We start from the raw sequence: 230686 nt of genomic DNA on the forward strand, positions 1-230686 counted from the left end.
AAATACAATTTTCAGTTTCTGCATCGAATATATACGTATTTTCAATATTAATGCTTATATGAATTTCTTTATTCGCCAATATAGGATCTTTAGAATCAAAACGCATCACTACCGTTTCTCCATTATCAGTTCTAGTATAACCATAGGTATCCGACCCCATATATTCAACATTTGAAAACTTCACTTTTATATCAGATTCCTTATCATAATTAAATTCTTCTGTCCTTACTCCTAAAAGGATTCTTCCCTCTTGTACTCCCTTTTCTAGAAGGTCTTTTGTTTTAAAGTCAGGTAATTTAATCTTCTTGTCAAAAAGTTCTACATAAATCGAAGATCCTTCTTTTATTAAATTGGTTTCAATTATATTCATCTTAGGAGAGCCAATAAATTCTGCAATAAATCTATTTCTTGGTCTATAATATAGGTTTAGAGGTGTATCAAATTGGATAAGTTCTCCTTGATTTAAAACCGCAATCCTATCTCCCATTGTCATAGCTTCTATCTGATCGTGAGTTACATAGATAAATGTTGTATCTAACTCCTTATGAAGTCTGACTATTTCAGATCTCATCTCCACCCTTAGCTTGGCATCAAGATTTGATAAAGGCTCGTCTAATAGAAAAACCTTGGGATTTCTAACCATTGCTCTTCCCAGGGCGACTCTTTGTCTTTGTCCTCCAGATAATTGGGCTGGTTTTCTATCTAGGAGAGCTTCAAGTTGCAATATTTTTGCAATTTTTTCAACCTTTTGATTTATATTATCTTTCTTTTCTTTTTGCATCTTTAAAGCAAATCCCATATTTTCCCTGATACTCATATGAGGATATAGGGCGTAGGATTGAAATACCATAGCTATATCCCTATCTTTGGGGTTTACATCATTCATCCTAGCTTCATCTATATACAAATCTCCCGCACTTATTGGTTCAAGACCTGCAATCATCCTAAGTGTCGTAGACTTACCACAGCCAGAAGGGCCAACTAGGACTACAAACTCCTTATCTTTTATATCAAGATTTATATTCTTTGCTCCTTCGAAGCCATTATCATATATTTTCCAAATATCTTCTAATTTTACTTTTGCCATAATTACCCCTTTATTGCTCCTGTAGTTAGTCCCTTTACCATATTCTTTTGGGCGAACATAAATATTATTAGCGATGGTATCATACAAACTACAACCCCTGCTATCATCAAAAGCATCGATTGTGAATCTGCTGAATTTAGCATAGATATACCAATTTGCACCGTCCTATATCTATCAGATCCAGTTATAAGAAGTGGCCACATATACATATTCCATGCTCCCAAGAAAGATTGTACAGCCAAGGCTCCTATTGTCGGTTTTGAAAGAGGAATAAGGATTCTAAATATAAAACCCAAATCACTTGCTCCGTCTATCTTACTTGCCTCATAAATTTCCATAGGAAAAGACTTAAAAGCTTGTCTAAAGAGAAAGATTCCCATGGCACTAGTTAAGTAAGGTGCAACCAATCCAAAAAACGAATCTGTAAAGCCCCATCCAGAAATCATCAAGAAGTTCGAAATTATGGTAGTTTCTCCAGGAATCATAGTTGTCGCCATTATTATCGCAAATAGAATTCCCTTTTTCTTAAAATTTAGAAAGTGAAGGGCAAAAGCAGATAAAATTGCAGTTACCATTTGGAATAAGGTTATGATTACAGAAACTATAAGAGAATTTATTATATAGCCTTCTATTGGGGCTATCTTAAATACATCCTTATAGTTATTAATAGTTGGATTTGCTGTAAAAAAAGTCTTATCGTACAATTCCTGACTAGGCTTTACACTCATAACGAATGCATAGATTATAGGAAATAGTACGAAGAAAACTACTATAATATTTAAAATCAATCTTAATAGTTCAGTCTTTTTAAGACTTCTTTTTATAGATTTTTCCTTTTGTTTAGCATTAATCTCTTTTATATTGCTACTTACTTGCATTATTATCTCCGTTTGATCTAAAGGCTATGATTGTAAGAATCATAACTATAAAAAATAAAACTACTGATTCAGCAGAAGCATAACCATACCTGTAGTTCATAAAGGCATTTTTATAAATATCATGCACTATTACATTAGTTGCCTCTCCTGGTCCACCTTGAGTAAGAAGCTTTATTTGTCCGAATGATTGGAAGGCATTGATTATATTAGTAACTACAACAAAAAACATTATAGGTCTTACTGAAGGAAGGGTAACATGCTTAAACTGATTCCAGTTATTTGCTCCATCAATTGAAGCAGCTTCATACAAGCTGTCATCTATCCCAGCTAGTCCCGATGAAAAATATAAGAAATTCATACCTGAGTTTAGCCAAGCTGTAAGAATACCTACACTTACAAGAGCCCAGTTAGGGTCGGCCAGCCAGTTCACATTTGTTTTTAAAATCACATTTAAAATTCCTACAGATTGGTTAAGCATTACTTTAAATACTAGAGCCATACCTGATGAAGCTATAGCTATAGGAAGAGAATAAGCAGCCGAGAATAACCTGATAGCTGGAAAATTTACTCTGCACAATAGTGCTGTAGAAAATCCTATTAGAACACCTATAATTACAACTATAACAACATAAATCATGGTTACCTTTAGACTGTTCCAAAAAGATGGGGAAGATAGAAGATCCGAATAATTTTTAAATCCAATGAAAAGAGTATTGGCCCCCATATTATCCGTCGCGTACAGACTACGAATAATAGTCTGTACGAAAGGATAAAATACAAATAGTGCTAATAGAGCCAGTGCTGGAAGCATGTAAAGATAGGCTTTATTATTGTATTTATTCATTATTTGTTAACCTTATTGTATGATTCTAAGGCAGCATCTATTTCTTCTGCCATCTTTTTGCTTGCATCTTCTGGGCTTATATTTCCATTTAGGACCTCTTCGATGTACTTTTCCATAATTTGTCGAGATTCTTGATACACTGTTGCAAGTGCCCCTTGATCTTCCGGTTTTGAATCATGTAATTGATTGATTGCAGTCTCAAATTGTGGAGATTCCTTGATTAGGTCTTTGAATTCTTGTGTCTCGAGTACTCCCTTATTTACTGGGAAATATCCCGTATTTGCATTCCAATATGTTTGAGATTCGACACTTACTAAGAACTTGATGAAATCCCATGTTCCTGCCATTTTTTCCTCATCACCTGAATTTATAGCATATAAAGATGCTCCTCCGATTGAAACTCCATTCTTATCAGAATCTTTTACAGATGGGAAATATGCAGTTCCAACTTCGAATCTATCTCCTACTTCTGATAATATTTGTGTAAGAGAAGCAGTTGATGCAAATGTCATAGCACTTGTTCCTGAATTAAATTCTGCAGTTCCACCTTGCTTACCAACATTAGGCGCTATACCCTCATCAGCTAGATCTTTCCAAGCCTTAAGTATATTAGTAACACCACCATTTTCTTCAAAAACTGATTTTGTAGGATTAGCTTTTCTACCATTTTCATTATCAAATAGGTCGAGCCCTTGTTTATTCATAAATTGATCAATCCACCAACCATATACGCTAAATGAAATAGGCATATCTGTAACACCAGATTCTTTAAGTTTTTGACCTACAAGCTTCATCTCTTCCAAAGACTTTGGAGCTTCAACGTTAGCTTCCTCAAACATATCCTTGTTGTAATAAAGAAGAGGTGTTGAAGAGTTAAATGGCATAGAATTTAATTTCCCATCTACTGTATAATAAGCAAGAAGATTATCTTCTAGTTGACTTGTGTCATAATTTTCTTCATCAACAAAATCTTGCATAGGCTTGATAAGACCTGAGTCAATCATATATCTTGTTCCTAATTCAAAAACCTGAACAATATCAGCTCCTACGTCCTTGCCTGAAGCAGATGATCTAAGTTTTGTAAGAGCATCGTCGTATTCTCCTTGGAATTCTGCCTTCACAAAATATTTATCTTGTGACTCGTTATATTCAGCAACTAGATGGTCTATAGCATCGTTAAGATTACCACCCATTGAGTGCCAAAATACTATAGTTGTCTTGCCATCTGAACTATCATTGCTACTGTTTGATTCAGAGCTTTCACTATTTTTACTATCTTTTCCTGTATCAATTGATTTAGAATCCTCATTACGTCCTGCACATGCAGTTAAAGTAACGAACATCAAGACTAACATTAGTCTTCTAGCGATTTTTTTAAACATAATTCCTCCATTTATTTCATTTCCTTTAGAATTATAAAGGAAATATATCAAATTCTTTTATTAATTTTGTAATGTCTATGTAAAATAAACCTATTTTTTATTAAATTTATTTTGTAAGTAAGTCATTAACCCTATCAGGAAAATCTGTTATAAGGCCTGTCGGATTAAGGTCTAGACATTTGCTGAAGTCGTAGTCCGCTTTGCCAAACCAAATATTTAATCCTATGTTATTTTCTAAGAATTTCTCTGCTATTTCTTTGTTAATGGTGAAATTTAATGGATGGAAATATTCCATTCCCATATTATTTACGTATTCCCATGGTTTATACAGTCTTGATGATTCTAGGACTCCACATTTTATTTCTCTATCTATTTCTTTCATCTTGATTAAAGAATTGTGGTTAAAAGACGAAATTATTATTTTATCCTTCATACCATATTCATTTATTAAGTCATAAACTTTTTTCTCTATTCCCTCGTACCTTATAATGGACGTCTTAAGTTCAATGTTTGTAATGATATCTTTGTTTTTAGCAAAGTCAAAGTATTCTCTTAGAGTAGGTATTGTCTGAACTTCACAATTTAGATATCCCTTTGAAGCATTTAACTTTTTAAGTTCTTGCAAAGTTTTATCTTTTATTAGACCCTTTCCATCTGTAGTTCTTTCTAAAGTTTCATCATGAATTATTACAAGTTCACTGTCCTTTGTAAGGTGAACATCAAATTCTATACCATCCGCTCCCGTTTCTATTGCTTTTTCATAGGCGAGCATTGTATTTTCTGGATATGCTCCCTTAAATCCCCTATGGGCTATATTTAACATTTTTCCTCCTTAGCTTTATACTATAGAATATAGTAAAGGATTTTTGTAAAGAATAAATTAAGCCCTAGTAAAATTCATAAAAAATAGACCTCTGAAGTGGTCTCAGACTATAGACAAAAGCTTAAACAACAAAGGCAAAAATGACTTTGTTTACCCTAAAGGCGAAGTACTAGAAGAAAAAGAAATCGGATTTGCATCACTATTTGAAAAATTAATATATTTGAGGATAAATATAGAAAAAGCGTCGATAAACCCAATTTACTAGTGGGTTTATCGACGGTCCGAGACCCCCGAAGGAGCCTGGATTATTTTCTTTTTTTCAGTAAGCTTTTCAGTAGGTAAAGAGAAAAAATCAAGCTTATTGTTAAAATTAATATTATTAGAAGTCTTATATCCTTATTGTTTAACCCGATTAGAGCAAGGCTTAATATAGAAGATGATATGATTAGGCAAATACCTATAAAAACTATGGCATTAACCTTTCTTTTTTCAATTTTCTCAAAAAGTTGGAGATCCTCATCACTTCTTTTTTGCTCTATAGCGAAATCTCCTCTTTCTAGTTGCCTTAATATATTCAAAGAAGCTTTGGGCAGCTCATTTATAAAGCTTGCTAAATTGTAAGTATTTTTAAGTATTTTGTTTGAGACTATGTCTGGGCTTAAGAGTTTAAGCGCCATCGGTCTTGCTAGAGGTATAGCTAGGGCTATGAAGGATTCTTCTGGGACTAGCTTTTCTATAAGACCTTCTACAGTTAATACAGTTTTGCCAAAATTAGTAAGCTCTGATGGGATTTTGATTGAAAAATCTACCAGTAGCCTATAAAAGTCCTCTATAAGTTCTACTAATTTTAGCTGGCTAATATTCATAGCCATGTACTTATCCAAAAGTTTCTGGATTCTTCTTTCAAAAATCGGTATCTTCTTGCTATCAAAGGCCAAAAGTCCCATACCTATGATGGCATCTGTCACAAAACTTACTTCGTTAAAACTTGCTCCTAGGAATATTTTGATTATCTGATACCTATAGTTTTCCGAAAGAGTGGATACTATACCAAAATCAATGAGATATAGATTATTATCTGAATCTACAAAGATATTTCCAGGATGGGGATCCGCGTGGAAAAAGCCATAGGAAAACATCTGGTTGGTGTAGGCCTTGATGATCTTTTTAGCAAGTGTCTTTCTTATCTCTGGATCTTTATTGTAAATTGATCTGATGGTTTTGCCATTTATGTATTCAATAGTTAGGACCGACTTCCCACAATAATCTTCGTAGACAGCTGGAGATGATAGGTCGGTCGTTCTCTTGTTATCTTCCCTATATTTTAAGATATTTTCCTTTTCATTTTTGAAATCAATCTCTTTTCTTAAAGTTTTATCAAATTCTTCTAGGACTTCTCCTAAGTCGAAGGATTCGATAAAGTTAAGTTTATTCTGATATTTCCTGTATAAGTCCCTGATAATAGCGAGATCTTCACTTACCCTTTTTTCTATATTTTTTCTTCTAACCTTTACTACGACCTTTTTGACTGAATCATCATTCCTAATATAAGCAAGGTGGGTTTGGGCAATAGAGCCTGTCGCAAGAACCTTCCTATCAAATTCTACAAATATATCTTCAATATCCCTAGCAAATTCTTCTTCTATAGTTTCTTTTATATAGGAGAAATCCTCTTCCTTTACATCATCCTGGAGCTTTTCTAATTCATTTATTATATTGTCTGAGAATATATCTCTCCTGGTAGATAAAATTTGGCCGAATTTAATAAAGACTGGACCCAGGTCCTCGAAGAGGACGACAAGATTTTGGCCAAGACGAATCTCTCTTTCTTTATCTTCCTTCCTATTATTTCTATCCTTAGCAAAGACAAGCCTCATATCTCTAATAAGCTCCGGATTCATAAATTTCTTTACTATTTCAAATTTTCTCTTCCTATAAGTCATAAGCTACTCATTTCTATTTTTAAAAGCTACTCTTATATTCATATTTACCCAAATTAAAGCTTAAATAAAAAAGGCTACAGCATAGCCATAGCCTCATAACTTATATTTTTATAATATTGCTTCTCTTAAATCTTTTAGAGCATCTCTTGCTACATCCATAGCCTTTTGCATGGCATCCTTGCCTGTCATATCAACTCCTGCTTTCTTTAGGACTTCTAGTGGATATTCGCTCTCTCCTGCTTTTAGGTAGTTTAGATAAGCTGCTCTATCCTCATCTGTTCCGTGAAGGATCTTTTGGCTTAGGGCAACAGCACTCATAAATCCTGTCGCATATTGGAAGACATAGTAGAACATGTAGAAGTGTGGGATTCTCGCCCATTCTGCAGATATAAATTCATCTACTTCTATGTCTTCTCCAAAAAGATCTTCGTTTAATTCTTTGTATATTCCGTGAAGTCTCTCAGATGGAATTGGCTCACCAGCTTCTACTAATTTATTTACCTTATGCTCGAATTCTGCAAACATAGTTTGTCTAAAGACTGTTGATTTGAATTGGTTTACAAAGTAGTTTAGTAGATAAGCTGTTTCTTCTTTAGACTTGGAGTTTTTGAGCATGTAGTCTAGGAGAAGAAGCTCGTTGGTAGTTGATGCAATCTCTGCCAAGAATATTGAATAAGAACCATATTGGTATTCTTGATTGCTCCTTGTGTAGTAGGAGTGCATAGAGTGACCTAACTCGTGAATTACTGTAAATACATCATCTATTGTATTTGTGTAATTGAGTAAGATGAATGGTTGGGTATCGTAGGAGCCTGATGAGTAAGCTCCGCCCCTTTTGCCCTTGTTTGGACAAACGTCGAACCATCCTGTTTCAAATCCCTTCCTTGCTACCTCTACGTATTCCTCGCCGAGTGGTTTGATAGCTTCGAGGACGATTTCTTTAGCTTCATCAAATTCGATTTTTCTATCATAATCTTTTACGAGCGGCATGTAAATATCATGGAATCCTAAGTCATCTACTCCGAGGAATTCTTTCCTAAGTGTGGTGTAATCCCTGTGTATATCGACATTGTCGTGGACTACTTCTAGTAGGTTGTCGTAGATTTCTTCTGGTAAGTTATTAGCAAACAAGCTCATTTCTCTAGCTGATGAGAATCCTCTAAGCTTAGCTTCTGTGTTGTGAGCTGAGAAGTCTCCATCTAGGGTGCTTGCTAAGGTGTTTGAGAATTGTCTATAGGTCTTGTAATACTCCTCATAAACCTTTCGTCTAAAGTCTCTGTCCTTATCTTGTTGTAAGTTTACGAAGTTCGCATCGGTGATTTCTATCTCTTCCCCATCTTTTTCTACACTTGGAAAAGACATATCAGCATTTGAGAAAATCATGTAGGTCGCACTTGGATTTTGAGAAGTCTTACCAAAGCTTGCTATTATTTGCTCACTTTTCTCATCCAAGGTGTGGTCTTTGTATCTAGCAATATCTTCAAAGTAGTGAGAAAGATGAGATATTTCAGGATCTTTTAGGTATTCCTTAATCTTTTCCCCATCTGTTGCCAAAAGTTCTGGTCTTATGAAAGATAGGGCTTCGGTTAGGGCAACATATGTGTTAGTAGCTACCTGGTCCATCTCTTGGTATTTGGTAACTCTAGTATCTTCATCGCTTTTTAATGATGCGTAGACATAGGCTTTCTCTAATTTTCTAGAAAACTCTTCATCTAATTTGATAAATTCTTTGAAATTATCTAGGCTAGATGTGATTTTCCCCTTAAAGCCTACTAGCTTATCAGCTAATTTCTTGACATTTTCTATATCTTCGTAGAAGTCTTCGTCTTTTTCATAAATCGAAGTCGTATCCCATTTTAATCTTTGGTCTATATCTTTTCTTTCCATTTTTTCTCCTATTTTATTTTCTCCTATTTTATAGTGATGGTATCTTTCCCATCATCAGTCTTTCTCTTTTCGATATTTAAAATTTCCTTATCCTTCTTATCGTAAAGAAGATTTCCTATTTCAAGCTCTTCTCCTAAAATAGTGTCCTTAGCCAAGTCCATATCTAAGTCATAGGCCCTAGAGATATCTTGTAAATATTTATCTTCAGCTTCTATCCTAGTCCTTATAGCTTCCTTAAGGTCCTTCTTAGTAGAAGTTTCACTAGATTCTACCAAATCATCCAGCCTTCTGACTTCAGGCTCAATCTTTTCAGTCGTATTGTAGAAGGAAAAATAATCGAGTAGGCTTAGATATTTATTGTACAAATAATAATTACTTACACTTTCATTTTCAAAGACTGAAATCTCGCTTACTAAAAGCATAGGCCCGCTTTCAGAATCAAAGCTTATGACCTTGATTCTGCTTACGAGCTCATCTTCTCTTGAAAGAGGTCCATAAGTAAATTCAGCCCTTCCTTCATCGTCATAGACTAGTTTAAGATTTAAGATATTTGCTTGATCTTTTTCTAATACAAAGCCAACTTGATTTCCAGCAAAATTTATCTCCTTAATAAATCCTGTAGCCTCATCAAGACTTATATTATCACCGATAACAGCCTTCTTATAATCTTTTTCGAAGTCGATTTTTCTAACAGTCTCCTTGGTAGATGCGTCCTTGTAGGTTACCTCCGGCATCTCTATAGTTTCTTTGGGCTTATCCACTTCGTCAATCTCTTTCTCAAATTCCTCCTTAGACTGGAAGGAACAAGCACTTAACAAAAACACTAGACCTAATATCCATAACTTCATCTTAGCCAACACCCAGACTCTTATTACCAATTCTTATAAACAAGAAAGCCAAGACTATGAAGGCTATTAGAGAAATTATGATAGTAGTCTTTGGAAGCTGTCTATTTACAACAGGGAAAATTCCAGCAAGAAGAACACCTGCCAAAAATCCTCCTATATGTCCTTGGACTCCAATTCCAGGAGCAAGCAAGGAATAGATTATATTTATAACTATTATAGAAATAAAGCTCGCCCCAAGTCCTCTTAATATCTCATCATCCTTGTAGTTAATCATAAGACCAATAGCAAGCCCAAACATCCCATAAAGGGAAGTAGACGCTCCGGCAGAGACAGTATTGGCCCCACCAAAAGCATAGGTAAAGAGATTTCCCATAATTCCAGCCAAAATATAGATTATTAGAAAGTTAATAGATCCATAAAGTCTCTCGAAAAGAGGGCCTATATTATAAAGGAAATACATATTAAATAAAATATGAAAAAATCCTATATGAATAAAGGCTGCTGTAAAGACTCTCCACCATTCGCCTTGATAAAACAAGGGCTTGACCATCGCTCCAAATCTTACGAGATTTCCAATATTCTCGCTTCCTCCTGTCAAAGTCATTATAGCGAAAACTGCTATATTGATTATCATAAGGACAGTTGTCACTTTTGTTTCTCCTAATTTTTTAATATTCATAATAGATAATTGTACCGCTTTCCTAGCTAATTTCAGGACTTGTGAGGTACTTGTTATTGACCTCGCCTGCAAGCTCTCTAATCTTTTCTAAAAGAGTCTTCCTATCCAGATTATTATCTATATGGTATTTATAAATATAATCAAAGTAGGTCTTGTCGTAATTATCTTCATTGTTATCATCATGAAGGAAGATAATCTTTATCTTATCATTGTATCTTTTGGCAAGTTTTGCCATATTTATAGAAGAATAGGCATTAAACTGACTTAAGTCCTCACCTAAAATCAGATAATCCATATCCTTGATCAAATCTTTAAAATCAATCTTTTCCAAGATATAGTCCATTGGCTCGGTGATTTTGGCCTTAAAGTAAGTAAATAAGGCCCAAGCACAGCCTCCACCAGAACCTAAAGATGGAAAGTCAACATGGCCGATTCCTAAAAGCTCGGCGGTCTTTTCTATGAAGTTCTCACACCCCCTAAAAAGTCTCGCCACATCAAGATCACTTGCACCCTTCCTATAGGCTCTGTTTTCTAAGAAAGAATTTTCTCCAAAAAGAGTCATCTCGCTGCTTGTAGCAATCTTAATATCAGCCTGCTTAAATCTCTGATCTACCCCATCTATATCAATCCTACTAACCTTGGCCAAATTTTTGGCTACAGGAGAAAGACTATTATCATCCTCATCATAGAACCTCGCTCCCAAGGCATAGAGCATGCCCATGCCCATATCGTTAGAAGCACTGTCACCTACACCTATATAAAAGCTTTCCGCTCCATTGTCCAAGGCATCAAGAAAGACTTCTCCAAGCCCCAAGCTTGATGCGTTCATAACATCGAGATCTTCCTTATACAAAAGCGAAAGTCCAGACGATTCGGCCATCTCTATAGTAGCAAAACCATCATTTAACAAATACCTCGCGGTAATCGCTTCGTTTAAGGGATTATGTACATTGACATAGTGGTAATCTCCCTTAGAAATAAACTTCATCGACTCTATTGTGCCTTCTCCTCCGTCGAGGAAGGGTATAGGATAAGCCTTAGAGGACAACTCCTCCTTAAAAATCCTTCCCATAGTAACAGAATCTTCAAAATTTTTGATTGTATCTATAGCTATTAATGTTTTCATTTTATCTCCTCATCCTTAAATATATACCCGAATACTTTTAATTATTTTTATAATATAACGAAAATATTCCTGTAAATTCATAAGAGTCTCCAATCGGGCTAAATTTAGGGCAAAAGACTTTACATATCAGTTTTTACTTGTTATACTAGATTAGAAAGATAAACTTTCGCTGTTTAACTCAGAAATCGAGAAAGATTTCATAAAGACCATTGGCTTTTTTGCTGGTGGTTTTTTCATTACCTAAATGCAACAGCGAAAGGAGCAAAATTTATTAAATAAATTTTGTCAGAGTAGGAAACTTGCCTAGGGCAAATTTCACTAGGTTCTTCTCCTATTTTTTGACAAAAATAGGGAAGACCGCAAATATTTGTTAATATTTGCTACCATGACCTGTTTAACTCATGAGATTTACAGAAATCTCAACATAGACCATTGGCTTTTTGCTAGTGGTTTTTTCATTATCTTAATACAACAGCGAAAGGAGCAAAATTTCCTAAAGAAATTTTGTTAGGGTAGGAAACTTGCCTAGGGCAAATTTCACTAGGTTCTTCTCCTATTTTTTGACAAAAATAGGGAAGAGCGCAAATATTATCAATATTTGTTACCATGACCTGTTTAACTCATGAGATTTACAGAAATCTCAACATAGACCATTAGCTCTTGCTAGTGGTTTTTTCATTATCTTAATACAACAGCGAAAGGAACAAAATTCCCTAAAGAAATTTTGTCAGAGTAGGAAACTTGCCTGGGGCAAATTTCACTAGCTTTCTTCTCCTATTTTTTACAAAAATAGGGAAGACCGCAAATATTAAAAAATATTTGCTACCTTGACCTGTTTAACTCATGAGATTTACAGAAATCTCAACATAGACCATTGGCTTTTGCTAGTGGTTTTTTTGTTATCTAAAAGTAAAAGCGAAAAGATCATGATAATTTCCAATAATAATCTTGTAATTTTCTCTCTTATAGCTGTGATATATTACTATAAAGCATCTACCATCCTTTTACAAAATTACCCTTTTATAAATTCGATTCGCAAGATAAAAGCCTTTGCTAATTTTTAATTAATTAGTAAAGTGATTAAGTCATTATAAGTAAAGTTATTTAGATATTTAAGACAATAGGAGGAGTTAATTTGTTAAAGAATAAGAAATTTGCGATTATCTTTTCGATTTTCGCTATGTTTTTGTGGGGCTCAGCCATCCCTACCATAAAGACAACCTACCTAGAGCTTGGAATCGGGGCAAGTGACACTGGCCAAAAGATTCTCGTAGCTGGGATTAGGTTTTTTATGGCTGGTATCATAACCCTAATTTATTTTCTTATTTTCGATAAGAATTATAAGGATTTTAAGAAACTCGATTGGAAATTTGTCATAATTTTAGGTTTAATTCAGACTAGCATCCAATATCTTTTCTACTATATAGGTCTGTCAAACACTTTTGGAGTCAAATCTTCCATCATCCAAGCAGCAAATTCATTTATAGTAGTGATATTTTCTGCCCTACTTTTACCAGAAGATAAGATAAATTCAAAGATGATCCTGGCTCTCGTGATAGGAACTATTGGAATTATCATCACAAATACTGGAAAACCAATCGGCGGAGAAGCTATGAAGCTTACCGGCGAAGGATTTATCATAGTTTCTACATCAATAAATGCCTTGTGTACAGTCCTTGTAAGGAAGTACGGCAAGGGGATGAATGGCTATCTTCTTACAGGCCTTCAGTTTTTTGTAGGATCTATTATCTTAATTATTGTAGGAAGAAGCCTTAGTGGAGGATGGATTTCCTTTACAGACAAAGCGGCTATCCTCTTAGTTTATGCAGCCTTTATTTCAGCAACTGCCTTTACTATTTGGACCCTAGTTCTTCAAGAACATTCCGCAAACGAATTTGGAATCTATAAGCTCTTTATTCCTCTTTTCGGATCTATCCTATCCGTTATAGTTCTAGGAGAAGTCTTTACCCTAAGACTTGCCTTGGGTATGATCCTAGTTTTATCTGCTTCTTTGATTTTAAATATGAATAAGAAGAGAAATTAAAAACTCTTACTAAGTCACAAAAGAAAAAGGTGATGAGCAGGATAATTTTCTGCTGCATCACCAATTTTTTATCTCAATTCCATTATCTCTTCTATCTCAGAAGGATTTATTCCAACCATAGCTTCTCCTAGGTTTTTGCTTACTTCAAGGAGAACTTTTGGATCGTTGTATCCTGCCACGGCCTTTACTATAGCCTTGGCTCTCTTTTCTGGATCTCCTGATTTAAATATACCAGATCCAACAAATACTCCCTCAGCTCCCAATTGTCTCATAAGAGCTGCATCTGCTGGAGTTGCTACTCCACCCGCAGAGAAGTTTAGGACAGGAAGTCTCTTGTTATCTCTTACATATTTTAATAGGTCATAGTCAACTTGGAGGTCTTTTGCCTTTGTATAAAGAGCATCATCAGTAAGACCCGCTACTTCTGCTATTTGTGAATTGATCTTTCTTAAGTGTCTTACAGCTTGGACTACATCACCAGTTCCTGCTTCTCCCTTAGTTCTAATCATTGATGCGCCCTCTTTGATTCTTCTAAGAGCTTCTGACAAGTCTCTTGCTCCACAAACAAAAGGTGTTTCAAATTTCGCCTTGTCGACATGGTTTTCATCATCGGCAGGAGATAGAACTTCTGATTCGTCTATGTAATCAATACCTAAAGCTTCAAGGATTTGTGCTTCTACAAAATGACCAATCCTAACCTTTGCCATAACTGGAATAGAAACTGCATCCATGATTTTTCTTATCATTTCAGGATCACTCATTCTTGAAACTCCGCCGGCAGCCCTGATATCTGCAGGAACTCTTTCAAGAGCCATTACTGCAACAGCGCCAGCATCTTCTGCTATCTTTGCTTGCTCGACGTTAATAACGTCCATTATAACTCCGCCTTTTAGCTTTTCATTTATCTCAATATTTTTTTTATCCATTGATCTTCCTTTCATAAAACATTTCACTTACATTATACAATAAATGTAAGATTATGTTAATCTCCTATCTATTTTCTTGTATTAGGTAGAAAAACCACTAGCTTGTAAGGCATAGTAGCTGTATATTTCCTTTCACAAAACTTATTGACTTTATACAATAAAGCTTATAGATTACTACTTTAACTTGTAATATACCATTAATATTAGTATAATATGAGCGACTAAAAGAATAGAGTTCATCATTTTGGACACATTAAAAGACTGGAGTTGCCGCTCCAGTCTTTTTTCTTGGCTAGTTACTATTCATCTTCATTACTATCTAACCATTTACAAATATAGTGACTAATTACATTTGCCATGATAGCAACAATTAAAGAATAGAGTAGACCCTGACATGGATCTATCATTTCGGACACCCCCTTCCTGTTACCAGTCTAGGGATAGTAACTCATATATTATACTATAAATTAGGTATTTATAGTGGTTTTTTATATGTTACATGTCTTGATCAATATTAAATGTACAAAATACATATTTAAAATATCAAAAGCTCAATAACAACCTTAATTCATCAATTAAAATCTATTTGATCAAGTGATTTTTCTAAAAATTTAAAGATTTAGTTTGACTTTTGATTTAAAATTATTCTAATTATATTAATAAGAGTGATAACAATTATTATAATTATTTTAATATTCTGAACTCTAAAATATAACTTAAGGAGAATTGCATATGGCTTTTATAGGAAGAAAATTACCAGAGTTTAGTTTAGATGCTTATGATCCATCTAAGGAAGAATTTGTTACTGATAAGGACCTCCTAGATAAGTGTACTGTCCTAATATTTTAACCAGCAGATTTTACTTTTGTATGTCCGACAGAGCTTGAAGATATGCAAGAATCATATTTAGAAACAAGAAAGTTGCCTACTGCACCCACTGTGATGGTCCTCTCTTTAAGGATAAGCCAGTAGCAGTAATTGGAGGTGGCAATTCCGGTGCGGAAGCTGCAATTGATCTTGCTAATCTCGCTAAGAAGGTTACAGTTATAGAGTTTCTACCAGAGCTTAAGGCAGACAAAATCCTCCAAGATAAGCTAAAGAACCTATAAAATGTAGAGATAATAACCAAAGCCCAAACGACCGGCCTTTATGGAAATGGCAAGGTCCAGAGCCTAAAATTTACTGACAGGTTCTCTGGCGAAGAAAAGGAAATAGCCATCGACGGCTGCTTCATCCAAGTAGGCCTTGTTCCTAATACAGAATGGCTAGCTGAAAGTGAAGTCCAGTTAAATAAACACGGTGAAATAATAACGGACAAGAATGGCCCAAGCAATGTAGAATTTGCAGCAGGAGATTCTACAGAGACTGCCTTCAAACAAATTGTAATAGCTGCAGGCTCTGGTGCAACAGCAGCCCTCGGAGCCTTCAACTACTTGATGGTAAACTAAATCACTCTCCAAATAGACCCACTGACTTCTTATAAGCTAGTGGGTTTATTTTATTTTACAAAATAATTTACAGCCGGAAGCTTCCTAATATTTTTATTCAAGGCCCAGTAGATAGCAACCAAAAGAATTATGGCACTTCCTATAAAAATCGCTTTTGAACTTGATAAATACTCTCCAAGAAAACCACCGACCAAGGCTCCGACTGGTGCCATAAAGGTAGATATACCAACCATAGCACCCATGGCAGAACCTATTTTCTCACTTGGGACAAGCATCTGGACCATAGTTTGGGCATATACATTAACTATTCCTACTACAAACCATCCAAGAGCGTATAAGGCGACTGCTACTTTAATATTTGTAGCAAAGTAAGAAAGAGATATCCAAGATAAGGATACGACAAGCATTCCATAAACATAAAGTTTACCTAAAGATACTTCCTTTAGCTTTGGAAGACCTGCAAACAAAGAACCAAGGAGAACTCCTACTCCCATGCCTGCAAGCATCAGACTATAGAAAATCTCATCTTTGGCAAAGGCAGGTAAGACTGCACTTATAGATGTGGCAGAGAAATTTATAAAGACTACTCCAAGGACTAGGGCAAAAATTCTAGAATCCTTGAGTAAATCTAGACCTTCTTTAAGTCCCTTAAAGTGATTTTTAATAACTGAACCTTCTTTCTTATTTTCTCTTTCATTGTAGTGACTAAGCTTTTTGGATAAGAGACAGAACAAAAGGCCAGTCAAGACAAAACTTGCACTATCTGCATAAAAAGCAGTCATAAAGCCAAAAATCGCTATAATGAAACCTGCTAGGGTATCAAAGATGGCATTAGACCCTTGATAAGCCATAGTCATCAAGGAATTTCCTGTAACAAGTTCATCTTCAGAAAGAATCTTAGGCAGAAGAGAAATCTGTCCAGGATAAACCAGCTGGTTAAGCAAGGAAATTATTGGCATAAGAACCATAATGTGGTAGACATTCAGTCTTTCCCAATAATACAAAGCGGGAATTATTAATATTAAGATGGCCTGCAGAAATTGGGTAAGAATCAAAAACTTCTTCATATTAATCTTATCCAAGATTGGACTTAGAAGTAATTGAACAATGGCTGTTGATGATGTCAGAAATAGGCTTATACCTGAATAGACAGTAGACCCACTCATCTGGTAGACCAAGAGGGTTGAAGCTATAGCATAAAGGCTATCGCCAAAGTTTGTAATAAGTCGTCCTAGAAGCAGGACATAGAAATCTTTGTTTTTAATCATTTTTAACATTCTCCTTATATTTAACGTTTATTTTTTATTGACAGTCTCGTATTTTTTACCAGTAAGCTTCTACTTACTGGCTTAAGATATTTATAGAATTGTACTTACTTGACTGATATATCTTCCTTTTTTTAATAATTCAGTAAATAAATCTCATTATTAAATTTACATCATTCTGAATTATTCATCACAAGCGTTATAATCTTTAACGTTTAGTTTTTATTGACAGTTGCGTATTTTTTTACCAGTAAGCCTCTACTTACTGGTTTTAAGATAATTTATAGATTTGTACTTGGAAGCTTTCACTATTTCCATCATCTTCCCTGTATTTTTCTATTAATTCATTTAAGTCTTTTTCGAAAGACTCGTAAGATTTCTTAGGGATTTTGAAGGTGAATTGCTTTTCTTCCAAATTATTATTAAATATTTCGCTATTCGGTATAAAGGCCTTGGCTACAGGTAAGAAATATTTTTGAGTAATCCCATTTATTAGCTCTGTATCTACTACCTCGACAATTCCATTTTGTTCCAATATTTTAAGGTGGTAGTGGATTTTGGACCTGCTAACTCCTAGGGCATCTGATAAGTCCTGAGCTGTCTTAGGTGTAGCTCCTAAAGTCATAATAATTTTAAGCCTTATGGGATCACTTACTATATTTACTTCTTCTAAAGTATCTAATATGTGAACTTCTTTCATAAGTACCCTCCCCTCTTCTCTTTGTTATTTATAATATAGCACTGATTTACCTATCTGTCAAATTTTCCTTAACGTTAAATTGTTTTATTTGAAAACCACTAGCTTGTATTACTAGTGGTCTTATATTATTCTCCTAATTTTTCCTTATAGGCTTTTACTAGGTCGTCTTCTGTGATGTCCTTTGCCCTTAAGTCAAGGACAATTTCTCCCTTGTTTAGCATGATTATCCTGTCAGAGTATTTGACAACGTCTCTTAGGTTGTGGGAGATTAGAAGAGTTGTCATGTTTTCCTTATCGATAAGGCTTCTTGTCATGTCCATTATGTTTCGACTGGTCTTTGGGTCAAGGGCTGCTGTGTGCTCGTCTAATAATAAGAGGTCCGGCTTTTTGGCTGTCGCCATAAGAAGGGCTAGGGATTGTCTTTGTCCTCCAGATAGTAGGCCCGTCTTGGTCTGGAGTTTGTTTTCAAGGCCTAGCTTTAATTTCTTAAGTCTTCTTACTATTTCTTCTGTATCCGAGCTCTTCTTAAGAGATCTTAAGCCGAATTTCTCTCCCTTTTTTAGGGCTAAGGCCATGTTTTCGTAGATATCTAGGTTGGTCGCCACCCCGTCTTTGGGATCTTGGTTGACCTTTCCCATATATTTAGCTCTTTTTTCCTCGCTAAGTTTGCTGATCTCTACTCCATTTACTAAAATCTGTCCTGAATCTAGGGGAAGGCTTCCGCTTATTAGATTCATCAAGGTAGACTTTCCGCAGCCATTAGGTCCTATGATGGTTGTAGCAAGGCCTTCTTCTATCTTTAGGGAGAAATCCTTAAATATTGTATTTTCTTCGCTTGTGCCTATATTGAAAGTTTTGGAAATATTTTTAATTTCAAGCATTTTTAACCATCCTTTTGTATTTTCTATCAGCTAGGTAATTGTTGTAGGAAATAAAGGCTATTACAATTAAAGCTGTGATAAGCTTTAGGTCGTTTGGATTTAATCCTAGATAAATTGCAAGGCCTGATATAATCCTATAGACAATTGCTCCAAGTATTGCCCTTGATGTATCTCTAAGCTTATCTCTAGATTTCATCAAGGTATCTCCTATGATAATTGACGCAAGACCTGTCACTATCATGGCTGTTCCCATTTGTATATCGGCAAAGCCCTGGTAGTTGGCCATAAGGCCTCCACTTAGACCTATGAGAGCATTTGATAGGATGAGCCCCACCATGATGAAGCTATCTGGATTTTTACCTAATTGTTTGACAAGTTTTCTGTTATTGCCAGTAATTTTAAGTAGGTAGCCTGTCTCGCTTCTTAGGTAATAGTCGATAGCAAGTTTGATTATTAGGGTTAGGCCAAGTAGGATTGGCCATTTGGGAAGGGCCCCAAAGATATTTGGATTTCCTGCTATAGGGATATTACTTGCTCCTCCTATCCTTAAATTTATGGAATAAAGGATGGTTAGGGTTAGGATTCCTGAAAGAAGTGGGTCTACCTTAATCTTTTTGTAGAAAAAGTAAGTAAGACATCCTCCAAGCCCCCCGCATATTATAGCTCCTATGATTCCAAGATAAGGACCCAGCCCCTTTTGAATTAGAACCGCTGCTATAAAAGCTCCCAAAGGATAGGTTCCTTCGAGGGATAGGTCATAATATTTTAAAAACTTGTAGCTAAGCATGTAGCCCATGGCAAGGATTGCAAATATTAAACCTATTTCTATACTTGCTCCTAGTGATGATAATAAGCCAGTCATTTCTTCTCCTTAGTCTATTTTTTCTGCATTCTTTAGTAAATCTTGATTTAAATCTACTCCCAAAGTCTCGGCAGTCTTGGTGTTTACAAGAACTTTTAGATTTTCTGCCTTCTCGTAAGGAATATCTTTGGCATTTTTCTCATTTTTAAGAATCTCTGCTGCCATAGCTCCAGCCTGACTTCCAAGCTGTCCGTAGTTTACTCCTTCACTCATCAAGGCCCCATTTTCTACGCTTCCTTCATCATAGGCGATTGATGGAATTTTTTCCTTGGCTAGGGCCTCACTTATAACTGGCATAGCATTTACAACGACATTGTCTGTTACTGTAACCATAGCATCGATTTTGCCCTTAAGGCTTGCTATAGCTTGAGGTATGTCGTTTATCGAAGATACTCCTCGCTTTTCTAGCTTTAAGCCCCTTTCTTCTAGAGCCTTTTCCAAGGCTTCGATTTGAACTTGGGAGTTTTGCTCGTTGGTATTATACATTGTTCCGAATACCTTAGTGTCTGGATATAGGCTTAAGAAGTCATCTATAAGCTTTCCTGCTTCTACATAATCAGATACTCCTGTAATATTTTCTCCGCTAAGTCCTGCTCCTTCTGGGTCTGTTACTGCAGCGAATAAAACAGGCTTATCCTTTATGGTATTGGCCACTCCTTGGGCTGCTGGTGTTCCTATGGTATAGATTAGGTCAACATTTTTGTTCTTAAGGTCTGTCGCAAATTGTGGGATTAGGGCAAGGTCTCCGTTTGCCCTGTGGTCTATTAACTCATAGGAAATATTTTCGCTATCGAGCTTTTCAATAAAGCCTTCTCTTGCCGCATCCAAGGAAGGGTGATCTGCAATTTGTACAATTCCTATCTTCGCCTTATAACTGGATCCTTCTTCAGTGTTTTTTTCTGTTTCGTTCGCCTTGTTTCCACAAGATCCTAGTAGGGTCATAGCCAACATTAGTCCTAAAATTTTCTTAATTTTCATATTATCCTCCATAATTTCCGATAGACTTTTATCTAACAAAAAAACCCGCCCTGTATAGGACGAGTGTATTCGTGGTACCACCTAATTTCATAATCTAAAGATTACCTTGACAAGAGTCTATCAACTCCTTGCTTCTGATAACGGTAGCTTCCGTAATAGCTTACTAGATTCGGCTATTCTGCATACAGAGGGAATAAGTATATACTCCTTACAAGACTTGCACCAACCGTCTTTTCTCTTAAGTAATTCATATAAACTATCTTTCTGTAATCACATTTATTCTTTAACTAGATAATACACGGAAAAATAAACTTTGTCAAATGTTTTTGATAAATTATTTGTTAAAGTATATAATTACTCATATTTCAAAGTTGAATACAAGATTGCCTTAACTGCTGGTATCCTATTTTCTGTCTGATCGAAAACAGTAGACTTCGCTGATCTAAAGACTTCATCGGTAACTTCCATCCCATCGAAGTCCATATCCTTAGGAAGTTTGGCAAGGACCTTTTGGGCAAGCTTGGATTTTTTATCATGAAAAGCTGGCAAGCAATGCATAAATATAGTAGTATCCTTTGTCTTATCCATTACCTTCCTATCGACCCTATAAGGGTACAGCTCCATAATCCTATCTAAAGGCACATCCTCTGACTCTGTTAGGGCAATCCACATATCAGTATAGATTATATCAGCTTTTCCCAAAGCTAAATTCAAATCTTCTGTATAAGTAATCTGGGACCCACTCTCTTTCGCAAAATCCTTAGAAAGCCTTATAAAATCTTCCTTAGGGAAATATTTCCTAGGACCTGCTGCAGTGAAGTTTATTCCAAGCTTGGCACAGGTTATAGATAGGGAGTTAGGCATAATATCTCCAGGATAGCCTAGATATAATAAATTAAGTCCCTTAAGATAGCCGAACTTTTCCCTTATTGTAAGCATATCTGAAATCATCTGGCTTGGATGGGTCTTTTCTGTCATGGCATTATAGATTGGAACTTCTGTCATCTTTACGAGTTTTTCTAGCATGTCCTGCTTGTTTCCTCTGTAGACTATGCCGTCGTAATAGCGGTCGAAGACATTGATACTATCTTCGATAGATTCCTTCTCGCCGAGCTTACTTGAATAAGAATTTATAAGACTTACTCCCATTCCCAAATCAAAGGCTGCAACCTCAAAGGAAGTCCTGGTCCTTGTGGAAGCTTCCTCAAAAAGAAGGATTAGGTTTTGTCCGTCAAGATACTTGTGGGGCCTTTTTTCCTTCTTAAGCTTCTTAAAATCAGCCGCCAAATCTATAAGATATAAAATCTCCTCCTCAGAAAAATCTTGCATAGCAAGAAAGTTCCTACTTCGTAAATCAATCTCCATATATTTCTCCTTTGTATCAATATACCTTATTTTTGATTTGTTATTAGGATGAAAAAACCTCGCCGAGGCGAGGTCTCTTGTAAGTTTATTTTAAAATTTCTTCTACTATTGGAATTGGCGCTACTTCTTTGTCAGTAAAGGTAAAGGTTTCATAGAAATCTTTCCTCCATTCATCTGTTAGCTCTTCGTCGTGGTAGACTGTACAAAGGAGGTCGCCCTTTTTGACATAGTCGCCCTTTTTGGCATTCATCGCAAGGCCTACAGCATAGTTTATAGGGTCAGTTTTCTTAGCTCTTCCTGCTCCAAGCTTCATTGCCTGGATACCAAGTCCCATTGAGTGGATATTTTCAATGTAGCCTTCTTCTTCAGATAACATTTCTGTTTTGAATTTCGCTTGAGGAAGGAGGTCTGTGTTTCTGATTTGTTCTACATTTCCGCCTTGATATTCTACCATTTTTTCTAGCTTTTCGTAGGCTTTTCCAGATGAGATTGCTTCTTCTAGCATCTTTCTAGCTTCTTCTTTAGTCTCTGCCTTACCAGCTTGCATGAGCATAATCTCACCAGCACACATACAAAGTTCTGTGAAGTCTTTTGGACCCTTCCCCTTTACTGTCTCGATAGCTTCTCTTACTTCAAGGGCGTTACCTATAGTATTTCCTAAAGGTTGATTCATATCTGTAATCATAGCCATGGTGTTTTTGCCTAGTTTCTTACCAATTGAAATCATAGCGTTGGCAAGTTTTTTGGCATCTTCTACTGTGTGCATGAAGGCACCTTCACCATATTTTACATCTAGTAGTATAGTGTCAGATCCAGAAGCAAGTTTCTTAGACATAATTGATGAAGCGATTAGAGGAATTGAATCTACTGTTGCTGTTACATCTCTTAGGGCGTAGAGCTTCTTATCAGCTGGGACCAAGTCTCCAGTCTGACCGATTATGGCAAGGCCGATCTCATTTACTTGCTTTTTAAATTCTTCTTCGGTAAGGGCAATATTAAATCCTTCGATAGATTCTAATTTATCAAGGGTTCCTCCAGTGTGTCCCAGGCCCCTACCACTCATCTTGGCAAGCTTAAGGCCACAAGCAGCAACCATTGCACCTAGTGCCATTGAGGTCTTATCTCCAACTCCTCCTGTTGAGTGTTTGTCAGCTTTGATTCCTTCTATCTCTGATAGGTCGATTACATCTCCAGAATGCATCATAGCTTCAGAAAGCTTAGCTGTCTCATGCTCTGTCATTCCGTTAAGTCTTATCGCCATGAGGAGGGCCGCTATTTGATAGTCTTCAATCGAATCGTCAGTTACTCCATCCACGAAAAATTGGATCTCTTCATCTGTTAATTCTTCCTTAAGTTTTTTCTTTTCAATTATATCAATAAATCTCATTTTTTCTCCTTTAGAATAATAAGAAAATACCAACTATTAGAACTGATAGAGCGTTGACACAAAAGAATTAAATCATCGTTTTTAGAGTGAGCTTTCAAGGACTAATCTCTTATGGACATTGGATGATTTACTTTCCTAAAACATAGCTACATTCTATCTAATAATAAAGGCAGAAGATATACTTCATAAAATTTAACTAATGTATTTTTCATCTTATTTTAAATATCGCTTGTAAAATACAGGAATCTAATAACTTTACTCACCATCAATTACTGTATCAGAAAAGCCAATCATTAAATTCAAATCAGAATTCTCTATTTGCAAGATTCCGTATTCTACTAGACTTACTTCTGGATTATCCTTATATCTTTTGTCTGGACTTCCGTCTTTGTTTGTGTGCTTGTAGGTTTTTTCTAGGATTCTTGCATCTTTTGCGACTTTCCCTTCTTCCTTGAAGTCTTCTGCCCTAAGATCGACCCTTAGGTCCTTGTAGTCAATTGCCTTAAGGTCCTTGTTTTTCTCAAGTAAAAGAGCATCTGGCAAGAAGCTTATACTTATATCGTCTGCTTCAAGGCTTATTATCTCTACATTTGTATCTATTCCCTTAGGAAGGCCCTTTACTAGTCTTAGAGGGCTTCTATCTAGGATTAGATCATTTTCTAGATCATTTATTAGAAAGACCTCATCACTTTCTAATATCCCTGCCAAAAGCTTATTGCTAAGGTCGTATTCTTCCTTGGATCTGTCTTCGAAGTCATATTCTAAGCTTACTTGCTCTGGATTTTTTTTATAAAAATAAAGAATAGCACCTATTATTGTAAGTCCTATGAATAGGGGATTTATAAAAAATAAAAATATTCCTGCAACAGAAAGAATAAGGCCAACAAGCTTGTAGGGTCTTTCTTCCTTTCTACTTTCTAGGACATCTTCTAGGGCAGTTGACTTGATGTTTTTAAAGTCAATAGCTGATGTTTTATTTATTGTTTTTCCTTCTTTATTTTCTTCTGTATGATTTTTCCCTAAGTCATTTAGGGGATTTTTGAATTCTTTCTGATAGGATAAGCCCGTTCCAGGGATATAGGCTGTTCCTCTGATATTTCCCTTGGCAGTTTTGGTTAGTCTAAACCCCTTGCCTCCCCAGGAAAATCCTGGACCAGTCTTTGACATGTTTATCCTAAAGCCCTTGCCTAAATTTATACTTTTTCTAAATCTTATTCCCATAACTTCCTCCTTTGATAATTATATCAAATTAGGGAGAATTTTCCCATAATAAAACTGCCAGCAGAGCCGGCAGTCTTAGTTAATCTTTTTTACTTAAGTGTAGCATACATTATAGCTTTAATTGTATGCATTCTGTTTTCAGCTTCATCAAATACTTTAGATTTGTGTGATAGGAAGACTTCTTCTGTAACTTCCATACCGTTTAGTTCGTATTTGTCGCCGAATTTGTCATAGATATCTTTACCAACTGTTGTATTTAAATCGTGGAAAGATGGGAGGCAGTGCATGAAGATTGTTTCTTCTTTAGCATTGTCCATTACCTTTTGGTTAACTTGGAATGGGTGAAGTTGTTCGATTCTATCAGCCCAAACATCTTCTGGTTCTCCCATTGATACCCAAATATCTGTGTATATTACATCAGCATCCTTTGTGCTTGCCATTACATCTTCGCTAAATTCAACTTTTGTTCCGTGTTTTTTAGCAAATTCTCTAGCTAGTTCTTGAACATCTTCTTCTGGCCATAGGTCTTTTGGTCCACAACCGATGAAGTTGATACCAAGTTTTGCACAAGTTACTGCTAGGGAGTTACCCATGTTGTTTCTGCAATCGCCCATATATACAAAGTTTAGACCACGAAGGCGTCCAAAGTTTTCTTTGATTGTAAGCATATCTGCTATCATTTGAGTTGGGTGCCATTTATCTGTTAGACCGTTCCATACTGGAACTCCTGCATTATCAGCTAACTCTTCTACTAAATCTTGTCTAAATCCTCTATATTCAATACCATCGTAGAATCTACCTAAAACTTTTGCAGTATCAGCTATTGATTCTTTCTTACCCATTTGGCTTGAACCTGGATCTAGATATGTTACTCCCATACCAAGGTCCATGCCTGCAACTTCGAATGAACATCTTGTTCTTGTTGATGTTTTCTCAAATAGTAGGACTATGTTTTTACCTTGGAGGTAATTATGTGGTGTCCCTGTTAGTTTCAAGTTTTTGAATTGTTCTGATAGTTTTATTAAGTATAAAACTTCATCTTCTGTAAAATCTTTAATAGCTAATAAATTGCGTCCTCTTAAGTTAACTCCCATTTTAATCTCCTTATTTTTTTATTTTACATAATGCTAAAGGAAAACTTATCATCCTCTAACATAATTGTAAGCACGTTTGTACTATCCAAGTCATCTTGTAAGATTTTTCTAGAAACCATGGTTACAATCTTATCATCAACCACTCTTCTAATCTCTCTAGCCCCAAATTCTTCATAATCTGAGAGGTCTACTATTTTCTCGATGACTTCATTTGTGTAGGCAAAGTTTACTCCGATTTCCCCAAAATCATTTTTAACTTCTTCTAAGTAAATCTTTGTGATTTCCATAAGATCTTTATAAGATAAGGTATTAAACTTAACTATTGCATCAAGCCTATTTATAAATTCAGGCTTAAAGTATTGGTAAAGTTCATGCTTATATAGATCGCTATCATCTTCCTTGGCCAATATATTAGATGTCAAAATTATAATAGTATTGGTAAAGTCTATGGTTATGCCTCTATTATCAGTCAGCCTTCCCTCATCGAGTATTTGAAGAAGAATATCAAAAATCTGCTTGTTAGCCTTTTCTATCTCATCAAATAGAATTACCGAATAAGGATTGATCCTCACTTTTTCAGTAAGCTGGCCGCCTTCTTCATAACCGACAAAGCCTGGAGGAGCTCCAATAAACTTAGTTGTGGAATTTGAATCCATATACTCACTCATGTCAAATCTTATCAGGCTTTCTTCCCCTTCGTAGAGGGTATCTGCCAGAACCTTTGCCAAATAGGTCTTACCAAGTCCTGTATTTCCTGTAAAAAGAAATGTCCCTATTGGCTTGTGCCTATTTTTCATGCCAACAGCCGTTCTTATTATAGCATTTGATATCTTTTCTACAGCTTCTTGTTGGCCTATTACTTTTTCACCCAGAGCCTTGTCTATATTTAGGATTTTCTCCTTCCTATCTTGATTCAAATCCTCGACAGGAATTTTAGTTATCCTAGATATCAAAGTTTTGATATGACTTTCTTCAAGTTTTTCTATTTTGACAAATTCATATTTCTTATCTAGGTAGGATTTCTCTTCCTTTTTAAGCTCCGGTAGTTTTACTTTGGTGATTTTAGTATATTCTTCGAATTTATCTTCGTTTAATAATCTTTTTTTGATAAACTCAAGCTCTCTTATATCGCTTCTTATCCTTCTTAGATCTTTTATATCTTCTGTTTCTTCTTGTTTTATTTCTAGATCTTTGTCGTAAAGCTTCTTTAGCTCATTTAACTTATTTTTCTTCTTATCATTATCTTCAAGCTGTAGGCTTTCTTCCAATTCTAGAATATCTTCTCTTAAATCATCAAGTATATCCGGCGTATTTTCAAGCTTGTTTTTAAGCATAGAGGCTGCCTCATCCATAAGGTCTATCGCCTTATCGGGTAGTTTTCTATCGGTAATATACCTATCCGATAAGTCAACACAAGCCCTTATCGCGCTATCTGTTATTATCAGATTGTGGAAGTTCTCGTAGTTAGTCTTTATTCCACGAAGAATATCATAAGACTCCTCGATACTTGGCTCCTTTATCAAAACCTTCTGGAAACGACGTTCTAGCGCTCCGTCTTTTTCTATATGAGATCTGTATTCAGCAACAGTTGTCGCTCCTATTATAGTTATTTCTCCTCTGGATAGCTTTGGTTTTATGATATTTGAAATATCAATTCCACCAGACGAAGATCCAGCTCCAACTATGGTGTGAATCTCATCAATAAATAGGATGATTTTTCCTTCAAAGGAGGTTACCATATCCATCAAATCTTTAACTCTTGATTCAAATTCACCTCTTAAACCAGTACCAGCCAGTACACTTGATATATTTAGTGAAAATATTATCTTATCTTTTAGAAAATCAACCACATCTCCTTGGGCAATCTTTAGGGCTAATCCCTCTACAACTGCAGATTTACCAACTCCAGGCTCGCCTATTAGGATAGGGTTATTTTTTATCCTTCTTGTTAGAATTTCAGATAATCTATCTACTTCATCATCCATCCCTATTACAGGATCAATTTTACCTTCTTTAGCTCTTTTAGTAAGGTCTATCCCATATTTATCTATGAGATCTCCTATTTTCTCGCTAAATCGCTCGCTGGTTTCTACTTCTTTTTCTTTATTTACAAGATATTGTTCACACTTTTCATGCCTTAGGCCAACTTTTTCTAGGATATGTTTGCTAGTAGTCTTGCCTAAATCAAAGAAAGCTAGAAATAGATGGCTTGTAGTTATCTTCTCAGCATATCTTTTCTTGGCATTTTCTTTGGCAAGTAGCAAGGCACGCTGGTAATCTCTTGAAAAATAAAGCTTACTAAGTCCATCATTGGACCTTAATTTTCCTATAGCTTTTGTTATTTCATCAGCTAAGTTATCTTTATCTACAGAAAACTCTTCAAGCATTGTATCTAGGACGTGGTTTTCTTGATCTGTTATAGACTTTAGCAGATGAAGGTCTGTTACTTCTTGATTTTTATTGAGGAGGGCGAGGTTTCTGGCTTCCTTAATCGCCATTGATGCCTTTAGTGAATATATATCTTTCATTGACCCTCCTTATATTTTTACTTAACTATTTTTGTTCCTACTTTTCCTTCTAATCCATCCAAAGCTTTGTCTAGTGAAGTTATTATTGCTTCACCTTCTGGATTTTCTTCTAAGAACTTAAGACAAGCTTCTATTTTTGGTAACATAGAGCCCTTAGCGAATTGTCCTTCTTCTATATATTTCTTGGCTTCAGCTACGCTAATTTCTCTAAGTTCCTCTTGGTTTTCCTTGCCGAAATTGATATATACACTATCAACTGCAGTTAGGATTAAAAGTTTATCTGCATTTATATCTGCTGATATTTTACTTGCAACAAAATCTTTATCAATTACAGCATCTACTCCAACGATAGTACCATCTTCATCAAAGACTGGAATTCCACCACCGCCGCCTGTAATTACAGCTGTATTATTTTCTAGTAAAGTTTTTAGGGTTTCTATTTCCTTTAACCTAACTGGCTTTGGACTTGCAACTACTCTTCTATAGCCTCTACCTGCATCTTCTTTGAAAGTATAACCGTCTTCTTTCTCAATTCTTTCTGCTTCTTCTTTGCTATAGAATGTTCCTATTGGCTTAGTTGGATCTTTAAAGGCAGGATCGTTTTTGTCAACTTCTACTTGGCTTATTATTGTTACAACCTTCTTGTCGATTTCTCTTTTCTCAACCTCATTTTCAATTGCTTGTTGAAGGTGATAGCCTATATAACCTTGGCTTAGAGCAACACATTCTACCAAAGGAAATTCTGGTATACTTGTATCGATCTCACTTGCCTTAGATAATCCTAAGTTTATTACACCAACTTGTGGTCCATTTCCGTGAACTATGGCTACATTTTCATAATTTTCTATAATATCTGCCAAGGCCTTAGAAGATCCCTTAACTGCCTCTAATTGTTCTTTTGGGCTATTGCCTAGGGCGTTTCCACCCAATGCTACTACTATTTTCTTCATCTATCGTCCTTTCTCAAAATGATGGTTTGTATAAATACGTTCTATTTCTTATTTTTTTGATCTAGTTTGTAATAATTATCCCCATCAAAGAATTCTTTCTTGATATCTTTTATCTCTCCGCTCATGGCGATTAATCCAATCATATTAGGTATTACTACAAGTCCTAATGTAAAGTCTAAGAATACTCCAGCCTTTTCGAAAGACACAAATATACCAAGAAGAATCATAAGTGATGCTACAACTCTCATTATCTTACCAACCTTAGTACCAAATAGATATTCAGCTTGTTTTTCACAATAAAATACTATTACTATAATTGTTGATAATACAAATAAGAATAAGCTTATTGATATTACTATAGATCCCGCTTGACCAAACATTGTGTTAAATGCTCTTTCAACTGCTACTGGTGCTAGTTGGTCGCTTTCTGCTTGGCTTAGACCTGGTTGCCATACTCCTGATAATAAAACAACAAGGGCTGATATTGTACATACTACAATTGTATCTGCAAATACTTCAAATACTCCCCACATACCTTGTCTAGCTGGATGATCTGTGGTAGCTGCAGCATGACCATATCCTGCAGAACCCATACCAGCTTCATTAGAATATACACCACGAGCAACACCCATAGATATTACCTTAGATAAAGCAGCTCCACCAACTCCTCCAGCAACTGCTTTAGGATTGAAGGCGCCTTTAAAAATATATCCAAGAACTCTTGGTACATCACCTATGTGCATAATAATTATGATTATACCAAAAAGGATGTATAGGGCTGCCATGATTGGAACTAGTTTTTCTGTAACTCTACCAATTTGTTTTACTCCACCAAAGACTACAATTGAAACGATTATAAAAATAACTATTATAGCAATTGTTTTGATAATGTTTTCGTTTAAGTTAGTTGCAGCAAATACATTTTCAACAGGACCTGCTGCTGATAGAGTTTGAAGAGTAATTGATGGAAGGATTTCAATCATAAAGAAGAAAGCTGCCAAGGCTCCCATAGCCTTACCAAGACCACCCTTTAGTCCGTTCTTTAACATATAAGAACATCCACCAACGAAATCTCCATCTTCATTCTTCTCCCTATATTTGATAGATAGGGCAACTTCCGCAAACTTTGTTCCTTGTCCAATAATTGCAGCCATCCACATCCAGAATATAGCTCCAGGACCTGCTGCAAATATTATAGTTGGAACTACAACTATGTTTGCTGCTCCAATAGATGAAGCAAGAGCTGTGGTCATGGCTTGAAAGGCTGATACTGTACCAGATCCTTCTGCATCTTTAGAAAACATCTTTCCAAAAGTTTGTCTCATGATATATGGGAAATATTTTAATTGGATAAATCCAGTTTTAATATTAATAATTAGCCCACCACCCATAACTAGGGCAAGCAGTGGCCATCCCCATAGCCATTCCGTAAATGATTTTATAATTTCTAGCATAATTTACTCCTTGTAGAAAATCACAACAAACCACCATCTTTTTTAATATTATCTAAAGAAGATGTAAACTTTAAATAATATAGGCTATCTAGGAATTGTTTTCTCTCCTAGATTTAGGCAAGAAATCTTTCATATTTCATAAAAGATAACTCCTCCTAGCAACCTCTCTCTATCATTTACCCATAATAAGGAGGCTTACTACTGTGACCTTGTAATTATTATATAAAAGAAATCGTTTTTATATAAGACAAATACATATTTTATTTTTGTAAATAGAAATATATTTGTCTTGATATTTAATCTTTGTGATATAATTGTTATATAAAATGTCAGGAAAAAAGAAAAAGAGGAGATGATTCATATAACTAAAAAAACAAATATCCAAGATGAGTCTACTTATTTTGAAACTAATAAAAATAAACTTCCCCTAATAGACTTAGCTAGCGAGGTATTCACTGAAAAGACAGAGCCACTCCTTCATACAAATGCAAGGTTTTGGATTGTAAAAAAAGGATCTGCCCTTGTAAACATCCAAGGAGAAGATATAGAGATTAAAAAAGGATCTATGGTAGGAATCCTTCCTTGGTATTATACTCAGATAAAGGAAGTAACCGAAGATCTTCTGATGGATGTAGTTGTTTACGATTTGGACTTTGTAAATATCCTCTTTAAAAGAACTAACGATTTATTTATGAAAGACTACTCCCTAAGCAAGTTAGTTTCTGACAATATTTATGTCACTCTTTCTAGCAACGAAGAAGAGGAAGTATTAGCTATCCTTGATAAACTCAAATATGAACTTGCCAAGTACAAACAAGGCGACAAGTTTTCTAACCATATGATTTTTATAAAGCTTATGGAAATCGTCGTGATTTTTGAGAAAAATATAGATTATCCTAGTAAAAAAAAACTAAAAAATAAACACGATATCGAAATATTTCACTATATTTACTCTAATTTAAATGAAAATATCAACCTTAAAAATATATCTGAGAATTTTTATCTAAGCCAGTCTCAAATCAGCAAATATATCAAGGAAACTACAGGTCTAAGCTTTAGCTCGCTTGCATCCATGATGAAACTCATTAAGCTAATGGGCTATCTAAACTTTTCGCAAATGAACCTAGAAGAGCTTTCCGTTGTATTAGGTTTCAAGGATCCATCTCACCTCTCCAAGTTTTTTAAGGCGAAGCTTGGTATAAATACCAGCGAATTTAAAAATAAAACTAATAGTCACTCTAGAAAAGTAATAGATTTAGGTAAAATGGAAGAAATAACTTCATATCTGTTTAAGTACTATTATACAGATTTAAAAATTGAAGATTTGTCCATAAAATTTAGACTAAATCCAACAGAGATAAACAACTCTTTTGATTTTTACCTAGATAAGTCTTTTGATTCCTACTTAACTTATGTAAGGATTGTAAATGCAGCCAAAATACTTCTAATAAAAGATGACACGGTAACAGATATAGCCTATACTGTTGGTTTTAACACAACTAAGACCTTTAATAGAAATTTTAAGAAAATATACGGAATAAACCCCAGCGATTTTAGAAAGAAATTAATCTATCAAACAGAAATCCTATAAAACACAAATTTCAAATATAAGTATAAAGCTATACAAAAAACCCACCTCGAAAGGTGGATTTTTTGTATATTATATGCTTTTTATTTTTGATTTAAATTTCTGTCAATATTTTTGACGAAGTCTTGTGAGTTTGTAACCATTGTTTTTGCAGTTAATGTTCCCCTGTCTGATAGTTTATTAACAGCGAATTCTTGGATATCAACTGTATACATGAATACTGGTCTTATTTCTCCATTAATTTCATTGTATGATGGAGTCATATTACCTGTAGCAATCGTAAATAGGATTGCTGATGACATGATTACTGTTGATGATTTTTTGATGTTTCTTCTCATCTCATCTTGGGCTTCGTATACATTGTTATAAGTGTCATTAAATGTATATCTATCTCTAATTGTTCCAGCTATTACTAGGTTTACATTATTTCTAATTGCAGCTGCAACAAATCCTGTTTCTATACCTTCTTTTTCTACATATTCTTTGATAGAACCGTATTCGTTTACTCTGTTGATTACTTCATAGAAGTTTTCTCTTGTATTTTGGCTATTTAGATATTCTTCTTGGCCTTCTACTGTATTAAACTTAGCTCTTTCAAGGTCATAAGCAACAGCTGCCGTACCGCAGAAGATTGCATTTGCATATCCGTTTTCTACAAGTCTAGCCAGAGCATCATCACTTTCTTCATCGAGAGATGTCGCTGTACCAAGTACCCAAGTTACATAACCATTGTTTTCTTTTTCGTATTTTAAAACTTCATATAGTTCATCGTAATCTTTAGAAAAGGCTGTTTCTCTTGATCTTCCTTCTCTAAATCCAAACGTTGCTTCTTCTTTGCTAGATTTATCTACGAAACCTTCTGTATAAACATAGATTCCTTCAGATCCATCTTCTTTACGTCCAACAACGACTTTGTCACCTTTTTTAAGGTTTCTAAATTCTACAACATCAACTCTTTCATTTCCTGGTTCATCTATTGCTACTGCAACAGTATCCATTCTAGATTGAAGGGCTAGTACCCATTTATCATTTATCTTGAAATATTCTGGGAAAACTGATAGAGCGTGATAACCTTCTGGGCTTATTCCGTCTTCTTCTACTTCTACAAGTTTAGCATTTGGAAATTTATCAAATTTCTCATCAAATTCTTTAGGGAAGTATTTTGGCATTTCAAATTTATAGTCCATCATCTACTCCTCTCTTCCTTGGCTCATTGCCTTTTTATCTTCAACAGAAGCTTCACTACTTGCTTCTTCTACTTCGTAAACATGTTCTTCGTCATAAGATAGGTATTCTTCTGGAACAAGTTCTTTTTCTAAGTTCACTACAAAGTCTTGAACATTTGTTACAAGAGTTCTTACAGCTATTCCTTCTCTAGCAGCAGATACTTTTCTAACTGCGTTTTCTGTAACATCTACTGTAAAGATAAATACTGGAACAATATTGCCGTTTTCATCTACCCTATAGCTTGTAGCTGTCTCTGCAGTTGAAGCTGAGTGAAGGGTTGTAGCAAGACAAATAATAAGATTTGACTTATCTGTAGCAACTCTTACATTGTCCAAAGAATCATATACATTGCCTGTAACTTCTGGAAGTGGTCCATCATCTCTGATAGATCCAGCTAGAGTAATTGGAACTCCAAGTCTGTTTAGAGTTTTAATAAATCCATCACGAACATTTCCTTCATTTATGAATTCATCTATAGAACCAACTTTTCTTATAGCATTTAGTGTATCCAGGTGGTTGTAGTGGCCTAGTGGATCAGATTCTTGAGTGTAGATATCTTGACCAAGAGCTGTGTTTAGATAACCACCTTCAAGGTCGTGAGTAGCCATAGCATTTCCACCAAGAAGAGCTTGAACATATCCATTTTCTGCAAGTCTTGATAGACCATTTCTTGTATCATAGTCAAATACAACAGCAGGTCCTAGAACCCAAGTGATATTTCCTTGTGCTTCTTTTTCAGCTCTAAGTAGTTCGTAAAGAAGTTTGTAGTTTGATGTATTTGATGCCTCAACAAAATCTCCTCCACGAGAAAAAACTTCCTCTGAGAAACCTTGCGCATATTTTAAAACACCTTCACTACCATCAGTCTCGCTAGCGATAACTACCTTATCACCTTTTTTAAGATTTCTAAACTCTCTTACGAATACCTTTCCATCCTCAACAACTGCAACACAGTCTTGAGAACTTCTTTCTGGAATTTGCCAAGATCCATCAACCTTGTAATAGGTTGGCATGTGGCTTGTTAAATAAAAACCCTTTGGGCTTACACCATCTTTTGTAACTTCTGCAGTAGTTACATCTTTAGCAGAAGCGTATTTTTCTTCCGAAAAATTAGGTGGTGTAAATAGTAAGTCTTCTCTCATTTAATCCTCCTAAATTTGCTAAGTAAAAAACTATCTTTATATTATCATATAGGTAAATAATATATAAGTCAATATTAGAAACTGTAAACCTTTGCTTTATAAGTTATAAAAGCTATAAATATATAGTCAAAAAGCATCCTTTCATAAATTCTCTTTAATATTTCAATATTATTAATATTACAATTAATATATTTAATTTGACAAAAGGAAATTTCGAGTATAATTAAAGTAGAAATTGATTTACCTTCAAGGAGGTTTTATGAATAAGCTAATGAAAATCAAAAATTTTATCCCTGTATACTTTAGGGCAATGAAAAATAAAAATACACCAGTAATGGCAAAGCTCATGGGAATATTTGCCATAGCCTATGCTGTTTTGCCAGCTGATATGATACCAGACGTCCTTCCTTTTCTAGGAATCTTGGATGATGCGATAGTGCTTCCATTTTTAATCTATCTTACATCCAAAATGATCCCTGATGAAGTTTTAAACAAAGAGGAAGCAGTAGTTATAGAAGAATAATTGATAAAGCCTCAAATTTTCTGAAAGTTAAATCAGATATTTGAGGCTTTTTGCTTGTCTAATAATAAAACCCAGGTATTTGCAAGAATTGCTTAGTGATAATCTTATCTCACTTAACATTCATAGCCTTATCGTCTAATAAAGCTTAGTTAAGTCCAAAAAGCAATTAGAGCCAACCTGGGTAGTTTCTGTCAGAAGATATATCTTTAGCTACTCCTAAACTAATATTTTCCTTAAAGAAAGTATCTTCATCTCTATTCAATTGTAGATTAATCCTAGAAGATTCCTTATCGTAAACATCTTTACTAGCTTCTCTTAGCTTACAGTTAATCCTAAATTTCTTTCTAGATTCCAAAACAGATGGGAGTTTATTTGCTCTTTCCTTTTCAACAAATTTACTAACTCCATGATAAGATTCAAATAGGACTTGGTCAAACGATTCAAACTCTTCCATCGGACCGTCCTCCTTTTTTATATTAAGAACGATAGTGATATATCTTTCTTGTTATAATATTACCCAGATTTTTATAATGTAAACATTTTCTTTTTATTTTTCTGAAGATTTTTATAAGATTTCTCCTTGTAAATATTAATAAGGGCTTTAGGGTATACGATATCTAAGAAGAATTTAAGAATTGTAATACAACAAAAAATATTTACAATAGGAGATAATCATGGATAAAGATAGAAAAAGAATATTATTAAAAATCGGACTAGCTATATTATCATTTTTTTGGGGGAATAACTTTATGAGTCCCTATGTCAATAAATCATTTTCTTATCCAGGTTTTGTTGTCTCCTTATTATTCTTTTTTACATTTTCTTTCTTTTGGGATAGAAATTTAAATAATAAAGATAAGAAATGATTAAAACAGATTGGATAGATTTAAGAATAGGCAAATTTTTTATGCATCAAGTTGAGCAAAGTCGAGGACTCTATCCTCTTCTTTGCTATTTTTCAAGATTCTATATTAGATAATAGGATTTATAGATTTTTGATTTTTTCTTAATAGCAAAAAACTAGCGAAAAATCGCTAGTTAATTTTTACTCAACTGTAACAGATTTTGCAAGGTTTCTTGGCTTGTCTACATCGATTCCCTTGGCTATTGATGTGTAATAGGCCATTAGTTGGGCTGGTATTGCTGTAAGAAGCGGATAGAGGATATCCAAGGTCTCTGGAATTATTAATATCTTATCAGTGATCTTACTCATTCTGGAGTCTTTGTGACTTGTTATGATAAATACATTGGCTCCTCTTGCCACGACTTCTTCGACATTTGATAGAGTTTTTCCTAAAAGATTCGCCTGGCTCATTATTGCTATAACTGGAGTCTTATCTTCTATTAGGGAAATTGTCCCGTGTTTTAACTCTCCTGCTGCGAAAGCCTCTGTGTGGATATATGAGACCTCCTTAAGCTTAAGAGCCGCCTCTATGGAAGTTTGGTAGTCAAGGCCACGAGCTATATAAAACAGGCTCTTTTGATCTTTTATCTCTTCTGCAAAGTCTTTTATTATCTTATCATCTTCTAGGATTTCTCTAATTTTTCCTGGAATCTCCCTTAAGCCTTCTAGAATTTCTCTATAATAATCATCGTCTATTCTAGATAGTTTCCTAGCAAAATCAAGGGCTAGGAAATAGAGATTTAGGACTTGGCTAGTGTAGGCCTTGGTACTAGCTACAGCTATTTCTGGACCTGCGTAGCAATATATAGACTTATCAGCTTCCCTATCCATGGATGAGGCTAGGGTATTTGTTATAAGAAGGGTCTTAGCTTTCTTTTTCTTGGCAAAGCTTAAGGCCTTTAGGCTATCTGCTGTCTCTCCTGATTGGGATATAAATATTACCAGGCTCTTCTCATCAAGGAAGGGATCATTATATCTAAACTCTGAGGCAAGATCACAGATTACTGGAATCTTGGCAAGTTTTTCTATAAGAGCCTTGCCAACAAGGCCTGCATGGTAGGCTGTTCCACAAGCTACTATATAAATCCTTTTAAAGTTTTCTAGATCTTCTTTATCAAATGAATCTCCATCAAGGACGACTTCGTCATTTTTTACATTTAGTCTAATAAGCTCTTCTAAGACAGAGGCTTGCTCATTTATTTCCTTGATCATAAAATGGTCGTAGCCTGCCTTAGTAGCTGCATCAACTGACCATTCTATCTTTTTAATTTCTCTGTCTACTTTTTTATTATCTTTGTCATAGATAGTGTAGGAATCTCCCTTGATATCTACCACATCTCCATTTTCTAGATAGATAACCTCTCTGGTGTATTTTAGTAGAGATGGAATATCGCTTGCCATCATGAAGGAATCTTCCATTATTCCTGCAACAAGAGGGCTTTCTTGTCTAATCCCAATAAGTCTATCTGGCTCGTCAGAAGATATAATGCCACAAGCATAGGCTCCCACAAGCCTTTTGCGTGCCTTTCTTACAGCTTCTAAGAGATCTCCTTCATAATATTTTTCAAGTATTACAGCTATAACTTCAGTATCTGTCGAAGATTTAAACTCGTAGCCTTCTTCTTCTAACTCTTTCTTAAGTTCTCTGTAGTTTTCTATAATTCCATTATGGACTACAGCAATCTTACCATTGTTTGAAAGGTGAGGGTGGCTGTTTATATCATTGGCCTCTCCGTGAGTTGCCCATCTGATGTGGCCTATGCCGACTTTGCCTTCGATGGGATTCTCCTCCAAGGCCTTCTTCAAATTCTCAAGCTTTCCGGCTCTTTTTACACAAGAAATCTCTCCATCATTAATCACAGCTATGCCTGCTGAGTCGTAACCACGATATTCTAATCTTTCTAGCCCATCGATGATCACCTCTCTTGCATCAAGCTTTCCCTTATACGATACTATTCCGCACATAGTAACCTCCTATTTAATTTTTATGAGGCCACTGTATCTTCTCTGTCCACAGGATTGCTCCTGTGTTTTGTCTAATACTAGGGCTGTGAACCCAGACAGCTCCCGCCGAATTTTCGATAACTGTCTTCCTCGTCATCCCAAAGGGATCTGGCGCTTCGTTGTTTTTACCTCATTTTTCTATTATACCCTGTAAATTTGAGCAAAACAAAATCCTCCAGCCTAGCCGGAGGACCCATTTTAGATTACTAAAGCTAAAATTATAAGAGGAGAAAGTATTAACAAAACCCAAGGCATAAATACTTTCATCGCCGCAAGGAACATAGCCAATTGATCTTTATTTTCGAGATTGTCCTTATCTAGGAGTCTCTCTTTTTCATAGATTTCTTTTTGGCTTTTGCCCTTAAATCTATCTATTGGAGCCTTCATATAGCGCTCATTTCTTCTAGTTCTTCTTCCTTTTTAGCTTTTTCTATTTTATTTTTCTCGAAAGCCTTTTGCTTTTCTTCTTCGCTTACATCAAGTAAGTGGCATGCCACGAAGTGGCCGTCTTCTCTTTCTTTAAGTTCTGGCTCAAACTGGGCACAAATGTCCATTGCGTATTCGCATCTTGTATGGAACCTACATCCTTTTGGAGGTTTTACTGCTGATGGTATATCCCCCTCTATAACTTGTAGCTCTTGGCCCTGATCTACGTCTGTTCTTGGGATAGCACGTAGGAGGGCTTTGGTGTATGGATGGAGAGGATTTTCGAATATTCTCTCTGATTCACAAAGTTCTACCAAAACTCCAAGATACATTACCCCAATCCTATCTGATATATATTTTACAACTGATAGGTCGTGAGTGATGAAAAGATAAGTTAAGTTGTTCTCATCTTTTAGGTCTTGAAGAAGGTTAATGATCTGAGATTGGATAGATACGTCAAGGGCACTTACAGCCTCATCGCAAACTATAAAGCTTGGCTTAAGGGCTAGAGCTCTTGCTATACCGATTCTTTGTCTTTGTCCACCTGAGAATTGGTGAGGATATCTATGAAGGAAGTAAGGAGCAAGTCCGCACTTTTCCATGGTCTCTCTAATATACTCATTGTATCCTTTTTCTTTTCTACTCTTAAAGAGTTCATGTCCTAGAACACCTTCTCCGATGATATTTCCTACAGTCATCTTTGTATCCAAAGATCCGTAAGGGTCTTGGAAGATCATTTGTAGGTCCTTTCTTAAGGCTCTCATCTCCTGGTTGTTAAGCTCAGATAGGTCGATTCCATCATCTCTCTGATCTTCAAGCTCGGCAAATCTCTCGTCATTTTCGAGACTCTTTCTGTAGGCTTCTATAGATTGATCTTTCTCTTCGATTTCTTTAGTCTTGGCAGATTTTTGGCTGATTAAGTCCTTATATCTGACATCTTCTTCTAGGAATTTTTCGTATTCTTCCCAAGTCCTTGATCTCATTTGAGTTTTTTGCTCAATCTCTTCGATCTTTTCTAGGATGCTCGCCCTTTGTTTAAGGATGTCATATTTTTCCTTAAGCATAGTAGATACCTTGTTTAGGTCATCACTTACAAGAAGTCCCCCAGCAATCCTGACCATATTTAAGTAGTTTTCCTCTAGGTCACGACGCTTAAACATAGCCTTTTCGTTAAGCTCCGCTCTTTTTTCGTCTGTATCAGCATTTTCTAATTCTTCGTAAATCTTATTTAAAGCTTCGATTTCTTCGTGATATTTAGGAAATTGGCTAGGAATCTTCTTGATCATATCTAGCATATAGGCTGGAGCAGTTTCTTCTATGGTCTTTCCGTAATAAAGAGTAGTTCCTTCTGTTTGATCATATATTTGTAGGAGGGTTCTACCGAAAGTAGACTTACCGCATCCAGATTCTCCTACAAGACCAAGGGTTTCTCCTTGATAGATATCTAGGCTAATAGACTCATTAGCATGAACATACTCGCCTGGTCCCTTGTTAAATATAGACTTTTTCTTAAGAGGGAAATACTTCTTTAGATTTCTTATCTTAAATAAGACTTTTTTATCATTGTTCATTTTCTTCCCTCTCCTTTCTATTTGGATAATGACATCTGATCTTTTGGTTTTCATTTACTGAAACTAAATCAGGCATCACTTCTATACATTTTTTAGTAGCGTATTTACACCTATCTGCAAACTTGCATCCTTTTGGAAGGTTAAGTGGGTGTGGGACTGAACCTGGTATGATGTCAAGTCTTTCATTTCTATCTGATGTGATAGATGGGATTGAATTTAGTAGGGCTATTGTATATGGGTGGTTGTAGTCTGTGATATCGTGTTTGAAGATAAACTCAACTGGTGATTGCTCAACTATTTGTCCACAATACATTACTGCAACTTCATCAGCCATTTGATTTATTACACCAAGGTCGTGGGTAATAAAGAGGATTGATGTACCAGCCTTATGCTTAAGATCATTCATTAGTCTTAGGATTTGGGCTTGGATGGTAACATCAAGGGCTGTTGTAGGCTCATCTGCTATAAGTAATTTTGGCTCACAAGCAAGGGCCATGGCAATCATCACCCTTTGGTTCATTCCTCCAGATAACTCGAAAGGATATTGCTTGGCCACTACATGTGGATTAGGAATTTTAACAGCTGCAAGAAGCTCTTCACATCTTTTAGCTGCTTCCTTCTTATTCATTCCCTTATGGAGGATAAGAACTTCTGAGATTTGTTTTTCTACAGTAAAGACTGGGTTAAGGGAGCTCATAGGTTCTTGGAATATCATAGATATTTTATTGCCTCTGATATGCTCCATTTGGCTAGTCTTAAAGTCTGATATCTTTTCTCCATCGAATATTATCTCACCATCGTAAATCTTTTGGTTTGACTCAAACAGTTGGAGTATACTCATAGCTGTTTGACTCTTACCAGATCCACTTTCTCCAACAAGACCCAAGGTCTTACCAGCATCGACTGTAAAAGATACGTCATTTACAGCCTTGATAAGGCCACGTCTTGTTTCAAAGTAGGTGTGTAGATTTTTTATTTCTAATAAACTCATTTTATAACCTATCTTTCGTTTGCTCTTGGGTCGATGGCATCTCTTAAGGCGTCACCGATTAGGTTTACAGAAAATGATGTCAAAAATACTGCAAGTGCTGGGAATACCCATCTCCACCAGTAAGTGTTTAGTACATCTGATGATTGGGCTGCAGTAAGCATATTACCCCAAGAAGGAGTTGGCTCTTGTACACCAAATCCTAGGAAGGATAGACCAGATTCTGTTAGCAAGTTTCCAGCATAACCTATAGTCGCATTTACAATTACTATTGATAAGATATTTGGGAAGATGTGCTTGATCATAATAGACCAGTTCTTAACTCCCAAGGCTCTCGCCGCTGTTATATAATCTCTTTCTCTTTCGGCAAGGATTTGTCCACGGACAAGTCTTGCAAGTCCCGTCCAACCAAGTAGACCTAGAAGAATCATAACCATAGTGATTCTTTGCTCTTGGCTTGCTCCTGGTGGGAGTAGGGCTGATAGAGAAATCAACATTGGATAGAATGGGAAAGATGCCACAATCTCAGAAAATCTCATCAATACATTGTCTATCTTTCCTCCAGCAAAACCTGAAATCATACCGATAAGTACACCGAGGACTATTTGAATTACTGTAGAGATCAAAGAGATTACCATGGTCATCTTACCACCGTGGATTAGTCTTGTGAAAATATCACGACCTTGATCGTCAGAACCAAATCTAAAACCATTTAGACCCCAAGTTTCGATTTTGCCTTCTTTGTTTACTGCGTAATTGTTAAAATATGAAGAATAAATTTGATCGAATTCTCCTTCTGGAGTCTTTAGCTCTCCGTAGTTTTCCTTACCCCATTGGTAGATTTTTCCGTTTTCGTCAAGGGCTGTGAAAACTGAATCACTTGCCTTGATATCTACAAGAGGAGCTTCAAATTTAGGTATCGCATCTCCTGAAACCTTATCTCTAGTAGGTCCCCAAACATAGAGCTTGCCATCTTCCGATAGGGCTGCTGCTGATGAAGATGTTAGGGCTACTTTTTTAGTCTTAACCTTGCCTGTCTTAAGCTCTTCTGGCATTTGAGTATCAATTTCTGCACCCATTACACCCAAAAGTCTTATAGATCCGTCCTTCATTATAGCTAGGATATTAATTGGATTTGCTGCAAAATCTACAACTTGTCCCTTTATATCAGAAGGAAGAAGGTTAAGTCTACTCGCAAGGGTTGATCCCCATACAACTAGGTTGTTTTTCTTTGTAAGAATTACGGAGTATTGAACACCTGCTCCGAGTTTTTCGATTCCTTCCTCTTTTACCTTAGCCTCATCCATCGGTGGCATTTGGTTTTGTTGGAAGGCATTGTTACCCCAACCGTATATCTCGTTATCTTCTGTAGCAGCAATGATATGCCTATCTCCTGCCGCTATATCTACGATTTTTTTGTTAGCTAAGGCTTCTTTGGCCTTATCAGGAATTTCTAGTACCTTATCTTCGTTGTCAGATCCCCAAACATAGACATTTCCCTCTTTGCTAAGTCCTGCAGAGAAGGTATTACCTATAGAGATCTTCTCAACTCCTTCTTTTTCTAGATCAGAAGGATAGTTCATATAAGCTCCACCTGGAGCAACATTAGTTAAGTTTCCTTGGGAGTAGTATTGGTTAAATGGAAGAACTTTACTTCCTACAAATACTACTAGGACTATCGCTACAAAAAGCATAAGTCCTATAATACCCAAAGGGTTTCTAAAGTAGTTTCTAAGGGCTACCTTTCCCGGAGACATGATAGCTTCTTCTTTTAACTTATCATTTTCGTCTTCCTTTCTTGGTCCCTTATCCACATTTTTATTATCACTGTGGAGTAATTCGTCATCTGATTTATTGTCAAAGGAATTATTACTGTCGTTAAATTCTTCTCCCTTAGATAATGTGAAGGCTCTTAAGAAGAAATTTTTCAAGAAACTTCCATATGATTTTACAGATTTTTTTAAAGTCGTATTCATCTTAAGCCTCCAATTGAACTCTTGGATCTACTAGGGCATAGGCCACATCCATCAATAAGTTTCCAAGAAGAGTAAGCACAGCATAAAACATTGATAGGGCAAGAATTACATTGTAATCTTGAGCCATTACAGCCATTATCAGTTCGTTACCGATTCCCCTAAAAGAGAAAATTCTCTCAGTTATAGCTGAACCCGAAAACATTCCAAGTACAGCCCAAGTTAGGGCGGTAACTACTGGTATAAGGGCGTTTCTAAAGGCATGAGAATAGATTACGGTCTTCTCTTTTAAGCCCTTACTTCTCGCTGTTCTTATATAATCTTGGTCTAGGGCATCTAACATAGAGTTTCTTACATATCTTGATAGGGATGCAAGTGAACCTATGGTTAGGGTCGCTGTTGGTAAAACTAGATACTTAACCCATTCTCCAAAGGTATTTTCTCTAGGCATACCATTAGCAGGAAACCATCCTAGCCTAAAGGCAAAGACGAATATCAAAATAAGTCCTATAAAGAATACAGGAATTGATAGACCCACTAGGGTCAAAGTCTGGAAGGTCTTATCAAAAGCCCCTCCCTTGTGCGTGGCCGACCTTATTCCTATAAGGACCGAAAGTACAAATGATAGAATTGTCGAACCAATATTTAAAAATATGGTGTTTTTGAGAGGCTCTGATAGATATTCAGAAACTGGTCTTCTAACTCTGGTAGATTCTCCCAAATCACCCTTCAAAGTTCTTCCAAGCCATCTTACATATTGCTCAGGCAAGGACTTATCGAGTCCATATCTTGCTTGAAGTGTTTGGTATAGCTCTTCTTGCTCTTGCTTAGTCATACGACCTGTAGTAGGCATCATAGCCTTGATTGGATCTCCTGGCATAGCTTTAGAGAAAGCAAAAAGCATTATGGATATAATTAGAGCTACTGGTATTAAATTTATGATTCTCTTAACTATATAACGAAACATATCTTCCCTTCCTATTTTTTATAACATTGAGATTCGTTATCTTGTTAAAGTATACTGATAAATATGTAGTCTTTTTTAAAAAAATGATAAACAAACCCAAGTTAATAATTTTTATAATTTATATGTTATAATATTAGTCGTATTTTGTCAACCACCTATCTTATTTAATTATTATATAAAGAGGTCCGCCAAATGTAAACGTTGGTAAAATAACGACATAATTATGCATATTATTTCATAACTTTATGATTTTTTTGCAATTACATTTGATAGTTTATGTATAATCGCAATAAATAAAATAAAAAGGCTCACTCAAGTGAGCCCCTTTAATTTACTTATTATTAGTTTTCCAAAGTAAGAGCATTTATTTGATCTTCTGATTGCCATACTGGCGTATTAACATCGAATCCCTTAACTCTCTTTGTGTAACCTGTGTGAAATTGGTTAGCGTAAAGTGGGATTTCTGGTAGGTAATCATTGTACCAGATTTCGAATTCTTCCCAGTTATCTAAATATTCATCCTTTTTATCGGCAGGTGTCTTACGTAGTTTAACTGTCAACTCATCAGCCTTTGGATCATTTACCTTAGAGTAGTTGTAAGGTCCTTCTGAGTTATATTGATACCATGGATCAAATGGTGTACCGAAGTCTGTACCCATGTTGAACGCTGTATATTCTGGGTCTTCTTCTGGATAGTAGTAGTAGTTTAGAAGAGTTGCGAATGAACCAGCTGTAACATTGTATTCCATACCAACCTGCTTAGCATTGTTTGGTACTTGGTTAGAGATCAATGTTGTAATTGGTGATTCATCAGAACCATATTGGTTAACTACAAGCTTCTTACCATTTTCATCATATCTATAATAGTCAAATCCATCTGGGTTAGATGCGAAAGCTTCATCAGCCTTAGCCTTATCCCAAGGTGTAGTTCCATCAGCCTCGAACTTGTAAGGTGTTTTGTCAAGAAGGGCATTAGCTTGATCTAAGTTCATTTGGTAGTTGATTAGCTTACCTTCAAGATCTGCTCCTCTTTCCTTATACATCCATTGGCTGCTACCATACATACCGTTAGTTACAACACCGTATCCACCAGCGAAGGATTGTACGAAGCTATTTCTATCCATTAGGTGAGCGATAGCTTGTCTAACTTCTTTGTATTTTGTACTTCCTCTGTCTGTTAGGAATTTTACGTTACCATAACCGTTTCTTTCGAATGTGTTATATCCACCGATCTTTCCGCTTTCAGCAGCTTCTCTCATTCTATCGATTGGACCACCTTCAGATTCTTGTTCCCAAAGATCGATATCTCCATTTTCAAGTAAGTCTACAGCAATCTTTGCGTTTACAGTTTGAAGGATTACATTAGGAATTGTAGCCTTATCACCCTTGAAGTTTCCAGCATAGTTTTCGTTTAGGCTTAGTTTAACCATGTTGTTTTCAAATGATTCAAACTTGTAAGGTCCTGTTACAACTGCTGGATTAAGTCTATATTCATTAACTTCCTTAAGCATAGCTTCATCGATAAGTTGTTGAGTAGGATCTACATCTCCATTTTTACGCTCTTCTAGGTCTTTAATTGCTTCATCGTGAGCTTGTTTAGCTTCTTCGTAAGCTTTTTTGTCCTCTTCTGCTGCATCATCTGCTGGAGCTGGATTGTTTTCTTCAAAGTCTTCTTTTTGTTTTTTGATTTGTTCATCCAGGTTCTTTACATAGTTTTCTTTCTCTTCATCACTAACTTCATAGCCTTCCTTAGCAACAAGCTTGTTACCTTCTTTAGAAAGAGCTAAGTTTTCGTTTAGATAGTGCATTGGGTGTGGTGCAACAGCTAGTAGAGATGCTTCTTCGTAGTATGGAAGGAATGATGCATCAATTGTAACCTTGAATGTGTAGTCATCTACTTTCTCAAGACCTTCAAATACATCACTATCGCCCTTCTTGTAAGCTTCATATCCCTTAACTGAGTCAGCTCCTGGGTTTGTGGAACCTGTTAGTTTGGTATATTCTGGGTGAGTGTGAAGTAGGGCACCGAATAGGAATTCATCTGCCTTGATTGGTTCGCCATCAGACCATTTAAGATCTTGTTTGATCTTGAATGTAACAGTCTTTGATCCATCTTCGTTATCTTCTGATAAAGGCTCACCATCTAGAACAGCTGTATTATTTACCCAAGCTCCAGATTCGTCTTGAACAACTGTTTGGTAACCGTTGTTTCCTTCGATACCAAGATATTTTCTAACCTTAACATCTCCTGAGTTGTTTGTCCAACCACCATAGAAGTCTCCGTTAAGCTCACCAAGACCTACTACTAGAGTGTCGTCTGATGTTTGTGCCTCAAAGTCTTCAGTGCTTTGTTCACCAGCTTCTTCACCTTCAGCTGCATCTTTATCGTCTGTAGCTTCTTCGTTTTTATCTTCAGTTTTTGTATCTGCGTCATTATTAGCAGCTTTGTCGTCTTTATTTTCTCCACCGCCACAAGCAACTAGAGTACTAGCTAGTCCAAGTGCCATCAATGAAGAAAAAACTTTTTTCATTTTCATTGGTTTTCCCCCTAAAAAATTAAGTAACTTTTATATTTATATATTTTAACTCAATGAATAGATTTTGTCAAGAATTTCCTAAAGTTTTATGCACTATATAGAATTTTTATTCTTTATATTTCTTTAATATTAGGGATTTTTGAATTATATTCATGTAATATAATACAGGTATCTAGGTCTTGTTAAAGTGATAATCTGTTGAATTTCAACATCCGCCATACTTTTCTCTACGAGAAATTATTTATAGAATAATTAACTTCTTGTATTTTTATTTTTCTAATGATAGGGCAAATGCTTTGCCTAAATAATACAAATAAAAAATTTCCATCAAAAAAGAGGTGATTATCTAAATCTCACCTCTTTTTCGATCTTTTACTTAATTTATTTATAAAAATCTTTATTCAATTGTCATAGCATTGATTTGATCAGCTACTTGCCATACTGGTGTCATCACGTCAAAGCCTTTAATCCTGTTGGTATAACCTGTGTGGAAGACATTTGAGTAGAGTGGGATTTCTGGTAGGTAGTCGTTGTACCATTTTTGGAATTCTTCCCACTTATCTAGGTAAGCTTCCTTATCTCCTGGCTCTGTTCTTCTTAGGGCAGTAGTTACTTCATCCGCCTTTGGATCGTCTACCCTGTTTTTGTTAAATGGACCTTCCTTTGAATAGTATAGCCATTGGTCAAATGGTGTAGCAAAGTCTGTTGCCATTGAGAAGGCTGTATATTCTGCATCTTCCTTAGGGAAGTTGTAAAGGTCTATTAGGGTTGAGAAGGATCCGCTTGTTACGTTATATTCCATTCCAGCTTGTTTAGCATTTGGAGGAAGTTGGTTAGATATTAGGGTTGTAATTGGGGATTGTTCTGCACCATATTGATTTACAACGAGCTTGTTTCCGTTTTCATCATATCTATAGTAGTCGAAGCCTTCTTGGTTTTTGTTAAATTCATCAAGAGCCTTGTCCTTATCCCAAGGAGTTGTTCCATCAGCTTCGAACTTGTATGGAGTTTTGTCAAGAAGTTCATTTGCCTTATCGATATTTAGAACCCAATTTACCAATTCTCCTTCGACGTCTGCTCCTCTTTCCTTATACATCCATTGGCTTGTACCGTACCTACCGTTAGTTACAACACCATAACCACCTAAGAAGGATTGGACGAATTCATTCCTATCCATTAGGCTTGCTATAGCTTGCCTTACTTCCTTGTATTGGGTTGCTCCCCTATCTACTAGGAAGGTTAGGTTTCCATAACCATTTCTCTCGTAAGAACCTACTTGGATTTTGCCATCTTCTGCTGCTTTTTTGAGTTGGTCGATCTTTGATCCGTCAGCTTCGCCTTCCCAAATATCTATATCTCCATTTTCTAGAAGGTCTGGTCCAATGTTCTTGTTTACCAATTGAACAATGATATGAGGAATAGTTGCCTTATCACCTTTGAAGTTTCCTTGGTAGTTTTCATTTAGGTCAAGTCTAACCATGTTGTTTTCGAACTTATCGAACTTGTATGGTCCACAGGTAACCTTAGGGTTAAATCTGTAATCACTTGTAAGCTTGATCATAGCTTCTTCGATGAGTAATCTAGTAGGATCCACGTCTCCGTCTTTACGAGCTTCAAGATCTCCTACTTGATTGTCTAATTCTTCCTTGGCTTCTTTGTATTCGTCACTTTCCTTATCAAGGCCTTCGCTATCTTCTTCGAAGCCTTCTTTTAGGATTTCTATTTGTTTATCTATAGATTTCTTGTAGTCGTCTATATCCTTATCTGTAACTTCATAGCCTTCTTTAACTACAAGCTTCTTTCCATCTTCTGCTACAGCTAGGTTTTCCCCTATATAATGCATTGGGCTAGGTCCTGCGTTTGAAAGGACTTCAACTTCATAATATGGTAGTTGTGAAGGATCTACTGTTAGACTAAAGCTATAGTCGTCATGTTTTTCAATTCCTTCAAAGCTATCTGTCTCACCATTTTTGAAGGCCTTGTAGCCTAAGAGCGCGTCTGCTCCTATATTCATAGATGCAGTAAGTGGGTTAAAGTCCTTGTCTGATTCTAGAAGGATTCCAAATATATAATCATCAGCTGTGATAGGCTCTCCATCTGACCATTTTAGGTCTTTCTTTATGGTATAAGTTGTTGTTCGTGAGCCATCTTCGTTAATCTTTACTTCAGGGTCTTTTTCAAGGGCAGCTGTGTTTGTTTGAAACTTACCTTCCTCGTCAAGAACATAGCAGTCATAGCCGTTGTTTCCTTCTATACCCATGAATCTTCTTACCTTTACGTCGTTTGCATCATTGGCATAGCCTTGGATGAAATCTCCATTTATGGAATCAACTCCCACTACTATAGTGTCATCAGATGTTTGCTTTTCAAAATCTTCTGGAGTCTCTGACACTTTTTCATCTTCTGTTGCTTTTTCAGTCTCTTCATTTTCGCTCTTTTTATCCGCTCCACCCTTGGTTGAATCTGTGCTAGATCCACATGCGGATAGACTTAGGATGAGTCCTAGAGCCATTAGAGATGAATAAACTTTTTTAATCTTCATGCTAACCTTCCTTATTTAATATTTTATGAAATTGTTTACACTCTACCTTTTTTATTCATTTTAGTCAAAGATTTGTGTATAAGTATTAATTTACTTTCTTGTATTTTCACATCTATCTTATAAAGAATTATTGTTATAAAGACATCCTCTAAATAAAAACAACATTTCAAAAATAAATCTTATTCACAGATTATTCGTATAAAGATTTTCTAAAGCACTCAAAGTCCATAATATTGAAATAAATTATGTATTTTTCTAAATTTAATTCTATAAATAAAAAAAGAGCCTACTTCTATCAAGTAGAACTCCTTAAATTTTATTTTTTGTTTTCGTATAATCTGTCTGAATCTGCTCCTACAAGTCTGTAGTATCTTACAGGTAGACCAGAAGAATCTCCCATGTAGCCTTTTCTAGGAGTAACAGCTATTCCATTTTGTCCGTAGGACATGTGGATTATTGTATCATTTGCCCTGTTTAGGATAAATCCAGTGTGTCCAGCGGCTCCCGCACTTGCACCAGGCCTTCCTGATACGAATATATCTCCGTATCTTATCTCACTTTCAGAGATTTCATACAATACCTTGCCTGCTGCTCCTAACTTAAAGAGTGTTTCTGTATTTCCTATAGCTGAGCCTTGTTTTAGGAATCCTCCGTAGATTAGAGACCTATAAACTGCTGATGAACAATCTGCTGCCCAGTCAGATGTTCTATTCTTCCAGTGCATATCATAAGTTAGGCCAGCTCTTCTTCCTGTAAACATCCACTCAATAACCTTATCGAGATTCTTTGAGCCTTTAATGTTATTATCTACTGGCTTTGCAAGACCGTTGCCATCAACCTTGTAGGTTACTCCCCTTTGAGTTACTTCTGTGTTCTTTTGGAGGCCATTTGATGTGAAGTAATAATAATTTCCATCAATCTCCCAAACACCTTCTTGAACGTAACCATTGACATTAGTGTGGTATTTGTTGCCATTAAATTCAAACCAAGCGTTCTTTGGATTTGTAGCAACTCCCCTATTGTCTGTCTTGTAGTATCTTCCTGCAGACATTATTCCTTTATTTTGGGCCATGACTCCATCTTTATCGAATACATAGGTGTATTTGGCTATAGTATGAGCACCTCTTACAAGTTTTCCGTCATTATCACTTCTATAGGTCTTACCATCTATTGCAGCCCAAAAGTTTTTAGGATTTGTAATCCTTCCTTCTTTATCGGTTACATATAGTTTTCCGTCTTTTATTTCTTTTTTGCTAGTTGTAAGAGCTCCTTCGTCATTGAAGTTATAGTAGTCATTTCCAACTTTTGTCACACCCTTATAGATTTTTCCGTTTTCATCTGTGCGATATGTCTTGCCATTTACATTGACCCAAGAGTTTATCTTGGCTGTTAGGATTCCCCTATCGCTTGCTTCATAGTAGGAATCATTTGTAAGAACCTTCTTGTTTGTTTGAAGACTTCCATCATTTGCAAAGTAATACTTCTTACCTTCTATTTCTGTAAGGCCCTTGCTTACATTACCTTCACTATCTTTATGGTATACTTTGGAATTTTCTTCATACCAAGAAGACTCGCTTGTTGATTTATCTTCGCTCCTTGATTTATCCTCTAAGGAAGCTCCCCTATCAGATGTAGAAGTATTAGAATCACGTACTCCAACTTCATTATATATGTCATCGAGACTAGAATTATCATAATAGATGATATCTTTTGAAGTATCTTCCTTTACTTTTTTATCATCTGCTGGTCCCTTGTCTCCAGAAATCTCCTTAACAGAGATCTCTTGTTCAGGAGCAAGTTCCTTCTCGCTAGATTCATCAGCCTCATCTTCTGTATCATTTTCTTCTTTACTATCAGCTTCTAGCTCTTCGCCACTTGTCTTATTATATCCCATCTCTTCTAAGTCAGATAGGATCATATCAAGGTTTTCTTCATCGTATGTAGCTATATCATTATCTTCGCTAGTTGAAGCTTCATCTTCTCCTAAATCTTGTGATAAATTATCATCAACATCTTGTTTATAGTCTTCTTCTGCATATGAATATGTTCCTGACATCAAAGCCTGAGATATAAACAGTGTTGATGCTAAAAGTATTGTTTTATTTACCTTCTTCATCTCTACCTCTTCCATAAAATTTTAATTACAAATTAATTACAAATAATCTATAGTATTTAGCTATTTTTCCTGTATTTTGGTATTTCAAGAATATTATAGACTATTTCAATCAAAATTGCAACAAAAAGGTTACAAAATTTCTCTATTTTTTGAAATTTTTATCAAATTTTTATAAAAAATATAAATTTCCCTCCAAAAAATAGTACAATTATTAAAAACAAGCAAAAAGGGTATCATATTAAAAACGGAGGGATATATGAAAAAAAGAAATATATTATTAGCATTTGCTCTTATTCTAGCTCTAAGTTCATGCCAAAACTTGGAAGGATCTAATAAGGGAAATGTATCAGAGAAAACAATAGAAGATGCGCTAGCCGAAGGAAACGAAAACGGTAAAGACTCCGACTTGATTGATGACAAGGACGAGGATTCAAATAATGAAGATAAAGATTCAAGTGAAGATAAAAAAGAAGAGAAAAAGGGCGACAGTTCTGATAAAAATGTAGAAGATGCTCTTACAAACATCAATTACGACGATATCAGAAAATATATAACAGATATCGGAGAATTCGACCCAAAAGTCCTAGATGAATTAACAGATGACGATATCAAAGAATACTATCTACGTGCCAAATCTGCAAGTAATAAGACAGGTTATTGGGATGTGAAGGACTTCTTCTTCCAAGAACTTGCCAAAGACTATAGAGAATACTCAAACAAATTCCCACTAGATTCTATAGAAGAGTTATATAACTGGCCTAAAAGCACTGATAAAGTTACAGATAAGTACGCTGACGAAAGAAAGTTCATAGCAAATCTTGGCTATGATCAAGCAGAAATAGACAATATGTCTGATAAGAAGCTTGAAGAAGCCTTTAAGAAAGCCTATGACGAAAATCCAGAAGGCCTTTACAATGACTATATAGAAATAGTTGGCAAAAATAATTTCGACAAAAACGAAAGTCCTACTAATGAAGTAAAAGCAGTAGAATCTAGCCAAAATGTAGAGAAATTTGCAGAAAATCAAAGTGATTATGATGAATTTAAAAGAAGCCTAGTTGAACTTTACGAATTCGACCCTGATGTAGTGGCTCAAATGACTAACGAAGACATAGACCTAGCAGCAAGTCGTGGCCAAAAAATCCTAGAAGAAACCGGCTACGGTGACATAGGTCTAATAATAAATGAACTAGCAAAAATGTATCCAGGTTCATCTACAATGTATCCTGGTGAATAAGGTTAAAAGAGGTTGTTGCAAAATTGTGAGTATTCATGTACCATCGTTAGAATGTTATCTTAGGAGTTACCTCTCCTGGCCGGTAGGTCAGTTTGTGCCTGTCGGCTGGTGGAGTCGATTAGCCAGTCGGCTACTCCATGGGGATTATTCTAACTGTGGTGGAATGATTTATTAATTATGCAACAGCCTCTTTTTAATTCTTATAAATTATTATAGTAAATATTTCATTTTCATAATCTACAGAAAAACCATAAGCACAATCATCTAAGAGGCTTTCCACTATATACATTCCCATCCCTCTAGATTTAGACGTATTTGAAGATACAAATGGTTTTTTGATATTGTTTAGTATATCCGAATCTATTCTTGTAGGATAATTTTTTATGACAATATCAGAAGAAAACTCGATCTCTATTTTTCCATAATCATCGGTATATTCTATGGCATTTTTAAGGATATTATCGAATACTATTCTAAAATGATCATAATCTATTTTATCTAATCTAGAACCCTTAATACTCAGATATATCTTCTTTTTTTCTAAGAGATCTGTATGGTTAATTATAGATTCATCCATTATAGATCTTAGGTCAAGTTTTTCTAATATAGGTTCTTCATCCAGTTTATTTAGGTAGAGCAAATCTCCTATCAAGACTTGAAGATTAATTAATTTATCTTTTAATTTTGGTAAGTATATATCTCTATCTTTGTATTTTCCTATATTTTCTATCATTCCATCTGCTAACAATATAGCTGCTTGAACTGGAGTTTTGAGCTCATGAGATGCTGATTTGAAGAATACTTCTCTTTTTTCACTTGATTTTTCAAGACTTTTGTAATTTTCTGTAAGTGCCTTATAAGTTTCTTTGATATTTTCTGATAATTCTTCTATTTCGTCATTGGTATGGATGTCTAAATCATATGAAATATTTCTATTATCTCTAGATTCTCTTGTAAATTTACTCATCTTTAGAATTGGATCTGTAATAGATTTTGAATAAATTCTATTTAAAAGAAAGACTATTATTACAACTAGCAAAAATATAATTGGAAAGGCTGATATTATAGTACTTTTTACCCCAGTTAGATCATCAAACAATAGAGGATAAGTGCTTATATATATCCCCGAGTCCTTATAAGTTATTAACATAAAACTTATTGCCGACCTATCTTTTTTTCTGGATACAGACTTAATAAGTATTGAATCTCTTATTTCTTTCACAAAAATGGAATCATCTGAGTCGACTTCCACATAATCTAGCCCTTTTATATCTACAAAATCCTCCAATGATTTTAATAAGTCTTCCTTTATATGGAAGAATTTGTTTTTAAAGACTTCTTCATCAAATGAGCCTTTAGAATTTTCTAAGTATTGTAGAAAATTTAAAATATTTTTATTTTTTATCTTGATAATGGTATCAAAATTTAGACCTGATAAACGAACCTCGTCACTATTATTCTTTTTGTATAAGGAAATCATCCCTTCTTTTGCCACATCTCTTGCACTATCGTAAGATATATCCTTCACAAAAGATTCATGAACCTTAAGGGCTAAGTCTTCATTTTCTTGGTTCTTCTTCTCTAAATAAATATTAGGCATAAAGAATATCATATAGGAAAATACTATAAAGCATATCAAAAGAGTCAGTATTATGTTGTATATGAAATTTTTCTCACTTATATTTAGCTTAGGCTTCTTCATTAAATTTGTACCCTACTCCTACAAGAGTTTTTATATACTCCTTCGGTAGTTTTTTCCTGAGATTTTTTATATGAGAATCTATGGTTCTAGTAGAACCATAAAATGTAGTGTCATATAAGCTAGTTATTAGGTTCTCTCTAGAAAAAACCTTTTTTTTATTCTCTATAAATAATTTCATTAGCTGAAATTCTGTAACTGTTAGTTTTAGGTCTTTGCCGTCATACAATAGCCTAAATCCATCATTATCTAGTACAAGACCATCCTGAGATAAGTTATAATTATTACCTCTCCTTTGTAAAATCATTTCTATTTTCTTTATGAGTAAAATAGGTTGAACAGGCTTTATAATATAGTCGTCACAATATAGGTCAAAAGCCTCTATCTGCGTATTTATATCTTCTAAGGCTGTAAGCATTACTACATTAGTATTTTTTATTTTTTTATTCTTTCTAATAAATTCTAGTACCTCAAGACCACTTTTCCCATTTACCATTATATCCAATATTGCTACATCAAATTTTTTTTCATTTAAAATTTCAATCGCTTCATTTCCATCATCAGTGACAGTTACAGAAAAATCAGCGATTTTTAAATATTCAGACAATACTTCTCTAATATCTATTTCATCTTCTAGAAATAGTATACTTTTCATACAATCACCCCTAGTTTGATTATATAGTATTTTCAGAAAGATATGAATTAATTATCTCTTCTCTTATTTTTCCTTATAGCCAAAACCATCATAATTAAGGATATTAGAATTAGTAATATTAATCCTTGGATGAAAGTATAATTTACGATTCCCTTGGATATTTCATCCAAATATTCTGCTGATGAAAAGTGACTTGTTGGAATAGCTCTAGCAATATATCTTACGGATTCTGGCATATCATCTACAGAAATTCCCATCATTCCACTTAGAATCATAGTTAAAAAATATAAAACCATAGTTAAACCGAAAGATAAGGAATATTTTTTTGTATATAGGCAAATAGCATAGGCTAAGAAGAAAGAGCTCATATCTATCAAACTTACATATATAGTGTGTCTTAATAATTCTATCATAGTAAATTCTACATTGAAAGCATTCATGATTATTAAAAAATATATGATAGTGCATATTAGAAAAAATATATAGTAAATCAAAAACTTATACTTAGCCATAACAAACTGTTTTATGGAAAAAAGCTCTAATCTATCATAAACTCCTTCTTCCATATCCTTAGCTGTAATACTGGCGTGACCAATCAAAAATATAGATAAAGGTGATATTATGTTTATAGTTAAAGTTATACTCCTTTTAGCTTCTGATACATACTGAATTGGTAGCTTTGAACCAACACCAACTATGATTAGGGATGCCATAAGCAAAGGAAAAACTAAGCCGAAAAATATTGTTGCATAGTTTTTCAATAATAATTTAGTTTCATACTTTATTATATACTTATTCATCATATCCCTCCTTAGATAATGCATTCAATACAGTAAGTTCTATGGACTCATTTAGTCTTTCAAAATTTTGATTATTTTCAACAAGCTTATTGATCAGATCTTTTTCTCTAGTACTGTCATCAAAACCTGCAGCTATCTTATTAGTCATAGAAGCTATCCTATCTTCTTTCCCTATCAAGCTATTTGTTATATCATTATCCTCAGTTAGTATCACTGACTTCGCGCAATATTTATTGAACATCTCTTTCTTAGATCCAAAAAATAAAACCCTTCCTTTGTGGATATATAGGAGCTTATCACAAATATTTTCAAGCTCTTCATAGTAGTGGCTTACTAAAAGTATGCTAGTACTCTTGCCCTTGTAATAATCCAAAATCTTCTCCATCAGCATCTGACGAGTTACAAAATCAAGTCCAGTAGTCACTTCATCGAACATCGTTATAGGAGAATCCTTCCACATAACTAAGATAAGAGTTAGTTTTTGTTTTTCTCCCCCTGATAGTTCTTTAAAAGATTTTTTTAATAGTTTTTTAAAATCAAAAAACTCTATTAATTCTGATAAACTTTTATCATTTTCAATTTTACTATTAGCAACCATTTGAATAATATCCCTAGTAGATACACTCTCAGAATAATTATTAAATTGCATATGAACGGCAATCTCTTGCCTAGGTATACCCGTTACTATATTTCCACTAAAGGGAATGATTCCAAGAATAGCCTTGATGAGTGTTGTTTTTCCAGCTCCATTTGAGCCAATTATTCCTATCTTCTCCCCATCTTTAAATTCTAATTTCTCCTTAATATCCAATACTTTTTTATCCCCATAGGAGACTTTTAAATTATCTATTTTAATCATATCTTGCTCCTTACATCTATATAATAAATCAAAGATGTGGATTTTAAGTGCAGATAGTTTAGATTTTTTGTAAAATATATAGGTAAAGCTCCATTGATTTAACATTGTATAAAAATAGATGCCACTTTTCATAAATCAGCATCCAATATCTAAATTATTTTAAATTTTAACAAAAAGGCAAAACCAAATAGCCTTATCCTGATCTATCACCCTATGCCTTAAGCCCTTGGGAATAAAAAGAAAATCTCCCTTTTTCATCCTTACTATCTCCGTTTCTGTTTCAATGGAAGCTAGTCCTTCCATAAGAATAACAAACTCATCCTCATCTTGAACCATATAGTCTGTCACTTGGTTGAGGGACATGGTCCTAAGAGCCCTGACCTTCTCATTTTCAAAAATTCCCTCCTCAACTTCTTCTAACTCAGAAAACTTTATATGATCAAGTAAATTAAAAACCTCCATCAAATCTCCTCCTATTTTAGTCCATCTATACCCTTTTCAAAAGTATTTTATTTACATTTAAATTTATTCCTTCTCTCCCTAAAATAAAAAATCTCCCATTTAGTTACACACTAGTTGAGAGATTAAAATATCATAGCTTATTCTATTTTGTAAGATAATCCTTGTAGAAGCTTAAGTCTTGAACTACTTCCAAAGCTCCCTTGTACTTTCCTTCCTTATCTCTTACAGCATAGTAAGTAATTGACGTATCTTTGCCTCCTATAGGTCTAACTATTCTAAACTCGTCTCTTTTGCCTACTTTGAAGTCCTTGATTAGTCCTCTTACTATAGGTTCTACCTTGGGTGGGTGGCAGGAATATACTGGGCGGCCTAGGGCACTTTCTGGTCTTTTGAAGACCTTACTTCCCTCATGGTCGTTGAAGTAGGTATTTATATCCTTATCATCGACAAAGGTGATTTCTACATCCATTGTGTCAAATATTGCTTCGATTTGATCGTAGCTTAATTTGCCTTTCTTGAAAGTGACAAAGCCATCTTCTTCTTTGCTTTCTTTTTCTTCACTTTCTATTTCTTCGTATGAGATTAGGGAGTGGTAGTAGTCTTTTAGGTCCTTGTAGAGTAAGTCTAGGTCTTCCCCGCTTACATTTTCTTCCAAGAGGGGGTAAAGGATATTATCTTCCTTGTAGGTCATCTCTTCTGCCCTTTGGATAGCTTTATCTAGGGCTTTCTCGTCTTTTTTCTTTACAGCTTTTCTAATAGCCTTAGCTATTTCTATGTCTACAGCCCACATCACATCTGATGGGCCCGGTTTATTGTATTTTACTTTAAGGAGGGGATAGATTAAATCTCCCTTTTTCTTGTAGTGACTTCCTATAGCCATTAGCTTATCGTAGTCTTTATCTTCTTTGGCCTCGTTTATTATTTCTTTTACCTTGTCGTTTTCTCTTTCCATGTAGGATATAAATGGATCTATACTTCTTTCCTCACTATTTTCCTTGTGGGTCATCCCATGAAAGAGGGAAGAGTGGACATCGCAAAGTTTTCTTACTTCGTCCTTATCGATTCCAGATTGTAGGAGTTCTTCTTCTGCATCCATTATCTCTGATGATGAGACTCCTTGGAAATTTTCTTTGAAATCTTTCCTTACATTTTCTAGGTCCTCTCCTTCAGAAAGTCTTGTGATATAGGATTTGACAAGTTCTTTTCTCCTAATAACCTCTGGGTCTAGTGAAGAATCAGAAACTTTGTAACCATAGTTTTCTATTTTATCTTCTAAATTTTCTATGCCCATGATGCCCGCTCCCCTTTTGAGCGATGTTTTCTTGCCCATACTTTTAAGCAAGAGTGGGTTATCTAGGCCCTTAAATCCTATTTCTGTGAGTATATCCTTAAGTTCTGGATTTTCTTCTATTAAATCAAAAACTGTTTTATTTATATCAATTTTCATACTTGCCTCCATATCTTTAACTGATTTTATTATATAACTATTGAGAATGGTAATCAGTAACATATGTTACATGGCAAAGAAAAAGAACCCCGCATTAACGAGATCCTTATTTCATTTTTTCTAATTCTATACTAAATTTTTGTAAGATTTTTTTCTCAATTCTTGATACTGTCATCTGGCTTATGTCCAAGGTATTTGCTATGTCTACCTGGGTTCTTCCTTCGTAGTATCTGAGTTCTAAGATTTCTTTTTCTAGGTCATTTAATCTTTCTTTTGACTTATCAATCAGATCTTTAAGTTCTATTGAGTCGAAGTTCTTATCTTCTTCTCCAATCATATCTGATAGGTCAATGGCGTTTTCTCCCTTTTGGACTTGATATTTCATGTCCAAGGATTGTGGAGTGTAGACCTTGCTCGCTTCCATAGTCTCTAGTATTGTCTCCTCATCTTCTCCCAAATAGTCAGCTATATCCGCTATGGTTGGTGTTCTTTGAAGTTCTTGTGGGAGGATTTTTTTGGCTGTATTGATCTTTTTGTAGAGATTCTGTATCCTACGAGGAACTCTTATTACCCAACCCTTATCCCTAAAGTATCTCTTAAGCTCTCCCATTATGGTTGGAGTCGCAAAGGATGAGAAGGCAAAGCCCTTGGTTGGATCGTATCTTTCTACAGCATAGATCAAGCCTAGGCTTGCTACCTGGTAGAGATCGTCTTTTTCGATTCCCTTTCCTACATATTTGTTGGATAGGATATCGACTATATACATATGTTCTTCTATAAGCTCATCTCTTAGTTTTATGTCGCGAGTTTCATAATACTCTTCGAATTTTTCTTGAATGGCCTCTTTGTGCTCTTTTTTGCTTGACTTAGACATTATTCTGCCCTTATTGTAAGTAGAATCTTTTCATCTTCGATTTCTAGTTCATCACATAACTCTTCTAGGATTAAGTCTCTCATAGAAAGGGCTCTTGGCTCAAGCTCTCTGTCCTTTCCTCTTACTTCTACCTTAAGGTTTTTCTCTTCTGCATAGAAGTTTACTGTGATGTCTTCTTGATTTAATTTGTAATTAACTGCCTCAGATACTACTACTCTTATATCTTCGACTTCTTCTATATTAAAGCCCAAATCTGAGGCAAGGCTTGCTGCAAAGAGCCTCAATGATTTGATATAGAGGCTATTTGCAGGGATTTTAATGCTTATTTTTTCCATATTACACCATCTCAAATATTTCTGTAAGATCTGTAATCTTGAAAAGCTTTAAAATATTTTCTTTCGGATTGATTATTTTTACTTTTTTTCCTCTTTCCTTATTTATCTTATATATTTTCATGAACATACCAAGACCTGTTGAGTCAAGATAGTCAAGATTTTTGATATCTATTAATATGTCTTTGTTCACAGTTTCTATTTCATCTTCTATAAGAGATTTGAACTCTTCTTCTGAATATACATCGAGATCTCCAGAAAGATCTAGCACTAACTTGTCATTTTCGTCTGTAATATTTGCCTTAAACATCTTCTTCCTCTTCTTCTAAAGTGCTATATTTAGTTACTGAAACAATTCTGTCATTTTCATCTGTAAGGTTTTTAAGCTTAACACCTACTGTGTTTCTACCTGTTATAGATATATCCCTTACATTTAATCTTATCATATCACCTGATAGAGACACCATCATTATATCATTATCTAGGTCGACTGGTAAAGTATCTATGATTTTTCCAGTTTTTTCTGTAACCTTGTGGCATTTGACACCCTTACCACCCCTGTTTTGATTTTTAAAATTGTTAAAGGAAGTCTTCTTGCCGTAGGCGTTTTCTGTTACTACAAGAAGATAGGTCTCATCGCCTTTTATATTCATTGATACAACTTCGTCTCCCTTATCGAGCTTGATTGCCCTTACACCCTGGGCTATTCTTCCCATAGATCTAAGATCAGCTGAATTAAATTGGATGGTCATACCATTTTTAGTTGATATTATTAGCTCTTCTTCCTTATCTATTTGTCTAACTGAGATTAACCTATCGTCTTCTTTTAGTGAAATGGCTATGATTCCATTTTTCCTAATATTGGTGAAGTTTTCGGCATCAGTTTTCTTGATTGTACCCATCTTGGTTTGAAGGACTATTTGGCTATCCTTATTTAATTCAGATAGGGTCATCATTTCTGTAATCTTTTCTCCAGATTCTAGCTTTAGGATATTTATAATAGCTGTTCCTCTTGATTGGCGGCTTCCTTCTGGAACTTCGTAGGTCTTTAGGGAGTAGACCTTACCGAAGGATGTGAAGAATAATAGGTCTTCGTGGGTATTGGTTGTCTTTATCTTCTTGATAAAGTCTCCTTCTTTGGTATTTCCTGCAGCTATCCCCTTGCCACCCCTATTTTGAACCTTGTAGGTATCTATAGGGAGCCTTTTGATATATCCATCTTTAGTTAGGGTAAGGAGAACATCTTCTTTTTCGATTAGCTCTTCTATGTCTATTTCACCCTCATCTGGGATAATCTTGCTTCTCCTGTCATCAGAGAATTTCTCTTTTATTTCTTCCATCTCATCGATTATTAGATTGAGGAGGTTTCCTTCTGAATTTAGGATAGAAAGTAGATATGCTATAGTCTCTTCTAGCTCTTTGTTTTCTGCATTTAACTTGTCAATTTCAAGTCCTGATAGTCTTTTAAGTTGCATATCAAGGATGGCTTGAGATTGCTTGTCTGTAAGGCCGAATTTTTCAAAGAAGATTTTCTTAATCTCATCATTATCATAAGAAGATCTGATTATTCTTATTATTTCATCGATATTATCGATTGCTATTATAAGACCTTCTACAATGTGTTTTCTAGCCTTAGCCTTGGATAGGTCAAAACTTGTCCTTCTAGTTACTACATCCTTTTGGTGGTCGATGTAGTATTCGATTAATTCCTTGAGATTTAAAACCTTAGGCACCCCATCTACTAGGGCTAGGTTTATTATTCCGAAAGTTGTCTCAAGCTGAGTGTATTTGTATAGGTTATTTAAGACGATATTTGCATTAGAGTCTCTTTTGATCTCTATTACAATTCTCATTCCCTTTCTGTCTGACTCATCCCTAATATCAGATATGCCATCAATTCTCTTATCTTTGACAAGGTCTGCTATTTTTTCGATTAGTCGGGACTTGTTTACCTGGTAAGGAATTTCTGTAATTATGATTCTTTCCCTATTTTTCTTAAAGGGTTCGATTTTACAAACAGCACGGAGCTTTACCTTGCCTCGTCCTGTACTATAGGCATCCTTTATTCCTGATTTACCGAGGATGTAGGCTCCTGTTGGAAAGTCTGGTCCTGGTATTATTTTATTTAAATCTTCTATGGAAATCTCAGGATCTTTCATATAGGCTATACAGGCCTCAATTGACTCTCCTAGATTGTGAGGAGCCATATTTGTAGCCATACCTACAGCTATACCATTTGATCCATTTACAAGGAGGTTAGGAAATCTTGAAGGAAGGACAACTGGTTCCAATTCTTCTTCGTCGAAGTTTGGCATAAAGTCGACCGTATCCTTGTTGATATCTCTTAGCATCTCCTTGGCGATCTTGCTCATTCTAACTTCTGTATAACGCATAGCAGCTGCGTCATCTCCGTCTATTGAACCGAAGTTACCCTGACCTTGGGCCAAAGGATATCTAGTTGAGAAGTCTTGGGCAAGTCTTACCAAGGCATCGTAGATGGCACTATCACCGTGAGGGTGGTATTTACCCATTACATCACCGACTACCCTGGCGGATTTTCTAGTAGGCTTATTTGGATCAAGTCCTAAGCCTTCCATTCCGTAGAGGATTCTCCTATGAACTGGTTTTAGACCATCTCTTACATCTGGAAGGGCCCTAGATACGATTACACTCATGGAGTATTCGAGATAGGAGTCCTTCATCTTCTTTTCTAGGTCTACATTAATAATATTGTTATCTTCTATCATTTTGCCTCCTATACGTCAATGTTTGATACGTACTTGGCGTTTTCTTGAATAAAGTTACGTCTTGGTTCTACCTTCTCTCCCATTAGAAGTGAGAAAGTATCATCTGTACTAGTTGAATCTAAGTCTTCATTAACTCTTAGAAGAACTCTGTGATCTGGATCCATTGTGGTATCCCATAGTTGATCTGCATTCATCTCACCAAGACCCTTATATCTATTTATCTTATACTTATCAGCCTTGATTTCCTTAAGGACCTTATCTCTTTCAGCATCTGTGTATACATAGCGTTCATTTCTGCCGTGACTGATCTTATATAAAGGTGGTTGGGCAACATATACATGGCCTTCGTCTATTAATGGCTTCATGTATCTGTAGAAGAAGGTCAAAAGAAGGGTTCTGATGTGGGCACCATCGACGTCGGCATCGGTCATGATTATAATTTTACCGTAGCGGAGTTTGGATATATCAAATTCCTTGCCTATTCCTGTACCGAAGGCTGTAATCATAGCCTTAATTTCTTCTGAATTTAAGATCCTATCTAGATTGGCCTTTTCTACGTTCATAATCTTTCCTCTTAGAGGAAGGATAGCTTGAATTCTATTATCCCTTCCACCCTTAGCAGATCCTCCCGCAGAATTACCCTCGACTATGAAGATTTCATTTTCGGAAAGGTCGGTTGATTGGCAGTCTGCAAGCTTTCCTGGAAGAGTTGTCGAATCTAGGATAGATCTTTTCCTAGTTAAGTCTCTTGCCTTTCTTGCAGCTTCTCTCGCTCTTCTGGATGCTAGGGCCTTTTCTATTATATTTTTGGCAGGTTTTGGATTTTCTTCTAGATAAGCTTGAAGTCTCTCACTTACGAATGTATCCACAGCTCCCCTTACCTCTGAGTTTCCAAGTTTAGCCTTGGTTTGTCCTTCAAATTGTGGGTCTGATATTTTGATGGAAACTACAGCAGTAATTCCTTCTCTTATGTCGTCACCTTGAAGGTTTTCGTCATTTTCTTTTAGGAACTTAAAGTTTCTAGCGTAATCATTTACTGTTCTTGTTAGGGCTGACCTAAAACCTGATAGGTGGGTTCCACCTTCTGGTGTGTGGATATTATTGGCATAGGTTAGGATATTTTCACTGTAGCCATCAGTGTATTGAAAGCTTACTTCTACTTCTATGTCTTCTTGCATCCCATCAAAGTGAGGAACTTGATCCATAATTGGAGTCTTATTTCTATTAAGATATGTTACAAATTCCTTGATTCCACCTTCATATTTGAAGCTTTCGGAAAAGTCTTCCCTCTCATCTTCTAGGATTATTTCCACTCCCCTATTAAGGAAGGCCATTTCCCTAAACCTATTTTCTAAAGTTTTCCTATCAAATATTGTTGTATCAAAAATCTCTCCATCTGGCTTGAATGTTATAGTTGTACCAGTCTCATCCGTATCTCCTACAATTTCCAAATCACTTGTGACTTCTCCCTTGGCAAAAGTCATCTTGTAGATATGGCCATCTCTTTTTACTTGAGCTTCCAAGTATTCACTTAGGGCATTTACTACAGAAACACCTACACCGTGAAGTCCTCCTGAAAACTGATAGGCAGAGTCATCGAACTTACCACCTGCGTGCAATACTGTAAGGACTGTCTCGAGCGTTGATTTGTGAGTTGTAGGATGTTCTTTGACAGGTATTCCCGAACCGTCATCCTCGACTTTTATTACATTATCTTTACTTACTGTTACCTTTATGTAGTCACAACGACCTGCCAAGGCTTCATCTACAGAGTTGTCAACGACTTCGTAAACTAAGTGGTGAAGTCCCTTTTCACTGGTCGAACCTATATACATACCAGGTCTTAGTCTAACTGGTTCTAGTCCTTCCAAGACCCTGATATTGCCAGCATCATAATTGTTATCTTGCATACTATTCCTTTCTAATCTTTCCATCTAAGATATATGAAATCTTTTCCTTATCTACGTACTCCAAGCTCTTGGTATTAGTTGCAGTTATTATTGTCTGAAAACCCTTGAGGTTTTCTAACAAAAACATAGACCTTTTCTCATCTAATTCTGAAAAGACATCATCAAACAAAATGACAGCCTCATCACCTGTCACTTCCTTAATCAACCTTACTTCTGCAAGTCTAATGTTTAAGATAGCCGAACGCTGTTGGCCTTGAGAAGCAAAGCTTTTGGTATTTTTACCATTTATACTTATTTCAATCTCATCCCTATGGATTCCTCTTTGGCTTGTAAGATATTTAAAATCTAAGTCTCTCGCCGATCTAAAAACTTCCTCATATTCTCTAAGACTTGAAGCTTCTATATCAGCCTTATAGCTTAGTTTTAACTCTTCCTTATTTGATGTTAGAGATGAGTGAAATTCTCTAGAAAATTTATCAATAATTTTGATGAATTTATCCCTAGTCCTATATATCTTGTACGAAAGTTTGCTAAGAGACTTATCGAAAGCCTCTAGCTGTTCCTCAAAGTAGGGAGCCTTTTGTTTTTTCAAAAGCTTATTTCTTTGATAGAGAATCTTATCGTAATCTCTCTTGTTGGCCTTATAAGATAGATCAATTTCTTCTATAATTTCATCGATTAAATCTCTCCTACGACTTGGACCATCCTTAATTATTCCGAGATCTTCTGGAGTAAATAATACAATCTTGAAAAGAGATCTTAAATCTTTCCTCCTATCATATTTTACTCCATTTACGAAAATACTCTTATCATTATCCTTTACTTCTATGAGAACTTCCTTAAAAGACCTGCCCTTTCTTATAGTTCCAGCTAGCTTCATCTGACTTTGAGAAAACCTAATTATATCCTTATCTCTAATCTTCTTAAAGCTTGACGCATTGGCCAGATAGTAGACACTTTCTAAAAGATTAGTCTTGCCCTGGGCATTATCTCCTATAAAGATATTGGAGTCTTTATTAAATTCTACATTTTCATAAAAATAATTCCTAAAATTATTTAACTTTAAATCTTTGATCCGCATTATACAATTGTAATAGAAAAATCATCAAATTCGACTACATCTCCCTTGTAAAGCTTTCTTCCTGCCACAAAGCAAGGACTTCCATTTACAAGTACTCCTTCTTCCTTTATTATAACTTTGGCAAGACCTCCTGTAGGGATAATGTTGCTTGCTTTTAGTAAATCTTTTAATTTTATCTCTTCACTTTCAAATTCAATTTTTCCCATAGCTACCTCAATTCGCAAGTCTTACTGGAAGAACTAGATAGGTAAAGTCCTCATCTTCGTAAGTTGAATTTTCTGGATATATTAGGCATGGATTTAGGGATGATTTGAAGTTTAACTTTATCTTTGATGAGTCACAAGCCTTTACACCTTCTTGCATATACCTAGCATTAAAGGCTATCTCTAGATCACTTCCCTTTTGCTCTACATCTATAGCTTCCCTAACATCTCCTATCTCTGAGTTTGATTTTATAAGCATAACATTATCAGAAAGCTCTATTTTAATAAGGTTGGCTCTTCCTGGATCTGATAGGACTTGGGCACGATCTAGGGAATTGATCAACTCTCTCTTATCAAGTATAACACTAGTTTCTGAAATATCGTTTATAATATTTCTATAGTCGATAAAGTTTTTGTCAATTACCTTGCATTGCATGGTAGTGCTTCCGCTTGAAAATATTAGGTCATTTTCATTTTTATATAGCTTACTTGTCAAATCGTCAGAAATAATCCTAGACCATTCTAATAGTGATCTTTTAGGTATGATATATTCACTGTCTTCGTAGTCTGTTGGGTAAGCTAGTTTTACCTTCTTTAGGGAAACCCTGTAACCATCTAGGGCTACCATATTTAAGTATCCTTCTTTTAGTTCAAATAATATTCCTGTTAGGGCAAGTTTAGTTTCATCTAGACTTGTAGCAAACTCTGTCTGTCCTATAGATCTTTTAAGGATGTCATTATCTATTTCTATAGCCTTAGTTTCTGGAATATCTAAATCATTTTTGTCATAATAGTCGAAGGCTATTAGGTTAAAGCTTGAAGATTGACATTTTATAGAGATTTTGCCATCTTTGTTTTCTATTATAACTATGTCGTTTGGGAGTTTTCTTACTATATTTGAGATTAGACTTGCCTTAACAGCCATCTCTCCTTCTTCGTCTACTACAGCTTCTACATTTGTCTTTATAGATATTTCACCATCAAAGGCTCTTAGTGAAAGAGAGTTATCAGAACACTCAAAGTATATTAATTCATGTATCTGTATATTGGTACTCTTTGAGACAGCTTTCATCGCAATCGTAATTGCATTCATTAAATCTTGCTGATTGATTTTAAATTTCATGGTTACTCCTTAACTTATTATATATACTTAGTAGTATTATTAGTAGGGCCTGTATAAATGTGGATAAGTTTATATAAAGGCTAAATGTAGCCAAATATCTCTATTGATAACTTGGGCATAATTAAAGGATAAAAGCCTTAGTTTTCCACACTTTCCACAGGATGAAAATCGAAGATAAAAACTTTTGACTTATCAACAAACTTATCCACAGGCTTATAAACAATCTACTCTGTTATCTCCTTCAAAAGAGATTCTATTTCATCTTTGAAGTTATCGTCTTCATCAATTTGTTTTTGAATTTTATCGATCCCATGCATGACAGTCGTATGATCTCTGTCAAAGGCGTTGGATATTGTTACTAGTGAATCTTCTAATATTTCTCTTGATAGGAACATGGCTATTTGTCTAGGATTTACTATTTCTTTTTTCCTTGATTTTCCCTTTATATCAGATAATTTGATTCCATATTTATCAGCCACAAACTTTTGTATATCATCTATGCCTACGCGTTTCTTCTTATCCTTTACTCTAGTAGCAACTCCCTTTATGGCATCTTCCATGGTTACCACTTCTCTATTATCGCTTTTGGCATAGGCAATGGCGGTAGATAAGGCTCCTTCGAGATCTCTAATATTTGTATCTATATTTTCCGCTATATAAAAGAGAATATTATTATCTATATAGGCGCCTAACTGGTCGAGTTTTTTCTGTAGTATTGCAACTCTTGTTTCAAAGTCAGGCTTTCCAATATCGACTATAATTCCCCAAGAAAACCTTGATATTAACCTATTTTCTAAATGTTTAATTTCCTTTGGTGGTCTATCAGATGATATTACTATTTGCTTGCCTGTATTATAGAGGTCGTTAAAGGTATGGAAGAATTCCTCCTGGGTACCTTCTTTTCCAGCAATGAATTGGATATCATCTATAAGAAGGATATCAACTGACCTATACTTTTCTCTGAACTTCTCGTTTTTAGTTGATCTAAGTGCTGATATCATCTCATTTGTAAACTTTTCACTTGATAGATACATTACATAGGCATCATCCCTATTATCTAAGATCTCGTGGGCAATTGCTTGCATCAGGTGGGTTTTACCTAGACCACTTTCTCCATATATAAATAAGGGATTGTAAAGTCTTGCTTGGGACTTATTTGAAATATTTTCTGCTACAGCTTGGCTAACGCCGAGTGCGTATTGGTTTGACTTACCTTCCACGAAGTTTGCGAAAATATTCTCTTCTTCTAGTTGAGGTCTTGGAAATGAATTTACCTTACTTATTCGCATCTGGCCATTTGGATCATAGTCTTTTCCGAGTGTTATTACCTTATTATAATTATCGGAATCTTTTGCAATTACAGAAACCTTAAGGTCCTTTCCTGTCTTGTCTTTTATATTATCAAGAGCGATCTGAAGTTGAGGAATCCAGATTTTATCGTAGATAAAGAGGGTGTCCTTTTTTGGAACTTCTAGATATAGGGTCTCGTTATATAAATTTAAGGGTTTCAGAATGCTAATCCATGTATCGAATTGTTGAGTATCGGTAACATGCATTTTCATTTCATTTTTTAATTCATCTGTAATGTATTCTAGATTCGTCATCCATACTACCTTCCTTCTAAAGTTATGCACAAGGGATGAAGCTTAAAATATTAAAAGTTAAGCAAGAAAAATTAACTTATCCCCAAAAATAGGATAACTTGTGGATAACTTTGATGTTGATAATTCTTTTTGCTAAATTTTAGGCTTTATAGGGACAAATCCTAAGAAAAATCTTGTCAGCTTGGATTTTATCCACATAAAAATGTTAAATTATTGCAAAAAACATAGTTTTACATATACTTTTACACAGCTAATTATACTATAATCAAGCGATTTAATCAACTTATCCACATTTTTTATTATATTTTTGGGAAAACTTATTTTCGCACTTTTGAAAAGTCGGAAATTATAGTGGATATGTGGATAAGTCTGTGTATTTATTTAAATTTCTTCATACTTTTTTTAGAATGCACTGATTTAAGCCAAGAATAAAATAGATAATCGATGGTTTTTAAATTTTATTCACAAGAGTTTTCTGTTTACAACTTGTGTAAAAATATTCTTTCCCCAAATTTATCCACAATGCAAATTTATACGAGATTATCCCTATTAAATGATTATTTATCCAAAGGTTTAATGAATATATTATGTATAGGTAAATTCATCTACATATATGGAAAATTAATAGAATATTTTTTGCCTATATATCTTGACAGATTAGCTTTATTTCAATATAATAGTATGAGTCAAAAAAAGAGTAGGAGGTGTAAGCATGAAGAGAACTTATCAACCAAATAGAAGAAAGAGATCTAAAGATCACGGCTTTAGAAAAAGAATGTCAAGCCCAGGCGGTAGAAGAGTGCTTAAAGCTAGAAGAAGAAAAAACAGAAAAAGATTATCTGCTTAGGCTAAAATAGTAATATATAGATTAGAGAGAGGGCCTTTTTTAAGGCTCTTGTTTATATGTATTTTAGATTTTTAATATGGAAAAAAGAATTAGTTTAAGAAAAGATTTAGATTTTCAAAGAGTATACAAGAAAAACAAAGCTTTCTATAATAGGGATTTCACTATACTTATTAAAAACAACGGCCTAGACCATCCTAGATTTGGAATTACTATTAGCAAAAAAATCGGCAAGGCCAACCAAAGAAATTCACTAAAAAGGAAGTTAAGAGAGATTCTTAGGCTTAATTATGCTTCTATAAATGGAGTAGATATAGTAATTATTCCTAAGAAACATACGACAGATTTTACTTACGACAAATTAAAAAAATCCTTGGGTCATGTTTTGAGTAAGGCTTTTAAGAAAAAGATAGTCTATTATGGTAAATAGATTGTTTATAAGACTTATTAAGTTTTATCAAAAGTTTATTTCTCCCCAATTAGGACCTTCCAAGTGCAAGTTCCACCCGACTTGTTCCCAATACGCACTGGAAGCTTTCAGAAAATACGGGTTTTTGAAAGCGTTTATCAAGTCTTTTTGGAGAATATTAAGATGCAATCCATTCTCTAAGGGTGGATATGATCCAGTAGATTAAATAAAATAGATGGAGTTTATATGATTAAGTTTATAGCCGGCATTTTAGGTCAGCTTATGAGATGGATATATGATTATCTCGCGGCGAATTTCACAGAACCTACAAATGTTAGTTTTTATGCCATAGCGATAGTAATAATGACTTTGCTTGTGAGTCTTTTAATTATACCAATGACCGTTAGCCAACAAAAACAAGCTGAAAGAACTAAGGTTTTCAAACCAAAGATGGAAGAAATCCAGAAAAAATATGGCTACGACCAACAAATCATGCAACAAAAGATGCAAGAACTATATAAGGAAGAAGGAGTTACTCCTGGTCTTTCTGGTTGTCTTGTAATGATAATCCAAATCCTTATACTTTTTGGATTGTTTAGAATGATGAGCGACACAACTAGATATGTATTCCCAGAAGGCCTTGATAATATCAGAACCAATTTCTACTGGGTACCAGACCTACTTAAAAAAGATCCATATTGGTTCGGTTTACCACTACTTACATCTTTATCCCAAGTTGGTGTACAACTTTTCTCAATGAAGACCAATCCACAAATGCAACAAGCAGGAGGGGCAATGGGAGGAATGAATAACATGCTTTTACTCATGCCTTTGATGTATTTCTTTGTATTTAAGGGCCTTCCTGCTGGTTTGCCACTATATTACACCCTAAGTTCTTTATTTAGATTAGTAATAATGGTTATAATGCATTTTTCAATGAGAAATAAAAAAACGGAGTTAGAAAATGAAAAAGTCAATAATTAAAAGCGCCAAAACAAAAGAGAAGGCTATAGAGCTTGCTCTAGAAGAAATTGGTAAGAGTCGAAATGAAGTAGAAGTTGAGATTATTGAGGAAGAATCTACTGGATTTTTAGGTCTTATTGGAAATAAGGATGCAGTAGTAAGAGTTAGCTACGAAGAAGATATCAAAGAAGCTCTCTCTAATCTTGAAAGAGAGATCGAAGATACTAAATTTACAGCAAATGAAGACGATAGCGAAGAAGAAATCATAGACAATAAAGAAGAATTTTCTGAAGTTACAGAAAACAAAGAAGAAGTAGAAGAAGTAGAAGTAGAAGAAGAAAAGACAGAGCCAGTTGATTACGGAAGAGCTAAACAAAAGGCAGATATAGATAAGTTTTATGAGGCAAAAGACCTCTTAGAGAAAATTCTTTTAGCTATGCATTTTGAAGATGTTACAGTTATAGGAAATCTTGAAGATAACATCATAAAGCTTGAAGCTAAGGTTTCGGAAAAAGATACAGGAATTGCTATAGGCAAGGCTGGTTCTACCTTAAATGCGATTGAACTTATAATTAGAAAAGCCATAGATTCAAGAAGAAACAATGTTAGAATTAATATTGATATCAACTCATACAAGAAGAGAAGAGATGAGAAAATAATAGATCTTTCAGCAGATACTGCTAGGAAAGTTCAAAGAAGTAAGAAATCTTGGAACTTAAGATATATGAATTCCTATGAGAGAAGACTTGCGCACGAGGAGATAAGCAAACATCCAAATGTATCAAGTCACTCAGAAGGAAATGATCCTAAAAGATATGTTGTAGTTGACTATGTAGAATAAGCTTGTGACCTTTCACAGGCTTTTTTATTTTGCAAAAAAATAAGCCGGTTAACCCGGCTTAAATTTTAAAATGTTTCATGTGAAACTTCTTCGAATTTTGAATGGTTATCTGTGTGAACCTTAACGGGATCCATGGTTAGTCTTGCGATGTTATATGCATGGTCTCCGGTTCTTTCCATGGTTGATAAGATATCGTTAAATACATATGAAGCAATGCTTGTCATATCTTCACCATTGGCGAGTCTCTTGTAGTGAGCCTTTCTTAGTGTGGTCTCCATAAGGTCAAGAGATGCCTCATCTTCTCCAAGCCTACTAAATATTGATTGATCTTTGCTATCAAAAACTTCTATAGCATTAACAAAGTTGTTGATTACTAGATCATATATGTCTTCCAAATCTGATAAGGCTTCGTCATTATAACTTGCTCCAGATTCATAAATTTCTTCGTAGTACTCACCCAAATTTTGAGCAAGATCTGAGACTCTTTCTACATTTATCTGTATCTGCAAGTAGTTTTGTACTTCAACTTCCAAGTCCATTGGTCCAGAGTTTTGGGCTATAGCCAAAAGATAGGCTTGGATTTTGGTATCCATATCGTTTACAATAGATTCTGCCTGATTAGCTGTTTCTAGATATTTTCTGTCTTTTTCCAATAAATAAAGCTTAGTTTGCTTTATTGTCTCTAAGGCAACCTTAGATTCTTTAAGTATTGCAGACTTTATCTGATCAAGAGCGGCTATAGGGAAAGTTTCTATCAACTTATCATCTAGCTCTATATCACCAAGGTCAGAGAATATAGAATCCTTACCAGGGATAAGCTTTCTTAATAACTTACCTACGTATTTGGTAAGAGGTAGGAATAAGATCATACCTACAAAGTTAAAGGTAAAATGACCCACTGCTATTGTCATTAACTTGTTTGTTCCCAAGAAATCCGCTATTGTTCTTACTAGGCTTTCGTAAGGATCTAAGAAAATCAAAAATATTACTGATATTAGCACATTAAATAGCACATGGAAGGTGGAAGTTCTTCTAGCTGAAAGGGATCCACCAAGGGAGGCTAAGATAGCCGTTATACATGTACCTATATTTGCGCCAAACATTAATGCTAGGGCAAGCTTTAAATCTATGGCCCCTGAAGCAAATAAGGACTGAGTTATACCAATAAAGGCTGAAGATGATTGGATCAAGGCTGTAAGGCCTGCTCCTACTATTACTGCTAGTATTGGGTTTTTGGCCATATTTGCTACGACTTTTTCAAATCCATCTATATTACTTAATTCTGATAGGGATGATCCCATCATTTCAAGTCCTATAAATAGTAGGCCAAATCCTACTAGAATTTCTCCGATATATTTATTTCTTCTTTTTGCTGAAAACATCGTAATAAGTACACCTACTAGGGCGATGAAATACGATAGATATCCTAAGTCGAAACCGATTAATATAGATGTAACGGTTGTACCAATATTTGCACCCAAAATGACACCTATAGCCTGTTCGAGGCTCATAACTCCTGCTCTAACAAAACTTATGGCTATAACTGTCGTCGCTGATGAGGATTGGATTAAACCAGTTATGACTATACCAACTAAAACTCCCATTATCGGATTGGAAGTGTATTTCTCTACATATCCTCTTAGCTTAGGGCCTGCAAAATTTGTAAGGGCATCTCCCATTAGGGATATACCGAATAGGAATATGGCCAGACCTCCTGCTATGAGATTCCATTGTAGAGAGCTTAATGATTGTAGTTGCATAATCCCTCCAAATAATATTATTATGTATCTAATATATCATATAGGAGGAAATTTTTCTACAAAATTTTCATATAATCTTGTAAATATTGACAAATCAGGATTTTCCACTATAATTCTTATGTTACAAACCACTAGTCAAAGTAGTGTATATTTAAAGGAGTAATTATGGAAGAAAGAACAATTGCTGCAATATCTACTCCATCCGGGACTGGTGGCATATCCATAGTCAGGATGAGTGGAAGTAAGTCTTTTGATATTATTAGTCGACTATTTTGCCCTATTAACGGAAAGGGACTTGACAAAGATAAGGATAATCGAAAGATGCGCTATGGAGTTATTAAAGACAGGAAAGGCGAGACAATCGATGAGGTGATGGTCTGCTTTATGAATGGACCATTTACCTATACTAGAGAAGATATTTGTGAGATTAACTGCCACGGATCTTTTGTATCTGTCAAAAAAATCTTAAATCTCTTGTTAGATGAAGGATGTGATATGGCAGAAGCAGGAGAATTTACTAAAAGAGCCTTCCTCAATGGAAGAATAGACTTATCACAGGCAGAGGCTGTCTTGGATATAATAAATTCCACCAATGAGCTAAGCCAGAAAGAAAGTATACATCAATTACAAGGATCTATTAGAGAAAAGATTTTATCTATAAGACAGGACCTATTGGAAGCCCTATCAAGATTAGAATATTCTATTAATTTTACAGAAGATGGCGAAGACCTATCACCGGATGAGATAATTTCCTATATGGTAAAAGCTAAAACTACAATAGAAAAGCTTTTAAACACTTCTAATAAAGGAAAAATATTAAGAGATGGAATAAACACAACCATTATAGGTAAACCAAATGTAGGGAAATCTTCCTTATTAAACAAATTGCTAAAGGAAAATCGCGCTATAGTAACTGATGTTCCAGGTACTACAAGAGACCTCATTACAGAATATATTTCTTTTGGTGATTTTACCTTAAAAATCAATGATACGGCAGGCATTAGGGAGACTGATGACTTGGTAGAGAAAATTGGAGTGGACAAGTCTATAGAACTTATTGATGAATCTGATTTAATTATTGCAATTTTTGATACATCGAGGACTTTCGATAGAGAAGATGAGAAAATCCTAGACTTAATCGAAGGAAGAAATGCTATTATTATCCTAAACAAGGCTGACCTTGAAGATAAATTCACTTATGATTTCGATCAAGTAACTATAAGGACTTCTATGGCCAAGGACGAAGGAATAGATAAGCTGGAAGAAGCTATTACCGGAATGTTCAATACCAAAGATATAAAAAGAGAGTCGGTTCTAATAACCAATACTCGTCACGAAAGACTCCTGAAAGAAGCCTCTAAAAAGCTAAACGACTCATTAAAAGATATAAAAAGAGGAATTCCACTTGATGCTTGTGAGGTTGATCTAAGAGGAGCATATGACGATTTGGGCCTTATCATAGGTGAATCTGTTTCGGATGAAATAATGGATAAAGTATTTAAGGAGTTTTGCGTTGGAAAATAAATATAAAGCAGGAAGCTACGACGTAGTAGTGGTAGGAGCCGGTCATGCTGGTTGTGAAGCATCTCTTGCCGCATCAAGACTTGGACTTAAGACCCTAATTCTTACAACTAGCATGGAATCAATAGCAGATATGCCATGTAATCCCAATATAGGTGGGACTGGCAAAGGGCATATTGTTAGAGAAATTGATGCCATGGGTGGTCAAATGGCCTTAAATATTGATAAGACTTTTATCCAATCTAGGATGCTTAATACGAGCAAGGGGCCAGCTGTTCACTCTCTACGTGTCCAGGCAGATAAGAGGCTCTATCACGAAGAGATGAAAAAGACTCTAGAGGCAGAAGTTGACATATTTGAACAAGAGGTTGACAAGATTAACTATGAGGATGGAAAAATTGTTTCATGTGAAACAGTCGAGGGAGCCATATTTGAAACAAAGTCTCTTATAATTTGTACAGGAACATATCTTAACGGAAAAATCCTCATAGGGGAATATGAAAAAGTATCTGGTCCACATGGTCTTTCAGCTGCTACTTTCCTTTCTGATTCATTAGAAGAGATGGGCTTTAAGCTTAGAAGATTCAAGACAGGAACTCCTGCCAGGGTCGATAGAAAAAGTCTTCATCTAGAGAAAACCGAAATTCAAAAGGGAGACGATGAGATAATTCCTTTTTCTTTCCTTAATGAGGGCAGTGATTTCTCAGATAGGCACCAGGAAAATTGCTATCTAACCTATACAAGACCTGAGACAAAACAAATAATAATGGATAATCTCGATAGGTCACCTATCTATGGGGGACATATCAAGGGCGTAGGACCTAGATATTGCCCTTCTATCGAAGATAAGATGGTAAGATTTCCTGATAGAGATATCCACCAAGTTTTCATTGAACCAGAAGGACTTACTACAGATGAGATGTATGTCCAAGGAGTATCTTCATCCTTACCTCAAGAAGTTCAATTTGATTTTTATAAAACTATAATAGGGCTTGAGGATGTCAAAATTATGAGACCAGCTTATGCTATCGAATACGACATGATAGATACTAGAAATCTCTATAGAACTTTGGAATCAAAAGATTATGAGGGCCTATATTTTGCAGGACAAATCAATGGATCTAGTGGTTACGAAGAGGCAGCTGGTCAAGGTCTAATAGCTGGAATAAATGCTGCCCTTAAAATAAAGGGAGAAGATCCCTTTATCCTAGATAGGTCTGATGGCTATATAGGAGTTCTAATAGATGACTTGGTTACAGAAGGCACCCAAGAGCCATATAGGATGATGACTTCTAGATGTGAATATAGATTAACTATGAGACAAGACAATGCCGACCAGAGACTTACAGAAAGGGCCTACAAGATAGGACTAGTAAGTGAAGAGAGATATCAAAAGATGGTCGAGAAAAGGTCTGCTATTGATAAGGAGATAGAAAGACTTAAAACTGTTATGCTCACTCCAAAAGAAGAAACTAACAAAAAACTAGAAGATTTAGGAACTACTCCTTTAAATAATGGAATGAGTCTCCATGACCTATTAAAAAGACCTGAGTTGGATTATAAAATGTTAGAGGTGTTCGATCCAGAAAGACCAAAGCTACCGAAGTTTCAACAAATACAAGCTCAAACAGAAATAAAATATGAAGGCTATATCAAAAAACAAATGGCAGATATAGATAAGTTCAAGAAGCTAGAGGGTAAGAAGCTAAGGAAGAATATTGATTATTTCAAGATTCCTGGTCTAAAAAAAGAATCGGCTGAGAAACTAAATGATATTCAACCAGAATCTATTGGTCAAGCTTCTAGAATTTCAGGAGTTTCTCCAGCAGACATCAATGTCCTATTAATCAGACTTAAGACAGGAGAGTTAGATGGATAAGGCTTATAAAATATATATGGATTATTTATTAGAGGTAAATAGTCACACTAATCTCACGGCTATAACAGATCCCAGTAAAATTGAGACTAAACATTTTAAGGATTCACTCACAGTACTTGACTATATTAAAGAAGGAGACAGGGTCCTAGACATAGGAGCTGGAGCCGGATTTCCTGGAATTCCTCTAAAGATTGAAAAGGATATTGACCTCACTCTCATTGATTCTGTCAACAAAAAAGTAAAGTTTATGAACGAAGTTATAGATAAATTAGGACTTACAAATGCCAGGGCAATCCACACTAGGGCAGAAGACTTCGCAAAAGAGGAAAGAGAGACTTATGATGTTGTAGTTTCGAGAGCTGTGGCAAACATGGCGACCCTTTCAGAATATTGCCTTCCTATGCTTAAAGTAGGTGGGATTTTCATAGCTCTTAAGGGACCTAGGGCAGATGAAGAATTAGAAGATGCTCAAAATGCCATAGATATTCTAGGCGGCAAAGTTAAAAAGCTAGATAGATTTGATTTGGACGGCAATGAGAGAGTAAACATAGTAGTAGAAAAGATAAGGAGAACTAAGAAGAAATATCCAAGAGGGAAAAACTTACCAAAGAAATCTCCCCTATGATGTTTCATGTGAAACTATGATAGCAGTAATTTTTCTAATAATAAATATACTTTATGATATAGGAGTCGGGGTTCTTTCAGGATTTATCCTAGGAGAAGTCCAACCCCTCTACTATCTAATAATAACGCAAGCGACTAAGTTAATACTTGTAGCTATCTTTGTAAGGAAAAGGACTGATAAGTATAAAGAGGAATATAATGAAGAATATATAAAGACTAAAAGCCTAAATAAGGATGCTTATAAGCTAGTAACAATAGGACTAGGTCTAGCTGGCTTTGGAAATATATTGGTCACTATTATAATGAAGCTTTTTGAGAGTAATCCTTATATTAATAATGTAATAGAGACCTTAAATCAGGCCTTATCCTTTTCGAATAACTACGAGTATGCCTTGATGATTCTAAGTGTAGTATTATTAGCCCCTATTCTTGAAGAGTATTTGTTTAGGGGAATACTCTTTGCAGAAGTTAAAAAAAGCCCTAAGGCAAAGATAATAATTACCGCCCTTACTTTCGCTATCTATCACCTAAATTTAATCCAAGGACTTAACACCTTATTCATAGGTTTAGTTCTAGGATATATATATTATTATAGAAGGAACATAAAGGAAGTTATTTTGGTCCATATGGTGAATAATCTGGTAGCTGTATTTCCGGTCTACAACGAAGTTTTAGGTATAATTTGTATTATAGCTATAGGCTTTGCCATTAAGTTTTTGATGGACTTTAGAAAAGAATAAATTGATAAAAACACGATAGCTAATTTGCTTTTACATTGGGCTCTTTTTTAAAGAGCTTTTTTTGTGGTAGAATATAAGATAGAAAAAGGAGTAAAGATGCAAGCTTTAATTTGTTCAGTGGGAACTGAAATTTTATTAGGAAATATAGTAGATACGAATTCACAATACATAGCAAGCCATCTTAAAGACATGGGAATCAATGTTTATAAGATGATAACTGTCGGAGATAACTTCGATAGACTTGAAAAAGTCCTAAAAGAAGATTTTTATGATTATGTCTTTATAACAGGGGGACTTGGTCCAACCGAGGATGATATAACCAAAGAAGTAGTGATGAAAGTCGCCCAAAAAGACAAGCTAATTGTAGATGAGGAGTCGCTAAAAGCCTTGGAAGAATATTTTTCTAAAGACGACAAGGCTATAGAAATTAACAAAAAACAGGCAATATTTCCTGAAGATGCCATAATACTTAAAAATCCAAAAGGAACAGCACCAGGTTGTATTATTGATTCTGGTAAGACTAAATTTGTACTCTTACCAGGTCCACCTAATGAAATGACTTATATGTTTGATAAAGAAGTCGTAAAACACATCATGAAAGATTCTTTTATAAAATCTGTCACAGCAAAGACAGCCTTTCTTGGCGAATGGGATATGGCAAGCAGGGTAGACCTTTCAGGGAAAAATCCTACCATAAGCCCCTATGCAACTGATAATGGATGTATATTGAGGATAACTGCAAGCGGAAAAAGTGAAGCAGAAGTTGATGAACTTTTAACTAAGGGGATAAACCAGGTGGAAAAATCTCTAGGAGATTATGTAATAACTTTCGAAGATAAGAGAAAAGAGGAAGTTCTAATAGATATACTTAGAGAAAGAAAAGAGTTTGTTTCAACTGCAGAATCTTTTACTGGAGGTTTAATAGCAAGCTCTATAATAGATATTGATGGAGCAAGTGATGTTATCAAGGAAAGTTATATCACCTATGCTAATTCTTCTAAACATGATTTGCTAAATGTTTCATATGAAACAATCGAGACTTATGATGTAGTAAGTAGGGAAGTCCTAAAGGAAATGCTTGATGGACTTTTTAAAAGAACTAAAGCAGAACTTACTATAGCCACAACCGGCTATGCCCATCTTGGCAAAGTTTTTGTAGGAGTTTTATATAAGGGAGAGTATGTCCTTAAGGAATATAATTTCAAAGGTGATAGAAATAGGGTTAGATTGAGAGCGAAAAATAGGGCGATTGATTTAGCTATAACTTTAATGAGAGGTAAGTATGATAGTATCAATATTTAATCAAAAAGGCGGAGTAGGAAAAACTACTAGCGTAGTAAATCTTTCGGTAGCCTTGGTAAAAGAAGGAAAAAAAGTCCTTGTAATAGATATGGATCCTCAGGCCAATACAACCACAGGATTGGGGGTTGATAAAGAGGGAGATTCAGTTTATGACTTATTTAATGAGATTTTAGATGGTAAGAATGAAAAAGAAGAGAATGAAGAATTAGAAGAAAACGAAGAAGATAAAAAAACTATACCAGAAGATAAAAAGAGAATTGATTTTTCTAAATATATAAAAGAAACTGAATCAGGAGTACTTCTTATTAATTCCGAGTCTTCTCTATCAGGTCTTGAAGTTGAGCTTGTAAATCTAGATCCAGTTTCAAGGACAGAAGTCTTAAAGGAAATAATAGGAAAGCTAGAGGAAGAGTATGACTTCATATTAATCGATTGTCCGCCAAGTTTGGGACTTCTATCAATCAATGCTCTTGTTGCTAGTGACTCTATAATAATTCCTATTCAGACAGAATATTACGCCCTAGAAGGAGTAAGTGAATTGATGAATACTTACAAGCTAGTCAAGGATTCCTTAAATAAGGATCTTGAGATAGAAGGGGTACTTTTAACTATGTTCGATAAGAGGACAAATTTATCCTATGAAGTAGTAGAAGAAGTTAAATCATATTTTAAAAACAAGGTATTTAAGACGATGATTCCAAGAAATGTAAGACTCGCTGAGGCTCCTTCATACGGTAAGTCTGTCTTAGAATATGAAGAAAGGTCAAAGGGTGCGACAGCTTATAAAATGCTCGCCCAAGAATTGATAGGTGAATAAGATGACAGGAAGAAAAACCTTAGGCAGAGGCCTATCGGCTCTCATACCTGAAGTGGAAGAAGATATAACAAGCATAGAAAAAATAGATATAGATTTGATAGAAGCCAGGCGTGATCAGCCTAGGAAAAATTTTGAAAATATTGAAGAACTTGCTGAGTCCATAAAAGAATACGGCCTCCTAAATCCTATTGTATTAAGTAAAAATAATGGTAAATACGAAATAATAGCAGGTGAGAGAAGGTATAGGGCAAGTATCAAGGCTGGACTTAAGAAAATCGACGCTATAGTTAGGAATTTCGATCAAAAGGATATTGATATCCTCTCCTTAGTAGAAAATATTCAAAGAGAGGATCTAAGTGCACTTGAGGAGGCAGAAGCTTATAAGAAGCTCATTGATGATTTTTCCATGACCCAGGAAGAAATAGCAAAGTCTATGGGTAAATCTAGATCTTATATAGCGAACTCTGTAAGACTACTAAAGTTAAACAAGGATGAAACGGAAGCCTTGGCTGATAGGAAAATTTCTGCTTCTCAAGCTAGGACCCTCCTATCTATAAAGGATCAAGATGAACGAAAGAAAGCTCTCGATGGTTTTATAAACAAAAAATTAAATGTAAGAGACGCAGAAAAAATTAAAAATAAGGGGAAAAGAAAGGAAAAAGCAGATGGTCTGAGTGACATAGACAAGATTCTTTTAGAGGATTATGAAGAAAAGTTTATGGAAAAAGTAGGCTCTAAGGTAAAAATAGACAAAACTGGCAAGACCTACAAATTGATAATAGATTGTTTCACAGTTGATGATATAGAAAACATTTATTGGAGACTAGGCGATGAAGATAGTTGACATGAGTGTAGAAAGGCTCCTTACAGAGATCAAAAATATGAGACCGAACCCAGGAGGAGGAGCTGTTGTAATACTTGTGGCTAATATGGCAGTCAATCTCATTAATATGATGGGAGATGTTTCATGTGAAACATATATTAGTGAAAGGCTTACAGAACTTATTCAAGAAGATGTTGACGCAACCAAGAAATTAATAGCTGAGATAAAGAAAAAGAACTTTGAAGAAAAATACTTTATTGAAGCGGCCAGACCTCAAATCGAGATGGTGGATATTTCTCTTAAGGCCTTAGAACAATTTTCCGATATTCTTCTTAGGGGAAAGAATCTATCTGATGGTATTATAGCAAACAGTCTTTTAAAAGAAGCTATAAGATCTGCCATGCCTACTATTGAAGTTAATCTTAAATATACAGAAGAGATTTATGATTATGACTATTTTTTAGAAAAGTGTGAGAATTTGTATCAAAAAAATGTTGAAATTATCGAAGGAAGGAAATAATGACAGGAGTATTTATAGGGATATTATTCGTCTTAGTTGTGGTTGAATTTGCCTTTATTATGTCGATGAATAATAGGATAAGAAGGCAAAAGCAAAGGTATGACCACCTTTTAAGAGGAAATAACACAGATGTTAACTTAGAAGAACTTTTAGTTTCAATCAATGAAAGAATAGAAAATTCTAATAAGGAAATTAGAACAATAGATCAAAGGGCAATCGAAGCTAAAGATACTACTATGGGTGCCGTAAGCAATATGGCTGTGGTAAGCTTCGATGCTTTCGATGGACAGACTGGAAGTTTATCTTTTAGCCTATGTTTGCTTGATAATTTTCATAATGGTATAGTTCTGACCAGTCTTTATTCAAACGAAGGCTCCACAGTTTACCTTAAGGAAATTGTTAACGGAGCAAGCGAAAAGGACCTAGCCACTAATGAGCTAGAAGCTTTAAATAAAGCAAAAAGTTAATAAAATAACTAAGCTTACGTTTGAAATTTAATGGGTATAGTTATAATATAGAAACAAAAATAGGAGGACTAAATGCCAAAAGGTATACTAGAAAATGCAAGAAAGACCATAGAAGGTAAGAATTTAAAAATCGTTTTACCAGAAGGTAGCGATCCAAGAGTTCTAGCTGCTGCTTTAAGACATAAGGAAGAAGGACTTCTTACACCAATAGTTTTGGGAGATCAAGGAGAAATCCAAAAAACTGCTGATAAAGAAGGTCTAAAACTTGGAGATTTACAAATCATAAACCCACAATACTTCGAAGATTTCGATAAATTAGTTGATGTTTTCGTTGAAGTAAGAAAAGGTAAGACTTCAAAAGAAGAAGCTGAATTCTTACTTAGAACAAATGTAAACTATTTCGGAGTTTTGTTAGTTAAGGCAGGCTATGCCGACGGAATGGTATCTGGTGCGGTTCATACTACAGGAGATACTATTAGACCAGCCCTTCAAATTATTAGAACAAAACCTGGTGTAAATAGAGTATCAGGCGTTATGGTAATGATTGGACCAGATGGAAACCAATTGGTATTTGCAGATACAGCTGTAAATATTACTCTAGAATCTGATGAGCTTGCAGAAGTAGCAGTTGAAACTGCAAAAAGTGCTGAATCTTTTGGTATGGACCCATATGTAGCATTATTATCATTTTCAACTCACGGTTCAGCTCACCACGATCTAGCTACAAAGGTAGCTAAGGCTAAACAAAGAGCTTTAGAGCTTGATCCAGACCTAAGGGTTGAAGGTGAAATCCAATTCGATGCAGCAATCGATCCAAAAACAGCAGCTCAAAAGGCTCCAAAATCTGAAGTAGCTGGTAAGTGTAATGTATTCATCTTCCCAGATCTACAAGCAGGAAATATTGGATATAAGATAGCACAAAGACTTGGTGGATACAAGGCATTAGGTCCAATACTACAAGGTCTTAACGCACCAGTAAACGACCTTTCAAGAGGTTGTTCTGAAGAAGACGTGTACGAAATAGCAATTATTACAGCATCCCAAGCTTTAAATTAATAGGCTATTATGAAGAAGAGACAGTCGTTTGATTGCCTCTTTTTCTTTTAAAAAAAATGAGGTGAGTAATATATTTTTTGAAGAAATAAAAAATAATGCGAAGGCAGTCGTTCCATTAGCCCTTCTAGTTTTAATCCTTAACTTCTTTGTAGGAGTAGAGAGTAAATTACTAGTTAATTTTCTTTTGGGATGTGCTGGCGTAATTTTGGGACTAGCGGTATTCTTGACAGGCGTGGAGATGTCTATATCAAAAACAGGAACAATGATGGGAGAGTTTCTCGCAAGATTTAATTCTATTATTGCAGTCATTATTTTTGGTGTATTTATTGGATTTATAATATCTGTTGCAGAACCGGATCTTTTGATACTTGCCAATGAAATAACCAGTGCAGTTGGACTTTCTCCTCAAGTTATAGTTATGATAATTTCCCTTGGTGTTGGGATTATGATTTCTATTGGGCTTTTCAGAATATTTAAGGAGATTAAACTATCGAGCTTAATGATATGGATATATTCTCTTATATTTGTATTGATGATATTTGCTGATAACTTTGGCCATGCCATCGCTTTTGACGCATCAGGGGCTACTACAGGAGCAATGACCACCCCCTTTATCATATCCTTGGGACTAGGGGTTAGCTCCCTAAAGGGTGATATGTCAGAAGACGATTCATTTGGACTTGTAGGGATTGCTTCAGCTGGACCCATTATAGCAGGAATTTTGATGAGTTTATCAATTGGAAATACAAATGTGGAAATTGCAGAAGCAGGGCACAGCTCAGCCTTACTAAGCGGAATTACCAACGCTTCCTTTGCTATAATTCCAATTACTCTTGTATTTTACCTAATGAACTATAAATATTTTAAGATTAGTAAAGAAGAAATTAAGGAAATATCTATAGGACTAATTTATAGCTACATAGGACTAATACTCTTTCTAACATCTGTTGAGGGAGGATTTATGGAGCTTGCAAGAGTTATGGGAAAAGCCCTATCTGATTCAAAACTCCTTCCACTAATAGCCTTTGTATTGGGTCTTTTGGTAGTTCTTGCAGAGCCTGCAGTAGCGGTTCTATCCGAACAGGTCGAAGATGTTACGGGAGGTTCTATTCCTAGAAAGCTTATCCTAAGAGCCCTATCCATAGGAGTAGCCTTTGCAGTGATGCTTGCTATCTTTAGAATCAAAATCGAAGGATTTGCTCTTTGGATGGTCATAGTACCAGGGTTTTTGATATCCTTAATCCTTTCCAGGAAAGTTCCTAAAATCTTTGTAGGAATAGCTTTTGACTCAGGGGGAGTGGCATCAGGACCAATGACAGCGACCTTTATCCTAGCCTTCTGCCAAGGAGTTGCTGGAAATATAGCTGATGGCTTCGGAGTAATAGCCTTTGTAGCTATGATGCCTGTAATAACTATAATGATATTAGGAGCTTTATTTAAGGGAGAAAGATGATGCAATATATAAGAATAATTTTACCGAGGGGTAAAGGAAGCCATTTCATGAAAGTTCTAAAAGATGAAGGAGCCTTTGGAATATCCTGCTTTTATGGAGAAGGAGCTGCCCCTAATGAAATTTTGAGCAAACTTCACATAGACAAGACAAAAAAAGAAATAGTAACAGCCTTATTCGATGAGAAGAAAACAGACGTTTTATTTGATAAAATTAAAGATAAATTAAAAGATGTAAATACAGGTATTGCTTTTGCAACGTCGCTTGACAGAAAGGATTATATGATGGATTATGTATGTCTATATGTAATAGTAGATAGACACGAGGGTCAAAGAGCAGTCCATATCGCCCAAGATAACGGAGCGCGTGGAGCAACTCTTGTCCATGGGAGAGGATCTGCAGAAAATGTTAAAAGCCCTATATTTTTGAATATGAATATAGAACCTGAAAAAGATATAGTAATAATGCTAATAAAAAAAGAATTAGAAGATACTATTAGGGGTAAGATATATAAGGAGATGGAGCTTGACAAGGAAGGAAAGGGAATAATATATTCTCTACCTGTAAGTGAAGTTTCAGGATTAGTAGAACAAAGGAGATAATATGAAAAGATTAAACTCTAATGAATTTAGAACAGAAGTAGAAAACGGAAAGGGTCTAATGCTTGTAGACTTTTCAGCTACATGGTGTGGACCATGTAAGATGCAAGGACCAGTTCTCGAGGGACTTGAGAGTGATTATACAATATATAACGTAGACGTCGATGAGTCAGAAGATATAGCAGGCCAATACAATGTAAATGCTGTTCCTTCTCTTATGATTTTCAAAGATGGAGTCCTAAAAGATACCCTAGTAGGCTTCCAATCTAGAGAAGTTATAGTAGAAAAAATGGAACAATATAAGTGATGAGATATGATCTAGCAATAATCGGCGCAGGTCCAGCAGGGCTTAGCGCCGCTTTAAATGCAAAAATTAGAAACAAGTCTGTAATAATCTTTGGAAAGGACTCTCCTAAGCTTACTAAAACAGAATCCATTAAAAACTATCTAGGCTTTAGGGATATAAGAGGAAGTGAGCTAAACAAAAGATTCAAGGACTCTCTTAAAGATTATGAAATAAATTTTAGTAATGACAGGATACAAACTGTCTATGCCATGGGAGACTACCATGCTCTTATGCTTAAGTCAGGAGAGATGGTTGAATCAACTGCTGTGATAGTAGCAACAGGTATGGATCAAACAAAGGATCTAGCAGGAGAAGAGGAATTTTTTGCTAAGGGGGTAAGCTATTGTGCAACCTGTGATGCAGCCTTATATAAGGGAAAGGAAGTAGTTCTTATAGGCTATAATGAAGAAAGTGTTGAGGAAGCAAATTTTACGGCAGAAATAGTAGATAAGCTTAGCTTTGTCAATATGTATAAGGATGATATCGACCTAGACCCTTCTATAAATCTAATAGAAGGAGAAGTTCCTCTAGGATTTACTGGAGATGATAGGGCAAAAGTTTTGGAATTTAAGTCTGGTAAAAAGATAGAGGCAGACGGATTTTTCATCATAAAAGATTCGTCCAAGGCCCAAAGACTAGTTCCATCTCTAAAGATGAAGGATAATCACATAGATGTAGACTCTAATATGGCAACTAATATAGCTGGTCTCTTCGCAGCAGGAGATGTTACAGGAAGTCCATATCAAATAATGAAGGCAGTTGGTCAAGGGCAAATTGCAAGCCTAGAAGCAGTAAGGTATATTACAAAAATAAAGTCTAAATAGAAAATATTAGAAATTATAAAGAAAGGAATCCTATGGTTGAAATAAAGAAATTCGAAGAACTAGAAAAAGATGAAATATACCAAATAGCCCAACTAAGAAACGATATATTTATCCATGAACAATCAATGGATATGAGAAATCTCGATGCTATGGATTACATTGCAGATCATGCCTTTATCAAAGAAGGATATTCCTTAGTTTGTTATATGAGAATACATAAGATCGATGAAAAAAACAAAATATATCAAATATCAAGAGTAGTAACCCACAGGGATTTCAGGGGAAAATCCCTAGCCAGAAAACTTCTTTCGGAAGTTATGGAATATATAGACAAAGAACTCGATGCCAAAGAAGTTAGAATAAATGCTCAAGTATATGTCTCTGACTATTATGCTTCCTTTGGTTTCAAAAGAGAGGGAGAAGTTTTTGATGATGGTGGAATCGAACATATTTGGATGAAAAGGTACTATGATTAGGCCATAAATCTTCGAATTATTGAAATATGTATGAATTATATGTAAAGCATAAATAAGTTTTATTGAAAAAATTTAACTTATATGTAAAATAATAATATAGTACATTAGGAGGAGATATGGCAACAAAACATATAGATTTTTTTGAATTTAATAATTCTATATTCTCTATGATTAGAGAAATTTCACATAAAATCGATCTATTACTTCAAGATACTGCAAATGAACTAAGTATCACCCCTCTTCAGCTAAAGATGATTATTACACTTTATTCTAATAGGGACAAGGAAGTATCTATCGGTAGCCTCGGCAAGGCCATAGGCATAACCGGAGGTAATATTTCAAATATTTGCAAGAGACTTGAAAAGCAAGGCTTTGTAAATAGGGTAAGAAGTGAAGAAGACGAGAGAGTAGTTAATGTAATGCTTACAAAAGATGGAGAAAAAGCAGCTAAAATGGTAGATGACTACTTCCAAAAAATAAAGGAAGATATTCCGGAAGATGGAATAGATGTAAACTTACAAACCATAGTTGATGAACTAGAAGCTCTAGAATTACTGCTCGATAAATATATATATAGGAGTGGATTAGATGGCTAATAGAAATCCAAGCAAAAAACCTCTATTATATTATTGGTTGGTTGCTATAGTATTATTTGTAGTGATACGATTTGCACTAAATCCAATAGCACAAGATGCAGATGTAAAAGAAGTATCCTACAGCCAATTTGTTGAAATGATCGAAAATGATCAAGTTACAGAAGTATCTAAGGATGATCAAAAATACACCTTCAAGGCAAAGGTAGATGGTGATGAAAATGCCTACGAAACAGGTCTATGGCAAGATACAGACCTTACAGATAGACTTCTTAAGGCAAAAGAAAGAAATGATAAGTTAATATTCTCCCAAGAGATTGAAACGAGAATGAACCCTTATCTTTCACTATTCTTGACAAGTATATTGCCTCTAGTTTTCATTTGGGTAATATTCTATTTTGCCTCAAGATCTCTTACAAAGACCATGGGAGGCCGTGGCGGCGGAGACTTCATGAACTTCGGTAAGTCCAACGCCAAGATCTATGTAGAAAATAAGACTGGAAAGACCTTCAAGGACGTTGCAGGTCAAGAAGAAGCCAAAGACTCACTTAGTGAGATAGTAGACTTCCTCCACACCCCAGGAAAATACAAGGAAATAGGAGCCAAGGTTCCAAAGGGAGTGCTTTTAGTAGGTCCTCCAGGAACAGGTAAGACCCTAATGGCCCAAGCCGTAGCAGGTGAAGCCAACGTGCCATTTTTCTCAATTTCAGGATCAGAATTTGTGGAAATGTTCGTAGGTATGGGAGCAAGCAAGGTCCGTGACCTTTTCAAACAAGCTAAGGAAAAAGCACCTTGTATAGTATTTATAGATGAGATAGACGCTATAGGTAAAAAGCGTGACGTATCTGGATATTCTGGAAATGATGAACGTGAACAAACCCTAAACCAACTCCTAAACGAGATGGATGGATTTGATGCGACTGAAGGAGTTGTACTTCTTGCAGCAACCAACAGACCAGAAATCCTAGACCCAGCCCTTACAAGACCAGGTCGTTTCGATAGGCAAGTTCAAGTAGAACTACCAGACCTAAAAGGTCGTGAAGACATCCTTAAAGTTCACGCCAAAAATATCAAAAGAGAAGACGATATCGACTATGAAGAAATCGCCAAAAGAACTGCGGGTACAAGCGGTGCTGACCTTGCAAACATTATAAACGAAGGAGCCCTTCGTGCTGTAAGAGAAGGCCGTAACAAGTTAACCCAAGAAGACCTCGAGGAATCAATCGAGACAGTAATAGCTGGTCAACAAAAGAAAAACGCTGTAATAAGCGATGATCAGAAGAAGATTATAGCCTACCACGAAGTAGGACACGCCCTAGTAGCAGCCATCCAAACCCAAAAAACTCCGGTAACCAAGATTACCATAGTGCCAAGAACTGGTGGAGCCCTAGGTTATACAATGACTGTAGACAAGGACGAAAAATATATCATGACCAAACAAGAGCTATTTGATGAGATAGTTACCTTTGCAGGTGGTAGGTCTGCCGAAGAGTTGATCTTTAACACCAAAACAACGGGAGCTTCAAACGATATAGAAAGAGCTACCGCCATGGCTAGAAATATGGTCACCATATACGGAATGGATGATGAATTTGACTTCATGCAACTTGAACAAATCCAAGGAAGATACCTAGGTGGCCAAAGATCTATGATAGTGTCTGATGGAACAGGTAACAAGATTGACGAAAAAGTTGCCCAAATTATAGCAAAGGCTCATATGAGAGCTATAGAAATCCTTAAGGATAATATAGACAAACTTCACGAAATATCAGACTTCCTACTAAAAGAGGAGACCATAACAGGCGACCAATTTATGGAAATCCTAAACAAGAAGGCAGTAGATACTAGTGAAAGTGAGATAAAAGAAAATACAGATATCAAAAATCTAGATAATGATGAAAGTGATGAATCTATAGAAGATGAAAAAGAGAATATAAGTGAAGATAAGAAAGAATCAGACGAGGATTCTTTAGAATAAGATTTTAGGCTCCAGGCTTTGCTTGGAGCTTTTTCTATGAAAGGATTCAAATTATCTATGTATATAAGATTATTTAATTTATGATCTTTTAGATTTTCTAAAAGCTTTCTTTTTTTGTCTTATATCTTAATTATATTCATATACTCAAGTAGACTTATTTTCCGAAAACTCGTCAAATTCATAGCTTTAAATATATTGGAAATTTCACTTAAATAAAAGATGAAAAGACTTAAATAATTTATTTTCCTATAATAATTGACTAAAATCTTTTAAAATTATATGATTTAGATAAGAAGTCTGTATTAATTACAGGGATTTTATACATAAATGGAGGGGAGTAATAATGAACAGAAGTTATAAGAAAAATATAAGTTTGGAAAATTTTGTTTTTATTGTAATATTTTTTGGTATCTTTTCCTGGATTGGGCATATTATGGGACCTACTAATATGCTTTCAACTATAATGAATACGGCTTATAGGCTGCTTATGGATACTTGTTTTTATATAATGGGAATATCTGTCATAGCAGGCGCTTTATCTAGTCTTTTTTCTGAATTTGGTTTTATTGCCTTGGTGGATGTCATCTTATCTAAGATTATGAAACCAATTTATAATCTACCTGGAGCTTCTTCTTTAGGCATATTAAATTGCTATTTATCAGATAATCCAGCAATCCTTACTCTTGCAGATGAAGATAATTTCAAAAAATATTTTAGAAAATTTCAAATGCCAGCCCTATGCAATCTAGGAACATCTTTTGGGATGGGCCTTATTGTTACGACAACCATGTTCTCCCTTTCTGTAGAAGGAGCTGTTAAGGCTTCACTTATTGGAAATCTAGGTGCCTTTGTGGGATCTGTCGTATCAGTCAGGATAATGTTGAGATTTACGAAAAAGCACTACGGAACGGAAGAGATGGTAGAAGTAGTAAATGTCGAAAGTATACCAGAAGGATCTAGGATAGTAAGGGAAGGCTCTTTTGGATCTCGTGCTATAGAAGCGATTCTTTACGGAGGTAAGCGTGGAGTTGATATGGGAATTGCTATTATTCCTGGGGTTATCACAATCTGTACTATGGTAATGCTTCTGACAAATCCTATGCCAGCTGGTGGATATACAGGAGAAATTGGCCAGGGAGTTGCCTTTCTTCCTTGGCTTGGAGAAAAATTATCCTTTATCCTAAGTCCTATCTTTGGCTTTTCAAGTGATTCTTTTATTGCAGTGCCAATAACAGCCCTAGGATCTGCTGGTGCTGCCATAGGTTTGGTTAAGGAATTTGCAAGTGGACTTGCTGTTACGGGAAATGATATAGCTGTCTTTACAGCCATGTGCATGTGCTGGTCAGGCTACCTATCAACTCATATAGCTATGATGGATGCCCTAAATACAAAGGAGATGACAAGCTCAGCCATCCTTTCTCACACCATAGGAGGCCTATGTGCAGGCTTTGCAGCCCATATATTTTCTATGATACTTTTATAAAATTAATATACAGGAGAAAAAGAGGCAAAAGAAAATCGGGATCCGTTCCCGATTTTTTACTTAAAATATATATACCTATTTCCATCAAAATCCCTTATGTCTGTTTCCATTTCGAATATATCCCTAAACATCTCCTCGTCCATGACCTTTTTGGATGGGCCTTGTCTGTAGATTTTTTGATTATCTATTAGGATGATATTGTCTGCGAATTTTTCTATTAGGCCTATTTGGTGGAGGCTAATTAGAGTAGTAAGACTTAACTTTTCTGTCAAATCTTTTATTATTCTCATTATGTCGTATTGATTTTTGAGGTCTAGGGCACTTACTGGTTCGTCTAGAAGAAGGATTTTAGGATTTGCCACAAGGGCCTGGCCAATGAAGACCTTCTGGACTTCTCCTCCTGATAATCTATTAATATATTTATCCTTGTATTTTCTAATATCCAATAAATCTAAGATTTTTTCAGCGTCTTCTTTATCATTCTTAGTTATTCTTAGAGACAGATCTGCTACCTTGCCAAGCAATATAGTCTCGAATACAGTAAATTTTGCCTTGGAATTGATATTTTGATTGAGATAGGAAACTTTTCCGTCTGTTATTATCTCACCTTCGTAACTTTTGATTCCGCTTATGGCATTTAGGATAGTCGATTTGCCTGATCCGTTTCTTCCCATGAGGATATTTATCTTGCCTTCTTCTATCTTAAAGGAAATATCATCTATTACCTTTTTGTCGTAGGAGATGGATAGGTTTTTAGCTTCAATCATTTTTTCCTCCAAAAAAGAATATAAATATCAAAGGAAGCCCAACAAGACTTGCTATAATTCCTATAGGAAGGATGGCGCCAGGTTTTACGATTTTGGATAGGCCTGATGAAAATACCAAAAGAATTGCCCCTAGGAGGCTCGATCCTATTAGATAATACCTTTGGTCCTCGCCTAGGATTTTCCTTGCCAAATGTGGGGCTATGACACCTATAAAGCCTATCACACCTGCAAAGCTTACCCCGATTGATGAAAGAATCGATACTATCATAAAGGTCTTAATCTTGACTCTTTTAACATCTACTCCTAGACTTTTGGCCCTATCTTCTCCAAATCTCAGGCTAGTGAGCTTATGACTGTCTTTGATGATTAGGATGAAGGCTAGGATGAAGGCCGTGAAAAGAATCGTAATTTGCTTGGGGTTGGTATTTGAAACAGAGCCAAAGAGCCAAAATACGATTGATGAGAGGGTTTCGTCTGTGGATATGTATTGCATTAGACTTGTAAGCGAGTCAAAGAAGAATTTGACGGAAATTCCAGCAAGGATCATTGAGCTTGTGTGGGCGAAGTTTCTCCTAGATATTATATAGACGAAGATTATAGCTATGAGAGCAAAGCCAATGGCCCCAAAGGCTATAAAATTAATCGATATGCCCAAAAGGAGAAAGAGGGAGGCTCCAAAGCCTGCGGCAGAGGAGATTCCTAGGGTAAAGGGACTTGCTAGGGGATTGTCTAGGATAGTCTGCATACAAGCTCCAGCAAGGCCTAAGATCATGCCGACAATAAGGGCTGTAGCCATTTCTGGCATTCTGATCTTAAAAAGAATAGTCCTTTGAAGGTCGTTTAGACTTATGAGGTCTCTTGGAACAAGCTCTCCTACTCCTATGAAAAGGTCTAAAAAACATATGAGAACACTTATTAAGCCTAGGATAAGAATCTTTTTGTTCTTATTCATATTTGCTAAACCAAGTTCCTTGATATTCAATAGGCATGAAGTTTTCGTAAAAGTCTTTCATATCAGCCTCAGGGTCCACATCTTCGAAAAGCTCTGGGTGGAAAGTCTTGGCTAGAGTCTCGTAGGCGTAGAAGTCACACATGTCCCTTGCTAGGTTTTGACCTATGGCATATACATTTTTTTCCTTCATGGCGGTCAAATCTTTCCAACCATTTCGTATCTTGTATCTATCAATCTTTTTACTTACATCTTCTGGACTAATTCCAAAGCCCATCTTCATTGACTCAGGTTTTTCTATCCATTCTGCTCCAGTGATGAAAATCATATCAGGATCTTGGGATAGGACGAACTCTTCAGAAACTGGAGTCGCTTCCTTTTCTCCCAAGACGTCTCCTGTAAGATTGTATCCGCCTGCATCGTTTATGATCTTACCCCACATCATTTCGTTGCCGTAGGAGTTACCGTAGGCATGTTCTCCCTCATAGCCATGCTCTAGATAAACTCTTGGCTTATCATCTGCATCTTTAAGTCTTTCTTTCATTGAGTCAATCTTTCCCTTATAGAAGCCGTTTAGCTTGTCGAGATTCTTATCAAGTCCTGTAGCCTTGGCTATAATTTCTGTAGACTTTAGATGATCATCAAAGTCTTGATTGTGATAGTCTACATAGATTACGGGCAAGTCTATCTTATCTTCTATTGTTTCTAGTTGGGCCTTGTAGGAGACTGGAGCGATGATTCCGTCAGCATCTATAGAAAGAAGCTCCTCAAGGGAGAAGTCATTGTCTGCGAAGTTGCTTACTCTTTTGACATCATCTAGCTCTGGGATTTTGTCTACTAGCTTTTGGTAAAGGTCATTTCTATCGCGTCTTATACCATCATCCATGGCGGCAATTTTCTTATAGAAATTTTCATTATCTAGATACATCATAGTCATAAAGGGACCACCAGAGCCTGAGCCTTGTATTATGACCTTATCCATTGGTTTATCGAGTTTAATTTCTCGTCCTAAGACATCTTCGATTACAAGTTTGGCTTCACTCTTATCTTCTATGCTTTCCACGCTTTCTACTTTAGTCTTTGTTTCATTTTCCTCTGCCATATTTCCCCCACAGGAGGCAAGGATTAAGAGTGAAAATACAATAAGCCATATATTTCTTAACTTAGTTTTCATATTTTTCTCCATAAATTAATCGCATCTTTTCAAAGGCTTTTTTGATCGATATATTTTCTTTCTCTGCCAAGTCTTTGGCTGACTGATATTCTGGGTATATGTAGGAAGAATCCTTGTGATATACCTTCTTAAAGAAAAGTTTTAGGCCTTTATACTCTATTGAAATCATCTGTCTATCTAGGATGGACCTATCGACTTCTATTTTTCTAATTCCTATTGATGTAGTATTAGAAAAGATTATATCTTCGACTTCTTCTATTCTTTCCTTATCACAAAGGACGGAAAGCTTGTAGGCTGGACGGTTTTTCTTCATGAAAATTGGAGTGTAGAAAGAGTCTCTAGCAACTTCCATTAATTTGTCCATTACAAAGCCCAAAACTTCCCCTGTAGTATCATCTATGTTAGTCTCTGCTAAGATTAGGCTTTTTTTTTTAGGATTTTCTATCTCCATTACCCTTAGGACATTAGTAGACTTCTCAAAGTCCTTGTTTCCTGCACCAAGACCGATTTTCTTGATTGCAAACTCTTTGATATCTTCTCCTGTAGAAAAATATTTAACTATAGCAGCTCCAGTTGGAGTTACGTGCTCGCCATAGTCATCTATGATATTGAGGCTAATATTTGAATCCTTCAAGATATTTGCTACTGCTGGAACCGGGATTGGCATATAGCCGTGGGCACATTTTTGCATGCCACATCCTTCAAAGAGCTTGGAGAAGTAGATGTTTTCTACACCTAAGTCTTCTAGAAGAACTGTTACTCCCACTATATCTATGATGGAGTCGATAGCTCCTACTTCGTGGAAGTGGACTTCGTTTTTATCTATACCGTGGGCCTTGGCCTCTGCTTCTCCTATGATATCAAAAACCCCTAGGGCGTCTTTCTTTACTTTTTCTGAAAGAACGTCTGAGCCCTTAATAATTTTTTCTATATCAGAGATATTTCTATGGACATGGCTGTGAGAGTGGTGGTGATGGTCATGATCATGGTCATGATGATGGTGGTGATCGTGGCTATGGTCGTGATCGTGATCTTCATGTTTATGGTGGTCGTGGCCTTCATGGCTGTGGTCGTGATTTTCACCATGATTATCATTTTCTAAGATCACATCGAAGTTATAGGCATCGATTCCGTTTTTTAGGGACCTGTCAAAGACAAGTTTGTAACCATCAATACCAAGTGAATCGATTGCTTCTATTAGCTTTTCCTTGCTAGCTCCAAGATCCAAGAGAGCTCCGATTGTCATATCTCCAGCTATTCCGGAATACATTTCAAAATATAAGTCCATTTATTTCTCCTCTATTAGTTTATTTATTTGACAGGCAGCATAGGCTGCTCCGTAGCCATTGTCAATATTTACTACAGATATTCCTTCTGCACAGGTCGAAAGCATTGTAAGGAGGGCAGATATACCATTAAAGCTTGCCCCGTAGCCCACAGAAGTTGGGACTGCTATGATTGGCTTATCGACAAGGCCTGCAAGGACAGTGGCAAGGGCCCCTTCCATGCCTGCTATTGCAATTATCACATTAGCTTTTTTAATCTCATCGATTTTATTTAACATCCTGTGAAGACCTGATACTCCAACATCGTAGAAGCGGCTTACCCTAGCTCCAAAAAACTCTGCCGTAAGGGCGGCCTCTTCTGCTACGAAAAGATCCGCGGTTCCTCCTGTACAAATTGCGATATTTCCTATTTGAGGGAGACTTTCATATTCTAGGGATATAATCCTTCCTGTAGGGTCATACTCTGCTTGAGGGATTTCTCTTTTTACAAGTTCGTATTGGTCCTTACTTGCCCTAGTACCTATGACTGATTCGCGTCTTTCGGCAAAGGCCTTGAAGATTTCCACCAAGGCAAAGTCCTCCTTGCCCTGGCAGAAGATTGTCTCAGGAAAGCCCCTCCTGTTTTTTCTTTGAAAGTCGAGCTTTGCTATATCTATATCCTTAAAATTAAAGTCCTTTAGATAGGCTAAGCCTTCATCAATTGTCATCTTGCCGTTTTTAATATTTTCTAAAAATTCTTTATCGTTCATTTGCTAACCATGGATTAAGCTTAATCTTTTCTTCCTCATCAACTACTTCATCCATTGATCCTGACCTATAACCTTCAAGATCAAGGTTTATATAGGTGAAACCTAGTCCTTTTAATTTTTTTACAATCTCATCTATGTGAGGGAAAATTTTATCAAAATCATCCCTATCAACTTCTATTCTTGTATTATCTCCGTAGACTCTAACGCGGACGTTTTTAAGATCGAAAGTTTTTAGGAAGGTCTCTGCCTTATTTATAGCCTCAAACTTATCTGTATCTATTAAATGATTGTAAGGGAATCTGGTAGCAAGACAAGGGGCAGAAGGTCTTTTATAAACTGATAAGTTTAATTCCTTTGCGTATGCTCTTACCATATCTTTGCTAAACCCTGCCATTTCAAGTGGGCTTACGACTCCTTTGTCATTAAGAGCTCTAACTCCTGGTCTGAACACTTTCTTATCATCTAAATTTGATCCATCGACTACATACTTATAGCCTAGTTCGTCTTTAAGTTTGAAAGCTTGCTCAAATAGGAAGCTTTTACAGTGATAGCATCTGTCTATAGTATTATTTTTGATATATTCATTATCGAAAACATCTATATCTACTACTTTAAGTTCAACATCCATATCTCTAGCTAGGCTTTGAGCATTTTCTAAATCTCCATCTGGTGTGGTATTAGTGTTATACATTATAGCTACGACATCGTTTCTTTCTTTTCTATACATGCTTGCAAGCTTTAAGATCAAAGATGAGTCGACACCACCAGAAAATGCTAGGACAAATTTCTCCTTGAGGAGATCTTTGACTATATTATCGAGTTTTTCTTTCTTTTCTTTATCTATGTCCATAATATTCCTTTCTTTCCTATAAATAAAAAAGGGCATAGGAATCCCCTAAACCCTCATGGTAATCTAAAAAAGTTAGCTTCATACTAACAAATTTATCTTAACATATAAAAAAAACTAGGTCAAGAACTAAGCTTATGATAAAATATTAGAAGGAGGAGAATATGAAGATAGTAGTAATTGATGGCCAGGGAGGCTCGATAGGTGCAAGCCTTGTAAGTAAAATCAAAAAAGAAAATCTAGATGCTGTAGTATATGGATTGGGAACTAATTATTTTTCTAGTAAGGCTATGAAAAAGGCTGGAGCTGATATAATTGCGACTGGTGAAAATGCTATTGTCGTAAATGTCAAGGACTGTGATTATATCTTGGGAACTACAGGAATAGTCATAACGAATTCTCTTCATGGGGAAATAAGCAAGAAAATAGCCAAGGCTATAGGAAAATCACCTGCTATGAGAATCCTAATCCCATTTGATTGTTGCAAGACCCTAATAGTTTCTAAAGAAAAGCCTTCCATAGAAGAGCTCCTAGACGAAGCAGTTTCGATTCTTGTAAAAATGGTAAAAGAAAAAGGGCCTAATCTAAGCCCGGATTTATGTAAATAGCTCCAAAAGGAGCTATACATTAACAATGTATCTAAGTGTTAACGATACTTGTGATGCTCTAATATTGTACTTAAAGTTGGATAAAAAAGCAATTTAATCTACAACTTAACAGACATAAAGCTTTATGTTATACTGATAAAGAAATGGGAAATGAATTAAGAGGAGATTTATGAAAAATAACGCAAAGAAATGGATAGCCTTGGCTATAACCGCCCTAGTCTTAGTGGTTTCGGTATTTGCTAAGGATAAGGAAAGAGAAGTAGAGCAAAGTATAAAAGATAAGTACGTGAAAAACTTTTCGGACTTTTCTAACTATACAGAAGAAGTAATCCAAGGAACAAACCCTAAGGAGAAAATTAAGGTCGTAGATGTCGACGGGGTAATCCAATCAAACGATGCCAATGACTTCGTAGTAGAGGAGTTAAAAAAAGCTAAGGAAGATCCACAAATTAAAGGAGTAATCCTTAATGTAAACTCTCCAGGAGGGTCAGTTTATGCCTCAGAGAGAATTGCAAATGAAATTAAGGCCCTAAAAGAAGCACAAAAGCCCGTATATACTGTAATGCGTGAGATGGCAGCAAGCGGAGGCTACTATATATCAGCTCCTACTGATAGGATCTACGCATCTAACGAGACTTGGACAGGATCAATTGGGGTAATCATCCAATCCTACTCCCTCCAAGGACTTTTTGAAAAGTACGGAATTAAAGAGCAAAATATAACAACAGGTAAGATGAAAGATGCCGGAAGCCAAGGAAGAGATATGAGCAAGGAAGAAAAAGAATACTTCCAAGGACTTGTAGACTCAGCCTTTGATAGATTTGTAAAGATCGTTTCTGAAGGACGTGGTATTTCTGAAAGAGAAGTTAGAAAGCTCGCTGATGGAAGGGTCTACGACGGTAGCCAAGCCCTAGCAAATGGACTAGTTGATAAAATCGGCGATCTCGATTCTGCTATAGGAGATATGGCAAGTGAAAATAACTTAGAAGATCCAATGGTAATAAGAAATGAAAATGTTATGGGATCTTTCTCATCAATATTTTCAAAAGTCACAGACCTTAAGAAAAGCGAATCCGACCTTGCAATACTTGATAAATTAATGAAAAAAGAAGGCCCACGACCAATGTATTTGTATGGTGATTACAATGACTGAAGTTAAAATTCCTTTTAGAGAGAAAGACTACCGCTTTGCCTATGCTGGATTTTTCCTAAGACTTGTAGCTTTTCTAATAGATATGCTAGTTGTAGGAGGAATATTTACAATCCTTAAAGTATTCTTGCCCTTAGATATGGAAGCAAATATCTTAAACTTCAGCCTAGGAGAAGTTCTTAGCACAGGACTTACTTTGGCCTACTTTACATTGATGACACTTTTTACAAATGGAAGGACCCTAGGCAAGATGATTTTAGGTCTTAGGGTAATATCCCTAACAAGTGATAAGCTAACTTTCTCTCAAGTAATCATTAGAGAAATTTGCGGAAGATTTGTCTTAAATAAATTCAAAATCCTTTATCTAATCACGGGTCTTAGTCCCAAAAAACAAGGACTCTTTGATATACTTCTCGATACAACAGTAGTTAAGGAAGAAATCTTTAATCATTTGTACGGAGAAAATCTATAAAATTTAGAAATAATAATTGCAAAAAGCAGCATGAATTACAAAAATCGCTAATTTATGCTGTTTTTTCTTATTTTGAAAAACCACAATATATGGTATGATAATAGACGATTACAAGATAAAGATACTATATCTAGTATTAGACTTTTGATAAAGTAACTACAAATTCATAAGAAAATTTGGACCTATCCTAAAAGTGCGATAGATCATATTTATTCTAAAGAATTGGAAAAGTCAGTATTAGTTGATATACTATTTGTTATTTGTTTATGAGAGATTAAGGAGATAAGATGGAAATTATTAAAAGAGACGGTACGAGGGCTGATTTTGAGAGAGAAAAAATTGAAAAAGCAATTGCTAAGGCCTTCTATTCTGTTGACAGTATGATAAGCGAGGAAGATCTCAGGAAAATTTCCTCAAAGATAGAAAAGACAATCAAGGAAAAGTATCCAGCTGATCACACAGTAACAGTCGAGGAAGTCCAAGACTTGGTAGAGCTTACCCTAATTGATGAGAATTACTACAGAGAGGTAAAATCATTTATCCTCTACCGTGCCAAGCACAATATGGACAGAAAAGTTATAGGAGACTTCTCCAAATATATAGATGATAAAAATATTCTTAATATAATAACAGAAGTTCAAGCAGACTTTGATAATCAAAGATACCCAATAGAATCCCTCTTTTTTAAATTCGAATCCTTCCTTAAGGCAAATATGACAGAAGAGGATATGCTTAAGGCTATAACAAGAGCTGCAAGCGAGCTTACCAGCAAGGAAGCTCCTGATTGGGAGATAATAGCAGCACGCTTTCTCATGCAAGAGATTAACTATGAGATAGAAAAAAGTGAAGAAAGATACGAACTTTTCGATTTCAAATCCAAGATAGGATTTCTAACAGAAGAAGGCCTTTATGGATCTTACATCCTAGAAAACTATACAGGAGAAGAGATAGACGAATTAGAAGCCTATATGGACTTTTCTAGAGATAAGATTTTTACCTACTCAGGCCTTGATTTAGTAAGAAAAAGATATCTAATTACTAACCACAAGGGAGATATCCTAGAAAAGGTACAAGAAATGTTTATGGGAATCGCTATGCATCTTGCAATTCCTGAGAAGGACAAGATAGGATTTGCTAAAAGATTGTACGATATCCTTTCAACACTTAAAGCAACCATGGCAACACCTACCATGACCAACGCCAGAAAGCCATTTAACCAACTATCCTCATGCTTTATAGATACAGTTCCTGATACCCTAAAGGGAATCTATCGTTCTGTAACAAACTTTGCGGAAGTATCAAAGCATGGAGGAGGAATGGGTCTCTACTTTGGAAAGGTAAGGGCTAACGGCTCAGATATACGTGGCTTTGAAGGAGTTGCTGGTGGAGTTATCCGTTGGATAAGACTTGCCAACGACACAGCTGTAGCAGTAGACCAACTTGGTGTAAGGCAAGGAGCTGTTGCAGTATATCTAGATATTTGGCATAAGGATATACCAGAATTTATGGGACTTAGGACAAACAACGGAGATGATAGAATGAAGGCCCACGATGTATTCCCTGGAGTATGCGTTCCAGACCTCTTCTGGAGACTAACCCGTGATGATATAAATGCTGACTGGCATATGTTCGACCCTCATGAAGTAGAGAAAAAATATGGAAGAGCCCTAGAGGATACCTACGGTGAAGAGTTCGAAGAATTCTACAAGAAACTCGTAGCAGATAAGGATATCTCTAGGAGGACTATGTCTGTCAAAGATATGGTAAGACTACTCATAAAATCATGGACAGAGACAGGAACACCATTTGTCTTCAACAGAGATGCAGTAAACAGACTAAACCCAAACAAACACAAGGGAATGATTTACTCATCAAACCTCTGTACAGAAATCGCCCAAAACATGAGCCCATCAGAGTCAATCTCAACAGAAATAGTCGATGAAAATGGGGATACAATTATAGTAAACAAGACAAAACCAGGCGACTTCGTAGAATGTAACCTGGCAAGCCTAACCCTAGGTAAGGTAGATGTAAATAATAAGGAAGAGCTTGAGGAAACTGTAAGAACAGTAGTAAGGGCCCTTGATAATGTAATCGACCTAAACTACTATCCAACCCCATATGCCAAAGTAACTAACAAAAAGTACAGGGCGATAGGACTAGGAACAAGTGGCTACCACCACATGCTAGTCAAAAACGACATAAGCTGGCAAAATGAAGAGGCACATGCTGAATTTGTAGATAGGGTCTATGAAGATATAAACTTCTACGCCGTCAAGGAATCCATGGAAATTGCCAAGGAAAAGGGCGCTTATTCATGCTTTGAAGGAAGCGACTGGGAGACTGGTGCCTACTTCGATCTAAGAGATTACAAGAGCGAAAGATGGGATAAGTTAAGGGCAGAAGTTAAGGAAAATGGCCTAAGAAATGGCTATCTAATGGCCATAGCTCCAACAGGCTCAACATCAATAATTTCAGGTACATCTGCAGGAGTTGACCCAATCATGAGCCGTTACTTCCTAGAAGAGAAAAAGGGAGCAATAGTTCCAAGAGTTGCTCCAGGACTTACAACAAAGACCTTCTGGCTCTACGAAAACGCCCACGACATAGACCAAAACATATCTATGCGTATGGCAGGAGTAAGACAAAAGCACATAGACCAAGCCCAATCAGTAAATATCTATATAACCACAGAATACTCCATGAGACAGTTATTAAATATCTATATAACAGCCTGGGAAGCGGGAGTTAAATCTATTTACTATGTTAGAGGAAAGAGCCAAGAAGTTGAAGAATGCGATTCATGCGCAAGCTAAAATTAAATAGTGGATTCTAAGGATTAGAATAAGCAAAAAGATGTGATGAAATGGGGTAGACTTGAGTCTACTAAAATGTAATAAATTAAATCTTTTAAGCGGGATGTAAACTGTAAATAACAGGATACAGCCCGTTTAAATTTTCTCGACAAAAGTTTTATTGATTTTATTATGACTTCTTATCATCTTTGTATTGGATATAAGTTAAAATCAACATAAGTACAGCAAAAATCACCATAAAGTATCTGTAGTGTTTATAAGAATTTGGAACTAAGAACTCAACTAATAAATATATAATCAAGATAAGTATATATGAGATAATAATTTTTTTTCTAGAATTCATAATTACTCCTCATTTCATCATTTTCAATATACTAAATATTTTTATACGATGAATTTGATTTTTGTAAAGTCTTATGCTACTTTGATAAAACTCCTTTTATGTGCTTTGTTTTTGGTGTACTCTTAAAACCTAAGCTTATGAGATTGGCTATAGATTCTTACTTCTGTGGGACACCAATCCACGACAGGTGCAATAGCTCTATTTTTTAGTTTTTAATAAATCTTCAATATTATATATCGAACTTTTCCCAATCCTTTATGCGTTCTATTACCAAATTTTACCTTGTATTCTAATCTTATTGAATATATTCCTATCTAAAGAACTTTCATCAAGAAATTGTTCCTTATTTTGTTACTCTTTTTATTCTATTGCTTAAGTTTTTTACAAGATTGTTTGTGTATATACTTATATAAATATATATCTTTTGGAAATTAGTATAGGGTAAGTTGAGGTACAAGTGATTTTTTGGTATTTTTTACTTTAAGCTCTTTCTAGTTTCTATAAGGGCTGTCAAGACTAGGTAAGAGACTATTAGATAGGAATAAGCTATTTTATTGTCATTATTTATGAAGCTATAGTTTGTAATTGCCATTTTTTCTTGGATTAGGGAAAGAATAAATATCAAGATTATAAAAAAGATTATAGATATTATTTTAGTCTTAATGCTTCCCACACCTCTTAGAAGCTCTCTTTCCTTGAATAGACTTATAGCAAAAACAAAGATCATGGCTATAAGAATGTAGTTATTAATCTCTACAAAAAATCCCAAAATAACTAATAATATATATAAAATTCCGCTAATAAAAATCATAGATTTCTCCTTTTTAACCAGCTTACCAGAAAAATGAAAATTTCCAATCTTGCCCTTATTTTTTCTTCTAATATAATAACTTGGATAGTAAAATTAAGCTAGACACTTTTAAATGAAATAAAAAGCCATTTATGATACACTTAAATTACACAAAAAACATTAAGGAGTATCAAAATGGCTTACAATCATCTTACCATAAAAGAGTTAATTTGGATAGAGCAATATTATAAATCTGGAGAAAAAGTTGCAAATATAGCAAAATATTTGTCAAGAGCAAGACAAACCATATACAATGTAATAAATTGGCTAAAAAAAGGCTCAACCATACAAGAATACTACGACAGCTACAAGAAAAATAAATCAAAATGTGGAGCAAAGATTAAACAATTAAGTGATGAAGAATATGACTATGTTCTTGATAAAGTAAATAAAGGATGGACCCCAGATGTCATAATTGGAAGAGGAGAAATTAAGCTTTCAATGAGCTCTAGAACACTATACAGGCGTTTTAAAGACGGTAGTTTAGATAAAAAACTATTACCAATGAAAGGTAAACGAAAAAAGAATGGAAGTGTTGAAAAAAGAGGAAAGCAAGCCTTTAAAAGAAGTATTCATAGTAGGAATAAATCATATCCTAATTTCAAAAATGAATTTGGGCATTTTGAAGGGGACACCATAGTAGGAAAGAATCATAAAAGTTGTGTAATAACTTTAGTAGAACGAGTATCAAAAGCAATAATAACTTTAAAACCAGAAAATAGGACAGCAAAAGCAATAGAAAATAGGCTAAATAGTTGGTTAGATCAAATTCCTAAACACCTTGTAAAATCAATAACATTTGACTGCGGAAAAGAATTTTCAAACTGGAAAAGTGTATGCAATAAGCATGATATATCAATATTCTTCGCAGATCCAGGCTGCCCAAGTCAAAGGGGGTTAAATGAAAATTCGAATGGTTTATTAAGAAAAGATGGATTACCAAAACAAACTGACTTTAGGCTAAAAAGTGAGACGGATATTGTTTCTGTAGCTAGCTACAGAAACAATATCCCAAGAAAGTCTTTGAACTACAAAACACCGTTAGAAGAATTTATGAATTTAGTGTATTCTGTCTAGGTTAATTTGACAATTGAAATAATATAAAATAAATAAAGGAGATTTTATGGTACTATTTATAGCAAATGCCGTTGCTCTTTGGCTTATGAGTAACTTCATTTCACACATTTCATTCGACAAACCAGTTGCCCTTGTTCTTACTGCAATTGTTCTAACACTTTTACAAAAGGTAGTTCAGCCAATTTTGCAGTTCTTATCTTTTCCTATCACATTTTTGACCCTAGGTTTGTTCAATCTAGTCATCAATGCCTTTGTCTTATATCTTGCCTTCAAATTTGTAGATGGGGCGTATATAGACAGTCACTTAGGAAGTTTAGTTATAGCAAGCATTGTTCTTGCCATAATTGCATCAATTGTCGAGTCAATCTTATAAGGAGTAAACAATGGAAGATAGCAAAAAAAAGGAAGTTAACAAGCGTGGTATTTTCAATGAAGATGGGGATATTGACCTATCTAAGAGAAGAATAATCCAAGGAAACACCACCAACCTAAACGATTTTAATAATCTTAAATATACTTGGACTAGCGATTGGTACAGACAGGCTATGAACAACTTCTGGATACCAGAAGAGATTAACTTAAACCAAGATATCAAGGACTATAGGAAGCTTGACCAAAACGAGAAGAAGGCCTTCGACAGGATTCTTTCCTTCCTAACCTATCTTGATTCAATCCAAACGGCCAATCTACCAAACTTACAGACCTACATCACAGCAAATGAAATCAACCTTTGCTTGTCAATTCAAACCTACCAAGAATCAATCCACTCACAATCATATTCCTACATCCTAGATACAATTTGTTCTCCAGAAGAAAGAACAAGAATTCTCTACCTCTGGAAGGAAGATGAACATCTCCTTAAGAGAAATGAGTTTATAGGAGACCAATACAACGAATTCTTGGAAAATGACGACGAATTTAGATTTATGAAAGTCCTTATAGCAAACTACATCCTAGAAGGAATATATTTCTATTCAGGCTTCTCCTTCTTCTACAATTTAGGAAGAAACGGCAAGATGCCAGGAACAGTCCAAGAGATAAGATACATCAACAGAGACGAAAATACCCATCTCTGGCTCTTTAGATCTCTTATCAACGACCTTAAGAAGGAAAGAGAAGACCTCTTTGTCCCTGAATTACAAAACTACTACAGGGATATGCTGAAAGAAGGCGTAGAGCAAGAAATTGCCTGGGGCAAATACTCTATAGGTAATAGTATAGCTGGACTTAACGAGAAGATGATAGAAGATTATATCAAATATCTGGGCAATCTAAGAGCCAAAGGCCTAGGGCTTGAGCCACTTTATGAAGGATATAAGGAAATACCAGAATCTATGAAATGGGTAGACGAATACTCAGATCCAAACGGAGTAAAGACAGACTTCTTCGAAGCAAAAGTAACAGCCTACTCCAAATCATCAATTATCGAAGATGACCTATAAAATAAACCGACCTGAGCTTTGGCTAGGTCGGTTTTAGCTTGCCTTAATTTAGATAAGATTCGTATTCTTCGCTAGATTTTCTAATTCTTTCTGGATCTTTGAAGAAATCTTTGCTTAATTTTACAAGTACTGGGCTTAGGGCTATAAGGGCTATGAGATTTGGTATTGCCATGAGACCATTTAGGATATTTGCCACAGTCCAGGCAAGGCCTAGGTCCATATTTGCTCCAAGGAAGACAAAGATTACATAGACTATCCTATAAGGGATGAGGGCTTTCTTGCCAAAGAGAAATACTATACTTACCTCTCCGTAGTAGGCCCAACCAAGGATAGTAGATAGGGCAAAAAGGCTTAGACCTATTGTTACAATCATAGGACCGAAGCTTGATCCGCTAGCAAAGGCCTTGGATACTAAGGCACTTGCATCGACATTTGCCCTTGTGTTAGCCCCGGTAGTAAGTATTACCAAGGCTGTCATGGTACAAATTATGATAGTATCGACAAAGACTTCTGTTATTCCCAAAAGTCCTTGGCGGATAGGGTGGTCGGTTTTGGCAGAAGCGTGGGCTATAGGAGATGATCCAAGACCCGCTTCGTTGGTAAAGACTCCACGAGCGATGCCGGCACTTACTACAGACTTAATAGAAAGACCTGCAAATCCTCCTCCAAGAGATCTTGGGCTAAAGGCTCCTAGAAAGATGGATTTAAAGGCGGGAAGTATATTAGAATGATTTAGGACCAAGATGCTAATACACCCTCCTATATAAAGAATAGACATGAGGGGAACTAGTTTTTCTGTGACCTTGGATATGGAATTAATACCACCGACAATTACAATTGCCGCAATTATGCTTAGGATTATGCAAGTCGCTAGGGGATTGATATTTAAGTTTTCCTTAAGAACTCCTGCTATGGCGTTGGACTGGGTAGAGTTTCCTATACCGAAAACAGCAAGGCCAGAAAAGATCGCAAAGGCCTTGGCGAGTTTCTCATTTCCCATACCATTTTTAATATAATACATGGGTCCGCCCACAAAGCCCTTACCCTTCTTTTCTCTATACAAAACCGCAAGGCTTACCTCGGAAAACTTAGTTGCCATACCGAAAATTGCCGCAAGCCACATCCAAAATATAGCACCAGGTCCACCCAAGAGAATGGCGAGGGAAACTCCTACTATATTTCCTGTGCCAACTGTTCCTGCAAGGGCTGTTGCTAGAGCCTGAAATGGTGATATGTCGCCACTTTTGTGGTCGTGGTCTTTTTCGAAAATATTTCCCAAGGTATGCCTTAGGGCAAAGGATAGTTTCCTAAATTGAATGCCGCCTGTCTTAATACTTATGTAAATACCAGTTCCTAAGATGCCCACTATCAAAGGCAGACCCCAGAGAAACTTATCAAAAGCTTTTAATAATTCTATCATAAATCCTCCAAAATTTTATTTTATTATTTTATCCCTAAATTTAAAAAAATACAATAGAATGTAAAAATTTACATAGAAAAATCCCTAGAAACTTTTACATCTCTAGGGATTGGTTTCTTATTTTATTAGATTTAGGTAAAATTCTGATAATCTTTCTGCAGTTTCTCTTATATCAAATCCTGCTTTTTTTATCATCTCGCTTGTATCTTCTCTTTGATAAGGGAGAGCCTTGTGAATTGCCTTTATCCATGGGTCTGTGCCCTGATCAATTGGGATAAATTCCACTAAATCTGTTATCTTGGAGTTTTTGTCTATGGTGTCTGCTAATAGACTCTTTAGCCCTGCGGCCTGGGCCTCTATGGTAGATACTGCAAGTCCTTCGTAAAGAGACGGAAGGATAAAGATATCTATAGCTTGGAGGAGTTCGTTTACATAGCCGATAGAACCTAGAAAGATTACCTTATCTTCTATTCCTAAGTCTCTTACCTTTTTTTCTATCTCTTCTTTAAGATCTCCGACTCCTGCAAGAACTAGGAGATAATCGTCATCTTCCTTTAATAAGTCAGCAAATATATCAATTAGGAAGGAGTGGTTTTTTTGCTTGTTAAATCTTGCTATATGGCCTAAAACTTTTTTATCTGAGAATTCGAGTTTTTCTCTGATTTTAGCTCTTATGTCTGGATTGTAGGTGAAGTTTTCTACTTCGATGCCATTATCTATAACTGTAAAGTCTTTATCTCTACCGAACATCCAATATCCTGCATCGGATGAGCAGGCGAAGCGGTAGTCGGCCTTGGAATTAACGTTTTTGTTTAGGACATCCATAACTTTTCCCTTAAAGCCCGGTATGTTTTGGGTGTTGTGGCTATGGGCTATGGCAATTCTACCATTTTTCTTTGCCTCATCCATTACAAGAGATACGATAGATTCTTTGTGGCAGTGGACGATTTTGTATTCTGGGTGATCTTTTAGTAGTTTATCCCAGGCCTTCTTGTAGGTGAAGTGGTTGGTACCCTTGTAGTTTGGAACTCTGTAGACCTTCCCTCCGAGCTTTCTTACTTCTTCCTCGTAGGCCCCTTCTTCTTCGTGGTGGACTACGAAGTCAAATTGGATCTTACTTCTGTCTATATTTCTATAGATATTCATTACCAAAGTCTCGGCCCCTCCACGATTTAGGGTGCCAAAGACATGGAGTATTCTTTCTGTCATGATTTTCCTTTCAATTTTTCTTCTCTATACTTGATATAATGGACTTTGTCATAATACTAGTCTGGTCATTGTCATTTAGAGGTCCTAGGATAAAAAACGTTACAAATTCATCCTTAGTCTCTATTACGACCTTATCTCCCTTGAGGGAATAAGACGCTAGATAAAGCCTTGAGCCGTTTCTTATGTAGGAGAGCTTGTTTATATCCCCCTTCTCGCTTACTCCATTTGTTACGATATTTATTGGATAGATTATATCGCCTGAGTTAAGAGAGGATATTTCTTCGATACTTCTACCATCTTTCTCATCTACTTTGATTATAAGCTCTGATACTATTTCTCCATCTACCTTTGATATATAGGCCCTGATGCCGTTTTTATCTTGGTTTAGGAGGAAGTTTTCTGGAATTTTGAATTTTATCTTTCCCATTTCTACCTCTTTTGTGGCAAAGACATTTATCTTATCTGTATAGTCGGTAAAGTCTTTGGCAATCTCCATAGGATCGTCGCTTTCCTTATACATGGCGATCAAGATATCGCTCATTATGTCTTTGGATTTCAAGCTTAGGTTTTTATCTTCAGTTATTGTGAAATGGATTATGGATGAAGGAGTTTTTACAAAAAAATGAGTAAGTCTTTGCTCACCCTTTTCGCTTATAAAGTAGGCTGAGTCGACATTGGTCATCTTATTTCTTATAGAATGGCTAATGATACTCTCCCCGCTATCTATGGTCTTTTCAGATAATTGACAAGCTTTTAAGATATCTTTTTGGCCCGAAATCTTAGTATTTGTCACTTCTTCAAAGCTTAAGAATATATTATAGGATGAGCTATAAGGGAAATCTATAATGTATTTATCATCACTCTTACTCTTAAAGACCTTGCATCTTTCAGGGATTCTTATGTGCATGTTGGCAAAGATTATTTCCTTGTTATAGTCGAGATTTGTTAGTTCATTTTTCTCATAAGCCGAATTTGGATCGGTTTTAATATTTGCATAAAAGAAAGGTGCTGTAGATTTTAAGTAGAGGGCCTTATCTTCCTCAAATCCTGTCATTTTGTCGAAGGGATAGGCCAAGTTTATTTCATTTTCCGTAGTATTATTATCTTTAAAACCGCTATCGCAAGCGATTAAAAACATTGATATTGTAAGTATTAGTAGTTTCTTAATCATTCTTATCCTCAAAAACATGTTTAAAAATCTTATTTATCGGTTAATTATATCATATATAGGTATTTTATGATATAATTTTAATAAGGCAAATAGGGGGTGAAAGATGGCTGACGATATTTTATTGAAAGTCAAAGAGGCCGAAGATAAGGCTGATCAGACTATCGATAATGCAAAAATTAAAGCTCGTGAGATCATCGATCAAGCCAAAATTAAGGCAGATGATGAGTACAAACAAACAATCACGAGAGCGAAAGAAAAGGCAAAAATGATTCTTGAGGATGCAGAAAAAGCTGCAAATAAAGACAAAGGGCCTACTATCGAAGAAGCTAAGGCTGATTCGGAAAAGCTTAAGAATCAAAGTAAAGATACTATAGATGGTATTGTTAAATCTTTAAGTGAAAGGATTATAGAAAATGGCAATAGTTAAAATGAATAAGTTTAACTTGCTAGCTTTTAAATCCGAAAGGGATGACTTACTAAATATCCTTCAAGCTTTTAACTATGTTCACTTTAACGATTTGGAAGAAGATGAGCAAAGATCCTATCTTTCTGAAGTTAGAAACACAGATCAACTTCAAAAAATCGACTCTAGTATAAACAAGGCCGATTATGTAATTAATCTTTTAGAAAATTACATGAAAGATAGGGACATCAAACCAGATACAAGTTTTACTGAACTTAGCTTAGAAGATGTAAAGAAAAAGGGGGCGAATTTCGACTTCGACCTTATATATGGCAAGATAAAAGACCTGGTAGGCCAAAGAGAGACGGCCCTAGGCCAAAGAAATGAGCTTACAAACAAAATAGAAGCTCTTAAGCCATGGAAGGATATAGATGTAGACATCCAAGAACTCTATGATTCTAAGAGAGTCTTTGTAGAGACAGGGACAATTTCTGATCAATTCTATGATTCGCTTGAAAAAGCCATAGTAGAAAGAAATCTAGAAAAGTCTCTAGTATACAAAGTATCTGAACTTGATAAGACAAATTATATAGTTGCCCTATCAAGTATAGAAGAAAAGGAAGATCTAGTAGAACTTCTAAGAGAGTTCGGCTATAGCAGAGTTAAAATTAATTCAACAAGCAAGATAGGAGAAGAAATCTATGACCTATCTGACAAACTCGAAGATAAAGAAAAATTAATTAAAAATCTCGAGAATGAAATCCTAGATTTCAAAAAATACTTAAAGGACCTATATATTTACAAGGCCTATGTCCTAAATCTAAGAAGAAAGGAAGAATCAAGTGAATTTTTCCTAGAGACAGGGCTTATGAACGTTATTGAAGGCTATGTTCCGGTAGACGCTACTGAGAGATTCAAGAAAGATATTAAAAATGTTTTAGGTGATGCCTACATACTTGATATCGAAGAAGCCGATAAGGAAGATAGCTGTGTTCCAATAATACTTGAGAATAATAAATTGGTCGATCCTTATGAGGAGGTTGTAAAGACCTACTCACTTCCAAAATACAACGAAGTAGATCCAAGTGGACTTGTAGCAATATTTTATACAATATTTACAGGTTTCATGATAGGAGACTTAGGCTATGGGGCCCTTGCAACTATAGCAATATTACTTGCCCTTAAGCTAAAGAAGTTCCCACCATCTACCGAGAAGAACTTGAGATTATTCCTTAGAATTTCTCTTTCTGCATGTGTATTTGGAGTTATATTTGGATCAGTATTTGGTGGAATAATAGATGTACCATTTGGTTTAATAGATCCAGCGACAGACATCAACGAGCTTATAGTGATGAGCTTGGTAATAGGAGCTGTTTCACTATTCGTCGCTTTAGCTGTAAAAGCTTATATGTATATCAGAGACGGAAAGCCAATGGATGCCATGTATGATGTAGGATTTATGTATATGGCTGTAGGCGGAGCGGTAGCTTTAGCCTTGACTAAAAACCCTATAGCAAAATGGGTTATGATTATTGGTATTTTGGGAATATTCCTCTTTTCTGGTAGAGAAGCTAAATCTATCGGAGGAAGGATTGGATCAGGTTTCTATGAAGTCTATGGGCTTACAAGTTGGATAGGAGATTTCGTATCCTTCCTAAGACTTATGGCCCTAGTATTATCAGGAAGCTTCGTGGCTTATTCTGTAAACCTAATTGTAGACTTGGTCGCAGGTAATGGTTCAATCGGAGGAATCATAGCTGGAATTATAATATTTGTTGTATTCCAACTATTTAACATGTTCCTATCTTATCTATCAGCCTATGTACACGGTCTAAGACTTATATATGTAGAGATGTTTAATAAATTTTATGAAGGTGGCGGAGTTAAGTTCCGTGAGATGATTGAAGATACAAAATTTGTCAAAATATTAAGAGGAGGAGACAATGAGTAATTTTTTAGTTGAAAATGGTGGTTTAGTATTTGCAGTTCTAGCAGCAGCAATCGCTACATTCCTATCAGGAATGGGTTCTGCAAAAGGTACAGGTATGACAGGTGAAGCGACAGCAGCACTTACAGTAGAAGAGCCAGAAAAGTTTGGTAAGGCACTTATCTTACAACTTCTACCAGGTACTCAAGGTCTTTACGGATTCGTAATTGGTTTCTTTATCTTCCAACAAATTACAGGTGGAGATATCGATACAGCAAAAGGTCTTTACCTACTAATGGCAGCACTTCCTGTAGGAATAGTAGGATATCACTCAGCAATATCTCAAGGTAGAGTAGCTGTAGCAGGTGTAAACATCTTAGCTAAAAAAGAAGATGAGTTCATCAAGGGTGTAATCTATTCTGTAATGGTTGAGCTATATGCTATCCTTGGATTCGTTATATCACTACTACTTGTACTAAACGCTTAATATTAGGATAAGATTATGGATAATCTTGAATTAATATTACAAAGCATAAGAGAAAAAGCGGAAAAAGAAGAAAATCAAATACTAGAAAAAAGTCAAGAAGAAGCTAAGACTATCCTAGAAGATATGGAAACTAAGGCTAAGAAAGAAGCTGATAAAATCTTAGCTGATGCTAAAAAAGAAGCTGACCTAACTCTATCAAATGAAAAGGTCTCTGCCAAAAGAGAAGCAAGAGATATCATTATATCCGGCAAGAACTCAGCCATAGAAAGTGTTTTAGATAAGCTTTTAGTAAGCTTAAAATCTATGGACGAAGCGTCTTATAAGAATTACGTCCTAAATACTTTGAAAAACTCAAATATAGAAAAAGGCGAGATCCTCCTAGAAGATAGGTTTAAGGATTCTTTAAGCCTTGCTGATTTAGGAAATCTTAAGATCTCAGATGAGACAGTTGACGAAGGCTTCATCGTTAGAGATGGTAAGATAGAATATGACAATAGATTTTCTTCATTGATCAAATACAAAAGCGACGATATTAAAAAACAAATATCAGATATTCTATTTAAGTGAGGTGATTAGATGAATAAAGATGACTATATAAGCGCATCTATTTCAACGAGAATGTATGAAAAAAACCTCCTTACAAGGACTGACCTTGAAAGACTCAACGATTATGACTCTCTAAGAGATGTTTTAAATCAACTAAACGAAACAATCTACAGGGGACCTATCAACGATCTCGACAGGCCAGAAGAATATGAGAAAATTCTAAAAGATGAATTAAAAAGAGTCTACAAAGCAATTGAGGATATAGCTCCTGACAAGGAGATAATAGATTATATGAAGGAGAAATATATCTTCCACAATCTTAAAGTTTTAGTAAAGGAATTAATCCAAGAGAAGGACTACTCTTCTCTTTACCTAGAGATGGGAGATATTGACCTAGCATATATCAAGAAAAACCTCATCAAAGAAGATAGGAAGAGTGACTTTTTTGATAAAGTGGCAAGTCTTACTTCTGATGAAGATAGCCTAGGGAAAGACGCAAGAGATTTATACCTAGACTATGCCCAAAAGGCCCTATCTTACTACCAAGAGACTAAAAATCCTCAAGATATAGATATAAGCCTAGATAAGTCCTATTATGAGAAACTCTTACTAGATGCGAAAGCTCTAGATTTAGATACTCTGATAGACTTTACTAGAGAAACAATTGATTTGATAAATCTTAAGAGCCTTCTTAGAGTTAAAAGCCAAGGAGAAGATATGGAAACTCTTGAAAAGATTCTTATAGAAGGCGGCTTTGTTGAGCCTATTAAGTTTAAGGAATATTTTTCTTACGAGATTAACCAACTTATAGGAAGTCTTTCTAATGCCAAAATCGGGAATTACGTTAAGGACAGCCTAAATGATGATCTTAATCTCGATGATAATATCCTAGCTCTAGAAAAGGCCATAGATTCTCATATGACTGATTATACGAGAGATTCTAAGATGATAACTTTTGGTCCAGAAGTCCTAATGAATTATGTAATATCTAAGGAAACTGAGATCAAGAACTTGAGGATTCTTCTCGTATCCAAACTCAATAAGTTGGATAAAGAATTTACTTTAGAAAAGTTGAGGAAATCTTATGTATAAGGTAGCAGTAATAGGAGATAAGGACTCAATCCTTGCATTCAAGGCATTGGGTGTTGAAGTATATACAGCAATAGATGGGACTGATGCAAAAAAGACAATCAAAGATTTGGCTAAGAAAGAATTCGGTGTGATATTTATCACAGAAGATTTAGCCAAAGAGATTCCATCTACAATTGACAAATATAGAGAAGAAATGACTCCAGCCATTATCCTAATCCCATCAAACAAGGGATCAATGGGAATAGGCTTAGCTGATATCAACAAGTCTGTTGAGAAGGCTGTAGGAGCAAACATTCTAGATTAAAGGAGCTTAATTTGAATAAAGGTAAAATTACAAAGGTATCTGGACCATTGATAGAAGCTAGCGGCTTATCTGACGCTAATATCTACGATGTGGTTGAGGTATCAAAAGATAAGCTCATCGGCGAAATAATTGAGATGAGAGGTGATGTTGCCAGTATCCAAGTCTACGAGGAAACAACAGGGATAGGCCCTGGAGACGAGGTAGTCTCTACTGGACATCCTCTTTCAGTAGAACTTGGACCAGGAATGCTTGAGAAGATGTACGATGGGATCCAAAGACCTCTTGAGAAACTTCAAGATTTGGCAGGAGAATTCCTAGAAAGAGGTGTAACAAGCACAGCCCTTGATAGGGAAAAGACTTGGGAATTTAACCCAACAGCAAGTGTTTCCGACAAGGTTGAATCAGGCGATATCCTAGGCGAAGTTGAAGAGACTAGTGTTATCACCCACAAAATCATGGTTCCAATCGGCATATCAGGAACAATCAAAGACATTAAAGCTGGCGAGTTTACAGTCGATGAAACAATAGCGATAATAGAGACAGAAGATGGCGATAAAGAAGTAAGCATGCTTCAAAAATGGCCAGTAAGACAGGCTCGTCCTTCAAAAAGGAAAATCGATCCAGACGAACCACTAATTACAGGTCAAAGGGTTATAGATACCTTCTTCCCAGTTGCTAAGGGAGGTACAGCAGCAATTCCTGGACCATTCGGTTCTGGTAAGACTGTAGTCCAACACCAGATAGCAAAGTTTGCCGACGCTGACATAGTAATCTATGTAGGTTGTGGTGAGCGTGGAAACGAGATGACTGACGTACTTAACGAATTCCCTGAACTAATAGATCCAAAAACAGGCGAATCAATCATGAAACGTACAGTTCTTATAGCAAACACTTCAAACATGCCAGTAGCAGCCCGTGAGGCAAGTATCTACACAGGAGTTACTCTTGCAGAATACTTTAGAGATATGGGCTATAACGTAGCTATGATGGCAGATTCTACATCTAGATGGGCAGAAGCCCTCCGTGAGATGAGTGGTCGTCTTGAAGAGATGCCAGGAGATGAAGGATTCCCTGCTTATCTTGCAAGTAGGATCGCAGACTTTTACGAAAGAGCAGGAAAGGTTGAAGTTTTAGGATCAAGAAATGATATAGGTTCCCTATCAGTAATAGGAGCAGTAAGCCCTCCAGGAGGAGACTTATCAGAGCCTGTTACCCAAGCGACCCTTCGTATAGTTAAGGTCTTCTGGGGACTAGATTACGACCTATCCTACCAAAGACACTTCCCAGCTATAAACTGGCTATCATCTTATTCTTTATATCAAGACAAGATGGATAAATATATAGATAGTGAAGTGGACGAAGAATTCTCCAAAAACAGGAAGAGATCTATGAGTCTACTCCAACAAGAATCAGGACTTCAAGAAGTCGTAAGGCTAGTAGGACGTGACGCCCTATCTGATGACGATAAATTAAAACTTGACGTTACCAAGTCAATCAGAGAGGACTACCTCCAACAAAACGCCTTCCACGATGTAGATACTTATTGTTCACTAAGAAAGCAAGATAAGATGCTTGATACTATTCTTTACAATTACGATAAGTCACTAGAAGCCTTATCTAATGGCGTAGAGCTAGAAGAAATTGAGAAACTTCCAGTTCGTGAGAAGATAACAAGACTAAAACTAATCTCAGAAGATGACTTAGGAAATATCGAAGAGATTAGAAGTGAAATTGATAAGCAAATTGAAGAGCTTATAAGGGAGGCATAATGTTAAAAGAATATAAAACAGTTTCTGAAGTAGTTGGCCCTCTTATGCTCGTTCAAGGAGTAGAGGGTGTAAGCTTTGATGAGCTTGTAGATATAGAAATGCAAACAGGCGAACGCCGCCGTGGTCGTGTAATAGAGATTGCTGAAGACCGTGCTATGGTCCAACTTTTCGAAGGATCTACAGGTATCAACCTTAAATCAACTTCAGTAAGATTTCTAGGAAGACCTCTTGAGCTTGGCGTATCAGAAGACATGATAGGTCGTGCCTTCAATGGTTTAGGAGAGCCAATCGATGATGGCCCTGCTATAATTCCTGAAGAAAAACGTGACGTAAATGGTACAGCAATAAACCCTGTATCAAGAGACTATCCATCAGAGTTTATCCAAACAGGAATCTCAACCATCGATGGGCTAAATACCCTAGTTCGTGGACAAAAACTTCCAATATTTTCTGGAAACGGACTTCCACACAACCAAGTAGCTGCCCAAATCGCAAGACAAGCGAGAGTATTGTCAGACGATGAAGGCTTTGCGGTTGTATTTGCAGCTATAGGTATAACCTTCGAAGAAGCACAATTTTTCATGAATGACTTTAGAAAAACTGGAGCCCTAGACAGGTCCGTCCTATTTATGAACCTTGCAGATGACCCAGCTATAGAGCGTCTATCAACACCAAAGATGGCACTAACAGCGGCAGAATACCTTGCTTTTGAAAAGGGAATGCAAGTTCTTGTTATAATGACAGATATGACCAACTACGCAGAGGCCCTTCGCGAGGTATCAGCTGCTCGTAAGGAAGTACCAGGACGTCGTGGATATCCAGGTTATCTTTATACAGACCTTTCAACAATCTATGAAAGAGCTGGAAAGCTACGTGGAAAGCCAGGAACAATTACACAAATTCCAATTCTTTCCATGCCAGAAGATGATATCACCCACCCAATCCCAGACCTTACAGGATATATTACAGAAGGCCAAATCATCCTTAATAGAGAGCTTTATAACCAAGGAATTGAGCCACCTGTATCAATACTTCCATCCCTATCAAGACTTAAGGATAAGGGTATAGGAAAGGGCAAGACAAGGGAAGACCATGCGGATACAATGAACCAAATCTATGCAGCCTACGCATCAGGAGTTGATGCAAGAGAGCTTCAAAAGATTTTGGGTGATTCTGCCCTATCAGATGCGGACCTTGCCTTTGCTGAGTTTGCCAAAGAGTTTGAAGAAAGATACATCAACCAAGGTTACTACACTAACAGAACCATAGAAGATACCCTAAACCTAGGTTGGGAGCTTCTAAAAATTATACCAAAATCAGAGCTTAAGAGAATTGACGATAAGTTAATTGAAAAATATTTAGATTAGGAGTTAAGTATGGCAAGATTAAAAGTAACGCCAACGAGGATGAATCTAAATACCTTAAAAGAGCGACTTGCTACGAGCAAACGTGGTTACAAGCTACTAAAGGATAAGCAAGATGAGCTTATGAGACAATTCTTGGAGCTTATTAGGAAAAACAAAAAACTAAGAGAAGAAGTAGAGAAGGAATTAGAGGATTCCTTTTCAGACTTCCTTATAGCAAGTGCTTTTATGAGCCCGGAATTTATGGAGGAAGCGGTGAGCTTTCCTACTCAAAAACTTGGCGTTGATATAGATATCAAAAATGTCATGAGTGTAAGAATTCCTAAAATGGAATTTAAGGTCGAAGAAAATGAGAACGCCAGCATGTTCCCATACGGCTATGCAGAAACATCAGCAGGCCTTGATAAGGCCCTAAAGGGACTCAATGAAGTTATGAATAGGCTCCTTGAGCTTGCTGAGCTTGAAAAGACTACCCAGCTTATGGCAGATGAGATTGAAAGTACAAGAAGAAGGGTAAATGCCCTAGAATACAGGACTATCCCAGATCTTGAAGAGACAATCAAATATATAAGAAGCAAGCTAGAAGAAAACGAAAGAGCTACTATATCCAGACTAATGAAGGTTAAGGATATTATAGCTGAACAAAAATAAGCGTAGAGGAGAAGGCCAGTGGGTCTTCTTTTTTTGTTTAAATCTCAAAAAAGCTTTAATATATAGTAAAAATTAGTATAGTATAAATTGCGCAGAAAATTTCTTCTATAAGCAAAAATAAGCTAGAGATTTTCTACATATTAGAAAAATTGAGGGGTTTTATGGAAAATAAAAAATCAAAACCGGCCCTAGTCTTTGCTATATTGGCCTTGGGTCTTAGTATATATGTTTCAAAAACAGGAGCAGATACCTATTCAAGTATTTGGTCCTTATTTCCACCAGTTGTAGCTATTTTTATAGCTCTTTTTACTAAGGAAGTTTTCTCTTCCTTATTTTTAGGGATAACAATAGGAGCAATCCTTGCATCCAAGGGCTCTATTGCGACATTTTTAGACAATATCGTAAGCGAAGGCTTTATCGCGTCTATTTCACAAACATCAGGAATCTATATCTTCCTAGTGGTTTTGGGGATAATGGTCGTTCTAATAAATTATTCTGGAGGATCTCGTGCTTTTGGTAAGTGGGCTGACTCCAAGATTAAGAATAGAAAACAATCACAGATTGCGACATTTTTCCTTTGTATCATGCTTTTTATAGATGATTACTTTAACTGTCTAACAAGTGGATCTGTGATGAAGCCAATTATAGATTCTCACAAGGTATCAAGGGCTAAGCTCGCCTACATAATCGATGCAACAGCAGCTCCAGTTTGTATGATAGCACCTATATCTTCATGGGCTGCGGCAGTCTCAGGTTACGCAGAATCAGGGACTTACTCAGGAATAGAACTTTTTGTAAAGGCAATTCCCTTTAACTTCTATTCTCTTTTGACCTTGTTCTTTGTAGTTTGTATAATTGCCTTTAATAATGATTACGGTCCAATGAAAGATTATGAACAAAAGGCCCAAACGACAGGGGATATCAGTATCAGAAAGGAAGAGCTAATCGATCATAGCAAGGTAAATAGAGAAGGGGCAGTAATAGACTTAGTCTTTCCGATCCTAGTCCTTATAGTATCTTGTGTACTAAGCTTGATTAATGTGGGAGGATTTTTCGATACTGCAAGCCCATACTATCACGATTTTGTAAATGCCTTTGCTAATACTGACTCATCTATAGCCCTTGCTATGGGTTCCATTGTGGCCTTGATCATATCCATAATATTTTTCATTGTAAGGAAGGTAATGTCATTTGAAAAGTCAATGGAATCTATATCAGAAGGATTCTCATCAATGGTATCTGCTATATTAATCTTAACTATGGCTACAAGCTTAAAAAATATATCAAACGAGCTTCTAGGATCTACCAACTTCGTTGGAGGCCTTATGGAAAATGCTGCAAGCGGCCTAAGCTCCTTCCTTCCTGTAGTTATATTTGTAGTTGCAATATTTCTAGCCTTTGCGACAGGAACAAGCTGGGGGACTTTCGGTATACTAATACCAATAGTTGTGTCCATGTTTGATCCTCACGATCCTATATTTTTAATAGCTATATCGGCAACTCTTTCAGGATCAGTTTGTGGAGACCACTTATCTCCGATATCAGATACGACTATAATGTCATCTACTGGAGCAGGATGTATTCATTTAGACCATGTCAAAAGCCAACTACCTTATGGTCTAACAGTAGCCTTAGTATCTTCATTAGCTTATATCATAGCAGGCTTTACTCATTCTTTTGTAATCCCACTAGCCTTTGGAATTTTAGTAATCCTAGGCCTTATGTTTGTCCTAAAAAAGAGGGCTTAGGAGGGATTTTCTTCTTTGACAAGGAAAGCTTTTATGTATATAGTCTATATTAGATAAGATAAAAAAGAACGGGGAAAAATAAATGGAAACTGGACCCTACCACGGTTTGATTACAACACTTAGTATAATATTATTGCTTTTTATAAATGGAGTATTTACAGCAATTCACACAGGCCTAATCAGCTTAAATACGTCAAAACTAGAAGAAGATTCCTTAGACGGAGATGAGAAGGCGGGATCTGTCCTTAAGATTTTATCAAATCAAGATAGACTCAACCAATCTTTCGAGATAGCCAATATAATATTTTCTCTTTTAACCATAGCTTACTTCGCAAAAAGGCTTAGAGAAGTGAGCTCTGATGGGTATTTTTGGGGAGGAATCTTATCAGAAAGATGGGTGACTATAGTAGCCATAGTAGTATATACCATTCTTAAGCTGATATTTGTAGACAAAATCCCCCAAAGAATTGGCGTAAGATTTCCGATGGAGATTACTAAAAGAGCGACAGGTCTTACTAAGTTCATCATGATCATTACAAGACCCATTGTGGCTTTTACTACAGCTGTGACCAATCTTTTTATGAATATATTCGGTATAGAAGCTAAGAATATTCAAAAGCAAGTTACAGGTGAGCAGATCAAATCAATTGTCCAGATAGGTGAAGATCAGGGAATCCTAAGACCTATGGAGTCTAAGATGATCCACTCCATAATGGCCTTTGATGACCTACTTGCAGAAGAGATTATGACAGCCAGGACCGATGTCTTTATGATTGATATTAACGATAAAGACAAGGAGTATCTCGAAGAGTTTGTCAAGATAAAGCATGCGAGAATTCCAGTCTATGACGAGGAAGTAGATAATATCTTGGGAATTGTCTATACCAAAGACTTCCTCCTTGAGGCGACAAAAGTAGGGCTTAGAAATGTAGAAATCAAACAAATCCTAAGGCCTGCCTACTTTGCACCAGATAAGATAGAAACCGACAAGCTATTTTCTGATATGCAGAAAAAACATATCCATATGGCGATTTTGATAGACGAATACGGTGGATTTTCTGGAGTTGTCACTATGGAAGATTTGATAGAAGAAATTGTAGGGGATATAGATGATTCCTACGACTATGATATTCCAGAAATTAAGGAAAATGGTAGGGATGTCTTTGTAGTTAAGGCTTCTGTTTCTATCAAGGATTTAAATGAGAAGATAAATATAGGTATCGATGAGGATAACGAAAACTACGATTCCTTGGGCGGATTTATTATAGACAGACTTGGCTATATACCAGAAGAGGACTCCAAACTTTCCTTTGAGTACAATGGCTACGAGATCAAAATCCTCTATATAGAAGATAACAGGATCAAGGCTGTCAGGATTAGAAAATTAAAAAACAAAGAAGATAAGGAAGACTAGAAGATTCTCCTTGTTTTAGGCTTTATAAAGAGCTTAAAACAGGGGGAATTTTTATTTGTTTTAAATGTTTTTATATAAATATTTTTAAATATTTATTTTAGCGGTATACTTAATAATGTGTTATATTATTGATACATAAATTTTATTTTAGGGAATTATTTGTAATTTGTGAATAATTTTACATTTATAAGGAGTTATTTTGAAAAAAGAAAAAGAAATTGAGAAACTTAGAGAATTTACTCCCTTGGCTGTAGTCTTGGGAGTGATAATAGCCATAGTATTTGGTGCTGCCAATGCTTATTTGGGACTTCGTGTAGGTCTTACCATATCCGCATCAATACCTGCTGCTGTTATTTCTATGGGTATAGTTAGAAAGATCTTAAAGCGTGATTCTATACTGGAAAACAACCTAGTTCAAACAATAGGTTCTGCCGGAGAGTCTCTTGCAGCAGGGGCCATCTTTACCCTTCCAGCAGCTTTCTTATGGGAAGCAGAGTGGGGAGATAGCCACTATATATCCTATCTAAATATTTTGATGTTGACCTTGATCGGAGGAGTATTGGGCATTGTCTTTATGATTCCTCTAAGAAGGGCCCTCATAGTGAAGGAGGATGGAATCTTGCCATATCCTGAAGGAAGAGCCTGCGCGGAAGTACTTAAGGCAGGAGAGGCAGGAGGACAAGACTCAAGTGTAGTATTTAAGGGCTTGGGCCTTGCCTCTATCTATAAGTTTTTGGCAAATGGACTTAAGGTCTTCCCAGAAGGGGTAAGCTATGAAATATCTACTAAAAACTTTGGAGGAACGGCCATTGGTTTCGATGCCCTTCCAGCCCTTATGGGAGTAGGTTATATCGTAGGTCCTAAAATCGACGCTATAATGCTTTCAGGAGGAATCCTTGCCTGGCTTGTACTTATGCCACTGCTTCACGCCTTTGGCCCAGCAGAGATAGCAAGCCTAAGCCCATCTGACCTATGGTCAAACTACATCAGATATATAGGAGCAGGAGCTGTGGCTACTGGAGGAATTATATCTTTAATCAAGTCCCTTCCTATGATTGTTAAATCCTTTAAGGATTCTGTTAAGGATCTTAAGGGAAGAGATTCATCTCAAAGCAAGGATAGACTTGATGCTGATATTTCTATAAAGACTTCCATAATTCTTGTAATTATTGCAATAGTATTGATGTTTATGATGCCTTCTTCGCCACTGAACTTCTTTGCTGCCTTGATTATAGTAATATTTGGTTTCTTCTTTGCTACAGTTTCATCAAGGATGGTAGGAATAATTGGATCTTCAAATAACCCTGTATCAGGAATGTCAATAGCGACTCTCTTAATCGCTACTCTTCTTCTAAGACTAACAGGCTTTGTAGGCCATGACGGAATGATAGCAGCAATCTCCATAGGAACCATAATTTGTGTAATAGCTGCTATAGCAGGAGACTGCTCACAAGATTTAAAGACAGGTTATATAGTAGGAGCTAGTCCAAGATACCAACAAATCGGAGAGCTAATAGGAGTTGTTGCCTCATCCCTTGCCATAGGTGGAGTTTTGTGGATACTAAACAAATCTATAGGCTTTGGAACAAAGGACCTTCCAGCTCCTCAAGCCATGCTTATGAAGATGATAGTAGAAGGAGTTATGAACAATGATCTTCCTTGGAACTTGGTATTTGTAGGAAGCTTTATAGCTATTATGGTAGAGCTTTTGGGAGTAACAGTCCTACCTTTTGCTATAGGCCTTTACCTACCTATCAACACATCACTTGGAATAATGTTCGGTGGTCTTGTAAGAATCGCTGTAGATAAAATCAAGGCAAGCAAGGAAGAGAAAAAGGACGCAGAGACAAGAGGAACACTCTACTCAGCAGGTCTTATAGCTGGAGAAGGAATCATGGGAATAATTCTAGCAGTCTTTGTCCTAATTCCTGTTAAAGGCAAGACTCTGGCAGATTTTATCAATATCTCTGATAAATTTGCCCTAAGCCAAGAAGCCTCTGTAGTGATATTTGTCCTACTAGGCATACTAATCTTCACCAAGGCAAGAGGAGCCTTAAAGAAGGGCAAAAATGAAGCTTGATTTAGGAAAAATCCCAAAGAAAAACGTGGACTATGACTATGATAAGGAAAGTAAAACCTACACCATCCTCATGGCCCACACCGGCCTAAACCATAAACTAGCCCAGAAAATCTGGCATAAGCCCAAAATTACAAGAGTAAGGCTAGAAGGAATGGGAAATACAGTTTGGGAAGCCATAAACGGGGAAAATTCCATCGAAGATATAGGAGAAATCCTAAAGGAGATTTACGGAGAAAAAGCCGAGCCCTTATACGAAAGGCTTGGCCAATACCTAAGAAACTTAGAGAGAAATAAATTTATAAAATATTAGGTTTTTAATCTAAATAGAAATAAAGCAAATGAAGGAGAAATTATTCTCTAAATAAGTTAGCCCCTAAGTCCAATAAGGATTAAGGGGCTTTTTAAATAAATGCTTCATAAATATAACTTTGGGTATAATATTTCTAGTTAGATATATCTACTTAGATATATTTGAGGAGTTAATATGGAAAAAGATAAGCTAAAGATACTCATAGGCCTTCACAAAAATGTCAAGGAACTCGATAGGAGGACCCTAGATATAGGAAGAAGCTATGGACTTTCCTTCAGTCAATTTATGGTCCTAGAAGCCTTGTATTCTAAGGGAGACCTATCTATAGGTCAAGTGAGGGATATAATCTTATCAAGTGTGGGGACTATTTCTCTAGTAATTAAAAATCTTGAGAAGATGGGATATGTAAAAAGAAAGACAGATGAAAATGATAAGAGGGTTTCTATCCTATCCCTAACTGATGAGGGAAGGGCTGTGATAGAGAAGGTCATCCCAGAAAATGAGGCCATGATATATGATTATATGAAGGATCTAAGCGAAGAGGAAACAGCAACTCTTCTTAGCCTTCTAAAGAAATTAGGAGCAAATATTGATAATTAATAGGACCTTATAAGCTTATTTAGGATGGTAGGAGTCGATGTGAGATAATAGAAGGCTTAAGAGAAGGAAGATTTATTAGAGATAATTTAGAATTTTATAATTAAGGAGAAAAAATGAAGATAGGATTATTAGTAGGTTCTCTAAGAAAGGGATCGTTTAACAGGAAGCTTGCAGAGATTTCAAAAAAGATTATAGATGAAGGAAATGAAGCGGAAATCATAGATATTTCCTACCTTCCTTTCTATAATCAAGATGATGACGGAGCAAATCCAAGAGAAGAGTACACAAGGATTAGGGACGAGCTTAGGAAATATGATGGATATATCTTCTTTACTCCAGAATACAACCGCTCCCTTGCTCCAAGTCTAAAGAATGTAATAGATATAGGAAGCCGTGATCCAAGGGGCAACCTATGGGATGGGAAAGTAGCTGCGGTATTTTCTGCCTCCATGGGTTCAACTGGAGGAGCTATGGGAAATCATGCCCTAAGGCAGAGCTTCGTCTATGTAAATTTAATTACCATGAATCAGCCAGAAGTTTATATACCAGCTATCCACACTCTCTTTGACAAAGAGGGTAATCTAGTTGCTAGCACAAGAACTTTCCTAGAAGATTCTACCAGGGCCTTTGTAGACTTTGTCAAAAAACACTCATAAAAATCAGCCTTAATGGAGGAGAAAAATTCAAATCCATTAAGGCTTTTTTATTAGAAAAATTCTTATTTACAGAATTAATAATTGTTCCCTTTATAAAGAGCTTAGGATAAATCCCATAATTCTATGAGTTGATCCATCTTACTTTTTTAAAAATTTAAAAATAAATTTCAAGCTAAGTTTTAATAGGTGGGATTATACATAATTAGTATCATTTTCCAAAATATTATTTTTCAATCATTGAAGAGTCCATCATCTTGTCATATTTTTCAAAATAGACGAAAGATCCATCGAGAATATAAATATTATCGAAACCATAATGGGCTAGCATTTTGACAGCATTTGAAGACTTTCCTCCATTTGCGTCATAAAAGATAATCTTCTCATCTTTTGGGAGAAAATCGTGGTCCTTTCTTAAATCTTTGCCGGCAAGAGATCTTGCACCCTTGATATGGCCCTTTTCGTAAGAGGTCTTATCTCTTAGGTCGTAGATCCTATAATCCTTGAAAGAAGCGATTAATTCATCGATTTTGACATCCTTAAGCCTTCCTTCGAAGACATTAATGGCTTGATTTGCTAGGACATTAGTAGCATCCTCTACAGTAGAATATAGGGGCTGGTAGGCAAGCTCTAAGTCGTAGAGGTCATAGATCGTAGCCTTTTGTTTAATCATACTAGCTATCACATCGATTCTCTTATCTACTACTCCGTAACCTAGGCCCTGGGCCCCGTAGATTCTCCCGTCTTTATCATCGAAGAGGAGCTTAAGATAAATTATCTTAGAATTTGGCATAATTCCAACAGAGTCTCTATGAGCGATAAGAGAGGTTTTATAAGCTATGCCCAAATCGTTTAGGCTTTTCTCATTAAGCCCTGTCATGGCGATATTTAAGTCGAAACTTCTTAGGGCGAAGGTCCCGATAAATTCTGGAGGAGTCGCCTTTTTTCCTAAAAGATACTTCGCCAAATATTTTGCCTGTCTATGGGCAGGCCAGGCTAGATTAAGCTTACTCTTTTCCTTGGTAAGGAAGTTTCTTGGATTAATCACATCGCCTATAGCAAAAATCGACTCATCACTTGTCCTAAAATTATCATCTACTTTGATAGATCCATCATCTTCAAGGTCAAGGCCTGCTTTTTCTGCAAGGTCACTAAAAGGTCTTGCTCCTAGGGCAAGTATTACTAGATCTGCCTTCTTTTTTGAATTATCATCGAATCTTACATAATCTTTCTCGATTTCTACAAGAGATTTGCCTTCGATAATATTTATACCATTATCCCTAATATTATCTTTGATAAAGCCCTTAAGGTCCATATCTATGATAGATAAAAGGGAGGTGTTCTTTCTTATTAGCATAGAGATATTGAGACCATCAAGCTTGTGGAGGGATTCTGCAGCCTCTATTGCAACGAAACCTCCTCCAGCAACGAAGACTTCCTTAACTTCATTTTCCTCCAAGTATTTTCTGATATTTTCTACATCTACGACATTTTTCACCGAGAAGACATGGTCATGGTCGTAGCCGGTGATAGATGATGGTCGATTTTCCTTAGTTCCAGGGGCAAGTATTAGATAATCATAAGTTTCCTTAAATTTCTTATTATTTAGCTTATCTAATACTTCTACGTATTTTTCCACTCTATTTATAGAGATTACTTGGTGAAACCTTTCTGCCCTAATATTATAACCCCTAGCGAAAGACTCAGGAGTCCTATTTATAAGGGATGAAGAATTTTCTATATCGTAGGAAAGATAGTAGGGAATCTCACAGTTACCAAAAGATAAGTCCCTATCCTTCTCAAACATTACTATCTCGACATCCTCGCTAAGCCTTCGTAGACTCGCCGCAAAGGTCGCTCCGCCCGCAACAGCTCCAACTATAACAACTTTCATAAAATCCTCCCTTTCTATTACTTAGTAAGCTTTTACCCAAAAGGAGAAATAAATACCGATTTATAAAAAAATCATCAAATATTTGAAAAAATAGGTAAATAAAAAGCATATTAGAAATATGATAGACTTTAGACAAAATCACCCTTATTTCGACCAGGTAAATAGCCATTGAATTGGCTATTTACCCCTCTGACTAGTGCGAAAGCACGGAAAAGTTACTAAGTAACGAGTCAGAGTACGAAGTGAGTGGAGAAATCTGATTAGATCTCTTGTATCATATAACTATAGTCATTCTATGGAAAAAACAATGGAATACTATACATTAAACATAGTGTTGTGGAATGTGTGAGATCTCTATAGCTTTGACTATTTCGCGGAGACTACAACCACATAACTATGTTTTTTTGTTAATTAGTTAGATATCGCTAGACGATTTATTGTACAAGGATACGAGACATAACTTATGTGGAAGCACAACAATAATTTTAAAGGAGTTTTCTATGATCTATTTGGGTATTGATGTTTCTAAATTTAAGCATAACTGCTATCTTGCTGTTGAGGATAATTTTGATAAAGGGTGTCATTTTGAAATTAAGAATTCAAGAGATGGTTTTGATTTTTTACTAAAAAAACTTTCTGATTTTGATAAGGATAAAATTAGAATAGGATTAGAATCCACCGGTCACTATCATCTCAATCTTTCAAGATTTCTACTAGATTTGAATTTTAACATTCATTTCTTTAACCCTTATCAAACTAGTCTTTACAGAAAGGCTGATAGTTTTAGAAATACAAAAACCGATAAGGTTGATGCTTTCTTCATTGCAAAGCTTCTAAGAGCTACTGACTCTAATCCTACTCACAATGAATTGTATCATAATTACGAACTTAAGTCACTAACTAGATACAAATCTTCTTTAAAAAGTGATAGGGTTAAGTTAAAGAATGCTATTGTAAGCCACTTAGATTTAGTATTTCCTGAATTAAGTAGCATCTGCAATGATGTATTTTGTAAATACACTCTAGAGGTATTAAAAGAATATCCATCTGCAGATAAGATTGCTAAGGCAAACTTAACAAGGTTAAGCAACATAATTAAAAAAGCTTCTAAAGGAAGTCACTCTAAAGACAAGGCAATAGAGATTAGGAATGCTGCAAGAAGGTCAATAGGGATTGATTCATCTGCTGTATCTTTTAGATTAGTTCAAGATATTAAATCCTTGGAATTCTTATGTAAACAAATCAAAGAAGTTAATGAGGAAATTAAGCCTCTCTTAGATTGTTTAGATAGTCCAATAATGAGTATACCTGGTGTAGGAATAGAGATAGGCCCTAGTCTAATAGCTGAGATTGGAAACATAGAAAAATTTGAAAATCCAAGTAAACTATTGGCTTATGCAGGTCTAGATCCATCAATCAGTCAATCAGGAACAATGCATTCAAACTATAGTAGTATGAGCAAAAGAGGTAGTTCATACTTAAGAGATGCTCTATTCATAGCCGCATTTTTAATATGCCAAAATGACGAAACATTTAGGATTTACTATGAGAAAAAGAAAAATGAAGGTAAACACCATTACGTAGCCCTGACACACGTAGCCAGGAAATTAACTAGAGTAATATTTCACCTTCTAAATAGAAATCAGAAATTTGTAAGCCAAACGTCCTAAAAAGATATGAAATTTAAAGAAAATTTTAAGCTATCAAAAACGATAGCTTATTTGTCATGCCAATAATTCGTTATTTAACCTAACGGAAGTCAATTCTTGATGAATAAATTAAGTTTTTATTCAACTTTTTATGAATTTTAATTTGTTAATTTTTTTAATTTTCGACTTGACTTCCGATAGTTAGTCTCCGTGCGTTCGTTTCACTCTCTTAGTCGAGATAAGGGTAATTTAACTATAAAATATTTTTTAAAGCTCTAACTATATTTAATCCTGATTTTTCCTAATATGCTCTTCTTTCTAGAATAAGACGCTTTCGTCAAGAGCCTTATCTGAATGTAGGGTTCTGATATCTATACTAATATTTTTGTCGTGAAGTTTTTTGAAATACTCTCTGTCCTTATCTCCAACATAGATATTTTCGTTTATCTTATCCTTGTTAGGAAGCTCTCTCATATTCCCAACATTTACAGTATCTATATTAAGGCCAGCGTCAACAAGCTTATAAGCATCCTCTGGACTTTCAACAAGGATGAGAGCCTTGGAGTCTTCGTGTGTTTCTTCGATTTCTTTTATAGTTCTATCGATTGTCCAAAACACAGTCTCAGCGAAAAGAGGTGTTGCTATGTTCATAAGCTTTTGTGCTTGTCTATCTTCTGAAGCTTCGTCATTTGCAACAACTATAAGATCACAATCTTCAGATTTAACCCATTCTCTGCCGACTTGGCCGTGGAGCAATCTGTCGTCAATTCTAGTAAATATTATCTCTGCCATTATTTCTCCTTATAATTTCTATTTCTTATTATTTCTCTAATTTATAGACTATATTATAATTTGAAAATATCTTTTGTCAAATGTCTCAATTTAAAGATTCCATATATCTTCAGGATAAAGATTTTCTTCAAACATTTTCTTAAATGAAGCCTTGGCAGGGGAGAGGTCTTCTTTGTAGGTTATGCCTATCCATTTTTCATCTGTTGGAAGTATTGTTATATCTGCCTTGTCTTCATCAATTAGCTCTCCTATCATATCAGGGAGTACGTATTCTGCGCTGTCTAGTTTATCTTTATTTTCTTCTAGATATTTTATGAAATGTTCTTCGCAAAGGTCTATGAAAGTTGGGTAGGAGGCCCATAAGTTCATTGATACTAGGGATTCTAGATTGAGTAGGTCAGAGTCTAGTCCCTCCTTGCTTGAAAGAGAACCGTCTTCTTCTAGTTTTATTTCGTGAGTTTCTATAATGTCTCTTAGTTTATTATTACTATCTCCTACTGAGACTCCTCTTGTTACAGTACCGTTGTCTGAGAGGGTGTTTTTTAGCTTGTAGCCGGCCATGGCGATTTGAAGTTTATCATCTTCCTTCTCGTCATGGTTTACTAAAAAGCTATGGAGATCTTTGAAAACTTCCTTGCCATAGTAATCGTCAGCATTTATTATTAGGAAAGGTTCATTTACTAGATTCTTGGTAGCAAGGACTGCATCGACTGTGCCCCAAGGTTTTTTCCTATCCTTAGGACTTTCAAATCCATTAGGAAGTGTCATATCTTGGTAGGCGTATTCTACATCGATGATTTTTTCTATCCTATTTCCGATTATTTCTTTGAAGTCTTTTTCTATTTCTTCTCTTATGATAAAGACAACCTTGTTAAAGCCTGCTTTCATCGCATCATAGATGGAATAGTCTATGATTGTATAGCCATTGTCGTCCATTTTTGCTAGTTGCTTTATTCCTGCTCCGTATCTTGAGCCTATTCCTGCTGCAAGTACTACGAGTGTTGTATTCATTTTTACTCTCCTTGTTCGTATCCGTTAGGGTTTTGTGATTGCCATCTCCATGAGTCTTTGCACATTTCTTCTATCCCATTTTCTGCGACCCAGCCTAGGACTTCTTTGGCTTTTTTTGCATCTGCAAAGCATTTAGCTATGTCGCCTTCTCGTCTAGGCGCTATTTGGTAAGGGACATCTCTTCCGCTAGCCTTCTCGAAGGCCTTTACCACATCGAGGACAGAGTAGCCCTTTCCTGTTGCAAGGTTTATTATCTCAACCCCATTAAGCTCGTCGATTTTATCTACTGCTAGGACATGGCCCTTGGCAAGGTCTACTACGTGGATATAGTCTCTTACTCCAGTTCCATCATGGGTATCGTAGTCATCACCGAAAACTGATAAGTGATCTAACTTTCCTATAGCTACTTGGGAAATATAAGGAAGGAGGTTGTTTGGGATTCCCTTTGGATCTTCGCCAATTTTTCCAGACTTGTGGGCCCCGATTGGATTAAAGTATCTTAAAAGCACTACCTTCCATTCTGGGTCTGCTGTGTTAAGGTCTGTCATAATTTGCTCCATCATAGACTTAGACCAGCCGTAAGGGTTGGTGCACTCGCCTTTTGGAAAGTCCTCTGTGATAGGTACACTTTCGGGATCTCCGTAGACTGTTGCTGATGAAGAAAATATTATGTTTTTGCAGTTTACATCTCTCATAACTTCAAGAAGTGTTAGGGTCCCAGTGATATTATTATGATAGTATTCTAGTGGTTTTTTGACAGATTCTCCCACAGCCTTAAGAGCTGCACAGTGGATTACTACGTCTATTTTATCTTTTATAAAAACTTCTTTTAGGCTTTTTTCATCTAGAATATCTGCCTCGTAGAAATTAGGACTTTTGCCTGTGATTTCTGCAACTCTTTTAACAGCTTGTTTGGAAGAGTTGGATAAGTTATCGTATAGGCTTACTTTGTAGCCCTTTTCTAGAAGCTCTACAGCAATGTGAGAGCCAATATATCCAGCCCCTCCAGTTATTAGTACGTTTTTCATGAAATCTCCTCTTTATATCTTACTTACATCTATTATATATTAATACTAAATTATTATCTAGTGGTAAGCTACAAGAGGTAATAGTTAATTAAAAAGGTTAGGATAGGTACATTTGTTATTGTGGTAGTACCCATTATTAGATATAGTAAAAAATAAAATAGAATTAATTTTGAAATAAAAGGTATAAATTGTATTGATTGTCTTAAATTAGGTAAAATATTTATAAAATAATCCTTGACGTAAAATCTATATAGTATTATACTAGTTACAAGGTAACTACCATTACTAACCATGAAATCGTTTTTAAATTTATGAAAAAATTGATTTTGTGTCAACTAATAGTTTTAAGGAGGAAGTATGAGAACTATTAAGAAAATGTTATTTGCTGTAGCGGCAGCTACTATGTTAACAGGATGTGGTGGAAATGAAAGCAAGGATAATGCTGACGGTGGAAACAACAATGATAAAAGTGTTGTTAGAATGGCTATGTGGAATCCTGATCAAATTGAAGTTATGAAGGAAATTGAGAAAAATTATGAAGAAAAAAATCCTGATGTTGATATCCAAATTGAAGAGACGACATTTAAGGATCATTTCACAAAACTAGAAACTCAATCTCAAGGTAAAGTAATGCCTGATATTTTTACCATGAATGGTCCAAACTTTGTCAAGTTTGCTTCAAATGGAGTTTTAGAACCTCTAGATGACCATATGGATAAACTTAATTTTAAGAAAGAAGATTTCCCTGCAGGACTTGTGGATCTTTATACATATGAAGATAAACTATATGGAATTCCAAAAGATTGGGATTTAACAGCTTTATTTTACAATAAAGAAATATTCGATGAGGCTGGAGTAGAATATCCTAATGAAAATTGGACATGGGACGATTTTGTTAAAGCTGCTGAAAAATTGACAAACAAAGAGAAAGGAATTTGGGGAACAGCAGCAAAAGGCATGACACAAGAAGGAATTTATGATACTATTCCTCAGTCTGGAGGCTATATCATAAGTGAAGATAAGAAAAAATCTGGTTATGATAGTCCTGAAGCTGAAGCAGGAGTTAAAATATGGACTGAACTAATAGAAAAAGGGATATCTCCTGACTTACAAACTTTGACAGACACACCAGATAAGGATTTATTTAAAGCTGGAAAAATAGCTATGGTTTATCTAGGAAGTTGGAGAGTGCCAGAATTTTTCGGTGATGAAAGTTTCAAAGATAAAGTAGATGTACAAATAATGCCTTTAATTAAAGATAGAGCAGCAACAATTCATGGACTTTCTTATGCTTTAGCGAAAGATTCCGAAAATAAAGATGCTGCATTGGATTTTATGGCATATTTAGCTTCAGAAGAAGTAAATGAACTTTGGGCTAGCAAAGGAACGGTAATACCTGCTCTTAATAGTTCTCTAAATACTTGGGAAGCTTCATATCCTGAAAAAAACCTAAAAGCTTTTGTCGATGAATTAGAGTATTCAGTTCCTTATCCAGTAAGTAAAAATACACCTGTATGGAACCAATATGAAAGTGATGCAATTAACGAAATATTCTCACTAGAAAGACCTGCTAAAGATTCATTAAAAGATCTTGCTGATAATATGAATTCTGCATTGTCTGAAGAATAGTTTATAAAATGTGAGGTGGGTTATGAAAAATAAGAAAACTAATAATAAAAGGTATAACTCACAGGCAGTAAAATGGGGGTATTTAATGATACTCCCTGTTTTACTAGGTCTAACTGTGTTTTACATAATACCATTTTTCCAAAATATATTTTATTCATTTACTGACTTAAATTCTTTTGGAGTATGGAAACCAATTGGATTAGATAATTATATAGAATTATTGTCAGATGATAATTTCTATATGGCACTCAAGAACACTTTTACTTATACAATATTTACTGTTCCTTTGTCAATAATAATATCAATGACTATAGCGAACTTATTGAATAAAAATATTAAGGGGATAGGAGTATATAGAACTCTTTACTTTTTACCTGCTGTAACAATGCCAGCTGCAGTAGCAATGATTTGGAAATGGATTTATAATGGTCAGTACGGCTTATTAAATCAGTTGATAATGAGGTTTGGTGGTCAACCTAAAGCTTGGCTTGCTGATAGCAATACAGCATTAGGATCAATAATTATAGTTGGAATATGGATGAGCCTAGGTATGAATATCATATTCTTCTTAGCAGGTATGCAATCAATACCTAAACAATATTATGAAGCTGCTAAACTTGATGGAGCTAGTGGATTTAAGCAGTTTTTTACTATAACATTCCCTTTGCTATCCCCAACCTTATTGTTTGTAATAACAAAAGACTTGATAGGAAGTTTTCAAGTATTTGATATTATATTCATGATGATTAACAAGACCAGTCCTGCTTTAAGAAGCACACAGTCTATTGTATATTTATTCTATCAGTCAGCAATCGAGTTTGGTAGGAAGGGATATGGAGCGGCTGTAGCGACTGTACTGTTTATAATTATAATTGTTATTACTTTCTTACAAATGACAATACAAAAAAGGTGGATAAATAATGTTAAAAACTAGTAAATTCAAAAAAATATTAATACATTTAGTTTTGATTATTGGAGTTATATTTACAGTTTTTCCATTTATATGGATGGTTTTGACATCCTTAAAAACTTTGAGCGAATCTATGGCAATACCTCCAGTAATATTTCCAAGCAGTTTACAGTGGTCTAATTTTAGCGAAGCTTTAAATAAGATAGACTTTGTTTTACTATATAAAAATACAGCCTTATATGCGATTTTTACAACTTTAGGACAAGTTGTTATGTGCACTATGGCAGGATATGCTTTTGCTAGATTAGACTTTCCTTTTAAAAATTTTATTTTTGTACTAATAATGTCTGTTTTAATGGTTCCAAGCCAAATATTCTTAGTGCCTCAATTTCAAATAATGAATAAATTGAGATTGCTTAATACCATAACAGCTTTAGTATTACCTAGTATGTTTTCAGCTATGGGTACTTTTCTAATGAGGCAATTTTTCAGTCAAATACCTGTTGAGCTAGAGGAAGCAGCAAGGATTGATGGCTCAGGTCAATTTAAAATATTTTTTGATATATGCTTGCCAATTGTTAAACCAGGAATAGTAACCCTCATTATTACATGTTTATTATTTACTTGGAATAACTTAATGTGGCCTTTAATTGTTAATACATTGCCAGCAAAACAAACTTTAGCTGTAGGACTAGCAAATATGGCATCAACTGGTCAGTATACTATGAATTTCCCTGTATATATGGCTAGTGCACTTTTATCAATATGGCCTATGATATTGCTTTTTGCTATTTTCCAAAAGCAATTTATAGAAAGTTTAGCTCAAAGTGGAATGAAGGGATAATGAATTAATTATAACATTATCTTAATTAAGGAGAATATATGAGTAGTATTAAATTTACTGATGTAAATAAGATATATAATAATGGCTTTCATGCAGTGAAAGATTTTAATTTAGAAATAAAAGATAATGAATTTGTTGTCTTTGTTGGTCCATCAGGTTGTGGAAAATCGACAACTTTAAGGATGTTAGCAGGACTTGAAGATATTTCTTCAGGAAAAATTGTAATAGATGATAAGGTTATTAATGATGTTGAACCAAAAGATAGAAATATAGCTATGGTTTTTCAGAATTATGCTTTATATCCACATATGACGGTATATGATAATATGGCTTATGCCCTTAAAAATCAAAAAATGGATAAGAATAAAATAAAAGAAAAAATCACAAGCGCTTCAAAAATGCTTCAAATTGAAGAATATCTGGATAGAAAACCTAGTCAGTTATCAGGCGGGCAAAATCAGAGAGTCGCTCTTGGTAGAGCTATGGTTAGAAACCCTAAGGTGTTTTTAATGGATGAGCCTTTATCTAACCTTGACGCAAAACTTAGGACCCAAATGAGGACAGAGATTAATAAACTTCATAAAGATTTGAATACGACATTTATATACGTTACTCACGATCAAACAGAAGCTATGACTTTAGGTGATAGGATAGTTGTTATGAATAAAGGAGTAATTCAACAAGTTGATACACCAGTTAATCTTTATAACAATCCAATTAATGAATTTGTAGCAGGATTTATTGGGTCACCAAGAATTAATATTATAAATATGGAATTAAAGAAGGAAGGTTCTCAAATAAAGGGATGTATCGGAAATCAAAAAATAACAATACCTGAAGTGCTATCTAGGCAGCTTAAGGATTATGATAAAAATAGTGTAAATATCGCCACTAGACCAGAGCATATCTATATAGAAAATTACACTGAAGAAGTAATTCATTTAGATACAAAAGTAGAAGTAGTAGAGTCTTTGGGAAGTGAGAAAGTAGTTTACACAAGCTGTGAAAATAATGAAATTATAATTAGAGATTTTATGAATCTAGATTATGAATTAGGTTCAACTCTTGAGGTGTATTTAAATGCAAAAAAATCATTCTTATTCGATCCAGAGACAGGAAATAAAATATAATAAGTAATCAATATACAAAATAAATATTAAAGTAGGAGCAAAAATGAAAGTATTAGTTCTTTGTGCAAATGGAATAGCAACATCTATTTTAATGAGAGAAGTTATAAAAAAAGCATTTGATGAATTAAATTATCAAGGAGAACTCGAAATAGAGCACGGATCAATAAAAGAATTATCTTCTATTGAAAAAGATGTTGATGTTATATTTTGTGCTAAAAATTTCGAGGATAGATTTGATAAAGAAATAAAAAAAGAAATTAAAGTTATAGGTTTGCAAAATATATTATCTACAGAAGAAGCGAAAGAAAAGATATCTGAGCACTCTCTTAATAATTAAAAATTTGTGCCAATTATAAATATTCAAAAAAGTAGAATAATTAATAAAGAAATATTAAGGAGTAAAAATGAAAGTTGCAGTTGTTGGATGTGGAAATAGAGGACATGAAGCGTATGCAAAAAAATTGAATCTATACGATGATGTTGATATAGTATCTGCTTTAGATTGGGATCAAACTAAGTTAGATAAAGTAAAGAAGGAGTTTAATATTGATGATGAATACATATTTAAAGATGAGGAGGAGTTTTTCGAGAAATTAGAAAAAGAAAAATTTGCTGATACTATAATTATAGCTACTTATGATAGAGAACATTATGATATCACTATGAAAGCTTTGGATATGAATCTAAATATCTTATTAGAAAAACCTATTTCTCCTATAAGAGAAGAAGTTTTAAATATTGCTAACAAAGCAAAAGATTATGAAAAAGTATTTATGATTTGCCATGTATTGAGGTATTCACCATTTTTTAAAAAAATAAAAGAATTGATAGATGAAGGAGCTATAGGAGAGCTTATAAATATCAATCATAATGAGAATATTGGATATTTCCACTTTGCTCATTCCTTTGTAAGGGGAAATTGGAGAAACTCAGTTGAGTCATCACCATTAATACTCCAAAAATCATGCCATGATATGGATATCCTCCTTTATTTAACAGGTAAGATGCCTAAATCAATATCTGCTTATGGTTCATTGACATATTTTAAAGAGGAAAATCAACCAGAAGGAGCAGCTGATAGGTGTCTAAACTGTAAATATCAAGATTCATGTATTTTTTCTGTAAAGGATTTCTATACTGAAGGTAGAGGAAGAGGCTGGAGAGCAGTTGTCGATCCAAAAGTCACAGATGAGAGTTTGAAAAAAGCTCTTGAAGAAGGACCTTATGGAAGATGCGTTTACAAATCAGATAACGATGTTTGTGATCATCAATCTATAGCTATCCAATTTGAAGATGAAGTTTCAGCAACCTTCAACCTATCTGCTTTCGCTAAAGATGTACACAGAAATATTAAAATACAAGGTACAAAGGGTGAAATCATAGCTGATGATTTAACTCAAGAAATAAGAGTTAATATATTTGGCAAAGATGAAGATAGATTAATAAAGGTTAACAACATGGTTGGAGGCCATGGTGGGTCCGATAGAGCTATAATTAAAGCCTTCTATGATGCTTGCAATGGAAGTATTGATGAAGTAAAGACTGGGGCTATGGAAAGCTTAGCAAGCCATTTAATGTGCTTCGATGCAGAGGAATCTAGAATAGAAGGAAAGATGGTAGATTACAATAATTATTAATAGCTGTATTTCGTGTTATAAAACTAATTAATTCCTCCCTTATTTATAGAATTAAGTATATTTATTAGTTTTAGTTAAAAAACCACAAGTTGATTATTGAAAATTGAATATAACTTGTGGTTTTTATTTTATTCAAAACGAAACACAGATGCCCTCGCGTGGTCCATTATGTCTTTTATATAAAGGTCAAAATCAGCTATCTCGCTTGTTAGGGCGTAGTAGAGCATTTCGAAGTTAACTCCTGAGACAAAGCCAATCTTATCGTGTCTGCTTAGGGATAAGACAGCCCTGTTAAAGGGGGTTCCTCCTCCTATGTCTGCGAGGACCACTATGTTGTCGTAAGCTTTTAGGTCCTCGTAGGCTTTCTCTAACTTTTCGTCTAGCTTTTCGTAGTTTTCTCCTTCCTTGAATTCACATATTCTAATATTTTCAAATTTTCCTGCAATCATTTTGACACTTGAATATATGCCAGAAGCGATTTGTCCGTGGCCTGTTAATATTACTGCGTTTTTCATAAATCTTCCTTTACTTTTTCTTTTGATATAATTATAAGTTAGGGAAAAGGATTGGTCAATTATAGTTTGTTTTTCTTTAGTGTAAAACAGAAGAAATATTTGAAAATATCAATTTATAGGGTAATATAACTCTATAATTAATATTTGACTTAGACAGGGAGCTTTTGTTTTATCACATGCTTACAGAAAGAAACGGATGTTGAGAAGTTTCAGCACAAAAACACAAGTACCACCCTGGAGTTCCTCGTGTAATGTGAGGCGTTTGGGCGCGATAAGCCTTCTAATGAGTTTAAAATTAGGTGGAACCACGAACGAAAGACGTATCGTCCTATAGCCAGCTGGCTAGGGCATACGTCTATTTTTATTTTAAGGAGAGATTATGATTAAGATTAAATTACCTGACGGATCAGTTAAGGAATATGAAAGCGGAGTTCTCGTTGGAGATGTTACAAAGGATATCTCTATGGGACTTTTTAGAGCTGCAGTAGGAGCTCTAGTTAATGGAGAAGTTAAGGGCTTTGCTGAACCTATAGAAGAAGATAGTGACTTTAGAGTTGTTAAGTTTGAAGATAAGGAAGGAAAAGAAATTTTCTGGCATACCTCTTCTCATGTTATGGCTGCTGCTATTAAGGAAATGTATCCAGAAACAAAATTTGCTATAGGACCTGCTATTGACGATGGTTTCTATTATGATATGGACCTTGAGCACAGATTTACTCCAGAAGATCTTGAAAAAATCGAGAAGAAAATGATTGAAATTGCAAAACGTGATCTAAAGCTTGAAAGGGTTGAAATTTCTAGAGCTGAAGCTTTGGAGAAGTTTAAGGAAGAAGGCCAAGACTACAAGGTTGAGCTTATAGAAGATCTTCCAGAAGATGAAAAGATCACCCTATATAAGATGGGAGATGCCTTCACAGATCTCTGTAGGGGACCTCACCTTCTATCTACTAAGCCTATCAAGGCTGTTAAGCTTAAGACAATAGCTGGTGCATATTGGAGAGGGGATTCTGATAGACAAATGCTTCAAAGAATCTACGGAATTTCCTTCGAAAAGGCTAAGCAATTAGAAGAATACGAAGAACTTCAAAAAGAAATCGAAAAGAGAGATCACAGAAAGATCGGTCGTGAGATGGATCTTTTCACCTTCCACGAAGAAGGACCAGGCTTCCCATTCTTCCATCCAAATGGAATGATCCTAATGAACGAGCTATTGGGTTGGTGGACAGATGTTCTAAATGAAAATGGATATGGAGAAATCAAGACTCCACTTATCCTAAATGAAGACCTATGGCACAGATCAGGTCACTGGGATCACTACAAGGAAAATATGTACTTTACAAAAATTGACGGTGATGCTTATGCAATTAAGCCAATGAACTGTCCAGGTTCTGTTTTGACATACGCTTCTAACCAACACTCTTATAGAGACCTTCCTATAAGACTTGCTGAGTATGGTCAAGTTCACAGACACGAGCTTTCAGGAACCCTACACGGACTTTTCAGAGTAAGAACATTTACCCAAGACGATGCTCACGTATATTGCTTACCAAGCCAAATCAAGGAAGAAGTTTATAGGATGATTGACCTAGCAGACCTCCTATATTCAACATTTGGTTTCAAATACACAATCGAGCTATCAACAAGACCAGATGACTTCATGGGAGATATCAAGGATTGGGACTTTGCTGAAGACCAACTTAAGAAAGCCCTAGAAGAACGTGGAATCGAATATGAAATCAACCCAGGAGACGGTGCTTTCTATGGTCCAAAGATCGACTTCCACCTCCTAGATGCTGCTAAGAGAGAATGGCAATGCGGTACTATCCAACTTGACTTCCAACTACCACAAAACTTCGACCTAACTTATATAGATGAAAATGGTGCAAAACAAAGACCAGTTATGCTCCACCGTGCCCTACTTGGATCAATCGAGAGATTTATCGGAGTTCTAACAGAGCACTTTGCAGGAAGATTCCCACTATGGATCAACCCACAACAGGTAGAAATCATCCCAGTTTCTGATAAGTTCATTGACTACTCAGAAGATTTAAAAGAAAAAATCAAAGAAGCAGGATTTAGAGTAAATATCGATTACAGAAGTGAGGGAGTAGGATACAAGATTCGTCAAGCTCAACTAATGAGAACAAACTATATGCTTGTAGTAGGAGAGAAGGAAGAAACTTCTGGCAAGCTTACTGTAAGAAATAGGGACGGAGAAGAGACAGCTGACGTTTCAGTAGATGAATTCATAGAAAAGATCTCTAAAGAAAGAGATTCAAGAAGTATGGAAAATATATTCTACGATGACTTTTAATGCGATAATCTTAGGAACAGATCACAACAGCTACTCTGTGGCAAGGAGCTTTTATGAAGCCTTTGGCAAAAAGCCTATTGTCATAGGGGCGGCTGTCCTCGTTCCTTTTTATAAATCAAAGATTGCTGATGTCTACACCACCAAGGGATTTTCATCAGATGACGAGCTTTTTTCAAATTTTATCAATGAAGTTATAGGAAAAAGAGAGGAAGAGGACTTTGTATTTTTTGCCCCGACAGAAAGATACATAGATACACTCCTAAGAAATGAGAATAAATTTAATTTCTCTTATCATATTCCTTATCCAGACCTCAACTGGGCAGAAAAGCTCTTGAAGAAATCGGAGTTTTACTCTTATTTGGAAAAAATCGACCTTCCTTATCCTAAGACTTACATTGCTAGTAAGGATAATATAGATGGGCTTGATTTTGATGGGGAGATTTTCCTAAAGGCAGACGATTACGATGCCCTTCTCGATTCATCATGCGAAAACATCCAAAAGGGCTACCATGTAAGAAATAAGGATGAGGCCAAAGATGTTCTAAGAAAAGTCTACAATAGTGACTTTAGGGGAGATTTTATCTGCCAGCAATTTATAAATGGAGGTCAGGGAAGTGAGTATTCCCTAAACGGCTACAGGGCGAGTGATGGGAAGATTTCCTTTGTTCTTGCAAGAAACCTCCTATCAGACCTAAGGCCAATGTGGGTAGGAAACCACCTAGTCCAAGTAGATAGTGATGAGGGTATCATGTATGATTTGGCAGAAAAAATCGTGACCTCTCTTGACTATCACGGACTATTTAATCTAGATTTTAAGAAAGATTCAAAAACTGGCGAGATCTTCGTTCTAGAGATGAATATAAGACAAGGCAGGACCTTCTATTACTCAACTCTAGCTGGAGTAAACCTAATCGAGCTTGCTATCAATGATCTAATCTTTGGCAAAACTGAAGCGAAGAAGACTCAAAGACCTTTCAGGCTACAAGCAATTTCTGCTAAAAAAGCCTACGAAAATGTGGAAAAAGGACTCAAAGAGGAGTTTAATAAGAAAGGTCGAGATGAAAACTCAGCAATTCACGTCATAAGCGATTATGATGATAATATGCTTAGAAAACTGAAGGTAAATGAGTCTATAAAAAGACAAGAAAAAGAATTATTTGACTAAGAAGATATCGGTTTATCCGGTATCTCTTATATTGCCAAAAATTTTATCGAGAAATTTACAGGAAAATAAGAAAGGAGTTTATATGGAAAAAACTATAAGCAAGAAAGAAAATATCATGGGAACCATGCCTGTTGGAAGTCTTCTTATAAAGATGAGCATACCTATGGTAATTTCTATGCTTGTTCAATCAATCTACAATGTAGTAGATTCGATATTTGTTGCAAGAATTTCAGAAGAAGCCCTTACAGCGGTGTCTTTAGCATTCCCAGTACAAAACATCATGCTTGCCTTTGCTATAGGAATATCCGTTGGGGCCAGTGCCCTCTTGAGTAGGTATTTGGGCATGGATGATAAGAGAAGAGTAGGGTCTGTTGCCATGCACGGGGTTGTCTTATCTGTAGTTGGAGCTATTGCCTCTGCCTTATTCGGTATATTTTTTACTGATTTTTTTGCCAATTCCCAAGCGGCGACTCCTGAAATCGTAGCCTACACTAGGGATTATTTGTGGATTGTTACTATATTTGGTTTTGGTTTGTTCTTCCAAGTCCTTTGTGAAAAGCTCCTCCAAGCGACATCCCTTACCTTTTATACCATGATTGTCCAAATATCAGGAGCCCTAATCAACCTAATCCTAGATCCAATCTTTATCTTTGGCCTATTTGGCTTTCCAAGAATGGAAGTAAAGGGAGCGGCCCTTGCTACTGTGATTGGACAAATCGGAGGATCTATTATAGGTCTTATTATAAATAAAACAAAGAATACAGATATAGAAGTAGACTTCAAACATTTTAGGCTTCATGGAGATATATTAAAACAAATATTTTGGATAGGCCTTCCTTCTATAGTAATGAGTGCTATATCTTCAGTAATTATCTTTATCCTAAATGCCATGCTTAGAGCTTTTGGTCAATCAGCAATCGCAGCCTATGGGGTAATGTTTAAGCTTCAATCCTTTGCCTTCCTTCCAATAATAGGAATATCGAACGCTATGGTTTCTATCATATCCTTTAACTACGGAGCAAGGCATGTGGCTAGGATTCGTAGGTCAATCAAGCTTGCCCTTATATCAGGTATGGTCCTTGTTGGAATCGCAACTGTCTTCTTGTGGATTTTGCCAAATCAAATCTTTGACTTGTTTAATGCAACTGACACTATGAGGCAAATTGGAGTACCTATGATTAGGATAGTTTCCCTATCTTATATTGTAGCTTCAGTTTCTATAATATCTGTAGGAGTTTTCCAAGCCTTGGGGAATTGGCAAACAGCAATCCTCCAATCCTTCCTAAGACAATTCTTTATCCTCCTACCAACCTTTTATCTATTCTCCCTAACAGGAAATATAGACTTAGTATGGTGGTCCTTCCTTATATCTGAAGGACTTAATGCGATCATGTGTGTGTATTTCTTAAAAAGAGACATCAAAAACAAAATAGATGTATTATAAAAAGACCAGCTCTCTTTCCCAGAGATGCTGGTTTTTATATGCCTACCAATAAAATATTTATTGGCCTTATATTAAATCTGAATAGTATTTGACCGATAAAAAGGCTAACAAGAGTAGATAGAAGACTTGTTACTAGGATATTTTCTCCTAAAATAATCCTTAAGCCTACAAATATCGTTGGATACATATAAATATAGACAAAGATCATAAATTTCTCGAAAGAAGCTTCACTAGCCTCTCCAAAGCCCTTTAGCATTAGGTAGATGATTAACACAAAGGATAAAAAATATCCGTAGTTTAGCTTATATCTAGAGCTAAAAAAGATTTCCAAAGCTAGGATTCCTAGGGAAAGGATATATAGGAGAGGATTTATCTTATCAGCTCTTCTGATCCTAAGGCCCATTACAAAGACAGCAAAATATAAGAAAATGTCCTTGAAGTTTGGAAAGCCTATTAGAATTTTGCTATAATCATAGTAATAGAATAAAGCAAGGCTAATGACACCGAGTGTACTTGAAAAAGTACTGCCGAAAATCCTGTTAATTAAAAATTCTACTAAGAAAAATATACCCACAAGACTTATGAGATCGTAAAGCCTTCTTAGAATTTGATAAAAATCATCTAGTACTTCTCTATTTAACTTTATATTAAAACCTTTTATTAGAAAGAAGTTAATCAGAAGATGAAAGATTAAAGGCAAGAACAAAAGCCCGACCCTTCCTGTATCCATAAAGGAAATCATATAGGCGATATAGGCTATAAGATAAGTGTTTACTATCCTATAGATGATTTCTGTATTTAATTTTATTGAAGAAGCTGCAATTGGGGTAAAAAAACTAATAATAAGCAAGATGACTCCCAAAAGACTTGCTAAATTTATTTTTTTCATACTTAAATCATATCACAAAAAGGAAAAATTACTAATAAAATGATATAATACTCAATATAGGAGCAGATATGACAAGACAAAGAAGACCATCAGTTAAAGAAAGAGAATCTAGAGACATAAGAAGAGAAGAATTAAGACGAAGAAAGCGAATCAAGAAACGTAGAAAGGAAAGAATCCTCCGCATAGGATTTATCCTTGTAATATTATTCGCCCTAGTATTTGCAGTAAGAAAGCTCACATCTTCTAATAAAAGGATAGCAAGCGATATAGAAACTGCTATCAAAAGCTATGATGAGGGATATTTTGAGAAAAACATGGACAGGATGGATGTAATCATGGACGCCCTAAAGAAATCCTACTCCAAGGATGAGAAGGAAGAGAAGGAATTCTATGAGGCAGCCTTTAAGAACTTATCCATAACTTATATAGAAGAAAAGAAGGTAGAAGGCGGGAGAGAATTAAGCCTTGAGGTAGAAAATGTCAACTACATAGACGTATACAATAGTCTAGAAGCTGGGGTTAGCCATGAGGATTATATTAAAGCCCTGTCTAGGGAGGATAATCCTAAAAAAAAGGCCAGAGTTAGTATTTTTATAAGAGATAAGATGTTTTCAAAGAAGATTTATGAGTCAAGACCCTTTGTAAATGCGATATTAGGAGGGGCCCTAGATTACGCAAACTAGGAGGACATATGTTTTACGCAAATGGATCAATCAAAGAATGTAAGAGGGTGATGAAGGAGAAAAATCCTCTGGCATTTACAATTCATTTATTTATCCTGATGATTTTAGCTATGTCTTTTTCTCATATACTAATTAGATTGGTCTCTAATCTTACAGGCAAGGGAGATTTTCTTATAAGAAAGTTGGGAGAAAATCACGAGTATGCCATGATTTTTAATCTTTGGTCTACTTTGCTGGTAAGCCTTACCGTATATATATTTGTTAAATATTATCAAAAGAGAACTCCCGCATCGCTTGGCCTTGTAGATGAAAAGAAGGGCAAATCTTATCTCAAAGGGCTTCTTATAGGAAGTGGGATGCTTGGTGTCTCCTTCCTTTTTTCCTATCTCTTATCTGGCTTCAAGATTCGTCTAAATATAGAAAATGTAGACTTTAGGATTTTTATTTTATTTGTAATAGGTTGGATCTTTCAGGGTTTTGAGGAAGAATTTATCACAAGATCTGTTTTAATGAATTATCTAGGAGCTCTTAGAAATCCCAGGGTGGGTATTATTACTAACAGTCTGGTATTTTCTATCCTTCATCTGGGTAATTCTTATTTTAACCTCCTAGCCTTTGTCAATATATTTTTGATGGGACTTGTATTTTCTATGCTTTTTTACATAAGAGATAGCATATATATAAGTGCTGCCGCCCACAGCGTGTGGAATTTCCTCCAAGCTAACTTTTTTGGTATTAATGTAAGTGGGATAATCACAAGCAAAAACACGGTTTTTTTAAGCGAATCTGTAGGAAATAAATGGATAAGTGGGGGAGGCTTTGGTATAGAAGGGGGCTTTGTAGTTACGATTGTTGAGACACTTGTCTTGTATTTACTATATAAGAAGGCAAGAAAAGCCAGTTTAATAAGATAGAAAAGGGGCTGTTGCAAAATCATGAATAATCATCGTACCATCGTTAGAAGGTTCTCTTAGGAAATTTTCAGTGGTGCCTGCCGGCTGATGGAGGCAAAATTTCCGTGGAGGTTCTTCTAACGATAATGGTACGATTTATTCATTCTGCAACAGCCCCCTTTTAAATTCTATATTTATTTATTTTCGTATCCTGGTTTTCCAAGAAGTTTGAACATTTGTGCCTTGTATTCTTCAACACCTGGTTGGTTGAATGGATTTACTCCTAGCATGTAGCCTGAAACTCCTACAGCTATTTCAAAGAAATAGAAGAGTTTGGCGATTTCTTTTTCACTAACTTCATCCATTTCGATTCTGATATTTGGAACATCTCCCTTAACGTGGGCTATTGTTGTTCCTTCCATGGCTTGTTTGTTTACAAAGCTCATTGTCTTTCCAGCGAGATAATTTAATCCGTCTAGATTGTCCTCATCTTTCTTGATTGTAAGGTCACTTACAGGATTTTTAACTTCTATTACAGTTTCAAATAAGTTTCTCTTACCATCTTGGATCATTTGTCCAACTGAGTGGAGGTCTGTTGTATTGTTTACAGATACTGGGAAGATTCCCTTACCATCTTTTCCTTCGCTTTCTGCGAAAAGTTGCTTCCACCATTCAGCTATATATTTAAGTTTTGCTTCGTAGTTTACAAGCACTTCGAGGTCCTTGCCATCTTCGTGAAGCATATTTCTAATAGCTGCATATTTTATAGCAGGATTGTCGAAGGACTTTTCTGTGTAGAGGTCTCTGCCCTCAGCGAAGCCTTCCATAAACTTATCTATATCAATCCCACATGCAGCAAGTGGTAGGAGACCTACAGCAGATATTACAGAAAATCTTCCACCTATATCATCAGGAACTACAAATGTCTCATAGCCTTCTGCATCAGCAAGCTCTTTCAAAGCTCCCTTCTTGCTATCAGTTGTTGCAAAAATTCTTTTTCTTGCTTCTTCCTTGCCGTATTTTTCTTCGATTGCTTCTCTTAAGAATCTAAAAGCAATAGCAGGTTCTGTTGTTGTACCTGATTTTGATATTACGTTTAAAGAGTAGTCCTTATCCTTTAGGTAGTCTAGAAGTTCGTTTAAGTATTGGCCTGAGATTTGATTTCCTGCATAGATTAGCTTAACTTTTCTATCAGATCCAAAGTAAGAATCACAAGCGACATCTACTGCCTTAATTCCTAAATAAGATCCACCAATTCCTATAGATACTAAAATATCAGAATTTCCTCTAATTCTTTCAGCAGCCTTTTTGATTCTTTCAAACTCTTCCTTGTCATAATCGACTGGTCTATCGATCCAGCCCAAGAAGTCATTGCCCTCGCCAGTTCTTTCCATGAGGGTATCGAAGGCGGTCATGGCTTTTTCTTCATAGCTATTAATATTTTCTAAGTTTACATTATTAAAATCTAATTTCATATTCTCCTCCTGTCTTTCTATGTGTATTATACCCGATAATGCAATTTTCCATTATCAAATAATTATGCAGCAAATAAAAACTAATAAAAAATAAATGTGAAAAAGTCCCTTAGAAAGGAAAAGATTTCCCTTATAAATCATTTGTAAGAGGAAATTCCTAAGTTGGCTAAAATCAGAGATAAAATTAGGATGAATTATGTAGTTGATAATGATTATATATATCATATTTAGAATGAGAAAAACTTTAGAATGATTCTTGACAAGCGGAAAAATAAAGACTATAATATGAATAGAAGTTGAAGAGAAAAATAAAAAGGAGATTACATATGACATTAAAAGGAACAAAAACAGCATCTAACCTTATCACATCATTCGCAGGTGAAAGCCAAGCAACAATGAGATATAGATATGCAGCTAAAGTAGCTGACAAAGAAGGTTACAAACAAATATCTGCAATCTTTGAAGAAACAGCAAGAAACGAAATAGAACACGCAGCAAGATTTTACAAATTCTTAAAAGAAGAATTCAAACTTGATGCTATCGAGCTTAACCCAGAATACACAGCATTCCCAGTAGTATTCCACGATACACTAACAAACCTACAAGGTGCAATCGACGGAGAAAACGAAGAATGTGAACATATGTATCCATCATTTGCAGACGTTGCAGAAGAAGAAGGATTCGACGAAATCGCAAGAGCATTCAGAAACATAGCAAAAGTTGAGGGAGCTCACAGAGATAGATACCAAAAACTACACGACAATGTAGAAAACGGAAAAGTATTCGAAAAAGACGAAAAAGTTATCTGGAAATGCGGTAATTGCGGATTCCTTTACGAAGGAAAAGTAGCACCAAAGATTTGTCCAGCATGTGCACACAAACAAGAATGGTTCGAAATCGCAAGCTTCAACTATTAATAACATATCTAAAGCCAGGGGTCAAGCTCCTGGTTTTTTTCTGCCCTAAATAGCGACTTAGACTAAGAAAATGTATAATTGTAGAAAGCAGAAGATATTAGATAGATAAGGAGAAAAAATGAAAGTTATAGTATGCAAAGATTATGATGATATGAGCAAAAAAGCGGCTGACCTTGTTATAAACAATATAAAGTACAAGCCACAAATAAAACTAGGACTTGCGACAGGATCCTCACCAATAGGACTCTACAAGAACCTAATAAAGGCAAATGACGAGGGGGAGATTAGCTTTAGATATGCCAAATCAGTAAATCTCGACGAGTATGTTGGAATTGATCCGGATAATGAACAATCCTATAATTATTTTATGAGAAAAAACTTCTTCGATCATGTATCCTTTAATGAAGGAGCAAATATAATCCCAAAGGCAAGTGAAGTAGATGAAAAATACGCACAAGAATACGACAAAATCCTAGATGACTTCGGCCAAAGAGATATACAAATTCTAGGAATTGGAGAAAATGGCCACATCGCCTTCAATGAACCAGGAGATAAGCTAAGCAAGAGAACTTCTATAGTAAAGCTTACAGGTTCTACAATCGAAGCTAACTCTAGATTTTTTGAAAATGAAGCCGATGTTCCAAGATATGCTATCTCAATGGGCATGGCAGATATATTTAACGCCAAGACCATAATCCTTCTTGCAAATGGGAAGAAAAAACATGAGGCTGTTAAAAGACTTTTAGAAGATGATAAGATATCAACAGATCTTCCAGCAGGATTCCTATCTCTTCACCCAAATGTTTATATTTATGTAGATGAGGAAGCTTACAGGGATTAAAAGTGTAGGGCCAGGGCTATCGCTCTGGTTTTTTTATGCCAGCTATTGACAAATATACTTGTCAAAGATATAATAATGACAATAATAGTTGTCAAAAGAAAGGAGGATTTATTGAGATTAGTTAATAACCTTTCTAGTTTGAGGAAGGAAAAAGGTATGAATCAGACAGAGCTTGGAGAGAAGGTTGGAGTTTCTAGACAGACTATCTCTCTAATAGAAAGAGGAGACTACAACCCATCTGTTGTGGTTGCCCTAAGTCTTGCTAGGGTGTTTGAAGTAAAAGTCGAGGATATTTTTAGTTTGGAGGAGATTAATGAATAAGAAAAAATTTGTAATGTTAATTATAGGAGGACTTCTAGTTGGGGCCTTGTCTGGATGGATACTTGAAAATATTGCCCTAAGTGATTTGGGAGAGCTTATTAAGTTATTCTTAATAAAAAATGTATTTAAGATAACTCTTACAGTAATAATAATGAGTATTTTAATGGCATTTGATCTTTATAAGAAATCTAAGGTAGAAATCGAAAAAGGTCTTAAAGGCGAAGATCCGATTCAAACAAAATACACTAACTATAGCCTCATGGTTAGGGATATAAGTATTTTTCTAATCTTTGGCCTTGCTTCTATGTGGGCTATGTCCATGGAAAAGTCTTGGCTTAATCTAGGAGAGTCTGTGGTTTTGATAGGGCTTTTAATAGCCTATATAATTCTTATTTCAGTGGTTTTTCAAAAAAACTACGAGCTTATCAAGAAAGTAGAACCAAATAGGAAGGCTGACACTCTTGATTTTAGATTTAATAAGAAGTTTATTGAAGAATCTGACGAGATGAGCAAGGCCCGTTATTACAAAAAAGGATACAGGGGCTATAGGGCAATAATTCTTACCAACTTCATAATGCTAGTGGTCCTATCAGGACTTGCCTTTTACACAGATGTAGGGATACTAGCACCAATATTTATAGCTATTTCTTCTATTATAGGAATTATTGCAACAAAATAAATAAAAAAGAAGGCTTCTGTCAATTGCTAACAGGAGCCTTTTATCTTACTTACAGGGAATGGACCTTATTATTGAAATTTAAAATATCTATCTATAAACTTAGAAATCATCATCCAAGATATCTTCTAGATCTTCTGAAATATTTTCCTTATCCTCTTCTTTTACGGTAGATTTTAGGAAGGAAGAAATATCCTTATAAGAAAGCTCGTAAATTCCCACATAGGCTTGTTCGAAATAAAGTTTTTTATCTTCTTCATGGATGGTATTTCTTATGTATCCGCCTTCTGACATTTCGATACTTACTAGGATAAACTCGTCTTTATTAGGAAAATCTGATACGCTTTCTTTCTTTGTTAGTTTAGAGTTTTCTAACAATTGTAGAAAATTTTCTATATCATTATTTTCCTTAATTGTCCGTTTTTCAACTCCTCTATCATTTGCAATTTTGATAAGGCTAAGGCTTTTTACATCTTCTGCCTTAGGAAGACTCGGTCCTTTGTTATTAGGTTTTATCTTTAATAAAACGCCTATGATTATTAGACCTATTAATACAAGGTAATGCTTTTTCTTCATAATTTATCCTTTCATCTTTTTTCATTAAATTATAGTAATATTAAAATCTGAAAACTTGCGATATAGTAGGCAAATTAGTATTTCTTACAAAGATAAGAAGGCTAGTAGTCTTAGCTTAAAATTTCAAATTTGAAGGTCGAGTATATAGCCCTTATTTAAGTCGTAATTTATAATAAAGAGGCTCTTATGACCTTTTTTGTCGAAATCTTCCTGATATTTGTAGATAGTACTAGGGTTTTTCTCAAGAATCTCTATTGAATGAAGAATATCGTCATAGTCATCTATTTCTTCCTTACTAGTTTTCATAATTTGCTTAAGACCTTTTGATTTTTTGTAGTAATCATCATCTATGCTTTTTCCTTTAATTATATTCTTGTCATCAATTATAATTTCATAGATATCGAAATAATCATCACCAAAGGCCCTCTGAGATTTGTATATTCCTTTTATCTTGTAAGAGTTATTTTTCTGGGTATTTTTCTTGGATATGGAAAATACAGCTAAAAATCCCAGGATTATAAGTATCAAGATTTTCAATTTCTTATTTTTCATCTTATTACCCTTCTTTCATCTCTATAATTAAAATTAACTAGAACAAACTGTAAACTCTACATTTTATAGAAACCTATTAATTTTTGTAGGCTTAAGTTTTTGACCTCTAAAATTTTCTTTGAATAAATCTTAACATTTTTATTATAACAACTCATCTGTTATTATTTCAACCTTTATATCAAGCTTCTAATGCTATTATAGATTGCTTTCTAATAAAAGTTTGTTTTAATAAGATAAGTGGATAAAAAAAGCCTATCGATACAATCGACAGGCAAAATATATTATATTTTTTCTAGAAGGCCCAGTTGCCATTTTCAAATATTTTAAATTCTTCTTCGTCTTTGTAGCCAGTAATCTCCAAATCTTCTGTTCCTACCATAAAGTCCTCGTGGATTAGGGAATCGTTTAGGCCTATTTCTTTTACCTTGCTATCATCTAGATCGCTTCCTCCTTCTACTGTTGTTGGGTAGGCCTTACCTAGGGCGAAGTGGCAGGAGGCGTTTTCGTCAAAGAGGGTATTGTAGAAAAGAATGTTGGAATTTGATATTGGAGAATCGTAAGGGACTAGGGCTATTTCTCCTAGGTACTTGCTTCCTTCATCGCTATCTAGCATCTTCCTTAGGGTGTCTTCTCCTTCTTTGGCAGAAAAAGATACTACCTTTCCATCTTTAAATTCAAATTCGAAATCGTTAATTACAACTCCGTTATAGACTAGAGGCTTGCTAGCTACAAGTTTACCATCTACTCCATCGTATTGAGGTGAGGTAAAGACTTCTTCTGTTGGCATATTTGGGATAAATCTATCGTTTTTCTCATTTTTTGATCCTGCAGACATCCAAATATGATTTTTAGGAAGTTTAACCCAAAGATCTGTTCCATTACTTGATTTGTAGTGAACCTTGTCGAATTGATGGTCATTTAAGAATTTGGCCTTCTCATCTAGGGTGTTGATGTGATTTGTCCAGTTAGCCTTTGTCTCATCCCATGATTCAGAGACTCTTGATACATCAAGGATTGTTTCCCATAATTTATCGTAGGCTTTTTCGTGAGATAAGTCTGGGAAGACTTTCTTGGCCCATTTTTTGGTTGGGACAGAGATTACTAGCCAAGATAGGATATCGTTCATGGTGTATTTGACATATTCCTTGGTTTTCTTGCTGTTTTCTCTGATAGCTTCAGAAATTTTTTCGCTATCAAGTCCATTTAATAGGTCTGGGTCTTCTGCGTAGATTGAAATCCTGTTTGATTTCTTTTGAGCGATTTGATAATCTAGCTTTTTTATCTTCCAGTCAGGAACTTCGTTTAAAGTCTCCTGGTCTTGGTATTCGTAAGTTAGTCTTGTGATTGTGTCATCTTTCCAGTCGATTGCCACATTTCTTGCCCCCTTTTCGTAGGCTGCCTTTGCTATAAGGCGACAAAGCTCAGGACTTTCGACAGGGGATGTGATTAGGACATCTTCTCCTTCTTTAACGTTTACGCCGAATTCTACGGCAAGTTTAGCGAAGTTTTCTATTCTTTTATTCATTGCTCCTCCTTTTTTTCTTCTATTATACTTCTATTGTTATTAAATAATATTGTAGATGATAGATACTATCATTTTGGGTAGAATAATTGTAATGAAGTAAAAAGGAGATATAGATGAAAAAAAGAAGTGAAGTTGATGTAAAAGAAACTTGGAAGATCGAGGATATGTATGCCGATGATGATGCCTTCTACGAAGAAATAGAAAAGCTAAAGGCTAAGGCGAGCGAATTTTCTAAGGAATTTAAGGATATAAGCGCAGTAGAAGAAGTATCAAAATCCTTAAGAGAGTATTCGGAAATTATAGCCATAGTAGATAAGCTAGGAACCTTTGCGGGAATTTCTATGGAAGTCGATACTACAGATGATCATATGGCTAAAAGATATGCAAGACTTGGCAATGAGCTTTCTAAGGTATTTTCTGACCTATCTTTCTACGAGCCAGCTCTTTCAAGGCTTGATAAGGAAGTCCTAAGAGAAGTAGTAGAAAATAATAAGGATTTTGCCTACTTTATAGAAAGAATAGAAGACAAACAAGCCCACATGCTATCAGATGAGACAGAAGCTGTCCTTGCAAGTCTTGAGCCAACCTTTGATGCCCCATATACTAACTACAACGACATGCGTTATGGAGATATGGACTTTGAAAACTTCGAATATGAAGGAGAAGAGATCGTCCTAAACCACAACACCTTCGAGGAGTTCCTAGAGACGGACCCAAGGACCGACCTTAGACGTGAGGCCTTCAAGAGATACCACGACGTTCTTAGAAAATACGAAAACGCAGATGCCTCAGTTTACAATACCCAAGTAACAAATGAGAAGAGACTAGCTGATATTCGTGGCTATGAATCAGTTTTCCATTATCTCTTGGCCCGTCAAGATGTCGATTTCGATATTTACGAAAATCAATTAGACACAATCATGGAAAAACTTGCTCCTCATATGAGAAAGTACGCAGAAATCATAAAGAAACACTACGGTCTAGATGAGATGACCTACGCAGACCTAAAGCTTGCAATAGACCCAGATTATGAACTTGAAGTCGATATAGACAAGGCTCGTGAATACATCCTAGACGGACTTTCTCCCCTAGGAGAGGAATATGTATCATATCTTGATAAGGCCTTTTCTGATAGGTGGATTGACTATGCCCAAAACACAGGCAAGAGGACAGGAGCCTTCTGTGCAAGCCCTTATAAGTCACACCCATTTATAATGACAACCTACAACAATTCCATGAGCCAAGTTATGACCCTAGCCCACGAGTTAGGCCATGCCTGCCAGGGGATTTACTCAAACGATAATCAAGAGGCTCTGCTTTCTGGTATGAGCATGTATTTTGTAGAATCTCCATCAACGGCCAACGAGATAACTATGGAAAGATATCTCCTAAACAAGGCAAAAGACGATAGGGAGAAATTGTGGGTGCTTTCTACAATGATTGGAAAGACCTATTATCACAATTTCGTTACCCACTTCCTAGAAGCAAGTTTCCAAAGAGATGTTTATCGTAAAGTAGAAAAAGGAGAGAGGCTTTCATCTTCTGACTTTAACATAATCTTTAAGGAAAATCTAGAGAAATTCTGGGGAGATTCTGTAAAACTTGATGAGGGAAGCGAGTTGACTTGGATGAGACAACCTCACTATTATATGGGACTTTACCCTTACACCTACTCAGCAGGTCTTACTATCGGAACAATAATTTCAGATAAGATTGTAAATGGTACAGACGAAGATAGGAAAAGATGGATAGATGTCTTAAAGATGGGTGGATCAAAAGGACCGATCGAGCTTGCCAAGGAAGCTGGAGTAGATATGACTACTACAAGGCCTCTTGAGGAAGCCATAGAATTTATAGGATCTATAATCGATCAAATCGATAAGCTTCTAGCAAAGCTTGACATGTATAAATAGAAATTTAAATATGAAATACAAAGACTATGTATATGGCTTTATGGCCGGAGTTATAGTTGGCCTTGGAGGAGTAATAAAATTAAGTCTTCCTTCAAAGGCCCTAGGCTCTTTCCTCTTTGCTGGAGCGCTTTTTATTATCTTAAGCCTAGAGTATTATCTTTTTACTGGCATGGTAGGATATTACTTTTATAAGGAAAGAAGGCCCTACAGATTAAAGTTAATTAAAGTGCTTTTAGGAAATCTCTTGGGGACTTTCACAGTAGCTAAAATGATTAGCCTAACAAGGTATGGCGAGAATTTAATCCATCTTGCAGAAAGGTCAGTTGCAATAAAAACATCGGATAATTTATTGAGTTTATTTATCCTAGCGATTTTTTGTAATATGTTTGTCACAAATGCTACTCATCAATTTAAGTACAATTCCTACCAAGTAGGAAAGTATTTAGCTATATTTATATCTATTATGACCTTTGTCCTATCAGGATTTGAGCATTCAATAGCAGATAGCTTTTACTTTTTCTTGGTAGGAAATATAAATCCTCGCGTTATAACTGTGTTTTTGATAGTTCTTTCGGGAAATATTGTTGGAGGATTAATTATACCTATGGTGGCTCTTTTCTACGATGAGAACTTTAGGCTTAAGGGATAAGTTTAACTTGGAGAAATTTTTAGAAAAAACAAGTGTTTTTGCTTGACATTCTTGCTTTATATAGTATATCTTGATATAATAAAATATATTAGTTTGAAGGGGGTGGATTTTCACTCCCTTCCTTATCTATTTTATTATTTTTACTTAAAAATTTTTAAGATTTATTATATAATAGTAAAAGAATATATATTTTGTAATTAATTAAAATTAAGGAGAATTAAATGGAAAACGTACGTGTAAGATTTGCACCATCACCAACAGGATATTTGCACATAGGAGGTCTTAGAACTGCTTTGTTCAACTACCTATACGCAAGACATACTGGTGGGGATATGCTTTTAAGAATTGAAGATACAGATAGGACTAGATTTGTAGAAGGAGCTTTGGAAAACCTCCTAAAGGCCCTTAAATGGTCTGGCATCGAAATCGACGAAGGAGTAATGCTAGACGAAAATGGCAAAGTTATCCAAAAGGGCGACTGTGGTCCATATATCCAATCTGAAAGAGTTGAAGAAGGTATCTATGATAAATACATCGACCAACTCATAGAAGAAGGCAAGGCTTACTATTGCTTCTGCTCACAAGAAAGAATCGACAAGGTACGTGACCAACAAAGAGCTGATGGACTTACACCAAAATATGACGGACTCTGCAGGTCAATTCCTCTAGAAGAAGCTAAAAAAAGAGTTGCAGCAGGGGAACCTCACACAGTTAGACTAAAACTTCCAGTAAACAGAGACATTACTTTTAACGATAAGATAAAGGGAAAGATCACCTTCAACACAGACGATCAAGACGACCAAGTCCTTATCAAAAGAGACGGCTTCCCTACCTATCACTTCGCGGTAGTAGTAGACGATCACTTGATGGGAATTACCCACGTAGTTCGTGGAGATGAGTGGGTTTCTTCAACTCCAAAACACGTTTACCTATACGAAGCTTTTGGCTGGAAGGCACCAGAATACATCCACCTACCAACCGTTCTTAACAAGGACCACAAGAAATATTCAAAGAGAAACGGAGACGGCATGGTAGAAGACTTCATCGAAGAAGGCTACATGCCAGAAGGACTTATCAACTTCCTAGCCCTACTCGGCTGGTCACCAGATAGCGAAGAAGAAATATTTACTATGAAACAATTGGCTGAACAATTCGACTTCGACAGAGTAAATAAGACCGGAGCAGTTTTTGATAAGAGAAAACTTGATTGGGTTAACGGCCACTATGTAAGAGACTTATCAGTAGATGAGCTTACAGAAAAAATCAAACCATACATGGTAAAATCTGGCCTAATAGACGAATCTTACCCAGAAGATAAATTAAAACTCTTAGCAGCAACTTGGCAATCAGCAATCGATAAGTTCTCAGATGCGCCAGAGTTATCAAAGAATTATTTCATAGCTGATAAGGATATGACTTGGGATGAGGAAGCTGTTGAGGCAATAAAGACAGATGATGCCAAAAAACTAATCGACTCCTTCCTAAATCATCTTGAAGAAATCGATGAAATCGACGAAGAATTTGCATCAACTATAATGAAGAAAATCCAAAAAGAAACAGGAATCAAGGGCAAGAACCTATGGTTCCCAGTAAGAGCTGCTATAACAGGCTCAGTTCATGGACCAGAACTATCTAATGCCTTCGTAATCATGGGCAAGGAAAAGATTAAAGAAAGATTAAATTACGTAAAGGAAAACTTTTAATGAAAATTCATAACACGCTTACAAGACAAAAAGAAGAATTTATCCCAATAGAAGAAAACAAAATAAGGATGTATGTCTGTGGGCCAACTGTTTATGATTATATGCACATTGGAAATGCTAGGCCTTTGGTTGTCTTCGATACTTTCAGACGCTACATGCAGTTTAAAGGCTTTGATGTAAAATACGTGGTAAACTTCACAGATGTAGACGATAAGATAATCAACAAATCTATCGATGAAGGAATCACCACCAAGGAAGTTACAGATAAGTATATAGCTGCCTACATGGAAGATGCCAAGGACTTAAATATAGATGAAGAAGATACCATCCACCCTAGGGCAACCGAGGTTATGGATGATATCATTAGCTTCGTCAAAGGCCTAGTCGATAAGGGTATGGCCTACGAATCAGAAGGAGATGTCTACTTCGACGTATCAAAGGCAGACGATTATGGTAAGCTTTCAGGCAAAAACATAGAAGATCTCATGCACGGAGCAAGTAACAGACTAGATTCTGCTGATGGCTCTAAGAAAAAATCCCCAGTAGATTTTGCCTTGTGGAAGAAAACTAAAAAAGAAGGCGAAATAAGCTGGCAATCTCCATGGGGAGAGGGAAGACCTGGCTGGCATATAGAATGCTCTACCATGAGTAAGAAAATCTTAGGAGAGACTATAGATATCCATGCCGGTGGAGAAGACTTAGAGTTTCCTCACCATGAAAATGAAATTGCTCAATCAGAAGGCCTTAATGGCAAGACCTTTGCCAATTACTGGATGCACAATGGGATGATCCAAGTTGACGGAACAAAGATGAGCAAGTCTTTGGGAAACTTCTTCACCCTTCATGATATCAAGAAGGAATACGACCTATCTATTATTAGATTCTGGCTACTTACAACAAATTACAGACAAACAATCAACTTCACAAGAGAAATAATAGAGCAGGCCAAGGCCTCCCTTCAAAGACTAACCAATGCTTACTTTAGACTAGAAGAACTGTTAGATAAGGCAGAGGACAAGGACCTATCAGAAGAAGAAAAAAGTCTCGAAAATGACCTTAAGGCCTTTAAGGATAAGTTTATCGAAGTGATGGATGATGACTTAAACACAGCGGATGCTATTACAGTTTTATTTGACATAGCAAAATTTGTAAATACAAAGCTCGATTTATCATCAAGTAAAGATCTTGTAGATAAAACTTATAAGCTCTACAAGGAGCTTTTCGAAAGCTTGGGCCTTCTTGCCAAGAAAAAAGAAGCTGATGTAGACGTATCTAAAATCGAAGAGCTAATAGCAAAAAGAAGCGAAGCTAAAAAGGCCAAGGACTTTGCTACAGCAGATAAAATCAGAGATGAGCTTTCTTCTATGGGAATTACTATCAAAGATACCAGAGAAGGTGTCAAGTGGGAGATTAGCTGATGGATAAGATATACGGAAGAAAGCCGGTTCTAGATACCTTAGATACAGACATCAAAGTCCATAAGGCCTATATCTTAAAGCAAAATTCCAAGCTAGTAGATAAGATAATAGATAAATTAAATCAAAAAAATATAGAAATATCCTTTGTAGATAAGAGATTTTTTGATAAGATAGATATGAACCACCAGGGCGTTATGCTTGAGGTCGAATCTTTTAAGTATTCTAGCTTGGAGGACTTATCTGATTCTTCAAGGCTTATAATCCTAGATAAAATCGAAGACCCTCACAACCTAGGCGCTATTATAAGGAGTGCAGAAAGCTTTGGCTTCGATGCAGTTATAATTCCAGAGAGAAGATCAGCTTCTGTAACATCTACAGTCTATAAGACTAGCGCTGGAGCTATTAATAATATCAAGGTAGTAAGGGTCACCAATCTAACTAGAACCATAAAGGACCTTAAGGACAAGGGATTTTGGGTCTATGGTCTTGCTGGAGAAGCCCACTCTGACATAAGTCATGCAGACCTAAGAGGTAAGGTAGCTCTCGTTGTAGGCAATGAGGGTGAAGGAATCTCTAGACTTGTGAGGGAGAATTGTGATATGCTTATAAATATACCAATGCTTGGGAGAGTTAATAGCTTAAATGCCTCTGTAGCGGCGGCGATTTCTATGTATGAGCTATTAAGACAAAATGGCTTTAACTAAGAAAAATATAACCTTTATTGATGGCTACAATGTCATAAATAAATGGAGTGAACTTAAAGAAATCAGTAGGATTGACCTGGCGGATGCAAGAGATAAACTCATAGAGGAGATGGCAGAATATAAGTCCCTATCGGGAGAAGAACTTATAATAGTCTTTGATGCTTACAATCTTGACAGGGTAAAAGAAACCATCATAGAAAAATATGGGATGGAGATTGTATTTACTAAAAGGTTTCAGACTGCTGATACCTACATAGAAAGAGAGCTCGCAAAGGCTAATAGGCATCATAATATCAAGGTAGTAACTGATGATGGCGCTATCCAAACCCAGGTGACAAGCAAGGGAGCAAGCAGGGTTACGGCCCTTGAATTAAGACAAGACCTAGATACTATGAGAGGAAAGATCAAAAGAAAAAGGAAAGAAGACTTCAACCAAAACTTCAAAACTTTCCCTATATCAGATAAGCTTTCTGATGTGATTGATAAAATAAAGGAAGATTTGGAAAATAAAAGTTAGGTAAATAAATTCAAATGGGTGATAAAATGGATAAAATAAATTTAAAAGATAAAAAAACCCTAGAGAAATTACAAGAGTATCTCAACTCAGAGGACTTGACCGAAGAGGAGATCATCTCAATTCTTGAAGGTTTAACAGAAGAAGAAAAAGATGAGATAATGGATATTATATCAGACGAAGTGGATGATGATGACGAAGACGATGACTTCGAAGAAAGAAATAAAAATGTATCAAAAACTTCAATCATGCCTATAAGCCGTCGTGATATGATAGAGCTATCAGACCTTACTAATGAGCAAATAGTGGAACAATTCCAAATAGGAAATCAGAATGCCCTAGCAGCCCTTGTAGAAAAAAACCAAGGACTTGTTAGAAGTAGGGCCTCATATTTCTTTAGATCTCACGGAAACGACCTAGACCTAGAGGACCTAGTACAATCAGGTATGCTCGGTATGATTCGTGCGGCAGAAAAGTTTGACCTATCCCTAGGCTATAAGTTTACAACCTATGCCTACAAGTGGATAGATAAGGCTATAAGAAAGGCCATCAACAAAGAAGGCCACACTATAAGAATACCTGCTGGTAAATACCTAAAGCTTAACAAGCTCAAGCAGATTCTTAAGGCAAATCCAGAAGCAAGTGATGAGGAACTTTATAGGATTTTGGAAAAGGAAGGAATCGATAAGAAACAAGCAGACGACCTTTTCCTAATCAACAGAAACCAAGTAAACTCCACATCCCTTAACATCAACCTAGACAGTGAGGATTCGACAGGTGATGAGCTTATGGATATGGTAGGAGATGAGTCAACTCCAGTCGATATGCTGATTTTAGAAAAAGACATGGAAAACTTCCTCCTAAAGGCTCTAGACCAACTAACTGATAGGGAAAAACAAATAATAATCTTTAGATACGGTCTAGATAACGAAAAGCCTAAGACCCTTGAAGAAATAGGTAAAATCTACGACTTATCTAGAGAGAGAATTAGACAAATTGAAAATCAAGCCTTGGGTAAACTAAAAGATTTTTCTGAAAGAGAAGAATAAAATCAAGTGGCAGAGAGTAAACTTTCGGCCACTTTTTTAGATTTTTATAAATACTAAATTTTCTTTCAAACAATTATGTAAAAAAATCCATCATTCGTTTAAATCTAGACGATTTTGCTTACTAGATAAAAAACGTTTGCATTTTTATTAATTATCTAGTACCATATAAATATATTATTAAAGAAAAGGAGGTACCTATGTACGAACAAAAAGTAACACTTTCTAATGAAATAGGTTTACATGCTAGACCAGCATCTATTTTTATCAGACAAGCCGTTAAGTTCCCATGTGACATCACAGTAGAGAAAGCTGGTAGGAGTTACAATGCAAAGTCTATCATGTCAGTTCTTAGCATGAGTGCTTCTAAAGGCGATGAGATAATTATTAGAGCAGACGGTGAATCAGAAAATGAAGCTGTAAGTGCACTCATTGACTTAGTTGAGAATAAACTTGCAGATTATTAATAATACTTTTACATAGGGGCTGTTGCAAAACTATGAATAATCATCGTACCATCGTTAGAAGGTTCTCTTAGGAAATTTTACCTCTCCTAGCCGGTAGGCCAATTGGCGCCTGCCGGCTGAAGGAGGCAAAATTGACGTGGAGGTTCTTCTAACGATAACGGTACGATTTATTCATTCTGCAACAGTCCCTTTTTGTGTTTAATTTTATATATGACAAGAATTACTTTCCATTGGGGAATTAGAAAATTTATCTAAGCTTACAAAGATTCATCTCAGATGTTTATTTTTACCTTTCTTTAGGGTAAATTGATTAGAGGGATAGTTGTATAATCCCTAGTAAAAGAGTATACTTTAAATAGATTTTTGAAAAAATAAAAAGAGGTGCAGATGACTAATTTATTAAAGATAGAAGATCTTCACGTATCTGTTGGAGATAAGAAGATTTTAGATGGTATAGATTTAGAAATAAATAAAGGTGAAGTTCACGTTGTAATGGGATCAAATGGTTCCGGTAAGTCAACCCTAATGAATACAATTATGGCTAACCCTGTCTATGAAGTTACAGAAGGTAAGATCTTCTTTGAAGGAGAAGATATCACTGAAGAATCAGTAGATAAGAGAGCTAGACGCGGTATTTTCATGAGTTTCCAACACCCAGATGAGATCCCTGGAGTAAAGCTTAATGACTTTTTGAGAATTTCCAAAGAGCAAAGAGAAGGAAAGAAGCCTTCAATCCTTGCCTTTAACAAGGAATTATCAAAAGAGATGAAAGATTTAAAACTTTCAGATGATTACGCTACAAGATATGTAAACGTAGGATTTTCTGGTGGTGAAAGAAAGAAATCGGAGATTCTTCAAATGAAGATGCTTAATCCAAAGCTTGCCCTCCTAGATGAGACAGATTCAGGTCTTGACGTGGATGCTGTAAGAATTGTAAGCGAAGGAATCAAGGACTTCTTAAGCGAGGATAATGCAGTTGTTATCATAACTCACCACAGAGAGTTACTTTCAAATATCAAGGCTGACTATGTACACATCCTAAAAGACGGCAAAATCCAAGAGACAGGCGACGATAGCCTAATGGATAAGATTGAAAAAGAAGGATACGAGTGGGTGTAAGATGAAAGAAATTAATATTGAAGATCAATTAAAGGAGCTCGATAGAGGATACTACGACTTCTTTAATGAATTTGAATATGCAGATATAACTGACAAGGGTATAAATGCTGATATAGTAAATGAGATTTCTAAGAAGAAAAACGAGCCAGACTGGATGAGAAGAAGGAGACTAAAGTCCCTTGCTCTTTTTGAAAAGATCGACAATCCTTCTTGGGGACCAGACCTTTCTGAGCTAAACATGGATGATATCACAACTTATGTTAAACCAAAGTCTGATAAGAAATCTAACTGGGAAGCTCTCCCAGAAGAGATCAGAGATACCTTCGATAGACTTGGAATACCTCAAGCTGAACAAGAGTCTCTTGCAGGTGTCGGTGCCCAATACGATAGTGAGGAAGTTTACCACTCAATCCAAAAACACCTATCTGATCAAGGGGTAATCTTTATGGACTTCTCATCAGCCCTTAGAGAGCATGAGGATATAGTAAAGGCTTATTTCCAAAAGGCCATCCCTCCAACCCTACACAAATACGCTGCCCTTCACGGCGCTGTATGGAGCGGAGGTTCCCTAATTTACGTTCCAGAAGGAGTTGAGGTAGATATTCCTCTCCAATCCTACTACAGGCTAAATGCTCCAGGAGCAGGCCAATTCGAGCATACTATGATTATAGCAGAAGATAATGCCAAGGTTCACTTTATCGAGGGCTGTTCTGCCCCAAGATATAATGTAGTTAACCTCCACGCAGGTTCTGTAGAAATCTTTGTCGGCAAAAACGCTGAAGTTAGATTTTCAACTATCGAAAACTGGTCAAGAAATATGTATAACCTAAACACCAAAAGAGCAATCGTCCAAGAAGGCGGCAAGGTGATTTGGGTATCAGGTTCTTTCGGATCTAAGGTTTCTATGCTTTATCCAACAAGCGTTCTTGCAGGAGAAGGAGCTAGTGCAGAATATACAGGAATTACTTTTGCATCTAACGGTCAATATATAGACAATGGTTGCTCTATGATTCATCTTGCTCCAAACACTTACTCAACAGCTCTTACAAAATCAATCACAGCAGGTTCTGGTAAGAGTATGACAAGATCTCTTGTTCAGATGAAGAAAAACTCAGCTGGTTCTAGATCGACAGTAGACTGTGAGAACCTTATGATTTCAGAAGAGTCTCAATCGGATACAATACCTGTATTAGATATAAGAAATGACGATGTAGATTGCGGCCACGAAGCCAAAATTGGATCAATAGATCAAGGACAAATCTTTTATCTAATGAGTAGGGGAATCCCTGAAGAAGAAGCTAAATCAATGATTGTAAGAGGTTTTGCTGAACCAATTTCTAGAGAGCTTCCACTAGAATATGCTGTCGAGATGAATCGTCTTATCGATATGGAATTGGAAGGAGCAAACGGCTGATGGCAAGAATTAACGAAATGAGAATGCCAACTTGGGCAAGTCTCGGACTAAATTATTTAAAAGAAGATAAAGTTAATATAGAAAATATAGAAGAAATCTCCAAGAAAGAAGAATCTTCAGGCATAAGCGAAGTCGAAGAAGCCTTTGAGGGCCACAAGGTCGGAATTTCTGAAAAAATCGAAAAAGAAAATAAAGATTTCAGAAACAGATCCTATGACTTTGATGTTAAGGGAGAAAGAGAAACAGAATATATAGAATTTGACCTAAAGAAAGACGACAATATCCTAGTTTCTAACATAGATATCAAGGCGAGTGAAGCTAGCAGGTCATCATTTTTGATAAATATCTTCGATGATGGTTCAGAAAAGATCTTCCTTAACTCAAGAATTAGGGCCAAACTTGATAAGAATTCCTATGTCAAAATTGTTGTAGTTACAAATCTTGGAAAAAATGCTACAAACCTAAACTCTATTGGAACTTACCTTGCCGACGACGCTATATTAGATATCACATATATAGAGGTTGGAGCTGGCAAAAGCCTTGTAAATATTGACAATATCCTTAAGGGAGATAGGTCTCAGGTCATCCAAAAGGGAGTTTACTTCAAAGAAGGAGATGACTTCCTAGACCTATTAGCTACCAACGAGCACTTCGGAACAGATACTGACTCAGAATGTATGTTCAACGGTGCCCTAAAGGATAGGGCTGAGAAGAACTTCAAGGGAGTGGTTGATCTAAGAAGAGGCTGCCACAAGGCAGACGGAAAAATTGGCGACTATTCTATGATGCTTTCAGATGATGTAATCAATAAGTCTGCTCCAATCCTTCTAAACGAGGAAAGGGAAGTTGCTGGAAACCACGCAGCAAGTGTAGGTAGACTAAATAAGGAAATGCTATTTTACATCATGAGCCGTGGCTTTAGCAAGAAGCAAGCCGAAGCTATGATGCTTGAAGCAAACTTCGCTCCAGCTATTGATAATATTGAAGATGAAGCTTTGAGAGATAAGATTAGAGAAAAAGTTCACCAAATGAACCTAGGATACGACCTATGATTGATGTAGAAAAAATTAGAGCTGACTTTCCCTACCTTGATAGCGAAAGGGTGGGAAAGGAAGTTATTTACTTAGATACAGGAGCGACAAGCCAGAAGCCAGCCTATGTAATTGATGCAGTTGACGAATACTACAGATATTCTAACGCCAACCCTCACAGGGGAGCCCACTTTCTAAGCTGGAAGGCGACAGAAGCTTACGAGGAAACAAGGGAAGTTGTCAAAGATTTCATAGGAGCTAGAAAATCTTCCGAGATTGTATTTACAAGATCAACCACAGAGGCCCTAAACCTTTTGGCCTACTCTTATGGACTAAATAATCTGAAGGAAGATGATGAGATCCTAATCACAATCCTAGACCATCATGCAAATCTAGTTCCATGGCAAATGGTGGCAAAAAAGACTGGGGCAAAACTAATCTATGCCTACCTAAATGAGGACTACAGCCTAGACTACGACGATTTGAAAAGCAAAATCAACGAGAAGACTAAGATAGTTTCTGTAACTGGAGCAAGCAATGTTACAGGAGAGCTTATCGATTCAAAGCTTATTACTAAATGGGCCCACGAAGTAGGAGCTATATCAATAGTAGACGGAGCCCAACTTATCCCTCATGTAAAGACAGATGTGAAGGATATAGATTGTGATTTCTTAGCCTTTTCAGGACACAAGATGTTCTCTCCTATGGGAATCGGAGTCCTTTACGGAAAATACGAGCTTTTAGATAAGCTTGAGCCTTTTAACTACGGTGGAGATATGATAGAATATGTCTATGAACAAGAGTCCACTTTCCAAGAGCCACCTATCAAATTTGAAGCTGGAACTCCAAATGTAGGAGGAGTCCTTGGATTAAAAGCTGCGATTGAGTATGTAGAAAAAATCGGCATGGATGAGATATTTGCCTATGAGCATGAATTAACTTCCTATGCCTATGATTTGATAAAGGATATCCCAAATATCAAAATCTTCTATCCGACAAATGGCAAGGCAGGATCTGTAATATCATTTACCTTTACAGACATCCATCCACACGATATAGCTACAATCCTTGATAGCAAGGGAATAGCTGTAAGAAGCGGCCACCATTGTGCTATGCCACTTCACGGATATCTAGGTATATCTGCAACAGCTAGAGCATCATTTTCTATATACAATACCAAGGAAGAAGCAGAGACTTTTGCTCGCGAGTTAAAGAATGTAAGAAAGGTTATGGGCCTATAATGAATATGGAAGAAATTTATAGTCAAATAATACTAGATCATTCAAGAAATCAAGCTAACAAACACGACTTAGAAGATGCGGATATCACTGAGCCAGGCCACAATCCATCCTGTGGGGACGAGATCGTCCTCCAATTAAAGATGGATGGAGATGTCATAAAAGATGCAGCCTTCACGGGAGATGGCTGTGCCATAAGCCAAGCTGCAACTAGCGTCATGTGCGATATTATAGTTGGAAAGACTAAGGAAGAAGCCAAGAAGCTTGCTGATATCTACGTAAGAATGATCAAAAGAGAAGATGTTACAGATGAAGAGTTAGAGCTTTTAGAAGATGCGGTAGCCTTCAGGAACATCCAAAACATGCCACAAAGAGTAAAGTGTGCCCTCCTATCATGGAAGACACTTGACCAGACTATTTAAGATGAATTTGAAAAACTTTGAATTGATGGAATTTATAACGAGCCTTATATCTTCTATCCTTTTATACATCCTAACTATTCATCAATATCTAAATTCTAAGCCATTTTTTTGGCTAGTATTAATAGCAGCTCTTCTAATGAGCGCTAATTCCTATGTAAAATACAGAAAAATAAAAGAGTCCAAGTAGGGCTCTTAGAGTGTAGACAAAGTAACTTCAATCGAAATTTATTTTATCGTTAAGTTACCCTTATCTCGACTAGTTAAATGTGCCTTAACTGGCACATTTAACCCTAAAACAAAAAGCTAGAGATATACACTAGTATTTTCTGATATGTTTTAGTGAGAGTGAAACGAACGCATGGAGAGATCTCATTAGATTTCTCCGCTCACTCCGTACTCTGACTCGTTACTTAGTAACTTTTCCGTGCTACGCACTAGTAAGAGGGGTAAATAGCCAATTCAATGGCTATTTACCTGGTCGAAATAAGGGTTATCTTGATTTTGTCTACAGCCTGAGAGTCCAAGTAGGGCTCTTTTTTAGTTAAAAAGTTTATAATCACTCAGCTCATCTAACCTAGTCATTACTAAATTTTTAAATTCATTATCGAACTCTCCGGATATGACACTATCTGCAATCAAATATATAATCTCATCAGGGATAGATTCTCCCATATTTTTTATATCTTTAAGAGTATCTAGTTGGTCCAATATTTCAATCATCATATCTCCTATAGAGGAATCATTATAAGGATTTCCACTAAACTTAGCATCAAATTCACGCCTGGTCATTTCCAATTCGTACAAATCTTTATCAAGAACCAAGTCGATTTTTAGACTCATACAGGTATCCTCTAACAAAAAGTATGTTCTTTTATCGCTGACACTTATCTTTACCGGTTTAAGTCCTTCTTTCATTATGCTTTCTAAGAAATTATTGACTGCGGCGTTTGGATTTTTCCTATAATTTTTAATGGGCTTAACGGGGATAATAGTCCCACGTCTCTTCTCCAAGGCTAAAAGAAGTTGAGGATAATAGGGGTCTGAGCCCTTTTCATATACAGGACTTGATAAGGCTATTAGCTTACATTCCACGTCAGTTTTCTTTCTCAGTTTCTTTAATTTCTTCGCTGTACTCATATATACCATATCTGCCCTAGTATAGAAGCTATTATTTTTCCAATCTATGTCAATGGTATCACTAAGTACATATTTGCCATTTAACTTCTCCAATAAGATTAGCTTATCTTCCAGAGGCATTATTCCAAGTCCGATATCTTTGGGGCTTTTTTCTTCTAAAATATCAGCTAGAGCTAGGCTTGCTTCTAGGGCCTGTTCTATATAGTGGTAGTCTTCCTTTTTATTAAACTCAACCATAGGAGCAAAGGGGGTAGATTTTCTAAAATAAGGCATAGACAAAGACCCTCTTATATTTAAGGAATTTTTCTTCTTATAGGCTTTAATGTCATCGGCCTCTTTTTTTGTAATATCAATCCTATTTCCAAGCACTAGTTGATAATAAGTAGAATCGAGAGTTGATAGGAACTTATCATAATCTGAGACTATATCATCTATTTCGAAAATATCTTGAAAATATAAGATACTTTCAAGACCAGGATATAAGTTTATAGAATTGTATTCTCCAGAAGATCCTAAAATACTTACAAGGCCAATTTGTCCATCATCTAGTTTGATTGCGAAAATGTTATTGTCGTCAATCCTTGTCCATAATTTCTTCTTCTTGTATGCGAAAGCGAGCTTATAATATTTGTCCAAATTTTCCATAGCGTATCCTTCTTTCTAAACTCTTATAATATTCCTACTTTTGTAGTTTATTATATCAATAAAATTCGCTTTGTTAAAGACCTTACATAAAGAAAAATTTGAAAAATATAAAAAATTATCTTATAATGTAAATAGCTAGGGGTGCAATAGCTGAGAGATGGAATTATCCATTAACCCTTTAAACTTGTTAGGTTAAAACCTGCGTAAGAAAGCTAAGTTATTATAAAGCAAAAGTTTAAAGACCCCTAGAAGGGGTCTATTTTTATACTTAAAATATAGCTGATTGCGTAAGCAATCTACAACTTTTATGAAGAAACCGCGAAGCGAGTTTCTACCTTATTTGCGCCCTCGCAAGGCCGCCCGGGGTTGATGGGAAAAGAGGGCCCGGGAGAAAACCGGACGGGGCATGCGGAAAGCCCCGAGAGGTTGTCTCCCGGAGGTTCGAAGAGAAACATTTAGTATAGTATAGGATCCTATTGATGAAGTTTATGATAAAATAATAAAAAATATGAATTTTTTGAGTGTTTTGGCACAAAGGGGCATACCACCTCGGGTATGGTTGTCCTTTCTGTGCCTTTTTTTGAGGAGGTGATTTTGTGATTAAGTTAAACGATAAGGAAGTGACTTTTCTTGAAGGGGAAAATCTTAAAGATTTTCTTTTAAGGAATAATTATGACCCAGATTTTCTTGCTTGCGAAGTAAATAGTAAGCTTGTAAAGAAAGTAGACTTTGAAGACTTTATAGTTGAAGATGAATCAAATATAGAGGTTTTTTCCTTTGTAGGAGGGGGTTGATATGAATTTAAGAGAAGAAATTTTACAAAGACAAGAGCCTAGTGTGAATAAAATATTGGAAAAAGCGTCGGTTTCAATTCTTGGTTGCGGAGGCTTAGGTTCTAATATAGCTATGGAGTTAAGTAGATGTGGAGTTGGAAACATTCATATCTATGATTTCGATAAGGTCGAGTATTCAAACCTAAACAGACAGAATTACGGTATTGATGACCTAGGAAAGTCTAAGGTAGAGCAAACTAAAAAAAAAATAAAAGAAGCCATTCCCTATGTTAATATCTATGAGCATGATATAAAAATAAATTGGGACAATCTAGATGTAATTAGTCAAAAGACTGATATTTTCATTGAAGCATTTGATAAAAAAGAAATGAAGTCTTTAGTTTTTGATTATTTTTTAGGAAAAAAAGGCAAGAAACTTATAATTGCATCGGGACTTTCTGGACTAGCTGGGCTAGAAGATATAAAAATCAAACAGATTGACAATGTGACTATGATAGGTGACTTTAAGACAAGCCCTGAAAGCGGGCTCTATTTACCGCGTGTTGCTGTTATTGCAAGCCTTGAAGCCCTCTATGCTGTTAACACTATAATAGGAGAAGCGAATGGAAAATAAAGATTATCTAGTTTTGGGAGATAAGAAGTTTGAGTCCAGATTTATCTTAGGATCTGGTAAATACTCACCAGAATTAATCGATGCTGCAGTAGAATCTGCAGGAGCCGAGATGATTACAGTAGCTCTAAGGCGAGCTAATACCAAGGATGTTGCTAATATTTTAAACTATATACCAAAGGAAGTTACAATAATTCCTAACACATCTGGAGCAAGAAATGCAGATGAGGCAATTAGGATAGCAAGACTTGCTAGAGAGATGGGATGCGGTAATTTCGTAAAAATTGAAATCATGAGAGATAGCAAATATCTCTTGCCAGATAATGCCGAAACCCTAAAGGCAACTAAGGTCCTTGCGGGGGAAGGCTTCGTAGTTCTTCCTTATATGTACCCAGACCTAAACTTTGCAAGAGACTTAAGGGATGCGGGAGCTAGCTCAATCATGCCTCTGGGAAGTCCTATAGGATCAAATAGGGGCCTTGCTACCAAGGACTTTATCAAAATCATAATAGATGAGATTGATCTTCCTGTAATTGTCGATGCGGGAATTGGAGTTCCAAGCCATGCTTCAGAAGCCATGGAGATGGGAGCTGATGCTATTATGGCCAATACTGGAATTGCTAGCGCATCTGATATTACTATGATGGCAAAAGCCTTCAAGCTTGGAATCGAAGCAGGAAGATGCGCCTACCTTGCAAGACCAGGTAGAGTTTTAGATAAGGGTGCTGATCCATCATCACCACTAAGGGACTTTTTTGACTGATATGAATATTAAAAGCGTAAATGATTATTTTCCAGAAATGGATATAATTGACTCAGATATAAAAGAAAGAATCGAGAAAGCTTACGATGTAGTAAAAGATACCGAGGTAAGTGAGACAGACGTTCTAGCTAGTCTTAATAAGAAAAATCTTTCAGAAAGAGACTTCTACAATCTCCTAAGCGATAAGGCAGAAGATCATTTAGAAGAGATGGGAGAGCTTGCTAGAGAAGCTAGGATTAGATATTTTGGTAATAATGTCAGCTTATTTTCTCCGATCTATATAGCTAACTATTGCGAGAACTCTTGCAGATATTGTGGTTTTAGGGCAAAAAGCGATATCAAAAGAGCTAAGCTTAACCTAGAAGAGATCGAGGAAGAGATGAAGGCTTTGGCAGAAACTGGGATTGAAGATGTTCTAATCCTCACTGGTGAAAGCGAGAGATTTTCTTCTGTAGATTATATAGCAGATGCTTGTAGGATTGCCAGCAAATATTTTAAGGTGGTAGGAATAGAAGTCTATCCAGCCAATGTTTCCTCTTATGAGAAATTAAGAGAGGCTGGAGCGGATTTCGTTACAGTTTTTCAGGAATCCTACAACAAGAAAGCTTTCGACTACTATCATCCATCAGGGCATAAGCGAAGCTTTAACTATAGAATCGATACCCAAGAGCGCGCCCTTATGGCAGGCTTTAGGGGAGTGGGCTTTGGGGCTCTCTTTGGACTTTCTGATCCTATAGAAGATGCCTTTAAGCTTGCCATCCATGCCAAGGAAGTTCAAAGGAAATATCCTAAGGCAGAAATTGCAATCTCTCTTCCAAGGATTAGGCCAACCCACGGGGCGGATGATACTCTAGACTTTAATATCGTAGATGATAAGAAGTTCTTCCAAATAATGCTTGCAATTAGAATATTTTTGCCTTTTGCCTCTATTACCCTTTCAACACGTGAGTCGAAAGACTTTAGGGACTTGGCTGTGAAATATGCTGCGACTAAAATCTCTGCCTCAGTAGATACTTCTATAGGACACAGGTCAAAGAAAAGTGCTGATGAAGGAGATGAGCAGTTTGAGATTGACGATAGCCGTTCTACCGAAGAAGCTTTCGAAGACCTCAAGAAAATTGGCATGACACCAGTCTTTACTGATTATATTAATTTATAGGAGAAGTATGGAAAACAAAAGAAAAATCCTAATACTAGTAACTATGTCCATGTTTGTAGCAATCGGAGTTGTTATCTCTCCAATCCTAAGGTTTGAGGGCTTCGCCCCTACAGCTCACTTTGTGAATATAGTATGCTCAGTCTTTCTAGGACCTTGGTATAGCTTACTAAACGGAATTATCACAGCTGCTATCCGCATGAGTCTTATGGGAATCCCTCCTCTTGCCATAACAGGACAAGTCTTTGGAGCCTTCTTGTCAGGCTTTCTTTACAGAAAGAGCAAGGGCTCAATCCTTGCTTGTGTAATTGGAGAGATTATAGGAACAGGAATTATCGGATCAATAGCCTCCTACCCAGTCATGGCCCTTCTTTGGGGCAAGGGAGATATCACCTGGTACTTCTACCTTCCAAGCTTTTTGATAGCTACACTTATAGGAGGAACGGTAGCTTTTATCTTCCTAAAGACCCTACAAAGAGCCAAGGCTCTCTATCCAATCCAAAAGAAATTAGGAGTTAATGTCTATGAAAAATCTAAATCAGATTTTGCTAAATAGGAAGAAGTTAGAAGATACTTCGCCCCTAATCCATGCCATAACCAATCCCATAGCCATAACCATGGTGGCAAATGGGATTCTTGCAACTGGTGCTAAGGCTATTTGCGCAGCTCATCCTGATGAAGTTTCGGAAATTGTAAATATGTCCAAGGCCTTAAGTCTTAATTTGGGTAATATAACAAGTGAGAGAATGGTCGCTATGAGAAAGGCTAGCCAATGTGCTAGTAAGAGAAACATTCCCCTAGCCCTAGATGCGGTGGGAGTTGGAGCTTCCACCCTTCGTCTGACCTATGCCAAGGACCTTTTGGGAAAATATCATTTCGATTTGATAAAGGGAAATAGCTCGGAGATTAAGGCCCTAGCTGGAGAAAAAAGCGAGGCTTTGGGCATAGATGTAGGAAAGAATGATGAGATAAGAGAAGGAAATATAGAAAGTCTCGCCCAAATAGGAAGAAGGCTCTATGAAAAATATAAGTCGACTATCCTAATTACAGGTAAATCCGATCTTTTAGTAACTAGGGATAGGTATTTCGTAGTAAATAATGGAGTAGAAAATCTTTCCAGAATCACTGCTACAGGTTGTATGCTTACAGGTATAATTTCAAGCTTTATGGCTGTTACAGATCCCCTAGAGGCATCCCTTATGGGCTTACTCCTCCTTGAAGTTTCTGCAGAGATGGCAAATACCGATAGGCTAGGAACATTTCTTGTAAATCTCATGGATGAAGTTTCTACGATAGAAGATGAAGTTATAAGCAGGAGAGCTGATATAAGAGAGGTAGAATTTTGACAAAACTTTACTTAGTAACAAATTCAGATAAATATGACGAAGAAGAATTCCTAAGAAGGATAGAAGAGGCCCTAAGGGGTGGAGTAGACATCCTCCAGCTTAGGGAAAAAGATAGACCTGATAGGGAAATTTTAGAACTAGGGAAAAAGGTAAAGGCTCTTTGTGATAAACACAAAGTCCCTATGCTAATTGACGATAAGGCCCACCTGGCCTGGGCTCTGGGAGTAGGAGTCCACCTAGGCCAAGAAGACATGCCAGTAGATCTAGCAAGAAAGCTTCTAGGAAAAGATGCCCTAATCGGAGCGACTGCAAAGTCTGTCGAAGCGGCCCAAAAGGCGGAAAAGGACGGAGCGGACTATCTTGGAGTAGGGGCAATCTTTGATACCAAAACCCACGTCAAGACCAAAAGGACCAGTGTAGAAACTTTTAAAGAAATAAAAAACAAGGTAGGCATAGATGTCTACGCCATAGGAGGACTCAATACCAGTAATATCGACGTCCTAAAATCTTCTGGGGCAGATGGCATATGTGTAGTAAGGGCCATAATGGATAGCCCAAATGTCTACGAAGATACAAAAAAGCTTAAGGAGAAAATGGAAGATATTTTAGGCTAGATCAATTAGCCTTTAGAGATCCGTATTTAGCTTAAGTTTATCAATGAATTTATAGGATAGACTTAAAATAAAAATCGTCCCATTATTAGACTTTGATCTAGCTAATAATTGAGACGATTATTTTTCTTTATTAAATTTCTATAGATTTTATAAAAATTCCACTTCCTTTTCATCAATGACCTTACAAGGAACTCCAACTCTAGCTGCTTCTTTCACTTCACCAAATCCTTCGAGTCTATCTCTAAAGTAGAGAAATCTCTTAAGGTTAGCCATAGAGTCGGTAATATTGTAAAAGCTAACTCCCTTGTACTTATCTGGATTTTTGTCATAATCTGCCATTATTAAAGTACAATCCGGACACTTATCACTTACAAAAATTTCAATCTTTCCCATAATTATTCCTCCTATATCTCACATATCTAAAAGATACCCCATTTTCTTCCATAATATCAGATTCTTCGCTTAGGGACCAGTCCTCATCTTGGTCAAAATTATGGAGGAAACTATCGGCCTTTTTCTCAGCGTTAATCTTGGTTATAATGGCCTCATTGCAATATTCTAGGAAGATTTCTACTATCTTCTCCCCGCCTATAACAAAGACTTCCTCAGATCTTTCCTTGACATAGGCTAAGACATCCCTGTAGTTTGTAAATACCCTCGCATCTTTTGCCTTATAATCCCTATTTCTAGAAAGGACTATATTTTCCCTATGAGGAAGGGCGCCACCCATGGACTCATAGGTTTTTCTGCCCATGATACAGATATTTCCTAAAGTATAGGACTTAAAATGCTTAAGGTCCCTTCTTATATGAAAAAGCATCTTTCCATCTTTGCCTATGCCCCAATTCTTATCGACTGCCAAAATAATTTTCATATTAACTCCTTAGTCTCATTATATCATCTTAGACAAAGATTTGTAGGTAAACATTATCTTTGTTTTTAGCCGAATCCTATAAATTAGCTGATGAAAATGTTTGATTTTGTAAGAAAGTGTTGACAAACTTTCACTTTTCATATATATTTGAAGCAAAAGAAGAAAAAGCGAGGAGATATTATGGCAAGAGAAATTTATCTAGGAGTAGATGGTGGAGGAACCAAGACTGCCTTCCTCTTGGATGTAGATGGAAAGCGTTTTGAATCCAAGCAAATCACCATTCACCCAAAACAAGTTACAAAACAACAATTCTTTGAAATAATGAAGCTAGGAGTAGGAGATGTGTGTAAGGAAGCTGGTATAGATCCAGAAGAAATCCTCTACACCTTCGTTGCAGCTCCAGGTTACGGCCAGTACCCTGATACTGAAGCCTACATCGATGAAGGAATAAGAGAGGCTATTGGTTCAGATAGATTTACGGTGGCTAATGACTGCGTAAATGGTTGGGCAGGAAGTCTTAATGCAAAGCCTGGCATAAACTTAGTTTTAGGAACTGGACAGATAGGCTACGGTGTAGATGAAGAGGGAAATTCCATGAGATCTGGTGGTTGGGGACCACTTTTGGGAGATGAGGCGAGCGGATATTATATAGGACTAAAGCTACTCAACCACTTTACCAAAATGAGCGATGGAAGGAGTGATAAGACTATCCTCTATGATATCATAAGAGAAAAGCTAGACCTTAAGGAAGATATGGAAATAATCGATAAGGCAGAGAAGATGAAAAGAGATGAGATAGCTTCCCTATCTAGAATATTTACCGAAGCCTTAGATAAAAAAGACACATATTGCGAAAAACTTCTAGAAGAAATATCTAAAGAAGCCGCAGCAGTCATAGACTCGATAATAAAGGGGCTAAACTTCAAAGAAGAAGTAAGGGTATCCTATTCAGGCGGAGTCTTCAACCTAGGAGATAGGCTGATTAAGAGGATAGAAGAAAAGTCTAAAAACAAAATAAAAATAGAAAAACCTTACACGGACCCTTCCGAGGGAGCTTTGATTTTGGCTAAGGCTTACAGTAAATAATAGAAACAGGCATCAAGCGATTGATGTCTTTTGTTTTATCTTATAAAAAGTAAGATGATATAAATAACGATTTGGGCAAATACAAGGAGAGATTTATGAAATTTGAATTTGACAAGATGCTTGAAAGACATGGGATGGATGCTATAGCAGTCGACGGCCTTGGGACTGTGCCTGGGATGAGTCCAGATAAGCCTAAGGAGGGATTTGATGTAATTCCTATGTGGGTGGCTGATATGAACTTTGCTACAGCTCCCTCAATCCAAGAAGCCATAATAGAAAGGGCCAAGCACCCAGCCTTTGGATATTTTGCCCCAACGGATGAGTATTATCAGGCTATAATTGACTGGCATAGGGACAGGAAGGGGTTAGGCGATATAAGAAAAGAGCATATAGGATACGAAAATGGAGTCTTGGGTGGAGTAATTTCTGCTCTTAATGTATTTTGCTCAAGAGGAGACAAGGTCCTAGTCCATTCGCCAACCTATATAGGCTTTACCAATTCGCTTACCAATAATGGCTATAAGATAATTCACTCCGACCTAATCAAGGACAAAGATGGAAGATGGGTCATGGACTATGAGAATATGGAAGAGCTAATAGTTAGGGAGAAAATATCTGCAACAATCATGTGTAATCCTCACAACCCAACAGGCAGGGTTTGGAGCAAGGAAGAGTTAAGAAAGGCCTGCGACATATTCGAAAAACACGGTGTAAAGATAATCTCTGACGAAATCTGGTCCGATATAATCCTTGACGGAAATAAGCAAACCCCAACCCAAAGCGTAAGCGACTACGCCCACGAAAACACAGTCGCCCTATACGCTCCAAGTAAGACCTTCAACCTAGCAGGACTTGTAGGATCCTACCACATCATTTACAACGGGTATCTGAGAAATAGGATAAACAAGGAATCTTCCCTCTCCCACTACAACAGTATGAACGTCCTATCCATGCACGGTCTAATAGGAGCTTATTCTAAAACAGGTCGCGAATGGACAGATGAATTAAATCAAACTCTTACTCAAAATGTAAACTACGCTTGTGATTTTATAGAAGAAAACTTCAAGGGAGTAAGTGTAAACAAGCCAGAAGGAACCTACATGCTCTTTGTTGATTTTAGTGAGTATTGCAAGGATAAGGGAGTTGATATAGGAGAAATCCTAAAAAGAGGTTGGGATTGCGGAGTAGCCTGGCAAGACGGCAGATCCTTCAATGGAAAATACGCCATTAGAATGAACCTCGCCCTCCCATTAGCTAAAGTAAAAGAAGCCTTCGATAGGCTTAAGAAATATGCGGTTTTGTAGATTATAAATTTGAATTAGAACAAGCTTAAACAGAGTTAAATTAAAATAATTTTTATTTCTTTAGGACTTAACTCTGTTTTTGTGTATAGAAATCTATAAAAATATTGCAGATTTTAAACTATAGCATATAATGTAAACAAAAGAAAACGGAAGGATACGGAACCAAACGAAATGTTTAATGAAGAAAGGTATGACTATATCATCTCAAAACTTAAAGAAAATGATAGAGTTAGTGTTTCAATACTTTCCAAAGAGCTTGATATTTCAGAAGTAACTATAAGAAAAGATTTGAATCATCTCGAAAAGGAAAACTTTCTAAAAAGAACTCATGGGGGAGCTGTTTTAATAAATAAGCATGTAAGAGCAGATTCGCTAGAAAATAAAAAGAGCAAAAATATAGAAGCAAAGCAGAAGATTGCAGACTTGGCATCAAGCTTTTTAGAAGATGATCTAAATATTTTCCTAGATGCAGGTACTACAATCCAAGCTCTCTTAGATAGTCTTACTAAATTTAAGAATCTCAATATCATAACCTATGATTTGGAGATTGCTTATAGATTATCAAGTTTTCCCAACTTATCTGTCTATATTCTTGGCGGATACATAGATAAGGCTAGCAAAAGCTCCACTTCCCTAGAAGGCTTTGAGAATTTATCTAATATCCACGCAGATATTTCCTTTATTGGGGCGGATGCCTTTGACGATGACTATGTCTATTCTACTTCTGAAAACAAAGGAAAAATCAAAAACAAAATGATTTCGAATTCCTCTAAGTCGATCTTAATGACTGATTGCACAAAGTATGAGAAAAGAGCTCTTTATTCATTTAATAAATGTAAAGATTTCGATTATTTCATAAGTGATAGAAAAAACGAAAAGTTTGTAAAGAATTTTTCTCAAAAATTAGGGGAGAAATTTATTTATTAAAAAGATACTATAGATTCAAATTAAAAGGTTCATAGTAAAGTAAAGGAGAGTAATATGAAAAAAAGCACGATAGCAATTACACTAGGAGATCCTGCGGGCATTGGTCCTGAAATAGTAGCTAAAACATTTAATGTAAAGGAATTATACGATAAGGCAAATCTTCTCTTAGTTGGAGATAGGTTTGTTCTTGAAAGGGCATTAGATCTTACGGGACTTGATTTAAAGATAAATATAATCGAAAATGTAGAAGATGGAAAATATGAATACGGTACAATCGACTTAATAGACTTAGGAATTATTAGGGATGATTATGATTTTGGTAAGGTAAATGCCAAATGTGGAGAGGCTTCTTATCAGTATATAAGAAAGGCCGGAGAACTTGCCATGACCGGTAAGGTAGAATCAGTTGCGACCTCGCCTATAAACAAAGAGTCCTTAAGGGCAGCGAACGTTCCTTTTATAGGGCACACGGAGATGTTTGAGGGTATTTCTGGAGTCCATGATCCCTTAACCATGTTTGAAGTTGAAGGGCTAAGGGTCTTTTTTCTATCAAGACATCTTTCGCTAAGAGATGCTATAGACCAAGTGAAATATGATAGAATCCTTGATTATATAGAAAGATGTACAGAAGCTATGGCAAGACTTGGTCTTCACGGAAGTTTGGCTGTTGCAGGACTCAATCCACATTCTGGAGAACATGGACTTTTTGGAAATGAGGAAGTAGAAGAAGTTACGCCTGCAATCGAAGAGGCCCAAAGGAGGGGCTTTGATGTCGTAGGACCAATTGGCGCTGATTCGGTTTTCGCCCAAGCCCTCGCTGGCAAGTATGCTGCTGTACTTTCCTTATATCACGATCAAGGCCACATAGCTACAAAAACCTATAACTTTATGAAAACTATATCTCTGACAAACTCAATGCCATTTCTAAGAACTTCAGTAGATCATGGCACAGCTTATGATGTTGCTGGTAAGAATATTGCATCAGAAGTTAGCATGGTCGAGGCAGTAAGATTAGCCGCTAAATATGGGCCAGGATTTATTAAAGATTAATTTATTTGTAGAAGTCGCAGGATTTCTTAAAGGATTGTCCTGTGACTTTTTCTTTTGGATTAATAAATCTCCGAAAACTTTGATAATAATTAGAAAAAAATATACATTTGGCTGATGATTTGATAAATAAGCGGCAAACCAATACTGGGATAGAGGTTATTCCGACACTTTTTGAAGGAGAAAGCGTGGGGAGGATTTATGAAAATAATTAATTTTGAATCTATCAATATTGATAGATTCTTTGCGGTAGATCATATAGTTAGACCTGGTGAGACTATTAGTGCAAAATTCATTGAAAAAAGAGCAGGAGGCAAGGGACTTAACCAATCAGTAGCCCTAGCCAAAAATTATGATTTTGTATACCATGTTGGTAATGTCGTATTTACGGTAAGTTTTTAGCGTAATATTTGTAAAATGAGAAGATAAATACCGAATTTATTAGGAAAAGCAAGAGTCTTACAGGAAATGCCCTAATCCAAGTTGATGATATGGGAGAAAATTACTTAGTTCTCTATAATAGAGTTAACTTCGACAATGATAAAGAATTCGTAGAATCTGCATTTGATAGATTGATATATTGGTTTTACAAAATGAGATAAATATGATGGATTATGTCATCGATAAGTCCTACGAAAGGTACCTCAGATACTTCTAAACCCTTTATCGATCACATAAGCTAAATTTTGTCTAAATTATTCTTTTATATTTTCACCTTTGCTTAGGGTTTTCATTAATTGTATATTAAAATAATATAGAGACTTCCTGTTATTTCGATGGTTAACGAAATTTTACACTGCGGCTGATCTTTAGGGCAAAAGTCGGCGAGCGTAATATATTACCTATTTAATAACACAATTATTTCTTTTTGCTTATAGTGTTTAAGATATAACTTGATCACGAGCTATGTCCTTAATAAATTTTCCTAGATTTTTTATTATATGAGTAAAAATTATAAATCGTTTAGATTTATACCTTTCGGTACTTCCATATGTATTAGTGTTATTTCATAAATGTGGGCAAGATCACCTTTTTCCATAGCATTTAGAATCTCTAGGTGTTCGTTATAGGTATCTTCCATCCTACCTTCATGAGAAAGAGAAAGAATTGCTAGAGTTCTCATCTTATACATCAAGGAAGAGAAAATTGATGAAAATTGGTCGTTATCAAGATAATTAATCATTTTAACATGAAACTTAAAGTCGTATTCGCAGAATTCTTCAATTGATTTACTAGTATTTAGAATTTTGAACATATCTTCCATATCAGTACGTAAGCTTTTGAATAAATCTTGAGCTTTTTTAGTTTTGAATTCCTTACAAATTTGTAAGGTACAATATATCTCAAGTGCTGATCTAAGTTCGAATGTCTCGTTTATATCTTTCTCTGTGATTTGATGGAGCATAAAGCCTTTATTTGGGATAATATCAATATAACCCTCCTGGGCAAGGCGGTGGACAGCATCACGCAGAGGTGTTCTGGAAATGCCAAGCTCTCTAGCTAATTTAGTCTCAGAGTATGTTTCATTATAAGATAATTTATTTTTTTTTATTAATTCTTTTAGATGATTATAAGCTATTTTATTAAGGGGAATCATTTAAACTCCTATTCTTTTCTTATTTATTAAGATTATACTTTAAAAAAATAATAAAAAAACTTGACCGGTATACCGGTATACGATATAATATGAAATATAAAAACAAAACGCGTGGAAAAGGATATCCCAAATCAAAACATATAAAGGAGATTTATTATGAAAACAGGATTTATTGGATTAGGAATAATGGGTAGGCCAATGGCTAAAAACTTGATCAAAGCTGGTAAGGATCTTTTAGTATCAGATTTGAATAAGGAAGCTGTAGATCAGCTTGTAAGCTTTGGAGCAAAAGAAGCTACATACCAAGAGATTGGTAAGAAATGTGATAGGATATTCATAATGGTGCCAAGCGGAGAAATATCAAAATCTATTATTTTCTCAGAAAACGGTATCATTTCTACTGTTAAAGAAGGAACAATTGTATGTGATATGAGTTCTGTTACACCAGTTGAGTCAAAAGAATGCTACGATGGACTAAAAGAAAAGGGAGTAGGCTTTCTCGATGCGCCAGTATCAGGTGGTGAACCTGGAGCAATTGCAGGAACTTTGGCAATCATGGCGGGAGGAGATGAGGAAGTTTTCGATCAAATGAAGGAATATTTCGATATTCTAGGCTCATCTTATCTTTTGATAGGAGAATCAGGTAGCGGTAGTGTCACCAAACTAGCTAATCAAGTGATTGTTAATAATACTATAGCAATCGTTTCCGAGGCCTTTGTTCTAGCTGCAAAAGCAGGAGCTAATCCTAGCAAAGTTTACGAAGCTATTAGAGGAGGGCTTGCAGGAAGTGCTGTTCTTGATGCTAAAATCCCAATGATAATAGAAAGAAACTTCAAACCAGGTGGACCTATACGTATAAACCACAAGGATATAAAAAACGTTATCAACACAGCACATTCAATAGATGTACCAATGCCATATACAGCTCAACTATATGAGATTTTACAAGCACTAAAAGTTCATGGTCATATGGAAGACGATCATGGTGGAATTGCTCAATATTTTGAGGAACTTGCTGGTATTCAGATTAAAAATAATTAGGATAAAGGAGATATAATCGTGGGAATAAGCGCTGATATATTAAAATCATATAAAAGTATAGATGAAAAGTATGTAGACAATCTTTTAAGTGAGGAAATAGCAAAAAACAATAACAAGATTGTAGTTTTGGATGATGATCCTACAGGTGTACAGACTGTAAACAATATTTCTGTCTATACAAACTGGGAAAAAGATACTATTCGTGAAGCTTTCAAGGAAGATAATAATTTATTTTATATATTAACCAATTCAAGAGGCTTTACAGAAGAATATACCAAAAAAGTCCATGAAGACATAGCTAATGTAGTAGATGAAGTAGCTAAAGAGTTTGGAAAGGAATATATCTTCATAAGTAGAAGTGATTCAACCCTAAGAGGTCATTACCCAACCGAGACAGAAGTCCTAAAAAGAAACTATGAGAAAAATACAGGTAAGAGAATAGATGGAGAAATCCTATGTCCTTTCTTTAAAGAAGGAGGACGCTTCACAATTGATAATGTACATTATGTTAAGTACGGAGATCAATTGATTCCTGCAAACGAGACTGAATTCGCAGAGGATAAAACTTTCGGATACAAGGCAGCGAATATGCCGGACTATGTTGAAGAAAAAACTAATTCAAAATATAAGGCTAGCGATGTAGTATGTATTTCACTAGATGAAATACGTAACCTAGAAATTGATGCTATTAAAGAAAAGCTTATGAACATTAATAATTTTAATAAAATCATCGTAAATGCTATTGATTATGCAGATATAAAGGTATTTTGTGTGGCTTTGTATCGTGCCATGAATGAAGGAAAAGTATTTATGCTCAGAACTGCAGCAGCTATAGTCAAGATCATGGGAGAAGTTAAAGATAAGCCTCTGCTTACGAGAGAGGAAATGATTGTCGATGAAGTTGGTAACGGTGGAGTAATAATCGCAGGATCACACACTAACAAGACAAGTAAGCAAATAGAAGAGTTAAAGAAATTAGACAACGTTGAATTTATCGAGTTAGATGTTTCTTTAGTAAAGGATGAAGAAAAGTTTAAAGAAGAAATAAATAAATGCATTGAAAAAGAAGAAGAATTAATAAGAAACGGAAAGACAGTATGCTGCTATACAAGCAGATCCCTAATCACTGCAGATACAGGGGATAAGGAAGATGAATTAAAGCTTTCTGTAAAAATCTCAGATGCTGTTCAGTCTCTAGTAGGTAAGCTTAAAGTTAGACCAGAGTTTATTATTGCCAAGGGTGGTATAACATCAAGTGATATCGGAACTAAGGCGCTAAAGGTAAGAAGGGCAAATGTTCTAGGACAAATAAAACCTGGAATTCCTGTATGGCAAACTGGAGAAGAGAGTTTATTTCCTAACATTTCTTATGTAATATTTCCTGGAAATGTTGGAGAGGATACGACTCTAAGAGAAGCTGTAGAAGTTTTAACAAAAAAATAAAAGGTATAAATTATGGATATTACAATTACAACTTTGGGCGCACTCCTTGGCCTGGCAGTAGCTATAATTCTAATTATAAAAAAGATAGAACCCTCCTATAGTATGATTGCTGGAGCCTTTGTAGGTGGTATTGTTGGAGGCGCTGGAATAGAAGGAACAGTAGCTGTCATGATTGAAGGTGCCCAAGGAATAATGCCAGCAATCCTTAGAATACTGACCTCAGGTATCTTAGCTGGTGTATTAATAGAATCGGGGGCTGCCAATAAAATCGCAGAAAAGATTATTTCTATTTTGGGAGAAAAGAGAGCCCTCTTATCCCTAGCCCTTGCTACAATGATTCTAACTGCCGTTGGAGTTTTTGGAGATGTTGCCATTATAACTGTAGCTCCTATTGCTTTAGTGATAGGAAAGAAGATAAATTGCAGCAAATTTGTACTTTTGGCTACATTGATGGGTGGAGAAAAAGCCGGAATGGTAATTTCTCCAAATCCTAATACTATTGCTGCTGCAGAAAACTTTGGGGTTGACTTATCAGCCCTTATGATGGCAGGTCTTATTCCTGCAATAGTCGGCTTGATATTTACAGTTATAATCTGTACTTACTTGGCTAAAAGAGAATCTAGGAAGAATGTAGTTTACGATTATAGTGACTTAGATGATAATCAATCAAAGACTCAATTACCTTCGTTTTTTGGATCTATAATTGGTCCTTTGCTTGCGGTTGTCTTATTAATGCTAAGACCTATATGTGGAATTAATATTGATCCTCTCATAGCTCTACCTTTTGGGGCGATAGTGGGCCTCTTATGTATGGGACAAATTAATAAATTTAGAGAGTATTTTTCATTTGGTCTAGGTAAAATGATGCCGGTAGCAATACTTCTAATTGGTACGGGAACGATTTCAGGGATTATAAAGACCTCCAATTTTCAAAATGATATGATCCTAGTACTTGAAGCCCTTAAGCTTCCTGCTTTCCTACTAGCACCAGTATCTGGTATTGTGATGGCAGCAGCAACAGCATCTTCATCAGCTGGAGCAACTATTGCATCAGTAACATTTGCAGAACAAATCACTATGGTAGTTCCAGCTATCAATGGAGCTGCTATGCTTCACGCAGGAACCATAGTCCTAGATTCCTTGCCACACGGGTCTGTTTTTCATGCATCAGCAGGAGCTATGGAGATGCCAATAAAAGAGAGAATGAGACTATTACCTATAGATATGATCTTAGGTTTTATAATAGTTCTTACATCAACAATAGTATATGGTGTGTTTATCTAGAGAACATCATTAGATAAATTGCAAGTAATATTTCGACACTTAAATCAAACTAAGTTCGTGTATAAACAAATCAAATGGAGCTTGATATCATAAATATTTTCTAGGTCTGGTATTAAGCTCCATTAAGTTTTTAATCAGCTCATTAATAGATATTTTAGATAAATCTGTCTTCTTAGGGTAATAATCTCTTAGCAATCCGTTTGAATTTTTGTTACTGATACTTTGTTATGCTGAATATGCATCTGCAAAATAAAAATTTATCCCTCTTCTTTCAACAGCTTCATAACAAGTAAATTACCTTTGTCAGATGTAAGAGTCTTTAAAGCTTCTGATGGTAAAGATTTAATTATCTTGTCAATTGCTTCTAGCATAGAATTTTTACTTAGATCTACCATAGGTAAAGCTATTTAAAATCTAGTTTTTCTTTCTACAAATGTTGCTGGACAACCTTTGCTTTTACTTCTGGATGACACAACTGTACCTAACTCCCATGTCCAAAAGTATTTCTTTTTTAACTTCTTTAGGTCTTTTGTTTATTAATTTACCTGTGTTAAATCTACATCTTGTTTCTTTGACTTTTCTTGATTTTCCTTTTCTTCTTAACATAGAAATATCAAAGTCTATGATTCCTGAATAAATCCAATTATATATTGTTTTAAGACAGGTTACATCTTTACATATAGCGTTTGCTATTTGCTCAAGAGATCAGTTCTTATGAAGTTTTTCAGATATAGATTTGGTGATATTATTACACCTTTTAAATCTTTAGAAATCGCGGAGTGATAAAAACCTAAAATCATCGCTATTCTTATAGAAGATTAGCCCTCTTTGTTTAGTAACTCTATCTTATTTTTCTCATTTAGGGTAAGATGTTTATAATTCATATTGATCTCCGGGTGTGTTTTTGTCGTTATTGACATTTTACACGAAGTTAGTATGAGTTTTCTATTTTATTCTAGTGTCGTATTTAACAAAAGAATAAATATAAAGTAACAATTTCCTAGTGATAGTTATTTAGATGGGAATATATGTGCAATAAGCTTAGAATACAACGAAAAACTTGGTGATTGAACACATAAAGGATTTGATAAATAAGAGAAAGACAGACAGACAGTAGGATAGAGATTGAGCCGTAACTTTGAAAGAGAAAGCGTGGGGAGGATTTATGAAAATAATTAATTTCGGATCTATCAATATTGATATATTCTTTGCGGTAGATCACATAGTTAGACCAGGTGAGACTATTAGTGCAAGATCTATAGAAAAAAGAGCCGGAGGTAAGGGGCTTAATCAATCGATAGCTCTTGCGAAGAACTCTGATTCTGTATACCATGTAGGAAATATCGGCATCGATGGCAAGTTTTTGGCAGAATATTTGGAAAATGAGAAGATAAATACTGAATATGTGAGAGAAAGTAAAAGTCTTACAGGAAACGCCCTAATTCAAGTTGATGATAAGGGAGAAAATTCCATAGTTTTATACAAGGGAGCAAATTTCGACAACGATAAGGACTTTGTAGATAGAGTATTTGACCATTTTGATGAAAACGATATATTGGTCTTACAAAATGAGATAAATATGATGGACTATATTATCGATAGGGCCTACGAAAAGGGCTTAAAGATAGTCTTAAACCCTTCACCAATCACAGAAGAGGTCAAGAAATTTGACTATGACAAGATCGATATGCTACTTTTAAATGAGCATGAGGCTAAAGCCATAAGTGGTAGGGAAGGATTCGACGATAATATAAAATATTTTAAAGAAACTTATCCAAATCTTAAGCTAGTCATAACCTTGGGCAAGGAAGGGTCAATTTATATATCAGAGGAAGAGACTATAAGACAAAAGGCCAAAAAGGTTAAGGCTATTGATTCTACAGGGGCAGGAGATACATTCACAGGATACTTTGTAGCGAATTTCTACCAAGGAAAAAAAGTCAAGGATTGTCTTGAGCTTGCAACTTCAGCATCAGCCCTATCTGTTACCAAAAAGGGAGCGAGCGCTTCTATCCCAAGCCGTTTAGAAGTAGAGAAAGAGACTTCGAAGAAGTTGTAAAAGAAATATGCCAAATCGTAGACGGCCCTGTTTCTGCGGAAGTTACAAGTTATGAATATGAAGGGATGGTCGAAGAGGCTAGAAAGCTTTCCAAATGGGCTGATAATATCATAGTCAAAATCCCTATGACAGAGGAAGGTCTCAAGGCAATCAACACCCTAAGCGAAGAAGGAATCAAAACCAATTGCACCTAATATTTTCTCTATCTCAAGGGATCATGGCTATGAAGGCAGGAGCGACTTATATCTCTCCATTTAATGGAATAGTTGATGATATGGGCGAAGATGGCATGAGACTAATCTATAATCTTAAAACAGTCCTAGACAACTACGTCCTAGAAAGTGAAATCATAGCAGTCTAAATCAGAACAAACAAATACCTAGAAGGAGCAGTCATAGTAGGCGCCCACATAGCCACAATCTCAGGCACCTTATTTGAAAAAATGTGGACCCATCCACTAACAACACAGGGAATTGAAAGCTTCAAAAAAGACTGGGACAGCTTCATAGAGAAAAGTAAGTAAAAAACACTACTTGGTAGAACTTAGTAATAAAAACAAAAATAAAAATAAAATGAAAAAATAATAAAATTTCAACCATAAGAAAACCAGGCAGAGATCTATTTGCATCTTTGCCGGGTTTTTATTTCTAAAGAAAGTATTAGATACAGTTTGACTAGATATAAGCAGTTCAATGCGATAAGTTGGACTAAATATTAACTTTTTATCTTAGTATATATAACAAGAAATATATAAGTACAAAGATGTGGAAAAAAAGATGTGGAAACTCTATGATAACGTATTCATTGACTATTTATTTAGATGTTTATATAATTACTAATATCAGGAGGATGAATTTAATGTTAATAAAATTGATAGGATTAGGTAAAATGGGCTTTAATTTAGCTCTTAATATGAAAGACAATGGAATTGATGTTGTAGGATACGATATTACAGAAACAGCTTTAGCAAAGGCTAATGAAAACGATATTAAAACATCAAAAGATCTAAAGAGTCTAATATCAAATGAAGATAGAAACATTGTTTGGGTCATGTTACCAGCTGGTAATATAACAAACGATACAATAATAGAATTGTCTAAGACTCTTAACAAAAATGATATAGTAATTGACGGAGGCAATTCTAACTATAAAGACAGTCTTCGAAACACACGAATTTTAGAGGAAAAAGGGATATGTTTTTTTGATGTTGGAACATCTGGAGGAGTCAATGGTGCTAGAAATGGAGCCAGTCTAATGGTTGGAGGACCCGAAGCTATATATAATAATCTTCTAGAAGATGAATTATTTTTAAAGATTTCTGCAGAAGGTGGATGTTTATATACAGGAGAAGCTGGTAGTGGACATTATTTAAAAATGATACACAATTCTATGTTATATGGATTTATGCAAACTCTAGGTGAAGGTTTTGAACTTCTAGAAAAAAGTGATTTTAATTATGATTTAGAAGAAGTAGCTTTATCCTTAAGTAAGTCTAGTGTTATAAGATGTTGGTTATTAGAATTGCTAGCTAATGCATTTTCTAAAGACGCAGATTTATCTAAAATAAAAGATGTTGTAAGCTCAAGCAAGACAACATTAAATACTATTGAATCAGCATTTGAACTAGATGTTCCAATACCTATTATATCAACTTCATTGATGATGAGACTAAGATCTGAGCAAGATGAATCTTTCTCTGCAAAAGTAATAGCTTCTTTAAGAGATGAAGTGGGAGGTCATAAACCTAAATCAAAGTGAGAATAATTTGAAACAAGATAGACTAATCAAAATAATTGAAAATTTAATATTAACCGATGAGATTCAAACCATTAGTGATATATCTAAGAATCTTGGAGTGTCAGAAAGAACTGTCCGAACAGATTTAGATCAAATAGAAATTTTTCTATCAAGCTATCGATTAAAATTGGTTAGAAAACCAGGAGTTGGAGTTTGGGTTGAGGGAAAAGAAGAAAATAAAATCAAATTCTTAAACGACCTTAATAACAAAGATATAGAGAATAGATATTCTAAACAATGGGTTATTAATTCAATTTTAATAGATATTTTAATTAATGAAGGAGAACTTAATAAAGAGTATTTTTCTAGAAAATATTTTGTTAGTAAATCACTTTTAAATAAATATATAACTGATTTGAAAGGTATATGTGTTAATAATAATTTGGATGTTAGAATTAATTCTAAGCATTATTTCTATATATACGGTAATCAAATGAATAAAGTTAATTTTTTATACAAGCTATTAAAGAATAAAATTAACAAAGATTATATAACAGAACAGAGTGATTTCGTTATAAATATGTTTATTGAAGTTAGTGAGTTATTAAAAGAATGGTTTGAGGAAGGTATTGATGAGTCTATTAGTAATAAACAAATTGAAGATATAACATATTTTATAATTTCTATAATGTTGATGCCTGATTTTTCAATGTGTAAAGACTATATAGATAAAAATATATATGGACAGATTTTAAAATTTAATTTGAATTTAGATGGATTTATTTATAATTTAGAAAAAAAAATTAAAAGACATATTAGTAGTATCGAAAAGAAATATATAATAATTAAAATATATGAAAAATTAATTATATTTGATAAGTACAAGATTGATGAATTAAATTTAAAATCAAATCTGATTTTAGATGATTATATCAATAATTTATATGAGTTATTTAATTTTGAATTTAAAATAGACAAAAATGTATACTGTGCTTTTATTAATCACTTGAGCCAGATTATTTATAGAGCGAAGAATAAGTTATCTATTTACAATCCGCTTAATATTGAAATAAAGGAAAATTACAAAAAATATTTTTATATTACTAAAATTATTAATTCTAGTTTTAATAAAATATTAAGAATTGAAATAAATGATGATGAAATAGCTTATATATCTCTATATATGTATATAATTCTTGAAAATAGAACGAAAAAAATAAAAGTTGGTGTGATATGTCAATATGGTGTTGGAGTATCAAAATCTTTAATATTTAGGTTGGAGAACGAGTATCCAAATATCAAATTTTATTCAATAGGGATTAATGATTACTATAAATATAATAAATTAGATATGTACCTATCAACAGTTAATACAGATTTGTTCGAAAACTTTATTATGATAAGTCCATTTTTAGATGAAGGTGATAAAGCTAGAATAAACAAACATCTAGGAAATTTAGAAAATAACTACTCTTTGATACAGAAATATCATATAGAAATAATAGACTTTGAAATAACTTCAAAAGAATTGTTAAAATTAAGTTGTATAAAACTACATGAATTAGGATATGTGAAAGAAGGCTATTACGATAGTGTTCTTGATAGAGAAAAAATAGGTTCAACTGAAATAGGGAATGGTGTAGTGTTAACGCACGGGATACCTAAACTTGTAAATGAATCAGTAATATATTTTAACATACTAAAAAAACCTGTATTATGGAAAGATGAAGAGGTTGATTTGGTAGTGATACTTTCATTAACGGAAGACGATAGTAAAAAAAGTATTGATCTAAATTGGCTATGGAAATTTTTAAATAGTGATAAGTTAAAGGGAGTAAGAAATGTTGACAGGAAAGAAGAATTTATTGAATTGATTTTATCAAATTAGGAGGTACATATTGGACTTTAGTGAAGTGTTAGATAAAGGGTGTATAAAGTTAGAATTAGATTCTACTGAAAAAGATGGGGTGATCAATGAATTAGCTAGTATTCTTTATGAAAATCATAAAATTAATAATTTAGAAAAATTTATTGATGATGTATACAAAAGAGAAGATATGGGAGTTACTGGAATGGGAAATAGCATAGCTATTCCTCATGGGATTTCAGAACAAGTAAAAAGCCCATGTGTTGCCATAGGTAAAGCAAAAAGTGAGGTAAAATGGGAATCAATCGATGACACGCCTGTAAGACTTATATTTTTAATGGCTGTTCCTAATGGGGATAACAACAAACAACATTTAAAGATTTTATCTAAATTATCGTCCTTCTTGGCATATGAATCAAATATAAAATTGATAATGGAAAGTAAAAATAATGAGCAAGTAATGAACTATTTAAAGGAGTATTTAAAATAAAGGAGGAAAAATGAAGGTGGTAGGAATTACATCTTGTACTGTAGGTATTGCGCACACATATATGGCAAGAGAAAAACTAATTAGTGCAGGTGAAAAACTAGGTTGGGATGTAAAAGTTGAAGCTCAAGGAAGTGGAGGAGTAGAGTTTGCACTTACTCAGGAAGAAATTGATAATGCTGATTTTGTACTAATTGCTTCGGATGTTACTACAGATGGTATGGAGAGATTTAAAAATAAGCCTCTAATAAAAGTTCCTATAGCAGTAGCGTTAAAATCACCAGAAGGATTATTATTAAAAATTGAGAAACAGTTGAATAGGAGTTGATATGATTAAAAATATTTTTAAAAATTTTAGACAACATGCATTAACTGGAATTTCTTATATGATTCCTGTTATAGTTATAGGTGGATTTTTAACGGCTATAGCAAGATTAATAGGGAATGTTGACGTTGAAGGTAGTGTAGGATATTATTTTTTAACAGCTGGGGGCGTAGCATTTTCATTAATGATGTCTGTGTTATGCGCTGGAATAGCATTTTCAATATGTGGTAAACCTGGTATAGCCCCTGGAGTAGTAGCTGGATATTTAGCTACTCAGATAAATGCTAGTTTCATAGGAGCGTTAGTATCTGCGTTTATTATTGGCGTACTCATTGTTACTATGCAAGAAAAATTACCAAAACACAAGGCGTTAAAATCCATTTACCCTATAGTAGTATATCCTGTTATCGCTGCAATAGTATCTAGTTTGGTTTTATTAATTGTTATTGGACCACCAATTGCAGCAGCGACACAAATAGTAGTTGATTTCTTCATGGGTCTTAACACTAGTTCAAGATTTTTGTTTGGATTTATGATGGGTGCAATGACTGGATTTGATATGGGTGGACCTATTAATAAAATACAATTTGCAGTAGTTAGTGCATTCGCAGCATCAGGATATTATGGACCTGCTGCAGGAAAAAATGCCGCTGCGATGTCTCCACCTTTAGGCTTAGCTATATCAGCATTGATATTAACACCACATAAGTATACAGAAGAAGAAAGAGAAGATGCAAAGGTTGCTATAGCAATGTCGTTATGCCAAGTTACAGAAGGCGCGTTACCATTTGCCTTTAAAGATCCTAAGAGGGTAATACCTGCAGTAACAATCGGTTCAGGCGTTGCCCACGGATTGGTATTAGCATTTGGTGTAACAGTTCCTGTACTACACGGTGGAGTATTTTCGATTCCATTAACTAGTAATCCTCTAATTTGGATTGGATGCTATCTAGCTGGAGCAGTGGTTACTGCTATAATTGTATCAGTTACAAAACCAAAAAACCCGGTATATATTGAAGAAAAAGAAGAAGATTTAGACGAAGATTTTGAAATAAACATAGAAAATATTTAGTCGGAAAAATTTTAGTAAGTAGGTAAAGATGTTTGAAGAATTAAGAGAAAGAGTTTACCAGGCGAATTTACTCTTGCCTAAATATGGCCTAGTCAAATTTACTTGGGGCAATGTATCAGAAATAACTGAAGATAGGAAATATGTAGTTATCAAACCATCTGGAGTGGAATATGACCAAATGAAAGCTTCAGACATGGTTGTAGTAGATATGGATGGCAATGTCGTAGAAGGTGATTTAAAGCCTTCTAGTGACACTCCAACTCATATAGAGCTATACAAAAGTTTCCCAGAAATATCAGGCATTACCCACACCCACTCAAGATGGGCGACAATCATGGCACAGGCAAAACAAGATGTAAAAGCAGCTGGCACAACCCACGCAGATTATTTTTATGGACCAATTCCAGTAACAAGGGATATGACCAAGGAAGAAATAGAAGGCCAATATGAGAAAAATACAGGACTTGTAATCATAGAAACCTTCAAAGAAAGAAATATAAAGGCGGATGAAGTTCCAGCAGTCTTAGTTGCCAATCACGGACCATTTACCTTTGGCAAAGACGCAGGAGATTCAGTATTTCACTCAGTGGTATTAGAAGAAATTGCCTTTATGGATTGGCACTTGGAATCAATTGGAAAGAAAGATTCGATGAGCCAAGACCTACTTGATAAGCATTATCTAAGAAAACACGGAGAAAATTCATATTATGGACAAAACTAGCTTAGGCATATACGAAAAGGCCATGCCAGATCAGCTTAACATCCATCAAAAATTGCAACTTGCCAAGGAAATCGGCTTTGACCAAGTAGAAATAAGCATAGATGAAAGTGATGCAAAGCTAAATAGGTTTTTTTCAGGCTTTGCATATAACTTAGCCAAGGCCCAAAGAGATGAAGGAATTAGGGTCAGGACCATGTGCCTATCAGGTCACAGGAAATATCCTCTAGGATCTATGGATGAAAATATTAGAAAAAAGAGCCTTGAAATAATGAAAAAGGCTATAGAATTTTCTGATATCAATTCTATTAGGATAATTCAACTGGCAGGCTATGATGTCTACTATGAAAAAGGAAACGAAGATACAAAAAAATATTTTATAGAAAACTTATCTAAGTCAGTAGATATGGCTGCAAAATACGGGGTGATCCTAGCCTTTGAAACCATGGAAACTGAATTTATGGATACAGTAGAAAAGGCTATGAAATATGTAAAACTAATAGACAGCCCATACCTCGGCATATATCCAGATATAGGAAATCTAAAAAATGCAGCTGTCAAATATGGAACAGATGTAGTCGAAGATTTAAAACTCGGCAGAGGCCATATTTTTGCAGCCCACCTAAAGGAAACAAATCCCGGAATCTACAGAGATATGACCTTTGGTTCTGGTGGCCATACTGAATATGAAAGATGCATAGAAGAGTTAAAAGATCAGGGAGTAAGACTCTACACTGGTGAGTTCTGGAACCATGGTGAAGAAAATTATAAGGAAATAATCACAGATGCCTACGGATTTTTGACAGGCAAATTAGAATAAATGGAGAGAAAAATGACAAAACCAAAATTACAAATAGCTTTAGATAGCCAAAATTTAGGCGAAGCCCTTGAAACAGTTAGGGAAGTTGGAGATGTTGTAGATATACTTGAAGTGGGAACAGTTTTGTGCCTACAAGCAGGTATGGAACCTGTTAGGGCCATAAGAGCCTTATATCCAAACAAGGATATTCTAGCTGATACTAAATGTGCAGATGCAGGTGGAACAGTTGCAAAAAACTGCAAAGACGCAGGCGCAAATATAATGACAGTTATTTGCTGTGCTACAATTCCAACTATGGAAGCTGCTAAGAAAGAAATTGACACTTTACAAGTAGAACTTTATGGAGATTGGACCTTTGAACAAGCCCAACAATGGATGGATATAGGAATTGATCAAGTGGTTTACCACCAATCGAGAGATGCCCTCTTATCTGGCGAAACTTGGGGAGAAAAGGACCTAAATAAAATCAAAAAATTAATTGACATGGGCTTTAAAGTCTATGTGACAGGCGGACTTGATGTAAATAGCCTAGAACTATTTAAGGGAATTGATGTTTATGCCTTTATAGCTGGCAGGGGAATTGCTAAGGCAGAAAATCCAAAACAAGCTGCTATTGATTTTAAAGAAAAAATAAACGAAATATTTTAATTGTGAGTTTTAAAACAATGAAATTTTTCTTAGACACAGCAAATGTAGACGAAATAAAAAGAATAAACGACCTAGGTCTTTGTGATGGAGTAACTACCAATCCATCTATTATCAACAAAGAAGGAAGAGACTTCGAAGAGGTTGTTAAAGAAATATGCCAAATCGTAGATGGCCCTGTTTCTGCAGAGGTTACAAGTTATGAATATGAAGGGATGGTCGAAGAGGCTAGAAAGCTTTCCAAATGGGCTGATAATATCATAGTCAAAATACCTATGACAGAAGAAGGACTTAAGGCAATTAAAACCCTAAGCGAAGAAGGAATCAAAACCAACTGCACCCTAATATTTTCTTTATCCCAAGGGATCATGGCTATGAAGGCAGGAGCAACTTTCATATCTCCATTTATGGGAAGAGTTGATGATATGGGCGAATCAGGTAAAAAGTTAATAGAAAATTTAAGAAAAGTCATAGATATCTACGGCTATGACTCAGAAATAATTGCAGCAAGTATAAGGCATAACAAGCACCTAGAAGAAGCAGCTCTCGCAGGGGCTCATATTGCCACCATTCCAGGGAAGCTTTTCGACAAACTCTGGACCCACCCACTTACCACAGCAGGAATCGAAGCCTTCAAGAAAGACTGGGATGCCTTTGAAAATAGATAGGTCATCGGAGTTGTGTGAGTTTTCATAATAATTGGAAGCATTTTCCATAAAGACCTTTTATATTTCTAAAAAATGTGAAAATTTATAGTAAAGTATAAGGTAGAAAGAATTATAAAGGAGAGCAAATGTTTAATAAAAATGATAGGTTAGCAGTAAATGCTATAAGAGCTTTGTCCATAGCTCAAGTAGAAAAGGCCAACAGTGGACACCCAGGTCTACCAATGGGAGCAGCTCCTATGGCTTATGTTTTGTATAACAAGATTCTTAAGGCAAATCCAGAAAATGCGAACTGGTTCGATAGGGATAGATTTATCCTATCAGCAGGTCACGGTTCATCCATGCTTTATTCCTTGCTTCATCTTTCAGGCTACAAGCTTTCCATGGATGAACTTAGGGAATTTAGGCAAATTGGTTCCTTAACTCCAGGACATCCTGAGTATGGTTATACCGAAGGAGTTGAAGTTACAACAGGTCCTTTGGGTCAAGGTATAGCCCAAGCAGTAGGAATGGCAATTGCTGAAAAGCATATGGCTGCCCTCTACAACAAGGAAGAAGCTAAGATAATCGACCACTACACCTACGCTTTGTGTGGAGATGGAGACCTAATGGAGGGAGTATCCTACGAGTCTATGTCTCTTGCCGGTCATCTTAAGCTTGATAAGCTAATCGTTCTTTATGATTCAAACGATATTTGTCTTGATGGAGACCTTAATACATCCTTCTCTGAAAATGTAGAAGCGAGAGTTAAGGCACAAGGCTGGAACTATCTAAGGGTAGAAGATGGAAATGACCTAGAAGCGATCTACGACTCTATCATTAAGGCAAAAGAAAATACAGACGGACCAACCCTTATAGAAGTTAAGACTGTAATAGGCTATGGTTCAGCAAACGCCGGAACTAACAAGGTTCACGGAGCACCAATTGGATCAGATGACTTTGCTGCTGCAAAGAAAGTTTACGCTTGGGATTATCCAGACTTTGAAATCCCTGAAGAAGTCTACGAGACTTTCAAAAATGGAGTAGGAAGTAAGGGAAAAAAAGCAAATAATAAGTGGGAAGAATACTTAAAATCCTACCAAGAAAAATATCCAGAAGACTACAAGGAACTTATGGCAGGAATCAATAGAGAACTTCCAGAAAACTTCATGGATCAGGTCAAAAAATACGACTCATCAATGAAGGCACTTGCTACAAGAGCATCTGGTGGAGAAATCATCCAAGATCTTGCTAAAATCACAAGAAACTTCTGGGGAGGATCAGCAGACCTATTCTCATCAAACAAGACAAACATCAAAGACTCCAAGGCCTTCAGAGACGAAAGCCCAGAAGGAAGAAATATCTGGTATGGAGTAAGAGAATTTGCCATGGCTGCTATAGGAAATGGTATCATGGCCCACGGAGGAAGCTTCCACCATGTATCTACCTTCTTCGTATTTTCAGACTACTTAAAAGCTGCCGTTAGACTATCAGCCCTATCAGGACTTCCACTAACATACGCAATGACCCACGATTCAGTAGCTGTCGGAGAAGATGGACCAACCCACGAGCCAATCGAGCAACTTGCTATGCTTAGAGCAATACCAAACACCATTGTCCTAAGACCAGCAGATGCTAACGAGACAAGACTTGCTTGGAAAGTTGCCCTAGAAAGCAAAGACAAGCCAGTAGTAATAGCCCTAACTCGTCAAGGAGTTCCAAACCTCAAAGAGACAGAAGAGATTGATAATATCGACAAGGGAGCCTACATCATAAAGGATGCTGAAAACCCAGACCTAGTATTAATAGCAACAGGATCAGAAGTAGCCCTAGCAATAGAAACCTCCAAGGCCCTAGAAGAAGAAGGAAAAAATATAAGAGTAGTATCAATGCCTTCTATGGAACTTTTCAGAGCTCAAGATAAGGCCTACAAGGAAGAAATCCTTCCAAAAGGAGTAAAGAAAGTTTCAATCGAAATGGGAACAACATTCGGTTGGGCAGAATGGACAGGAGCTTGTGGCCTAAACATAGGAATAGATAGATTCGGAATCTCAGGCAAGGGAGACTTAGTACAAGAAGAACTCGGCTTTAGCGTAGAAGCTATCAAAGAGAAAATTGACGAGAGATTTTTTAAATAAATCCTAAAATATAAGGTGCGTCTTAACTGGCGCATCTTTTTTCTTTACAAAAAAACCTTTTCTCTGCTAGAATAGTACTTACATGGGAGGATTTTATGGGAGATTGTAAGATTGAACTTTTTGAGGTAAGTCCTTATGTTAGGGGAGACTTTACTTATGAAAATATTGATTATGCCTATAGGGGAGATTTGTTTTCTGCTTCTTTTATTATAGAGAATCTTTCGTCAGAGAGTTTATCTGTCAAGATTGAGCCTTCTTCTTTAAGATCTTCCGAATCTTGTATTCCTTTGGATTTTATTTCTATAAGGATTCTTGAAAAAGCAAGAGGCCATATAGGAAGAGGGTATGATAGGACTCTTATGCCGGATTTTCCAAAGCTTGAACTTGATGATATTATAGACTATAAATCTTCAGCTGTAATAGAAGGCGGTTCTTCACTTAGGTTTTTCTATTATGTAAATTTCCCAAAAGATGCTAAGCCAAAGCTTTATAAGGGTAAAATTAATATTTATTATCAGAAATCTCATTTTGAATTAGAGTTTTCGATTAGACTCTTAGACCTTTGTAGGGAGGAATCATCTTTTGATATAAATCTTTGGCAATATCCCTTCTCTTCTTATAGATTTTATGAGCTTTCCGAGAAAGAATTGTTTGCTAAAAGGCACATGGACATTTTAAGAGAGCATCTCTTCTTGTACAAGACACTTTCTGGAAAAACTCTTACTACAACCATAGTAGATGAACCCTGGGCCCATCAGACCTATGACGATAGCCCTTCTATGATTAGGGGGTTTTCGAAAGATGGAAGATATGATTTTGATTATTCCTACTTCGATAGATTTCTTAGTCTTGGCGAAAGTTGTGACATGCTTGATAAGATATATGCCTTTTCTCTCATAAGTTGGAGAGCTGCAACAAAGGATAAGGAATTTTGGCAAAGGTTTTTGCCGGATTTTATAGAACATTTGGATGATTTAGGATATTTTGACAAGACTTATATAGGGATTGATGAAAGAGACGAGGTGGAAGTAAGGGATGCTATAGATTTTCTATCAAGCTTTAAAAACAAGGATGGGAATACTTTTAAAATTGCCTATCAGACTTCTTTTGACAAGGAAAATATTGAGCTTTTCGATAGGATAGAGGATGTCTCCTTTATTTTATCTAGCGTCGACGATGATTGTATTTCCTATGTTAGAGATAGGAGAAAGAAGGGGCTTTTTACAAGTCTTTATACTTGTACTGGAATATTTCCCAATACCTTCCTTTACTCAGAACCTTTCGAAGCAACTTGGCTAATTCTTTTTTCTTATCTAAATGGATTCGATGGATTCTTAAGATGGGCTCTTGACGCTTGGGTAAAAGATCCTAGGCAAGATACGAGCTTCTTTCTTTGGGAAAGCAGGGATTCCTTTCTTATATATCCGTCTAAGGATAAGAGGGAAAATAAACCTAGCCCTAGCCTAAGCTTTGAAGGAATGAGGATTGGACTTATGATGGTAGAGAAAATAGTATTTATTAGAAAGACCTTGAAGGGATACTACTTGGAGCAATTTGAAAAAGAAATACCTAGAATAAAACCAAAGACTTCCTTCGAAAATGAATATGGAGCAAGAGTATCTAGCAAAGGCGAGCTAGTAAAAACCCTAGAAGAAGTAGAAATGATTTCAAAATTGATTTATAAGTATAGCAGGATTATTGAAGAGGGATTTTATGAAAATTATTGATGACATATTAAAAGATATAAGATATACAGATACTAGGATAGGGACAGCTTCCGTAAGAGATTTTTCTAATGGCAATACCCTACCCTTGTGCGGGATGCCTCATGGGAATAATTATCTTACACTGATGACCAGGGACGATGGGACTTTCTTCTTTCATCCAGAAGATAAAGATCTCCTTGCCTTTCGCATAAGCCACCAGCCTAGTCCTTGGATGGGAGATTTTTCCTATATCAATATCCTTCCCTTTACGGATGATGAGAATATAAGTTATGACAGGGAAAAATCGATATTTAGACCGAATTTTCTTAAAATCTCTTACAAGAATGGGGGAAGGGTCCTTGCTTCTATGATGGATTTGGGAGGAATAATCAAGTCTTGTGGAAAGGATTCTTTTAAAATATTTGCAGATGGTCTAAAACTAGATAAGACTGGAGATTACTTGGAAGGATTTGTCATAAATTATGCGGCTTGTGAGGATAGGGATCTTAAGATGTATATCAAAATTGGTTTTTCAACAGCCTATAAGTTTTCTTTCGAGAAGGGATGCTACTATGTAAAGACAAGTAGTGATGATATATCTCTTAAGTTCGCAACATCTTTCATCTCAATGGACCAAGCCCGAGATAATTATGAAAAGATCCCTGATGATCTTGAACTTATCATCAAAGAATCTAAAAAGACTTGGGATAAATATTTCGATATTTTCCAAATAGGAGACTTAGACTATGAGGATAATTTCCAAAAATTCACCCCTTACAGGAAGATAGACAAGGTAAAGTTCTTTTACCATGCTGTCTACAGAGCCTTCCTTTTTCCCATGAAATTCTTCGAAAAGGATAAGGAAAATCAGGACATCTATTTCGATACTCATTCTAGGTCTATAAAAAGAGGGAAGTTTTATACAAATATTGGCTTTTGGGATGGACAGAAGACCCTCTTTCCCCTCCTTAGCCTCGTAGCAGAAGAAGATTTATCGGATATTTTAGAAGGGGTTTTGAACTTCTATCGTGATACCGGCTATCTTCCAAAGTGGCTCTCACCAGATGAGAGAGGACTTATGCCAGGAACCTTGGTTGAAAATGTGATAGCTGATGCCCTTACTAAGGGGATTTCTATCGATAAGAAAGAACTTTTCTTAGAGGTCTTGTTGGATGCGGCTGAAAAGGAAGCAGAAGAAGATAGATATGGTCGTTTCAAGGCTAAAACCTACAGAAAGCTCGGCTATGTGCCATCAGACTTTCCCGAATCTGTCAACCAGACTCTTGATAACAGTCTAGCGGATTTTTCTATAGGAAGGCTTGCAGAGCTTTGCGGGAAGGAGAATTTGGCAGATAGATATTATTCTTATTCTAGAAATTGGGAAAAGCTCTTCGATTATGAGACTAAGTTTCTTAGGGCAAAGAATAGAGAAGGAAAGTTTGTAGGAGATTTTGATCCACTTTCCTGGGGTTCTCCCTACACAGAGGGATCAGCCTTCCAGAATTCCTACAATTGCTACCACGACTTTCCTAGATTGATAGAGCTTTTTGGAGGAGATGATAAGTTTGAAGAAAGACTTGATTATATGATAAATGCGGATTCTAGCTATCATGTAGGATCTTATGGCTATGAGATCCATGAAATGATCGAGATGAGTGATGCCCATTTTGGTCAATTTGCCATATCGAACCAACCTTCCTTTCATCTTCCTTACCTATACAATTTAGTCGGAAAGTATTGGAAGAGTGAAATTTTAGTAAAGACTTTGATGAGAGATTATTTTTCCTATAACTTTAGGGGATTTCCTGGAGATGAGGACAATGGTTCTATGGCATCTTGGTTTATCCTATCGGCTATGGGAATCTATCCACTCACACCAGCAAGTGGCTTTTATGAAATGGGTATAAGCCTTTTTGATAAGATGAAAGTGAAGCTTTCTTCGGGAAATACTATAGAAATTAGGACTCGCGAAAATTACCCCCACAAGAATTTTGTCAAATATATAAAAGTAGACGGGAAAATTTTAGAAGGAAAAAGAATAAGCCATGAGGACTTTATAAGGGCAAGGGAGATAGTCTTTAGCTTGAATATACTTCCAGGGAGGGGAGATTATGAAAAGTAAATATTATATAGAAAAAATAGATACTAATCAAAGAAGAATCAATCTTAATAAGTCTTGGAGATTTACTTTAGGGGATATTCCAGGATTTTACAAGAACTTCTTCGACGATTCTTCCTGGGATTATATAGACCTACCCCACGATTACTCAATAGCTAGACCTTATTCTAAGGCGGGAGAGGCCCAGTCTGCCTATAAGCTCGGAGGAGTGGGGCTTTACAGGAAAAGTTTTATTATAGAGGAGAAAAAGAGAGCTAAACTTTCCTTTGATGGAATCTACTGTGATGTAGAAGTTTTCTTAAATGGGAAGAAACTAGCTTGCCACCACCATGGATACAGTCCCTTTCTAATCGATATTACTGATTTCCTTTATTATGATAGGGAAAATATTTTGGCTATCAAAGTTGATAATCCAATTCCTACTAGCCGCTGGTATTCCGGTTCTGGAATTTATAGAGAACTTGATCTCATCCTTACAGACGACATAGCCTTCGATGAAGTTAGGATTGATGATTATGGTTTAGAAGATAAAAAAGGAGAAATCGACCTAGAAATCAGGTCTTTTATTTCAAACAAGAGTAACTTTGATGAAGAAATTATCCTTGAACATAAGATTATCTACAAGGACAAATTAGTTGAAAGATATAAATCAGAAGTTTTTTCCATAGAAGCTATGGGAGAAAGAGAGCTTAAAGATAGATTTCCTATTTCCTACCCAAGACTTTGGAGCGTGGATAATCCCGAGTTTTACAAGATAGAATCTCTTATAAAACGTAAGGGTAAAATAATTGAAAAAATTACGATTGACTATGGCTTTAGATACTTTGCTGCTAGATCTTCTAGGGGTTTTTCCTTAAATGGAAAGGCCATAAAGCTAAAGGCAGTCTGCCTCCACCACGATCAGGGGGCTCTTGGGGCGGCCGATTATTATAGGGCAATCCTTAGGCAAGTTCTGCTTATGAAGGATATGGGAGCAAATGCTATAAGAATCACCCACAACCCAGCTAGTAAGAAGTTAATCGATATAGCGAACAAGGAGGGCATCCTCCTTATAGAGGAAATATTCGATGGATGGATTTTGGATAAGAATAATAATTACAAGGATTATTCTAGGTATTTTGCCCAAAAGATTGGTGAAAGCAAGCTCATAAATTCGACTTGTGGCATGACTTGGGGAGAATTTGACCTAAAGGAGACCTTAAGAAGAGATTATAATGCCCCATCAATCATAGCCTATTCTTTGGGCAATGAAATTTTGTGCGGGACTAACCAGACTAGGAGCAAGGAATATCCTAGTCTTGCCAGGGATTTGATAAGCTGGGCGAGAGGGCTTGACCAGAAGAGATTTCTAACTATAGGGGATAATTCCCTAAGAGATGGCTACGATAAAAACTTAGTCGAAATCGAAGAAGAACTCACAAAATCTAAGGGCCTTGTCGGTCTTAACTATTGCGATGGAGATAAATATGATAAGATCCACAAAGACCACCCTAATTGGATTCTCTGGCAGTCAGAATCTGCTTCATCAGTTAACTCTAGGGCTTGTTATGATAGGTTGGGAGATGATCTAAGAGAAGATATGCGCCTTACTTCCTATGATGAATCCGAAGTCGCCTGGGGAAATCTTGCAGCAGAATCCTGGTTTGATGTAATAAACCGCGACTTTGTAATGGGAGAGGCTGTATGGACGGGCTTCGATTATCTAGGTGAGCCAACTCCCTACAATGGCATCGAAAGGGGAGCGCCCTACGGCTTTCCTGCTCCTAGATCTTCCTTTTTCGGAATAGTTGATACGGCGGGATTTCCCAAAGACTCCTACTATCTCTATAGGGCCTTGTGGAATGAAAAGGATACAACGACCCATATCCTTCCTTCTTGGAATCCTAAAGAACTAGGAGATTTGGCAGAAAATGTACCGATTGTTGTCTACACTAATGCTTCTGCTATTGAGTTGATATTTACTGATGAAGATGGGAATATTAAATCTTTGGGAAAGAAATACATGGAGAAAGTTAGGACTGAGAGAGGATTTAGCTATAAGAAGGTCAAGGGAGTAGATGGTCCAAGATCTCTTTATATGACTTGGCATATGCCTTATGAGAAGGGAGAGATCTCTGCCATATCCTTTGATGAAAATGGCAAAATCATAAGAAATACGGTAGGAAGATCTAAGGTTAAAACTCCTACTGAAGATACTTTTATAAAATTAGAGGCCTTTTATCCTTCTATGGGAGAAAATAGGGAGGGAATTAACTTCATTACTATAGACCTTGTAGATAATGATGGGAATATCAAAACCGCCTTAACAGATGAAATATCCGTAGAAGTATCAGAAAATGCAAAGCTTCTTGGTCTGGATTCAGGCCTACAGACTGACTTCGAACTCTTTGCGACTGATAAGAAAAGGGCCTATGGGGGAAGGCTCCTTGCCATAGTTAAGGCAAAAGGTCCTGGTCCTCTTAAGCTTAAAGCTTCTGGCCAAAATTTAAGTCAGGTAGAGCTTACAATCCCTGTTTGGGGAGAATTTCACAAAAGAAATAGTCTAGTTTATGATAAGTATCTGATAAATTCTTCGTCAGAAGATCTTAATTTTGAAGGGGATAAGAAAATTACCTGGAAGCTAATAGAAAAAGGCAAGTATCATAGGACCTATGTGGGAGATTCTAAGATTGGACCGATGAACCTCTACGTTTTAGATATCAAGGGTGAGCTTAGGCTAATGGATTATGAAATGGGTATTTTCGAAGAAGAGCTACCAATCTTCCCTAAATCCCTTCCCCTAGTAGATGAGGAGGGACAAATTTATTATCATGGCAAGGAGATAAGCTATGATGATTTTGATGAGGAAAAATTTAGGGGAGAGGGTTTTGTAAGAACTAGGGCAATGCTTAAAGTCTTAGGGGAAAATTATAAATCTTCTGTCAGTGTAAGAAAGCTAGTAGAAAGATACAGAAAAGATGCCTATATAGAGGATTTCGCCCTAGAAAAAAGAGTGAGTGAAGATGAGATATACTTCGCCTACGATACCCAGCAGATATTTGGAGAAATTGAGATCTTTCCGCAAGGATCTTTTTCTAATCTTAGATTTTTCATAGGAGAAAGTGAGAATGAAGGAAGCTTCAAGGAGATTAGGGCTAATAAAATAGTAAAAGATTCTTCTAAGACTACTTTTACCTTCGAGAAATTTCCTGCAACATTAATCAAAATTATAGGCGATGTAAGAAATATTAGTAAAGTAAGGCTTAGGTCTATGAAGATTAAAGTGGAAGAATAGAAGAAAATCTTGGGAATCGGTAGAATATATAGTGAAAGAAAAGAGGTAGTATGGAAGAAAAGAAAAGTTTGTGGCAACTATTTAAGTCCACCCTATATCTGTCCGCCTTTACCTTTGGCGGAGGTTATGTAATAATTTCACTGATGAAGGATACCTTTGTAGATAAGCTAGGCTGGCTAGAGAAGGACGACATGCTAGATATGACTGCTATTGCCCAGTCGGCTCCTGGAGCTGTCGCTGTAAATGCAGCTGTAGTAGTAGGTTATGAGACTTTTGGCATCTCCGGTATGCTTGTAGCAATCCTTGCAACTATTATTCCGCCCCTTGTGATAATTTCTACGATTTCTATTTTCTACAAGGCCTTTATAGCCAATAAATTTATAGCGACCTTTCTTAAGGGAATGCAGGCAGGAGTCGCAGCCCTTATCTTTAAGGTAGTCATAGATATGACGAAAGATTTATTAAAACTTAAGTCGAAAACCCTCCTTCTAGTAATGGTTTTAAGCTTTGTGGCAGGATTTTTCTTTAAGATTAATATTGTCTATATCATCCTTGCTTTGATTTTGGTGGGCCTTATCTATTCATGGAAGAAGAAAGGAGAAAGCCGTGCTTCTTGACTTATATTTGACCTTTTTTAAGGTGGGACTTTTCTCCTTCGGTGGAGGTTACGCTGCCCTTCCACTAATCCAGCAGGAAGTAGTCGGGGCAAATTCTTGGCTAAGTCTTTCTGAGTTTAACGACCTTATTACCATAAGCCAGATGACTCCAGGGCCTATTGCCGTAAATTCTGCGACCTTCGTGGGAGTTAGGGTAGGAGGTATTCTTGGAGGGCTTGTCGCAACCCTAGGTTGTGTGACGCCTTCTGCGATAATCGTTGGAATTTTGGCCTATTTTTACAAAAAATACAAGGACCTAGATTCGATTTCTAATGTCCTATACTTCCTAAGACCTGCTATAATTTCTATGATTTTAATAGCTGGCGTAGATATACTTATGACTGCCTTATTTGACACAAGAGCAATTACTTTAATGAATCTAGACTATAAGATGCTAGGGCTTTTCGCCCTTATCTTAATCCTAATGATCAAAAAGGATATAGATCCGATTAAGCTGATGCTTGCATCAGGAGCTATCTATCTTTTGATAAGTTTAATATGACACAAGGGACTTGATAAAAAATTTGCATATCAAGTCCTTATTTTATATAATAAAAGAAAAGCTTTTCATGAAGAGAAGCGAACAAAGGAGTTTTTATGAAAATCAAATTACCTTATGGCAAAACATTCCAAGAAACAGAAATTGACGATTCAAGAATTCAAGGAATCCTAACATCTCATCTAGAAGAATACCATCCAGAAGACGACCAACTTACAATAGTAAAAAAAGCTATGGCAAGTCCCATCGAATCAAAGAAACTAAAAGAGCTTGCTGTCGGCAAGGATAAGGTTGTCATCCTTATAAGTGATCATACAAGACCAGTTCCAAGTAAATACATACTTCCCCTAATGCTTGCTGAAATCAGAGAGGGAAACCCAGATGCGGACATAACCCTCCTAGTAGCTACAGGATGCCATAGAAATTCTAAGAAAGAAGAATTGATATTTAAACTCGGTGAAGAGATTTATAATAATGAAAAAATCTACATCCACGACTGTGATGATGAAGAAATGCTCGTAACCTTAGATGAAAAGCTTCCTTCAGGTGGAGATATTGTAGTAAATAAACTAGCTGCTGAGGCAGATCTTCTAGTAGCTGAGGGCTTTATCGAGCCACATTTCTTCGCAGGATTTTCTGGAGGAAGAAAGTCAGTCTTTCCTGGATGTTGTTCTAGGAAGGCTGTAATGTACAATCACAACTCAGAATTTATCGACAGTCAATACTCAAGAACAGGAAATCTCGAAAACAATCCAATCCACAAGGACATGGTTGCAGCAGCCAGAGCCCTAGGCCTTTGCTATGTAGTTAATGTAGTTATAAACTCCGAAAAGAAAGTAATCCACGCAGTAGCAGGTGATCTTGAGAAGGCTCACGAGGCTGGAACAGATTGGCTAAAGGATAAGGCGGGAGTTGAAAGAAAAGAAGCAGACATTGCCATTACATCAAACGGTGGCTACCCACTTGATCAAAACATCTACCAAACAGTTAAGTCAATGACAGCAGCAGAAGCGACCCTTAAAGATGACGGAGTAATCATAGTTTGCTCTGAATCAGGAGATGGTACTGGAGGAGATGCCTTCCACAAGGCCTTCCTAGAAGAAAGAGATATAGAAAAGCTATACAAAGGCTTCCTCGATACACCAAAAATCGAAACTATACCAGACCAATGGGAATCACAAATCCTATGTAGGATTCTCCTAAAGGCAAAGGCAGTAATCTACGTATCAGATTATGATCCTAAAGTCCTAGAAGACTTCCACTTTATCCCAGTCAAAACCCTAGATGAGGCTATGGAAAAAGCAGACGAATTAATGGGCAAAGACAGCACAGTTACAGTTATACCAGACGGTATTGCAGTTATAGTAAAATAAATTAGAGCCGGCTTAGACCTGGCTTAGACTGTAGACAAAGTAGCTCTAATTGAAATTTATTTTATAGTTAAATTACCCTTATCTCGACTAAGAGAGTGAAACGAACGCATGGAGAGATCTCGTTAGATTTCTCCACTCACTCCGTACTCTGACTCGTTACTTAGTAACTTTTCCGTGCTTTCGCACTAGTCAGAGGGGTAAATAAGGGTGTTTTTTGAAATTTTCTATAGTCCAGGCCGGCTTAGTCCGGCTTTTCTTGTGCAATCTTCTTAATAGAATCGACTTTTTTGAATCGAGCAGATATAGATTTTAGAAAATTAAAAAACTTTGGCACTTATAGTATAGTAATCCAAAGAGTAAAGAGAAAAGGAGATTTTATGCAAAAAAAGTGGTGGCAGAAGGAAATTGTTTATCAGATTTATCCTAGGTCTTTCAAGGACTCAAACAATGACGGGATAGGTGATATTAGGGGAATTGTTGAAAAACTTGATTACTTAAAGGACTTGGGCATTACTATGATTTGGCTTTGCCCAATTTATAAGTCCCCTATGGCCGACAATGGTTATGATATTTCTGATTATTTCGATATCAATGAAGAGTTTGGCAGTATGGAAGACTTTGATCTTTTGGTAGCAGAAGCGAAAAAAAGAGATATCAAGATCATGATGGACCTTGTCCTAAACCACACCTCTAATGAACATGCGTGGTTTAAGGAGGCGATATCTGATAAGGATAGTCCTTACAGGAATTATTATATCATCAAAGAAGGGAAAGAGCTTCCAAACAATTGGAGATCGATCTTTGGTGGCTCTACTTGGACTAAGATAGATGGTGAAGATGCCTATTACTTCCATTCCTTTGCCAAAGAGCAGCCAGATCTCAATTGGGAAAACCCTAAGCTTAGAGAAGAAGTAATTAATATTGTTAATTTCTGGATTGATAAGGGAATAACAGCCTTTAGGATGGATGCGATTAACCATATCAAGAAAGACCCATCCTACAAAAGTGGTGAGCCAGACGGGGCTGATGGCAGAGTTTCAGTCGTAAAATTCGGCAGAAATCAAGAGGGAGTTGAAGAACTCATAAGGATCCTTTCAGATAATACCTTCAGAATTCACGATTCGATGACTGTTGGTGAGACCGCTGGTCTTTCTTATGATAAATACGCTAACTACATCGGTGATGATGGTGTATTTTCCATGGTATTTGACTTTATCCCAGCAAACTTCGACGTGGTTGAAGAAACTTGGTACAAGAGACTTGACTGGAAGGTAAGTGACTTTAGAAAGTCGATTTTCGATAGTCAAGAATCGATCCAAAAATACGGCTGGTCAGCAAACTTCATTGAAAACCACGACCAACCAAGGGCTACTACCAAGATTTTAAGGGAAAAGGACGAGGATATTGATGCTATCAAGATGCTTGGAGGAATATATTTCTTCTTTAGGGGAACTCCTTATATCTACCAGGGTCAAGAGCTCGGTATGAAAAACTTCGTAAGAGAATCACCAGACGACTTCCAAGACATCCAATCCATAGACTCCTATAATAGATCGCTAGAGGAAGGATTTAGCGAGAAGGAAGCACTCTACTTCACTAACCTTAGGAGCAGGGACAACCCAAGAGTTCCTTTCGCCTGGACTGGGGAAAAGTACGGAGGATTCTCAGAAACTAGACCTTGGCTTGCCATGGCCTACGAAAATCCTAAAGTAAATGCAGACGATGAAGAAAAGGATAAGGATTCTGTCCTAAACTTCTACAAAAAAATGATAGACTTTAGACAAAATAGCCAGTATTCTGATATCCTAATCTATGGAGACTTCAAGCCTCTAGAAGGATTGGATGATGAAATAATAGCATATGAAAGAATCCTAGATGGTAAAAATCTAGAAATTATCGCCAACTTCTCAGATGAAGAAAAGAAAATAGAAGCAAAGGGTAAGGATATAATCTTTTCAAACTTAAGGGGAGAAATTGAAGGAGATATCTTAAGCTTAAGCCCATACGGCTTTGTAATCCTAGATAAAAAAGTTAATAAATAACAAGAAGAAGACGCAAAATCAAAGGTGATCATAAGCCTTTGCTTTTGCGTTTTGCTTTAATTCTATAAATCTTCGCAAAACATTTGACATTCCTTTGACTAAGTGTTATATTAATATCAGAAGAGATTGTAAGCGATTACAAAAAAGATTGAGCCTTATAATCGCTTAAAAATTTTAGGATAAATTGCAACCGCTTACAGAAATGTTTGATTATTTGATTAAGAGAAATATTAGAGATTAGGAACTTAAAATATCATAAACGATTAGGGTATAAGAGAAATAGGAAGCTTTAGCAATTAAATGGAGGAGTTTATGGAACTAAAACTAGAGAACTTAGATCAAATTCTAGAAAAAGTGGACAAGGGTCCAAAATATGACGTAAAAAAGCTTAGAGAAGAATCAATCAAGGATCCAAAATGGCTCGCTTTTGGTTCAGGTAATATCTTTAGAGGATTTATTGCAAGAGTAAACCAAGACGCAATAAATGCAGGCAAGGAAGATCGTGGAATTTCTGTTGTAGAAACCTTCGATGAAGAAATCATCGAAAAGATCTACAAGCCATACGACAACCTAGCCCTATCAGTTACCCTTCACAAGGACGGTAATTTCGATACAAACTTAATAGCCAACCTAGTTGAAGCTCTAACTCTTAAGGATATGACAAGAATTAAAGAAATTGCCACAAATCCTAACCTTGAACTAATGAGCTTCACGATTACAGAAAAAGGCTACAACCTCTACGGTTCAGACGGAAATCTTATGGGAGTAGTTAGAGAAGATCTTGAAAATGGTCCAGAAACTAGTAAGCACCTTATGAGCATTGTAACCGCTTTATTAAACCTAAGATATAAGGAAAATGGCAAGGCCCTAACCCTATTGTCAATGGATAATGCAAGCCACAACGGAGATTTAGTCAAAAACTCAGTTATGCTTATAGCTAAGGCTTGGCTAGAAAAAGGCTTCGTAGAAGAAGGATTTATCAAATATCTAGAAGAAAAAATAGCCTTCCCACTTTCTATGATCGATAAGATCACGCCAAGACCTTCTGAGGATGTTCAAAAACACCTAGAAGATGAAGGCTTTAGTAGAATGGAGACTGTAATAACAGAAAAAGGCTCCTATATAGCAGGTTTTGTAAACTCAGAGGAAGCAGAGTATCTCGTTATAGAAGATAATTTTACTAACGGAAGACCAGCTTTCGAAGAAGGCGGAGTATATATGGCAGATAGGGAGACTGTAAATAAGGTTGAGACAATGAAGGTTACAACTTGCCTAAACCCACTTCACACAGTGCTTGCGACTTACGGTTGCATCCTAGGCCATGCAAAGATTTCAGAAGAGATGGAAGATGTGGAACTTGTTAAGCTAATTAAGAAAATTGGTTATGACGAAGGCCTTAAGGTTGTAGTTGATCCTGGAATCATCAATCCAAAAGACTTCATTGATGAAGTAATCAATGTAAGATTTCCAAACAAGTTCATGCCAGATACACCACAAAGAATCGCAACAGACACATCACAAAAGATTCCTGTAAGATTTGGAGAGACTATAAAAGGTTATATGAATGATAAGAATCTCGATGTAGCTGACCTTAAGTTTATCCCACTAGCCCTAGCCGGTTGGTTGAGATATCTTCTAGGAGTAAATGATGAGGGAGAAGCTTTCGAGCTTTCAAACGATCCTATGATGGACTATCTAAAGGAAAGCCTAGAAGGAATCAAAGTCGGAGACTTCAAGGAAACTGATGGTCTAAAAGAATTACTAAGAAACGAAAAAATCTTCGGAGTAAATCTTGAAGAAGTTGGACTTTCAGAAATAGTTACAAAATATTTCGAAGAATTGTCAGATGGCCCTGGAAGTGTAAGAGCTACACTTAAGAAGTACCTAGCATAATTAAGGAGAAACGTTTATGAAAATGACATTTAGACACTACGGAAATGATGATCCAATCTCACTAGAATACATCGCACAAATTCCTGGAGTTACAGGAGTTATGGTTATGATGAATGAGTGGGAAGCAGGAGAAGTTTGGGAGAAGGAAGTCTTCCAAGAATACGTTGATAAGTGCCACGCAGTAGGTCTTGATTGTGAAATCATCGAGTCAATCAACGTTCACGAAGATATCAAGATGGGTCTTCCAACAAGAGATAAATACATCGAAAACTACAAAGAGTCTCTAAGAAACGTTGCAGCTTGTGGTGTAAAGACAGTAATTTACAACTTCATGCCAGTATTTGACTGGGTTAAGACAGAACTATACAAGGAGCTTCCTGATGGATCTAATACCCTTGCCTTTGACCAAGCCAAGGTAGAAGGTCTTTCTCCAAGAGATATGGTAAATGAAATCCTCGACGGAGCAGGAAACTTCGAATTACCAGGTTGGGAGCCAGAAAGACTATCTCAACTAGAAGATGTTCTTGAAAAATACAAGGATATCGATGAAGATAAATTAAGAGAAAACTACAAATACTTCCTTGAAGCAATAATCCCAACATGCGAGGAAGTAGGAATCAAAATGGCAGTTCACCCAGACGATCCAGCTTGGCCAATCTTCGATATACCTAGAATAACCTCAACTCCAGAAGATTTAGAAAAAATTGTAAATCTAGTAGATTCCCCATCAAATACCCTATGTGTTTGTACAGGATCATTGGGATCTAGAGCCCAAAATGACGTTCCTGCCATAATCGCAGACTTCGCTAAAAGAGGCAAAATCGGAGCAATTCACGCTAGAAACATCAAGTTTACTGGAGAAAAACAATTCTATGAATCAGCTCACCTTTCTAGCTACGGGTCATTAGATATGTACGCTATAATGAAAGCCCTCTACGATGCTGACTTTGACGGCTACCTAAGACCAGACCACGGAAGAATGATCTGGGGCGAAGAAGGAAGAGCAGGCTACGGACTCTACGACAGAGCCCTAGGAGTTGCTTACCTAAACGGTCTTTGGGAAGCTATAGATAAAAATAATAAATAGATAATCAAGTTTTTAGACAACTACGAACATAAACCTTTGATAGGTGAGGCCTCTCTTAGGAGAAGTCCTCACTTAATCCGAGGAAATTCTTTTGACCATAATAGACAAAAAATTAACTAATACTATAAAAGAAAGGAAAACCAATGAAATTCATGACAGAAGACTTTATGCTTCATAATGACTTTGCAAAAAAGCTTTACCACAATTATGCGGCCAAGATGCCAATATTTGACTTCCACTGTCACCTTGAAGCTAAGGAAATTTATGAAAACAAAAACATTCCTTCAATAACTGAAGCTTGGCTTGGTGGAGACCACTACAAGTGGAGAGTTATGAGATCTTGTGGGGTTGAGGAAAAATACATCACAGGAGATGCTGATGATTTCGAAAAGTTTGAAAAGTATGCGGAAATCATGCCATACCTTATAGGAAATCCAATCTATCACTGGACCCAACTTGAGTTAAAGAACTTCTTTGGCATAGAAGAGAGCCTTAACAAGGAAAATGCCAGAGAAATTTATGATAAGTGTAACAAGCTTCTAGCAAAAGATGAATTTAGACCAAGAGGCCTAATCGAGATGAGTAATGTGGCTGCAGTTTGTACCACAAATGATCCTATAGATGATCTTAAATATCACGAGCTTTTGGCTAAAGATGACTTCAAAGTAAAAGTCCTTCCAGCCTTCAGACCAGATAATGCCCTATACATCGAAAAAGATAGCTTCAAGGACTACATAGGAGATCTTTCTAAGGCAAGTGGAGTAGAGATTACAAACTTCACAGACATCAAAAAGGCCCTAAAGGCAAGGATGGACTTCTTTAACGACCATGGAGCCAAGGCCAGCGATCAAGCCTTCAAATACATCCCACATAGAAGATGTGACGAAGATTGTCTTAATAAAGTAGTTCAAAAGAAATTAAATGGAGAAGAGATTAGTCTAGAAGAGGAAGAAGCCTACAAGACAGAACTTGTAATATTCCTTGCCAAAGAATATAAAAAGCTAGACTGGGCTATGGAAATTCACGTTGGAGTAATCAGAAACAACTCCAAGTTAATGTTTGAAAAACTCGGGGCTGATGTTGGAGGAGATAGCCAAAACGACCTAAATTTCGCAGAAAATCTTGCGGACCTACTTTCTGATTTTGAAGAAAACGAAGGCCTTCCAAGAACTGTAATATTCCCACTTAATCCAAAAGACCAATTCCCAATTGCTACAGTTGGAGGATCTTTTAACAGGGCAAATCCTGATGGTATGCAAAATATCCAACTTGGAACAGCTTGGTGGCATCTCGACCACAAGGATGGAATGATAGAGCAAATGAAAGTATTCTCAAGCGTTGGAGTCTTCTCCAAATTCATAGGAATGCTAACAGACTCAAGAAGCTTCTTGTCCTACCCAAGACACGAATACTTCAGAAGAATCCTCTGCAACTTCATAGGAGAATTAGTAGAAAACGGCGAATATCCAGCTGACGAAGAATTCTTAGGAAAAGTTGTAGAAGATATTTGCTACAACAACGCAAGAAAATACATCAAAATAGATTTATAAAAGAAAGAAGGAAAAATGAGCAAAGTAGAAACAATCAGCCAAGTCTTAGACTTAGGAATCGTACCAGTAGTAAGAGCAAACTCAGCAGACGAAGCAATCGAATACTGTAAAGGCCTAATCGATGGAGGAATCAACACCCTAGAAGTAACCTTCACAATCCCAAACGCAATTGAAGTCTTCCAAAGAATCCAAAAAGAACTCCCAGCTGACACATTACTCGGAGCAGGAACAGTACTAGACCCAACAACAGCAAGACTTGCCATAATGAACGGAGCCAAATTCATAGTAAGCCCATCATTTGACAAAGAAGTAGCCAAAATGTGTAACATCTACAACATCCCATACATGCCAGGCTGCGTAACACCAGCCGAAATGCTAGAAGCCTACAAATACGGAGTAGACATCATAAAACTATTCCCAGGCTCCCTAACAGGCCCATCCTACGTAAAAGCAATCCACGGCCCATACCCACACTTCCAAATCATGCCAACAGGCGGCGTAAGCCTAGACAACCTAGAAGACTGGTTTAAAGCAGGTGTAGTAGCAGTAGGAGCAGGATCAAACCTAGTAAAAGGCAGCAAAGAAGAAATAACCCAAAAAGCAAAAGAATACCTAGAAAAAATAGCGGAGGTAAGAAAATAATGACAAAAAAAGTAGTAACCCTAGGCGAAATAATGCTAAGACTATCCACACCAGGATACGAAAGATTCGTTCAAGCTGAAAGCTTTGATGCAATCTACGGAGGAGGAGAAGCAAACGTAGCAGTATCCCTAGCCAACTACGGCTTCGACGCCCACTACGTAACCAAACTACCAAAACACGAAATCGGCCAAGCCGCAGTAAACGCACTAAGAAGATACGGAGTAAACACAGACTACATCGTAAGAGGCGGAGACAGAGTAGGAATCTACTACTCAGAAACAGGCGCATCAGCCAGACCATCCAAAGTAATTTACGACAGAAGTAACTCAGCCATAGCAGAAGCTAAAGCAGACGAATTTGACTTCGACGAAATCTTCAAAGACGCAGCACGGTTCCACACATCAGGCATAACCCCAGCAATATCAAAAGAAGGTGCAGAAATCACCAAAAAAGCCATGCAAGCAGCCAAAAAAGCGGGAGCCAAAATATCAATCGACCTAAACTACAGAGCTAAACTCTGGAGCCCAGAAGAAGCCCAAAAAGTAATGAAAGATCTCATGCAATACGTAGACGTCTGCATAGGAAACGAAGAAGATGCATCCCTATGCCTAGGCTTTACCCCAAAAGGACTCGACGTAACAAGCGGCAAACTAGACGTAGAAGGCTACCACGAAATCTTCAAACAAATGAAAGAAGAATTCGGCTTTGAAATGATCGCATCATCCTTAAGAGAATCATACTCAGCAAGTGACAACGGCTGGTCAGCCCTAATCTATGACGGCAAAGACTTCCACCAAGCTCCACAATACGACGTAAGAATCGTAGACAGAGTAGGAGGAGGAGACAGCTTCGCAGCAGGCCTAATCACAGGACTCCTAGATGGCAAAAGCCCTGCAGATGCCCTAGACTTCGGAGTTGCAGCAAGTGCCCTAAAACACACGATCAAGGGAGACTTCAACCACATGTCAAGAGAAGAAGTAGAAAACCTAGTAGACGGAGACGCATCTGGTAGGGTTCAAAGATAAGAAAGAAAAAATATCTTTAGGGAGGATACTCCCTTCCTAAAGATTATTTTTTAACAAAATGGAAAACGATTATCAATAAAGAATTAATAAATTTAGGAGGATAAAGTGGCTGATAGAAAATTAAAATTTGGAATCATCGGATACGGAACAGAAGGATCAATGTATGGAAAGTTCATTTCTGAAGGAATGGTTGAGAATGTAGAAGTAGTTGCAGTTTGTGATATTGATAAGGAAAAGCTTGAAAAAGCAAAAGAAGTTTTCCCAGAAGCAAAACTTTATGAAGACTACAAGGAAATGATCGATAGAGGAGAAGTTGAAGGAATCGTAACATGCGTACCTCACTATCTTCACCCAGAAATGGCAATCTATGGCCTAACTCATGGGGTAAATGTACTTAACGAAAAACCAGCTGGTGTTTATACAAAGCAAGTAAAAGAACTTAACGAAGTCGCAGAAAAATCTGATAAGGCTTATGCCCTATTCTTTAACCAAAGAACAAATCCACTATACAGAAAGCTAAAAGAAATCCTCGATTCAGGAGAACTTGGACCAATAAGAAGAACAAACTGGATCATCACAACATGGTGGAGACCAGATGCATATTACAAGCAATCTGACTGGAGAGCTACCTGGGGTGGAGAAGGTGGAGGAGTTCTTGTAAACCAAGCACCACACCAATTAGACCTTATTCAATGGATGACTGGAGCACCAGATAGAGTATATTCAAGTGTTCAATATGGTTACCAAAGAGATATAGTTGTAGATGATCAAGTACACTTTGTAATGGAATATGACGATGGTAGGACTGGAGTTTTTGTAACCGGTACCAACGAAATAATCGGTACAGATAGATTAGAAATCGTATGTGACGGCGGAAAAATTGTCGTAGATGATTCTAAGAAGGCAACAATCTACAGACTCAAAGAAACAGAAAATGACCTAAACGCTAGAATGACAATAGATGATGTGAAGATGCTCTTTGCAGGTCAAATGAAGATGGACGACTTATTTGAAACAGAAGTCATAGAAGAAAACTCTGTTTGGGGAGGCCAACACTGTGAAGTTTTAAGAAACTTTGCTGCTCACGTTCTTGATGGAGAAGAACTTCTTGCAAATGGTGCAGAAGGAATCAATGGAGTAAGACTTGCTAACGCAGTACACCTTTCAAGCTGGTTAGGTAAGCCTGTATCAGTTAAGGACTTTGACGATGATCTTTATCTAGAGCTTCTTAACGAAAAAATCAAAGAAGAAGGAAAATTCGAAGAAAGAAAGTAGGATTTTATGCTAAAAGTTGGAGTTATTGGACTTGGAACAGTTTCACCCATCCACTTGCTTTCAATAAACAATTCTCCCTATGCCAAGCTTGTTGCAGTATGTGATATAAACAGTAATAGGGCTAAGGAGAAATGCGAACAAACTCATTGTGAAATTATTCCTTCATATACTGACTATAAGGAAATGATAGAAAAGGAAGATTTGGATGTAGTCCACATCACTCTTCCTCACTATCTTCACGCAGAAGTTTCAAAATATGCCTTATCCAAGGGACTCAATGTATTTTGTGAAAAACCTGTGGATATAAGTTACGAAAAAACCAAGGACTTATATGATTTCTACCAAGCTTATAAGGGAAAACAAAAACTCGGAATCTGTTTTCAAAATAGATACAACAAGTCAGTAGTAAGACTTAAGGAAATATTAGAAGAAAATAAGGAAGAAGTATTTGCTGTAAAAGGCTTGGTGACCTGGTATAGGAATATGGATTATTACAAACAAGCTCCATGGAGAGGAACTCTCAAAGAAGCAGGAGCTGGAGTGATTATCAATCAAGCCATCCATACCCTAGACCTAATGGCCTATGTCACAGGCAAAGATTGGAAGAGTCTTACAGCTACCATGTCTAAGTTAATGAATAAGGAGGTTGAGGTAGAAGATACTGCCAACGCCTTTATCAAATATGAAGATGGAGTAAATGGACTTTTTATAGCGACTAATGCCTATTCGATTACAGATTCAATAGAATTACAAGTCATAAGTAAAAATGAAAAATACACTATCAAAGAAAATAGGCTCTTTAATAGGAATCTAGAATGTTTGGCAGAAGATGAGAAAAGCGATGCCACCAAGGATTATTATGGGGCAGGACATGAGACCTTAATTAATAAATTCTACAAGGCTATAATAGACGGTACAGATGACTATTGTGACCTAGCAGATGCTATGAAAACAATGGAGATTATTCAAGCCATAATAGATTCATCAAATGAAAATAAAGAAGTGAAAAAAGAGGAGATTATCAATGACTAAAATAGGAGTACAAGCTTCAACAGTAGTAGATTCATTCAAGGAAATAGGACCTTACGAAACATTCAAGAAACTTTCAGAAATAGGATATAAATCTGTAGAGGTGTCTCAAGTAGAAACTAGTAAGGAAAACATCGACCAAATCATAAAAGCATGCAAAGATTTCGATATGGAGGTTGCCGCAATGTCAGCAGCCCTTGAATCAATGTTTCCTGGTCAAGAAAGTCTTGAAACAGATTATGACAAGATAGTAGCAGATTGTAAGGCAGTAGATACAGACCTACTTAGAATCGGTATGCTCCCATTTGACAAAATGGCGAATCTTGATAAGGCTATTGAATTTGCTAAAAAAGCTAATGAATATGCTTTAAAACTTAAGGAAGATGGAATCAAACTCTATTATCATAACCACCATATCGAATTTGTAAAATACGATGGAAAATACCTCCTTGACATAATAAGTGAGAATGCTCCAGAACTTGGTTTTGAGCTAGATGTTCACTGGGTACAAAAGGGTGGAGAAAATCCAGTAAATATCCTTAAAAAATACTCAGGAAAAGTAGAACTTGTTCACTTAAAGGATTACGAAGTTATGCCTTTGACAATGGATGATCTAAAACTTATGCAAGAAGACCAAGCTGCCTTTAGAACTGCCTTCGACAATAGGGCAAGGTTTGCCCCACTAGGCCAAGGCTCATTACCACTTAAGGAATGTGCAGACCAAGCCATAGAGTCTGGTTGTAGATACTTACTGGTAGAACAAGACTTTTCCTACGGCAGAGATCCTTTCGAAGAGCTAAAAATATCTTACGATTGGCTTGTAGATAATGGATATGGAGATTTATTCTAATGACTATTAACAAGAAGGACGGAATGAACTATGCACCTAAAGGCACTGCTAATAAAGTAGTTGGTCCTGGCGAATTTAAGGTCGGAGTAGGAGCCCTAGACCATGGCCATATCTATGGTATGTGCAACGGACTTAAGGAAGCTGGTGCAGAGATAGTTTATGTCTATGATAAAGACCCAAAAAAAATCGAAGAATTTCAAGAGAAATTTCCAGAAGCCAAAGCTGTGAATTCAGTAGATGAAATCTTAAATGACCCTGAGATAAAGATGCTTGCGGCAGCAGCAATCCCAAATCTAAGATCAGCCTTAGGTAACAAGGCTATGAAAGCTGGAAAGGATTATTTTACCGATAAAACTGGCTTTACTAGCCTAGATCAACTAGAAGAAACGAAAAAAGTTGTAGAAGAGACTGGAAGAAGATATTTTGTTTACTTTTCAGAAAGACTCCATGTTGAGGGAGCAATATTTGCTGGAAAGCTTATTGAAGAAGGAAGAATCGGAAGAGTCATCCAAGTAACAGGCTTTGGACCTCACAGTCTCAACAAGGAAAGTAGACCAGACTGGTTTTTCAAAAAAGAAGAATATGGCGGAATTTTGACAGATATAGGAAGCCATCAAATAGAGCAATTCCTATATTACACTGGAAATGAAGATGCCAAAGTTCTTCACAGCAAGGTCGCAAACTACGACAATCCTGACACACCAGAGCTAGAAGATTATGGCGATGCTACCCTTGTCGGAGAAAATGGAGCAACATTCTTCTACAAGGTGCATTGGTTCTCACCAAAAGGCCTTTCAACATGGGGTGATGGTAGAATATTTATAACAGGGACTAAGGGTTCAATCGAAGTAAGAAAATATACCAATGTTGCAACAGATACTACAGGCGATCATGTATTTTTGGTAGATGAAAATGGAGAAGAACATTTTGAAGTAAATGGCAAAGTAGGATTTCCATTTTTCGGAGAGATGATACTCGATTGTATCAATGGCACAGAAAACGCAATGACACAAGAACATATATTCAAGGCACAAGAGCTATGCTTAAAATGCCAAGAAGAAGCTATAGTAATAGATTAAATTAGAGAGAGAAAAATGCAAAAAAATGTAAAGCCTTTTGGAATAAGAGATAAATTAGGCTACATGTTTGGTGATTTGGGCAATGGATTCTCCTTTGCCCTATCATCAGTATTCTTTATGAAATTCTACACTGATGTTATGGGAGTTAGCCCAGCCAGTGTAGGTCTCATGATGCTAGTAGCAAAAATAATAGATGCCTTTACCGATGTTGGTATGGGGCAAATAGTCGATAGAACACCACCAACTAAGGATGGAAAGTTCCTTCCTTGGATTAGAAGAATAGCAGGACCAGTTGCCCTTGCAAGTTTTCTCCTATATCCTACATATTTCAAAGATATGTCTATGGCCTTTAAGATGGTATGGATGTACGGAACATACATACTTTGGGGATCCATTGCATACACTGCCATAAATATTCCTTATGGATCAATGGCATCAGCAGTTTCAGAGAACCCTGACCATAGAACCCACCTTTCTACATGGAGAACAATAGGTAGCCAAGCTGGAAACTTCATTATAGCTGTAATTGGACCTATGTTTGTTTACTATACTGATCAAAATGGACATGAAATCCTTTCAGGAAACAAGATGACAATATTTGCTCTTGTTTGTTCAATCCTTGCAATTATAACCTACATGCTTTGCTTTAAATTAACAACTGAAAGAGTAAAGATTCCAAGAAGTGAGGAGAAATTTTCTTTCTTAGAAACTTTCAAAGTAATGTTTTCATCACGTGCTCTAATAGGATTGATACTTGCATCGCTATTTTTCCTATTATCAGTAATGGCAGTAAGTGGTATGAACTCATACCTATATCCAAACTACTTCCAAAATGTCAAAGCGATGAGTTTTGTAGGAACAAGTCAGATGGTAATAACCTTGCTCATGGCAATAGTTGTACCAAAACTTTCGGCAAAATTCGGTAAAAAAGAAGTAACTGTATTTGGATTAAGCTTATCAGCGATAAGCTATTTGCTAGCTTACTTCTTGCAAACATCAAATGTTAAGACTTTTATATTTTTTGTCATACTTTTCCAAATAGGAACTGCCTTCCAAGGAATAACAAGTTGGGCAATGATCATAGATGTAATAGATGATCTTGAAGTAAGTAAGGGCAGAAGGGATGACGGAGCAATCTATGGTGCCTTCTCATTTTCGAGAAAGCTAGGTCAAGCAGCCGCATCTGGTCTTACAGGATTTTTATTGACATCTATAAATTACAGTGTAGAGAGTAAATTTGATCCACAAGTAACAGCAGGAATATATAATATTTCGACCTTGCTCCCAGCAGTTACTCTTATTCTAGCTACTCTAGCATATCTAGTGATATATCCACTAAATAGACAAAAAGTATATGATAATGCTAAATATTTACACGAACAAAGATTAAAAACAGGAGAATAATATGCAGAAAAATGTAAAGCCTTTTGGCTTAAAAGATAAGATTGGTTATGCAGCAGGAGATGTTGCAAACAACTTTACCTTTACCCTTGTTAGTAGTTTTCTGATGATATTTTATACTAACGTATGGGGGATAGATCCAAAACTTGTAGGAGGATTATTCTTTTTGTCAAGAATAATTGATGCCTTCACAGATGTAGGAATGGGAACTATTGTAGATAAGTTTCCAGGAAATAAAGACGGAAAGTTTAGACCATTTATCAAATGGGGAGCAATACCAGTAGCTATAGCGGGATTCTTGCTCTTCCAATCAGGATTTAAAGATTTACCAATGGGAACAAAAATAGTGATAATGTATGCAACCTACATCCTTTGGGGATCACTTTGCTATACCTTTATTAACATTCCATACGGATCAATGGCTTCAGCAATAACATCTGATGCAGATCAAAGAACAGAACTTTCAACATTTAGAACTCTAGGAGCAACAGTAGCAGGTCTTGTAATTGGATTTGTTACTCCATATCTAATTTATCAGAAAGTTCCTGGTCAAGCTGATATCCTATTAGAAAATAGATTTCCGCTTGTAGCTGGAATCTACGGAATACTAGCTATTATTTCTTACTTTATTTGTTACTCCTTCTGTACTGAAAGAGTAGACATAGAAAGAGAATCAGCTGGTCCAAAAGAAAACGCCCTTAAGGGAATCGGTAATGTAATCAATAAAAGATCTCTCTTATCAATCATAGTAGTTTCTATATGCCTACTTCTTGGGATGCTTTTAGTTGGCTCAATGAATATCTATGTATATTCCACCTACTTCCAAGATACAACTGGAATGGCTCTAGCTGGTCTTTGTGGTACAGTTCCAATGCTATTTACAGCTCCAATGGCTATGAAGCTTGGACAAAATATTGGTAAGAAAGAAGCATCATCTATTGGACTAATAGGCGCAGGTGTAACTTACTTTATACTTTTCATCTTAAAACTTGAAAATATGTACCTATTCCTAGCTGGAACTGTAATAGCTTATATCTTCCTAGGAATATTTAACACCCTAACTTGGGCCATGATTACAGACGTAATCGATGACTTGGAAATCAAAAATGGAGTAAGAGATGATGGAAAAGTTTACGCTATTTACTCATTTGCAAGAAAGTTAGGCCAAGCCTTTGCTGGAGGACTTGGTGGATTTGCAGTAGCTTCAGTAGGATATGTTGCAGGAGCTGCGACACAAACAGCAGAAGTTGCTCAGGGAATATATAATGTAGCGACACTAATACCAGCTATAGCCCTAGGACTTGGTGGATTAGTAGTATTTTTAATCTATCCACTTGATAGAAAAACTGTAGAGAAAAATAATAATACTCTAGCAGAAAAAAGAGCTAAATTACAATAATACCATATATCTAATTATCAAAAGATAAGAGCTATTAATTTAAAAATGCCTCCAAGAAATTGGAGGTTATTTTTCCAATACCTTAGGGTAAGTTTATAAGGAAAAAGGAGGAAGATATGACAGAGCAATTAAAACTAGAAGTAAGAAATAAAAAACTAATCGAAAATGAAGGATTTAAGTTTAAGGACTTAAATGGAAATGGGATATTAGATCCATACGAAGACTGGCGTCTTCCATCAAGCGTTCGTGCCAAGGATCTTGCGTATAGGATGACTATAGAAGAGCTTTGTGGAAATATGATGATTAAGTCCCAAAGAATGGGTCTTGCTCAAGAAGATAAGGAAAAGACAAGTCACGATGGTCTTCTTGATGAGGAAGTTTACGAGGATAAAAATATCTTTATAGGTCAGATTAACCACGGTTCAACAGGACACATAATTGACAAAAACCTACGCCACTTTATCTTAAGGGATAACTTCTCAGAAGAAGAAATAGCAAAGTGGACCAATGCTATGAACGAAGTAGCTGAAAGCTCAAGATTAGGTATTCCTGTTATTATCGCCTCCAACTCAAGGAATGAAAATGCTGAAAGAACCTTTGGTATGAACGATGCTGTAGGAGTATTCACTACCTATCCATCCACCCTAGGACTTGCTGCAGCTTATCTTGGAGATAAGGCTAGAAACTACCATCCTGACGGAAATTATGAATACTCAATCTTTAAGGAGTTTGGAGAAATAGCAAGAGACGAATGGAAATATTCTGGTCTTAGAAAAGGCTATATGTATATGCTTGATACGGCTACAGATCCTAGATGGCAAAGATTTTATGGAACCTTGGGTGAAGATACAGATCTTATTACAAAGGCAGGAGAAGACTTAATTGAAGCCTTCCAATCAGATGAGCTAAACAGCGAATCAGTTGCCCTTACCATGAAACACTTCCCAGGAGGAGGAGCTAGAGAAAATGGCTTTGACCCACACTATAAGGAAGGGAAATTCAACGTATATAGAACTCCTGGTTCTCTAGAGAAGTATCACCTCCCACCATTTAAGAGAGCTGCTGAGAAAAAAGTATCATCAATCATGCCTTACTACTCAATCCCTGCCCACGATAAGTCAGCGGTTCAGAACTATAAGGGGAGCAAGATTCCTTTTGAACCAGTTGGATTTGCCTTTAACCAATACTTTATCCAAGATATCCTAAGAGAGGATATGGGATTTAAGGGCTATATCAACTCAGACTCAGGAATTTTAGATAACATGGCATGGGGTATGATGCACCTAGAAAAACAAGACCGTGCAGCTTGTGCTATAAATAATGGGGTTGACCTAATATCTGATACCAATGAAGTAGAATGGATAATAAAAGCCTATGAAGAAGGTAAAATTAGTCGTGAAAGATTAATCGAAGCAAATATTAGACTTCTTACAGAAATGTTTGACCTAGGTCTATTTGATGAAAAAACTTATGCTGACCCACAAAAGGCAAAAGACTTTGTAGCAGATGAAGATAATAAGAAGAAGGCTTACTCTGCTCACCAAAGATCAGTAGTCCTACTCAAAAACAAAGACAATACCCTACCTATGAAGGATAAGGCTAAAGTCTATGTAGATTTCCTCCACAAGGAAGCTGATAAGGCAGAAATATTTAGGAAAGAAGCTATCGAAGATCTAAAAGAAAGAGAAGATATAGAACTTGTAGAAGATGCGAAAGAAGCAGAATATATTTTTGTACAAATCACACCAAAATCAGGTAACTATTTTTCAGCAACTCCAGGCCTTCTAGAGCTTGATCTTTGTGAAAACAAAACAAATAAGGCGATAGATGGTACACAATACTCAGAAACAACTGTAGAAAATATTGATAAACTAGAAGAATTTAGAAAAATTGCCGATGAGAATGGGGCTAAAGTTATAATTTCTGTAAACTCTACCATGCCTTGGCTAATAGAAAAAGCAGAGAAAAACTCAGATGCCCTCTTGGCTCATTTTGAAACCTTCACATCCGCCCAAATGGATGTCCTTAGTGGAAAATTCGCTCCAACAGGCAAACTACCATTCACCTTCCCTAAAGGAGAAGAAGTTATAGCTGTAGATGAGGATGGAATCTGCATTAGTCCTAACGACGTACCAGGCTACGATAAGGATAAATATATGCCAAAAGGAATGACCTACGCCTACCTAGATGAATGTGGCAATGAATATAAACTTGGATTTGGATTAAGTTACTAACGATAATTTACTTGATATGAGCACTCTCTGTATGGAATAAAGAGGGTGCTTATTTTTTTTATAATTAATATATGGTGCTTATGAAAACTACAAAATATTAATTAATCCGGTTATCTATAACAAGACAATATGACATAGAAAAATTTGACAATGAAAATAATTAATGATATATTAATAACAAGAAGAGAGAAAGCGCTTTCTTTTTGAGGTGTTAACATATTCTATACAACTATATGTTAACTAAGTTGTGACTATTATTTTTTTAAGAAAATTGAAAGCGATTCCAATATTGGAATTTAGTGATTTATTTAGTTTCAAATAAGATATTAATAGATTCATTGATGGATTTATCTATAGATAATTACTATCTTCCAATAACAAATAGATAAAAGAAAGAAGGAAAAATGAGCAAAGTAGAAACAATCAGCCAAGTCTTAGACTTAGGAATCGTACCAGTAGTAAGAGCAAACTCAGCAGACGAAGCAATCGAATACTGTAAAGGCCTAATCGATGGAGGAATCAACACCCTAGAAATAACCTTCACAATCCCAAACGCAATCGAAGTCTTCCAAAGAATCCAAAAAGAACTCCCAGCTGACACCCTACTCGGAGCAGGAACAGTCTTAGACCCAACAACAGCAAGACTTGCCATAATGAACGGAGCCAAATTCATAGTAAGCCCATCATTTGACAAAGAAGTAGCCAAAATGTGTAACATCTACAACATCCCATACATGCCAGGCTGCGTAACACCAGCAGAAATGCTAGAAGCCTACAAATACGGAGTAGACATCATAAAACTATTCCCAGGCTCCCTAACAGGCCCATCCTACGTAAAAGCAATCCATGGCCCATACCCACACTTCCAAATCATGCCAACAGGTGGCGTAAGCCTAGACAACCTAGAAGACTGGTTTAAAGCAGGTGTAGTAGCAGTAGGAGCAGGATCAAACCTAGTAAAAGGCAGCAAAGAAGAAATAACCCAAAAAGCAAAAGAATACCTAGAAAAAATAGCGGAGGTAAGAAAATAATGACAAAAAAAGTAGTAACCCTAGGCGAAATAATGCTAAGACTATCCACACCAGGATACGAAAGATTCGTTCAAGCTGAAAGCTTTGATGCAATCTACGGAGGAGGAGAAGCAAACGTAGCAGTATCCCTAGCCAACTACGGCTTCGACGCCCACTACGTAACCAAACTACCAAAACACGAAATCGGCCAAGCCGCAGTAAACGCACTAAGAAGATACGGAGTAAACACAGACTACATCGTAAGAGGCGGAGACAGAGTAGGAATCTACTACTCAGAAACAGGCGCATCAGCCAGACCATCCAAAGTAATTTACGACAGAAGTAACTCAGCCATAGCAGAAGCTAAAGCAGACGAATTTGACTTCGACGAAATCTTCAAAGACGCAGCATGGTTCCACACATCAGGCATAACACCTGCCATCTCCAAAGAAGGTGCAGAAATCACCAAAAAAGCCATGCAAGCAGCCAAAAAAGCAGGAGCTAAAATATCAATCGACCTAAACTACAGAGCAAAACTCTGGAGCCCAGAAGAAGCTCAAAAAGTAATGAAAGATCTAATGCAATACGTAGACGTCTGCATAGGAAACGAAGAAGACGCATCTCTATGCCTAGGCTTTACCCCAAAAGGCCTAGACGTAACAAGCGGCAAACTAGACGTAGAAGGCTACCATGAAATCTTCAAACAAATGAAAGAAGAATTCGGCTTTGAAATGATCGCCTCATCCCTAAGAGAATCATACTCAGCAAGTGACAATGGCTGGTCAGCCCTAATCTATGACGGCAAAGACTTCCACCAAGCTCCACAATACGACGTAAGAATCGTAGACAGAGTAGGAGGAGGAGACAGCTTCGCAGCAGGCCTAATCACAGGACTCCTAGACGGCAAAAGCCCTGCAGACGCCCTAGACTTTGGCGTTGCAGCAAGTGCCCTAAAACACACAATCAAGGGAGACTTCAACCACATGTCAAGAGAAGAAGTAGAAAACCTAGTAGGCGGAGACGCATCTGGTAGGGTTCAAAGATAGGATTTGAAATAGATTTTAATTAATATATTAATGAAATCACGGCTTACTTCAAAGATGATCAAAACTTATTGATTTGCAACCTCTTAGAATCTGAATTTAGAATTATAAAGTAAGCTCGTGATTTCAAATTTGATATGGATTGATCACTTGGTTTTTACTTATATAACTAATCTTGTGCGTTATAGATAAAATATAGAGTAATTGTATTAAGACGCAATATTTATGAATGGCTTATTAAATAATTCAGGAAAATGTTTGACATTTAATAAACATCATGATATATTTATAACAAGCATAAAGGAAGCGCTTTCTAAGATTAATTTTAGAAATGTTCAAATATAAGTATAGTAATATATTTTTAGGACTATGGGAAGCGCTTCTAAACTTGAAAGATGGTGATTTTATTAATATTTACGATATAGCAAAAAAGGCCAATGTTTCGATCTCGACAGTTTCTAGAGTTATGAATAATACAGGAAGCGTAAGTGAGAAAACAAGGAAAAAAGTTGAAAGCGTGATTGAAAGTTTAGACTATTCTCCAAATAATATCGCAAGAAGCCTTGCGAGCAAGAAGTCAATGCTTATAGGCCTTATGGTTCCAGACATAAGAAATTACTTCCACGTCCAAGCAGCATACGAAGTAGATAGAATCCTTAAAACTTACGGCTACACATCTCTTTTATCAAATACAACAAGAGATCTTGATGAGAAAATTCGAATCTTAAAGCTTCAAAAACAACAACAAGTTGAAGGTATTATTACTATAGGATCTGATTATGGCGATAAGGAGTTTTTGCAAGTAGCCTATGAATTAAACAAGACTATTCCTATTGTTCAACTAAATAATTACGATAAAGATTTGGTAAGTGTCTACTGTGATGAGAAAGATGGTATGAGACAAGTACTCCATTATTTGAAAGAAAATTCTTACAAGGCACCGATTTTTATTTCAACAACTCAAAATATTACAAACAGAGCCTATAACGAGAAGAGAAAAGGCTATGAAAATGCACTTAAAGACAACTTTCCAGACCAAGAATTTTTGGAGATAAATATAGAAGAAACTTCCTTAGAAGATTTACTAGGGATTATTAAAGAAAAAAATATTGACTCTATCCAATGCGAAAACGATTCTATTGCAATTAAGGTTTATAAATACCTTTCGGTTAATAATATCAAAATACCTGAAGATGTAGCGATAATTGGATTTGACAATATTAGTGCTACCAACTATACACAAAAGAAGTTATCATCGATTGACCATAGGATTTATGATCACTCTAAGGTAGCAGTGCAAGCTCTGATAAAGTTAATAAATGAAGAAAAAGTAGAAAAAAACAATGTGATTAAGCCTAAGCTTGTAATAAAGGAGACGTGTTAGATGAAACAAATAAATGAGATAATAGAAAAGAAGAATCTTAAGGAAACTGTCCTCCAATTTGGAGAGGGAAATTTCCTTAGAGCTTTCGTAGACTGGATGATAGACTTATCAAATGAGAAATACTCTTATCCAGGTTCAGTTGTAATAGTTCAGCCTATTCCAAATGGACTAGCTGACCTTGTAAATGAGCAAGATGGAATATATACACTTTCTATGAGAGGTAATAGTCCAGAAGGGAAGAAGATTGAAAATAGAGTGATAAAATCTGTATCAAGAGCTATCAACCCTTATGAGACTTTCAAAGAATATAAGGATTTTGTTGAAAGTGAAGACTTGAAATATGTAATATCAAACACTACAGAAGCAGGTATTACTTATCGTGAGGAAGATTTGAAAGAAGATGAGGTTCAGGATTCTTTCCCAGCAAAAGTTGCCCAACTATTATATTTTAGATATAAGAAATTTGATGGAGATAGGAAAAAGGGTCTGGTATTCTTCCCAGTAGAACTTATTGATAACAACGGATATTTCCTAGAAAAATATGTAAATAAACATATAGAAAACTGGGGACTTGAAGAAGAGTTTGCCGACTGGGTCAAAGAAAGCTGCCATTTTACCTCAACCCTTGTAGATAGAATTGTAACAGGAAGGCCTTCAGCAGATGAAGCTGAGGAGTTTTCTAAGGAAAATAATTACGAAGATAAGCTCTTAGTATTTTCAGAGCTATTCAACCTATGGGTTATAGAAGGAGATAAAGAAAAAGCAAAAGACTTTGCCTTCGAAGATCTTCCTTGCAATGTGATTTGGACTGACAATGTCGCCCCTTATAAGAAGAGAAAAGTAAGAATCCTAAATGGAGGTCACACATCCACAGTTCCTGCTGCTGTAATCCATGGATATGATATAGTTAGAGATTTTATGGAAGATGAAATCTTTGATACTTACCTAAATGATTTGATAGATGAAGAAGTTATCCCAACAATAGATCTTGAGAAGGAAGACTTAATCAAATTCAAAGAAGAAGTAGCCTTGAGATTTAACAACCCATATGTGGACCACAAGCTCTTATCCATAACCCTAAACTCAATTTCTAAATTTAATGCTAGATGCTTGCCAAGTATTGTTGATTACTACAATAATACAGGAAAAGCTCCAAAACACTTCGCCTTTTCTCTAGCTGCTCTATTAAGATTTTACGAGATAGAGAAAAATGAAGAAGGATATTTCGGTAAAGATGAAAATGGAAAATCATATCCAGTACAAGACGACGAAAAATTACTTGAATTCTTCACTGAAAAGACAAAATCAGAAAATTATATAGACGAAGTTCTTGAAAGTGATATCTGGGAATATGATTTGGAAAAATTGGGAGACTTTAAAGAATTAGTAAAGAAATATTTCACTGCTATCAAAGATAGATCCATAAGAGAAGTCATGGAGGAAATATGAAATCATTTCTAAAAATCAATCCAAATGACAGTGTAGCCATAGCTGTAAAGGATTTAGAAAAAGGAAAAGTAATAGAAGAATTCGGCTTAGAGCTTAAAGAAGATATAAAAAGAGGCCATAAATTCGCCATTAAAAATATTAATAAGGGCGAAGACATTATCAAATATGGAATGCCCATTGGTCATGCTCTAGATAATATAGAAGAAGGCTCTTGGGTCCACGTCCACAATCTAAAGACCAACCTATCTGACATAATAGAATATGAATATGATAAAAAGGAAATAAATCAGATTGAAGGACTAAGAGATGATGAGCTAAAGTTTATGGGCTATCTTAGAGAAGATGGTAGGGCTGGAATTAGGAATGAAATCTGGGTAGTTCCAGGTGTTGGATGCATTAATCAAACATGCAACAACCTAGTAAACATGGCAAGACAAAAATATCCTGATGTAAGCTTCCAATCCATAACCCACACCCATGGTTGCTCCCAATTGGGAGACGATCTAGAGATGACTAGAGAAATCCTTGCAGGATTAATCAAAAATCCAAACGCAGCTGGTGTACTTGTTGTATCTCTAGGTTGTGAGAACAATGTAATTGATGAATTTAAAGAATATATAGAGCCTTTCAACGAAAAAAGAGTCAAGTTCCTCACAGTCCAAGAAGTAGAAGATGAATACGAAGAAGGACTATCCTTGATTGATCAACTTGTAGAATATAGAAATTTATTCAAAAGGGAAGCGCTTCCAATTTCAAAATTAACTGTAGGATTCAAATGTGGGGGCTCTGATGGATTTTCTGGAATCACAGCCAACCCATTGTGTGGCTATACTTCAGACAAATTAGTAGAAAACGGAGCGACGACAATGCTTACAGAAGTTCCGGAAATGTTTGGAGCTGAGAAGTTGCTTATGAATCGTGCCAAAGACAAAGAAACATTTGAAGATATTGTAAGTATGATAAACAACTTCAAAGAATACTTCAAAATCCACGGTCAAAACATATATGAAAACCCATCTCCAGGAAATAAAGATGGAGGAATCTCAACCCTAGAGGATAAGTCCTTGGGATGTATACAGAAAGGAGGAAGTTCGGAAGTAGTAGATGTTCTAGCTTTGGGAGAACAAAGCCAAATCAAAGGTCTAAATCTCTTAAATGGGCCAGGAAATGACCAAGTATCATGTACGAACTTAGCTGCCAGTGGATGCTCTTTAATAGTATTTACAACTGGAAGAGGTAATCCATTTGGATCAATAGTTCCAACAGTCAAAATGTCGACAAATACAGAACTTGCAAATAAAAAGACTAATTGGATAGACTTTGATGCTGGCAGAATTATAAGTGAAGATCTAAGTTTTGAAAAACTAAGAGATGAATTTATAGGATATCTATTGGAAGTAGCAAGCGGAAAAGAAACTAATAACGGAAAATTTGGATTTAGAGAAATTTCAATCTTTAAAGACGGAGTAACTTTGTAGGAGGACAAATGTCATTAATCAACGAAGATTTTATTTTACAAAATGAATATGCGAAAACACTTTTTCACAAATACGCTAAAGACATGCCAATATTTGACTTCCACTGTCATTTGGAAGCAAAAGAAATCTATGAGAACAAAAATTTTGACTCGATTACTCAAGTTTGGCTTGGGGGAGATCACTATAAGTGGCGTGTTATGAGAGCTTGTGGTATATCCGAAGAATACATCACAGGAGATAAATCAGACAAGGAAAAATTCGACAAATGGGCCTATGTAGTACCAAAACTATTGGGAAATCCGCTATATCATTGGACAGCCCTAGAACTTAATAACTTTTTTGGAATAAAAGAAGAGCTCAACCCTGAAACAGCTGATGAAATATACAAAAAGACAAATAAACTTCTACAAACCGAGGAGTTCAAGCCAAGATCACTAATTGAAAGATCAAATGTTAAAGCAGTTTGCACAACAAACGATCCAGTAGATGATCTTAAATACCATAAACTTCTTAAAGAAGAGGACTTCAAGGTGATAATCAAACCAGCCTTCAGACCAGACAAGGCCCTAAATATCGAAAAAGAAGACTTCAAAGATTATATGAAAGAACTTGAAGATGCTTCAGGCCTTGAAATCAAGAGCTTCAAAGATATTAAGTCAGCCTTGGAGAAAAGAATAGACTACTTTGAAGAAAATGGATGTTCAGCAAGCGACCATGCCCTTAAGTACTTCCCATATATCAAAAAGGGAGAAGAAGAAATAGATGAGATAATAAGAAAGGCCATAAATGGCGAAGAAATTACAAAAGTAGAAGAAGAAGCCTACAAGACAGCCCTTCTAACATTCCTAGCTAAAGAGTACAAGAAGCGTGATTGGGCAATGGAAATTCACGTAGCAGCCATTAGAGACAACTCAAAAGCCCTATTTAAAAAACTAGGTCCAGATGTTGGAAATGATGCTGTAAATGATGAGCTTGGGGCAGAAAACTTAGCTAATCTTATGAGTGATTTCGAAAGTTGTGATGGACTTCCAAAAATGTTATTATTCTCACTTAATGAGAATGACTACTATCCATTAGCTACAATTGGCGGATCATTTAACAGAGAAAACGAAACAGGCCTATCCAACATACAAATAGGAACATCATGGTGGTTTGCAGATCATTTAGACGGAATGCAAAAACAAATGACTATGTTTGCCCAAACAGGAGTATTTGCAAACTTCGTAGGAATGCTAACAGACTCAAGAAGCTTCTTATCTTATCCAAGACACGAATACTTCAGAAGAATCCTATGTAACTTCATAGGAGAAAAGGTAGAAAAGGGCCAATATCCATGGAAAGAAGAATACCTGGGTCAAATGGTAAAAGATATATCATTTAATAATGCTGAGAAATATATAAGAATTGATTAGGAGATAAAAATGAAGAAGTTAATTAGAACATTAGCTTTATTATTCCTAACTATAGCCTTGACATCATGCGGCTCTTTTAAAGAGCCTGATGTCGAGCTAGATACTATAGATACGGATAAGGCTAATAATGCAGAGATAGTTTTGAGTGCTGGTGAATTAAACTCACTTGATTCAATTATGGGTCAAATGCTTAGCAAGTATTCTGAAATCGTTTACGAAAAAAGTCAAGGGAGAATCTACATAGAAGTTTATGCTTCTGGACAATTAGGTGATGAGAGAAGCCAAATGCAAGCGGTACAAATGGGAGCTTTGGATATCTTTAGAGCAAATACTGTATTTGTAGGAGATTTTGGAGCTAAAAAATTAAACTTATTTGCCCTACCATATTTATTTGATAGTAGAGATCAGTTATGGAAGGTACTCGATAGTCCTATAGGAAGTGAACTTATGGACGATATGGTAGAAAGTGACATTGGAATGAGGGGACTTTGTTATTTGGAAGAAGGAGCCAGACA

At 36.0% G+C, this 230686-nt stretch carries 207 protein-coding genes, 3 pseudogenes, 1 riboswitch and 1 other annotated feature (2 of these 212 only partly in view); of the genes and pseudogenes, 133 read left to right on the forward strand and 77 right to left on the reverse strand.

The window, feature by feature from the left end; translation table 11 throughout:
* From C7D97_RS07210 to C7D97_RS07255, 10 genes are all read right to left on the reverse strand, one after another.
* A protein-coding gene (locus tag C7D97_RS07210; RefSeq protein ID WP_105301390.1) for an ABC transporter ATP-binding protein crosses the window boundary here: on the reverse strand, window positions 1-1087 show its 5' portion. It extends 56 nt beyond the left edge of the window; 1087 of the gene's 1143 nt are visible here — the first part of the coding sequence; its start codon is at window positions 1085-1087; its stop codon lies beyond the left edge, outside the window.
* A 2-nt stretch (window positions 1088-1089) separates the two neighbouring features.
* Window positions 1090-1965 (reverse strand): carbohydrate ABC transporter permease, encoded by an 876-nt coding sequence (locus C7D97_RS07215; RefSeq protein WP_105301391.1) that lies wholly within the window; start codon window positions 1963-1965, stop codon window positions 1090-1092.
* Window positions 1952-2602, reverse strand: a complete 651-nt coding sequence (locus C7D97_RS07220) for a carbohydrate ABC transporter permease (protein WP_240308895.1) — start codon at window positions 2600-2602, stop codon at window positions 1952-1954. The genes C7D97_RS07215 and C7D97_RS07220 overlap by 14 nt, the downstream gene beginning before the upstream one ends.
* Before the next feature lie 206 nt (window positions 2603-2808).
* A complete protein-coding gene (locus C7D97_RS07225; RefSeq protein ID WP_105301393.1) occupies window positions 2809-4191 on the reverse strand; it encodes an ABC transporter substrate-binding protein in 1383 nt (460 codons plus the stop codon).
* Between the two features lie 106 nt (window positions 4192-4297).
* The gene (locus C7D97_RS07230) at window positions 4298-5014 is read right to left on the reverse strand and encodes a glycerophosphodiester phosphodiesterase (RefSeq protein WP_105301394.1); all 717 of its coding nucleotides are present in this window, start codon (window positions 5012-5014) and stop codon (window positions 4298-4300) included.
* Between the two features lie 305 nt (window positions 5015-5319).
* Window positions 5320-6957: an ABC1 kinase family protein gene (locus C7D97_RS07235; protein ID WP_105301395.1), complete on the reverse strand. Its 1638-nt coding sequence runs from the start codon at window positions 6955-6957 to the stop codon at window positions 5320-5322.
* Window positions 6958-7065: 108 nt separating this feature from the next.
* The gene (gene pepF, locus C7D97_RS07240) at window positions 7066-8844 is read right to left on the reverse strand and encodes an oligoendopeptidase F (RefSeq protein WP_105301396.1); all 1779 of its coding nucleotides are present in this window, start codon (window positions 8842-8844) and stop codon (window positions 7066-7068) included.
* Window positions 8845-8867: 23 nt separating this feature from the next.
* Window positions 8868-9692, reverse strand: a complete 825-nt coding sequence (locus C7D97_RS07245) for a hypothetical protein (protein WP_158679122.1) — start codon at window positions 9690-9692, stop codon at window positions 8868-8870.
* A 1-nt stretch (window position 9693) separates the two neighbouring features.
* Window positions 9694-10371 carry a rhomboid family intramembrane serine protease gene (locus C7D97_RS07250; protein ID WP_105301398.1) on the reverse strand — a complete coding sequence of 226 codons (678 nt, stop codon included), beginning with the start codon at window positions 10369-10371 and terminating at the stop codon, window positions 9694-9696.
* Window positions 10372-10393: 22 nt separating this feature from the next.
* Window positions 10394-11497, reverse strand: a complete 1104-nt coding sequence (locus C7D97_RS07255) for a glycerate kinase family protein (RefSeq protein ID WP_105301399.1) — start codon at window positions 11495-11497, stop codon at window positions 10394-10396.
* A gap of 1135 nt (window positions 11498-12632) precedes the next feature.
* Between C7D97_RS07255 and C7D97_RS07260 the strand changes: the two genes are divergently transcribed.
* Window positions 12633-13541: a DMT family transporter gene (locus C7D97_RS07260; RefSeq protein WP_105301400.1), complete on the forward strand. Its 909-nt coding sequence runs from the start codon at window positions 12633-12635 to the stop codon at window positions 13539-13541.
* 68 nt (window positions 13542-13609) lie between these two features.
* Here C7D97_RS07260 and pdxS read toward each other — a convergent pair whose 3' ends face one another.
* A complete protein-coding gene (gene pdxS / locus C7D97_RS07265; protein WP_105301401.1) occupies window positions 13610-14467 on the reverse strand; it encodes a pyridoxal 5'-phosphate synthase lyase subunit PdxS in 858 nt (285 codons plus the stop codon).
* 905 nt (window positions 14468-15372) lie between these two features.
* Here pdxS and C7D97_RS07275 point away from each other — a divergent pair.
* Window positions 15373-15915: pseudogene (locus tag C7D97_RS07275) on the forward strand (FAD-dependent oxidoreductase); the annotation flags it as partial.
* 50 nt (window positions 15916-15965) lie between these two features.
* Here the strand turns inward: C7D97_RS07275 and C7D97_RS07280 are convergent.
* The 12 genes from C7D97_RS07280 to C7D97_RS07335 form a co-directional block, all read right to left on the reverse strand.
* Entirely contained in the window at window positions 15966-17192 is a 1227-nt protein-coding gene (locus tag C7D97_RS07280; RefSeq protein WP_105301402.1) for an MFS transporter, read from the reverse strand.
* A gap of 259 nt (window positions 17193-17451) precedes the next feature.
* The gene (locus C7D97_RS07285) at window positions 17452-17880 is read right to left on the reverse strand and encodes an ArsR/SmtB family transcription factor (RefSeq protein ID WP_105301403.1); all 429 of its coding nucleotides are present in this window, start codon (window positions 17878-17880) and stop codon (window positions 17452-17454) included.
* Between the two features lie 125 nt (window positions 17881-18005).
* Window positions 18006-18761, reverse strand: coding sequence for an ABC transporter ATP-binding protein (locus C7D97_RS07290; protein WP_105301404.1), 756 nt, complete (start codon window positions 18759-18761; stop codon window positions 18006-18008).
* A complete protein-coding gene (locus C7D97_RS07295) occupies window positions 18754-19623 on the reverse strand; it encodes an ABC transporter permease (RefSeq protein WP_105301405.1) in 870 nt (289 codons plus the stop codon). Before C7D97_RS07295 ends, C7D97_RS07290 begins: the two co-directional genes overlap by 8 nt.
* Window positions 19624-19632: 9 nt before the next feature.
* A complete protein-coding gene (locus C7D97_RS07300; RefSeq protein WP_105301406.1) occupies window positions 19633-20601 on the reverse strand; it encodes an ABC transporter substrate-binding protein in 969 nt (322 codons plus the stop codon).
* A gap of 52 nt (window positions 20602-20653) precedes the next feature.
* Window positions 20654-20881 (reverse strand) — a binding site (T-box leader).
* Window positions 20882-20955: 74 nt separating this feature from the next.
* Entirely contained in the window at window positions 20956-21966 is a 1011-nt protein-coding gene (gene argF, locus C7D97_RS07305) for an ornithine carbamoyltransferase (RefSeq protein WP_105301407.1), read from the reverse strand.
* Between the two features lie 85 nt (window positions 21967-22051).
* Complete coding sequence (locus tag C7D97_RS07310; protein WP_105301408.1) at window positions 22052-23353, reverse strand: pyrimidine-nucleoside phosphorylase; 1302 nt, start codon at window positions 23351-23353, stop codon at window positions 22052-22054.
* A gap of 255 nt (window positions 23354-23608) precedes the next feature.
* Window positions 23609-24574 (reverse strand): DUF4236 domain-containing protein, encoded by a 966-nt coding sequence (locus C7D97_RS07315; protein ID WP_105301409.1) that lies wholly within the window; start codon window positions 24572-24574, stop codon window positions 23609-23611.
* Between the two features lie 89 nt (window positions 24575-24663).
* Window positions 24664-25668 carry an ornithine carbamoyltransferase gene (argF, locus tag C7D97_RS07320; RefSeq protein ID WP_105301410.1) on the reverse strand — a complete coding sequence of 335 codons (1005 nt, stop codon included), beginning with the start codon at window positions 25666-25668 and terminating at the stop codon, window positions 24664-24666.
* Between the two features lie 23 nt (window positions 25669-25691).
* Window positions 25692-28196, reverse strand: a complete 2505-nt coding sequence (locus C7D97_RS07325) for an ATP-dependent Clp protease ATP-binding subunit (RefSeq protein WP_105301411.1) — start codon at window positions 28194-28196, stop codon at window positions 25692-25694.
* A gap of 17 nt (window positions 28197-28213) precedes the next feature.
* Window positions 28214-29146, reverse strand: a complete 933-nt coding sequence (gene arcC / locus C7D97_RS07330; protein ID WP_105301412.1) for a carbamate kinase — start codon at window positions 29144-29146, stop codon at window positions 28214-28216.
* Window positions 29147-29187: 41 nt separating this feature from the next.
* Window positions 29188-30600, reverse strand: coding sequence for an alanine/glycine:cation symporter family protein (locus C7D97_RS07335; RefSeq protein ID WP_105301413.1), 1413 nt, complete (start codon window positions 30598-30600; stop codon window positions 29188-29190).
* A gap of 352 nt (window positions 30601-30952) precedes the next feature.
* Between C7D97_RS07335 and C7D97_RS07340 the strand changes: the two genes are divergently transcribed.
* Window positions 30953-32191 (forward strand): AraC family transcriptional regulator, encoded by a 1239-nt coding sequence (locus tag C7D97_RS07340; RefSeq protein ID WP_105301414.1) that lies wholly within the window; start codon window positions 30953-30955, stop codon window positions 32189-32191.
* Window positions 32192-32271: 80 nt separating this feature from the next.
* On the opposite strand, the gene C7D97_RS07345 is transcribed toward C7D97_RS07340, so the two are convergent.
* Together C7D97_RS07345 and C7D97_RS07350 are read right to left on the reverse strand one after the other, a co-directional pair.
* Window positions 32272-33375: an ornithine cyclodeaminase family domain gene (locus C7D97_RS07345; RefSeq protein WP_105301415.1), complete on the reverse strand. Its 1104-nt coding sequence runs from the start codon at window positions 33373-33375 to the stop codon at window positions 32272-32274.
* A gap of 3 nt (window positions 33376-33378) precedes the next feature.
* A complete protein-coding gene (locus tag C7D97_RS07350; protein WP_105301416.1) occupies window positions 33379-34557 on the reverse strand; it encodes an ornithine cyclodeaminase family domain in 1179 nt (392 codons plus the stop codon).
* Window positions 34558-34816: 259 nt separating this feature from the next.
* On the opposite strand from C7D97_RS07350, the gene C7D97_RS07355 reads away from it, so the two are divergent.
* Window positions 34817-35080 carry a YkvA family protein gene (locus C7D97_RS07355; protein WP_105301417.1) on the forward strand — a complete coding sequence of 88 codons (264 nt, stop codon included), beginning with the start codon at window positions 34817-34819 and terminating at the stop codon, window positions 35078-35080.
* A 166-nt stretch (window positions 35081-35246) separates the two neighbouring features.
* Here the strand turns inward: C7D97_RS07355 and C7D97_RS07360 are convergent, their stop codons facing one another.
* Window positions 35247-35534, reverse strand: coding sequence for a hypothetical protein (locus tag C7D97_RS07360; RefSeq protein WP_105301418.1), 288 nt, complete (start codon window positions 35532-35534; stop codon window positions 35247-35249).
* 220 nt (window positions 35535-35754) lie between these two features.
* On the opposite strand from C7D97_RS07360, the gene C7D97_RS07365 reads away from it, so the two are divergent.
* A complete protein-coding gene (locus tag C7D97_RS07365) occupies window positions 35755-35946 on the forward strand; it encodes a hypothetical protein (RefSeq protein ID WP_105301419.1) in 192 nt (63 codons plus the stop codon).
* Window positions 35947-36125: 179 nt separating this feature from the next.
* Here the strand turns inward: C7D97_RS07365 and glmS are convergent, their stop codons facing one another.
* The 9 genes from glmS to C7D97_RS07410 form a co-directional block, all read right to left on the reverse strand.
* A complete protein-coding gene (gene glmS / locus C7D97_RS07370) occupies window positions 36126-37949 on the reverse strand; it encodes a glutamine--fructose-6-phosphate transaminase (isomerizing) (RefSeq protein WP_105301420.1) in 1824 nt (607 codons plus the stop codon).
* A gap of 237 nt (window positions 37950-38186) precedes the next feature.
* Window positions 38187-38375 (reverse strand): hypothetical protein, encoded by a 189-nt coding sequence (locus C7D97_RS07375; protein ID WP_105301421.1) that lies wholly within the window; start codon window positions 38373-38375, stop codon window positions 38187-38189.
* The gene (locus tag C7D97_RS07380) at window positions 38372-39985 is read right to left on the reverse strand and encodes an oligopeptide/dipeptide ABC transporter ATP-binding protein (protein ID WP_105301422.1); all 1614 of its coding nucleotides are present in this window, start codon (window positions 39983-39985) and stop codon (window positions 38372-38374) included. The genes C7D97_RS07375 and C7D97_RS07380 overlap by 4 nt, the downstream gene beginning before the upstream one ends.
* Window positions 39975-40976: an ABC transporter ATP-binding protein gene (locus C7D97_RS07385; protein WP_105301423.1), complete on the reverse strand. Its 1002-nt coding sequence runs from the start codon at window positions 40974-40976 to the stop codon at window positions 39975-39977. The genes C7D97_RS07380 and C7D97_RS07385 overlap by 11 nt, the downstream gene beginning before the upstream one ends.
* An 8-nt stretch (window positions 40977-40984) precedes the next feature.
* Window positions 40985-42949, reverse strand: coding sequence for an ABC transporter permease subunit (locus C7D97_RS07390; protein WP_105301424.1), 1965 nt, complete (start codon window positions 42947-42949; stop codon window positions 40985-40987).
* 1 nt (window position 42950) lies between these two features.
* Entirely contained in the window at window positions 42951-43913 is a 963-nt protein-coding gene (locus C7D97_RS07395; RefSeq protein ID WP_105301425.1) for an ABC transporter permease, read from the reverse strand.
* Between the two features lie 341 nt (window positions 43914-44254).
* Window positions 44255-46450 (reverse strand): ABC transporter substrate-binding protein, encoded by a 2196-nt coding sequence (locus C7D97_RS07400; RefSeq protein WP_105301426.1) that lies wholly within the window; start codon window positions 46448-46450, stop codon window positions 44255-44257.
* 397 nt (window positions 46451-46847) lie between these two features.
* Window positions 46848-48992, reverse strand: a complete 2145-nt coding sequence (locus C7D97_RS07405) for an ABC transporter substrate-binding protein (RefSeq protein WP_105301427.1) — start codon at window positions 48990-48992, stop codon at window positions 46848-46850.
* Between the two features lie 316 nt (window positions 48993-49308).
* Window positions 49309-51108: a peptidoglycan amidohydrolase family protein gene (locus C7D97_RS07410; RefSeq protein ID WP_105301428.1), complete on the reverse strand. Its 1800-nt coding sequence runs from the start codon at window positions 51106-51108 to the stop codon at window positions 49309-49311.
* Window positions 51109-51364: 256 nt separating this feature from the next.
* Between C7D97_RS07410 and C7D97_RS07415 the strand changes: the two genes are divergently transcribed.
* Window positions 51365-52345, forward strand: coding sequence for a hypothetical protein (locus C7D97_RS07415; protein WP_105301429.1), 981 nt, complete (start codon window positions 51365-51367; stop codon window positions 52343-52345).
* 193 nt (window positions 52346-52538) lie between these two features.
* On the opposite strand, the gene C7D97_RS07420 is transcribed toward C7D97_RS07415, so the two are convergent.
* From C7D97_RS07420 to dnaA, 15 genes are all read right to left on the reverse strand, one after another.
* Complete coding sequence (locus tag C7D97_RS07420) at window positions 52539-54047, reverse strand: sensor histidine kinase (protein WP_105301430.1); 1509 nt, start codon at window positions 54045-54047, stop codon at window positions 52539-52541.
* Window positions 54034-54699, reverse strand: coding sequence for a response regulator transcription factor (locus C7D97_RS07425; protein WP_105301431.1), 666 nt, complete (start codon window positions 54697-54699; stop codon window positions 54034-54036). The genes C7D97_RS07420 and C7D97_RS07425 overlap by 14 nt, the downstream gene beginning before the upstream one ends.
* Before the next feature lie 47 nt (window positions 54700-54746).
* On the reverse strand, window positions 54747-55502 hold the full coding sequence (locus C7D97_RS07430; protein ID WP_240308896.1) for an ABC transporter permease: 756 nt from the start codon (window positions 55500-55502) through the stop codon (window positions 54747-54749).
* Window positions 55492-56358 (reverse strand): ATP-binding cassette domain-containing protein, encoded by an 867-nt coding sequence (locus tag C7D97_RS07435; RefSeq protein ID WP_105301869.1) that lies wholly within the window; start codon window positions 56356-56358, stop codon window positions 55492-55494. The genes C7D97_RS07430 and C7D97_RS07435 overlap by 11 nt, the downstream gene beginning before the upstream one ends.
* Window positions 56359-56517: 159 nt before the next feature.
* Window positions 56518-56820, reverse strand: a complete 303-nt coding sequence (locus C7D97_RS07440; RefSeq protein ID WP_105301433.1) for a cupin domain-containing protein — start codon at window positions 56818-56820, stop codon at window positions 56518-56520.
* 142 nt (window positions 56821-56962) lie between these two features.
* Window positions 56963-58267, reverse strand: a complete 1305-nt coding sequence (locus C7D97_RS07445) for a DUF438 domain-containing protein (RefSeq protein ID WP_105301434.1) — start codon at window positions 58265-58267, stop codon at window positions 56963-56965.
* 106 nt (window positions 58268-58373) lie between these two features.
* On the reverse strand, window positions 58374-59141 hold the full coding sequence (locus tag C7D97_RS07450; protein ID WP_105301435.1) for a SigB/SigF/SigG family RNA polymerase sigma factor: 768 nt from the start codon (window positions 59139-59141) through the stop codon (window positions 58374-58376).
* Window positions 59141-59476, reverse strand: a complete 336-nt coding sequence (locus C7D97_RS07455) for an ATP-binding protein (RefSeq protein ID WP_105301436.1) — start codon at window positions 59474-59476, stop codon at window positions 59141-59143. Before C7D97_RS07455 ends, C7D97_RS07450 begins: the two co-directional genes overlap by 1 nt.
* 1 nt (window position 59477) lies before the next feature.
* Entirely contained in the window at window positions 59478-59783 is a 306-nt protein-coding gene (locus C7D97_RS07460; RefSeq protein ID WP_105301437.1) for an STAS domain-containing protein, read from the reverse strand.
* Window positions 59776-62220, reverse strand: coding sequence for a DNA gyrase subunit A (gene gyrA, locus C7D97_RS07465; protein WP_105301438.1), 2445 nt, complete (start codon window positions 62218-62220; stop codon window positions 59776-59778). Before gyrA ends, C7D97_RS07460 begins: the two co-directional genes overlap by 8 nt.
* Before the next feature lie 8 nt (window positions 62221-62228).
* The gene (gene gyrB / locus C7D97_RS07470; RefSeq protein WP_105301870.1) at window positions 62229-64130 is read right to left on the reverse strand and encodes a DNA topoisomerase (ATP-hydrolyzing) subunit B; all 1902 of its coding nucleotides are present in this window, start codon (window positions 64128-64130) and stop codon (window positions 62229-62231) included.
* A 1-nt stretch (window position 64131) separates the two neighbouring features.
* Window positions 64132-65211: a DNA replication/repair protein RecF gene (gene recF / locus C7D97_RS07475; RefSeq protein ID WP_105301439.1), complete on the reverse strand. Its 1080-nt coding sequence runs from the start codon at window positions 65209-65211 to the stop codon at window positions 64132-64134.
* Window positions 65211-65417, reverse strand: coding sequence for an RNA-binding S4 domain-containing protein (locus C7D97_RS07480; RefSeq protein WP_105301440.1), 207 nt, complete (start codon window positions 65415-65417; stop codon window positions 65211-65213). Before C7D97_RS07480 ends, recF begins: the two co-directional genes overlap by 1 nt.
* A gap of 7 nt (window positions 65418-65424) precedes the next feature.
* Window positions 65425-66537: a DNA polymerase III subunit beta gene (gene dnaN, locus C7D97_RS07485; protein ID WP_105301441.1), complete on the reverse strand. Its 1113-nt coding sequence runs from the start codon at window positions 66535-66537 to the stop codon at window positions 65425-65427.
* Between the two features lie 224 nt (window positions 66538-66761).
* Window positions 66762-68141: a chromosomal replication initiator protein DnaA gene (gene dnaA / locus C7D97_RS07490; RefSeq protein ID WP_105301442.1), complete on the reverse strand. Its 1380-nt coding sequence runs from the start codon at window positions 68139-68141 to the stop codon at window positions 66762-66764.
* A 712-nt stretch (window positions 68142-68853) separates the two neighbouring features.
* Here dnaA and rpmH point away from each other — a divergent pair.
* The 5 genes from rpmH (at window position 68854) to jag (ending at window position 71198) form a co-directional block, all read left to right on the forward strand.
* Entirely contained in the window at window positions 68854-68988 is a 135-nt protein-coding gene (gene rpmH / locus C7D97_RS07495; RefSeq protein ID WP_004836563.1) for a 50S ribosomal protein L34, read from the forward strand.
* A gap of 76 nt (window positions 68989-69064) precedes the next feature.
* A complete protein-coding gene (gene rnpA, locus C7D97_RS07500; protein WP_105301443.1) occupies window positions 69065-69415 on the forward strand; it encodes a ribonuclease P protein component in 351 nt (116 codons plus the stop codon).
* Complete coding sequence (gene yidD / locus C7D97_RS07505; RefSeq protein ID WP_105301444.1) at window positions 69405-69620, forward strand: membrane protein insertion efficiency factor YidD; 216 nt, start codon at window positions 69405-69407, stop codon at window positions 69618-69620. The genes rnpA and yidD overlap by 11 nt, the downstream gene beginning before the upstream one ends.
* Before the next feature lie 20 nt (window positions 69621-69640).
* On the forward strand, window positions 69641-70378 hold the full coding sequence (locus C7D97_RS07510) for a YidC/Oxa1 family membrane protein insertase (RefSeq protein ID WP_105301445.1): 738 nt from the start codon (window positions 69641-69643) through the stop codon (window positions 70376-70378).
* Complete coding sequence (jag, locus tag C7D97_RS07515; protein ID WP_105301446.1) at window positions 70359-71198, forward strand: RNA-binding cell elongation regulator Jag/EloR; 840 nt, start codon at window positions 70359-70361, stop codon at window positions 71196-71198. Before C7D97_RS07510 ends, jag begins: the two co-directional genes overlap by 20 nt.
* Before the next feature lie 65 nt (window positions 71199-71263).
* Here jag and C7D97_RS07520 read toward each other — a convergent pair whose 3' ends face one another.
* Entirely contained in the window at window positions 71264-72958 is a 1695-nt protein-coding gene (locus C7D97_RS07520) for a Na/Pi cotransporter family protein (protein ID WP_105301447.1), read from the reverse strand.
* 165 nt (window positions 72959-73123) lie between these two features.
* On the opposite strand from C7D97_RS07520, the gene mnmE reads away from it, so the two are divergent.
* The 18 genes from mnmE (at window position 73124) to C7D97_RS07610 (ending at window position 90456) form a co-directional block, all read left to right on the forward strand.
* On the forward strand, window positions 73124-74482 hold the full coding sequence (gene mnmE / locus C7D97_RS07525; protein WP_105301448.1) for a tRNA uridine-5-carboxymethylaminomethyl(34) synthesis GTPase MnmE: 1359 nt from the start codon (window positions 73124-73126) through the stop codon (window positions 74480-74482).
* A complete protein-coding gene (gene mnmG / locus C7D97_RS07530) occupies window positions 74472-76358 on the forward strand; it encodes a tRNA uridine-5-carboxymethylaminomethyl(34) synthesis enzyme MnmG (protein ID WP_105301449.1) in 1887 nt (628 codons plus the stop codon). Before mnmE ends, mnmG begins: the two co-directional genes overlap by 11 nt.
* Complete coding sequence (rsmG, locus tag C7D97_RS07535) at window positions 76351-76983, forward strand: 16S rRNA (guanine(527)-N(7))-methyltransferase RsmG (protein ID WP_105301450.1); 633 nt, start codon at window positions 76351-76353, stop codon at window positions 76981-76983. Before mnmG ends, rsmG begins: the two co-directional genes overlap by 8 nt.
* Window positions 76984-76999: 16 nt before the next feature.
* Window positions 77000-77722: a CPBP family intramembrane glutamic endopeptidase gene (locus C7D97_RS07540; protein WP_105301451.1), complete on the forward strand. Its 723-nt coding sequence runs from the start codon at window positions 77000-77002 to the stop codon at window positions 77720-77722.
* A gap of 96 nt (window positions 77723-77818) precedes the next feature.
* On the forward strand, window positions 77819-79024 hold the full coding sequence (locus C7D97_RS07545; protein WP_105301452.1) for a CinA family nicotinamide mononucleotide deamidase-related protein: 1206 nt from the start codon (window positions 77819-77821) through the stop codon (window positions 79022-79024).
* On the forward strand, window positions 79005-79841 hold the full coding sequence (locus C7D97_RS07550) for a ParA family protein (RefSeq protein WP_105301453.1): 837 nt from the start codon (window positions 79005-79007) through the stop codon (window positions 79839-79841). The genes C7D97_RS07545 and C7D97_RS07550 overlap by 20 nt, the downstream gene beginning before the upstream one ends.
* Window position 79842: 1 nt before the next feature.
* Entirely contained in the window at window positions 79843-80685 is an 843-nt protein-coding gene (locus tag C7D97_RS07555) for a ParB/RepB/Spo0J family partition protein (protein ID WP_105301454.1), read from the forward strand.
* Window positions 80672-81184, forward strand: a complete 513-nt coding sequence (locus C7D97_RS07560; protein WP_105301455.1) for a cyclodeaminase/cyclohydrolase family protein — start codon at window positions 80672-80674, stop codon at window positions 81182-81184. Before C7D97_RS07555 ends, C7D97_RS07560 begins: the two co-directional genes overlap by 14 nt.
* Window positions 81184-81651, forward strand: a complete 468-nt coding sequence (locus tag C7D97_RS07565; RefSeq protein ID WP_205408057.1) for a DUF4446 family protein — start codon at window positions 81184-81186, stop codon at window positions 81649-81651. The genes C7D97_RS07560 and C7D97_RS07565 overlap by 1 nt, the downstream gene beginning before the upstream one ends.
* A gap of 72 nt (window positions 81652-81723) precedes the next feature.
* A complete protein-coding gene (gene pta, locus C7D97_RS07570; RefSeq protein ID WP_105301457.1) occupies window positions 81724-82707 on the forward strand; it encodes a phosphate acetyltransferase in 984 nt (327 codons plus the stop codon).
* Window positions 82708-82768: 61 nt separating this feature from the next.
* Window positions 82769-84160, forward strand: a complete 1392-nt coding sequence (locus C7D97_RS07575) for a DUF1538 domain-containing protein (protein ID WP_105301871.1) — start codon at window positions 82769-82771, stop codon at window positions 84158-84160.
* Between the two features lie 47 nt (window positions 84161-84207).
* Window positions 84208-84759, forward strand: a complete 552-nt coding sequence (locus C7D97_RS07580) for a transcriptional regulator (RefSeq protein ID WP_240308897.1) — start codon at window positions 84208-84210, stop codon at window positions 84757-84759.
* A 1-nt stretch (window position 84760) separates the two neighbouring features.
* Window positions 84761-85063, forward strand: a complete 303-nt coding sequence (locus C7D97_RS07585; protein ID WP_105301459.1) for a thioredoxin family protein — start codon at window positions 84761-84763, stop codon at window positions 85061-85063.
* Entirely contained in the window at window positions 85063-85926 is an 864-nt protein-coding gene (locus C7D97_RS07590) for an NAD(P)/FAD-dependent oxidoreductase (RefSeq protein WP_105301460.1), read from the forward strand. The genes C7D97_RS07585 and C7D97_RS07590 overlap by 1 nt, the downstream gene beginning before the upstream one ends.
* A 32-nt stretch (window positions 85927-85958) precedes the next feature.
* Window positions 85959-86402, forward strand: coding sequence for a GNAT family N-acetyltransferase (locus C7D97_RS07595; RefSeq protein WP_105301461.1), 444 nt, complete (start codon window positions 85959-85961; stop codon window positions 86400-86402).
* Between the two features lie 116 nt (window positions 86403-86518).
* On the forward strand, window positions 86519-86998 hold the full coding sequence (locus C7D97_RS07600; protein WP_105301462.1) for a MarR family winged helix-turn-helix transcriptional regulator: 480 nt from the start codon (window positions 86519-86521) through the stop codon (window positions 86996-86998).
* On the forward strand, window positions 86991-88973 hold the full coding sequence (gene ftsH / locus C7D97_RS07605) for an ATP-dependent zinc metalloprotease FtsH (RefSeq protein ID WP_105301463.1): 1983 nt from the start codon (window positions 86991-86993) through the stop codon (window positions 88971-88973). The genes C7D97_RS07600 and ftsH overlap by 8 nt, the downstream gene beginning before the upstream one ends.
* 343 nt (window positions 88974-89316) lie before the next feature.
* A complete protein-coding gene (locus C7D97_RS07610) occupies window positions 89317-90456 on the forward strand; it encodes a CD0519/CD1768 family membrane protein (protein WP_105301464.1) in 1140 nt (379 codons plus the stop codon).
* 56 nt (window positions 90457-90512) lie between these two features.
* Here C7D97_RS07610 and C7D97_RS07615 read toward each other — a convergent pair whose 3' ends face one another.
* Genes C7D97_RS07615 through larE form a run of 6 tightly spaced genes read right to left on the reverse strand, consistent with a single transcriptional unit; the run spans window position 90513 to window position 96231 of the window.
* On the reverse strand, window positions 90513-91223 hold the full coding sequence (locus C7D97_RS07615; protein WP_105301465.1) for an ABC transporter ATP-binding protein: 711 nt from the start codon (window positions 91221-91223) through the stop codon (window positions 90513-90515).
* Entirely contained in the window at window positions 91216-92175 is a 960-nt protein-coding gene (locus tag C7D97_RS07620) for a FecCD family ABC transporter permease (RefSeq protein ID WP_105301466.1), read from the reverse strand. The genes C7D97_RS07615 and C7D97_RS07620 overlap by 8 nt, the downstream gene beginning before the upstream one ends.
* Complete coding sequence (locus tag C7D97_RS07625; protein WP_105301467.1) at window positions 92168-93346, reverse strand: ABC transporter substrate-binding protein; 1179 nt, start codon at window positions 93344-93346, stop codon at window positions 92168-92170. Before C7D97_RS07625 ends, C7D97_RS07620 begins: the two co-directional genes overlap by 8 nt.
* On the reverse strand, window positions 93336-94634 hold the full coding sequence (gene larC, locus C7D97_RS07630; protein ID WP_105301468.1) for a nickel pincer cofactor biosynthesis protein LarC: 1299 nt from the start codon (window positions 94632-94634) through the stop codon (window positions 93336-93338). Before larC ends, C7D97_RS07625 begins: the two co-directional genes overlap by 11 nt.
* A complete protein-coding gene (gene larB / locus C7D97_RS07635) occupies window positions 94635-95381 on the reverse strand; it encodes a nickel pincer cofactor biosynthesis protein LarB (RefSeq protein WP_105301469.1) in 747 nt (248 codons plus the stop codon).
* The gene (gene larE / locus C7D97_RS07640; RefSeq protein ID WP_105301872.1) at window positions 95371-96231 is read right to left on the reverse strand and encodes an ATP-dependent sacrificial sulfur transferase LarE; all 861 of its coding nucleotides are present in this window, start codon (window positions 96229-96231) and stop codon (window positions 95371-95373) included. The genes larB and larE overlap by 11 nt, the downstream gene beginning before the upstream one ends.
* A 161-nt stretch (window positions 96232-96392) precedes the next feature.
* On the opposite strand from larE, the gene C7D97_RS07645 reads away from it, so the two are divergent.
* The 4 genes from C7D97_RS07645 to C7D97_RS07660 all read left to right on the forward strand — a co-directional run bounded on the left by C7D97_RS07645 (window position 96393) and on the right by C7D97_RS07660 (window position 101274).
* On the forward strand, window positions 96393-96836 hold the full coding sequence (locus C7D97_RS07645; RefSeq protein ID WP_105301470.1) for a DUF3842 family protein: 444 nt from the start codon (window positions 96393-96395) through the stop codon (window positions 96834-96836).
* 169 nt (window positions 96837-97005) lie between these two features.
* Window positions 97006-97989, forward strand: coding sequence for a signal peptide peptidase SppA (gene sppA / locus C7D97_RS07650; RefSeq protein WP_105301471.1), 984 nt, complete (start codon window positions 97006-97008; stop codon window positions 97987-97989).
* A complete protein-coding gene (locus C7D97_RS07655) occupies window positions 97982-98458 on the forward strand; it encodes an RDD family protein (RefSeq protein WP_162841578.1) in 477 nt (158 codons plus the stop codon). The genes sppA and C7D97_RS07655 overlap by 8 nt, the downstream gene beginning before the upstream one ends.
* Window positions 98459-98745: 287 nt before the next feature.
* Complete coding sequence (locus C7D97_RS07660; protein ID WP_105301473.1) at window positions 98746-101274, forward strand: ribonucleoside-diphosphate reductase subunit alpha; 2529 nt, start codon at window positions 98746-98748, stop codon at window positions 101272-101274.
* A gap of 169 nt (window positions 101275-101443) precedes the next feature.
* Here the strand turns inward: C7D97_RS07660 and C7D97_RS10525 are convergent, their stop codons facing one another.
* Both C7D97_RS10525 and C7D97_RS07665 read right to left on the reverse strand, forming a co-directional pair.
* Window positions 101444-101617, reverse strand: a complete 174-nt coding sequence (locus C7D97_RS10525; protein WP_158679123.1) for a hypothetical protein — start codon at window positions 101615-101617, stop codon at window positions 101444-101446.
* A gap of 475 nt (window positions 101618-102092) precedes the next feature.
* On the reverse strand, window positions 102093-102428 hold the full coding sequence (locus C7D97_RS07665) for a hypothetical protein (protein ID WP_105301474.1): 336 nt from the start codon (window positions 102426-102428) through the stop codon (window positions 102093-102095).
* Window positions 102429-102602: 174 nt separating this feature from the next.
* On the opposite strand from C7D97_RS07665, the gene C7D97_RS07670 reads away from it, so the two are divergent.
* The 3 genes from C7D97_RS07670 to C7D97_RS07680 are packed head-to-tail and all read left to right on the forward strand — an operon-like array spanning window position 102603 to window position 104986.
* Complete coding sequence (locus C7D97_RS07670) at window positions 102603-103544, forward strand: IS30 family transposase (protein WP_105300740.1); 942 nt, start codon at window positions 102603-102605, stop codon at window positions 103542-103544.
* 46 nt (window positions 103545-103590) lie between these two features.
* Window positions 103591-103917, forward strand: a complete 327-nt coding sequence (locus C7D97_RS07675; RefSeq protein ID WP_105301475.1) for a phage holin family protein — start codon at window positions 103591-103593, stop codon at window positions 103915-103917.
* A 10-nt stretch (window positions 103918-103927) separates the two neighbouring features.
* Complete coding sequence (locus C7D97_RS07680; protein WP_105301476.1) at window positions 103928-104986, forward strand: ribonucleotide-diphosphate reductase subunit beta; 1059 nt, start codon at window positions 103928-103930, stop codon at window positions 104984-104986.
* Window positions 104987-105029: 43 nt separating this feature from the next.
* On the opposite strand, the gene C7D97_RS07685 is transcribed toward C7D97_RS07680, so the two are convergent.
* The 3 genes from C7D97_RS07685 to C7D97_RS07695 form a co-directional block, all read right to left on the reverse strand.
* A complete protein-coding gene (locus C7D97_RS07685) occupies window positions 105030-106406 on the reverse strand; it encodes an alanine/glycine:cation symporter family protein (protein ID WP_105301477.1) in 1377 nt (458 codons plus the stop codon).
* A gap of 117 nt (window positions 106407-106523) precedes the next feature.
* Window positions 106524-107615, reverse strand: a complete 1092-nt coding sequence (locus C7D97_RS07690; RefSeq protein WP_105301478.1) for a glycosyltransferase family 1 protein — start codon at window positions 107613-107615, stop codon at window positions 106524-106526.
* Window positions 107616-107625: 10 nt separating this feature from the next.
* The gene (locus tag C7D97_RS07695; RefSeq protein WP_105301479.1) at window positions 107626-108786 is read right to left on the reverse strand and encodes a hypothetical protein; all 1161 of its coding nucleotides are present in this window, start codon (window positions 108784-108786) and stop codon (window positions 107626-107628) included.
* A gap of 103 nt (window positions 108787-108889) precedes the next feature.
* Here C7D97_RS07695 and C7D97_RS07700 point away from each other — a divergent pair, with 103 nt between their 5' ends.
* The 15 genes from C7D97_RS07700 to C7D97_RS07770 all read left to right on the forward strand — a co-directional run bounded on the left by C7D97_RS07700 (window position 108890) and on the right by C7D97_RS07770 (window position 124137).
* Complete coding sequence (locus C7D97_RS07700; RefSeq protein ID WP_105301480.1) at window positions 108890-109213, forward strand: ATPase V; 324 nt, start codon at window positions 108890-108892, stop codon at window positions 109211-109213.
* The gene (locus tag C7D97_RS07705; RefSeq protein ID WP_105301481.1) at window positions 109200-111140 is read left to right on the forward strand and encodes a V-type ATP synthase subunit I; all 1941 of its coding nucleotides are present in this window, start codon (window positions 109200-109202) and stop codon (window positions 111138-111140) included. The genes C7D97_RS07700 and C7D97_RS07705 overlap by 14 nt, the downstream gene beginning before the upstream one ends.
* A complete protein-coding gene (locus C7D97_RS07710; RefSeq protein WP_105301482.1) occupies window positions 111133-111603 on the forward strand; it encodes a V-type ATP synthase subunit K in 471 nt (156 codons plus the stop codon). Before C7D97_RS07705 ends, C7D97_RS07710 begins: the two co-directional genes overlap by 8 nt.
* 15 nt (window positions 111604-111618) lie before the next feature.
* The gene (locus tag C7D97_RS07715; RefSeq protein ID WP_105301483.1) at window positions 111619-112170 is read left to right on the forward strand and encodes a V-type ATP synthase subunit E; all 552 of its coding nucleotides are present in this window, start codon (window positions 111619-111621) and stop codon (window positions 112168-112170) included.
* Window positions 112171-112179: 9 nt separating this feature from the next.
* A complete protein-coding gene (locus C7D97_RS07720) occupies window positions 112180-113241 on the forward strand; it encodes a V-type ATP synthase subunit C (protein ID WP_105301484.1) in 1062 nt (353 codons plus the stop codon).
* The gene (locus C7D97_RS07725; protein ID WP_015778603.1) at window positions 113234-113545 is read left to right on the forward strand and encodes a V-type ATP synthase subunit F; all 312 of its coding nucleotides are present in this window, start codon (window positions 113234-113236) and stop codon (window positions 113543-113545) included. Before C7D97_RS07720 ends, C7D97_RS07725 begins: the two co-directional genes overlap by 8 nt.
* Before the next feature lie 11 nt (window positions 113546-113556).
* Window positions 113557-115314, forward strand: a complete 1758-nt coding sequence (locus C7D97_RS07730) for a V-type ATP synthase subunit A (protein ID WP_105301485.1) — start codon at window positions 113557-113559, stop codon at window positions 115312-115314.
* Window positions 115314-116681, forward strand: a complete 1368-nt coding sequence (locus tag C7D97_RS07735) for a V-type ATP synthase subunit B (RefSeq protein WP_105301486.1) — start codon at window positions 115314-115316, stop codon at window positions 116679-116681. The genes C7D97_RS07730 and C7D97_RS07735 overlap by 1 nt, the downstream gene beginning before the upstream one ends.
* A gap of 9 nt (window positions 116682-116690) precedes the next feature.
* Window positions 116691-117329 (forward strand): V-type ATP synthase subunit D, encoded by a 639-nt coding sequence (locus C7D97_RS07740; RefSeq protein WP_105301487.1) that lies wholly within the window; start codon window positions 116691-116693, stop codon window positions 117327-117329.
* Between the two features lie 161 nt (window positions 117330-117490).
* Complete coding sequence (locus tag C7D97_RS07745; RefSeq protein WP_105301488.1) at window positions 117491-119077, forward strand: Na+/H+ antiporter NhaC family protein; 1587 nt, start codon at window positions 117491-117493, stop codon at window positions 119075-119077.
* Between the two features lie 82 nt (window positions 119078-119159).
* Complete coding sequence (locus C7D97_RS07750; protein ID WP_105301489.1) at window positions 119160-120491, forward strand: hemolysin family protein; 1332 nt, start codon at window positions 119160-119162, stop codon at window positions 120489-120491.
* Window positions 120492-120690: 199 nt separating this feature from the next.
* A complete protein-coding gene (locus C7D97_RS07755; protein WP_105301490.1) occupies window positions 120691-122571 on the forward strand; it encodes an OPT family oligopeptide transporter in 1881 nt (626 codons plus the stop codon).
* Window positions 122561-122881 (forward strand): PqqD family protein, encoded by a 321-nt coding sequence (locus C7D97_RS07760; RefSeq protein WP_105301491.1) that lies wholly within the window; start codon window positions 122561-122563, stop codon window positions 122879-122881. Before C7D97_RS07755 ends, C7D97_RS07760 begins: the two co-directional genes overlap by 11 nt.
* A 174-nt stretch (window positions 122882-123055) precedes the next feature.
* Window positions 123056-123481, forward strand: coding sequence for a MarR family winged helix-turn-helix transcriptional regulator (locus C7D97_RS07765; protein ID WP_105301492.1), 426 nt, complete (start codon window positions 123056-123058; stop codon window positions 123479-123481).
* A gap of 113 nt (window positions 123482-123594) precedes the next feature.
* The gene (locus tag C7D97_RS07770; RefSeq protein WP_105301493.1) at window positions 123595-124137 is read left to right on the forward strand and encodes an NADPH-dependent FMN reductase; all 543 of its coding nucleotides are present in this window, start codon (window positions 123595-123597) and stop codon (window positions 124135-124137) included.
* 223 nt (window positions 124138-124360) lie between these two features.
* Here C7D97_RS07770 and C7D97_RS07775 read toward each other — a convergent pair whose 3' ends face one another.
* Window positions 124361-126028 (reverse strand): FAD-dependent oxidoreductase, encoded by a 1668-nt coding sequence (locus tag C7D97_RS07775; protein ID WP_105301494.1) that lies wholly within the window; start codon window positions 126026-126028, stop codon window positions 124361-124363.
* 500 nt (window positions 126029-126528) lie between these two features.
* Here C7D97_RS07775 and C7D97_RS07780 point away from each other — a divergent pair, with 500 nt between their 5' ends.
* Window positions 126529-127698: an IS110 family RNA-guided transposase gene (locus C7D97_RS07780; RefSeq protein ID WP_105300835.1), complete on the forward strand. Its 1170-nt coding sequence runs from the start codon at window positions 126529-126531 to the stop codon at window positions 127696-127698.
* A 297-nt stretch (window positions 127699-127995) separates the two neighbouring features.
* Here the strand turns inward: C7D97_RS07780 and C7D97_RS07785 are convergent, their stop codons facing one another.
* From C7D97_RS07785 to galE, 3 genes are all read right to left on the reverse strand, one after another.
* The gene (locus tag C7D97_RS07785) at window positions 127996-128469 is read right to left on the reverse strand and encodes a PTS sugar transporter subunit IIB (protein WP_105301495.1); all 474 of its coding nucleotides are present in this window, start codon (window positions 128467-128469) and stop codon (window positions 127996-127998) included.
* 90 nt (window positions 128470-128559) lie between these two features.
* A complete protein-coding gene (locus tag C7D97_RS07790) occupies window positions 128560-129480 on the reverse strand; it encodes a sugar phosphate nucleotidyltransferase (protein WP_105301496.1) in 921 nt (306 codons plus the stop codon).
* Between the two features lie 2 nt (window positions 129481-129482).
* Window positions 129483-130508, reverse strand: a complete 1026-nt coding sequence (galE, locus tag C7D97_RS07795) for a UDP-glucose 4-epimerase GalE (RefSeq protein WP_105301497.1) — start codon at window positions 130506-130508, stop codon at window positions 129483-129485.
* A 357-nt stretch (window positions 130509-130865) separates the two neighbouring features.
* On the opposite strand from galE, the gene C7D97_RS07800 reads away from it, so the two are divergent.
* The 6 genes from C7D97_RS07800 (at window position 130866) to C7D97_RS07825 (ending at window position 136658) form a co-directional block, all read left to right on the forward strand.
* Complete coding sequence (locus C7D97_RS07800; RefSeq protein WP_105301498.1) at window positions 130866-132137, forward strand: ABC transporter substrate-binding protein; 1272 nt, start codon at window positions 130866-130868, stop codon at window positions 132135-132137.
* Window positions 132138-132159: 22 nt separating this feature from the next.
* Window positions 132160-133071: a carbohydrate ABC transporter permease gene (locus C7D97_RS07805; protein WP_105301499.1), complete on the forward strand. Its 912-nt coding sequence runs from the start codon at window positions 132160-132162 to the stop codon at window positions 133069-133071.
* Complete coding sequence (locus tag C7D97_RS07810) at window positions 133058-133891, forward strand: carbohydrate ABC transporter permease (RefSeq protein ID WP_105301500.1); 834 nt, start codon at window positions 133058-133060, stop codon at window positions 133889-133891. Before C7D97_RS07805 ends, C7D97_RS07810 begins: the two co-directional genes overlap by 14 nt.
* 38 nt (window positions 133892-133929) lie before the next feature.
* On the forward strand, window positions 133930-135021 hold the full coding sequence (locus C7D97_RS07815) for an ABC transporter ATP-binding protein (protein WP_105301501.1): 1092 nt from the start codon (window positions 133930-133932) through the stop codon (window positions 135019-135021).
* 43 nt (window positions 135022-135064) lie between these two features.
* Window positions 135065-135358, forward strand: coding sequence for a PTS sugar transporter subunit IIB (locus C7D97_RS07820; RefSeq protein WP_105301502.1), 294 nt, complete (start codon window positions 135065-135067; stop codon window positions 135356-135358).
* A gap of 67 nt (window positions 135359-135425) precedes the next feature.
* Window positions 135426-136658, forward strand: a complete 1233-nt coding sequence (locus C7D97_RS07825) for a Gfo/Idh/MocA family protein (protein WP_105301503.1) — start codon at window positions 135426-135428, stop codon at window positions 136656-136658.
* A 128-nt stretch (window positions 136659-136786) separates the two neighbouring features.
* On the opposite strand, the gene C7D97_RS07830 is transcribed toward C7D97_RS07825, so the two are convergent.
* Window positions 136787-137173 (reverse strand): PTS sugar transporter subunit IIA, encoded by a 387-nt coding sequence (locus tag C7D97_RS07830; RefSeq protein ID WP_105301504.1) that lies wholly within the window; start codon window positions 137171-137173, stop codon window positions 136787-136789.
* Between the two features lie 379 nt (window positions 137174-137552).
* Here C7D97_RS07830 and thrS point away from each other — a divergent pair, with 379 nt between their 5' ends.
* From thrS to C7D97_RS07845, 3 genes are all read left to right on the forward strand, one after another.
* Window positions 137553-139487, forward strand: coding sequence for a threonine--tRNA ligase (gene thrS / locus C7D97_RS07835; protein ID WP_105301505.1), 1935 nt, complete (start codon window positions 137553-137555; stop codon window positions 139485-139487).
* Entirely contained in the window at window positions 139477-140652 is a 1176-nt protein-coding gene (locus tag C7D97_RS07840; protein WP_105301506.1) for a carboxylate--amine ligase, read from the forward strand. The genes thrS and C7D97_RS07840 overlap by 11 nt, the downstream gene beginning before the upstream one ends.
* Before the next feature lie 82 nt (window positions 140653-140734).
* Window positions 140735-142096 (forward strand): MATE family efflux transporter, encoded by a 1362-nt coding sequence (locus C7D97_RS07845; RefSeq protein WP_105301507.1) that lies wholly within the window; start codon window positions 140735-140737, stop codon window positions 142094-142096.
* A 34-nt stretch (window positions 142097-142130) separates the two neighbouring features.
* Here the strand turns inward: C7D97_RS07845 and C7D97_RS07850 are convergent, their stop codons facing one another.
* The gene (locus tag C7D97_RS07850) at window positions 142131-142985 is read right to left on the reverse strand and encodes a hypothetical protein (protein WP_105301508.1); all 855 of its coding nucleotides are present in this window, start codon (window positions 142983-142985) and stop codon (window positions 142131-142133) included.
* 68 nt (window positions 142986-143053) lie between these two features.
* Here C7D97_RS07850 and C7D97_RS07855 point away from each other — a divergent pair, with 68 nt between their 5' ends.
* Both C7D97_RS07855 and C7D97_RS07860 read left to right on the forward strand, forming a co-directional pair.
* Window positions 143054-143668, forward strand: coding sequence for a hypothetical protein (locus tag C7D97_RS07855; protein ID WP_105301509.1), 615 nt, complete (start codon window positions 143054-143056; stop codon window positions 143666-143668).
* An 8-nt stretch (window positions 143669-143676) separates the two neighbouring features.
* Window positions 143677-144582 carry a CPBP family intramembrane glutamic endopeptidase gene (locus tag C7D97_RS07860; RefSeq protein ID WP_105301510.1) on the forward strand — a complete coding sequence of 302 codons (906 nt, stop codon included), beginning with the start codon at window positions 143677-143679 and terminating at the stop codon, window positions 144580-144582.
* Window positions 144583-144755: 173 nt separating this feature from the next.
* Here C7D97_RS07860 and C7D97_RS07865 read toward each other — a convergent pair whose 3' ends face one another.
* Entirely contained in the window at window positions 144756-146036 is a 1281-nt protein-coding gene (locus C7D97_RS07865) for a glucose-6-phosphate isomerase (protein ID WP_105301511.1), read from the reverse strand.
* Window positions 146037-146362: 326 nt separating this feature from the next.
* Between C7D97_RS07865 and rbr the strand changes: the two genes are divergently transcribed.
* The 4 genes from rbr to C7D97_RS07885 all read left to right on the forward strand — a co-directional run bounded on the left by rbr (window position 146363) and on the right by C7D97_RS07885 (window position 148794).
* A complete protein-coding gene (gene rbr / locus C7D97_RS07870; protein WP_105301512.1) occupies window positions 146363-146953 on the forward strand; it encodes a rubrerythrin in 591 nt (196 codons plus the stop codon).
* Window positions 146954-147071: 118 nt separating this feature from the next.
* On the forward strand, window positions 147072-147794 hold the full coding sequence (gene nagB, locus C7D97_RS07875) for a glucosamine-6-phosphate deaminase (RefSeq protein WP_105301513.1): 723 nt from the start codon (window positions 147072-147074) through the stop codon (window positions 147792-147794).
* 111 nt (window positions 147795-147905) lie between these two features.
* On the forward strand, window positions 147906-148115 hold the full coding sequence (locus C7D97_RS07880; RefSeq protein WP_105301514.1) for a helix-turn-helix transcriptional regulator: 210 nt from the start codon (window positions 147906-147908) through the stop codon (window positions 148113-148115).
* Window positions 148108-148794, forward strand: coding sequence for a DUF3169 family protein (locus C7D97_RS07885; protein WP_105301515.1), 687 nt, complete (start codon window positions 148108-148110; stop codon window positions 148792-148794). The genes C7D97_RS07880 and C7D97_RS07885 overlap by 8 nt, the downstream gene beginning before the upstream one ends.
* Before the next feature lie 99 nt (window positions 148795-148893).
* Here C7D97_RS07885 and C7D97_RS07890 read toward each other — a convergent pair whose 3' ends face one another.
* From C7D97_RS07890 to C7D97_RS07900, 3 genes are all read right to left on the reverse strand, one after another.
* Window positions 148894-149367: a DUF5301 domain-containing protein gene (locus C7D97_RS07890; protein ID WP_105301516.1), complete on the reverse strand. Its 474-nt coding sequence runs from the start codon at window positions 149365-149367 to the stop codon at window positions 148894-148896.
* 123 nt (window positions 149368-149490) lie between these two features.
* Window positions 149491-149919, reverse strand: a complete 429-nt coding sequence (locus C7D97_RS07895) for a hypothetical protein (RefSeq protein ID WP_105301517.1) — start codon at window positions 149917-149919, stop codon at window positions 149491-149493.
* A gap of 292 nt (window positions 149920-150211) precedes the next feature.
* Window positions 150212-151444 carry an aminopeptidase gene (locus C7D97_RS07900; RefSeq protein ID WP_105301518.1) on the reverse strand — a complete coding sequence of 411 codons (1233 nt, stop codon included), beginning with the start codon at window positions 151442-151444 and terminating at the stop codon, window positions 150212-150214.
* 113 nt (window positions 151445-151557) lie between these two features.
* On the opposite strand from C7D97_RS07900, the gene pepF (C7D97_RS07905) reads away from it, so the two are divergent.
* From pepF (C7D97_RS07905) to sufU, 13 genes are all read left to right on the forward strand, one after another.
* A complete protein-coding gene (gene pepF, locus C7D97_RS07905) occupies window positions 151558-153357 on the forward strand; it encodes an oligoendopeptidase F (RefSeq protein ID WP_105301519.1) in 1800 nt (599 codons plus the stop codon).
* A 10-nt stretch (window positions 153358-153367) separates the two neighbouring features.
* Window positions 153368-154006, forward strand: coding sequence for a formate/nitrite transporter family protein (locus C7D97_RS07910; RefSeq protein ID WP_105301520.1), 639 nt, complete (start codon window positions 153368-153370; stop codon window positions 154004-154006).
* A gap of 221 nt (window positions 154007-154227) precedes the next feature.
* The gene (gene gltX, locus C7D97_RS07915; RefSeq protein ID WP_105301521.1) at window positions 154228-155709 is read left to right on the forward strand and encodes a glutamate--tRNA ligase; all 1482 of its coding nucleotides are present in this window, start codon (window positions 154228-154230) and stop codon (window positions 155707-155709) included.
* The gene (cysS, locus tag C7D97_RS07920; RefSeq protein WP_105301522.1) at window positions 155709-157127 is read left to right on the forward strand and encodes a cysteine--tRNA ligase; all 1419 of its coding nucleotides are present in this window, start codon (window positions 155709-155711) and stop codon (window positions 157125-157127) included. The genes gltX and cysS overlap by 1 nt, the downstream gene beginning before the upstream one ends.
* Complete coding sequence (gene rlmB / locus C7D97_RS07925) at window positions 157127-157831, forward strand: 23S rRNA (guanosine(2251)-2'-O)-methyltransferase RlmB (protein WP_105301523.1); 705 nt, start codon at window positions 157127-157129, stop codon at window positions 157829-157831. Before cysS ends, rlmB begins: the two co-directional genes overlap by 1 nt.
* A complete protein-coding gene (locus tag C7D97_RS07930) occupies window positions 157818-158348 on the forward strand; it encodes a YacP-like NYN domain-containing protein (protein WP_105301524.1) in 531 nt (176 codons plus the stop codon). The genes rlmB and C7D97_RS07930 overlap by 14 nt, the downstream gene beginning before the upstream one ends.
* Window positions 158349-158362: 14 nt before the next feature.
* Window positions 158363-159394 (forward strand): sigma-70 family RNA polymerase sigma factor, encoded by a 1032-nt coding sequence (locus C7D97_RS07935; RefSeq protein WP_420807422.1) that lies wholly within the window; start codon window positions 158363-158365, stop codon window positions 159392-159394.
* A 197-nt stretch (window positions 159395-159591) separates the two neighbouring features.
* On the forward strand, window positions 159592-159858 hold the full coding sequence (locus C7D97_RS07940; protein ID WP_105301525.1) for an HPr family phosphocarrier protein: 267 nt from the start codon (window positions 159592-159594) through the stop codon (window positions 159856-159858).
* A gap of 387 nt (window positions 159859-160245) precedes the next feature.
* Window positions 160246-160977 carry a Fe-S cluster assembly ATPase SufC gene (gene sufC / locus C7D97_RS07945; RefSeq protein ID WP_105301526.1) on the forward strand — a complete coding sequence of 244 codons (732 nt, stop codon included), beginning with the start codon at window positions 160246-160248 and terminating at the stop codon, window positions 160975-160977.
* A 1-nt stretch (window position 160978) separates the two neighbouring features.
* Entirely contained in the window at window positions 160979-162391 is a 1413-nt protein-coding gene (sufB, locus tag C7D97_RS07950; RefSeq protein WP_105301527.1) for a Fe-S cluster assembly protein SufB, read from the forward strand.
* Window positions 162391-163443, forward strand: coding sequence for a SufD family Fe-S cluster assembly protein (locus C7D97_RS07955; RefSeq protein ID WP_105301528.1), 1053 nt, complete (start codon window positions 162391-162393; stop codon window positions 163441-163443). Before sufB ends, C7D97_RS07955 begins: the two co-directional genes overlap by 1 nt.
* Window positions 163440-164663: a cysteine desulfurase gene (locus C7D97_RS07960; protein WP_275886692.1), complete on the forward strand. Its 1224-nt coding sequence runs from the start codon at window positions 163440-163442 to the stop codon at window positions 164661-164663. The genes C7D97_RS07955 and C7D97_RS07960 overlap by 4 nt, the downstream gene beginning before the upstream one ends.
* The gene (gene sufU, locus C7D97_RS07965) at window positions 164663-165082 is read left to right on the forward strand and encodes a Fe-S cluster assembly sulfur transfer protein SufU (protein ID WP_105301529.1); all 420 of its coding nucleotides are present in this window, start codon (window positions 164663-164665) and stop codon (window positions 165080-165082) included. Before C7D97_RS07960 ends, sufU begins: the two co-directional genes overlap by 1 nt.
* Window positions 165083-165619: 537 nt before the next feature.
* Here sufU and C7D97_RS07975 read toward each other — a convergent pair.
* The gene (locus C7D97_RS07975; RefSeq protein ID WP_105301530.1) at window positions 165620-166864 is read right to left on the reverse strand and encodes a DUF6930 domain-containing protein; all 1245 of its coding nucleotides are present in this window, start codon (window positions 166862-166864) and stop codon (window positions 165620-165622) included.
* 127 nt (window positions 166865-166991) lie between these two features.
* A riboswitch (TPP riboswitch) is annotated at window positions 166992-167091 on the forward strand.
* Between the two features lie 369 nt (window positions 167092-167460).
* Between C7D97_RS07975 and thiS the strand changes: the two genes are divergently transcribed.
* The 7 genes from thiS to thiE are packed head-to-tail and all read left to right on the forward strand — an operon-like array spanning window position 167461 to window position 172147.
* The gene (gene thiS / locus C7D97_RS07980; RefSeq protein WP_105301531.1) at window positions 167461-167658 is read left to right on the forward strand and encodes a sulfur carrier protein ThiS; all 198 of its coding nucleotides are present in this window, start codon (window positions 167461-167463) and stop codon (window positions 167656-167658) included.
* Window position 167659: 1 nt separating this feature from the next.
* Complete coding sequence (gene thiF / locus C7D97_RS07985) at window positions 167660-168271, forward strand: sulfur carrier protein ThiS adenylyltransferase ThiF (protein WP_105301532.1); 612 nt, start codon at window positions 167660-167662, stop codon at window positions 168269-168271.
* On the forward strand, window positions 168261-169031 hold the full coding sequence (locus C7D97_RS07990; RefSeq protein WP_105301533.1) for a thiazole synthase: 771 nt from the start codon (window positions 168261-168263) through the stop codon (window positions 169029-169031). The genes thiF and C7D97_RS07990 overlap by 11 nt, the downstream gene beginning before the upstream one ends.
* A 1-nt stretch (window position 169032) precedes the next feature.
* Window positions 169033-170190, forward strand: coding sequence for a 2-iminoacetate synthase ThiH (gene thiH / locus C7D97_RS07995; protein ID WP_205408059.1), 1158 nt, complete (start codon window positions 169033-169035; stop codon window positions 170188-170190).
* Between the two features lie 7 nt (window positions 170191-170197).
* Window positions 170198-170743: an energy coupling factor transporter S component ThiW gene (thiW, locus tag C7D97_RS08000; protein ID WP_105301535.1), complete on the forward strand. Its 546-nt coding sequence runs from the start codon at window positions 170198-170200 to the stop codon at window positions 170741-170743.
* Window positions 170712-171533 carry a hydroxyethylthiazole kinase gene (gene thiM, locus C7D97_RS08005; RefSeq protein WP_105301536.1) on the forward strand — a complete coding sequence of 274 codons (822 nt, stop codon included), beginning with the start codon at window positions 170712-170714 and terminating at the stop codon, window positions 171531-171533. The genes thiW and thiM overlap by 32 nt, the downstream gene beginning before the upstream one ends.
* A complete protein-coding gene (thiE, locus tag C7D97_RS08010) occupies window positions 171530-172147 on the forward strand; it encodes a thiamine phosphate synthase (RefSeq protein WP_105301537.1) in 618 nt (205 codons plus the stop codon). The genes thiM and thiE overlap by 4 nt, the downstream gene beginning before the upstream one ends.
* A gap of 147 nt (window positions 172148-172294) precedes the next feature.
* On the opposite strand, the gene C7D97_RS08015 is transcribed toward thiE, so the two are convergent.
* Window positions 172295-172540, reverse strand: coding sequence for a hypothetical protein (locus tag C7D97_RS08015; RefSeq protein WP_015778544.1), 246 nt, complete (start codon window positions 172538-172540; stop codon window positions 172295-172297).
* Entirely contained in the window at window positions 172527-173021 is a 495-nt protein-coding gene (locus C7D97_RS08020; protein ID WP_105301538.1) for a dihydrofolate reductase, read from the reverse strand. The genes C7D97_RS08015 and C7D97_RS08020 overlap by 14 nt, the downstream gene beginning before the upstream one ends.
* A 180-nt stretch (window positions 173022-173201) precedes the next feature.
* Between C7D97_RS08020 and C7D97_RS08025 the strand changes: the two genes are divergently transcribed.
* The 5 genes from C7D97_RS08025 (at window position 173202) to C7D97_RS10710 (ending at window position 177787) form a co-directional block, all read left to right on the forward strand.
* Entirely contained in the window at window positions 173202-174107 is a 906-nt protein-coding gene (locus tag C7D97_RS08025) for an N-acetylglucosamine kinase (RefSeq protein ID WP_105301539.1), read from the forward strand.
* Window positions 174108-174202: 95 nt separating this feature from the next.
* Window positions 174203-175411, forward strand: a complete 1209-nt coding sequence (locus C7D97_RS08030; RefSeq protein ID WP_105301540.1) for a MalY/PatB family protein — start codon at window positions 174203-174205, stop codon at window positions 175409-175411.
* A 171-nt stretch (window positions 175412-175582) separates the two neighbouring features.
* Window positions 175583-176338, forward strand: coding sequence for a DeoR/GlpR family DNA-binding transcription regulator (locus C7D97_RS08035; RefSeq protein WP_105301541.1), 756 nt, complete (start codon window positions 175583-175585; stop codon window positions 176336-176338).
* 54 nt (window positions 176339-176392) lie between these two features.
* Window positions 176393-177388, forward strand: coding sequence for a 4-hydroxythreonine-4-phosphate dehydrogenase PdxA (pdxA, locus tag C7D97_RS08040; protein ID WP_105301542.1), 996 nt, complete (start codon window positions 176393-176395; stop codon window positions 177386-177388).
* Window positions 177389-177586: 198 nt separating this feature from the next.
* Entirely contained in the window at window positions 177587-177787 is a 201-nt protein-coding gene (locus C7D97_RS10710) for a hypothetical protein (RefSeq protein WP_240308898.1), read from the forward strand.
* Between the two features lie 550 nt (window positions 177788-178337).
* Here the strand turns inward: C7D97_RS10710 and C7D97_RS08055 are convergent.
* On the reverse strand, window positions 178338-178982 hold the full coding sequence (locus tag C7D97_RS08055; protein ID WP_105301543.1) for a GntR family transcriptional regulator: 645 nt from the start codon (window positions 178980-178982) through the stop codon (window positions 178338-178340).
* Between the two features lie 156 nt (window positions 178983-179138).
* Between C7D97_RS08055 and garR the strand changes: the two genes are divergently transcribed.
* The 3 genes from garR to C7D97_RS08070 are packed head-to-tail and all read left to right on the forward strand — an operon-like array spanning window position 179139 to window position 182750.
* Window positions 179139-180023, forward strand: a complete 885-nt coding sequence (gene garR / locus C7D97_RS08060; RefSeq protein ID WP_105301544.1) for a 2-hydroxy-3-oxopropionate reductase — start codon at window positions 179139-179141, stop codon at window positions 180021-180023.
* Between the two features lie 18 nt (window positions 180024-180041).
* The gene (locus tag C7D97_RS08065; protein WP_105301545.1) at window positions 180042-181466 is read left to right on the forward strand and encodes a four-carbon acid sugar kinase family protein; all 1425 of its coding nucleotides are present in this window, start codon (window positions 180042-180044) and stop codon (window positions 181464-181466) included.
* A 12-nt stretch (window positions 181467-181478) separates the two neighbouring features.
* Window positions 181479-182750 carry a GntP family permease gene (locus C7D97_RS08070; RefSeq protein WP_105301546.1) on the forward strand — a complete coding sequence of 424 codons (1272 nt, stop codon included), beginning with the start codon at window positions 181479-181481 and terminating at the stop codon, window positions 182748-182750.
* A gap of 87 nt (window positions 182751-182837) precedes the next feature.
* Here C7D97_RS08070 and C7D97_RS10820 read toward each other — a convergent pair.
* Window positions 182838-183634: pseudogene (locus C7D97_RS10820) on the reverse strand (IS30 family transposase).
* Window positions 183635-183915: 281 nt separating this feature from the next.
* On the opposite strand from C7D97_RS10820, the gene C7D97_RS08080 reads away from it, so the two are divergent.
* The 38 genes and pseudogenes from C7D97_RS08080 to C7D97_RS08265 form a co-directional block, all read left to right on the forward strand.
* On the forward strand, window positions 183916-184809 hold the full coding sequence (locus tag C7D97_RS08080) for a ribokinase (protein WP_105301547.1): 894 nt from the start codon (window positions 183916-183918) through the stop codon (window positions 184807-184809).
* A 14-nt stretch (window positions 184810-184823) separates the two neighbouring features.
* Window positions 184824-185170, forward strand: a pseudogene (locus C7D97_RS10785) (transaldolase family protein).
* 497 nt (window positions 185171-185667) lie between these two features.
* Window positions 185668-186567, forward strand: a complete 900-nt coding sequence (gnd, locus tag C7D97_RS08090; RefSeq protein WP_105301548.1) for a phosphogluconate dehydrogenase (NAD(+)-dependent, decarboxylating) — start codon at window positions 185668-185670, stop codon at window positions 186565-186567.
* A gap of 7 nt (window positions 186568-186574) precedes the next feature.
* On the forward strand, window positions 186575-188434 hold the full coding sequence (locus C7D97_RS08095; RefSeq protein WP_158679124.1) for a BglG family transcription antiterminator: 1860 nt from the start codon (window positions 186575-186577) through the stop codon (window positions 188432-188434).
* Between the two features lie 10 nt (window positions 188435-188444).
* Window positions 188445-188903 carry a PTS sugar transporter subunit IIA gene (locus C7D97_RS08100; protein WP_158679125.1) on the forward strand — a complete coding sequence of 153 codons (459 nt, stop codon included), beginning with the start codon at window positions 188445-188447 and terminating at the stop codon, window positions 188901-188903.
* A gap of 10 nt (window positions 188904-188913) precedes the next feature.
* Window positions 188914-189228 carry a PTS fructose transporter subunit IIB gene (locus C7D97_RS08105; RefSeq protein ID WP_105301551.1) on the forward strand — a complete coding sequence of 105 codons (315 nt, stop codon included), beginning with the start codon at window positions 188914-188916 and terminating at the stop codon, window positions 189226-189228.
* A 1-nt stretch (window position 189229) separates the two neighbouring features.
* Window positions 189230-190297, forward strand: coding sequence for a PTS fructose transporter subunit IIC (locus tag C7D97_RS08110; RefSeq protein ID WP_105301552.1), 1068 nt, complete (start codon window positions 189230-189232; stop codon window positions 190295-190297).
* Window positions 190298-190325: 28 nt separating this feature from the next.
* The gene (locus C7D97_RS08115; protein ID WP_105301553.1) at window positions 190326-191018 is read left to right on the forward strand and encodes an L-ribulose-5-phosphate 4-epimerase; all 693 of its coding nucleotides are present in this window, start codon (window positions 190326-190328) and stop codon (window positions 191016-191018) included.
* Window positions 191005-191835: an L-ribulose-5-phosphate 3-epimerase gene (locus C7D97_RS08120; protein ID WP_105301554.1), complete on the forward strand. Its 831-nt coding sequence runs from the start codon at window positions 191005-191007 to the stop codon at window positions 191833-191835. The genes C7D97_RS08115 and C7D97_RS08120 overlap by 14 nt, the downstream gene beginning before the upstream one ends.
* 12 nt (window positions 191836-191847) lie before the next feature.
* Entirely contained in the window at window positions 191848-192483 is a 636-nt protein-coding gene (locus C7D97_RS08125) for a 3-keto-L-gulonate-6-phosphate decarboxylase UlaD (RefSeq protein ID WP_105301555.1), read from the forward strand.
* Window positions 192484-192500: 17 nt separating this feature from the next.
* The gene (gene fsa / locus C7D97_RS08130; protein ID WP_105301556.1) at window positions 192501-193148 is read left to right on the forward strand and encodes a fructose-6-phosphate aldolase; all 648 of its coding nucleotides are present in this window, start codon (window positions 192501-192503) and stop codon (window positions 193146-193148) included.
* A 125-nt stretch (window positions 193149-193273) separates the two neighbouring features.
* Window positions 193274-195262: a transketolase gene (gene tkt, locus C7D97_RS08135; RefSeq protein WP_105301557.1), complete on the forward strand. Its 1989-nt coding sequence runs from the start codon at window positions 193274-193276 to the stop codon at window positions 195260-195262.
* A gap of 95 nt (window positions 195263-195357) precedes the next feature.
* Window positions 195358-196989 (forward strand): DUF4091 domain-containing protein, encoded by a 1632-nt coding sequence (locus tag C7D97_RS08140; RefSeq protein ID WP_105301558.1) that lies wholly within the window; start codon window positions 195358-195360, stop codon window positions 196987-196989.
* Window positions 196976-199090, forward strand: coding sequence for a GH92 family glycosyl hydrolase (locus C7D97_RS08145; protein WP_105301559.1), 2115 nt, complete (start codon window positions 196976-196978; stop codon window positions 199088-199090). Before C7D97_RS08140 ends, C7D97_RS08145 begins: the two co-directional genes overlap by 14 nt.
* Window positions 199080-202361, forward strand: a complete 3282-nt coding sequence (locus C7D97_RS08150) for a glycoside hydrolase family 2 TIM barrel-domain containing protein (RefSeq protein ID WP_105301560.1) — start codon at window positions 199080-199082, stop codon at window positions 202359-202361. The genes C7D97_RS08145 and C7D97_RS08150 overlap by 11 nt, the downstream gene beginning before the upstream one ends.
* A 50-nt stretch (window positions 202362-202411) precedes the next feature.
* A complete protein-coding gene (locus C7D97_RS08155) occupies window positions 202412-202978 on the forward strand; it encodes a chromate transporter (protein WP_105301561.1) in 567 nt (188 codons plus the stop codon).
* Window positions 202968-203519, forward strand: a complete 552-nt coding sequence (locus tag C7D97_RS08160; protein ID WP_105301562.1) for a chromate transporter — start codon at window positions 202968-202970, stop codon at window positions 203517-203519. Before C7D97_RS08155 ends, C7D97_RS08160 begins: the two co-directional genes overlap by 11 nt.
* A 95-nt stretch (window positions 203520-203614) precedes the next feature.
* Complete coding sequence (larA, locus tag C7D97_RS08165; protein ID WP_105301563.1) at window positions 203615-204889, forward strand: nickel-dependent lactate racemase; 1275 nt, start codon at window positions 203615-203617, stop codon at window positions 204887-204889.
* Window positions 204890-205266: 377 nt separating this feature from the next.
* On the forward strand, window positions 205267-206931 hold the full coding sequence (locus tag C7D97_RS08170) for a glycoside hydrolase family 13 protein (RefSeq protein WP_105301564.1): 1665 nt from the start codon (window positions 205267-205269) through the stop codon (window positions 206929-206931).
* 312 nt (window positions 206932-207243) lie between these two features.
* The gene (locus tag C7D97_RS08175) at window positions 207244-208824 is read left to right on the forward strand and encodes a mannitol dehydrogenase family protein (protein WP_105301565.1); all 1581 of its coding nucleotides are present in this window, start codon (window positions 207244-207246) and stop codon (window positions 208822-208824) included.
* A 16-nt stretch (window positions 208825-208840) separates the two neighbouring features.
* A complete protein-coding gene (gene uxuA, locus C7D97_RS08180; RefSeq protein ID WP_105301566.1) occupies window positions 208841-209911 on the forward strand; it encodes a mannonate dehydratase in 1071 nt (356 codons plus the stop codon).
* 143 nt (window positions 209912-210054) lie between these two features.
* Window positions 210055-211461 carry a glucuronate isomerase gene (gene uxaC / locus C7D97_RS08185; protein WP_105301567.1) on the forward strand — a complete coding sequence of 469 codons (1407 nt, stop codon included), beginning with the start codon at window positions 210055-210057 and terminating at the stop codon, window positions 211459-211461.
* Between the two features lie 15 nt (window positions 211462-211476).
* Entirely contained in the window at window positions 211477-212103 is a 627-nt protein-coding gene (locus C7D97_RS08190; protein WP_015778516.1) for a bifunctional 2-keto-4-hydroxyglutarate aldolase/2-keto-3-deoxy-6-phosphogluconate aldolase, read from the forward strand.
* Window positions 212103-213128, forward strand: a complete 1026-nt coding sequence (locus C7D97_RS08195) for a sugar kinase (RefSeq protein ID WP_105301568.1) — start codon at window positions 212103-212105, stop codon at window positions 213126-213128. Before C7D97_RS08190 ends, C7D97_RS08195 begins: the two co-directional genes overlap by 1 nt.
* A gap of 105 nt (window positions 213129-213233) precedes the next feature.
* Complete coding sequence (locus C7D97_RS08200) at window positions 213234-214403, forward strand: Gfo/Idh/MocA family protein (RefSeq protein ID WP_105301569.1); 1170 nt, start codon at window positions 213234-213236, stop codon at window positions 214401-214403.
* A gap of 6 nt (window positions 214404-214409) precedes the next feature.
* Entirely contained in the window at window positions 214410-215435 is a 1026-nt protein-coding gene (locus tag C7D97_RS08205; RefSeq protein ID WP_105301570.1) for a Gfo/Idh/MocA family protein, read from the forward strand.
* Complete coding sequence (locus tag C7D97_RS08210; protein ID WP_105301571.1) at window positions 215428-216282, forward strand: sugar phosphate isomerase/epimerase family protein; 855 nt, start codon at window positions 215428-215430, stop codon at window positions 216280-216282. The genes C7D97_RS08205 and C7D97_RS08210 overlap by 8 nt, the downstream gene beginning before the upstream one ends.
* Entirely contained in the window at window positions 216282-217361 is a 1080-nt protein-coding gene (locus tag C7D97_RS08215; RefSeq protein ID WP_105301572.1) for a Gfo/Idh/MocA family protein, read from the forward strand. Before C7D97_RS08210 ends, C7D97_RS08215 begins: the two co-directional genes overlap by 1 nt.
* Before the next feature lie 15 nt (window positions 217362-217376).
* Window positions 217377-218765 (forward strand): MFS transporter, encoded by a 1389-nt coding sequence (locus tag C7D97_RS08220; RefSeq protein WP_105301573.1) that lies wholly within the window; start codon window positions 217377-217379, stop codon window positions 218763-218765.
* A 1-nt stretch (window position 218766) separates the two neighbouring features.
* Complete coding sequence (locus C7D97_RS08225; RefSeq protein ID WP_105301574.1) at window positions 218767-220161, forward strand: MFS transporter; 1395 nt, start codon at window positions 218767-218769, stop codon at window positions 220159-220161.
* Between the two features lie 116 nt (window positions 220162-220277).
* Complete coding sequence (locus C7D97_RS08230; RefSeq protein WP_105301575.1) at window positions 220278-222395, forward strand: glycoside hydrolase family 3 protein; 2118 nt, start codon at window positions 220278-220280, stop codon at window positions 222393-222395.
* Window positions 222396-222799: 404 nt separating this feature from the next.
* A complete protein-coding gene (locus C7D97_RS08235) occupies window positions 222800-223426 on the forward strand; it encodes a bifunctional 2-keto-4-hydroxyglutarate aldolase/2-keto-3-deoxy-6-phosphogluconate aldolase (RefSeq protein ID WP_105301576.1) in 627 nt (208 codons plus the stop codon).
* Window positions 223426-224451, forward strand: a complete 1026-nt coding sequence (locus C7D97_RS08240; protein WP_105301577.1) for a sugar kinase — start codon at window positions 223426-223428, stop codon at window positions 224449-224451. Before C7D97_RS08235 ends, C7D97_RS08240 begins: the two co-directional genes overlap by 1 nt.
* Window positions 224452-224836: 385 nt before the next feature.
* On the forward strand, window positions 224837-225832 hold the full coding sequence (locus C7D97_RS08245) for a LacI family DNA-binding transcriptional regulator (protein WP_158679126.1): 996 nt from the start codon (window positions 224837-224839) through the stop codon (window positions 225830-225832).
* Entirely contained in the window at window positions 225833-227281 is a 1449-nt protein-coding gene (locus tag C7D97_RS08250; RefSeq protein ID WP_105301579.1) for a tagaturonate reductase, read from the forward strand. It begins immediately after the preceding gene.
* On the forward strand, window positions 227278-228759 hold the full coding sequence (locus C7D97_RS08255; protein ID WP_105301580.1) for a UxaA family hydrolase: 1482 nt from the start codon (window positions 227278-227280) through the stop codon (window positions 228757-228759). The genes C7D97_RS08250 and C7D97_RS08255 overlap by 4 nt, the downstream gene beginning before the upstream one ends.
* Window positions 228760-228767: 8 nt before the next feature.
* A complete protein-coding gene (gene uxaC, locus C7D97_RS08260) occupies window positions 228768-230171 on the forward strand; it encodes a glucuronate isomerase (RefSeq protein ID WP_105301581.1) in 1404 nt (467 codons plus the stop codon).
* 9 nt (window positions 230172-230180) lie between these two features.
* A protein-coding gene (locus C7D97_RS08265; protein WP_105301582.1) for a TRAP transporter substrate-binding protein crosses the window boundary here: on the forward strand, window positions 230181-230686 show its 5' portion. 529 nt of this gene lie beyond the right edge of the window; the window shows 506 of its 1035 coding nt (coding positions 1-506); its start codon is at window positions 230181-230183; the stop codon falls past the right edge of the window.

The organism is Anaerococcus marasmi (assembly GCF_900290195.1).
In the GTDB taxonomy this organism is placed as follows: Bacteria; Bacillota; Clostridia; order Tissierellales; family Peptoniphilaceae; genus Anaerococcus; species Anaerococcus marasmi.

Bases quoted from the DNA above. Each gene is read 5' to 3' on its own strand.
- C7D97_RS07215 (WP_105301391.1), bottom strand. From the start codon at position 1,965: ATGCAAGTAAGTAGCAATATAAAAGAGATTAATGCTAAACAAAAGGAA.
- C7D97_RS07220 (WP_240308895.1), bottom strand. From the start codon at position 2,602: ATGATTTATGTTGTTATAGTTGTAATTATAGGTGTTCTAATAGGATTT.
- C7D97_RS07225 (WP_105301393.1), bottom strand. From the start codon at position 4,191: ATGTTTAAAAAAATCGCTAGAAGACTAATGTTAGTCTTGATGTTCGTT.
- C7D97_RS07230 (WP_105301394.1), bottom strand. From the start codon at position 5,014: ATGTTAAATATAGCCCATAGGGGATTTAAGGGAGCATATCCAGAAAAT.
- C7D97_RS07235 (WP_105301395.1), bottom strand. From the start codon at position 6,957: ATGACTTATAGGAAGAGAAAATTTGAAATAGTAAAGAAATTTATGAAT.
- pepF (WP_105301396.1), bottom strand. From the start codon at position 8,844: ATGGAAAGAAAAGATATAGACCAAAGATTAAAATGGGATACGACTTCG.
- C7D97_RS07245 (WP_158679122.1), bottom strand. From the start codon at position 9,692: ATGAAGTTATGGATATTAGGTCTAGTGTTTTTGTTAAGTGCTTGTTCC.
- C7D97_RS07250 (WP_105301398.1), bottom strand. From the start codon at position 10,371: ATGAATATTAAAAAATTAGGAGAAACAAAAGTGACAACTGTCCTTATG.
- C7D97_RS07255 (WP_105301399.1), bottom strand. From the start codon at position 11,497: ATGAAAACATTAATAGCTATAGATACAATCAAAAATTTTGAAGATTCT.
- pdxS (WP_105301401.1), bottom strand. From the start codon at position 14,467: ATGGATAAAAAAAATATTGAGATAAATGAAAAGCTAAAAGGCGGAGTT.
- C7D97_RS07280 (WP_105301402.1), bottom strand. From the start codon at position 17,192: ATGTTAAAAATGATTAAAAACAAAGATTTCTATGTCCTGCTTCTAGGA.
- C7D97_RS07285 (WP_105301403.1), bottom strand. From the start codon at position 17,880: ATGAAAGAAGTTCACATATTAGATACTTTAGAAGAAGTAAATATAGTA.
- C7D97_RS07290 (WP_105301404.1), bottom strand. From the start codon at position 18,761: ATGCTTGAAATTAAAAATATTTCCAAAACTTTCAATATAGGCACAAGC.
- C7D97_RS07295 (WP_105301405.1), bottom strand. From the start codon at position 19,623: ATGACTGGCTTATTATCATCACTAGGAGCAAGTATAGAAATAGGTTTA.
- C7D97_RS07300 (WP_105301406.1), bottom strand. From the start codon at position 20,601: ATGAAAATTAAGAAAATTTTAGGACTAATGTTGGCTATGACCCTACTA.
- argF (WP_105301407.1), bottom strand. From the start codon at position 21,966: ATGGAGATTGATTTACGAAGTAGGAACTTTCTTGCTATGCAAGATTTT.
- C7D97_RS07310 (WP_105301408.1), bottom strand. From the start codon at position 23,353: ATGAGATTTATTGATATAATTGAAAAGAAAAAACTTAAGGAAGAATTA.
- C7D97_RS07315 (WP_105301409.1), bottom strand. From the start codon at position 24,574: ATGGGAATAAGATTTAGAAAAAGTATAAATTTAGGCAAGGGCTTTAGG.
- argF (WP_105301410.1), bottom strand. From the start codon at position 25,668: ATGGGAGTTAACTTAAGAGGACGCAATTTATTAGCTATTAAAGATTTT.
- C7D97_RS07325 (WP_105301411.1), bottom strand. From the start codon at position 28,196: ATGAAAGATATATATTCACTAAAGGCATCAATGGCGATTAAGGAAGCC.
- arcC (WP_105301412.1), bottom strand. From the start codon at position 29,146: ATGAAGAAAATAGTAGTAGCATTGGGTGGAAACGCCCTAGGCAATAGC.
- C7D97_RS07335 (WP_105301413.1), bottom strand. From the start codon at position 30,600: ATGCTAGAAATTATAAAATCATTTACGGAATGGCTATGGGGATGGCCA.
- C7D97_RS07340 (WP_105301414.1), top strand. From the start codon at position 30,953: ATGATTCATATAACTAAAAAAACAAATATCCAAGATGAGTCTACTTAT.
- C7D97_RS07345 (WP_105301415.1), bottom strand. From the start codon at position 33,375: ATGGACTATAAATTTGAAATGCCAAAATACTTCCCTAAAGAATTTGAT.
- C7D97_RS07350 (WP_105301416.1), bottom strand. From the start codon at position 34,557: ATGAGAGAAGACTTACTATTTACACCACCTAATTTTTCGGAAGAAAAA.
- C7D97_RS07355 (WP_105301417.1), top strand. From the start codon at position 34,817: ATGAATAAGCTAATGAAAATCAAAAATTTTATCCCTGTATACTTTAGG.
- C7D97_RS07360 (WP_105301418.1), bottom strand. From the start codon at position 35,534: ATGGAAGAGTTTGAATCGTTTGACCAAGTCCTATTTGAATCTTATCAT.
- C7D97_RS07365 (WP_105301419.1), top strand. From the start codon at position 35,755: ATGGATAAAGATAGAAAAAGAATATTATTAAAAATCGGACTAGCTATA.
- glmS (WP_105301420.1), bottom strand. From the start codon at position 37,949: ATGTGCGGAATAGTATCGTATAAGGGAAAGCTTGATGCAAGAGAGGTG.
- C7D97_RS07375 (WP_105301421.1), bottom strand. From the start codon at position 38,375: ATGAAGGCTCCAATAGATAGATTTAAGGGCAAAAGCCAAAAAGAAATC.
- C7D97_RS07380 (WP_105301422.1), bottom strand. From the start codon at position 39,985: ATGAACAATGATAAAAAAGTCTTATTTAAGATAAGAAATCTAAAGAAG.
- C7D97_RS07385 (WP_105301423.1), bottom strand. From the start codon at position 40,976: ATGAGTTTATTAGAAATAAAAAATCTACACACCTACTTTGAAACAAGA.
- C7D97_RS07390 (WP_105301424.1), bottom strand. From the start codon at position 42,949: ATGAATACGACTTTAAAAAAATCTGTAAAATCATATGGAAGTTTCTTG.
- C7D97_RS07395 (WP_105301425.1), bottom strand. From the start codon at position 43,913: ATGTTTCGTTATATAGTTAAGAGAATCATAAATTTAATACCAGTAGCT.
- C7D97_RS07400 (WP_105301426.1), bottom strand. From the start codon at position 46,450: ATGAAAATGAAAAAAGTTTTTTCTTCATTGATGGCACTTGGACTAGCT.
- C7D97_RS07405 (WP_105301427.1), bottom strand. From the start codon at position 48,992: ATGAAGATTAAAAAAGTTTATTCATCTCTAATGGCTCTAGGACTCATC.
- C7D97_RS07410 (WP_105301428.1), bottom strand. From the start codon at position 51,108: ATGAAGAAGGTAAATAAAACAATACTTTTAGCATCAACACTGTTTATA.
- C7D97_RS07415 (WP_105301429.1), top strand. From the start codon at position 51,365: ATGAAAAAAAGAAATATATTATTAGCATTTGCTCTTATTCTAGCTCTA.
- C7D97_RS07420 (WP_105301430.1), bottom strand. From the start codon at position 54,047: ATGAAGAAGCCTAAGCTAAATATAAGTGAGAAAAATTTCATATACAAC.
- C7D97_RS07425 (WP_105301431.1), bottom strand. From the start codon at position 54,699: ATGAAAAGTATACTATTTCTAGAAGATGAAATAGATATTAGAGAAGTA.
- C7D97_RS07430 (WP_240308896.1), bottom strand. From the start codon at position 55,502: ATGATGAATAAGTATATAATAAAGTATGAAACTAAATTATTATTGAAA.
- C7D97_RS07435 (WP_105301869.1), bottom strand. From the start codon at position 56,358: ATGATTAAAATAGATAATTTAAAAGTCTCCTATGGGGATAAAAAAGTA.
- C7D97_RS07440 (WP_105301433.1), bottom strand. From the start codon at position 56,820: ATGGAGGTTTTTAATTTACTTGATCATATAAAGTTTTCTGAGTTAGAA.
- C7D97_RS07445 (WP_105301434.1), bottom strand. From the start codon at position 58,267: ATGAAAATTGATATAAATAAAACAGTTTTTGATTTAATAGAAGAAAAT.
- C7D97_RS07450 (WP_105301435.1), bottom strand. From the start codon at position 59,141: ATGTCTAAGTCAAGCAAAAAAGAGCACAAAGAGGCCATTCAAGAAAAA.
- C7D97_RS07455 (WP_105301436.1), bottom strand. From the start codon at position 59,476: ATGGAAAAAATAAGCATTAAAATCCCTGCAAATAGCCTCTATATCAAA.
- C7D97_RS07460 (WP_105301437.1), bottom strand. From the start codon at position 59,783: ATGTTTAAGGCAAATATTACAGACGAAAATGACAAGTTAGTGCTAGAT.
- gyrA (WP_105301438.1), bottom strand. From the start codon at position 62,220: ATGATAGAAGATAACAATATTATTAATGTAGACCTAGAAAAGAAGATG.
- gyrB (WP_105301870.1), bottom strand. From the start codon at position 64,130: ATGCAAGATAACAATTATGATGCTGGCAATATCAGGGTCTTGGAAGGA.
- recF (WP_105301439.1), bottom strand. From the start codon at position 65,211: ATGCGGATCAAAGATTTAAAGTTAAATAATTTTAGGAATTATTTTTAT.
- C7D97_RS07480 (WP_105301440.1), bottom strand. From the start codon at position 65,417: ATGGGAAAAATTGAATTTGAAAGTGAAGAGATAAAATTAAAAGATTTA.
- dnaN (WP_105301441.1), bottom strand. From the start codon at position 66,537: ATGAAATTTAAAATCAATCAGCAAGATTTAATGAATGCAATTACGATT.
- dnaA (WP_105301442.1), bottom strand. From the start codon at position 68,141: ATGACGAATCTAGAATACATTACAGATGAATTAAAAAATGAAATGAAA.
- rpmH (WP_004836563.1), top strand. From the start codon at position 68,854: ATGAAGAGAACTTATCAACCAAATAGAAGAAAGAGATCTAAAGATCAC.
- rnpA (WP_105301443.1), top strand. From the start codon at position 69,065: ATGGAAAAAAGAATTAGTTTAAGAAAAGATTTAGATTTTCAAAGAGTA.
- yidD (WP_105301444.1), top strand. From the start codon at position 69,405: ATGGTAAATAGATTGTTTATAAGACTTATTAAGTTTTATCAAAAGTTT.
- C7D97_RS07510 (WP_105301445.1), top strand. From the start codon at position 69,641: ATGATTAAGTTTATAGCCGGCATTTTAGGTCAGCTTATGAGATGGATA.
- jag (WP_105301446.1), top strand. From the start codon at position 70,359: ATGAAAAAGTCAATAATTAAAAGCGCCAAAACAAAAGAGAAGGCTATA.
- C7D97_RS07520 (WP_105301447.1), bottom strand. From the start codon at position 72,958: ATGCAACTACAATCATTAAGCTCTCTACAATGGAATCTCATAGCAGGA.
- mnmE (WP_105301448.1), top strand. From the start codon at position 73,124: ATGGAAGAAAGAACAATTGCTGCAATATCTACTCCATCCGGGACTGGT.
- rsmG (WP_105301450.1), top strand. From the start codon at position 76,351: ATGGATAAGGCTTATAAAATATATATGGATTATTTATTAGAGGTAAAT.
- C7D97_RS07540 (WP_105301451.1), top strand. From the start codon at position 77,000: ATGATAGCAGTAATTTTTCTAATAATAAATATACTTTATGATATAGGA.
- C7D97_RS07545 (WP_105301452.1), top strand. From the start codon at position 77,819: ATGCAAGCTTTAATTTGTTCAGTGGGAACTGAAATTTTATTAGGAAAT.
- C7D97_RS07550 (WP_105301453.1), top strand. From the start codon at position 79,005: ATGATAGTATCAATATTTAATCAAAAAGGCGGAGTAGGAAAAACTACT.
- C7D97_RS07555 (WP_105301454.1), top strand. From the start codon at position 79,843: ATGACAGGAAGAAAAACCTTAGGCAGAGGCCTATCGGCTCTCATACCT.
- C7D97_RS07560 (WP_105301455.1), top strand. From the start codon at position 80,672: ATGAAGATAGTTGACATGAGTGTAGAAAGGCTCCTTACAGAGATCAAA.
- C7D97_RS07565 (WP_205408057.1), top strand. From the start codon at position 81,184: ATGACAGGAGTATTTATAGGGATATTATTCGTCTTAGTTGTGGTTGAA.
- pta (WP_105301457.1), top strand. From the start codon at position 81,724: ATGCCAAAAGGTATACTAGAAAATGCAAGAAAGACCATAGAAGGTAAG.
- C7D97_RS07580 (WP_240308897.1), top strand. From the start codon at position 84,208: ATGAAAGTTCTAAAAGATGAAGGAGCCTTTGGAATATCCTGCTTTTAT.
- C7D97_RS07585 (WP_105301459.1), top strand. From the start codon at position 84,761: ATGAAAAGATTAAACTCTAATGAATTTAGAACAGAAGTAGAAAACGGA.
- C7D97_RS07590 (WP_105301460.1), top strand. From the start codon at position 85,063: ATGAGATATGATCTAGCAATAATCGGCGCAGGTCCAGCAGGGCTTAGC.
- C7D97_RS07595 (WP_105301461.1), top strand. From the start codon at position 85,959: ATGGTTGAAATAAAGAAATTCGAAGAACTAGAAAAAGATGAAATATAC.
- C7D97_RS07600 (WP_105301462.1), top strand. From the start codon at position 86,519: ATGGCAACAAAACATATAGATTTTTTTGAATTTAATAATTCTATATTC.
- ftsH (WP_105301463.1), top strand. From the start codon at position 86,991: ATGGCTAATAGAAATCCAAGCAAAAAACCTCTATTATATTATTGGTTG.
- C7D97_RS07610 (WP_105301464.1), top strand. From the start codon at position 89,317: ATGAACAGAAGTTATAAGAAAAATATAAGTTTGGAAAATTTTGTTTTT.
- C7D97_RS07615 (WP_105301465.1), bottom strand. From the start codon at position 91,223: ATGATTGAAGCTAAAAACCTATCCATCTCCTACGACAAAAAGGTAATA.
- C7D97_RS07620 (WP_105301466.1), bottom strand. From the start codon at position 92,175: ATGAATAAGAACAAAAAGATTCTTATCCTAGGCTTAATAAGTGTTCTC.
- C7D97_RS07625 (WP_105301467.1), bottom strand. From the start codon at position 93,346: ATGAAAACTAAGTTAAGAAATATATGGCTTATTGTATTTTCACTCTTA.
- larC (WP_105301468.1), bottom strand. From the start codon at position 94,634: ATGGACTTATATTTTGAAATGTATTCCGGAATAGCTGGAGATATGACA.
- larB (WP_105301469.1), bottom strand. From the start codon at position 95,381: ATGAACGATAAAGAATTTTTAGAAAATATTAAAAACGGCAAGATGACA.
- larE (WP_105301872.1), bottom strand. From the start codon at position 96,231: ATGGACATAGATAAAGAAAAGAAAGAAAAACTCGATAATATAGTCAAA.
- C7D97_RS07645 (WP_105301470.1), top strand. From the start codon at position 96,393: ATGAAGATAGTAGTAATTGATGGCCAGGGAGGCTCGATAGGTGCAAGC.
- sppA (WP_105301471.1), top strand. From the start codon at position 97,006: ATGAAAAATAACGCAAAGAAATGGATAGCCTTGGCTATAACCGCCCTA.
- C7D97_RS07655 (WP_162841578.1), top strand. From the start codon at position 97,982: ATGACTGAAGTTAAAATTCCTTTTAGAGAGAAAGACTACCGCTTTGCC.
- C7D97_RS07660 (WP_105301473.1), top strand. From the start codon at position 98,746: ATGGAAATTATTAAAAGAGACGGTACGAGGGCTGATTTTGAGAGAGAA.
- C7D97_RS10525 (WP_158679123.1), bottom strand. From the start codon at position 101,617: ATGAATTCTAGAAAAAAAATTATTATCTCATATATACTTATCTTGATT.
- C7D97_RS07665 (WP_105301474.1), bottom strand. From the start codon at position 102,428: ATGATTTTTATTAGCGGAATTTTATATATATTATTAGTTATTTTGGGA.
- C7D97_RS07670 (WP_105300740.1), top strand. From the start codon at position 102,603: ATGGCTTACAATCATCTTACCATAAAAGAGTTAATTTGGATAGAGCAA.
- C7D97_RS07675 (WP_105301475.1), top strand. From the start codon at position 103,591: ATGGTACTATTTATAGCAAATGCCGTTGCTCTTTGGCTTATGAGTAAC.
- C7D97_RS07680 (WP_105301476.1), top strand. From the start codon at position 103,928: ATGGAAGATAGCAAAAAAAAGGAAGTTAACAAGCGTGGTATTTTCAAT.
- C7D97_RS07685 (WP_105301477.1), bottom strand. From the start codon at position 106,406: ATGATAGAATTATTAAAAGCTTTTGATAAGTTTCTCTGGGGTCTGCCT.
- C7D97_RS07690 (WP_105301478.1), bottom strand. From the start codon at position 107,615: ATGACAGAAAGAATACTCCATGTCTTTGGCACCCTAAATCGTGGAGGG.
- C7D97_RS07695 (WP_105301479.1), bottom strand. From the start codon at position 108,786: ATGATTAAGAAACTACTAATACTTACAATATCAATGTTTTTAATCGCT.
- C7D97_RS07700 (WP_105301480.1), top strand. From the start codon at position 108,890: ATGGCTGACGATATTTTATTGAAAGTCAAAGAGGCCGAAGATAAGGCT.
- C7D97_RS07705 (WP_105301481.1), top strand. From the start codon at position 109,200: ATGGCAATAGTTAAAATGAATAAGTTTAACTTGCTAGCTTTTAAATCC.
- C7D97_RS07710 (WP_105301482.1), top strand. From the start codon at position 111,133: ATGAGTAATTTTTTAGTTGAAAATGGTGGTTTAGTATTTGCAGTTCTA.
- C7D97_RS07715 (WP_105301483.1), top strand. From the start codon at position 111,619: ATGGATAATCTTGAATTAATATTACAAAGCATAAGAGAAAAAGCGGAA.
- C7D97_RS07720 (WP_105301484.1), top strand. From the start codon at position 112,180: ATGAATAAAGATGACTATATAAGCGCATCTATTTCAACGAGAATGTAT.
- C7D97_RS07725 (WP_015778603.1), top strand. From the start codon at position 113,234: ATGTATAAGGTAGCAGTAATAGGAGATAAGGACTCAATCCTTGCATTC.
- C7D97_RS07735 (WP_105301486.1), top strand. From the start codon at position 115,314: ATGTTAAAAGAATATAAAACAGTTTCTGAAGTAGTTGGCCCTCTTATG.
- C7D97_RS07740 (WP_105301487.1), top strand. From the start codon at position 116,691: ATGGCAAGATTAAAAGTAACGCCAACGAGGATGAATCTAAATACCTTA.
- C7D97_RS07745 (WP_105301488.1), top strand. From the start codon at position 117,491: ATGGAAAATAAAAAATCAAAACCGGCCCTAGTCTTTGCTATATTGGCC.
- C7D97_RS07750 (WP_105301489.1), top strand. From the start codon at position 119,160: ATGGAAACTGGACCCTACCACGGTTTGATTACAACACTTAGTATAATA.
- C7D97_RS07760 (WP_105301491.1), top strand. From the start codon at position 122,561: ATGAAGCTTGATTTAGGAAAAATCCCAAAGAAAAACGTGGACTATGAC.
- C7D97_RS07765 (WP_105301492.1), top strand. From the start codon at position 123,056: ATGGAAAAAGATAAGCTAAAGATACTCATAGGCCTTCACAAAAATGTC.
- C7D97_RS07770 (WP_105301493.1), top strand. From the start codon at position 123,595: ATGAAGATAGGATTATTAGTAGGTTCTCTAAGAAAGGGATCGTTTAAC.
- C7D97_RS07775 (WP_105301494.1), bottom strand. From the start codon at position 126,028: ATGAAAGTTGTTATAGTTGGAGCTGTTGCGGGCGGAGCGACCTTTGCG.
- C7D97_RS07780 (WP_105300835.1), top strand. From the start codon at position 126,529: ATGATCTATTTGGGTATTGATGTTTCTAAATTTAAGCATAACTGCTAT.
- C7D97_RS07785 (WP_105301495.1), bottom strand. From the start codon at position 128,469: ATGGCAGAGATAATATTTACTAGAATTGACGACAGATTGCTCCACGGC.
- C7D97_RS07790 (WP_105301496.1), bottom strand. From the start codon at position 129,480: ATGAATACAACACTCGTAGTACTTGCAGCAGGAATAGGCTCAAGATAC.
- galE (WP_105301497.1), bottom strand. From the start codon at position 130,508: ATGAAAAACGTACTAATAACTGGAGGGGCTGGATATATTGGCTCTCAC.
- C7D97_RS07800 (WP_105301498.1), top strand. From the start codon at position 130,866: ATGAGAACTATTAAGAAAATGTTATTTGCTGTAGCGGCAGCTACTATG.
- C7D97_RS07805 (WP_105301499.1), top strand. From the start codon at position 132,160: ATGAAAAATAAGAAAACTAATAATAAAAGGTATAACTCACAGGCAGTA.
- C7D97_RS07810 (WP_105301500.1), top strand. From the start codon at position 133,058: ATGTTAAAAACTAGTAAATTCAAAAAAATATTAATACATTTAGTTTTG.
- C7D97_RS07815 (WP_105301501.1), top strand. From the start codon at position 133,930: ATGAGTAGTATTAAATTTACTGATGTAAATAAGATATATAATAATGGC.
- C7D97_RS07820 (WP_105301502.1), top strand. From the start codon at position 135,065: ATGAAAGTATTAGTTCTTTGTGCAAATGGAATAGCAACATCTATTTTA.
- C7D97_RS07825 (WP_105301503.1), top strand. From the start codon at position 135,426: ATGAAAGTTGCAGTTGTTGGATGTGGAAATAGAGGACATGAAGCGTAT.
- C7D97_RS07830 (WP_105301504.1), bottom strand. From the start codon at position 137,173: ATGAAAAACGCAGTAATATTAACAGGCCACGGACAAATCGCTTCTGGC.
- thrS (WP_105301505.1), top strand. From the start codon at position 137,553: ATGATTAAGATTAAATTACCTGACGGATCAGTTAAGGAATATGAAAGC.
- C7D97_RS07840 (WP_105301506.1), top strand. From the start codon at position 139,477: ATGACTTTTAATGCGATAATCTTAGGAACAGATCACAACAGCTACTCT.
- C7D97_RS07845 (WP_105301507.1), top strand. From the start codon at position 140,735: ATGGAAAAAACTATAAGCAAGAAAGAAAATATCATGGGAACCATGCCT.
- C7D97_RS07850 (WP_105301508.1), bottom strand. From the start codon at position 142,985: ATGAAAAAAATAAATTTAGCAAGTCTTTTGGGAGTCATCTTGCTTATT.
- C7D97_RS07855 (WP_105301509.1), top strand. From the start codon at position 143,054: ATGACAAGACAAAGAAGACCATCAGTTAAAGAAAGAGAATCTAGAGAC.
- C7D97_RS07860 (WP_105301510.1), top strand. From the start codon at position 143,677: ATGTTTTACGCAAATGGATCAATCAAAGAATGTAAGAGGGTGATGAAG.
- C7D97_RS07865 (WP_105301511.1), bottom strand. From the start codon at position 146,036: ATGAAATTAGATTTTAATAATGTAAACTTAGAAAATATTAATAGCTAT.
- rbr (WP_105301512.1), top strand. From the start codon at position 146,363: ATGACATTAAAAGGAACAAAAACAGCATCTAACCTTATCACATCATTC.
- nagB (WP_105301513.1), top strand. From the start codon at position 147,072: ATGAAAGTTATAGTATGCAAAGATTATGATGATATGAGCAAAAAAGCG.
- C7D97_RS07885 (WP_105301515.1), top strand. From the start codon at position 148,108: ATGAATAAGAAAAAATTTGTAATGTTAATTATAGGAGGACTTCTAGTT.
- C7D97_RS07890 (WP_105301516.1), bottom strand. From the start codon at position 149,367: ATGAAGAAAAAGCATTACCTTGTATTAATAGGTCTAATAATCATAGGC.
- C7D97_RS07895 (WP_105301517.1), bottom strand. From the start codon at position 149,919: ATGAAAAATAAGAAATTGAAAATCTTGATACTTATAATCCTGGGATTT.
- C7D97_RS07900 (WP_105301518.1), bottom strand. From the start codon at position 151,444: ATGAATAAAAGAATAGAAAACTTCGCTAAACTTGCCGTAGAATTCGGC.
- pepF (WP_105301519.1), top strand. From the start codon at position 151,558: ATGAAAAAAAGAAGTGAAGTTGATGTAAAAGAAACTTGGAAGATCGAG.
- C7D97_RS07910 (WP_105301520.1), top strand. From the start codon at position 153,368: ATGAAATACAAAGACTATGTATATGGCTTTATGGCCGGAGTTATAGTT.
- gltX (WP_105301521.1), top strand. From the start codon at position 154,228: ATGGAAAACGTACGTGTAAGATTTGCACCATCACCAACAGGATATTTG.
- cysS (WP_105301522.1), top strand. From the start codon at position 155,709: ATGAAAATTCATAACACGCTTACAAGACAAAAAGAAGAATTTATCCCA.
- rlmB (WP_105301523.1), top strand. From the start codon at position 157,127: ATGGATAAGATATACGGAAGAAAGCCGGTTCTAGATACCTTAGATACA.
- C7D97_RS07930 (WP_105301524.1), top strand. From the start codon at position 157,818: ATGGCTTTAACTAAGAAAAATATAACCTTTATTGATGGCTACAATGTC.
- C7D97_RS07935 (WP_420807422.1), top strand. From the start codon at position 158,363: ATGGGTGATAAAATGGATAAAATAAATTTAAAAGATAAAAAAACCCTA.
- C7D97_RS07940 (WP_105301525.1), top strand. From the start codon at position 159,592: ATGTACGAACAAAAAGTAACACTTTCTAATGAAATAGGTTTACATGCT.
- sufC (WP_105301526.1), top strand. From the start codon at position 160,246: ATGACTAATTTATTAAAGATAGAAGATCTTCACGTATCTGTTGGAGAT.
- sufB (WP_105301527.1), top strand. From the start codon at position 160,979: ATGAAAGAAATTAATATTGAAGATCAATTAAAGGAGCTCGATAGAGGA.
- C7D97_RS07955 (WP_105301528.1), top strand. From the start codon at position 162,391: ATGGCAAGAATTAACGAAATGAGAATGCCAACTTGGGCAAGTCTCGGA.
- C7D97_RS07960 (WP_275886692.1), top strand. From the start codon at position 163,440: ATGATTGATGTAGAAAAAATTAGAGCTGACTTTCCCTACCTTGATAGC.
- sufU (WP_105301529.1), top strand. From the start codon at position 164,663: ATGAATATGGAAGAAATTTATAGTCAAATAATACTAGATCATTCAAGA.
- C7D97_RS07975 (WP_105301530.1), bottom strand. From the start codon at position 166,864: ATGGAAAATTTGGACAAATATTATAAGCTCGCTTTCGCATACAAGAAG.
- thiF (WP_105301532.1), top strand. From the start codon at position 167,660: ATGAATTTAAGAGAAGAAATTTTACAAAGACAAGAGCCTAGTGTGAAT.
- C7D97_RS07990 (WP_105301533.1), top strand. From the start codon at position 168,261: ATGGAAAATAAAGATTATCTAGTTTTGGGAGATAAGAAGTTTGAGTCC.
- thiH (WP_205408059.1), top strand. From the start codon at position 169,033: ATGAATATTAAAAGCGTAAATGATTATTTTCCAGAAATGGATATAATT.
- thiW (WP_105301535.1), top strand. From the start codon at position 170,198: ATGGAAAACAAAAGAAAAATCCTAATACTAGTAACTATGTCCATGTTT.
- thiM (WP_105301536.1), top strand. From the start codon at position 170,712: ATGAAAAATCTAAATCAGATTTTGCTAAATAGGAAGAAGTTAGAAGAT.
- C7D97_RS08015 (WP_015778544.1), bottom strand. From the start codon at position 172,540: ATGGGAAAGATTGAAATTTTTGTAAGTGATAAGTGTCCGGATTGTACT.
- C7D97_RS08020 (WP_105301538.1), bottom strand. From the start codon at position 173,021: ATGAAAATTATTTTGGCAGTCGATAAGAATTGGGGCATAGGCAAAGAT.
- C7D97_RS08025 (WP_105301539.1), top strand. From the start codon at position 173,202: ATGGCAAGAGAAATTTATCTAGGAGTAGATGGTGGAGGAACCAAGACT.
- C7D97_RS08030 (WP_105301540.1), top strand. From the start codon at position 174,203: ATGAAATTTGAATTTGACAAGATGCTTGAAAGACATGGGATGGATGCT.
- C7D97_RS08035 (WP_105301541.1), top strand. From the start codon at position 175,583: ATGTTTAATGAAGAAAGGTATGACTATATCATCTCAAAACTTAAAGAA.
- pdxA (WP_105301542.1), top strand. From the start codon at position 176,393: ATGAAAAAAAGCACGATAGCAATTACACTAGGAGATCCTGCGGGCATT.
- C7D97_RS10710 (WP_240308898.1), top strand. From the start codon at position 177,587: ATGAAAATAATTAATTTTGAATCTATCAATATTGATAGATTCTTTGCG.
- C7D97_RS08055 (WP_105301543.1), bottom strand. From the start codon at position 178,982: ATGATTCCCCTTAATAAAATAGCTTATAATCATCTAAAAGAATTAATA.
- garR (WP_105301544.1), top strand. From the start codon at position 179,139: ATGAAAACAGGATTTATTGGATTAGGAATAATGGGTAGGCCAATGGCT.
- C7D97_RS08070 (WP_105301546.1), top strand. From the start codon at position 181,479: ATGGATATTACAATTACAACTTTGGGCGCACTCCTTGGCCTGGCAGTA.
- C7D97_RS08080 (WP_105301547.1), top strand. From the start codon at position 183,916: ATGAAAATAATTAATTTCGGATCTATCAATATTGATATATTCTTTGCG.
- gnd (WP_105301548.1), top strand. From the start codon at position 185,668: ATGTTAATAAAATTGATAGGATTAGGTAAAATGGGCTTTAATTTAGCT.
- C7D97_RS08105 (WP_105301551.1), top strand. From the start codon at position 188,914: ATGAAGGTGGTAGGAATTACATCTTGTACTGTAGGTATTGCGCACACA.
- C7D97_RS08110 (WP_105301552.1), top strand. From the start codon at position 189,230: ATGATTAAAAATATTTTTAAAAATTTTAGACAACATGCATTAACTGGA.
- C7D97_RS08115 (WP_105301553.1), top strand. From the start codon at position 190,326: ATGTTTGAAGAATTAAGAGAAAGAGTTTACCAGGCGAATTTACTCTTG.
- C7D97_RS08120 (WP_105301554.1), top strand. From the start codon at position 191,005: ATGGACAAAACTAGCTTAGGCATATACGAAAAGGCCATGCCAGATCAG.
- C7D97_RS08125 (WP_105301555.1), top strand. From the start codon at position 191,848: ATGACAAAACCAAAATTACAAATAGCTTTAGATAGCCAAAATTTAGGC.
- fsa (WP_105301556.1), top strand. From the start codon at position 192,501: ATGAAATTTTTCTTAGACACAGCAAATGTAGACGAAATAAAAAGAATA.
- tkt (WP_105301557.1), top strand. From the start codon at position 193,274: ATGTTTAATAAAAATGATAGGTTAGCAGTAAATGCTATAAGAGCTTTG.
- C7D97_RS08140 (WP_105301558.1), top strand. From the start codon at position 195,358: ATGGGAGATTGTAAGATTGAACTTTTTGAGGTAAGTCCTTATGTTAGG.
- C7D97_RS08145 (WP_105301559.1), top strand. From the start codon at position 196,976: ATGAAAATTATTGATGACATATTAAAAGATATAAGATATACAGATACT.
- C7D97_RS08150 (WP_105301560.1), top strand. From the start codon at position 199,080: ATGAAAAGTAAATATTATATAGAAAAAATAGATACTAATCAAAGAAGA.
- C7D97_RS08155 (WP_105301561.1), top strand. From the start codon at position 202,412: ATGGAAGAAAAGAAAAGTTTGTGGCAACTATTTAAGTCCACCCTATAT.
- larA (WP_105301563.1), top strand. From the start codon at position 203,615: ATGAAAATCAAATTACCTTATGGCAAAACATTCCAAGAAACAGAAATT.
- C7D97_RS08170 (WP_105301564.1), top strand. From the start codon at position 205,267: ATGCAAAAAAAGTGGTGGCAGAAGGAAATTGTTTATCAGATTTATCCT.
- C7D97_RS08175 (WP_105301565.1), top strand. From the start codon at position 207,244: ATGGAACTAAAACTAGAGAACTTAGATCAAATTCTAGAAAAAGTGGAC.
- uxuA (WP_105301566.1), top strand. From the start codon at position 208,841: ATGAAAATGACATTTAGACACTACGGAAATGATGATCCAATCTCACTA.
- uxaC (WP_105301567.1), top strand. From the start codon at position 210,055: ATGAAATTCATGACAGAAGACTTTATGCTTCATAATGACTTTGCAAAA.
- C7D97_RS08190 (WP_015778516.1), top strand. From the start codon at position 211,477: ATGAGCAAAGTAGAAACAATCAGCCAAGTCTTAGACTTAGGAATCGTA.
- C7D97_RS08195 (WP_105301568.1), top strand. From the start codon at position 212,103: ATGACAAAAAAAGTAGTAACCCTAGGCGAAATAATGCTAAGACTATCC.
- C7D97_RS08205 (WP_105301570.1), top strand. From the start codon at position 214,410: ATGCTAAAAGTTGGAGTTATTGGACTTGGAACAGTTTCACCCATCCAC.
- C7D97_RS08210 (WP_105301571.1), top strand. From the start codon at position 215,428: ATGACTAAAATAGGAGTACAAGCTTCAACAGTAGTAGATTCATTCAAG.
- C7D97_RS08215 (WP_105301572.1), top strand. From the start codon at position 216,282: ATGACTATTAACAAGAAGGACGGAATGAACTATGCACCTAAAGGCACT.
- C7D97_RS08220 (WP_105301573.1), top strand. From the start codon at position 217,377: ATGCAAAAAAATGTAAAGCCTTTTGGAATAAGAGATAAATTAGGCTAC.
- C7D97_RS08225 (WP_105301574.1), top strand. From the start codon at position 218,767: ATGCAGAAAAATGTAAAGCCTTTTGGCTTAAAAGATAAGATTGGTTAT.
- C7D97_RS08230 (WP_105301575.1), top strand. From the start codon at position 220,278: ATGACAGAGCAATTAAAACTAGAAGTAAGAAATAAAAAACTAATCGAA.
- C7D97_RS08235 (WP_105301576.1), top strand. From the start codon at position 222,800: ATGAGCAAAGTAGAAACAATCAGCCAAGTCTTAGACTTAGGAATCGTA.
- C7D97_RS08240 (WP_105301577.1), top strand. From the start codon at position 223,426: ATGACAAAAAAAGTAGTAACCCTAGGCGAAATAATGCTAAGACTATCC.
- C7D97_RS08250 (WP_105301579.1), top strand. From the start codon at position 225,833: ATGAAACAAATAAATGAGATAATAGAAAAGAAGAATCTTAAGGAAACT.
- C7D97_RS08255 (WP_105301580.1), top strand. From the start codon at position 227,278: ATGAAATCATTTCTAAAAATCAATCCAAATGACAGTGTAGCCATAGCT.
- uxaC (WP_105301581.1), top strand. From the start codon at position 228,768: ATGTCATTAATCAACGAAGATTTTATTTTACAAAATGAATATGCGAAA.